The following is a 230,686-nucleotide window of genomic DNA, read 5'->3' as shown; positions in this document are numbered from 1 at the left end:
AAGCTATTTAATGCATTTTGTAATGGTAACAAACCTGTCATCCAGTTTTGTAATCTTTCATCACGGGTGGTTTGAGGTAAACTTAACCACAAATGCAATGCTGGCACATCAAAGTTACAGCATCCACCAGGAATGCTTAGACGCTGTTTGACTAAGCTAATCACTTTATCTTGTTTTAAGTGCTGACCAATTCGCGGAGCTTGACTTAATACCGCTGCATTTTCGGCCAGTTCATTAATAATTTGAGTGACAATTTCTTTATCAACATTGGGAAATGAAAGCCATTGTTGTAATTTTTTTTGTCTTTTTTCTAATTCTTTAAGTAGTTCAGCACGAATTTCACCACGATCAAGCACTTCAATAAATTCTGATATCGCGCGGAAAAAAGAGAGTGCGGTGGGTAATGAATCAATTGTCCGAAAACTGTTAATTTGAATTAATGAGTTTTCAATTCTAAGCCATGAACGCATTTTTTCATTTAAGGGATGTTCGAAGATGATAGTTGTGATGTCATCACTCATGGCTGTTGTCCTGTAACGCTTGTTGAGCTAATTCTAAGTAATGCTGATGGAGTTGCTTAACTTTGCCAATTATATTTTGGCTATTATCGTGATTTTCAATAATATCATCAGCAGCGGCTAATCGTTCTTGTCTTTGAGCTTGTGCCTTTAAAATATAGAGTACTTGCTCTCGGCTTACGCCATCCCGTTTCATTGTTCTTGCTATTTGTTCTTCTTGGGTGACATCAACGACAAGAACACGAGAGGCTAAGTGAGTTAATTTATTTTCAATTAATAAAGGAACAACCCAAATAAAATAAGGGGTTTTAATTTGTTGTATTTGTTTTTGAGTCTCTTGCTGTATCAAAGGGTGAAGAAGATTATTGACCCAAGTTTTTTCTTCATCATTTTGAAAAATAATCTGGCGTAGCTGAGCTCGGTTTAATGAACCATCAGGCAATAAAATGTTGTCACCAAAATGTTGATGTAGCGCATTTAGCCCAAAGGAATGAGGTTCTACCACTAATCGAGCAATAACATCAGCATCAACAAGAGGTACACCTAATGAGGCAAAAGCATTAGCAATAGTGGTTTTACCACTACCTATTCCGCCTGTAAGAGCAACCGTATAAGCCATTGTGTTTATCTATTTTTAATGAATTAAAATTTGCTATTAGTATGGATATTCTAAAGCCTAATTTTGTTTTTATCACAAGATAATAACCGCAATATTTAGGTTTTATTCGGTTATTATGATAGATGATTTTCTGCTACCCTGACATCCTACCTCATAATCAGTAATAGAATTATCATCAATCAATCACTTAGCGAGAAAGATCACAATAGCATATTACTCATAAAATTTGTGATTCACTGTATAGTATCACCTAACTGTAATATAGGAAGATACATAGCCATGATTAATGTACCAATAATCAATGCAATTATCGCCATTAACATCGGCTCTAACCATGTACTGATAGTATTTAATTGTTCTTCAAGCTGATGATAAAACCAATCACTTAATTGTTGACAAAAATAGAGTAACTGTCCTGAATTTTCTGCACAAATGATAAATTGATGGCAAATGGGTGGAAAATAAGACGCATTTTTCATAAATAAACTTAATGATTTTCCTTGCGTAATGTGTTCACTCATTTGTAATAGCTGGCGTTTATAAATGGGATGTGTAAGTTGTTCTATAATAATCGTTAAGCCTTGTAATAACGGTAATCCAGCTTGTTGTGTAATACTTATTATCTGAAAAATAAGATAGAGTTGATGGTATTTTAATAGCGTACCGAAATAAGGTAGATGAAGCAAAATAGCTTGTTCATAATAATAAAAGAGTGGTGAATAATGCCGGATAAAATGATAAAGCAATATTAGCCCAATAAAGGAAACGAGCATTATAAAAATATAGTTAGAAAACCATTTTGAGAAAGAAATTAATGCTAATGTTAAATCAGGAAGCTCAGTATTAAAGGCACTGTATAAGGATTGATATTCTGGTAGAACATATAACAACATAATACTGGTAATAGAAAATAAAATAACCAATAAAAAAAGTGGGTATTTAAAAGATTTTTTTATTTTTTTAACTATTTCTTGTTGTTTTTTTAATTGTGTTATTTGAAGTGTTATGACTTCATTTAACTTTCCACTTTCTTCGCCAATAAAAATAAAGCGTACTAATGAAAGTGGAAAATAAACGGGATAACGGCTTAACTGTTTTGATAATGTACCGCCTTGCATTAAGTTAAAAATAATATCATCTAATACACATTGCCAATGAACATAACGACACTCATTTTTTAATAGCGTTAAAGCAGGTAAAAGTGCTAAACCTGAGTGAAGTAATAATGCGAGTTGTTCAAGTAATTGAATACGATATTTTTTATCATTTTCTTGGAATATCACGATTTTGTATAAATGTATTTTTATGGGAATTTTTTGTTGCTGTACTAATTTAATAAAAACATCATTATTTGATGATGCGAGAATGTTTCCTGAACACCATTCGCCTTGATAGCTCAATGCATCGTAATGATAAATTTGCTGTAATCTCATTCAATATCCCCCAGTGTTTGATAAACCTCCTCAAGTGTTGTTATCCCTTGTTTTATTAATAGAAAACCTGAATGGAGTAAATTATAGGGAGATGCATGTGCTTGTTTTGTTGGTTCAAAACAGTCATAGATTGCCGTTCTTCCTTTATAGCCAGAACTGCATTGCTGGCAACCTATTGCTTGCCAATTCGGTAATTCAATGATTTCTTCATTGATATTAATCTGTTTTTTATTGGGTAAGCAGGTTTTACAATGTGAGCATAAACAGCGCACTAATCGCTGTGAAATAATCAAACTAATACAAGAGTGAATAAGATCTTTTGCAATGCCTAAATTATGTAGGCGCATTAAGGTGGCATCTGTGGAGTTAGTGTGTAATGTGGATAAAACAAGATGTCCTGTTTGTGCTGTTTTTATTGCCATTTCAGCAGTGGGGGAATCGCGAATCTCACCTACCATTATAATATCGGGATCTTGACGTAATAATGCGCGTAGTATTGTAGTAAATGTGATCCCCATTTTTTCACAAATCTGAATTTGATTAATACCATCTAGTGGTAATTCGATGGGATCTTCAACACTATTTATATTACGGTTATCTTTATTTAAATAATGTAAGCAACTATATAAAGTTAGTGTTTTTCCACTACCTGTTGGGCCTGTGACTAAAATCATACCTTGCGGTAAATTTAAATATTTTTTTAATAGTGTTAAATGAGATGGTTGAAATCCTAAATGGTTTAATTCAGGTTGTTGGAGGTTATTAATAAGGCGCAAAACGATTTTTTCACCATAAAGAGTGGGAAGTGTGGCTATTCGTATTGAATAGTTTTTATCATGATAAGACCAAGTAAATTGACCATCCTGAGGTAATCGTTTTTCTGTAATATTTAAGTTAGCCAATATTTTTAAACGTGTCACTATTTCTTCTGAAAATTCATCCGGAGGTGGAGAAAATAAATATAAATGGTTATCTATTCTGGCTCTAATTCTAAAATTGAATTGTTGAGGTTCAATATGTAAATCAGAAACACGCATTAAAATGCTATGGCGTAATAGATGTTCAATAAATTCTGTTGCTGAGTATGTGATATCCATTATTCACCTTTTTATATTTACTTTATTTGCGTTGTTTTAATACAGGAACATTCGATACGAATGCTCCCCAATATCCATAATGTATTAATATGATTTGAATATTTCAGTGCATTGCTTTTGTAACCTAGTATTAGTGGCGGAGCATTGTGTCCTCCATATAGGAAGATAATCTCCCGCATTTTTTTCTAAAGACATAACAATAGTTAGGCCTTCAAGTTGTGCTTTCCCGGTTGCATTAATGACACCATTTAATACGGATACTTCAGAAAGATATCGACTGCGAAATTGTGGTGGCATAAATGTTGAGTCAGAATCACAATGGTGAAGTTCATTTTCATAACGACATAATTCAACGGCTGAACGATAAGGGGAGAGCGTTTGCAAAATATCGGTTAAAGCCGCTTTTTGGATATAACCTTGATAAGCAGGAATAGCGACAGAGCTTAGAATAGAAATAATGGCAATGACAATCATGAGTTCCATAAGGGTAAAGCCATTTTCAGATGAGTGATAATTAAGTGCGTTCATCTAGCGTCCTCCTTGATTAATAGACACTAGAAGTATGAAAAAAAAGGACTTTATTGGCGAATAGATAAAATAAAATTTGAGTAAAATATCGAAAAGAAAACAGAGTTATACAAAATTAACCTTTATTATTGAGAGAAAGTTCGCATTTATTGATGAATATGAGTTAATAAAATTATTGATAATAGCTAAAACATAGTAAAAGAGGGTTGATGTGGAAATTAAACAAGGTTGGCTTATTGATGTAAGAAAAGTACCTTCACCAAATCATGATAAAAGGCCTGAAGGCGAAGCCCCCTCTTTACTGATTGTTCACAATATCAGTTTGCCACCAGGTCAATTTGGTGGGCCTTATATTGATAGGTTATTTACCAATACGTTATCAGAGGAAGATCATCCTTTTTTTAGTGAAATAATCGACTTAAGAGTATCTGCTCATTGTCTTATTCGGCGTGATGGTGAAATTGTGCAATATGTGCCTTTTACAGATAGAGCGTGGCATGCGGGCGTTTCTTTATATAAAGGTAGAGAAAAGTGCAATGATTTCTCTATTGGTATAGAGCTTGAAGGCACTGATAATTGTGATTTTACACCAAACCAATATCAGCAATTAGCCAAGATAACTCAATCACTTATTACGCTTTATCCTGCCATTAAAGAGAACATTACAGGGCATAGTGATGTTGCACCAAATAGAAAAACAGATCCAGGGCCTCACTTTGATTGGGACTATTTTCATAGTTTGTTAACGAAATAACAGAGATGAGTGAATTAAAATCTGATTGTAATGATTATTTATTCAATTAATTATTGCTGTCACGCTTCAGTTTGACTGTTTATGTGTTTAAAAAACGTTAAAAAATTTATTTTTAACGTTTCAGTATAATGCGATCTAGTTATCACTTTTGATGAATTTTTAAAATAATTTGTTAAAATTTGCAGGTTTTTATGATTTCGCTCAACAACTGTATGGACAGTTAGTGAATACTTTGTTACTTTATTATCCGTTATATTAAATTGGTATTACCAATTGACAACTCAATCACAAAGGTAATAGTTATCCAATAATGGCTTCCAGCAATATGGCTTATACAAAAATCCGTCAACCTAAGCTTTCTGATGTCATTGAGCAACAGCTTGAGCATCTGATTTTAGAAGGCACTCTGCGTCCAGGAGAAAAACTCTTACCTGAGCGTGAGCTGGCGAAGCAATTTGATGTATCCCGCCCTTCATTGCGTGAAGCTATCCAAAAATTAGAAGCTAAAGGTTTTTTACTTCGTCGCCAAGGCGGTGGAACATTTGTTCAGCATAATCTCTGGCAAAGTTTTAGTGATCCTTTAGCTCAACTGCTTAGCGGACATCCCGAATCTCAATTTGATCTCTTAGAAACGCGCCATGCCCTTGAAGGTATTGCGGCTTATTATGCAGCGTTACGCGGTACTAATGAAGATCTTGCTCGTATCAAGGCAAGCCATGATTGTATTTTGAAGGCCCACGAAAAGGGTGATTTGGTCGCTGAGTCTGAAGCTGTATTGCAATATCAATTAATTGTCACGGAAGCTGCTCATAATGTTGTTCTATTACATTTATTAAGATGCATGGTACCTATGCTTGAGCAGAATATCCGCCAGAATTTTGAGTTTCTTTACACTCGTAAAGAGATGTTAACTGCCGTAAGTGAGCATCGTAGTCAGATTTATCAGGCTATTATTAATAGAGAGCCAGAGGTAGCGCGTGAAGCTTCACATCGCCATTTAGCCTTTATTGAAGATGTTTTGTTGGATATGAGTCGTGAACATACTCGCCGTGAGCGCTCTTTGCGCCGGCTCCAACAACACCCTGATTTATTTTAGTAGCACAGATCCTGACCGCTGAGTCTGTACTACCTATCTCCCTGTGATTTTCAGGGATAGCGGTAATAACAGCAGGGTCTATCTTCCCGTCATATCAAATGGGTATAACGGGAAGATAGACTCCCATAACCATTAAAAACAGATAACAGATAAGGAATACACCATGTCAGATATGCTGAAAAATGACGTGGATCCGATCGAAACTCGCGACTGGTTACAAGCGATCGACTCGGTCATCCGTGAAGAAGGTGTTGAGCGTGCACAGTTCCTGATTGATCAGGTATTAAAACAAGCCCGTAATGGCGGTCTTAATATTGCTTTAGGCGGCTCTGTACACAGTGATTATATCAATACCATTCCTGCTGAAGATGAACCCGCTTACCCTGGCAATCTGGAATTAGAGCGTCGTATTCGTTCTGCTATTCGCTGGAACGCAGTAATGATGGTTCTGCGTGCATCCAAAAAAGATTTGGAACTCGGCGGACACATGGCGTCATTCCAATCTTCTGCAACGTTATATGAAGTGTGCTTTAACCACTTCTTCCGTGCTCAAAATGAAACTGATGGCGGCGACTTAGTTTACTTCCAAGGACATATCTCCCCAGGTATCTATGCACGCGCATTCTTAGAAGGTCGTTTAACAGAAGAACAATTAAACAACTTCCGTCAAGAAATTGGTGGTAAAGGTTTATCTTCTTATCCACACCCTAAATTAATGCCTGAATTCTGGCAGTTCCCAACTGTTTCTATGGGTCTGGGGCCTCTATCTGCAATTTATCAAGCTAAATTCCTGAAATATTTAAATCACCGTGGCTTAAAAGATACGACTAAACAAACTGTTTATGCGTTCTTAGGCGATGGCGAAATGGACGAACCAGAATCTAAAGGTGCAATCACCATCGCAGTTCGCGAAAAATTAGATAACCTGTGCTTCGTTGTTAACTGTAACTTACAACGTCTTGATGGCCCAGTTACAGGTAACGGCAAAATTGTTAACGAATTAGAAGGTATCTTTGCTGGTGCTGGCTGGAACGTTATCAAAGTAATGTGGGGCGATCGTTGGGATGAGCTTCTGCGTAAAGACACCTCTGGTAAACTCATTCAATTAATGAATGAAACCCTGGATGGTGATTACCAGACATTTAAATCTCGTGATGGCGCTTATGTTCGTGAGCATTTCTTCAATCGTTACCCAGAAACTGCTGCATTAGTTAAAGATATGACTGATGATGAAATCTGGGCATTAAACCGTGGTGGTCACGATCCGAAGAAAGTTTTTGCTGCATTCCAAAAAGCAAAAGACACTCAAAACAAACCAACTGTTATTTTAGCTCAAACCATTAAAGGTTATGGTATGGGTGAAACAGCAGAAGGTAAAAACATTGCTCACCAAGTTAAAAAAATGAACATGGATGGCGTTCACCATTTCCGTGATCGTTTCAATATTCCAGTTGCTGATGAGCAAATCAAAGACCTGCCTTATATTACTTTTGACAAAGAGTCAGAAGAATACAAATACCTGCACGCACGTCGTCAGGATTTAGGCGGTTACTTGCCAGCACGTCGTCCTCGTTTTGAAGAAAAACTGGATATTCCGACACTGGAAGATTTCAGCCAATTACTGGAAGAACAATCTAAAGAGATTTCTACAACTATCGCATTCGTTCGTGCACTGAACGTAATGTTGAAAAATAAATCTATCAAAGATCGTTTAGTTCCAATTATTGCTGACGAAGCACGTACTTTCGGTATGGAAGGCCTGTTCCGTCAAATCGGTATTTATAGCCCGAATGGCCAGCAATATACGCCTCAAGATCGTGAGCAAGTTGCTTACTATAAAGAAGACGTTAAAGGTCAAATTCTGCAAGAAGGTATCAACGAACTGGGTGCTGGCGCATCTTGGTTAGCAGCTGCAACATCTTACAGCACTAACAACCTGCCAATGATCCCATTCTATATCTACTACTCAATGTTTGGTTTCCAACGTATTGGCGACCTATGCTGGGCAGCAGGTGACCAACAAGCTCGTGGCTTCTTAGTGGGTGGTACTTCAGGCCGTACAACACTTAACGGTGAAGGTTTACAACACGAAGATGGTCATAGCCATATTCAATCGCTGACTATCCCTAACTGTATCTCTTATGATCCAGCATTTGCTTATGAAGTTGCTGTTATCATGCAAGATGGTTTAGAGCGTATGTATGGTGATAAACAAGAAAACGTTTATTACTACATCACTACACTCAACGAAAACTACCATATGCCAGCAATGCCAGCCGGTGTTGAAGAAGGTATCCGTAAAGGTATCTACAAACTGGAATCACTGGAAGGCGCGAAAGGTAAAGTTCAGTTACTGGGTTCAGGTTCTATTCTGCGTCACGTTCGTGAAGCAGCACAAATCCTGTCTACTGAATACGGTATTGGTTCTGATGTTTATAGCGTAACTTCATTCACAGAACTGGCTCGTGATGGTCAAGATTGTGAACGTTGGAACATGCTACACCCATCTGAAGCACCGCGTGTACCTTACATCGCTCAAATTATGAATGATGCACCAGCTGTAGCCTCTACTGACTATATGAAACTGTTCGCTGAACAAGTTCGTACTTATGTACCAGCAGATGATTACCGTGTATTAGGTACAGATGGTTTCGGTCGTTCTGATAGCCGTGAAAACCTGCGTCACCACTTCGAAGTTGATACTTCTTATGTGATTGTTGCTGCATTAGGTGAATTAGCTAAACGTGGTGAGATTGATGTGAAGGTTGTTGAAGAAGCAATCAATAAATACAACATCAACCCTGAAAAAGTAAACCCACGTCTGGCGTAAGAGGTAAAGTGAATGTCTATTGAAATTAAAGTCCCAGATATCGGTGCTGATGAAGTTGAAGTCACCGAAGTGATGGTGAAAGTGGGCGACCGTATTGAGGAAGAACAATCCTTAATTACTGTAGAAGGTGACAAAGCTTCTATGGAAGTCCCATCACCACAAGCGGGTGTAGTGAAAGAGATCAAAATTGCTGTGGGCGATAAAGTCCAAACTGGTTCTCTTATCATGATTTTTGAAGCAGAAGGTGCCGCGCAAGCTGCACCAGCTCAAGCCGCAGCTCCTGCGCCAGCAGCATCGCCTGCAACGGCAGAATTAAAAGAAGTTCATGTACCTGATATCGGCGGTGACGAAGTTGAAGTTACCGAAGTGATGGTAAAAGTGGGCGATAGCGTTGCTGAAGAACAATCGCTGATCACTGTAGAAGGTGATAAAGCTTCTATGGAAGTTCCAGCTCCATTTGCTGGCGTTGTGAAAGAAATTAAAATCGCAACTGGTGATAAAGTGAGCACAGGCTCTCTTATCATGGTATTTGAAGTTGCAGGTAGCGCACCTGTTGCTCAAGCAGCTCCAGCTCCAGCAGCATCTGCACCAGCAACATCTGCTGTGAAAGAAGTGAATGTTCCAGATATCGGTGGTGACGAAGTTGAAGTTACTGAAGTGATGGTTAAAGTAGGTGATTCCATCTCTGAAGAACAATCACTGATCACCGTTGAAGGTGATAAAGCTTCTATGGAAGTTCCAGCACCATTTGCAGGTGTGGTTAAAGAGATCAAAATTGCAGTGGGCGATAAAGTGAAAACTGGCTCACTGATCATGACGTTTGAAGTTGCCGGTGCAGCACCTGTTGCTCAAGCAGCACCAGCCGCACCTGCGCCAGCAAGTTCTGCACCAGCAGCACCTGCTAAAGCACAAGCAACTGCACCAGCAGCAAAAGAAGAATTCGTTGAAAATGATGCTTACGTTCATGCAACACCTGTTATTCGTCGCTTAGCGCGTGAATTTGGTGTGAATTTAGCGAAAGTGAAAGGTACTGGTCGTAAAGGCCGTATCTTACGTGAAGACGTTCAGTCTTACGTGAAAGAGTTAATTAAACGTGCTGAATCAGCGCCAGCAAATGCAGGTGGCGGATTACCAGGCATGTTACCTTGGCCGAAAGTTGACTTCAGCAAATTTGGTGAAATTGAAGAAGTTGAATTAAGCCGTATCCAGAAAATCTCTGGTGCTAACTTAAGCCGTAACTGGGTGATGATCCCTCACGTAAATCTGTTCGATGAAGCAGATATCACTGAGGTTGAAGAATTCCGTAAACAGCAAAATAAAGAAGCAGAGAAGAAAAAACTGGATGTTAAGATCACTCCGTTAGTCTTCGTGATGAAAGCAGCAGCAAAAGCACTGGCAGATATGCCACGCTTTAACAGCTCTATCTCTGAAGATGGACAGAAACTGATCCTGAAAAAATACATCAATATCGGCATTGCTGTAGATACACCTAACGGTTTAGTTGTTCCTGTTTTCAAAGATGTTAACAAAAAAGGCATTATCGAACTGTCTTATGAGTTAGCTGAAGTTTCTAAGAAAGCACGTGCAGGTAAACTGACAGCTGCGGATATGCAAGGCGGATGTTTCACAATTTCTAGCCTTGGTGGTATCGGTACTACCGGTTTTGCACCAATCGTTAACGCACCAGAAGTTGCGATTATGGGACTTTCCCGTTCTTCTATGAAACCTGTATGGAATGGTAAAGAGTTCGTACCACGCTTGATTCTACCAATGTCATTATCTTTCGATCACCGTGTGATCGATGGTGCTGATGGTGCTCGATTCATCACTCTGATTAATCAGTACATGAGCGATTTACGTCGTTTGGTAATGTAATTATTTAAACCGGTGCTTAGCGCCGGTTTCTCTGATTACGATGATGGATTTTACAGTCATACATCTTAGGTTGTGAGATCCGTCATGTTAGAGCGCTTTTCAGTTTATTAACATTTCTGTAAACTGCATGCGGTATGTAAGTCTCGGTGTTAAATATGGATTTTCGTCTGACTCGCCGGACAAATAAATAATGAGGTCACGATGAGTACTGAAATTAAAGCACAGGTAGTGGTTCTCGGCGCAGGCCCTGCGGGTTATTCCGCGGCGTTCCGTTGCGCTGACTTAGGTTTAGAAACAGTTTTAGTTGAACGTCACTCTACTTTAGGTGGTGTTTGTCTGAATGTGGGTTGTATCCCTTCTAAAGCGTTACTCCACGTTGCTAAAGTTATCGAAGAAGCGAAAGCATTATCTGAACATGGTGTTGTTTTTGATGCACCAAAAACAGATATCGACAAAATTCGCATCTGGAAAGACAAAGTTATTTCTCAATTAACCGGTGGCTTAGCGGGCATGGCTAAAGGCCGTAAAGTGACTGTTGTTAATGGCGAAGCACGATTCACTGGTTCTCATACATTGTCTGTTGAAGGTGGTGAAGGTACAACTACCATCACTTTTGAAAATGCAATCGTTGCTGCCGGCTCACGTCCAATCGAATTACCATTTATTCCACATGAAGACCCACGAGTATGGGATTCAACAGATGCGCTGCAACTGAAAACCGTACCAGAGCGTTTACTGGTTATGGGTGGCGGTATCATCGGTCTGGAAATGGGAACGGTTTATCACTCTCTGGGTTCTCAGATTGACGTGGTTGAAATGTTTGATCAGGTTATTCCTGCTGCTGACAAAGACGTGGTTAAAGTATTTACCAAACGTATCAGCAAGAAATTTAACCTGATGCTAGAAACCAAAGTAACTGCGGTTGAAGCAAAAGAAGATGGCATTTACGTAACAATGGAAGGCAAAAAAGCCCCAGCAGAACCACAACGTTACGATGCAGTATTAGTTGCTATCGGTCGTGTACCTAACGGTAAATTATTAGACGCAGGTAAAGCAGGCATCGAAGTTGATGATCGTGGCTTTATCCATGTTGACAAACAAATGCGTACTAATGTACCTCACATCTTTGCTATCGGAGACATTGTTGGTCAACCAATGCTGGCTCACAAAGGTGTTCATGAAGGTCACGTTGCAGCAGAAGTTATTTCTGGTAAAAAACATTACTTCGATCCTAAAGTTATTCCATCAATCGCTTATACTGAACCAGAAGTTGCATGGGTTGGTATGACAGAAAAAGAAGCGAAAGAGAAAGGCGTTAGCTATGAAGTGGCTTCTTTCCCATGGGCTGCATCAGGCCGTGCAATCGCATCAGATTGTGCTGATGGTATGACTAAACTGATTTTCGACAAAGAAACTAACCGTGTTATCGGTGGTGCAATTGTTGGTTCTAACGGTGGTGAACTGTTAGGTGAAATTGGTCTGGCAATCGAAATGGGTTGTGATGCTGAAGATATCGCATTAACTATCCACGCTCACCCAACGTTATACGAATCAATTGGTATGGCTGCGGAAGTATTTGAAGGTAGTATCACTGACCTGCCAAATCCAAAAGCGAAAAAGAAAAAATAAGCGACTTTTTACTGGAAACGGTTTTGCTGAAAATAGCTTTACTGAAAACAGTTTACTAAAGTAGTTTAAATGATAAGGGCTAAGTTCTTTATGGAACTTGGCTCTTTTTTTATATTTTTTATTGAAATGCTGATCGTCTTCTACTGTGTGATGCTGGTTATTTTGTGTGATTGATGTTTATTTGGCCGCAAATTTTACTTTAGTGCTAATTTGAGGATGAAAAAAACTATAAAAAGTGTGGTTATTAACCAAAATCTTGGTTAAAAGTCTCTGTTATATATTTTGTTTAAGTGTTTTAATCTGAATAAGTGGATATTTGAATCTGATTAATGTTACTTTTATGTGAACGAATTAACATCGTGTTGAAGATTTGCTATGCTGATAGCCCTTAGCTGGGCATAATTTCACAACCTATTATGTTTTATGCGAGCAAAAGATCCTCTGACCTGGCACCTTATTAACAAGGTGCAGACAGCCGGGTTATACAAAATGACAAAGAAGCGAGGAGACAGTCGTGCTAGAAGAATACCGTAAGCACGTAGCAGAGCGTGCAGCTGAAGGTGTCGTTCCAAAACCTCTCGATGCCACACAAACAGCCGCACTTGTTGAGCTATTAAAAAATCCCCCTAAAGGTGAAGAAGAATTTCTTCTTGATTTAATTGTTAACCGTGTTCCACCCGGAGTTGATGAAGCTGCCTATGTTAAGGCGGGTTTTTTAACTGCCCTCGCGAAAGGCGAAACCACATCACCTCTTATCTCGCCAGAAAAAGCCGTTGAATTATTAGGTACCATGCAAGGTGGCTATAATATTCATGCTTTAATTGAATCTCTGGATAACAACAAATTAGCCCCAATTGCAGCCAAAGCGCTTTCTCACACATTACTGATGTTCGATAACTTCTATGATGTTGAAGAAAAAGCCAAAGCAGGCAATGTGTATGCTAAACAGATTATGCAATCTTGGGCTGATGCAACATGGTTTACTGAACGTCCAGAATTAGCAGAAAAAATTACTGTTACCGTATTTAAAGTCACTGGTGAAACCAATACCGATGACTTATCTCCAGCTCCAGATGCTTGGTCTCGCCCAGATATCCCATTACATGCTTTAGCTATGTTAAAAAATGCGCGTGAAGGGATTGAACCAGATCAACCGGGTAGTGTTGGTCCTATCAAACAAATCGAAGCATTAAATAAAAAAGGCTTCCCACTAGCTTATGTTGGTGACGTTGTAGGCACTGGTTCTTCTCGTAAATCAGCGACAAACTCCGTGCTTTGGTTTATGGGGGATGATATTCCATTCGTTCCTAATAAACGCGGTGGCGGGGTTGTTCTCGGTGGTAAAATTGCACCTATCTTCTTTAACACAATGGAAGACGCAGGTGCATTGCCTATCGAAGTTGATGTTTCTAAATTAAATATGGGTGATGTCATTGATATTTACCCATATAAAGGTGAAATTCGTAACCATGAAACGAATGAGTTACTGGAAACCTTTGAGTTAAAAACCGAAGTATTAATTGATGAAGTTCGTGCTGGTGGCCGTATTCCATTAATCATTGGTCGTGGATTAACATCAAAAGCGCGCGAATCACTAGGTTTACCAGTTAGCACACTGTTCCGTCATGCTAAACCTGTTGCAGAAAGCAACCGTGGTTTCTCACTAGCTCAGAAAATGGTAGGCCGTGCTTGTGGTCGTACAGGTATTCGCCCGGGCGAATATTGCGAGCCAAAAATGACCTCAGTAGGTTCACAAGATACAACAGGTCCAATGACTCGTGATGAGCTAAAAGACTTGGCGTGCCTTGGTTTCTCTGCTGATTTAGTAATGCAATCATTCTGTCATACTGCGGCTTATCCAAAACCGGTAGACGTTACAACGCATCACACTTTGCCTGACTTTATTATGAATCGTGGTGGTGTTTCACTGCGTCCGGGCGATGGTATTATCCACTCATGGTTAAATCGTATGTTATTACCTGATACTGTTGGTACAGGTGGTGACTCGCATACTCGTTTCCCTATTGGTATCTCATTCCCAGCAGGCTCGGGCCTAGTGGCTTTTGCTGCAGCAACTGGGGTTATGCCATTAGATATGCCAGAATCTGTTCTGGTTCGTTTTAAAGGCAAAATGCAACCGGGTGTGACACTGCGTGATTTAGTTCATGCTATTCCTTATTACGCAATTCAAGATGGTTTACTGACAGTTGAGAAAAAAGGTAAGAAAAACATTTTCTCTGGTCGCATTCTTGAGATTGAAGGCTTACCAGAGCTGAAAGTAGAACAAGCATTTGAGCTTGCTGATGCATCAGCAGAACGTTCAGCTGCGGGTTGTACCATTAAACTGGATAAAGCGCCTATCATTGAGTACCTCCAGTCTAACATTATCTTATTGAAATGGATGATATCTGAAGGTTATGGCGATCGTCGTACTATTGAACGTCGTATTACTTCAATGGAAAACTGGTTGAAAGATCCGCAATTACTTGAAGCGGATGCTGATGCAGAATATGCCGCAGTGATCGAAATTGATTTAAATGAGATCAAAGAGCCAATTCTATGTGCGCCTAACGATCCAGATGATGCTCGCTTACTATCTGAAGTGGCAAACAGCAAAATTGATGAAGTGTTCATTGGTTCTTGTATGACTAACATTGGTCACTTCCGTGCTGCGGGTAAACTGCTTGATCAACACAAAGGTCAATTACCAACACGTTTATGGGTTGCTCCACCAACAAAAATGGATGCGGCACAATTAACGGAAGAGGGCTATTATAGCGTCTTTGGTAAGAGTGGAGCACGTATCGAAGTACCTGGTTGTTCACTGTGTATGGGGAACCAAGCGCGTGTTGCTGATGGTGCAACTGTTGTTTCAACCTCGACACGAAACTTCCCTAACCGCTTAGGTACAGGTGCAAATGTGTATCTTGCTTCAGCAGAACTTGCGGCAGTTGCGTCATTATTAGGTCGTTTGCCTGAGCCACAAGAGTATCTCGACTTTATGAATAAAGTTGATGAAACCGCAGAAGATACTTATCGCTATCTGAACTTTGATCAACTTGCTCAATATACAGATAAAGCAGACCAAGTTATTTTCCAAACAACGGTATAACGATTAATTTATTGCTTTAAACGTATTTAATATGAACAAACGGGAGGCTAATACCTCCCGTTTTTTGTTATTTTTGTCATAATAAGAATAAGGTATTTTTTTATTAAAAAAGCGGTAGCTTAATAAGGGGCGTACACCATGGACTATGAATTTCAGCGAGACCTCACTGGCGGTATTCTAGCCCGTTTTTCGATGGATCATGAAGCGATAGGCTATTGGCTAAATGATGAAATTCAGGGCGATATTAGTCTGATAGATCAAATTCTTGAAGAGATGGATGGTATTAAAGGCAGTGAAAGACAGTGGGAGCTAATTGGTAAAGAATATAGCCTTTCGATTGATGATGAAGAAGTAATGATAAGAGCCAATACTTTGCATTTTGAAACAGATGAAATGGAAGAGGGCATGAGCTATTACGATAACGAAAGTATCTCTTTTTGTGGTTTAGATGATTTTGCTACCATGCTACAGAAATATCGGTTATTTATTCTGGAAAATAAAGAAAATTAACAAATACTATATATTTTTTGAATAAATCTGCCACAATATATTACTGAATTGCTATTCTTCTATTATATTTTTAAGATTTAAAAGGTGGTCTAATGAATGAATTACCTGTTAGTTTAGATGAAGCATCAGGTTGGTTTGCCGCAAATCAGGATCTCTTTATTCAATATGCTGTGAATATTGTAGCCGCATTTTTGATCTTATTTATTGGTCTTTTTGTCGCAAAAATGATCGGTAAAGGTGTCGCAAGAGTTCTTACATTGCGTCATATTGATGCTACTGTTGTGACATTTTTATCTGTTTTAGTTCGTTATACTGTTGTTGCTTTTACCTTAATTGCCGTATTAGGACGATTAGGTGTTCAAACTGCGTCGGTTATCGCGGTATTAGGTGCTGCTGGTTTGGCGGTTGGTTTAGCCTTACAAGGATCACTATCTAACTTTGCAGCGGGCGTATTAATTGTTATCTTCCGTCCGATCCGCACAGATGAATATGTCATGATTGGCTCTGTAGAAGGTACGGTAAGAGATGTACAAATTTTCTCTACCACATTACGCTCAGCCGATGACAGAATTATCGTTATTCCAAATAGCAAAATTATCAGTAGCGAGGTTATCAACTTAACGCGTGAGCCTAATCGCCGTACACAAATTATTGTCGGTGTGGCTTATGATGCTGATATTGATAAAGTAAAACAAGTACTGGGTGATGTTGTTGCTAAAGACAAACGTATTCAACATGATAAAGGTGTGACTATCCGTTTACATGAAATGGCACCGTCTTCATTAAACTTTGTGGTACGTGTTTGGACAACCAATGGAGATGCATGGCCTGTTTATTGGGATTTGATGGAAGATTTTAAACGCGCATTAGATGCGAATAATATCGGTATTCCATTCCCACAAATGGATGTTTATATGCATCAAACACCAAGTGCGACGGCAAAAGCAGAATAGTCTCACAAGAATTGACTAGTCCTGATATAGGTTGACAACTTTTCAGGCATAAAACGCTCGATGTACTTCATCGGGCGTTTTATAGTTTAACGATAAGTGTGGCCGTTTTTCATTATAGAGTTGAATTGATTCTTCTACTAATTTTCTTGCTTGTTCTAGATTACTCGGTTTTATCAGTAGATACTCCATTTTTAATATTCCATTAATTCGTTCTGCTAAGGCATTTTGATAACAATCATACCCATCAGTCATAGAACATTGAATATTATGCTCTTTATGTATCTCCTGATATTCCGAAGAACAATACTGTATCCCTCGATCTGAATGATGGATTAACGAAGTTGTCGAAGTCCGTTTTTTTAACGCCTGAACCAACGATTTCTTCACTGAACTTGTTTTCATATTGTTATCTAAATGATATCCCACGATTTTTCGTGAATACGCATCCGTAATTAAACTTAAATAAGTATCACCTTCATGCGTCGATAAATAGGTAATATCTGCCACCCAAAGCTGTTCTGGTTGTGTGGGGATAAACCCTGACTTAATTAAATTAGGATGCCGATGAAAACGATGATGGCTTAAGGTTGTTCGATGATAAGCCCGTTTATTAGGCACCAGTAACTGATGTTCTTTCAATAAAGAAAATAGCCGATCACGACCAATAACCATCTGTTTTTGCTTTAAAATAAAATGTAATTTACGCCCACCCAGTCGAGGTTGTAAGACTCGTTCAGATTTAACAACATCAATAATGGCCGAATCTGCTTTCTTTCGTTCCTCAGTTCTATCCAGCCTCTTGTAATAAGCCTGTCGGCTGATCTGCATAAAACGGCAAGCAATTGTTACGGTGAGGTTTTTAACCGTTTTTTCTTTAATAACTCGGCTTTGCGCTTTTTTGACAAACGAACTCCAAAGTCTCTATCCATGACTTTAACCACAGCTTCGAAAAAATCGGATTTAAGCCGAGCTTCTTCAAGTTCCTTTTCAAGGATCTTAATGCGTTGTTCCGGCGTTTGTTGTTTAGAAGATTGGGTCATAGCTGAACCTCTATAAAAAGTATCAGGGGTACCGTTTGACCAATCTAACCTACCATGTTTACGAAGCCAAACTAAAACAGTAGAGCATCCTTGTATACCATAGTGATCTTGGGCTTGTTTATAGGTTATTTCGCCTTTTTCAACTTGGTCAACAAGCTGTAATTTAAAAGCGAGAGAATAATCGCGTTGAGTCCGTTTAGTGATTGGTTTCATTACATTCTCCAATTTCAGATTGGAAAAGTGTCAACCTTATTTAGGACGGGTCAAATAGATGATATAGAGCCACGTTAATAGCGTGGCTTTTTTGTATGATAAGAAATAAGAAAGGAAGAATAATGAGATAACACAGACTATAAAAGGGATTAAGTATTAAAAATGGAGATAATCTTAAGGAGTTTCTTTTTTGTTTTTCATTATGCTGATGGCTATCTTGTTTTTTCTTTGGCGCTATTATTATTGTGGTATTCACATAAAGTAGCTAAAAAGCGAACACGTATTATCTTATTTATTACTGCATTAATTGTGGTAACACCTCATGTTACTATCTGGTCTAATTTTATTTTTATTCTATTAATGAATATGGTTATTTCATCTTATTAACCTTACTGAAATTATTATTTTTATCTATTTTATGGCCATTAGTTTTTCTTATTATCAATAAGAATGATTCATTTCCTCTAATATCAAAATCCCTCTATTATTCAGCTAATATCTAACGAATAATTATTAAGGTATTTTGCATGTTTACAACTTTTTTTCAGGGTTTTTTATTGAGTGCAGCCATGATTTTACCTATAGGTGCTCAGAATGCTTTTGTTTTACAGCAAGGGAGTAAAAAACAATTTCATTTAATGAGCGCATTTTTATGCGCTTTAAGTGATGTTGTATTAATAACAGCAGGTGTCTTTGGTGGCAGTGCATTGCTTAGTCAATCAGAAACACTTTTATTATTGATCACATGGGGAGGAGTGGTATTTTTACTTTGGTATGGTTGGAAAGCATTTAAAACAGCTTTTTCAAAAGATATCGAATTATCACAAAGTGAAAATCAGGTAAAAAACCGTTGGCGTGTGATTGTGACATTAATTGCCGTAACTTGGCTTAATCCTCATGTTTATTTAGATACTTTTGTTGTGATAGGCAGTATAGGTGGACAATTAACCACAGAGCTTCGCCCTTGGTTTACAATTGGTGCGGTATTTGCCTCTATAAGTTGGTTTTTCGCATTATCACTACTTGCGGCTTGGTTTTCTCCAATATTAAGCAAAACACACTCTCAACGCATTATTAATATGTTTGTAGGATGTGTGATGTGGTTTATTGCTGTTCAATTAGTAGCACAAGGATGGAAAACTCTCTTTTAATCTTAAAGAACTTTACATCATATATGCTAATGTTCTTCTTAGTCCTAAAAACAGGACATTAAAATTAATTTTGTCAGGGGGTTTTTTGTGAAATTAAGAGCGATTGCATTAGCATCCATGTTTACGCTGGGATTACCTTCCATTGCGCTAGCTGCTTCGGAGCCAGAAGGACCACATATTACAACATCGGGTAATGCGACAATTAAAGCAGCTCCTGATATGGCGACATTAAATATTCAGGTTAATGAAAGAGCAAAAGATGCGGCTCAGGCTAAGAAACAAGTCGATGAGCGTGTTGCAAAGTATTTTGCCTTCTTAAAAGAAAATGGTGTTGTGAAGGAAGATATCGACGCTGCTAATATCCGTACTCAACCAAACTATGAGTATGATAAAAAAGCAGAGCGTTCGGTGATTAATGGTTATACAGCAACACGTACTGTGAATGTCAAAATTAAGAAATTAGAACAGCTTAATACGTTACTTGATGGCGCATTAGCGGCTGGTTTAAATGAAATTAATAACGTTGAGTTTGGCGTAAATAATCCAGAACAATACAAAGTAAAAGCACGAGAAGTGGCCATTAAAAATGCCATTGATCAAGCAACTTCTGTTGCAAAAGGTTTTGGTGCTGATTTAGGTGCAGTCTATAGTGTAAGCTATCGTGCGCCAGAAGCGACACCTTATCCAATCGCACAAGTACGTATGGATGCAATGGCATTAAAAGCTCAAGCACCAGCAGCAGTGCAAGAAACTTATGAACAACAAAGTATCGAATTTAAAGATTATGTGGATGTTGTTTTTGAACTAAAACGCACTAAATAATTATGTTACGGTAAAAAAAATAGGCTTCTTAGAGAAGCCTATTTTTTGTGTTAAAAGATGAAATAGCCGTGCTACTCTTCACCTTGTTTTAAAACCTTACGGCCAAAATTAATCAGTGCATCTGTCACTTTTCTCATCGTTCTACTTTCTGGTGCAAAACGATGCCAATAAAGCATACGCCGCTGGCAAAGTCCCGGAGTTAAATCAACCAGCTCTCCACTCTTTAGCTCATTAGCAATTTGTAGATGAGGGATCATGCAACATGTCGAACCTTGTTTTGCTAATTGCACAAATGCTTCAGAAGAATTAACGATATGGCAAGGTACGCTACCCGGAGATAAACCAAAGTTTTGCTGTAAAAATGCTTGATGCATATCATCAAGATGGTCAAATGCGACTGCAGGGGCTTTTAATAACGATGACTTAGTTACGCCATTTGCAAAATAACGCTGAGCAAAATCAGGAGAGGCCACAAATAGATAATCAAGAGCGCCTAATTGATCAACAAGGCAACTTGGTAATGCTTGTGGCTGAATACTGATTGCACCAACTACTTCGCCTCTTCTTAAGCGTTCTTGTGTTCGCGTTTCATCTTCAACTTGTATATTAAGCCGAATAGGCAGTTGTGTTAAAACTGGGTGCAAAGCGGGTAATAACCACGTTGCTAAACTATCAGCATTCACCGCCAAAGAGAGTAAAAGCGGTGTGGAGCCACTATTTTCATCACCTAACCATTGTTCTTCAAGTAATTCTACTTGATGCAATAATGCCAATAGTTTTTGCCCTTGCTCTGTGGGCTTAGGGGGAACAGTTCGCACTAATAATGGTTGGCCGAATAAGTTTTCTAATTGTTTAATACGCTGTGAAACGGCAGATTGTGTAATACATAACTTTTGTGCAGCTCTTTCAAAACCACGTTCGCGAATGACGGCATCAAGGGCTTGTAATGCTCGATAATCAGGGCGTTTCATTAACAGACTCTCTTTGATTTTATATTCTGTTGCTTACTATGCCATATTTTTTGTTGTAATGAGTTAAAATGTTGCTTCTCAGTTTTTGATGTGTCTCGTGCTAGTTTTGAATGCAATATGCTATTCTTAGTCCATTAACGTGATAAATAAGGTTTTTTTAAATGACTCAGGATGAATTGAAAAAAGCAGTAGGTTGGGCGGCGCTTGAATATGTAAAACCCGGTACTATCGTGGGAGTGGGAACAGGCTCCACAGCTTCTCATTTTATTGACGCATTAGCGACAATGAAAGGTCAAATTGAAGGTACGGTTTCAAGTTCAGAAGCATCAACAGCAAAACTAAAAAGTTACGGCATTCCTGTTTTTGACTGTAATGAAGTCGATTCTTTAGATATCTATGTTGATGGTGCTGATGAAATCAACCACCATATGCAAATGATCAAAGGTGGCGGAGCTGCATTAACGCGAGAAAAAATTATTGCAGGTGTGGCAAAAACATTTATCTGTATCGTTGATGAATCTAAACAAGTGGATGTATTAGGTAAATTCCCTCTACCTGTTGAAGTTATTCCAATGGCGCGCTCTTATGTAGCTCGTGAATTGGTTAAATTGGGTGGTTTGCCCGAATATCGTGAAAACGTGGTAACAGATAATGGAAACGTTATTTTAGATGTTCATAACTTAACAATTCTTAACCCTATTGAACTGGAAAATAAAATTAACAGTATTCCAGGCGTGGTTACAGTAGGATTATTTGCTAATCGTGGTGCAAATGTCGTTTTAATGGGAACATCTGAAGGCGTTAAAACTATTAAGTAAGATGACTAAAAAGAGGTGGCGATGGCGACCTCTTTTTAAAATTATTTTAGAAACTGCAAATTCAGTGATATATATCACACCATAGTTATATCTCTCTTTAAAATCCTGCCTTTTTCAAAGTCAAAATCATTTTACTCGGTAGAAAATCGCTTTCTTTATCGCTTATTCTGCCATCACTGCAATCGGTTGTATTGCCACAAACTCTATTTTTGTTATGTTGTTGAGACAGGATTTTGTTTTTCATTAAATGTAACAACGATAGGGCAGGGTAAATGGTCAAAGTATCTTTGGAAAAAGAAAAGATAAAGTTTCTACTCCTTGAAGGTGTGCACCAAAGTGCAGTAGAAAATTTAAGAGCTGCGGGTTATACCAACATTGAATATCACAAAGGTGCGTTATCGGACGAAGAATTAAAAGAAGCTATCCGTGATGCACGTTTTGTTGGTCTTCGTTCCCGCACTCATTTAACAGAAGAAATTTTTGCAGCCGCTGAAAAATTAGTTGCTGTAGGATGCTTCTGTATTGGGACCAATCAAGTTGATTTAGATGCGGCAGCTCGTCGCGGTATCCCTGTTTTCAATGCGCCTTTCTCAAACACCCGTTCCGTGGCTGAGATGGTGCTAGGTGAATTACTGTTATTACTGCGCCGTATTCCGGAAGCCAACGCGAAAGCACATCGTGGTGTTTGGGATAAGCAAGCCAAAGGCTGTTTTGAAGCGCGTGGTAAAAAACTAGGTATTATTGGTTATGGCCATATTGGTACACAGTTAGGTATTTTGGCTGAAAGTGTCGGTTTAGATGTTTATTTTTATGACATTGAAAATAAACTGCCACTGGGTAATGCAACACAAATTCGTCATCTGTCTGAACTATTGAATATGTGTGACATTGTCAGCTTGCATGTACCAGAAACACCATCAACAAAGAATATGATTGGTCATGAAGAAATTCAGCGCATGAAACCAGGTTCAATTCTTATCAATGCTTCTCGTGGTACAGTGGTTGATATTCCTGCATTAGCACAAGCGTTAGAATCAAAACATTTATCTGGTGCTGCCGTTGACGTGTTCCCATCTGAGCCAGGTGCAAATAACGATCCTAACGATCCGTTTGTCTCTGAACTTATTAAATTCGATAACGTGATATTAACGCCACATATCGGTGGTTCAACACAAGAAGCGCAAGAAAATATTGGTTATGAAGTTGCAGGTAAATTAGCTAAATATTCAGATAATGGTTCTACGCTATCTGCGGTTAACTTCCCTGAAGTTTCATTACCAAGCCACGGCGATGATGTAAACCGTTTACTGCATATTCATGAAAACCGCCCAGGTATGATGAATAGCATCAATAATGTGTTTACTGAACAAAACATCAACGTGGCAGCACAATTCCTGCGAACTTCAGGCAATGTCGGTTATGTTGTGATTGATATTACAACGCAAACCAAGGCTCAAGCAGAGTTAGTGTTGCAAAAAATTAAAGCATTACCTGGTACTATTCGTGCTCGTATGTTGTACTAATTATTGATGTAATCATCAGTAAAATATTGAAGGCTCGGTATTTCGAGCCTTTTTTGTTTTTTAAACATTATTATTGAATTTGCTGTTTCCATAATTGGTAATAAAGCGCTCTATTTTCAAGCAAATTCGAATGTGTTCCTTCTTCTAATATCCGTCCTTTATCCATGACATAAATATAATTTGAATGTGCTAAGGTATTGAGACGATGTGCAATACTAATCACGGTTCTGTTTTTACAAATCTGAGGTAAATTTGCCAAAACTTGCGCTTCAGAGATGTAATCTAATGCTGATGTGGCTTCATCTAAAATAAGAATACGTGGGTTTGTTAATAAAGCTCTTGCCAGTGCAATACGTTGGCGTTGCCCTCCTGATAAATTAGCTCCTCGCTCTCCGACTTGAGTGTTAAATCCCAAAGGAAGTTGCTCAATAAACTCTAGAGCGCCTGCAAGTTGGCATGCTTCTATTAATTCTCTTTCATTTGCATTGGGCTTTGATAAACGAATATTTTCGATAATAGATCCACTAAATAAAAAACTTTCTTGTAAAACAATGCTAATACTTTGGCGTAATGAGAGAGGATCGGCGATAGCCAAATCCATGCCATCAATATAAATTTGTCCTTGTTGAGGCGTATAGAGACGTTGAATTAAACGTGTAACGGTACTTTTTCCTGAGCCAGAGCGACCGGTAATACCAATAAATTGTCCAGCAGGAATAGAAAACGAGAGAGATTCAATAACATCTGGCGTATGAGCGGTATAACGAAAATAGACATTTGAAAAATCAATACGACCTATGATTTGGGGTACTGTTGCTAATCCATAATATTGATGTTCTGTCGGCGTATTTAAAATTTCACCGATACGACGTAGAGAAATCGTTGCTTGTTGAAAATCCTGCCAGCATTGTGCTAAACGTAAAATAGGTTGTGTGATATGCGCAGTAAAGAGATTAAATGCAATAAGTTCACCCACGGTCATTTGTGCATTAATAATTAAATTAACACCTTGCCACAAAATAATCGCCGTTGTGATTTTATGAATGATAAATATAAGCTGCTGAGCTAATAAAGTTTTTTTAGTAGCTGAAAACCGTTTGTTAATATGGTCGGTGAGTTTATATTGCCATTTGTCGATAAAGCGATTTTCTGTTGCTGTAATTTTGATAGTTTCTATACCGTTCATTGTTTCGGTTAATAGGCTGGTATTATCAGCATTAGCTTGATATTCCTGTTCAACCCAATAACGAATAAGAGGGCCAAGGATCAGCCAAAGTGTAAAATAAATAATTAATGCCCCTAACGTTACCCAAGTTAATGGTGCGGAATAAGTAAACATTACAGAAATAAACACAATAATAAAAATCAGGTCGAGCACTAACATTAATGCGGAACCAGTAATAAATTGACGAATATGTGAAAGCTCTTGAATACGAGCAATTATTTGGCCTGACTGTCGCTGATTAAAAAAAGCACTCGGTAAGCGAATAAGATGCTGATAAATTTTTCCTGAAAAATCGGCACTAAATTGGCAAGAAATAAATGTATACAATTTGTCTCTTAGAAAAAGATAAACAGGTTCGGTAATTGCTATTAAGAGTAATAAATAACCCAATAGATGTAAGTTTGATAAATTTCTTCCAGTTAATACCTTATCAATTAATGTTTCAAAAATTAAAGGGTTAACTAATGCGAAGAGTTGGCTACAACATGATAAAATAAAAATCAGTAAGAGTGATTTTTTTTGTTTTAAAATAGTAGAAATAAACCAATTAATATTAAATTTATTACGCAATGACCTGTGTTGTTGATTGCTTATTAATACTATACTTAATTTTTGTTTTTTATCTATTCTATATTCAATGGTAATATTGCTTTCGAGATCGAATATTATCAAAAACTTTTCATTTTTTTCTTTTAAAACATACCATTTGTTATTTATTTCAATAAGGGTATCAATAAGATGATGTTTTTTACTCTCATAATCAATAATATCGAATTTACAGTTTAAATTAAGTAATTGAGCTGCTTCTAGAATGTTCCATTCATTAAATGAAGTATCATTTCCAAGAAAATGAAAAATGTTCTCCCTTTTTATGTTTCTATTATTTTTTTTAGAAAAGTAAATTAATCCATCAATAATAGAGCAAGGATATTGTTTCATTTTTGCTACATTAGTTATATTTTTCATGATATTAAATACCCAATCCTATTTTTCAGTCAGTGCGTTATATCGATAAACTTCTATTGGGCTTAAAATATAATCAATAACACGGCGTTTATCTGTAATTATCTCAGCGACTAAAGACATCCCCGGAGTAAGTTGATAATATTGATTATTCTTTTCAATGTTTTGTTTATTTAATTTAATTGTAGCGGGGTAAACTAAGCCTAATTGTTCATGTTGAATAGAATCTTTAGCGATATTAATAATTTTCCCTTCAATTGTGCCATAACGAGTATAAGGAAAAGCATCTATTTTTATCATCGCTTTTTGTCCAATATGAATAAAACCGATATCTCTATTGAGAAGATTAACCTCTGCAAAATTCTCTTGATGATTGGGTACTATCGTCATGACATTTTGTGAAGGTTGTAATACGCTGCCGAGTGTATAAATAGAAATTTGTTGCACTGTTCCTGTGATGGGTGAACGTACTATTTTGAGTTGCTGTCGCTTTTGGAAATGATTAAGATTTTGAGTATAAATTAATAACTCGCTCTCATATTTCTTATACTTATCATGCCATTCTAGTTTTTTTTGTTTTTCTAATTGATTTAAATTTTTATTTAATTGTTGTTCTTGGCTTTTAATAATATGTAATTCTGCATTCTTTATTGTTATTGAACGATTTATTTCTAATAATTCTTTTTCACTTTCAAGATATTCCATTTTGCTAATTATTTTTTTATTGTAAAGATTTTCTCTAATAATAAATCGTTGCTTTATGTTTTTTTGTATCTTTTTTAAAGACAATAGATCATTGTAAGTTAATGTTTGATTTTTATTATTTACTTCAACTTCGGTTTCTAATACATTTATATTGCTATCAAATTCATCTTTTTCTTTCTGATAACCTAATAAGATTGATTTTTTTATTTTATTATCTAATTTATTAAAATGATAAAGATTTTTAGGTGATACTTCTTGGCTCAAGGCTTGATAGCGAATTTTAAGTAATAGTAGATCATCCCTTTTTTTTCTTATCCCTTTAATTTCCTCATCAATACCCAATATATCAAGTGTTAATAAAGCATCACCTTGATTAACTTTTTGCCCATCTTTTACATGAAGAATAGCCAATCGACTAGGCTCATGTATTTGAATTATTTGGGAACGACCAGTAACGACAAGCTTACCCATTGCAGGGGATTGCACATCTAATTTCCCAAAATAAATCCACAAAATAAAAGCCACAATACTGAGTGAAATGATAGAAGCAATATAACGACTATAAGGGGTCAATGGTTTTTCTATAAGAGCTATATGATTAGGATAAAAATCATAGTAGAGCGACTTTTTATTAGGTTGAAAGACCGTCGATAATAAGTGTTTTATATTTAGTTTCATGCTCAACATCCTTGTTGAATTTGCCAAAGTTTTTTGTAATCACCGTTATTTTTAATTAAAACTTCGTGTCTCCCTTCCTCTACAATTTGTCCCTTATTTAACACAATAATACGATGACAATCTCGTATTGTTGACAGACGATGGGCAATGATAATTACGGTTTTATTTTGTGTAATAAGTGGAAGGTTATTTTGAATAATCGTTTGAGAATCATCATCTAACGCGCTGGTAGCTTCATCAAAGATCAAAATTTTAGGTGATGTTAATAAGGCTCTAGCAATAGCAATACGTTGGCGTTGCCCTCCAGATAAGGAAGTTCCTCCCTCGGTGATCAAGGTGTCATATCCTAACGGTAATTTTAAAATAAACTCATGTGCACCTGCGATTTGTGCAACATCAATCACTTCTTCTAAAGAAGCTTGGGGGTGCATCAGTTTAATATTGTCAAAGATCGTTAAGTGAAATAAAAAATTTTCTTGTAGTACAAAACCAATTTGTTGGCGTACACACTTTAAATGAAGCTGTGATAGCGGAATATTATCAAATTTTATACAACCTGATTGTGGTGTATACAGACCCGAAATCAGACGCGCTAAGGTGCTTTTCCCCGAACCGGAAGTTCCCACAATACCAATAACTTCATGTTTTTTTATCTGTAATGAAATATTGCGTAAAATAAGTGGTGTATTATTTTGATAACAGAAACTTACGTTATCAAACGTAATGTCACCTTGAAGTTTGGTGTTTGAGCCTATGATATTTTGCTCATTAGGTAGATTAAGAATATCTTGTAAATTATAAATGGCTGTTTTTGTTCTGATATATTTTCCCCAAACATCAATAGCGACTGCTAAAGGTTGTAGGCAATATCCTAGTAGCATAATAAAGGCAATTAGCTGACCAATTGTCATTGAGTGTGAAATCACTTCATAAGCACCTAGCCATAGCAGTAATGCTGTTGTTGTTTTATTGATAAATAGCACAATGAAGCGAGAGAGTGAGTCTATACTCTGAAGTGTTAAATTTTTACAGGTAAGCTGATGAATTTGTGTATGCCATTGTTGTGTAAATCTAGGCTCCAGAGAAAGGCTTTTAATGGTTTCGATGCCACTTAAACTTTCGGTAAGAAATGCCGTATTGGTCGCTATTTTTTGATAAAGCTGTTGAACGGCTAGTTCTATCTTTGGGGCAAGCAATTTAGCCAAAATAAAATAAAGTGGAAGAGTTGCCATAAAAAATAATGTTAGCTTTATTGATAAAATTGCCATGACAAAGATAAATATAAAGATAAAAGAAAAATCGACAAATAACATTAATAATGTATTGGTGATAAAATCTCTAATAATATCTAACTCTTTTACTCGAGTTACAATGATCCCTGTTTGTCGAGACTTAAAGTAACTTATGGGTAATTTTAATAAATGGTTAGCCATTTTTAAACTTAAGCTGATATCAATTTTATTTGCGGTATGATGATATATATATTCTCTAATGCCTTTCAAAGTTCCTTCTGAAATAGCAATAAAGATCAATCCAACTACTAATACATCAAGTGTTGATAATGCTTGATGTACAATTACTTTGTCCATAATGATTTGTGTAACTAAAGGACTAGCCAAAGATAATAACTGTAAGATTAATGAATAGAATAAAACACGATAAAAAATAGCTTTATAGCGTATGAATATAGGGAAAAACCAATTGATATCAAAATGATGCTGTGCTTTAAAATCAAGGTGATAAGCATGGATTATATTTATCTTAATGATTTTATCTTTATTAATTTTCTCTATTTTATGAGTTTGATAATTATAAATAAGAAAATCATTTTTATTTTGTTTTAATAATATGAATAAATTTTTACTTTCGTCATAAAAAATAATTTTATGATTAAGTTGTTTTTTAAATGTAAGTGATGATTTTATTTTTTTTAATTTAAATTTATATTCTTTTTCTAAATCCTTTATTGTGTGATTGTTTTTTATTTCTATTTCTTTGTTTTTAGTTAGGCTGATAATAATGTTAATGCATTTTATAAGATGAACATCTTTTTCATTTTTCATTTAAATAAAAATACCTTTAGATTGGTTGGGGTATAAAAAGGTATTTAAAGTTTTTTCTAAAATAAAAAATATAAAAAAACACAGATAATGTTCGGTGTTTTAAAATGAGTTGTTCAGAATATTAAAAATTCCATATTTTTTCTGGAGTGATGATCTCAGGTAATGGAACATCCCAATTTGCAATAGGGAGATGTTCAACTTGTTGGCAAGCATGAGCAAGCCCTATTGGATAAAATGATTTTTGTTGCCAGTTTTCTAACGTTCTATCGTAAAAACCGCCTCCCATACCTAATCGTTGGCCTTGAGCATCAAAAGCCACTAATGGTGTAAAAATAATATCGATATTATCTGGGGGAATAACTGCATTTACATTTAAAGGCGGTTCTGAAATTGCAAAGCGATTTTTCACTAAAACAGTGGTTGGTGTATAACGTAAAAAGAGAAGATGATGGCGATGAAAAGGGTGTAAAACGGGTAAACAAATCTGTTTCTTCATTGCCCATAATTGTGAAATTAAAGGTGATGTATCAATTTCACCATCAAAAGAGAGAAATAAGGCAAGGGTGTGTGCATGTTGGATTTTGGGATGACTGAGAACGCGTTCACATAATTGATGTGCAGCTCGCTGCTGCTGTTGTGATGTGAGTAAACGTCTTTTTTGGCGAATTGCTTTACGTATCTCATCTCTTTGTTGAAACAGTGACGTCTGAGTCATTCATCAATCCATCAATAAGTAGTGGTCATTAAGTGGAAATTATCATTTTAGTCAATTTATCACACTTTAGAGGTAAGAAAGCGAAGAAGTTGAAGAATTAAGGAATTAGACGCATAAAAAAAGTTCTAAATATTAAGTATTTATAAAATACTCAGTATTCAGAACTTTAGTAGAGGTCTCCAAGATGCCGCCGTAGGCTGTAACCCTTGAACCCATGGTCCAAGGTGAACATAGTGTTGTTACCATTAGGCTGCCTGAACGAATCAGGTATGCTCACAAGTAACAGATCACCACATTCTATGTGTTTCGAATATCGGCTCAGGGGACTGGCCCACTGGCAAACATCTCAGAGAAATTTGGTGGATGCTGTTAAGCACCTTATCTATGAACTATTGTATTATTTTAATTGTAGAAAGCAACCTATTATCTGTGAATTTCGTGGCGTACGCATGCTTTCTGAACAAATCTACTTCGCAGTTGAAAAAGTGCGATCGTGGTGCTTGCCTTGATCGTGTAAAGCTTGTTCAATAGATTGTTGTAGCATTTTTATCTTCTCTTCCATGTTGTAGGCATAGTCTCTAGTTTTTAACTTTTCTTCTGCCAACTCATGACTCATATTTAATGCCACGATAAAAATTAAGTGCTCTGTATTGGAAACACCACTGCGCTCTTTGAGATCTTGTAATCGTTGTTCAAGTTCAGCAGCAGAAGCCAGTAAAGCATCTTTTTGTTCTGGTGGGCAATTGACACGTAATGATCGCCCAAAAATTTGAAGTTCAACGGGTTGTGCGGACATGATTCCTTCCTGACATAAAATCTGTGCTACGTGTTGAGTAGTGTATACGGTTATAACGCTGTATTAAACGCTATTACTACAAAAATTCCAATGATTAACATGGCTTAACTGGTACAGCGACTTCTATTGATGGTAGCATATCTTGAACTATTCCCCTAAATGCGACGTTTATTCTTATGTCAAAACAAAACACATTACCAAATTATCAATCTATTGATGCTTTATTACAGCAACATACTGTGCCTTTAACGGCAGCTGAAATGCACGGATTGATTACAGGATTTATTTGTGGCGCTGTGCGCGATAGCAGTTGGAAAACCTTATTGCATGATTTAACCAATGAAGGTTTAGCTTTCCCTAAAACGTTATCAGACCCACTCGAAGCGCTTTATCACATTACTTACGAACAACTTGATGACAGTGTATTTAACTTCTCAATGTTAGTTCCCGATGAATCCGAATCCGTTTTTCTAAGAGCAGATGCTCTTGCAGGGTGGGTTAATCATTTTCTTTTAGGCTTGGGTGTTGCACAACCTAAATTATCTGAGCATAAAGAGTTGACTGAAGTTATCACCGATTTACGTAATATTGGTGCGCTAGGTTATGAAGAAGATGAAAACCAAGAAGAACTTGAAGATGCGCTAGAAGAAGTTAGCGAATATGTGAAAGTATCTGTTCAACTTTGTTATATCACATTTGTCGCACCAAAAGACAAAGAAAATAATGAACAAAATGAGCAACGTATACTACATTAATGGCATCATTCATTAGATAATCATAAAGATAAACGAAAGACAGGAGTGGGTATGAATAAGCAAGAATTTTTATCCCGTCGTCAGGCATTATTAGCTCAAATGAAGCCTGCGAGTGCCGCCATCTTTTTTGCCGCACCACCAGCGCAACGTAATGCGGATAGTGAGTATCCTTATCGCCAGCATAGTGATTTCCTTTATCTAACTGGTTTCAGCGAACCTGAGGCTATTCTTGTACTGATTAAGAGTGATGAAACACATAACCATAGTGTGCTCTTTAATCGTGTAAGAGATTTAACGGCTGAGATCTGGTTTGGTCGTCGTCTTGGACAAGAAGCTGCACCTGAAAAATTAGGTGTTGATAAGGCACTTCCTTATGAAGATGTTGGTGAGCAACTTTACCAATTATTAAACGGATTAGATGTTGTTTATCACGCTCAGGGCGAATATGCATTTGCTGATGAAATCGTTTTTAATGCATTAGAAACCTTAAGAAAAGGCTCTCGTCGGAATTTAAAAGCGCCTCAAACTATTATTGATTGGCGTCCTCTCGTTCATGAGCAACGTCTCTTTAAATCTGACTTTGAACTTGAATTACTGCGTAAGGCAGGAAAAATTACAGCGTTAGCACATACTCGAGCGATGCAAAAATGTCAGCCGGGTATGTATGAATATCAGCTGCAAGGTGAAATAGAACATGAGTTCGTTTCTCACGGCGCTCGTTTCCCTTCATATAACAGTATTGTAGGGAGTGGTGAAAATGGGTGTATTCTTCACTACACCGAAAATGAAACCAAAATGCGTGATGGGGATTTAGTACTCATTGACGCAGGCTGTGAATATGAAGGTTATGCAGGTGATATCACTCGTACTTTCCCTGTCAATGGTAAATTTAGCCGTCAACAACGTGAAATTTATGACATTGTATTAAAATCCATCAATGTATCTTTGGAATTGTACAAACCTGGTACAAGCATCAAAGAAGTCACTGAGCATGTCGTGTATATCATGGTCGAAGGATTGGTTAAACTGGGCATTATGCACGGTGAAATTGAGCATCTTATTGAAACCAAAGCTTATCAGCGTTTCTTTATGCATAGCCTAAGCCATTGGTTAGGCCTTGATGTTCATGATGTTGGACATTATGGCACAGATCGTGACCGTATTTTAGAACCAGGCATGGTGCTGACTATCGAACCAGGATTATATATCGCGCCAGATGCCGATGTACCACAAGAGTATCGCGGTATTGGTATTCGTATTGAAGATGACATTGTTATCACTGAAACGGGTAATGAGAACTTAACGGCATCTGTCGTTAAAGATCCTGATGAAATTGAAGCTCTGATGGCAGGAAAAATTTAAGGCTAAAATCAGTATGAATGTGATTATTGTGGGTGGTGGAATGGCGGGTGCAACATTAGCACTGGCTCTTTCTGCATTAAACAAAGGCAATATTTCAATTTCGTTAGTTGAAGCAAGAGAGCCTGATAATGGGCACCCTGGATTTGATGCAAGAGCGATTGCATTGGCCCATGGAACCGCAAAGCGGTTATCACAAATTGGGCTTTGGTCAACATTAAAACCTTTTGTTACCCCCATTAATCACGTTCATGTCTCAGATAAAGGTCATTGTGGTTTTGTTAATATTCATGCACAAGACTATGATATATCCGCACTGGGTTATGTGATTGAGCTGCATGACGCAGGACGGCAACTCTTTGCCAAGCTAAAAAAGCAATCTAATATCACGCTTTATTGCCCTGCTAAAGTTGAACAAGTTCAGCGTAATATAGACTGCGTTGAGGTAACGCTTGATAATGGTACGCAATTAACAGGTGATTTACTGATTGCTGCAGATGGTACAAATTCGCCTATAGGCCACCAATGCCATATTCAATGGCAACGCGAGCCTTATCATCAAGTCGCCGTAATTGCTAATGTCAAAACAGAAATAAACCCAGAGGGAAAAGCCTTCGAGCGTTTTACTGAATTTGGCCCATTAGCAATGCTACCGATGAGTGAAGGACGTAGCTCATTAGTGTGGTGTCATCCGATTGAAAAATGGGATGAAATTTCACGGTGGGATGATGAAACAACCATCGCACATTTACAACGTGATTTTGGCTGGCGTTTAGGAAAAATAGAGCATATCGGTAAACGAAATTGCTATCCTTTAGCGCTACAAAAAGCCAATCAAATTATCAGTCACCGTTTAGCCTTAGTAGGCAATGCATCACAAACACTCCATCCTATTGCTGGACAAGGCTTTAACCTTGGTTTACGTGATGTTATGGCACTCGCCAATACGCTCACTCAAGCGATTAATACTAATACTGATATTGGTAGTTACCGAGTGCTCTATCAATATCAACAACTTCGCCAACAAGATAGAGAAAAAACAATCTCTATTACTGATGGGTTGGTGAAAGTGTTTGCAAATCGTTGTGTGCCACTGATTGTTTCTCGCAACTTAGGATTAATGACGATGGAGTTGCTCCCAATGATGAGAGATAAATTGGCGCATCAAACACTGGGCTGGACAGACTAGAGCGTGTTGATCTTTGATGGTCAATTTTCATCGAACCTATAAGGCTGTTTTTTAACGTCTATTTTTATTTTAAGTGGTCATTGTTAATATCAATCAATACTTAAAATAATAGATAGGTTGCTTTATAAATTTTTTTTGTTTTAAAAATAAGCAGAAAAGAACAGCGCGCTCTAAAATAATCGCTTTTTAGGATATTTTATTATGAAATCATTTGATGTTGTTATTGCTGGTGGTGGAATGGTTGGGCTTGCATTAGCCAGCGGATTACACGGGTGTGGATTACGTATAGCGATAATAGAAAATCACCCAGTAACAAAACATTTTCACCCGCAAGATGATTTTTCATTACGGGTATCCGCTATTAATACTGCCAGTGAGATGTTGCTGAAAAAATTAGGTGTTTGGGAAAACTTAAATGCTTTACGAGCAACGCCTTACCAAGGTATGGAAGTTTGGGATCAAGATAGTTTTGGTCGTATTGAATTTTCGGCAAAAAAAGAAGGGTTCAGCCATTTAGGCTCTATTATCGAAAATAACCTTATTCGAGAAGTGCTTTGGCAAAAATGTGAAAGCCACAGTGATATAACCTTCTATTCATCGACACAAATTGAACGTGTTGTTTGGGGGGAAAATGATGCATTTATTACCCTTAATGATGGTGAAATGTTGACGGCAAGATTAGTTGTCGGAGCCGATGGTGCTAATTCATGGTTACGTAAACATGCAGATATTCCTCTGACTTTTTGGGATTATGAACATCATGCCTTAGTTGCTACTATTCGTACTGAACAACCCCACGACAATGTTGCTCGCCAAGTCTTCCATGGTGAAGGTATTTTAGCATTTCTACCTCTTTCTGAACCTCATACTTGTTCTATTGTTTGGTCTTTACCAAGCCATCTAGCTGAACACTACAAAAATGCAGATAAAACCTTATTTGAGCGCACATTAGGTGTGACATTTGATATGCGTTTGGGTCAATGTGAATTAATCAGTGATCGCATGACAATACCACTAACTGGTCGTTATGCACGCCAATTTGCAGCGTCTCGTTTAGCGTTATTAGGAGATGCGGCACATACTATTCATCCTTTAGCAGGGCAAGGCGTTAACCTAGGTTTTATGGATGTTGCAGAGTTAATTGGTGAGATCCGTCGCTTAAAAGCAGAGGGTAAAGATTTTGGTGAATATCTCTATTTGAGACGATTTGAGCGTCGTCGCAAACATGCGGCTGCCGTGATGTTAGCCAGTATGCAGGGATTTCGTGAACTTTTTGCTGGCAACAATCCAGTTAAAAAGCTGGTTCGAGATATAGGCCTTTCGTTAGCAGATAGTTTACCGGGCGTAAAACCAAAGTTACTTGAACAAGCAATGGGGCTTTCTGATTTACCTGAATGGTTAAGTGATAAAAATTTCACTTCAGTTGAAAAAATCTAATTCCTCTCTTATTTCACATTACTTTTATTTATATCTGACTGAAGAAATAGAACTAAAAAAATCTATTTTTTCAGTCTATTCTTTGCACTAATTCCTTTTTCACAGGAATTCCTCGCCAAAAATGAGCGCTGATACGCATAATTGCAATCATTAGTTCTGCATACTCATATCTCTCTATTATGATTGAGAGACACAATACCCTATTTTAACTTATGGTTTATTTTTTCTGACAATGCTAAGTTCAAGAAGGTGGTATCGTTTGCGTTGTACGTTAATTGCTCGTATTTGTTAAATCCCTGTTTAAAAATAAACTTAAACTCGTGATTAATACGCTGATTTCTAATCAAGTTTAATTTTATATTTAACAAATTGCGTTCTCTGAATAATCTAAAGTAAAAGTAGAAAGAGGGAAGAATGGCAAAACAGACTCCGTTGTATGATGAGCACGTAGCCTGCGGTGCTCGTATGGTCGATTTTCATGGTTGGATGATGCCACTGCATTATGGCTCTCAAATAGATGAACATCACAATGTACGCCGTGATGCAGGTATGTTTGATGTTTCTCATATGACCATTGTTGACTTACATGGCTCGCAAGTTAAAGATTTCCTACGTTATTTATTAGCGAATGATGTCGCTAAACTCACCGAAAAAGGTAAGGCGCTTTATACCGGTATGCTTAATGCTTCAGGCGGTGTAATTGATGATCTTATCGTCTATTACTTTGATGATTCTTTCTATCGCCTTGTGGTGAACTCCGCTACTCGTGAAAAAGATCTGGCATGGATTGAGCAACATGCTTCAAATTACGTGGTTGATATTACTGTTCGTGATGATTTGGCATTAATCGCGGTTCAAGGCCCTCACGCACAAGAAAAGGTTCAACGTTTATTAACTGAACAGCAACGCCAAGTTGTTTCAGCTATGAAGCCTTTTTATGGTGTAGAGCTTGATGATTTGTTTATCGCAACAACAGGCTATACCGGTGAAGCGGGTTATGAAATTGCGATGCCAAAAGAGCAAGCCGTCAATTTCTGGAAAAAATTATTAGCGGTGGGTGTTAAACCTGCCGGATTAGGTGCAAGAGATACATTACGCTTAGAAGCTGGAATGAATCTTTATAGCCAAGAGATGGATGAAACTATTAATCCACTTGAAGCTAATATGGGCTGGACGATTGCGTGGGCACCTGAAGATCGTCAATTTATTGGTCGAGAAGCATTAGAAAAATTACGCGCAACAGGCACAGATAAACTTGTTGGACTTGTTATGCGAGAGAAAGGTGTGCTACGAGCAGGTACTGCCGTACACTTTACTGATGATTTGGGGGAATTAAGAGAAGGTGTGATTACAAGTGGTACTTTCTCGCCCACATTAGGCTTTAGTATTGCATTAGCAAGAGTTCCCGCAGGTATTAAAGATAGCGCAATTGTATTAATGCGTAATCGTGAAATGCCAGTAGAAGTTGTTAAACCTGGTTTTGTTCGTTCAGGTAAAGCATTGGTATAACACGCACAATTATTTTAAATGGAGAGTAAGGTCAATGAGTCAAATACCTAGTGAATTAAAATACGCGCAGTCTCATGAGTGGGTCCGTTCAGAAGGAAATGGTGAATACACTATCGGTATTACTGAACATGCACAGGAATTATTAGGTGACATGGTGTTTGTTGATCTACCTGAAGTGGGTAGAGAAGTGGCAGCGGGTGATGATTGTGCAGTAGCGGAATCAGTAAAAGCTGCATCAGATATCTATTCACCATTATCAGGTGAAATTATCGCAGTAAATGAAGAGTTAGATGGTTCTCCAGAGCTGGTAAACAGCGCACCTTACGGAGAAGGTTGGCTATTTCGCATTAAAGCAAATAATGAAAGCGAATTAGATGACCTACTTGATGCTGCTGGTTATCAAGAGCTGGTAGATAGCGAAGAATAAAACTAAACGCCCCGTCAAACCATGCCGGGGCGTTTTTATTTATTAGCTTGTTATTTATAGCTATCACTACGTTCTTTAAGCCATGGCTATTACCTATCCATTCATCGTGAATTCAGGAAATTACTTGCAATGACACAGACTTTAAATCAGTTAGAGTATCGTGATGAATTTATTCGTCGCCATATTGGTTCATCACCAGAACAGATTAAAGAGATGCTCAGTGCTGTTGGCGTCTCCTCATTAAATGAATTAACCCAAAAAATTGTTCCAGATAATATCCAACTAGATACTCCACCAAATGTGGGAGCTGGAGCAACAGAGCAAGAAGCCTTGGCTGAACTTAAAGCCATCGCCAGCCAAAATAAGCGATTTACTTCTTATATTGGTATGGGTTATGCGCCTTCTGTATTACCTCCAGTGATTTTGCGTAATTTATTAGAAAATCCGGGCTGGTATACCGCTTATACACCGTATCAGCCAGAAGTGTCTCAAGGTCGTCTTGAGTCGCTGCTGAATTTCCAACAAGTCACTATTGATTATACGGGAATGGATCTTGCTTCTGCGTCGTTACTTGATGAAGCAACGGCTGCCGCTGAAGCAATGGCGATGGCAAAACGTGTAAGCAAACAAAAAAATGCAGATCGTTTCTTTGTCGCTGATGATATTCATCCCCAAACCCTAGATGTGGTAAAAACACGGGCAGATACCTTTGGTTTTGAGGTTGTTGTTGATAAAGCGGAAAAGGTATTAGAGCTTGAAGGTGTTTTTGGTGTGCTATTACAACAAGTTGGCACAACGGGTGAAGTTCATGATTACAGTAAGTTATTGGCTGAACTGAAAGAACGTAAAATCATTACTAGTGTTGCTGCCGATTTAATGGCGCTGGTGGTATTAACAGCACCGGGTCATCAAGGCGCTGATATCGTATTAGGTTCAGCACAACGTTTTGGTGTACCTATGGGATATGGTGGCCCTCATGCGGCATTCTTTGCTTGTCGTGATGAATATAAGCGAGCAATGCCAGGTCGTATCATTGGTGTGTCTCGTGATGCCGCGGGTAATCGTGCATTACGCATGGCAATGCAAACTCGAGAACAGCATATTCGTCGTGAAAAAGCCAACTCCAATATCTGTACATCTCAAGTTTTACTTGCCAACATTGCTGCTATGTATGCGGTTTATCATGGGCCAGAAGGGTTAAGAACCATCGCTCAACGTATTCATCGTTTAACAGATATTTTGGCTGCCGGTTTACAGCAAAATGGTATGGTCTTACGCCACCAAACTTGGTTTGATACCTTAACAGTTGAAACAGCAGACAAAGCCGCTGTATTACAACGTGCAAAAGACGCTGAAATTAACTTGCGTACTGATATTGTGGGTGCCGTTGGTGTCACATTAAGTGAGATTACAACTCGTGAAGATGTATCAAAGCTTATTGAGATCATCAGTGGTAAAGCATTGGTGGGTGATATTGATGCACTTGATAAACAAGTCGCTTTATCTTCAGCATCTATTCCCGTGTCTATGCAACGTAAAGACAGTGTGTTAACACATGAAAATTTTCATCATTATCACAGTGAAACTGAAATGATGCGTTATATGCATCGTTTAGAAAATAAAGACTTAGCTTTAAATCAAGCCATGATCCCATTAGGTTCATGTACGATGAAACTAAATGCAGCTGCTGAAATGATCCCAATTACATGGCCTGAATTTACAGAGCTACATCCATTCTGCCCAGCCTATCAAGCGAAAGGCTATCAGGTGATGATTGGGCAATTGGCTAATTGGCTTGCTGCATTAACCGGTTATGATGCAATGTGTATGCAACCAAACTCTGGGGCACAAGGGGAATATGCGGGTCTATTAGCAATCCGCCGTTATCACCAAAGTCGTGGTGAAAATGTACGTCATATTTGTTTAATTCCAAGCTCTGCACACGGTACTAACCCTGCGTCTGCCCATATGGCAGGCATGACTGTGGTGGTTGTTGGTTGTGATGACAATGGCAACATTGATATCGCAGACTTAAAAGCCAAAGCAGAAAAACATCAAGCTGAACTCTCTTGTGTGATGGTGACATATCCATCAACACATGGTGTTTACGAAGAAGGTATTCGTGAAGTTTGCGAGATCATTCATCAATATGGCGGACAAGTTTATCTTGATGGTGCCAATATGAATGCGCAAGTAGGGATAACTACACCAGGCTTTATTGGCTCTGATGTTTCTCATTTAAACTTACATAAAACCTTCTGTATCCCTCATGGCGGCGGCGGTCCAGGTATGGGGCCTATTGGTGTGAAATCACACTTAGCGCCATTTGTACCAGGACATTCTGTTGTTGAAATGGAGAATGTCACTACACAAGGTGCCGTTTCTGCGGCCCAGTTCGGTAGCGCTTCAATATTACCAATTAGTTGGATGTATATTCGTATGATGGGGTCACAAGGGCTTAAACAAGCAAGCCAAGTGGCAATCTTAAATGCGAACTATATCGCGCAACGTCTGAAAAATGACTATGACATTCTTTATGCTGGTGCTGATGGTTATGTCGCACATGAATGTATTATCGATATTCGTCCATTAAAAGCGAATTACGGTATCAGTGAAATGGATGTGGCTAAGCGTTTAATTGACTATGGATTCCACGCTCCAACCATGTCATTCCCTGTTGCGGGTACATTGATGATTGAGCCGACAGAATCAGAAAGTAAAGTAGAAATTGACCGCTTTATTGAAGCTCTGCTTTCTATTCGTGCTGAAATTGCACAGGTAGATAAAGGTGTATGGCCAATTGATGACAATCCATTAGTTAATGCACCTCATACACAATATGAATTAGTGCAAGAGTGGCCACACAGTTATAGCCGAGAATGTGCTGTATTCCCAAGTGAAGCAACGAAACAAAGCAAATATTGGCCTGCGGTTAAACGTCTTGATGATGTGTATGGCGACCGCCATTTACATTGTTCATGTGCGCCAATTAGTGATTACGAATAAGCTTTAATCTAACAATATTCCTAAATAAAATACCGATGGTTAAGTTAGCCATCGGTATTTTTTGTTGTTATTTTAACCAACCTTTTTTCTGCGCCTCTAATAATTGAGGGTAGAGATATTGCCAAAACTCTGGCCACTGTTTTTCAATAAACAGATTGCGCGCTAATACTTGTTCTAAGCGGATATTATTTTCTACCCAACTTTGACCTTCATTATGTAAGTTCATCAGCATTGGCATGGCACGATCAAGAATATTAGCAAACTGAGATTCAGGTGTTTCAGCCGCATCATATTCCAGCCATAAATTGAGGAAATATTCACTTTGTGGAGAAGGTAATAAAGCAAAAATGCGTCTTGCCGCTTTTTGCTCGTGTTCTTTGATGGCTTCACGAGCAGCAACGTCATACACCATAACGTCACCAGCGTCGATTTCAACGATATCGTGGACTAAAGCTAATTGAATAGCACGGCCCATATCAATATCGCCCGCATAAGGTTGGAAACTCATTGCAGCAACCGCAAAATGCCAGCTATGTTCTGCCGTATTTTCAGAACGGCTATTGTCTAATACATTATTTTTACGATAAACACGTTTAAGTTTATCTAATTCCATAATGAAATTAATAGTTTCTGAAAAGGGGCCAAAAGCCCCATTAGTTTGTTGTGTCATAAAAATCCATTCTGATTTAAATAAGCGTTACTCTTCTTCTAAAGAGTAAGGAAGAGGTTTAATGGATAAGCGACTGATGTTATCGCCTTGGACACGAAATACGCTGTCAGCTTCCATGTCGTTATTCATAATAACTTCTGCAAGAATAGTATTGTCAGCCATACGTACAGCACTTAATACAGTGCCCGTTTTACGCCATTTATCTTCACCCAATTGCCACTCAATACTACCGCCAATTTCTGGTAACTCAGTACTACCACCAGATAATAGATACATAGCACGTTTATTGGCACCTCTGAATTTTGCACGAGAGACCATTTCTTGCCCTGTATAACAACCTTTTTTAAAGCAGATGCTCAGTGGCAATGCTTGTAGGTTTGTTGCTTGAGGTAAAAACTGTTCGATATTAGGGGTATCAATAATAGGGTATCCAGCTTCAATATCTAAAGCTAACCATTGCTCACTATCACTTGTTTGCGCTTTTAATGTCGTGGCTAGATTTTTTGCTGTTTCTTCGTCCGTGACAATTAAGAAACGTTCAGTAGGTAAAGGCAGTTGAAGAATATAAGTATTGTCGTGATTAACGACTTCGTTCGCTTTGCGAGGAATATTAGGAAAATAGTCAGCTAAAGCCTGAGCTGCGCCTTGTCCTGCTAATCCTAATAATACGGCTTGTGTATTTTCTGCTAAGGTTATTTTTGAAAATACTGCGTATTTCTTTAATTCAGTCAGTTGTTTTTGTGCGACATTTTTACGCAAAATATAAGCAAAGCCGTCTTGCATATGGAAAAAGCGTAATGTACTCCACATTTTTCCTTTTGCTTCACAGTGTGCTGATAGTGTATGCGTGGTTGCAGGAAGTGCTGTAATATCGGTAGTTAATTGGCCTTGTAGATATTTTTCACTGTCAGCACCGGTTGCTGTTATCAGTGACCATTCATCTAAAGAAATCAGTGTTAACGGTAAATTGATTGCCGCATGAGGGCGTTTAGCCTGAGTCGAATTTTGAGTCATGATGTCACCAGCGATTAAATTAATCAGATACATCAGTTATGGTAAAAGAGTCACAAGACAATGCAAGTCATTATTATTTATAACGCACAGAAAATGAACCTGACAAATAATCAATAAATGTGTGTTCAATATGGTGTCTATGAGACGAAACCTGCAAACTGTGATCATTTTGATGTTAAAAATCTCGTGATAAGACTATCATCGGAAGCAGGAAGAAATCGTAGTATTTCTTGATTTGAACAATGTAAAGAGCAGAGTATGACTATCGATATAGAGAATAAAGCACGAATTAACTGGGCATGTCGCCGTGGAATGCGCGAGCTGGATATTTCTATCATGCCTTTTTTCGAAAATGAGTACGATACGTTATCTGATAACGATAAAGCGCTTTTTGTTCGTTTACTCGAATGTGCAGATCCTGATTTATTTAACTGGTTAATGAACCATGGTCGTCCTGACGATGAATCGCTCTATTATATGGTGAAGTTAATCCAAGAGCGTAATAGGGCGAGAATGGCAGAGATCGTTGATAAATATTAATAAAAAAAACGTATAAAATCAGCGATAGGCTAAATAATAATTTTTTGTTGATTATAAATGGCGCTTTTATTATCCAATAAAGGCGTTTTTTTATTTTTATATAAAAAATAATATTAGTCATGTTCTAAAATGTGATGAAATAAAGAACAAGTTTACGATAAAAATGCGTGTTATCTCTATAAATTACCGTTTAAATGATTTTTTTTTCACGATTATCTTCTGAATATTTAGTCAATCAGGTATGCTCATTTTATTAAAACAGTAATTAAAAAAGAATAAAAATTACGTACTTATTATTAAATTGTGTTTTTTTGATTAAGTATAAAAAAGTCAAAAATAATAAAAAATTAAATCTAAAATATAAGGTAAACTATTTACAAGGTTAAAAAAGAAGTTACATTATAAATAGGTTATTCTTTAACGCTATTTATATCGGTATAGAACTAAAGCAGGAGTTAATATAACTCGTGATCTTATGGAAATCGCATCTTACAGTGTCATGGTTTACACAACTCTTTTCAACGGCAATTTATGTTGCTTTCGAAATAGGCTTATTGCTATATCCATGGCCTCCTGATTTTATTTATATTTGGGTGCCTTTATTACTATTTTTGATTGGAAGCTGGTATTTTACGCAAAAAAACATTAGTCGAATCAAAGGCGATTTTGCTTTACTGAATGGCAATAGAGTGCAATGGAAACTTCATGAGTGGCAAATAACAAAGCGCCCTTGGATTAGTCGATTTGGTACTCGAATAACACTGACCTCTATTTTGAATAAAAAACAAATCACGTTATGGGTCGCTTTTGATAGTATGACTGAAAATGAATGGCGTAATTTTTCGCAATTATTAATGCAATACCCAGATATTTAATCTCCGGGCATTATATTTATAGATTTTCTTCTATTTCACGTAAAATTTGCATACACCATTGTGATAAACGTTCATCAGTTTCTTCAAATTGATTAACGTCATCTAATGCAAGACCAACAAAATACTTACCATCATCTGACAACGGTTTTGGGCTGACAAACTCATATCCATCAACAGGCCAGAACCCAATAAATTTAACGCCACTTGGCAATAAATGATGGTAAAGCATACCTAGTGCATCAAGAAACCATTCGCTGTAATCGATTTGGTCGCCCATTCCATACATTGCAATAAGTTTGTTTTTTAAATTTAATGTTGGCAATGTTTCCCAAATATTGAGCCAATCTTCTTGGATCTCGCCAAAATCCCAAGTGGGAATACCTAAAATAAGAATGTCATATTGCTCCATAAGCGTGATATCACACTCTTGAACATTATGAAGATCAACGAACTCTTCACCGAGAATATCACGAATTTTTTCTGCTACCATTTCGGTGTAACAGGTGCTAGAACCGTAAAATAGACCAATTTTCATAAAGATTTTTAGGATATTTTTGCCAATAAAGGTCACTATTGTATCAGAAAAAAAGTTTTATAAGGCATAATGTAAAGGTAATAAACTAAAGAGCAGGAGAGTAAGACTGTGCCACAAACCAAATTATCGACAAAAAAAACAACGCAGACTCATGAAGATACAGATATTATCATTGAGCAATTTCTCGACAATATTTGGTTAGAGCAAGGATTATCAGCCAATACACTCAGTTCTTATCGTTTAGATTTACAAGCATTAGGTCAATGGCTTATACATCATCAATTGGATTGGTTATCTGTGACCACCTTGGATTTACAATCCTTTCTCGCAACGCGTCTTGATGAAGGCTATAAAGCCAGTAGTGCTGCTCGTTTGCTCAGTACAATGCGTCGATTATTTCAATATCTTTATCGTGAAAAATTACGTTTAGATGATCCTAGTGCATTGCTCTCAACCCCAAAATTGCCGAAACGCTTACCTAAAGATTTAAGTGAACGGCAAGTGGATGATTTACTCAATGCGCCTTGTATTGATGAGCCATTAGAATTACGTGATAAAGCAATGCTTGAAGTGCTTTATGCCTGTGGGCTTCGTGTGTCTGAATTAGTGGGATTATCTCTTTCTGATATCAGCTTACGGCAAGGTGTATTAAGAGTGATCGGTAAGGGCGATAAAGAAAGATTAGTCCCTTTAGGGGAAGAGGCTATTTACTGGTTAGAGCAATATCTGCAATATGGAAGACCCACTTTAATGCAAGGAAAAACAGACGATATTGTTTTTCCTAGCCTAAGAGGGCAGAAAATGACACGACAAACTTTCTGGCATCGGATAAAACATTATGCTGTGATTGCTGGAATTGATACTGAAAAGTTATCACCCCATGTGTTGCGCCATGCATTTGCAACACATCTTTTAAATCATGGAGCAGACTTGCGTGTTGTACAGATGTTATTGGGGCACAGTGACCTCTCTACAACACAGATTTATACCCATGTTGCAACAGAGCGCTTGAAAGTGCTTCATCAGCAACATCATCCAAGGGGATAGCCACCAACACGCTGGCATTAAATAGGAATTTAAATGAAAAAGAAATTACTCTGGTTGCCAATACTATTAAGCATGGTGTCAATGCCTGTGCTTGCTGACAATGCTTCTATTGAAGCGCAACTGGCTAAAATGCAAATTAAAGCAGAAAGCATTCAACCAACTCCGATTGTTGGATTAAATGCAGTGTTATCCGATAAAGGTATTTTTTACATTACTGACGATGGTAAATACCTAACAGCAGGCCCTATTTATAATATCAGCAGCGGTGAGCCTGTTAGTATTGCCAATCAAGTTATTATGAAAAAAGTAGATTCACTTAAAAATGAAATGATCGTTTATAAAGCGCGTAATGAACGCCATGTGATCACCATTTTTACTGATATTAGTTGTCCTTACTGTCAAAAACTTCACCAAGAAGTACCTGAACTGAATAAACAGGGAATAACGGTACGCTATTTAGCATTTCCTCGTAATGGTGTTGGCAATAATATTGTGAGTAAAGAAATGAATGCTGTGTGGTGTAGCGGTTTCCCTAATAAATCGTTAGACAGTGCATTTAAAGGTGACAAAATTATTCCCATTGATGAATGTAAAAAAATCAATATTAATGAACATTTTAAATTAGGCACCATGATGGGAATTCAAGGTACGCCTGCTATTGTGTTACCTAATGCGAGTATTTATGGTGGATATATTTCTGCTCAAAACCTTATTGAATTATTAGATAAAAAAGAGAAGTAATCACGTTTTATGGTCACTATTGAACCGACACTACGTCGTCGAATTGCGCAGGCAACTCAATTGCCAAATAATTTAGATCCTTTATTACGACAGATTTATGCTAATCGTGGAATAACATCCGAAGTTCAACTAGAACGATCGTTAAAAGGCTTACTTCATTACCAAGCATTAACAGGAATTGAAACGGCACTTTCATTGCTCATTGAGGCTTTAAAACAGCAATCTCGTATCGTGATTGTTGGTGATTTTGATGCCGATGGTGCAACCAGTACAGCATTGGCTATCAAAGCATTACGCCAAATGGGATTTAAGCAAGTAAGCTATCATATTCCTAATCGCTTTGATGATGGTTATGGCTTAAGCCCTCAAGTTGTTCATGATGTTGCAAAAAAAGGGGTTGATCTCATTATCACAGTTGATAATGGTATTTCATCTTTTGAAGGTGTGGAGACTGCCCATGAATACGGTATTCGAGTCCTAGTAACAGACCACCATTTGCCGGGGCAAACATTGCCTGCTGCTGATGCGATTATTAACCCTAATTTGGCTGATTGCGATTTCTTATCTAAATCATTAGCTGGCGTTGGTGTTACTTTCTATTTAATGACGGCATTGCGAGCTGAATTAGAAAAATTAGGCTGGTTTGAGCAACACAATTTAGCTCGTCCTAATATGGCTGATTTTCTCGATTTAGTTGCATTAGGAACTGTGGCGGATGTTGTTCCTCTTGATGAAAATAACCGTATTTTTGTTTATGAGGGGTTACGTCGTATTCGAGCTGGTCGCTGTTGTGTAGGGATAAAAGCACTTACTGAGGTTTCTCGTAAAGAGCTATCTCAGCTGGTAAGCAGTGACTTAGGTTTTTCTTTAGGGCCACGCTTAAATGCTGCAGGGCGTCTTGATGACATGTCTGTCGGTGTTGCTCTACTTTTAACGGATAATATTGGTTCTGCCCGTGAAATTGCTAATGAACTTGATGGTTTAAATCAAACTCGCCGTGAAATTGAAGCGGGTATGCAAGAAGAAGCCTCCACTATTTTCCGTCAATTTATGGGCACTCAACATGACTTGCCGAATGGTTTAGCAATTTATCATCCAGAATGGCATCAAGGTGTTGTGGGTATTTTAGCGTCTCGTATTAAAGAAAAACTACATCGTCCTGTTATTGCTTTTGCACCTAGCGGTGACGGTCTATTAAAAGGTTCTGGTCGTTCAATCAGTGGTGTACATCTCAGGGATGCGTTAGAACGATTAAATACTTTAAACCCAGGTTTGATGCTGAAGTTTGGTGGACATGCAATGGCTGCTGGGCTTTCACTTGAAGAAGATAAATTCCCGCTATTTCAGCGTCATTTTTCGTCTTTAATGTCTGAATTGGTTTCTGACGAGCAGTTGCAAGGTGTTATTTTATCTGATGGTGAACTAACGGAAAATCAATTATCGCTACCTATCGCTGAAATGCTAAGAGAAGCAGGCCCATGGGGGCAAGCTTTCCCTGAGCCATTATTTGACGGCAAATTTACGTTGTTGCAACAACGTATTGTCGGTAGTAAGCATTTAAAAATGATGCTTCAGCCTGTAAATAGTCATCTGATGATTGATGCTATTGCATTTAATGTTGATATCAATATTTGGCCTGATAACAGTATTAAAACCGTTGAATTAGCTTATCGATTAGATGTGAATGAATTTAGAGGGCAAAGAAATGCGCAACTGCTTGTTGAGCACATTTGGCCTTGTTAATATGAATAATTTAAGCAATTTATTGTGATATAAAGTAAAACGTTGTTATGGCAACAACTATTGAGTAGACAATTGTATATAAATGCTATAAACCCGTGGATATATCCGTTACAATATGCGGTTCAAAATTTATTCCAATTGTTTTTGAAAACAACATAAAGACGAAAAAGCATGTTTGAAATCAACCCAGTAAAACACCAAATTGAAGAAGTCTCTGAAAGAACAAATGTTCTCAGGGGGTATCTTTGACTATGATGCCAAGAAAGAGCGTTTAGAAGAAGTTAACGCTGAATTAGAACAACCTGATGTGTGGAATGAGCCAGAAAGGGCGCAAGCATTGGGAAAAGAGCGTTCATCTCTTGAGGCTATTGTAGAAACTATCGACCAATTAGACCAAGGACTAGAAGACGTTTCTGGTTTACTTGAATTAGCGGTTGAAGCTGATGACGAAGAAACATTTAACGAAGCTATTGCTGAATTAGATGTGTTAAATAAAAAGCTTGAGCAATTAGAATTCCGTCGCATGTTCTCAGGTGAATATGACAGTGCGGCTTGCTACCTTGATTTACAAGCCGGCTCTGGGGGTACAGAAGCGCAAGATTGGGCAAGTATGCTGATGCGCATGTACTTACGTTGGGCTGAATCAAGAGGCTTTAAAACTGAAATTATTGAAGAATCTGACGGTGATGTTGCAGGATTAAAATCAGCGACTATCAAAATTATTGGTGAGTACGCTTATGGTTGGTTACGTACAGAAACAGGTGTTCACCGCTTAGTTCGTAAAAGCCCATTTGATTCAGGTGGTCGCCGCCATACCTCATTTAGCTCAGCCTTTATTTACCCTGAAGTTGATGACAATATTGATATTGAAATCAATCCAGCTGATTTACGTATTGACGTTTATCGTGCTTCAGGTGCGGGTGGACAGCACGTTAACAAAACAGAATCTGCGGTACGTATAACCCACGTTCCTACAGGTCTTGTCACTCAATGCCAAAACGATCGCTCTCAGCATAAGAACAAAGATCAGGCAATGAAGCAGATGAAAGCAAAGTTATACGAGCTAGAAATGCAGAAGAAAAATGCAGACAAGCAAGTAATGGAAGATAACAAGTCCGATATTGGCTGGGGTAGTCAAATTCGTTCTTATGTTCTTGATGATTCACGCATTAAAGATTTACGCACTGGTGTGGAAACGCGTAATACACAAGCAGTGTTAGACGGTGATCTTGATAAATTTATTGAAGCTAGCTTAAAAGCGGGCCTGTGAGGAAAAACATGTCGCAACAGCAACAAGGTGCGGAGCAGGCACCTGATTTAAATAACGAACTGCAAACACGCCGCGAAAAATTATCCGCTTTACGTGATAATGGTAACGCATTCCCAAATGATTTCCGCAGAGATGCACTGTCTGACGAATTACATCAAAAGTATGATGCAATGAGTGCAGAAGAGTTAGAAGCAGCGAATGTGGAAGTTGCTATTGCAGGTCGTATGATGACTCGCCGTATTATGGGCAAGGCATCTTTCGCTACATTGCAAGACATGGGTGGTCGCATTCAGCTTTATGTTTCTCGTGATGATTTGCCAGAAGGCATCTACAACGAGCAATTTAAAAAATGGGATCTTGGCGATATCTTAGGTGCTCGTGGTCGTGTTTTTAAAACGAAAACAGGTGAATTAAGTGTTCACTGTACAGAAGTGCGTTTATTAACTAAAGCACTGCGCCCTTTACCGGATAAATTCCACGGTTTAGCTGACCAAGAAATGCGTTATCGTCAGCGTTATTTAGATCTGATCTCTAACGACGGATCACGTAAAACTTTCCAAATTCGTTCACAAGTTATGGCGGGTATTCGTCAATTTATGGTGAACAAAGGCTTTATGGAAGTTGAAACGCCGATGATGCAAACCATTCCTGGTGGAGCAAGTGCGCGTCCGTTTATTACTCACCATAATGCGTTAGATATTGATATGTATCTGCGTATTGCACCTGAGTTATATTTAAAACGTTTAGTTGTCGGTGGTTTTGATCGCGTATTCGAAATCAACCGTAACTTCCGTAATGAAGGTGTATCACCGCGTCATAACCCAGAGTTCACTATGATGGAACTCTATATGGCGTATGCAGATTACCGTGACTTAATTGAATTAACGGAAGAATTATTCCGTACATTAACTGAAAATGTACTGGGTTCTTCGTTAGTGAAATACGGCGACCAAGAGTTTGATTTTGGCAAGCCATTTGCCAAATTAACCATGAAAGAAGCTATCTGCAAATATCGTCCAGAAACTGTAATGGCTGATCTTGATGATATGGATAAAGCAGTTGCTATTGCCCAATCTATTGGTATTAAGATTGAGAAAAGCTGGGGCTTAGGCCGTGTTCAGTGTGAAATTTTTGAAGAAGTTGCAGAAAGCCACTTAATTCAACCAACTTTTATCATTGAATACCCGGCAGAAGTTTCACCATTAGCTCGTCGTAACGACGATAATCCATTTATCACTGACCGCTTCGAATTCTTTATTGGTGGTCGTGAAATTGGTAATGGTTTCTCAGAACTTAATGATGCACAAGACCAAGCTGAACGTTTTGAAGATCAAGTTCGTCAAAAAGAAGCCGGTGATGCAGAAGCTATGTTCTTTGACCATGACTATATTACGGCATTAGAACATGGATTACCGCCAACAGCAGGTTTAGGTATTGGTATTGACCGTATGGTAATGTTATTTACTGATAGTCATACTATCCGTGATGTCATTTTATTCCCGGCAATGCGTCCTAATAAATAATTGTTACTTCTTAATTAGAATAATAATTAATTTAAAGCCACCAATAGGTGGCTTTTTTATGTTTATTATTAATAGTTTATATTTTTCATGATGATTAAATAATCACTTAAATAAGAAGGGGATTGCTGTTCGATTAGGTGAGCGTATAATTGGAAAAACCAACTGCGGGCGTAGTTCAATGGTAGAACGAGAGCTTCCCAAGCTCTATACGAGGGTTCGATTCCCTTCGCCCGCTCCAACTTATCTTCCCTCAATATCATCTCAATACTCACTATTAAAATCCTATTTTCATTTATTTTATCAAACCAATAAGCCAAATGTTCAGAATAAAAATCTAAATGTTAACTAGATGATAATAATAGTTATTATTATATTGATAATTATTATCATTGGAGTATATTTCTATTCCCAAAATAAGCCATTAAAGGAATATAACCCTATAAATAATATAGTTATTTTGTTTTCATTCATTGTTCAAAAAGCTAATAGTTATTCAAATTTATTAGATAAATGACAGATGGGTTTTTAACATTCATCAAATTACTTGATGATATAAAACGATTGATAGTTGATAAGTGAAAGGCATTACTTAAATGATATTTCAAGCAAAGAAAAATATAATAACCTTGGTTATTTTATGCACATCAACGTCATCTTTAGCCAGCCAAAATACGCCAGCAAATCAAGAAGACAAACTTGTTGTTACCGCAAATAAAACTAAAACAGATATTAAGCATATTAATACAAAAGACATTAGTACGATAAGAGGAACGACTAATTCAGATATCTTTGCTAATGAAACATCGCTTCAAAGCAATAACTCTAGAAATGAAGCTGGGGCACTTGATATTGGTATTCGCGGATTACAAGGAAATGGCCGTGTTCCTATCATTATTGATGGAAGTCTACAATCAACCAATACTTGGCGAGGTTATCAAGGAAGTGCAGACCGAACATATATTGATTCAGACTTAATTGATTCTATTGAAATAGAAAAAGGCGCTTCCATGAGTAAATTCTCTGGGGGAGCGATAGGCGGAACCGTTAAGTTAAAAACGATTTCAGCAAATAGCATTATCCCTCAAGGGGATCAAGTCGGCTTTCTGTTTAAAGGCAGTCTCTATAATAATAATGTGCGACCAACAGTGAGTTCGAGTGAAGAAAATGAAGGTAGTTATCAGCCATCAACAGATTTAAAAAGTACACATTTTAATAATGGTTCTTATACTGCTGGTGTGGCATATAGAAATGATAAATTCGACTTTTTAATCGCTTATAGTGACCGTACGCAAGGTAACTTTATTGCGGGTAAACATGGGTATGATAAATATAAACAGACGGATGCGCCGATTAAACCAGGTCAGGAAGTCGTTAATACCAGTTATGAAAGCCAGTCAACTTTATTGAAATCCAATATCTATTTTAATGCTGATTCCAGCCTAGAAATTAATTATCGTCACCATGAACAAAAGGCGGGTGAAGTTCTTGCCGCTTATTGGTATCAATATGATGGAAAAATGTCTCAATGGACACTCGGTAGCGCCAAAATAGATACAACATCTGTAAATTACTCTTATAAACCAGAATCGATTCTAGTGGATATGAATGTCGGTGTTTGGTGGACAAAAGGGAGATTTAATCAAAGAAATGGCTTAACGGATGATGTTACTGCTCATAATGGAAATCAATATAAACATAAATACAATGATGAACGTATTGGTTTTAATATAGAAAATACATCTCAGTTTGCGAATCAGCCAATAGATATCACTTATGGTATTGAGTATATGACCCAAACGACAAAACCATTAACCAAAAGATATGAATCTAATTGGAGTCCTGAGGGTACAACGCCAGGTAAAGAGCTTCCTCCTGCAAATCGGAATGCAAAAGGGATAACGAGCTCATTGTTTACCAATATTGCTTATAAAGGTGAATGGATTGATACATTGGGCGGTTGGCGTATTCATTCATTTAAAGTTGAAGATCATATCGCTGGAAAAACAACAACATATGGGCCTAAAAATGATTTCTTTGGTGAGATCCGTTTCCATGTGACACCAGACTTAGATCTTTATAGTAAATATTCAGATACTTATAGAGAACCAAGTTTATTTGAAAGCTCTGTATCAGATCAAACATATTCTTATAACCCTAAGTATCCGATTAAACCTGAAAATGCACGATCTTTCGAAGTCGGTATCCATTTAGATAAAGATAATCTTATTTTTGATGAAGATAATACGTCATTACGTATTGCTTATTTCAACAATGATATTAAGAATTATCTTTCTCAAGGGGTAAATCCAAATGGTGGATATTATCCTGAGTCTTACGTTATTACTAAGAATTACGATAAATTTAAATTATCAGGTTATGAAGTTGAATTAAAATATGATTCAAATTATCTTTTCGGTTCCGTTGATGCGACTTTCTATAATAAAGCTAATTTATGTTCAAAAGCTGAAATGGAATTAGGTCGTCTTGAATCAGCCTGTAATTCTGTTGGCTTTGCATGGGGATTATCGCCATCAAGAATACCACCAGAGAAAATTTTCTCCGGAATTGCGGGTATCAAAATGTTTGATCAAAAATTACAAACAGGTGTTAGGGTTCGTTATAATTCAGGAAAAGATTATCCTCAAAAATGGTTAGTTGGAACGGCGGCTGCTCCTGTTCAGAAATTATACTCATCAACGACTGTCGATCTTTTTGGTAAGTACGCATTAAGAAAAAACATCAACTTCACATTTAATATTGATAACTTAACGGATCGTTATACATTTGATCCTGGTACGGTTATTTATATGCCAATTCCAGGACGTACTGTTAGATTTGGGATAGAAACCACTTTCTAACTATTAAATACGAACACCTCAAGTCACGTATAACTTGAGGTGTTTTTTATTAATTGATTAAATTAAGAATATTCCAAAATTTATTTCCTCCCCAAATTATCTTTTTATTTCTTTAACACTTCTTATTTGTTATTTAAGTCACTAAATTTATAGTTAGTTGATTTTACGGTGTTTTTTGTTTTTTATATTAAATTATAAAAAATGATACATAAGTAACATTTTTGCTTCTCTTAACTAACTCTTTTTATGTATAGAAAATAAAAAACCAATTTATAAAAAACTTTAGTAAAAAATTAAAATAAATTGAAAAAGTGTCGATAAGAGTACATTACGCCCTATTGGGCTTACTTTATCTTGTTAGTTGAGAAATTCGATGCAGAAACTTCGTAACATTACTATTCGTCTGATGATGATAATCATACTGGGGGCTTTATGTGTGTTATTTGGCAGTGTGAGTCTTTATAGCGCATGGTCACTATCACAAATATCTGAAGGCAATCGGGCTGATAATCAAATAATAAAGCAAATGGCCGCACTCAGTCAGGGAAATGACCAATACTTTCGTTTTACTTCGCGGCTTAATCGTTTGGTTGAACAAAAAGCAGAGGGTAAAGAAGTTGACTTTGCACAAGCACAAATCGCAATGGAGAACATGGAAAAACAGATTGAATATATGAAATCTGTTTCTCCGGGGCCGATGGATGCAAAAGTATCAAAAGAGCTAATGGATGTATGGCAAACGCTTTTTGAGCAAGGAGTAAAAAAGCAAATGGAGTTAGCGCTCAATGGCACTATTGAGCAATATGAACACCATGCAAAAAATGTAACGCCTACGTTGAGCCGTGAATTGGGTAATGTGAGTGAAAACTTTAATAATGCCGCAAATATAAAAATTGATAGAACCATTGCAGAAGTGGATGAGCTTATCGAAGTGACACAAATCGTTATTATCATTAGCGCTATTTTAGGAGGAATTATTCTGATCCTAACTGATCGTTATTTAGTGTCAATGTTACAAAAACCACTCGAAAGTATTCGCCAACATTTTGTGAAAATTACAGAAGGTGATTTGAGTCAGCCACTCGAGCCTTTTGGTAATAACTGTGCTGGGCGATTAATACCATTATTGAATGGAATGCAAAATAGTTTACATGAGGCAGTAAGCACTATCCGTCAGGGAAGTGACAGTATTTATCGAGGTGCATCTGAAATTGCCAAAGGGAATAATGATTTGGCGTCTCGTACTGAAGAACAAGCGACGGCACTAGAGCAAACAGCCGCAAGTATGGAAGAAATCACAGCTGCCGTTAACCAAAATATGGAACATGCTTATCAAGCGAGAGAATTGGCTGAAGTCGCATCAGTGACTGTTGAAAAAGGTAATGAATTAGCTGAATTAGTTGTAACAACAATGGATGGGATCTCTGACAGTTCAAGTAAAATAGCAGATATCATCACTGTCATTAATAACATTGCATTTCAAACAAATATACTGGCTTTAAATGCGTCAGTTGAAGCTGCAAGAGCAGGAGCTCATGGGCGAGGATTTATGGTTGTCGCTAATGAAGTGCGCAATTTAGCTGGAGATAGCGCAAAAGCCGCTAAAGAGATTGAAGTCCTGATTGCTGATTCCACAACGCGTGTAAGAAAAGGTGCCAGTTTAGTGAGTGATATGGAAAAAACAATGGAAGATATTTTGACTGGAGTAAAGCAGGTCACTTCAATAATGAAAGAAATCACTATTGCATCAGAGGAACAAAGTAAAGGAATTGGTCAAGTGAGTGTAGCAATTACTCAAATGGATGGCGTAACACAACAGAATGCCTCTTTGGTTGAACAGGTCTCAGCAGCTGCCATTTCGTTAGAAAGACAGACCGAAGAACTACAATTATCAGTAAAAAAATTCAATCTAGTGCATCATTAATATCAAAATACGTCCATAAATCATGTGTCTAAGGTGGTAAGTTTTTACTCGTTAGGCGCATAGATGAAATAAACAAAGGTATATATATTATTCTATATTTATTCAATATTGATAAGATATTTACTCAATCAGCTAACCAATCAGTCATTGATGAAGTATCAATATGATGATAATTTTTCTCAATCCATCTGAAAGTTAAAAAAATTTTATAAAATAGGCTATTTATAAGGAATTAATTCATTTATTTTATTTTTAATAAATTACAGAATATTTTCTATTTTGTTTTTTATAATCAATCAATCAATCATTGATTACGTTATCTTTAAGATGATTTTAATTTTTTAAAGGCGCTAATATAATTTACCTCAAAATAAATAATAATAAAAAGAGGTGTATGGATGATATAGCGCCAACTTTTTAGATCATTTTTTTTATATATTGTTCTGTCTTGGTTATAACATCTTTGTATTGAGGATGATTGATATAGGCATCATTGACGGTTTTGTTTATATCTTGAATTGCGATTTCTTTTTGTTTGTCTGTTAAAGTCAATAACAATGCCTTTAATACTACTTTTAATGCTGCAATTTCATACTCTATATTGATAACTTTTTTTTCCATATGACCCTCAAAAACAATGCTATATTACTGTATGATTAATTATTTTTTATATTAATTAATTGTTTAAGTAAAACCAAGGAAAAAATAAATCAGTCAAAAAGAACAAGGGTTTTGTGATGTTTTTGCTGAAAAATAAAATTAGGAATATTTGAGCTAGGGAGCAATAAGTTAATAAATTTCACTTAATGCTATATTAACAGGAAGAAATTAAAGCATATTCTATTTAACAAAATAAGTAGGATGCAATATGCACCCTATAATATTTTGGGAAATATAAATTTGAATAACTCTCTTTACTAAGCTTGAGTGAGTTTTTTTACATATTGCTCTGTTAAGTTAATAACTTCATTAAGCTGAGGATATCGATTTGATGTATCTTCAATTACAATAGATATATTGCCGAGCATATCTCTTCGTTGTTTATCACTTAGCGTGGAAAGTAAAGATTTGATAACAATTTTCAGTGCCGCAATTTCACACTCAATTTCTTTTAAATTTTTATCCATGGTTTACCTGCCAGTATTTAATGGATGAGTAATATAGGTAATTTTTTTGTTTATCACAATTATGGAAGCATATTATTTAGAGATGTATCGCACATTATGCCTAATATTCTAATCTAATATAAATTATTAGAAATAATTATCAAATCCTAAATTCCACCAATAAATATCGATAGAAGTTTATTGATATTTTCGAACTTTGATGTGACTGAGCGATGTGGTGTATTTTGATCTTGTCTCTGTTTTTATTTAAACTACTTTACTTTTGTTTATATAGTAAGCATTTTCATTATAATTGTAATGCGTGTCTTTTCAGGATGGTCTAAATTAGTCTTGATGTGTTGTTTAATATTAAAATGAGGTGGTTATATTATTCAGTAAATATTAAAACTTCTATCAGTGGTGATTTATTCATAGATGAGAAATAGAACACTTTATTTTTTTTAATGGTCAAAAAATGAAAATAAAAAGAGCCATGTATTAAAAACAAAGCTCTTTTTAGTGGTATTGATTATTGATTATTTTGTTTTACAAAAGCGACATAAGCATCAACCCAATTTTGCATAAAATGTGCTGTTTTTTCAGAAAATTCTCCATCTTCAACCATCCCATCATACCACTTCAGATAACACTCAGGCTGATTTAAGGTCGGCATATTTAAGAAAGATAACGAGTTACGTAGATGCTGTTGTGCTATAGCTGTACTAATATTACCGGTTGAAACACCGATAATACCCGCAGGAATTTTATCCCAAGCATTCATTCCATAGGGGCGAGATGCTTGATCAAGCGCATTTTTGAGGACACCAGGAATAGAACGATTATATTCTGGTGTGACAAAGATAATGCCTTGGCACTCTTTTATGTGTTGCTTGAAACTGATAACAACAGAAGGTGTATTATTGTCATCATCTTGATTATAGAGAGGAAGATTACCGATATCGATAAATTCGTGACTAAACTCTTTAGGAAATAACTTAACTAATGCATTTGCTGTTTGTTTATTATACGAATCTTTTCTTAAACTTCCGACAACAATACCTATTTTAAAATGATTCATTTTAGTTCTCCTATATTGAAGGATAGAAAAAATATCAGTGACAATATCTGATATTCATTTCTTGATTTTATCTTAGTCGTTAAAGAACGATAACAAAATATAAGCTTAATTTTCACACGTAAATGGTGTAAATAAATGATAAAATTAGTATTATTATTTTTATTATTATCTGGTATTATTTTACTGAAATAAAAAATAACCAGTTTATATGACAACATTTTTACTAAATAAATCCGATATTCAAAAAATGACATCTTTAGTGTGATGTAGGTAGTGTTTTGAGAAAAAATAAATGAAATGATAGGAGCACTCATTGCAACCTTGAGTGTTAGCCTATTTATTTAGTATGCAGTAGGTAATAGAAAATTATAATAAAATGGCTTAAAATGCGACAACTCATATGCTCTTATTTAAGTCTGATCGGGATTAAGGAAAAATGATGTCCTTATTACAAAATAAAAAGAATGTCCTTGCTGTATTTATAACAACCAGCATTCTCGCTTTGTCTGGGTGTGTTTGGTCAGATCAAACACGTCCAGTTGAGACGCCAGCACAGGCGCAAGCTCCAGCAACACAGCCCGTTGCTGTGACTCAGCCAGTAGCAACAGCACAACCGATTTCTATGACACCTACAGCAGGGGCTGTTGACAGTGGCGTAGATGCAAGAAAATTAGGATTAGCACCACAAAGCGCTTGTATTAAACAACTTGATTCTCTAAAAACTTTTTCTCCATCGGACTATCAATCCATGATGAGTTCATTTAAAGAAATTAGTGAAATTAATGCGATGTACCGTAGTGTTCAAGGTACTGCAAGTAAAGATAGCTTAGATTTACTAAAAATGAGTATTGAATCAAAAACAGAAGTTTTGTGTGCAAAAGTTCGCTATCTGTCGATTATGTCAGTTAATTCGACATTGAAAAAACTAGGTGAATAATTACTATGAAATTAAAGCAGAGTGTTTGTCTCGCTTTTATGCTGTTTCCAACACTGTCGTTTGCCAATAATGAGTTTAATTCTGTTATTGAAGATTTTGATCGTTATTTTGAAACGCAAGAGCCAATTAAAATTGAGCCTAAAACATCTGCTACAATTTCATCGTCAACGAGAACTGGTCAGGCTAATCGTGGAGTAAACCGTACAACAACGGTATCTCAACAAAACAAGCCAGAGCAACGAGTTAAGCCTTCTACACCAGCAGAAATAGATAATCAGGTTGTCGAGCCTGTAAAGACACCTGATATCACGCTGGCTGAAAATTGCCCAGTCTTACCTTCAGATTATTCTAAATTTAAGAGTGATAATACTCGTTATTTGACCCCATTACTCTCATTTGTTCCGATTAAACCTCAGTTTACACCCGAAGATCTTAATCGATATCAGTATAGAAATAATGCGACGGTCTATAATCCATTAGCGCTTTATTCGAAAGAAAGCTATTCAAAACCTCAACAAAATCAAAATTTATTATTAGATATTATTCCAGGCACATTTTATTCTGTGACTGCAATTCCTTTCCATTTTGTATATCAATTTAATCGCTCTGTGCTCGATCATAAACAACCTCTTTTTAATAAAACGTTGTTGAATCGTTTAGCCGACACAAGAAATAAATATCAAACTCTGTATCAGAAATATACAGAGCAAACACTAGCGTTAAAGGAACATTTAGAAAAACTTCAAAATGCGAATAACCAAATTAAGCAATTGGAACTATCGCTGGCTGAAACAGAAGAAAAATTAGCGACTGCAAATAACTTACTCAATGATGATACATTGAAACAAGCTGTTGCCAAGCTACAAACAGACCTGAAAGAAACAAAAGAAGAACGTGATTTATTAATTAAGCAATTAGCCGATAAAGAAAACGTGTTAAGTGCAACAACTGCAAAAAACACAGAGCTAGCAAAACAACAACAAGATTTCGAAAAACAATCAGAAACACTTAAAAATTTAGAAGTGAAGTTTACTCAACTTGAGCAAGAAAAAGAGCAATTACAATCTCAGTATTTGCAGGCTCAAGCGCTACTAAAAGATGATAGTGCTAAAAAAGAAATTGATAAGTTACAAAAGTTACTTGAGAGTACGAAAGCCGAACAAGAAAAACTATTAAGTCAATTAAATGAAAAACAAACATTATTGACTAAAATCGAGCAAGAAAAAGAAAATGTCCAAGCTCAATATGTACAAGCTGAACAATTACTCCAAGGTAGTCGTGAACAAAAAGAACAAGAATTAGCCAAGCTAGAAGCTGTAAAAAATAAAGAAATAATAGCATTAGAAAAGTCGTTATCGACAATAACCAATGAACAAACTAATTTGGCCAAGCAACTGGCTGATGTACAGAGCCAATTAGCAACCATTAAAAAAGAAAAAGAAGATATTCAATCTCAGTTTGTGCAGGCACAATCTTTATTAAAAGATAATACTGCGAAAAAAGAGATAGAGAAACTACAAAGTACATTATTGAAAATTACATCAGAACGTGAAGATTTATCTAAAGAGCTTGCATTAAAAGTAGCAGATGCAGAAAAACAACAAGATGCTAATAACAAACTTGTTGATGAACAACGTCAAGAGATCGCACAATTAAAAACACAAGTTGAAAAGAATAACCAAGAACAAACTCAACTTAATAAATCACTTTTAGCTGTTCAACAGCAAAAAGAGCAGGCTGATGAAAAGCTGAAAGCTATACCAGAATTAAAATTACAATTAGAGAGTAAAATAACAGAATTAGCTGACCTGAAAAAAAACTTATCTGCAGGTGAAAAAGCGGTTGATAATTTAATTACAGATAAAAATAATTTAATTTCTAAATTAGAAAAAGCACAAAATGAATTGTCAGCTAAATATCAAGCATTAGATACGCAATTTAAAGAAAGTAATATTGCATTAGCACAATTAACAGTGAGCCAAACAGAAAGTGCCAAGGCCTCTGCATTATTGGAAAAGCAGCTTACTGAAAAACAAAATGCTGTTGATAAATTAAGTAATCAATTAGCTGATGTAAAAGCACAATTAGAAAAACAAAATATAGAAAGCACACAGCAAATTAGTGTGTTAAAGCAACAGCAAACAGAAGCAATTGGGCAATCAAAACAGCAAGAAAAGACATTAGCTGACACCCAAAAAGAGATGCTTGATATCACTAAACAGCTTGAAACTCAACGTGCATTAACTCAATCTTTAGAAGAAAAGAGTACGCAATTAAACGAGAAAATTAAGGCAAAAGAAGCTGAATTAGCGAAAGCTAATACTGAGACAAGCAATGTATTAAAAGAAAATAAAACATTGAAAGAGCAGCTTGAGAAAATAGCAGGTGAAGGGCAAATGATCGCAGGGCAACTTGCTTATGCTTATTCAATTATTGGTAAAGATAATGCTCAACGCAATAAGTCTATTCTATCTGAGATTCAAAAACAAAATTATATACAGTATGACGATAATACCTATTTTAAAATTTTAAAACAGGGTAAACCTGTTGATTCAATTGCAGGTAAAACGGTTATATTTACGATGCATGAAGAGTTAACTGACGGGACTGTAACGCTTAATTATGATAAAGCTAAACCACTTACTTTACCTTACCGCCAACTACCATTACCACTGAATACCTTTATTGCTAAAGCTGGTATCAATGGTAAAGCTAAAATTTATATAAAACCAGGTGGTGGCTATGGGAAAAATGGTGTTCCTGGACAAGTACCACCGGAATCAATGTCTATTGTGACAATTGAAGTTTTAGACGTTAAATAAATGATTAAATGATTAAATGATAGTATCAGCTCTTTTTTCTTTAAAAGAAGAGCTGATTTTTATTTATTTCCATAAAAATAGATCATTCTTTAAACAAAGATCCCTTTCTAATAACCAATGTTTTAGTATATGACAATTTTCAGGAGCCTCTGGAATACTATTTAAAATCTCCCATAAAGGTTTTAATAGTTCAGAATTCGGTGTCACATTACGTATATAATCTAATGTATTAGTTATTTCAATATTAAAGACTGGTTCGGTCTCCCAATGTTCTAAGAGTAACTGAATACTTTTTTGTAATAAGTCATTAATGACAATCAATCTAACATTATCTGTACTAAGTTTAATATTGATATCATCTAAAGATAGAAAAGAGTCTTTTATATTTGATAATTGTTTTTTTTCAAATGACTTAATGTTTTCACATTGCTTAATTTGAAGCTCAAGCTCTTTTTTTGTTTCATAAAGGGTGAATAATTGAGGTGTAATATGTTGAGCCCACCAAATAAAAAGTGGTTTTATAATGGCTTGAATTAAGCGCATATGCTCATTGATATTAACGGTTGCTCTTAATGACTGATCCCAATCCATTACAGTAAAAGCAGAATATAACCGCGGTGGATGAAAAGAACGGGAAATCTCAATGATGTCGCGAATATCCTCTTTAGTAATAGCGATAAAGCAATGTTTTTTCCGTAAAAACCAAGTGGATTGTAATAAGCTATCTAAACTTTCACGGCATAGTACGCGAGATAATATTTTTATCTGTTGCTCGTTTATATTGTATTCGTTAGTAATATTTTCATTGATATGCAAAGAAAACTGTAGGTTAAATAGTCTATCTACAGTTTTTTTATCATTGCCAGCCATCATTTTTTTTAGTAATGCTAAGTAGTCATAATAATGAGGTTGGGGAGGAAATTTATTTTCTTTTATCACGATATACAACTCACTCATAAGAATAAATTCTAAGCATTCTAACGATGAATGGCTTTTTTATATTATGATAATCGACCGGATTTTTTATAATTTTAATCTAAGATTTCTCGCTTTGCTCGGTGTCATGTTAAAACGACGATGGTAGCTTTGTGTAAAGTAAGATTGACTTGAAAAACCAGATTCCATTGATATATCAACGATACTCATTTCAGTGGTAAGTAGTAACTGATGTGCATAAATGATCCTTCTTTCACAAATCCATGTTCTTGGGGACGTTCCATAGACATGGTTAAAAAGCTCTTTAAATGTTGTTAATCCCATACCAAATTCACGAGCAAATTGTTTGAGTTTCCAATTTTTTAAGTGATTTTTTTCCATAAACAGTTTTAAGCGATCGATTTGGCGGTGACTGAGTTGGCGCAATAATGCCATTAAATCTGAGCCTTGTTCTGTTGAAAGCAAAAGGATTAAAAGTTCTTCAATTCGTAACTGTGTAAATGTTTCAGGGCAAGAGTGAATAGTAATATATTCAAAACCATTACTACAAAACTGTATAAGAGGCGAATTTTGGAAACAGATAAATGCACTCGAAAAATCTTCATCTCTTTCTATTTGACTCAGAATATCATTGTATTTTGATGTGAAATCTCTTAAAAAATCATCAGAGAGAGGTATGTAAATAATCTCTGCTGGTTCTGTAGCGGGTGTTTTTATTGTGTAATTACCTTGCTGTAAAAAAATAATCTGATCTTGATTAACTGTTACTGTATCAGTGCAGTTTTGTAAAATAAGTGTGTTTTTTCGTATTATAAAGAGTGCTTTTTGTTCATTTTCTAGTATTTGATATTGTGGATAAAAATAAGATTTCTTTTGAATCAAGCAATCATATTGGTTTTTATTATCACATTGTATGGTATTCATTTTTCGCCCAAAAAATCATTATATAAGTATCACTGTGTTTTTATAAAAATAAATATAATAGTATTTATAAAAACACTTCTTTATTATTTAAATGCTATTAAAAATAAAAAAAAGAATGTTTTCTTTAATTTGATGTGGTTTTTTTTTAGATATTAGACATTGAATTTCTATTGCTAATTTAAGATAAGGAGCATTGTTGATTTTAAGATGTTATTAATGATTTGCAAAAGAAAATTAAAGATAGAAAAAATTTAATCAGTAACAATAAAGGATGCTAAACATATTTATGTAATAAATAATTTACACTTTATTTTTTTATTATTAAATGTATTGTATAACAAATAGTTGGATTTATTGTTTTTCTTTACAGTGTAAAGAGATAGTAAGTGTATTTAAAATGTAACTATATTCTTTGTTTTTTAATTGTAGTTTATTTGATATCGATTTGTTGCTGTTTTTTTAGATTAATTGAGCGTTTTTTGTGTGTAAGAAAACTTAAGATTAAATTAAATTAAATTAATTTCATTTATTTTAAATAACGTTCCGTTATTATAACTTGCGTTTTTATAAGTTCTATAAAATGGAAAACAAAAATTTAATAAAAAATAAGTTTGTTCTTATTAAGAAGAGGTAGTTCTTTTTCTCACTGCTTTTCATTTATGCGACTATAGTCTCAGATTTTCAGTAGAAGCAAATAGAGAAGAGTTTGTTAAGTTTAAATATTTTTTCTAAATAAAAAGATAAGTATGTACATATGATGTTAATTTGTATTAAAAAATATTTATCTAAAAAAGAGTGATGTTTTCACAAGTTACTTACATTAAATTTGGGTTATTTAAATAAATAGCTTTATAGCTTTATTCTATTTATGCAATTTCTCTTAAGGGACAAATCAATAAACTAAAAGGTAATAATAGCCTTATTACTGGCATCATGCTTAGCGTAAATTTATTAAAATAGTGAATGCATAAGTGTATTTATTGTCAGGGAGGTAGGGTATAGCTAATTATGGAGAATAAGCGGACACTGCGAAATATTATATTTAGTGGGATATGGATAATTTGGACTCTTGCATTAATCGCCTTTTGGCGTTCTAAAATGGCAGGAGAGTTTTTGATTATCTTGATCCTAATTTTTAGCATTATTATTTATTCCATGACTTTGAGGTTAAAAAAAACCGCTATGTTTAGTCGTAAAACTGAAACACCAAAAGTAGCAGAACCTGTTACACCAGTCATAACAGAAGAGAAAAAACCGATGCCAGAGCAGAAACTGTATACTATTATTGCGAAAGGAACGGTATTCCAAGGTGATATTAATGTCGATGGCGATATCCAAATTTGGGGTAAAGTATCAGGAAATATTAATGTCAAAGATGGTGTTATTCGTGTTATGCATGCAGGACAAGTTGAAGGTGAATTAACTGCGCCTGATATTATTATTGATGGTTTTGTTAAAGGCATTTGTGCTGCAAATAATCTAGATATTTTAGAGCATGGTGAGTTACGTGGTACCAGTCGTTGTGGAAGTATGTCTATTAAGCGTGGTGGTATTTTTACAGGGCAATCAGAGCAAGTTGAACATCAAGCTAAATCCGTTGCTCAACAACGAGTGGTTTCAATCAAAGAAAGTGCTAATGTAAATAAAGATAAAGTAACGGCACCTGTAGAAAACCAACTAAAAGAAAATAAAAAATAAGTCTTCTTTTCATTATTTTTTGCTTGTCCTATTTTATCGATATTACCTTAACTCTGTATAAATAGAGAATAACGATGAATTTAGAGACTCCTAGACTACACTTACGAGAATGGCGTGAAAGTGATAAAGCGCCATTTTTTTATGAAGTTAACTCCTCATCTGAAGTGATGCGTTACTTTCCTTGCACTTTATCTCAATTAGAAAGCGATAAAATGGTTGAGACTATCCGTGAAAAATTTATTCAGCAAAATGGATGGGGAATGTGGGCGGTTGAATTAAAAGAAATCCAAGAATTTATTGGCTTTGTTGGGTTAAATATTCCAGCTGCCTCTTTACCTTTTAGTCCTTGTGTAGAAATTGGCTGGCGTATAGGACAAAAGCATTGGCGTAAGGGATATACTTATGAGGCCGCTTTAGCTGTATTTAAATTTGCTTTTGAAACGTTGAAACTAGATGAAGTTGTTGCTTTTACCGCTGTTCCAAACCTTCCGTCTCAAGGTGTGATGCAAAAATTAGGTATGCATCAATTTGATAACTTCTTTCATCCCGCATTAGATAAAACTCACCCTTTAGCGGAACATGTTTTATATCGATTGAATAAATCTGACTTTATTTTTCAGTTGAACGAATAGTACGCTTTTTTTCAGGAAGCGGAGGTACCGGTTTTTTATCATCAATAAGATGACGTATTGCCAAAATTGGATGATAAATCAGCATCCGTGGACCAGCCCAACGCATGATTTGTTTCATGGTTTCTCTTTTTATAGGTTGGTAACAATGGATAGGACACTGCTTACAGGCGGGTTTGTCTTCACCATAGCGACATTTATCTAATCTGTTGTAGGCGTAATCGATTAATTTTTGATAATAATCTGAGTCGGTTTCAGAGTGTGATTTTGCATAAAGAGAAACCATTTTTTGAATGGTTTGTTTCTCACGAGAAATTCTTTTTCCTGACATATCTTTCTCTCTTAGCAATATTGTATTTATTATGCATCTTATCATTAAGCCTATAGAGACGCTAAAAAATTATTTAATGAACAATGATGAAAAAATTTTAGTAAAAAGGCTTTTCTTTTTTCCTAGAATATAATACTGTATTTATATACAGTTTATTTGCCTTTAAATGGTGAAACCAATGCGTGTGGAAATTTTATTTAATAAACAATCTAAGATAACCGACTCATTATTTCCGCTTTTAGAACACGAACTAAGAAAAAAGATCATTCCAGAATACCCAGATATGCAGTTTCGTATCGCTTTTAGTAGCATGAACTCAATTCAAGTTACAGGCATAAAAGATGAAACTAAGCACGAACATATTATGGAACTTATTCAAAGTGTTTGGGAAGATGATTCTTGGTTACAAACAGATGATGATTAAAGTTCAATAAATAAAGTCCTTACGATTGCCAGAAATAATGGTCTTTTATTTTTTAAAGTTAAAAGCACATTAACTAGAAAAGGAAATCACTGGCAATCGAGTTTTAAATTGTATATTTATCAATGGCGACAAATTTTATTTTCACTTGTCGTAAAACCACCTTCAGCAGGAATAAATTTCCCTTTCTTTTCTAAGAAATCAACTAATTCAGTTGCTGTCATATTTTCAGCTGAACAAGTATGAAATCGAGAGTCATTGCCAAATTGCTGATGAATAGCATCAATAAGTGACGCTTTGGTAAAAGCGGTATCTGAAGAAAGGATCATTTGTAAAACTTCATGACCGTGGATCGATGACATGTTGAACCCCTAAAAAAACAAAAGATACATTAATTATGCATCTTTATGGGGTGATATCTTTGCTTTTAATCATAAAAAGCGATGACATCTATCATCGCTTTAAAAAGAACATTATTTTTCACTTCTCTGAAGTATTTTTTGCATTTCATCTTTGAGATGAAGTTTTTCTTTTTTTAGTTTGACCACTTCATCATTATAGCCTGCTCCATTAGGGCCTTCTAATTTTGCAATTTCTTGATTGAGTCGATGATGTTTATCGTAGAGAGCCTGAAAGCGAGGATCACTGTTTCTTAATTGAGAAACAAGGGTTTGTTGATCTGAGAACATATAACCTCCTATGAAAAGAAATTGGGTCTCTATTTCAGTATAATCATAGATTGGATATCTGCATGGTGGAGTATCACAAATTTACATTTCATAAAAAAACATGATTTTTCTTTTTAAAACATTCAGAATTATCCTCTCATAGTGATATTTACTAAGATGTTAGCATTCAAGCACTAAAAATATTAGTATTCAGATAATGAGCAATAAAAACATCTGACTAATTTTATTAACAGCGAAGTGTTCGCTGTAAAAATGGAGAAAGTGATGAACAAAGTAATATTATCTTTAGTAGCAGCTATGTCTTTATCTGCGTGTGCACAAGCTACCGACAGTTTAGATAAAGTTGCGCCTTATCCTAAAGCTCAAGAAAATCAAGTTCGTCATGTTATCGAGTTAGAACAAAAAGATAATGAAGGTAATTACCAAGTTGAGCTAATCGTTGGTAAAGAGCTAAAAGTAGATTGTAATCATCAGTGGTTTGGTGCTGAACTAGATGAAAAGAATTTAGAAGGTTGGGGCTATAGCTATTATGTTGTTAGTGATTTAAATGGCCCAATGTCTACTATGATGGGTTGTGCGGATAACACGAAGAAAGATGCTTTTGTTCAGGCCAATATGGGCTCTGATGCCTTCATTCGTTATAACAGCAAATTACCTATTGTTATTTATGCACCAAAAGACGTTGATGTGAAATACCGTATTTGGTCTGCTGCTGATACTGTCCAAGATTCAGTTAAAAAATAACAGCTAGCTTTATTTAAAACGACCTTAATTTACTAAAAGCCCTTTGTTATTGAAACAAAGGGCTTTGTTATTATTGAAGTGACAGATTAACGGATAACTAAAACTGACATTTTTGCATGACGTACAATAGATGATGCTGTTGAACCTAATAAGTAGGATGAAACATTAGGTCGATGCGAAGCAATCGCAATTAAATCAGCGTCAATGTGGCGGGCATATTCTAAAATTTCATCTTTTGCATTACCAACACCCACATTACATATAATTTGCTCATCAGGAATTTTCGCATCTTTGATCATTTCTTGTAGTGCGACAAAAGCAAGACGAGTGCGTTCTGATGAATCTTTGAATTTTTCAGGAATAGCCGCAAATTCAATACCAAAGAAAAGTTCGGCGTTAGGGATAACGGTGAGGAAGTGGATCTCAGGTTTACCCACCTTTGCAATTTGTTCAATGTGAGCGATCAGTTCCTGAGAAAGTTCATCTTCTAAAATATCAATAGGAACTAGGATTTTCTTATACATTACAAACCTCACTTAGCGTTAGTTTAAAATATTTACTATTATTACATAATAGTGAAAAATAGCTGTGATCTGTGTTTTAAATAAGAGTGAGAATGATTATTTACTGCTTTACATTATAAATCATAAAAAAGTAAATACTGGCTGAAATAATATCAAAAATATAATTAAAATAAGTTATACACCTTAACTTACTGACAGAAAAGCAATTAATAATATCGTCTTAAAAATAAAAAATCTTTACCTTGTTCTCAAAGAGAAAATGCATAAAAGAATGATTATCAATTATATTATTGTTCTGTATCTATAAGATTTTATTAGTAAAAATAAGAGACATAAAGAATTAAATATGGCATATTAATAGGTAATGACATCTCAATATGATGTCTGGACAGCAATCTTAGTCCCTAAACTGGATTGTTATTCAGAGTCGTCCTTTATCCTCACCAATGAGTTATGGAACCTGAAATAACCTATGGAACTCTATTTAGCTATTATAAATAGAGTAGGCTATTTAAAACCAAATAAGATTATTATTATGACACATAATCACATTGATGATATTGAGTTGGATCGGGCTAGTAATACGCAGTCTGAAAAGTTTAAAGCAGCTAAAAAAAGCACGTTAGTGAGCGTTTTTGTTAATATTTTTTTATCCATTTGGCAAATTACCGTAGGTTTTTTCTCACACTCTCAAGGCTTAATTGCAGATGGTATTCACTCACTTTCTGATCTTATTGCTGATTTTGTTGTTTTAATTGCTAATAAAGGCAGTCAAAAACAACCTGACGCAGATCACCCTTATGGTCATCTGCGTTATGAAAACGCAGCTTCACTTATCCTTGGAACTATTTTATTAATTGTCGGCTTAGGCATGGTGGTTTCTGCAATCCATAAAGTTTTAGATCCCTCAACTATTCCTGAAGTCCATCGCGTTGCATTGTATGTTGCTTTATTAGCGTTAGCGGCCAAAGAAGGGCTTTTTCGTTACATGCTTGGTGTCGCTAAACAAGTAGATTCTAATATGCTGGTCGCGAATGCATGGCATGCGCGCTCAGATGCCGCCTCTTCATTAGTTGTTGCTATTGGTATTCTTGGTAGTCTTGCAGGATTTAAGCTCTTCGATCCGCTTGCAGCATTAATTGTAGGTTTATTTGTTGGCCGTATGGGATGGCGTTTTACTTATCAAGCCTTGCAAGATTTAATGGACAGAGGGGCAGACGAAGAAACCTTGGAAGAAATTAAACAGAAACTGATTACAACCCCAGGTGTGCAAGGTGTGCATGATTTAAAAACCCGCCGTTCAGGTGATTATTTATTGGTAGATGTACATCTTGAAATAAAAGGGGATCTTACTGTTAGCGAAAGCCATGAGATTGTCGTTAGTGCTCGCAATAATGTTTTGCAAAATAAGCAGATATTAAGTGTGATGGCTCACGTAGATCCCGCTTAAATTAAAAATATAATAAAAAGGTAATGGTAAATTTCCATTACCTTTTTTGTACCTCAAAAAGATCTATTTACTACTTTAGAAATTAACGCAGTTTTCTTTTACGTTATCACTCAGTGCCGCAATCAGATTATCTACCGCACATTCGGCCATTGCGTAGCGAGTTTCTTTTGTCGCAGATCCAATATGTGGAACGGCAACCACATTTTTCATGCTCAATAAAGGTGATGACAGCGACAGTGGCTCTGTTTCAAAAACATCAAGCCCAGCACCTGCAATTTCTTTTTGTTCTAGCGCATTAATTAATGCTTTTTCATCAACAACAGCTCCTCTACCTGCATTAATTAAATAAGCGTCGGGCTTCATCATCGAAAATTGATTTTGGCTTATTAAATGATGTGTTTCTGGTGTTAATGGTAAGGTGATACACACAAAATCAGATTGCTGTAGTAGCGTATCTAAATCACAATACTTAGCATCAAAACGGTCATTTGCATCAGTATATTCTGTCCTTGAGTGATAAAGAATATTCATATTAAAACCAAAGTGGGCGCGTTGTGCCAATGCTTTACCAATTCGGCCCATACCAAGAATACCCATGGTTTTATGATGAACATCAGTACCGTACCAATCTGGTGTGATACCTTTAACCCATAAACCTTGTTTAACATTATCTGCGAGCTCTGGAATACGTCTTGATACAGCAAGCACTAATGCCATCATAGTGTCAGCAACGGTGTCTGTTAGTACGGTTGGCGTGTGCATTAGCTTTATATTGCGTTTAGTTAGTGCGTTAACATCAACATTATCATAGCCAACCGAAACGGTTGAAACCGCTTTTAAATGAGGGGCGTGGTCTATAAAATTTTTATCAATATTGCCACCAGCGCCTAGTAATCCAGAAGCATTGGCAAGTGCTGAACGAAAATCATTCGAGTCTAAAGAGAGCGTATTAAATTGTTTGATATCAGCAAAGTTAGACAGTTTTTTGTACAGTGTTTCGGGTAGATTTTGGTAGAGCAAGACAATCGGTTTCATTATGTTCTCCATTCAATACTTGTCATACTTCAATACTCGTCATACTTCAAACTACATACGTTTATTCGCACTAGTCACATACTAATGCATGCTCCTAGCAACTCATTTACTTGTCGCCTAGCTGTGACTTGAATTATTTAGAGTATATATTCAATGTGCTTATTAATGGTGATTATTGTATGTAGTCGTTGACTCGTTTTTCCCCGAATTATCTAGAGGGGGAGTGTTCTTACTCCGCTTAAACATATTAGCGGGGAGCTTAATAAGGTATGATAAAACGTATTGAATGTCAGTTTTATCATGTAATTAACAGATTAATTTGGATGTAATCGTTTACTTTTACTAGGTGTTGTTTTTAGTGATAAAGAGGTGAGATGTATTACATGCTTTATTAACTTGCTGTAATACAATTCTAAATTAAGGTTTTTATAAAATATAAGCGTGTGCGAAAAGAGTGTAAACGTTTACACTAAATGTCGGTTTGATCACGAAATTATTTTGTTGATCTTGTTAAACTCTGTGTCAGTGAACAGAAACCGTCTTGCTCTTTTCCGTTGAATTGAATCAAAAGAGGTGAATGTGGAAATATTAGTGACAGGTGGCATGGGATATATTGGTAGTCATACTTGCGTTCAAATGATTGAAGCTGGTATGACCCCAATTATTTTAGATAACCTTAGCAATGCGAATGAAGAAGTGCTTAACCGCGTTGAAGCATTAACCGGTAAACGCCCACTGTTCTACAATGGTGATATTCGTAATGATCAATTATTAGCATCAATTTTTGCTAAACATACAATTCAATCTGTTATTCATTTTGCGGGATTGAAAGCAGTAGGTGAATCTGTTCAAAAGCCGATTGAATATTATGACAACAATGTTAATGGCACATTGGTGTTAGTGCGCTGTATGCGAGATGCTGGTGTTAAAAGTATTATTTTTAGCTCATCAGCAACGGTTTATGGAGATCCTCAATCTGTACCTATTAATGAAGATTCACCTGTTGGTGGTACAACCAATCCATATGGCACCAGTAAATATATGGTTGAGCGTATTTTATCTGATTTATATGTTGCTGATGAGAGCTGGTCTATCAGTTTACTGCGCTACTTTAATCCTGTTGGTGCCCATCCATCAGGCACGATGGGAGAAGATCCTAAAGGTATTCCAAACAATTTAACGCCATATATTTCTCAAGTCGCTATTGGTCGTCGTGAACACGTTGCTGTGTTTGGTAATGACTACCCAACAAAAGACGGCACAGGCGTTCGTGATTACATTCATGTTATGGATCTGGCGGATGGCCATATCGCTGCGTTAAATGCATTAGGTAAAAAAGCGGGTCTTCATATTTATAATTTAGGAACGGGCAACGGCACGAGCGTGATAGAAATGATTGAAGCATTTCGTAAAGCCAGTGGTAAACCGATCCCTTATCAACTACAAGCTCGCCGCCCTGGTGATATCGCTGAATGTTGGTCAAGCCCCGCAAAAGCAGAGAGAGATTTGCATTGGAAAGCCATTCGTTCAATTGATGATATGGCTGCTGATGCTTGGCGTTGGCAGTCACAAAACCCAAATGGTTATCTGAAATAAGATTTACAGTATTCAGATAATCTTGAATAAATAAGAGAGAAGGTTATGTCAAAACTGATTTTTGATCCTGTTGAACATCCTCATCGTCGCTATAATCCACTCACTGATCAGTGGATTTTGGTTTCACCTCATAGAGCGAAACGACCTTGGAATGGTAAAGATGAAAAACCTCAGATTGTGACCCTTCCCTCTTATGATCCGCATTGTTATTTGTGCCCAAATAATATACGTGTTTCTGGTGATCAAAATCCAGATTATACCGGAACGTATGTCTTTAATAACGATCACTCCGCGTTATTACAAGATGAATATGATGTTGATCCTTCATCAAATCCTTTATTTCAAACACAAGCAGTAAGAGGAATTAGTCGCGTTATCTGTTTTTCGCCTGATCATGGAAAAACAATACCTGAATTGCCTTTAAGTAGCTTACGTAAAATTGTCGATACTTGGGATAACCAAATAGAAGAGCTCAGTAAAGAATACCTTTGGGTTCAAGTGTTCGAGAATAAAGGTGAAACAATGGGATGTTCCCAACCGCATCCTCATGGGCAAATTTGGGCGAGTGATTTCTTACCTAATGAATTAGCGAAAAAAGATACACATTTGAAAACGTATTTTGAAAAATACGGGCGTAATTTATTAATTGATTATGTTGATGCTGAATGTAAAGACGCAAGCCGAACCGTTGTTGAAACTGAGCATTGGCTGGCAATAGTGCCTTATTGGGCAGCTTGGCCTTATGAAACAATGTTATTACCTAAAACGCATATTCGTCGAATGAGTGAGTTAAATAGCGCTCAACGCGATGATCTGGCTATTGCAATGAAAAAACTAACCAGCCGTTATGACAATTTATTTCATTGCTCTTTCCCTTATTCAATGGGGTGGCATTTTGCGCCATCTTTTAAAGACAGCAGAAATACCGATCATTGGCAATTACATGCACTTTATTACCCGCCATTATTACGTTCAGCCACTGTGCGTAAATATATGGTGGGATATGAAATGCTGGCGGAATCGCAAAGAGACCTAACACCAGAACAAGCGGCAAATAATTTACGTCAATTAAGTGACATTCATTATAAAGAGCAACGTTAATAACCTGCAATATGGCAAGGTATTTTAGTTAATCTGCTTTTTGCGCACCAAATAAATTAAACCAAACATCTCATTATTTACATAATGATGTGGTGGGATTTTATTACTTAATTTTAAGCTAAGGATTTATTATGCAGGCACTTATTAATAATGTGACTCGTTCATTTACATCTATTTTTGGTTATGCGCCTACACATTTTATTCAAGCGCCAGGAAGAGTAAATCTTATTGGTGAACACACTGATTATAATGATGGTTTTGTTTTACCTTGTGCTATTAATTATCAAATGGTCGTCGCCGCAGCAAAACGAGAAGATAACATTATTCGAGTGATTGCAGTTGATTACCAAAATGAGGTTGATGAATTTAGCCTCGATAACACCATTGAATTTTTACCTAATAAAATGTGGGCGAATTATGTTCGGGGTGTTATTCATTTTCTACAAAAAGACAATTATTCTTTTCATGGTATGGATATCGCAATATCAGGAAATGTCCCTCAAGGCGCGGGATTAAGCTCCTCCGCTGCGTTAGAAGTGGCTATTGGTCAAACGCTTAAAACACTTTATCAATTACCTATTAGCCAAAAAGAGATTGCATTAAATGGCCAAAAAGCAGAAAACCAATTTGTTGGCTGTAACTGTGGCATTATGGATCAGCTTATTTCGGCTTGTGGTGAAGAAAATCATGCACTATTAATCGATTGTCGTTCACTAGAAACGTCAGCCGTAACGATGCCCGAAAATATGGTTGTGATGATTATCAATACCAATAAAAAGCGTGGCTTAGTTGATAGCGAATACAATACCCGTCGCCAACAGTGTGAAGAGGTTGCTCATATTTTAAATGTGACTGCATTAAGAGATGCCACATTAGAGGATCTACTCGCTAAAAAAGCAGTAATGAGTGATGTGGTTTATCGTCGGGCACGCCATGTTATTACTGAAAATAGTCGTACATTAGATGCTGCAGAAGCCTTACGTCGTGGTGATTTAACCACATTGAGTCAATTAATGATGCAATCACATCACTCAATGCGTGATGATTTTGAAATCACAGTCAAAGAGGTTGATTCATTGGTTGAAATCGTGAAATCGGTGATCGGTGATCGTGGTGGTGTGAGAATGACTGGTGGTGGATTTGGCGGTTGTGTCGTAGCATTAGTGACACCAGATTTAGTGGATAAGGTCGTTGACTCTGTTAAAGCGCAATATGAAGCCTTAACAGGGTTGAAAGAAACTATTTATGTCTGCTCTGCAAGCCAAGGGGCGGGCTATTCGGAGGCAAAATAATGGCGACTAATGAAATTCGATTTCTAGAGCCAGAACAAATGACTGCACAACCTGCATCAGACGGAAATCCTGCACAAGTGGTCGTGCTTAAAAATCGTTTTGGTATGTCGATTTCTTTAATGGATATTGGTGCGACTTGGTTAACTTGTATTGTACCTGTTAATGGATACCGTCGAGATGTTTTGTTAGGCTCTGCAGATATGAATACCCATAAACAGCAAACAGCTTATTTGGGGGCCACAGTAGGGCGTTTTGCCAATCGTATTGCTGGTGCAAAATTCGTATTAGAAGGGCAAGAATATCAAATTAGTGCTAATGAAGGTAAAAACACATTACATGGTGGTAAACAAAACTTCAGTCATCGTCGTTGGGGGATCACGGCACAATCATCTCAATCAGTGACCTTTTCATTGATTTCAAATGATGGTGACCAAGGTTTTCCCGGTACACTCAAAGCTAGTGTGACTTATACACTCACTGATAATAATGAAGTTTGTATCGATTATCAGGCAATAAGTGATAAAACCACGCCACTTAGTTTAACTAACCATGCCTATTTTAACCTTGCAGGTGAACACACTGAACGCACAGCGCTTGAGCACGATTTAAAAATCTGCGCTTCTCATTATTTGAAAAATGGTGAAGGCAATATTCCTACTGGAGAGTTTGTGAGCGTTGTAGGAACAGGATTTGATTTTGGTAAATTAAAACGCATCGGTCTTGATTTTATGGTTGATGAGTGTCAAAAAGCAGCGAGTGGTTATGATCATGCATTTATTTTAGATAAACAGGTTATCGACGATAAAGCACCTATTGCAACAGTCATTGCACCTGAGGGCGAGCTTAAAATGGATGTTTTTACTACTCTGCCTTCTGTTCAATTCTATACAGGTAACTTTTTAGCTGGAATAAAAGGAAAAAGTCGCCGTTATGGTAATTATTCTGGATTAGCTTTAGAGACACAATACTTTCCTGATGGGCCGAATCACCCTGAATGGCATGAAAATCAAGGTGTTTTACCTGCGAATACGCCATGGAATAGCCAAACTATCTATAAGTTTTACTCTTAACAATAAAAGGAAAGTGTAAACGCTTTCCTTTTCACTATTTATTTGATCTTTTTACTTTTTAAATTTCACTTCTTCGCTGATAATCAAGCCACTTAAATTTTATTATTTCCTTTTTTCTTTAGTCTTAGATTAACAACCCGTTATTTTTTGATAATGAAGAAAGGTGATCCATGAGGTGGATATGGCGACTATCAAAGATGTAGCAAAAGAAGCGGGAGTTTCTGTTGCTACGGTGTCAAGAGTCATTAATAACTCGCCGAAAGCAAGTAAGACATCAGTAGAAACAGTTAATGCGGCAATGCAAAAACTAGGTTATCGACCTAATGCAGCGGCTAGAGCGTTGGTCAGTCAAAGTACACAAACTTTAGGTGTCTTAGTCCATGATGTTTCTGATCCCTTTTTTGGCACATTGGTGAAAGCGGTTGATAATGTGGCAAGACAAGCGGGAAAACATATTTTGGTGTGTAATGGCTATCATGATGCACAAGACGAACGTCAATCTATAGAGTTGCTAATTAATAGTCGCTGTGATGGTTTAGTGATCCACTCAAAAGCACTCTCTGATGAAGAATTACTAGCTTATGCTCATGAAGTCAAAAGTATGGTACTGATTAACCGCTTTATTCCTGAAATTGCGGAACGCTGTGTCGCTTTAGATAATTACAAAGGGGCATGGATGGCAACAGAACATCTTATTCGCCAAGGACACACCAAGATTGCTTATATCTCTTCCACGCATCATATTGAGGATACTACTCAACGCCTTGCGGGTTATAAGGCTGCTCTTGAAGCCAATAACATCATATTGCCCGAAAGTTATATTGAGTATGGTGAGCCTGAAGGTGAAGGCGGTGAAAAAGCAATGATGCACCTGTTAACGAAATCAATCGATTTTACAGCCGTAGTGACTTACAACGATTTTATGGCTGCTGGTGCTTTGTCTGTTCTCGATGAAAATGAGATCCCTGTACCTGAAAAAATCTCTGTTATTGGTTTTGATGATGTATTAATTGCTCGTTATATCCATCCTCGCTTAACAACCGTGCGTTATCCGGTACAAATGATGGCCGAACAGGCTGCTACGTTGGCTATTAGACTATCTAAAGGTGAAGTCCTCGAACAAAAACAACGTATTTTTTCACCTACTTTAGTTCAACGTAATTCTGTTTTTAATCTTAGCCATCTCTCTTAACCACATCACTTATTTTTATAATATTGTCGATCCTCTTAATGAGGATCATCATCACCTTAAAAGCCATTCTTACTTAATCTGTGTAATCGTTATCATTTTAATGTTTTTTTAAATTTTATTTTAAGATACTTTCTTCTTGGATAAATATTAAGAGAGGATTTTTAGTGAAAATTTGGCTTTACTCGTCATAGTAATCGTTTGTTTTTTATTTTTAGATGCATTTACGTAACATAAGCGACAAAATTGTGAAGGGAGTAACGGAAAAAGATTGTGAAAACGTTTACATTAAAAATCTATTCTCTCTATGGGTCTGAAAGGAAAATATTATGCATACAGAAGGTGTTGGATTAAGCACAATAGACTATGCAATTTTTGCCCTCTATGTTGTCATCATTATTAGTCTAGGATTGTGGGTTTCTCGTTCAAAGGATGGTGAGAAAAAAGGAACAAAGGACTATTTCTTAGCAGGTAAAACCCTTCCTTGGTGGGCAATTGGTTCTTCGCTTATTGCCGCTAATATTTCAGCAGAACAATTTATTGGTATGTCAGGTTCTGGTTTCTCCATTGGTCTTGCTATCGCTTCTTATGAATGGATGGCTGCACTGACACTGATTATTGTGGCGAAGTATTTTTTACCTGTATTTATCGAAAAAGGTATTTATACCATTCCTGAATTTGTTGAGAATCGATTTAAAAACCGTAACCTAAAAACGATCCTCGCAGTATTCTGGCTCGCATTATTTATCTTTGTTAACTTAACATCTGTACTTTATTTAGGCTCATTGGCACTAGAAACCATTTTAGGTGTACCAATGATGTATGCCATTATTGGTTTGGCATTATTTGCCGTTGTTTATTCACTTTATGGTGGCCTTTCTGCCGTTGCGTGGACAGACGTGGTGCAAGTATTCTTCCTTATTCTCGGTGGTTTATTTACCACGGTATTAGCTGTCAGCTATATCGGTGGTGATGGCGGGATCATGGAAGGCTTAAGCAAAATGACACAAGCCGCGCCCGATCACTTTAAAATGATCTTAGAAAAAGATAATCCGCAGTTTATGAACTTACCGGGTATTGCTGTGCTAATTGGTGGTTTATGGGTTGCTAACCTTTATTATTGGGGTTTTAACCAATACATTATTCAGCGTGCTTTGGCTGCTAAATCTATAAATGAAGCACAAAAAGGGCTAGTGTTTGCTGCATTCTTAAAATTAATTGTTCCTGTTCTTGTCGTTGTTCCGGGGATTGCTGCATTTGTTATTACTACTAATCCAGACTTAATGGCAGGGTTAGGCACAATGGCTCCACAGCATATTCCAACGCTAGCACAAGCTGACAAAGCCTATCCTTGGTTAACACAGTTCTTGCCTGTAGGTGCAAAAGGCGTTGTTTTTGCAGCACTTGCGGCGGCTATTGTTTCGTCTTTAGCATCCATGCTTAACTCTATCGCGACTATTTTCACGATGGATATTTATAAAGAATATGTTGGACCTAAAGCTTCTGAAACACGCTTAGTGAATGTGGGGCGTATTAGTGCGGTTGTTGCTCTGATTATTGCTTGTTTTATCGCACCATTACTGGGTGGTATCGATCAGGCATTCCAATATATTCAAGAATATACTGGCTTAGTAAGCCCAGGTATTTTAGCTGTATTCCTATTAGGCTTATTCTGGAAAAAAACAAACGCAAAAGGTGCAATTATTGGTGTGGTTTTATCTATACCATTTGCTCTATTCCTAAAATTAATGCCTTTAGGTATGCCATTCCTTGATCAAATGATGTACACCTTTATGTTTACAACTGTCGTGATTGGTTTAGTGAGCTTAACCTCAACGAAAACAGATGACAGCGTAGGGGCGATTGCATTAACAGATAAGACCTTTAAAACACAAAGCGGATTCAACATCGCTTCCTATGCCATCATGGTTATATTATGTGTACTTTATGCTGTGTTCTGGTAATAACAGCGTGATGATTTGTTGATCCGTTAAATCTAAAAATATCCTACAAAAGAAGAAAGCAGAGGGTTAATACCTTCTGCTTTTTTACATCTGAAATTGTTTACAAAATGGCCTAGCGAAAATGGTGCTGATTTACTTTGATACAGATTAAAAAAAAACACTAAATATGAAAAGAAAATCATTCTCATGAATATTTGATTAAGATAATATTAATCATTCTCATTACTATAACTGTTATAATTTCAGGGAACCACTATGAACTTTAAAATGGGTGTTTTAACAGCCTGTATTTTATCTGCCTCTTACCCGCTGTATGCACAAGAAAATAAAGAAGAAAAACTTGTTGTATCAGCATCAGGGTTTGCTCAACAAATTACAGATGCACCAGCAAGTATCACCGTGATTAGCAAAGAACAACTTGCAAAGAAACCGGTTCATGATTTAGCTGATGCTGTAAAAGGGGTTGAAGGTGTTAGCATTAACGGTAATGCCAATAAACAAGAAATCACGATGCGTGGTTTGCCAGGTGAATACACGCTTATTTTAGTTGATGGCCGCCGTCAAAATAGCCGCGAGTCGCGCCCAAATGGGAGTGGTGGTTATGAAGGTGGTTTTATTCCACCCGCAGATGCGATCGAACGCATAGAAGTTATCCGCGGACCAATGTCATCACTATATGGCTCTGATGCAATGGGTGGTGTTATCAATATCATCACCAAACCAGTAACAAAAGAGTGGCATGGCTCTGTTGCACTTGGCGGTACGTTGCAACATAACCGTGATGCTGGCGATTCTATTAATGGTGATTTTTATCTTTCAGGGCCTTTAATTGAAGATAAACTAGGCTTACAGCTTTATGGCAGTAGCTACTTACGTGCAGAAGATAAAATTACTTATGGCCAAGGTCGTAATGACAATAAAAACATTACAGCGAAATTGGCATTTACACCAACTGATAATCAAACCATTTTATTAGAAGCAGGCCGCAATACGTTACAGCGTACAACGACTCCGGGTAAATCCATGAGTGAATTTACCAATAGAAATGGTCGTCTTGATGAAAATAAAATGTTAGAAACCAATAATGACCGTAATCACTGGGCATTAACTTATAAAAATCAGTTTGATATTCTGCATTCAGAATTAAGTGTGTATCAAGAACAAACTAAGCGTATTACCAAAACAGAAATGATTGATAAAACGACGAAGGAGCGTGAAGAGTATTACGAAGATCGTCGTCCTGAAATCACTAACACCGTTTTTGATGCGAAATTTACTGCATTTTTACCTGATAACGTGATGACCTTTGGTGGTCAATATCAATACTCGCGCTTAAAAGATGAATCATCTACTGGCTCAGGCATTAAACAATCCACTATTACAGCGGATCAAAAAGCGTTATTCCTTGAAGATGAATATAGCGTAACAGACAATCTCGCGTTAACCGGCGGTGTGCGTCTTGATGATCACGAGTATTACGGTAATCACTGGAGCCCAAGAGCCTATGCTGTTTATCATTTAACGGATGAATTCACCTTAAAAGGGGGCGTGGCAAAAGCCTTTAAAGCCCCAAGCTTGCGTGAAATTAGCCCTGAATACGGTACTTCAACAGATAAAGGTAATGCGATTATGTACGGTAATCGTGATTTAAAACCTGAAACATCAGTCAGCCAAGAAATTGGTATTGGTTATGATAATGGGGATGGTGTGACTGCGAGTGTGACTTTCTTTAATACTGATTTTAAAGATAAATTAACTAATTATAAAATATCAGAGAAAGATCCTATAACTGGCCTAGATCTATACCAATACGATAATGTGGGTAAAGCCAATATTAAAGGGATTGAAACTGCGGTTGGTTTCCCAATTACAGAAAGCTGGCATGTTAATGCGAACTACACCTATATTGATTCAGAACGCAAAAGTGATGATGAAAAATTACTGTCAGGTGAATCCTTAAAAGGCTACCCATTAGATTTAACACCTAAACACAGTGCCAACGCGCGTGTTGATTGGCAGTTTGATGAAGCGACCAGTTTTTATGCCAATACGGCTTATACGGGCAAACAAATTTGGGCAGCTCAACGTAATGGTTACACAGGTGCGCGTTATCGTAGTGGCTACACAACCTTTGATTTAGGGATGACCTACAACTTTAATAAAAATACCATGTTTAACTTTGCGGTATTAAATATTACAGATGAAACAGGCCCTGCTGTGAATGATAAAGGCGGTAACTGGGTAGTTGATGAAGGACGTCGTTATTGGGCGAATATTAAATATAGTTTCTAATTGAGCCTAAATTGAAATAAACCCCGTATTTATATGGGGTTTATTTTTTTATCACTTTCTATTATTTTCAGTTTAACTGTTCACCTTTTTATATTACTGACAGAGTGTCTGATTTATGCGAATACTAATGTTATGTGGAATGATTATGTTATCTGCGGTTGCTCAAGCCAGACCAAATCAAGAAGTGCCTAAGATTGAAGATCAAGCACAATCTTATTATCAAATCACACAAAAAGAAGTCGCTTATGAAGGCAAACAATATCGCCTTTTTCTTGCTGTACCTAAAAATACAACAAAGACCACATTAATTTATGGTGTTGATGGTAATGCGCAATTTCCATTGATGGTCAATGAAGCCATAAAACAAAAAAATAGCCCATTACCTGCGATTATTAGTGTGGGCTATGTGGGAGATAAGGCCTATTTTATTACAGAAAGAACGCATGATTATACGCCAAGTGTAAAAGGTGAGGCATTTGGCGGTGGTGGAAATGCAGAGAGTTTTTATCATTTTATCCTAGCGCAAGTCAGGCCTTATGTGTTTGAACAACTTGCGAAAGAGAATATTTCAGTTACCCAGCAATCTCTTTTTGGTCACTCTTTTGGTGGTGTATTTACGTTGTACGTTTTATTTAATCATCCAGATACATTTCAACGTTATATAGCAGCAAGCCCTTCTTTATGGTGGGGAAACGGTGAGTGGGTAAAAAAAGAGCAATGGCAGGCTATTCCTAATGACATTTCCATTGCAATAACGCTAGGTGAAAGAGAAGAAAAACCAGATTTAAGTAAATTAAGTGAAGAACAACAAAAAAATTATCAAGAGCGCAGTAGTTGGTTAACGCAACGCCAGTTATGCCAATATTTATTGGATGAAGGAAAACAGTGTGAATTTTATCTATTTGAAGGTAAAGGCCATGGTGGTTCAATTCCTGATGCCATCAATATTGCTTTAGAAAAAAGCATGAAATAAACACCATAACTTCTTTAAGTTTAGCTATCCTATTCGATAACAATAGGGTAGCTATAACAATTTCTTATTTTATTTAATACGTATTTATCCGTAATAATTTTAATAAGAAAGACTTATCTTTTTATTAAAATAAATATCTTAACCAAGCTATTTCTTTTTTGTAGGAAAAGACGATAATCGTGATTGATATAAATAAAATTGTTTGTTGGCATTAGATTTTATAATTTTATTTATGGCAGTTTAAGCGCTATATTCGCGTCTCCTGAATTTAGGGACGCCATCCACTGTTTTCACCTTAGTTTCTTTTATCTCTCCTAGATAAAAGAATTGCCTCTATCAGGCATCGAGAAAACAGCGCATTATCAACCGTTTTGATTGTGGAGACGAGGGTAGTGAAACAGAACACTACTTTGGTACATCAAGGCGACAGTACACTAGTACCTGTAGCTGGGTTAACGGTATTTGCTATCGCGTCAGGCTATTTAATGAGTTTAATTCCACTGTCTATGGACAGTTTTGGAATGGATACACTCTATGCTAGCTGGTTAGCAAGTATTTATTTTATCGGATTATTAATAGGTTCAGTGATGATAGAACCTATTATTGCAAGAATAGGGCATCGTCTTTCTTTCGTCGTATTTTTATTATTACTGGCAGTGACTGTCGGTATATTACCTTTAATGCCTTATTTATCAGCATGGATGGTTTTTCGTTTTATTGGTGGTATGGCGGTTGCTGGTATTTTTGTTGTGGTCGAGTCATGGTTATTAATTGGCGATAATCCTAAAGAGCGGGCTAAACGCTTAGGTTTTTATATGACCTCGCTGTATGGTGGCACAACATTAGGACAGTTAGCGATTGGTGCAATTGGCACACAAGGTGCAATTCCGTTTATGACGGTATTAGCCTTGTTATTAATTGCAGTATTGCCGCCTCTGTTTTTTAAACAAGGGCAACCCCAAGGGCATGACCATAAAAGTTTATCACTTAAACAAATGCGCCGTTTAAATAAAGCCGCTTTAGTGGGCTGTATGGTCTCTGGTGTGGTGATGGGCAGCATTTATGGCATGATGCCCTTAGCATTAAACCAAGGGCAATTTACAACAGACCAAATAGGTGTGTTGATGGCAGCAATTATTTTAGGTGGAATGGTAATTCAGCCTGTTATTAGTAAGTTGTCTGTGGCTATCAGCAAAACGTTGTTATTAGCGATGATGTGTTTAGTGGGCGTGTTTGCTATGGGGCTGACTTATCTTTCTAACGATTATATGGTGCTTATAATAGCACTGGCGTTATTGGGAATGTCTTCTTTTGCACTTTATCCTATCGCTATCACTTTGGCGTGTGATCATGTTAATGCAAGCTATATTGTTGCAATCACACAAATCATGTTATTAAGTTATAGCATTGGTTCTGCCATCGGACCTTTAGGTGCAGGAATGTTTATGGCTCAAGCTGCTAATAATGGCATTATGAACTTCTTCTTTGTGGTGTTATTAGTGACAGCGATTTATATGCTTTTTGCCAGCTTACGGCGCAAAAGCCATATTGTGTTGAACTAACAATTTCTCTTACTTTGATCTTTTTCTCTTTCATTTTATTATCAGCCGAGCTTACTGTAAAAAGTAGCTCGGTTTTTTTATGTTATATTTAAAAATGAATTAAGATTCCACTTATATTTTTATACTGTGTTTTATCAGTATAAACAGATCACCCAATCCCTTCTTTAAAGATAATGGATTTAACTTTTCATGGAGATTATATAATGAAAATAACGGTACTCAGCTTTTTGCTTCTATTGATTATTCCTTTTTCAAGTGCCAAAGCAATAACGGCAGAGCAAAATAAAAAGCTGGTGGAATATGCCGCTGATTTACCAAGAGCCGTAATCTATGACTCTGATTATCGCAAAATAGATTACCCAAATGGTGATGTTCCTGCTTATAAAGGGGTTTGTAGCGACGTTATTATTCGTAGTTATCGTGGAATTGATATCGATCTACAAAAATTACTGCATGAAGATATTAAGGCAAATTTTTCAGCTTATCCGAGTAAACGGATGTGGGGATTGAATAAGCCAGATACAAATATAGATCACCGTAGAGTGCCTAATTTGGAGGTTTTTTTCTCACGAAAAGGCAAAGTAAAGCCTATTACCAAAAATGCAGGAGATTATGTACCCGGTGATATCGTTAGTTGGCGTTTAGACAACGGTCGTCCTCATATTGGTATCGTGGTAAATAAAAAAAGTTGGGACAATCAACGTTATCTTGTTATGCATAATATTGGCTTTGGACAAGTTGCCGAAGATGTTTTATTTTCATGGAAAATAACGGGGCATTTTGTTTACTAAATAAAAACAGGTATTAGAGAAAATAGAAACTTTTAATTTTTATAAAAAATAAAATAGAAGTAATAACAACAAAATAAATCTAAAAACTAAATGATAAGTAAAATAATGCCCATACTAATTTTATGTAAAGTATGGGCATTATTTCTGGGAAAGAATATTTTCATCAGAAATATTCATAATTATTCCTCTAAGCCACCGAGTAACATACTAACGACAGCAGTAGAACAGATAAAAGAAAGGAAAAGGATAAAAAAAGAGCTACTGATCATAATGCCCTCCAAATTTATTGCTATTTTTAAATAAAAAACCTCACAAAAGACACGTTATTAATTCATTACCTTATATATTAGGTTATTTAAAAATAAAGTCAAACTAACGTATTATTTAATAATGATTTTTTGTGATGTAATTTTATTTTTTATAAAAACAAATAGATTGGATAGTGTTAAATGATCAGGAGGGGCTTAACCCCTCTGATGTCTTACGCAGAGTGAGGTAACGTAGTGCGTGTTAATGGTGGTAGACCATAAGCAGCTCTAGCACGATCACATGCTTCATTAGGAACACCATTTACCCAAGATTGTTGAAACTCACGACAAGGGGAAGGGCGCTGTTCGTAAATAGAACAACTTACACACTCACCCACTTCTCCAATAAGTTTGTCACAGCGCGGTTTTTTAGAATTTGTGCCTTTCATACAAGAGAGGAAAGGAGTAAGTGGCTCAGTTAACTCATCAGGAACAACTCCTCCTCCACTCACCATTTCAGCCCAATAGAACGAAACTCTAAAATAGGCACAACAAGCGCCACAATGCATACAGGGATTATCCTGCATATAAATAAAATCATTAGAATGTTTGCTCATACCAGATACCATTTTATCTGACGTTAAAATGACAAAAAGCACGTTTTAAAGGTGCCGTCGTTTAAGAGAAGCAAAAATAAAGGTAGAGAAACGATGCTTCTCCTAGAGCAATCATTATGCGCCGAATGAAAAATATTTTTCAAGAGAAATGTTTCTGTATGCAGAATATATTTATTTCAAAATAGACTATTATTTTGTAAAAAATAGCTATGTAGACTATATGACTTAATGATAAGTGATTTTATTATTTAACACTTGTAAAAAGCACATCCCAGATAGTATTAAAAATAATCAAAAATTGAGGTTTTAAATAAAAAGAAGCCCTATCATTTTTGATAAGGCATAAAAAAGCATAGACAAATAAGGTTGAAAAATGAGCTATGTTGTTTATTTATAGAGGGGACTTAAAAAGGGCCTTTAAAAATAAATAAGGCGCCTGCACCAATTAAAAGAAAACCAATAAAGTGATTTAATGTGAAATTTTCGCCTAAATAAGTGACAGAAAAAATAGCAAAAATCGTTAATGTGATCACTTCTTGTATGGTCTTTAATTCTGCTGCGCTGTAGTAATTATGGCCAATTCTATTTGCAGGCACAGCAAAACAATACTCAACAAATGCGATCAACCAGCTTAGAAGAATGACGATGATCAGAGGTTTATTGCCATATTTTAGATGACCATACCAAGCGAACGTCATAAAAATATTAGAAATTATCAGAAGAATGATAGGTGTAAATTTGTAGAACATTATGCTCATACCATTGGATGATTTTCTGGCGATTTTGCCAATAAGAATGACATGAGATTACTGCAAAAAAAGCGGGTTTTCTATCAGTATGATAAGGAAAATGGTGTAATTTACATTGAGATTATTTTATCTTAAAGAAAAGACATTGAACTATTAAATAGTCGAGTAATTACTTAAATTATTAAATACTATTTAAAATAAAGAAAGGTTATTAACCTTTCTTTATTGAAATAATAAGATAACGACTATTTAAATTAATTATCTTTATTTTTGGTAGCTGTTAATAAATTATTTATTTTGGTCATTGATAAGTTCTGAATTCCAAGTCTATCTGGAAGAGTTTTATCATCAGAGCTAAAATAAATATCAACTTCTTCAATAATTTTTTCTTTTAATTTTATTGTTTCGTCATGAATTTTATTCATTTTAGGTATGATTTCATCTGTATTTTGTGTGGTAAATTCAAATGCTTTTTGGTGTTTTTCTTCTAATTTCTTAAAGTTATTATCAATACTATTTTTTTTGGTGCCTAAGAGTTTGATTTGTTTTTCTGAATAGAGATTAGCTTCTGTTTTTTCGTTCTTAATTTGTTGGTTTGTAATTTCGATAAGATGATTAACTAAGACATTGATTATCTCTTTACTTAGCTCGGTATCTAACAATATTTTCTCTCGTAATGTTTCTATTTTTTGTTGATTACTCCCCATTTTTAAATTAGTGTTTTTTATTAATATATTTGTCGTTTTTGTCGTTTCTGGGTCTTTGATGCTAGGGGATTGATTTATTTGTGATATTCTCATTTTTTAATACCTTTTTATATTTTGAAAGTTAAAATATCTTTATGTTTTATTAATGATGGAATAAATAAAACAAGAGTATTATTAATATTATAAATAGGTGGTTTTTATTAATATCAGATTTCAAACTAGACATTATTTTATGTTTTTTAATAGTATAAATATTAAAATAATAAGCTTTTTTTGAAAGAATTTTTTATCAGTATTAAAGGGAGGATGTAACACTTGTATTAATATGATATTAACTTATCAGTCAATAATATTGAAAATTCTTTGAAAATTGGGTTGTTGAAGGTGATGTATTGAGCTGAAAAAATTGAGAAAAGTTATTCACATTGATTGTGTAGATCAAAGTTCCCATCTGAAAATGGGAACTTTATCAGTAATTCTAAGGTGTTATATACCTTTTTATGTTGGTCAATCCTTTGACCATGACTTTAAGTTATTTAGTTATCGTACTTTTTATTGTTGATTTATATTGAATTAACAATCTTCTATGATCAAATAAGCCGCATGAACAGGGCCATGAACCCCCCATACTTTAATCAATTCAATGTCTGCTGTAGAACTTGCACCACCAATTAAATTGATACAAGACGGCATTCTTACGCCTTCTTGTGCCATTTTATGTAAACGTTCAGCAATTTGAGCTACTCGAGGCAAAATATCACTTTTACGTAGAATAACAATTGATGTTTCAGGTAATAAACTAACAGCACGTCCTTTTTCTGGTGAAGAAAATAAGACAATCCCTCCAGATTCAGTCAGACCCGCTTCTGCAAATACAATTCCAATTTGAGAGCGTTCCGCATGAATAATATTTTCATGACCAAGTTCTGGGTTCCAAATATAGGTTTCGTATTTTTCACTGATAGCTTTTGTTACACCTAGTGCATTTAGGCGATCATCACCACTTATTACCACTGAGCCTTTACAATCATAGCTTTCACAGAGATCAATTAAGCTATTGATGAGCTCTTCTGGTTTACTAACAACACATTTCACCATTTGGGTTTGTGCAAAATCGGTAAATTCTTTGCACAATTCATCTTGACTCAGATTAGCTAAACGTGTTTTAGCTAAATTATTCACTGGAGTTGGTTGTGGTTGCGGTTTATGCGCAATTGGACGCCCTAATTTTTCAGCAATAGTTTGCAAAAATTCATTACGGTTTTGTTCGTTTAACATATTATTTTTTTCCTTCTGCTTTATGGCGTTTAAACCAACTACGGAAGCTATAGCCATCCGGTTTAGGGAGATCTCGTGACTCCATCCAATCATTAAGAACACTGATTTTGATTGGTGTAGAACCATTTTTGATCATTAATCCCGCCATTTTCGCACCAACATTCATTCCCACTTTCCAAAGTGCGGGGTGTGAATTGAGGTAGTTAAACATACCTGTGACTCGGCGCTCTGCTTTCGGTGTTAAACCGGTTTCAGCCATCACTCGACGATGTTTTAAAATTAACTGAGCTAAAGGAATTTTGACTGGGCAAACCACATTACATGCATTACATAATGAACAAGCGTAAGGGAGATCGTGGAAATCTTTATAACCCCCTAGTAGTGGAGAAATGACCGCACCAATTGGACCTGGATAAATTGAACCATAAGCATGGCCACCAATATTACGATAAGCAGGGCACGTATTAAGGCAAGCACCACAACGGATACAGCGTAAAATATCTTTAAATTGTGAGCCTAAAATTTCAGAACGGCCATTATCCACAATTACTAAATGGAATTCTTCAGGACCATCAACATTGCCGGCTTCACGAGGACCAGTCACCCAAGTGTTATAACTGGTTAAACGAGAACCAACTGCGCTACGGCATAACATCGTAATTAATGGATCAACTTCTTCAAATGTCGGTGCCACACGCTCCATACCCATAACAGCAATATGGGTTTTAGGTAACGTGGTGGTCATTCTGGCATTACCTTCGTTGGTGACTAAACAGACTGTGCCTGTTTCAGCTACCGCAAAGTTACAACCAGTAACGCCAATATCAGCAGAGAGGAAATCTTGTCTTATACGTTGTCTAATGAAAAGTGTCATATCTTCAGGCGTTTCACTGCCTTCATAATTGAGTTTTTCATTTAAGACTTTGCGAATTTGATAACGATCTTTGTGGATTGCTGGAACGACGATGTGAGACGGTGGATCGTTATCTAATTGAAGAATATACTCGCCAAGGTCAGTTTCGATGATCTCAATGCCTTCATTTTGTAAGGCTTTATTCATCCCAATTTCTTCGGTGACCATTGATTTAGATTTTACGATCTTCTTCGCGTTTTTCTTTTTGGCAACGTCACAAATGTAACGAGAGGCATCTTCTGCTGTTTTAGCAAAATAAACATGACCTCCGTTTTCTGTTACTTTTTCAGATAATTGATAGAGATAAGCATCTAAATTTTCAAGAACATGGTTACGGATTTGTTCAGCGCGATCTCGCCATTCTTCCCAATCCCCCAGCTCTTTGACCATGATTTGACGGTTAGCCCCAATGCGCTCTTGTGCCATAACGACCGCATTACGCATGATTGTGTCTTTCATTTCATGTTCTAGGCGAGGTCTGAAATCGATATCACTGGTTTTGATAGACATAGCAGGCTCCCTTATTGGCTCATTAAAACTTGTGCAATGTGCAACACTTTTACAGGGCGTTTTTCACGGCTTAGACGGCCTTGTATGTTAATTAAGCAACTCGTATCTGCACCAATGACATAATCAGGACTAACATCCATAATATGTTTTACTTTTTCGGTTACCATTTCGCCTGAAATTTCAGACATTTTTACAGAGAATGTTCCACCAAAACCGCAACAGGTTTCTGAATTAGCAAAAGGTAACATTTCAAGACCCTCAACGTGTTTTAATAGTGTTAAAGGCTCACTAACAACACCCAGTTTTCGGGTTAAACTGCATGATGGATGATAAACCGCTTTACCCGGAAGACGGGCACCAACATCGACAACACCCAAGGTATTAACAATAAAACTGGTTAAATCAATAAGACGATCGGCAACACCTTGTGCTCGTAATGCCCATTGTGGTTCATCAGCAAGATAAGTTGGGTAGCCTTTTATGGCATAAGTACAGGAGCCAGCGGGGGAAATAATCGGGTAGTCATTTACTTCTAATGTTTCAATTAACGATTTCATGGCAGGTTTTGCGTTATTGACATAACCGCTATTAAGTGCGGGTTGACCACAGCAACCTTGGCGCTCTTGAAATAGTACTTCGCAACCTAATTTCTCAAGTAACAAGACGGTGTCTCTGGCTGAATCTGCTTTCAGCACATCACCAAGACAGGTCGCATAAAAATTAACTTTCATTAATCGAACTCCAAAACATCGCTCAGATGTTGTCATTTTTACTAAAGATAAAATTCTTTTTATTGCTTCGTTATAAGAGGAGAAGGGAATGGAATAAGCTCATTCCCTTTTCCTTATTAATTAGTTCATTAAGTGATAAATAATGCCGATCTTAGCCCCAAGAATAACGATATAGGCGATACAATATTTTAAGGTTTCACGCATAATGGCACTGCTTTGGCCATCCATTTTTGTCGCTGAAACAGCGATGGCGATACTTTGAGGTGAGATCATCTTACCGCCTGTTGCGCCAGAGGTATTGGCGGCAGCCAGGATGAATGGGTCAATATTAAGTTTAGCTGCAGCACTGGTTTGTAATTTACCAAATAGCACGTTGGAGTTAGTGTCACTACCAGTTACAAATGTTCCTAATGCACCGATCACTGGGGCAATAAAGATAAATCCTGCACCTGTAAAATCGACCAAGGTTTCAGCAATACTGCCAATCATGCCACTGAAATCCATGACTGTTGCCATTGCCACAATTGCAGTGATAGCAATAATCGAGTTTTTCAGTTGGATAGTTGTTTTAACAAGCACAGAGATAAGTGTTGAAACGCTAGCACCTTGAATGGTTCCCCCTACAAAGCTAGCTAAAATAATCAACACACCTGGTGTGCTTAACCAAGCAATGGTTTGATATTCAGTTTGTGTTTCACTTAATACAAACGGGATCTTGGTGGAAATAGCCCCCGCCATACTTTGTATCGCAGGAAATAAAGGTGAACATGCTAAAATAAAGATAAAGGTAAACAGATAAATAGAACTTGCTACTAACAACTCTTTTCCAGTGTGCTTTTTGACATTTTTTTGTTTGTCACCACTGTTTTTCATGCGTTTAGCAAGGAAAATAACGACAATTAAGCTGACTAAGCTACCTGCAAACGCCGGTAATTCAGCACCTAAATTGGCTGCAACGATATATTGAGGGATTAGTGTACTGATACCACACATTAAGGTAATAAATCCGACACCTTTAATTGCTTTAATGCCACCACCCGCAATGGCTACGATGACAAAAGGTAAAAGGATATTGAATAATCCCAACTGAATAATGATGGTTTTACTCAACACTAATACATCAAGCCCAGTGTTTTGCGCCAAAATAGAAACTGGGATACCCACTGCACCAAAAGCAGTAGGAACGGTATTGGCAACTAAAGAGGCAACAGCGGCTTTAAAAGGATCAAACCCAAGTGCAATTAAAATACCGATAGGAATGGCAACTGCAGTACCATACCCCGCAACCGCTTCAAGAAATCCCCCAAAGCACCATGAGATAAGCAAAACTTGCACTCGTTTATCATCACTTATTCCTGCAAGCACATCTTTAAGTACTTCCATCCCCCCTGTTTTTAACATTAGGTTATAACTATAAATAGCAGCAAGGATCACGATAATGATTGGCCACAATCCTTTTATTGCGCCATAAAGCACAGAAACAGAGGCAAATTGAATGGTGTTGTTCCAATGGAAAATAGCAAGTGCAACAGTTATCACTAAAGAAACTAGTACGGCATGATGAACGGCTGATTTCATTTTTAAGATCATAAAAATCAAAACCGCTAAAGGTACTATACCTAATAAGAATGAGAGATAGTCTGACATGATTATTTTTATCCTTAAGTTTGCAATTTTTATCGTTTATAACTGCGTTGGCAAACCTATAAGTTGGTCATTATATAATTGTGTAGGGTACTAGGTTTTATTAATGCTCTACTTTGCTGAAACGATAAATCATAAATAAAAAAAGATAGTTACTAACCTAAACAATGAAAGGTATCATTACTTAGGAAATTGTCAGGTTAGATTAGTTGGCTATTGTAGGGAATATTTATTGAGATGTAATAGAATAAAATCAATTGTGTGACAAATATAAAAAAATTCCTTTTTTCTCATTATTTGCTTGTTAATTGTCGAGTTTTTTGATGTTCATCAATGTAATTGAGTTATTAATGTTGTTATCAAATTGGTTTTTGATGAAAAAAAGAACGATATTGATGGTTCCAGTCATGTAACAGAACAGTGAAAGTAGACAGTAAATGTCATTTTTTATGATAAAAACAACTATAATAACCACGCTGAATATTAAAATAAATTAATGTATTGTAATTGTGTTTACTTTATTAGTAAATAAAATAAAAATTATCTTTTATTTATATTTCATTTGTTTTTTGTTTTTTAAATTTTCTTTGTTTAATTATTTTAAAAGTGTTTAAATTTCATTTGTAATAAATTTAATATTGTTTTTTTGTTTTTATTTTATTTTTTTTGTTATTAGTGATAGTTTGAAGTCAAATATTAATTGTTTTTTATTTTGATTTTATTAATGACTCTATTTTTATTATTTGTTTTGTTTTTAATTTTTAGTATTTTTTATTTGTATTTTTATTATTTTATATTGTTTAATTTTTAAATTAAAAGTTATTTATATTATTTGCTTTTATTTTAATTATTTTTTTAATTTATTATTTTATTTTTAATTATACTTATTTTATATTTTTGCATTAACTGTTTAAATAATTTTTAATGTAAATTTATCATCAATGATTAACTTCTTTTTGATGCTTAAGTCGCATGATTGTTCAGTTTTATGAGATTTTTATTTGTAATACAAATCATAGAGATAACAAATACTTGATGAGAAGAATAATTAATAAATGAGAATGATTCTTTTTAAATTCACTCACATAATAGTATAGATAGAGTGATCTTGATCATATAGAAAAAAAGGTATAGCTATATTTTTTATTTTTTTATCACAAAAAAATAGACAATATATTTATTTTTAATAATAGGGAATGCCTTATTAAACCAGTTTATTTACCATTTTAGAGAGTTTTAATGGATTTTTAAAGAAAAGGGAAAAAATGAAATGTTTTTGAAGTTATTGGGCTCATTTTTTGAAGAGATATAAATTTCACCTTGGTAATTGTCATACAAATAATTAAGATGAAAAAAGATGACCGAAAATGAGTGTACAGATAATCATTGTAGCGTTAACTACGTAATAATCTCTAATGAGGTATTTTCTTTTGATGGAAAGTAACCATAGCTCCTTTTTTTCCTTTTTCGTTATCAGTATTTGTTTCACAACTAATGGCATTATTGTGGGTAATTAATTGTGGGAATATTAATGATGAAAAGATTCTACCCATCATCAAATAGCCCTATTTTGATAACAAAAATCAGCGATTATGTTAGTGATGTTTTAGGATTTAACATTTGAGACCGTATTTTTTTTCTAAAAGAATGGGAGAGTTAACAACAACCTGTCTGATATTAGGAAAATTGTCTGTATTTCATCGTTGATAAAATGACAAATAAAAAAAGAACCAAAGTGTGAGCTAGGTTCCTTTTTTAGTTACTGTAAATTGGAATTAAAGATGGATCAAAGCTGTGTAATGGCTATTTTTACATGGCAGTTGTGTCTAATAAGTATGCCTTGTAGTAATAATTTATTATTTTTGTACGGTTGCTTGAGAGGAGCGTTGATATAAAGGCCACTTAAATATGACGTTAAGTGACCTTTATATGAAGTTAATATAAACGTGAATTAGGCGCGAGTGATCTGGAAGTAGTTCACTAATTTGTTAAGATTGAGCGCCTGTTCATTGAGTGAACCCGCGGCAGCAACCGACTCTTCCACTAATCCTGTATTTTGTTGCGTTGTTGAATCAAGCTGGCTTACGGCATTGTTGATTTGTGAAATACCATCACTTTGCTCATTACTTGCTTGTCCAATTTCTCGTAATAATGCACTGATTTCTTCAACATCTGTGATCATTTTTTGGATCTGTAATTCGGCTTGTTCCACTAAATCCATCCCTTCTTGTGTTTGGGTTGATGAATTTTCAATCAGTGTACGTATATCATTTGCTGAATCAGCACTTTTTTGTGCTAGTAATCTGACTTCACTTGCGACAACGGCAAAACCTTTACCATGTTCGCCAGCTCTTGCCGCTTCAACCGCAGCATTAAGTGCAAGAATATTTGTTTGGAAAGCAATGGAATCAATCAAGTTAATAATGTCTGTCATTTGAGATGATGAATTATTGATTGCTCTCATTTTTTCCGTTAACTGAAGCATCATTTCACCATTATGATGGACGGCAATTTCTGTTTTTTCAGCAACATTAATCGCATCAAGAGTATGCTCTGCAGTATTTTTAACCGTTGACGTCATTTGCTCCATTGAGCTTGCCGTTTCTTCTACGGAAGTTGCCTGTTCTTCTGTTCTTGCTGCTAAATTTTGGCTACCTGCTGTGATCTGCTCAGCGGCAGATGAAATGTTTTCAGCACCGTTTTGTACATTTTGCACAACATCTAATAGATGTTTTTTCATTTCAGCAAGCGCTCGCAATAACATTCCTGCTTCATCATGATAATTAGTGTTTACTTCTTGTGTTAAATCACCATTAGCAATCGCTTTAGCAAAGTTCACAGCTTCATCTAACGGGCGAGTAATGCCTTTCGTAATAAACCACCCTAAAACACTACCCAAAATAATGCTAATAAGTGTTAATAATACTAAAAATACTCTCTTCTCAATAAAATCGCGTTCAACAGCTTCACCTGCCGCATTCATTTTTTGATTTTGTAACGCAATAAATTCCAAAAGTTTATCGCGATACATAAGTTGAATACCTGCTGTTTTGGTGATTAATTCATTAACAGCGGCGTGCCGATTATTTTCGTTAAATGCTTTTACTACAAAATTTTGAGAGGTGATATATTTCTGACGGATCTCATAAACTTCAGCGAGTATTTTTTTTGACTCATCATCGTGAGCCGTTTCTTCTAACTCTTTTAGTAATTGAGCAACTTTGGCGGTGATCTCAGCTTTTTTACTCTCTTGTTCAGAGGCTAAACTTCCTTGCTCATCTAGCATGGTGAGTTGCTGAAAGATAATAAATTCATTGAAATTATTAATTAGCAAATTGGCTTTTACTGTGGCTGGATAGATATCGTCAACGACATCATGAATATCTTGATTTGCACTATTCAATCCTATTAATGCAAAACTAGAACCTAACATAATTAACATTACCAATGTTGTAAATGCGATAGTTAACTTGGTACGAATTTTAACGTTTTTAAAGAACATGCTTAACCCTGGATAAATAATAATTAATAAGTATTAGTAACTTATTGAAGAAAAGACAGTATCGGTAAGCAGTGACAGAACTTTAGTCATTAAACGAAATAAAGGCAGATAAAAAGACTTGCATTGATTTTTAACACACTATTTTTAGTGTGAAAAAGAGATTTCCTCCCTTTTTTTATCTAAATGTGCTTAGTATTTAATTTTCATTCAATTTTATAAAATTGAGAGTTAATTAATAAGAGCTCAAGATATTCTTTATTTTTTGTTAACAATTGTTTGCCTTGTTTTTATGTATGTTAATTTGATCTTGAAGATTAAGAAGATATCGTCTCTGAAAAATTTTCGGCTATGATAAACTGAGTGAGCCGCACAGGTAAGTGTATGGCTAGTGTTAAATATATAACTCTCCATACTTCTATTACTTAACTGACTTAAAGGTAACGCTGTATGCGCAGTGTATTTATATTTTTGAGCGTATTTATTTTAGGGTTTAGTCATATGGCGTATTCAGATCAAACACTCGTTTTTATAAGACATGGTGAAAAACCTGATAATGAAAGTGGGCAACTGACCTGTAAAGGATTAAATAGAGCCCTCGCTTTACCTGATGTACTTATCAATCAATTTGGCAAACCTGACGCATTATTCGCGGCGGCGCCTAAACAAAGTAAGTTAGGTAATTCATTACGTTCACTTCAAACTATCTCTCCTATCGCTATTAAAATGTCATTACCTATCCATCTTCATTATCATGCTAAAGAGATAAAAGAGTTACGTGAAGACCTGTTAAGCCAGCAATATGAAAACTCAGTTATTTTTATTGCATGGGAGCATGATAATTTAGTCAAAGTGGCACGAGATATCATAAAGAAAGAAGGGGGAGATCCTAAATTAATCCCTAAATGGAAGAGTAGTGATTTTGATAGTATTTATATCTTAAAAATAATCCGAGAGGGTGATAAAAAAAGTATCATCTTTGAACAAAGACAACAAGGGTTAAATGATGTGTCGGACGATTGTGGTAAGGCCTATTAAATTTATTATGTATAAACACAAATAGTATTAATTGTGATAAGGAGTAATTAAATGAGGATGGGTAGTTATAGTTAATAAAGGTCGTTAAATAACGACTTTTATCTTTTGCCTAGTATGTGAATTTTTTTGTAAAATCTCTACATATTGTTATTGATCAGTCGGTTTATAGTACACCGCAACTTTCGCTTTAAGTGACGATACAATTTTTTTCTTCCACGGCAACATTGATTTTCTATTCATCATAAATAAATGCCCTACAGCAAGGCTATCAACGAGCTTAATTTTATAAACGGTATGTTTGAGTGATTGATATTCTAGCCATGGTTCAGGCACAACAGCTATATATGGGCTGCTATTAATAGCGGGTATAACTTGTGCATATTCAGGACATTTAAATCCGATCGTTCTAAATAGTCCTCTTCTACGTAATTGCCTATCAAGTTCATTATCATCTTGAGACCAAGGTAAACAATAAACATGTTTATAAGAAACCAATTGTTCAAGACTAAAATCGTCAATATTTTTTAAAGATGATCTTAATGGCTCTCCATAAATAATAACGAGCCTACTTTTACCTATAGTTTCAAATTTTAAAGACGATACTGGGTTTTGATCTCCACCAACAGCAAAGACTAAGTCTACAGTGCCATCAAGTACTTCTTCTCGCCAAGAGCGACGTTGGTATGGAATACATTCCGCATAGACGTTCAACTCAAAAGAGAGTTCAGAGAGTGTTGGGGTAATAATGTTCATTAACGCAGGGGGACAAACCACTTTAAAACTTCTTGAACCATCAAAAGTATCGGTAAATAGATCATCATTTAAAGAAATAAAAAGAGGAACTAATTTTGCTTTTAGTGTTAAAGCAAATGGTGTTGGGACTTGAATATTATTTTCTCGTTTAAATAAAGGATCGCCCAGTGTTAAGCGTAGTCTACTTAGTGCATGACTTACCGCAGAAGGTGAAATACCCAGTTTATGAGCTGCTTCTTTAGTACTTCCAGTCAAAAGCAAGGCATAGAGCACTTTGAGAAGATTAAAATCAAATTGAGCAAGATTCATTTTGTCTCTTTATAAATGAGCATAATTCAATTTACTTATACTATTATCTCAGCTTAACGACAAACAAATAATGGTATATATGAAAAAGTTAACATTAATTGCATTGCTTTGTATGCAAGGATTGGCTATGCCAACTACGGTTTATGCATCATTGCACCCAGAACAACCGTTATCAACAGTACCGCCGAAAAGTGTATTTACACAATGGGCCAAACCTATAACGTCTTTTAAAATAGCACCTCAAGTTTGGTATGTAGGAACAGAGAATTTAACTTCTATACTGATCACTACAGATAAAGGCCATGTTCTTATTGATGCAGGCTTAAATGAAAGTGCAGAACTAATCCAAAGTAATATTGAAAAATTAGGATTTAATATTAAGGATGTTAAATATATTCTGAATAGCCATGCGAGATTAGATCAAGCTGGTGGAATAACAAAATTAAAAGAAATAAGTGGTGCACAGGTTATCTCAAATAAAATAAATGCAGAACAACTAGCGTTAGGTGGAGCGAATGATTTTGCTTTAGGTGATGCATTATTGTTTCCGCCAGTGAAAGTAGATCTTATATTAAACGATAATGAATCATTTGAGCTTTCTGGTGTGATGTTTACAGCTTTACTAACGCCAGGGCATTTACCTGGTAGTACGTCATGGAAAGTAAAGTTAAATAACAATGACATACTTATTTATGCGGATAGTTTAGCGACACCAGGATATTATTTGGTTAATAACCTTAATTATCCAGAGATAGTTAATGATCTTCATTACAGTTATCAAGTATTAAATAATCAAAAGGTGGATATATTTATTGCGAGTAAAGGAGATCGATTCAATTTATTAGATAAAATTAAAGATTTAAATAATGGAAATGAAAAGGCATTTTATGATGCTAATGGCCTTAAACAATATGTTGAAAAATCAAGAACATCCTTAATAAACCAATTAAACAAATAACTTTTAATAAAGAATGGAATATATATGTCATTAAAATATTTACTCCCCATTTTTGGTGCTTTTGTTTGCTCAAATTCTTATGCAGATGAATTAAAAATAGGCGCAGGCATTGGCATGTCTTCGCCATACGAAGGATCGGATAAGTATATTTTAATTCCAGATGCTATGCTGCAATATACAACAGAAACAAATAGTTTTGGTTTATTTAGTCTGGGCACCAGTGGAGCAAAATGGCAATTTAATATTTTTGATAATATTCATATTGCTCTGCTTGGAACGTATATGCAGGGTCGTAAAGAAGAAATAGGCTTTTCTGGTAGTAAAAATAAAGATTTAAAAGGAATGGGAGATCTAAAAGGAGCCGCTGGTGCAGGTGTTGAACTAAGTTATAATATTATTGGCCATTCTTTTTATATAAATTCGCTGACTGCTATTGGTCATAGAGATTATGGTGGTAAAAATATTGATAATGCCACTCGGTTCGAGTTTGGTATTAATTCACATTTCGATATAAATAAAAATTGGTCTATTGATTCGAATATATCCACAAGATATGTAAACAAAAACTATAGTCAGGCTTATTTTGGTGTCACAGAAAAACAGGCACTTAATACTGATTATTCTATTTATACACCAAATTCTGGAATTAAAGATGCCGGTATTTTAATTGGAATAAATTATAAAATAAGTGAAGGTTTTTTTGTTAATTTAAAATCGGGTGGTTATTACTTGTTTGGTGATATGGCAGACAGCCCGATCACAAAACAGAAATACGGATTAGTAAATATAATTGGCCTATCATATATTTTTTAAAGATCATGAAAATAAATACTAAATGTTTTTTATTTATATCCATATTTATATTGAGTGGGTGTGTTGTTGGCCCAGGTTGGTATAAAGAAGGAGTAAGCTATGAAAACTCTCAAGATATATTGGCGAAGTGTAAATATGATATTGGTATCGCTAAAGTAAATATAAATGAAAAGCCAGAACTAATAGCTGAGTGTATGAAATCTCAAGGGTATAGATATAAAAACTATTCACATACTTATTAAGTAAATGTTTTTAATAATAAAAGATGCTAATTTACAGCATCTTTTTTCTATTTATAAATAGTATTGCTTTAATGTTGTTTAATCATCTTTAATAATATTTTATTAAAAATAATTTATAACATGAAAACTATATACAATATCGAGAGAAAAAATATAGACTGAAATAAAGGATTGATTGTTATAAACTAATATTTATTAGAAAGTAAGTATGTATAGCATACGGCTTTTTAAGCACTAAATTAGTTTTAATATAAAACTAATAGATAAATGTTCTGCGAAAAATTTTTTAACTGGTATAAGGTTTATATGGACTATCAATTCAAATCATATAGTAAGAATAGCAAGAAAAAATCACTGCCTATTTACCTTATCTTTATTCCTTTTGTTCTCTGGATAGCTTACATGGGTTGGTCAATAAGTTTACACCGTAGAGTCGTGATGTTTGAATGGTTTCCCAAATGGACTATTTCTATTACTTTTGCTGTTTTTTTAGGAATGATTGGGGGGATTTGGAGTATTTTTCGTCGCCCAATAAAACATGCATTTAAAAATTTCCTCTCGACTGGGTTTGCTGGTTTTGTATTAATAGTACCTGCATTTGATGTGCTGACGTATTTATTATCAGCGAATACAATTCGCTATCAGACAGAATATAAAATTACATCGCCAGGCCCTAGAACCAACAGATTTGGTCGATGTGAACACGGTATATGGATAAAAGAAATCTATACTGAACGAGGGGCATTATTTTGTATTAGTGATCCAAAATCGAAAACTCAGAAAAATACAGGAACACTATGGGTCACAACAATGACTGGTCCTATTGGTTCATATATTGTTGATTATCAGTTCACACCATTCAATTCTTAATTATGGTTTTACATGTAATGATACTTTAAGGAGACTTATATTCTTGCCAAAGTGTCTAATTCCATCTTCAATAATCTCTTTATTTTTAATGTGTGACTATTTTTATTGTGAAAATTGCCAATAAACACAGATTTATTGTTATATAGATCTAATAAATCACCAGCATAAATGCCTAATTCCTCTGGATTAAGAATATAATATTAATTTCCCGATAATAGTGTCTTCATCAAATTCTTTATAGTTATAAATATCACCTTGAATTTCAAATAAATTTCTCTCTTCATAATCGGAAGTTATTGATGTAAATTGATAATCAATATGATTTATTTGTTCTTTCATAATAACAGTTACTTTTTATTTTAAATGTAAGTAAGCATTTGTTGTTAATAAATGGTAGACTTTTTATAAGATTAAAAATAGTTGTTTTTAATTTATTTAACTTTATGTTTTACATGGTATTTATACTTTTGGATAATGCAATGTATCAATTAATAAAACAAGAAATAGGATCTTGCTGGACACGTCAGGAATTAGATGAGATGTCTCATTCTATCGAATCATGCCTACTTATTTATAAAGTAAATGTGTCAGTGGTTGATTATTTCATGGGGTCATCATTTACTCTTTTTAGATTAAAAGTTGATGCTAAAATACGAGGAATGCATGTTAAATCATTGATAACTGAGTTATGTCGAGCCCTTAATGTTATTAATATTAAAGTAATTGATTTTTTACCAGGAACACCCTATATCGGATTACTGATAACGAATAAATATCGTCGATTAATTCCTTTTTCATCATGTTTTAATCAATGGTTAAAACAGAAAAATATTTCTCCATTATCGATTATGTTGGGTGAAAATATTATAGGGGAGCCTATCGGTATTGATTTGATCCCATGCCCACATTTATTAATTTCAGGTTCTATTGGTTCAGGAAAATCAACATTAATTCATTCTATTATTATGAGTATAATATATCGTCTATCTCCTAAAGAGATTAGACTGATTATATTTGATACAAGTGGAATAGAACTGACTCCTTACTTTAATCTTCCTCATTTAATGTTTCCAATAGTTGATGATATGTCTGAAGTTATCAGAGCATTAGATTGGATTATAGCTGAAATGAATAAACGCTATAAATTGTTTAGTGCTTTAGGTGTTAAAAGTATTGATAATTATAATGAAAAAATTATCCAAGCAGAAAAATTCAATAGATCAATTCCAGATCCTTTTTGGAAGCCCGCTAATATTAATGATGTTTCAATGCCTTTTCTGAAAGTTATGACTCCTATAATGGTTGTTATGGACGATTATATTCAATTTATATCTTATAATAATGAAATTGGTCGTAAGTTAATTACCTTAAGTCAATCAGCAAATATAGTTGGAATACACCTTATTTTATCTACAAGAAATCTATTATCATCGAGCATAGATAATCAACTGAAAGTTAATATACCGACTCGTATCTCTCTTACTATGCCTTCTAAAAAGGAATCACGTTCTATTTTAAATCAAAATGGTGCAGAAGAATTATTTGGAAATGGCGATATGCTTTATTTATCACCTTATCTTGAAAGGTTAGAGCGTATTCAAGGTGCATTTGTTACTGATGAAGATATATGGCAAGCAATAGGTCATACTTTAAAATGGGAAAGGGCTGAATATATTAATTTAAGCTCTAAAACTGATTATTTATTAAAAAATAGCGATTTTGATGAGTTAGATATTTTATTTTATGAAGTTGTTGAGTTTATCGCAGAAACAAATAGAGTTTCTATATCAGGTATTCAAAGAAAATTTAGAATTGGATATAACAGAAGTGCAATGATTGTAGAGCAGCTAGAAATGCAAGGATTAGTAAGTATTCCTGATCATAATGGAACTCGAACTGTTTTAATATAATTTTAGGGGTTATTAACGATTTGTAGCGTAGATATAAATATATAACCATGTTCCAGTGGCGATTTAAATCGCCACCAAATCTATCCATTAATGCAGTTCGGTTTAGTTCATATGTTAATGAATTCTGATTGAAGTAATACTTACTGTTAGTTGGGTTGTGGACTAATGAGATAGTGGCTATTCAGTCAATAATCAGTACTTCTTTTTCTTCAACTGTGGTGGATTTTGGACATTTAATCTTAAGCTGTTTGGCCACATCGTCTACAATTTCGGCGTATTTAATACCGTTACGACGGATCGTATTCGCTAATGTTCTACTACCAAAATACTGTAGTTCCCGAACAAGTAGATGTAGAGTTTCTTCATCTGATTTATTATAGTTTTTAGCGTTCAGTCACACACTTTTTACTTTATTTGACATTGAAAAATCATACTTACCAGTATTATTTATGTAATCAATCAGCAAATTGATGTCACTTTAGAGTTTAAAATAATGGTTCTCATTATTTTCACGGAAGGTTATGGTTAGTAAATAGGTAGCCAATCTGAACTATAAATAATTAATTTAGGGAAATAATTAAGGTTTCTATGGAATATCAATTCAAATCATACAGTAAAGGTAGTAAGAAAAAATCATTACCTACTTACATTTTTATTATCCTTTACGGCTCTTGGTTAGCTTATCTATTTTTGTCGTTTTATTTAGGCGATAACATTGTATTATTTGAATGGTTTCCTAAATGGACGATTATTATTGTTTTTGCCATTTTTACAGGGATTATTGGAGGAATATGGCAGCCCTTCTTTCGCCCATCAAAGTATGTAATCATTGATTATTATTGGGGCGCCTTTCTTGGACTTATGTTTATTATTCCAACTTTCAATGTGCTTGTTTATTTATCATTAGACCAAACAATTCAATACCAAACAGAATATGACATCGTATCGCCAGGGCCTCCGCGCCTTAAATCCCCTCAATGTGAATATGGTATACGGATAAAAGAAATCTATACAGGAGAATGGGGTTTATGGTGCATTAGCGATCCAAAATCGCAAACAAAGGAAAATACGGGAACAGTGTGGGTTACAACAAAAACAGGACCTATTGGTGCATACATTGTTGATTATCAGTTTTCTCCTCCTAACTTTAAGCAATAAGTATTGGGCTATATAGGTTGATATAATGTTAGCTTTAGCCGCTCAAACCCACCTGATTTTTATACGATAATCTTACCTAAACTTATTTTGTATACATTATCGGCAGTTAGCGTAAAAATAACTGACACTAACTCTGCGCTTGCCGATAATAACTGATAAGAAAAGAGAATCTATCTACATGGCTAAATCACCCGCGAAAAAACCGACGAAAGGCTTTGAAGAAACCCTTTGGGATATCGCTAATCAACTGCGTGGCAGTATTCAAAGAACGACAGGCTAAGTACATAGCGTCAGGCATTAATAGAGTTCTTTGGTTACACAAATTGAGAAAAGGTAAAGAATTTTATTTTCGTGATATTTGTATATCCAACGATTTACCAATGTTCGGTATGCTGCAAGACGAAAATAATAATTACTATCTGCCTCAATTTTCGGTTTCAGTAGATCAGTTCATTACTGGTGTTTTAAATAAAAAGTTAGCTTGGTACCCACAAAATAATGCAAAGCTACAAGCTAAGGTTATTTTGTATAAAGAGAAATATTGGTGCTGCGGAAAGAATACTAACAGCGTCCGAGGAATAGGGGGGGGATTATGGGATAGGTGCGAATGCGCCTTATTTTACTGATAATGATGTAAAAGATAACTCGAAAGGAACTAATTTCTTTTCTCAGGAGGCCGCTGTTGGTAGTAATTATTTCGGTGGGTATGGCTCTGGTCTTTCAATTAAATATGACAATAGCATATCATTTAAACTTTTTATTATGGGAGATGGCGCTGTAATTGCTGAGTGTTTAAATACTGGGAATCAACGCCGTAATGTTCTATGGGGAACAAGAAATACAACCATAGATAGCAACGGCTTCATCAAAAAAACCTCTCCAATTATCGACATCAATCCTAATGGCTCATTCACAACTAACGACGAATCCGAGGGCGCTACGGTTACTCGAGTAGCTCAGGGTGAATATCTCATTGAAGGTGTGCTGGGTTTTAACTCAGACGCTGGCTGGGGCGGTGTTGATGGCGGTATTGAAATTCCACTCGATGTAAATAAACAACCCCTTATTTGGGTAGACTCCAAAGTTAACAAAGACGGCTCTATTCTTGTTAAAACGTATCACCGCACTCATCCTAACGCGCCTGAGTTTGCTCGTAATGATATCGATGGTTATAGCGATGGCGACCCAATTGATATCCCTGATGGTCGTTTTATTTCCGTTCGCGTACAGATGCCAGAGCAATCAATCTATAACGTGAGAATGCGTGAGATGGAAGAAGCGCAAAAAGAAGAGGAAGAAAATCAGGACACCAATAGCGCACCAGAAGTTGGTAAATAATCAAATATATTTAATTCAAGGAAGAGTTAAATGCTAATGATAACCATTCCGAATATAGCCGAAATAAGACAATTGTATTACGATTACTATTGATTATACTGTGTTTGAATACAGTGGTTGTGTGCTATTAAATATAAAAAGGAATTTATATGAGTGAATGGAGTGATCGTGATCCGATCGTAATTGAACCAATTGAAGTTGGTGGCGGTGGTAATGATTGGGATGAAGAACAAGAGCGCATTGATAATGAAGATGGTGATAGAGATAGCGGTGGGAATCACTCGTCATGGTCTGACATTGATCTAAAAGAAACACCTGAAGCAATGGCTGTGATGTCTTATGCCGCCATTCCAATGACAGCATATCCAATTAATGGAGTTTTGGGTTTCACAATTAATTGGGGAGCCATCGATGCTGCCTTGGTTCAGGGAGTTAATGTTTTAAGTAAAGCATTGCCTTATGCTGGTGGGTTGACCGCTGGTGTTTTAGTCGGAGCTTTATATCCTAGCCAAACAATTATGTCAGAAGCTAGAGAGCAGGCTTTGTTAGATCAATATCGAGGCGCTAATTTTCTTGATAAGACAAATCCCTATCAAATTGTTAGTTTGCCGAGTAGCGCTGTTACCACTCTTCCTGCCAATCAGATTTCAAAGAGCAAAGTTGTTCCTGTTAGCGTGCTGGCAGAGCCTGTTGTTAGCTTAGATACTAAGAAACGGGAAGTAGCTATTACACAACAGACAATTTCAACTATGGTTTCTGTTGTTCAAGCTCAAAAAACTAAACAACGTGATGTTTATACAGCACAAATTATACCGGGAATGAAACCGGTACAAATTCAAGTTAATCAGACTAAATCTGATAATACAAAAAATACAAAAGAAAATACAAAACCGAAAGTCGATTATGTATTGCCTATTGCTTCAGCAATTAAAGGAGTGGAAACACACCATGCTGTAGTCTATTTTGATGATTCTCATGATCCTGTTTATGTGTCTATTTCGCAAAATCCCAAAGAAAATAAGAATGTAATTGAGACCACTCTAGCTGAATGGAGTTCTTTGTATCCACTTGAAGTTGCTAAATACGAGTTAGAACAAGCAAATAATCAACTGGAGAAAGAAAAGCAATTAGTTGAAAAATATCAAAAAATTATATATTCAGCGAAGCAAACTAAAGAATATCAAACGTTATTAGATCCAGTAAAATCACCTTATTATTATCAAAAAGCCTATATAGAAACACCCGATGAATTAACAATGATATTAAGTGAGCAGGGAGTTGAAGCGTTATCTGCTTATATCATGGTGGTAAATAATTGGTTTGGAGTAATTACTGATACAGATCAGGCAAATAAATTTAATCAAAGAGTATCAGCTCTGCATAGTGATGTTGAGTTTGTTCGTAATAAACTTATTAATATTCAAAATCAGGTAGCTGAAGCTGAAAAATTACTGTTAATTGCGGTGGAAAAGCGCAAAAAAGCAGAAGAAAAGAAAAAAGCTGCTGAAGATAAGGTTAAAAAAGAAAATAAACGCAATCAACCAGGAAAGGCTACGGGTAAAGGGCAAAAAGTAGGTGATAAATGGCTTCATGATGCAAGCAAAGAATCCGGTGTGCCAATCCCTGACCGGATTGCGGATAAACTGCGGGATAAGAAATTTAATAACTTCGATGACTTCCGGAAGCAATTCTGGGAAGAAGTGTCAAAAGATCCCGAATTGTTAAAGCAATTTAGTAAAAGTAATCAAACATTGATAAAAAACGGTAATGCACCTTATCCGATCCCTGAAGAGCAAGTTGGAGGTAGGGAAACATTTGAGCTTCATCATGTTAAGCCTATTATTGAAGATGGTGGAGTTTATGATATGGATAATATCCATGTTATTACTCCTAAACGACACATTGACATTCATAGAGGACAATAATCATGGAACTGAAAAATAGTATCAGTGATTATACTGAAGCTGAGTTTTTGAAATTGTTACAGGGAATCTGTAATGTAACAACTTCTAATGAAGAAGAACATAAATCATGGGTTAGACATTTTGTTAAATTATCAGAGCATCCTCGTGGTAACGGTTTGATCTATTATCCTAAAGATGGTGAAGATGATTCACCAGCAGGGATTTTGAACACAGTTAAAAAATGGAGAGCTCAGAATGGTAAGCCAGGATTTAAAAAAGGTTAACTATTGCTCTTGTTAATTGATAGAAGCCTCTTAAATGTGGCTTTTATCTTTTTAATTAGTGACTTAGATGAATTGGTTATTTAATCAATCTTAACACACTCACCTTTAATAAAATCCTCTCCGTCATTTTCGTATTTCACAAGACGACATTTCCCACATAAACCATATCGAGTGACGACGCAACGAACACCAGGAGAACTGCTTGAGCCTTGGTGTTTGTTTTGTCGCCTCTCATAGCTAGATACCTTTTCTAACAAGCCATCTTTAACCATGCTATCTAATGTTCTACGAGTAGATTCAAGAATGCTTTTCTTGTTAAAAGAATCCATTCCCTTAAGCATATAAGCTACACCTGAAACATCAAAAGGTGGTGCGCCAATTTCACCCGTTACCCATTCAAGATTGTCGGGTTTAAATAATTCCATTATCTCTTTTTTACGTGCAGTCATTCTCATTTTTAATATTCCTTATCGTGGGTTATATCTATCCTACAATAAGGAGCCGGAGGGAGATATAAATAAAAGAGGCTGCCTTCCAGTATGTTGAGTAAGGGAGTTAGATGACATGCATATTATTTCAAAATTAATGAATTAATATTGTTCTAGAGTTCTTTTTAATGTAGGGATTGAAAGAAATAATTTATTACACTTTGTTACAAATAGAAAACCCCAAGGAATGACCCTCAGGGTTTTATTTTCAAATGCACGTGCATTTCGCGTGCACTTCATAGTCCTACTGTTGTCAGTGTGTAGTCCTATCGATTTCGCTAACTTCTTGTTTTTGAAACCGTTGTCCTATCACTGACCCACCAAATTTGGGCTGGCGGAGTCTGAATTAAGTTTGTAGTGCATTGATTTTAAATTAATAAAATCCAATTCAACTTTTGATTTGGGCCTATTGTTGGGCCTAAAGTTTATTTTACTGTTTTTTGTAATGTGGGCTAAAAAATAGATTGTTATTCTAACTCGATTGATTGGTGAAACGACCAATAAAATTTTGTAGGTTGTCTTGTATCATGAGCATACATGTTTGATTGTAGATTATGATACTCATTTAGTTCTAATTCATTACAAACTAGGATATTTGCCACCTTCATCAACTAAAAAGATTTGAGACAGATACCAGCTATTGTTTTGCTTAACTAAATGATATTCATAAATCGGGGAATAATATAACTGTGTTACTTTGGTCGTAACAGTGGCAATATTTTCGGTAATTTCTGTAGCTATAATTTTTTCTTGTTCAGGATCATGAGATGATTCAGATCCAAAAGCAATAGGCTCTCCCTCAAAACCTGGTTTTGTGTATTTTTTTAAAAGTTCATTCCAACTTTTTTGTGCCAGTAAAGTAGTATCTTTAGTTTCACGACTTTGGCTTTGCTGAAAGCTTTGGTCGTTCCAGATTTTGTAATCGTACTGAAAAGCAATTACGACTTGTTCTGGTGTATGAGCCTGTATGTCTCCAACCTTGAATATAGAGATGCTTAATAAAACTAGTAGTATCAGTTGTCGTTTCATTATTTCACTTACTATTACTATATTAACTGTTAGTTTCCCTAGCCACTTTCTTAATGTCAACAAATTAGCTGGTATAGCAGGGGGAAAAGTATGAATTTTAATCGATTTTATTGCTTATTAATGGCATCAGCTAACTAGGTAAGCCAATTTATAGGCTGTATATCCTATCGGATTAGTACAGAATTAATATATTTATCTATAGTCTGCTATTATACAGGAGCTAAATTAGCTTTTAATTGAAAATAACGGGAAATGATACCTTTAGCACATTGGATTAAGGAACATTTTGATATTATTAAAATTATGGAGTAATTAATCGGTAATTTTGGAAATATTATATTCTAGTAAGCTAACTAAATTTATAGATATTCGTAACAGAGTAAATAGCTATTTACTGTTAGTGGTAATTTGATTTGGATAAAACACTCAATGTGGTCTTGTTGGAAAATATAATATTTTTAAATAAAAGGATATTTATGTATTTAGACAGACTAAACATTTTGCGATTTCGGTCTTGTAATGATGTATCTGTTAGTTTTTGCCCAGATTTAACTGTATTGGTTGGTGAAAATAATGGTGGAAAATCCAATGTCGTAGACGCAATCAGATTGCTTACTTTACCGTTGAGTGGACGCCGCGAACGATATCCAGAGGATGAGGATGTACGACGCTATTCGACAGTCCCAAGTTTTCAAATCGAAGGGGCTTTCCAAGGTCTAAGCGATACTCTTAAAGGTCTATTGATATCTGCAGTTCCCGACCCTACCAAGAGCGAGGCTACCTTCGGCTATCGATATGAATCGCGTTCTGAACATGCTCCCCGTGGTAAGACTACCGTATGGGCTGGACGTTTCGACACTAATGGACCAGAGCTTGGTTCTTCTGAGTTGATCAGACACGTTTATCTCCCTCCTTTAAGGGACGCACATCAGATGCTGGGTACTAGCAGCGGCACTAGAGTGATGGCATTGCTGCGTAATTTCTTGCCAAAAGAGCGGGAGCAGGATTTCCTCGCTGGTGTCAGGCGTGCGGATAATCGGCCTGAGATCTTAACTACAATCAATACGGATATCAGTGCTGCTCTCGGACTACTCACTAATGGAGTACGTCCGCAGATAGCAGCATTTGATTTTGGTAGCGAAACCTTACTCGATGTAGCTCGTGATTTGAGATTTCGAATGGCCGATACAGGTTTGATACCCGAAGATATTCGATCTTCTGGTCTGGGGTACTCAAATTTACTCTACATGGCCACTGTTGTTGTAGAGCTGACTAAGGCCAAAGAGGCAGACCTCACGATTTTCCTTGTTGAAGAACCCGAAGCGCATTTGCATCCGCAATTACAGATACTTGTGCTTGAGTTCCTCTTGGATCAAGCGCGCCAATCAGCATCACGTATCATTGAGCCAGGAAAGCCTGAAGGTCGCATCCAAATTGTTGTGACAACCCATTCCCCCAACTTGACAGCATGGGTTTCTCCACGTCACCTAGTGGTCATGCGTTCGCGGCATCGTGAACAAGACGGAATAGCCATCTCAGAATCAGTTAGTGTGCCCATTGCCGAAATAGGGCTAAAGCCAAAGACATTAGATAAAATTAGCCGATATCTTGACGTGACTCGTTCCGCTTTGCTGTTTGGTAACAGAGCTATCTTGGTGGAAGGGATCGCGGAAGCACTATTGTTGCCCGTGTTAGCACAAAAGCTTGTGCTAGCAGATGATTTAGATGGGTGGCTTAAGTTCAAGGGGGCTGTAATTGTGCCTATCGAAGGTGTGGACTTCCGTCCATATGTAGAGGTACTGCTACGGCCATATGGTGATGCACGTATTGCTGATCGGCTGATAGTGATCACTGATGCGGACCCAACCGTGTTAGGAAATAGGAAAGTTGATCTGGAAAATCTGGCTGCAACGCATGGAGCTCCAGATAGTCTGATCGTGCTAACCAATCAGCATACATTGGAGCACGAAATTTTTGTCGCTGGAAATGAAAGTTTCCTTAAAGGCGTGTTTCTTCGTTTGCATCGTAATTCACGTAGAGACTGGGAAGCGCAGATAGAGAGCATTCCAGAACAAGATCGTCCCAATGCATTTCTTAAATTAATTGGGGCGAAAAAAACTCGTAAAGGCGATTTGGCACAAGCTATAGCTTCGCGCATTGAGGCAGGTGAACCATTTGTTGTTCCGCCTTATCTCATTGACGCAATTCGTGGAGCTTCACGTATATGACTGGCATCCACAATCTAACCCCAGAGCAAGAGACATTTGCTTCTCACATTGGCGGAGCCTTCGTTAATGCTTGTCCTGGAGCTGGAAAAACGCGGACTATCATTGCTCGGCTAGCGAGGATCGCTGCTAAGTTGCCTTCTCGTCAGGGCATAGCGATACTTTCATTTACAAACTCCGCGGTAGACGAGTTCCGCGAACGATGCCAGGCTGCTGGGCTCGATACGCTTTTGAAATATCCTAGTTTCATGGGAACACTTGATGCTTTCGTCAGGCATTTCGTTATACTGCCAAGTTGTGCAGTATCGAGCCAAACTCGGCCGATTATCCTAGATAGTTGGGATACCCTTGGTGTAGAAATTCGTTTATTAGGTCAATTTGCCTTTCGAGGTGAATCGGTAAGCCTAGATTTGTTTGATCCAGAAACCAATATTATTGATCCTGATAGGATCGGACATGCAGGTTTGCAAAATCATGTACGTCAACATCAGATTCGATATCAACAAGCAGCAGCAAATCGGCGACGATCTTTGTTACAAGTTGGCTATATGAGTGCAGGGGACGCACGTGCTCAAACATTGCGGTTGATTAGAGATAATGTAATTAGTGAGCCACTTGCTCGCGCATTGGCATCACGTTTTCAAGAGGTTATGGTTGATGAAGGGCAAGATTGCAATCCACTCGATCTGCAAATACTGACATGGCTCAGAGCACATGGGGTAAATGTTACGTTCGTTTGTGATCCTGACCAAGCAATCTACGAATTTCGTAATGGTAATCCTCAAGGAATACAGACATTTAAGGATACATACCCTATTGAGTCGCATAAGGGCTTGACGGGGAATTTTCGTAGTAGTCCCGCAATTTGCCAGTTAGCAGCCACCCTAAGGCGAGAAGGTCAGGTTGATCGGTCGCTTGGTGAAAGTGCGAATGTTGACTATCCAATTTTACTTCTTACCTATGGTGGCCGGGGACCAACGGAAATTATTGGTCAGGCATTCCTTAGACGGGTTACGGAACTGGGACTGGAGTCAACCAAGGCGATTATTTTGGCTCACTCAGGCAAAGTTGCGTTGCGGGCCGCTGGCGTCACCTCCAGTAATTCAACCGGAAACTCGCGAATTGAGTCGCTGGCTCGTAAAGTGTCAGAGTTCTGGTCGCCTGCCGCAACCCCAAGAACGAAGGAGAATGTAGTCCAGTCAGTCGAAATATTATTACTGGATTTAATGGGTATGCGTCAACCAGATGAGCATCTGATTAGAGCCATCGAACGTCTTGGTATGGACCGACGTGCTCATCGGAGATGTGCCCTAAGTTTTCTCATTAATCTTCCAAAAATGTGCAGAGATTCTGATGAAGAGCGGCTTGCCTGGATAGCCTCTGTTCATGCGGAACTGGAGAAGCTGCATCTGCCACTCCCTGCTGGGGTAAGCATACGTCGTTTCTTCCGACAGCCTCCGAATGCGCAATGGTCAAAGCATCTTCGAATGCCCGCTGCTCTCGGTTTCTCATGTGGCAACATACATGAAGTTAAAGGTCGTGAGTATGATGCAGTGTGCGTCGTAGTCCCTGCGAATCGAGCCCCTGAAAACAGAATTGAAGCACTCTTTGAGTCATGGGAAGCGCGAGTAGATGCTGAGGCAAAGCGCGTACTCTACGTTGGCCTCACCCGTGCTCGTAATTTTGTTGCTCTTGCGATACCAAACGCCTTTGCAGGGCGTTGCGTTGATCTGCTGGCCACAGGCCAAGTGCCCTACACAAGAGTGGATTTGTGAACCAGAAACCAATAGTTTTCATATTCTATTGATATAAATTAATTTTAAATGGATTTTTCACTATGTGGCATGATAACGAGACAACTGTCGATTATTTGAATTTTGGTGTTGTTGCTGACGCATGTGCAAGCCTGCTGAAGCAGGCTAATGGGGAACCTATTTCTATAGGAGTCTCTGGTGGCTGGGGAGCAGGCAAATCTTCTCTGGTGAAAATGATTGCATCACGCCTAGAGAGCTCTTCGGTTGAAGAGTCGTTGGTGGAAGAGAGAAATCAAGAAAAGCATTCCTTTGTCGTACTCACTTTCAATCCATGGCTATACCAGGATTTTGAGTCCGCCAGAAGTGCATTGCTACAAATTGTGGGGGACGAGATTGTTCGGCTTACAAGTGAAAATAAGACTATCACCGACAAAGTATCTGAACTGTGGCGAAGGATAAACCTTCTCCGAGTCGCTCAATTAAGTGGCGAAACTGCATTGACTTTAACTACTGGCATTCCTATCGGTTCTCTTGGAAAAACCGTTTGTAAATTGGCTGGTTGGTTTACGTCAGATGACAAATCGAGCAATGAATCATCAGATACAGATAGTATCGAGCTAAGTACCAGCGGTCTTCTAAAACCGAGTGAGCCATTCTCGATGCCAGCCCATATTCAGGCCTTCAGGGATACTTTAGAGAGTATTCTCGAAGAGTTGAAAATTACGTTAGTAATATTTGTGGATGATTTAGACAGATGTTTGCCACAAACAGCAATTTCAACACTTGAATCAATTCGTTTATTACTATTTATTCGCTGTAGCGCTTTCGTTATTGCTGCAGATAATGATTTTATAAAAGCTGCAGTGAAGGTCCACTTTGATGGCGCAGGAATTACGGGCGATGTTGCAACTAACTATTTCGATAAATTAATACAGGTTCCACTCCATGTTCCTCGCCTTGGTTTGAATGAGGCGAAAGCGTATCTGGTGCTTTTGCTACTTGAGAGAGAGACCAACGCAGGCCATTTCAGTAAGGAAAGATTCAATCATGCTCTTAGCGTTATCCCTGTGAAGCTGCGTAATAGTTGGAAAGGTGAAACGATCAATCAAGAGTTTTTATATGAACTGGTAGAGCATGTAAATGCACTCAAAAGTTTAATGGATTTAGCCCAGGGGCTTGCGGCTCTTCTTCATAGTTCTTTAGCAGTAAACGCTAATCCCCGGCTAATGAAAAGATTTTTAAATACTGTTTATTTGCGTGAAGCTCTTTCTGCGCCTCAGGGAATAACGTTAGATATAGCCGCACTGGCAAAATGGCATCTCCTTGAAAGGTGCGACGAAAGCCTTGCTGAGGAACTTGCTAGTCGTGTTCATTCGGATAATGACGGTAGGGTACAAGTTTTGGCGGATGCTGAAGCTGCTGCAGCGGGTCAGAATAGTTTACCTGAGCCTTTCAAGAATACACCATTTACTCAGCAATGGCTCCAACTCCAGCCAGCTTTGGGAACCGAGGATCTACGCCCGCTTCTTCACCTCAGTCGTGACTCTGGAACTCGTGACTTCGGTGATGACAATATGACTCCTGACTCTAGAAAATTGAGAGACGCACTGAAAGTTGCAACTAATGGCCATGAATCCTTAGTTGAACTTATGAGGAAAATAGGACCTTCACAGACAGAGTTGGCGATGACTAAGGCCTGGCAGAGTAATAGTGCCTCACGTACCTGGAAGAGTAGCAAAGAAATTGTAATGCTGATTGAGTGCTGCAAGGTTTACACGGAAATTGGAAATAAAGCCGTCAGCTTGCTGGAATAGGCTCCACTGAAACTTATTGGCCCAGGTTTAATCCCAACTCTTGGTGCTCAGTCATGGGCTCAGCAACTTTTAGAAAGATGGAAAGATCTTAACGAATTACCAAAAACGACTAGGAATGCAATTGTGAACCTTGGGAGGAGGCGCTAATGGGAACATCAACTTCTAGTGGGGGAGGCCGCGCAGGTTCACCGTTTGATCCTGAATGGTTAAAACCTGAAAGTGACTCTACAACAGGTGGAGGAGATTCGCCTGATTCACCATCGGAGGAGAACGGTGGAAATGTAATTTCTGATGGTGCAATAGCACCAGAACGACGGTTTGGACCTGCTCGTTCGCTACTTGGGGGATATCTGCAAAATGGCAGCCACGATAATTTACGTGGTGCGACAAAAAGCATGGTCTCCAAAGGAATGGGGGGCGCGCGACGAGCTGCTGCTACTATGCGAGGTGTTGCCAGTGGTGTCGGTAGTCTTGGTGAGTTCCTGACGTCTGCTAGGGATGGAAACGACCAGCGAGTGATTGATTGGCTTACTCATGTTCGTCAAGAGAATCTTTCGGCAACAGATCTTACTCTTGAAATTTTGAAAGAGGTTATTCCTGGGACAGGAAGCGTTGATGACGAATCGCTCCGTAATGCTGGCGCGGAGGCTATGGCGCAACTTTATGAACTTTATCCTGACGTGGACATATTTAATCTCACGGATGCGCAAATAGCTGAAGTTATGGGGTTGACCATTGCGAATGAGATTTGTAATCGAATAGATCTCCAGCTTGGACAGACTTACGAAAAATTAAAATATGATCCTTTATTAATTCAGGAACGGCGTTCTGATATTCGCGAGTGGGTCGGTGCTGAGGTTAGAGTGGTATTGGAAAAACAAACTACAAAAAATACAGAACCGAAAAGCTTGGCTCAGTCTATTCTCTTGTCTGCCCTAGAGGTATTTTCAGAATGATTAAAGTTATGTGTGCTAAAGCAGAACTGATTCCAGCGCAGGTTCCTTCTGATGAGCGAGTATTCTCCTATTTTAAAGGCGCTAAGCGTGCAGGTATTGGTACAATTGCGAATCGATGGCATGGTGCATTAAAACGGGGTGGATTTCGACCTTCAATAGAGATTTGGGATTTTGTGCAGTTTTGCCTCGCGGTATGTAGCGCGGACCTATCAAGCCCTAGAAGAACAAGTGCAGATGGCTGGACCCGGAATATTCAGCTTACGGTTGGATTGTGCAATCCAGATAAGTGGCTACCGCTAAAATCCGATCTTGAAGATATGCTAAAAGTTTTAACTGGTGATTATTGGTTATTAAATTTCAATAATGCAGGCATGGAACCTCCTCAAGGAGATGGCGCTTTTCTCACTAATGATTGCGTATCTTTATTATCCGGAGGGCTGGATAGTCTAATAGGTGGAATTGATTTGGTGGCTAAGGGGCGAAAACCACTATTTGTTTCTCAACTCGCACATAAAGATTCTGAGCGACAAAGGGCATACGCATCCATGCTGATGGGAAATGGTTCACATTATCAATGGAGTCATGGCATCAGTTTCAAAGGATCGCGCGAGCCTTCGACACGTGGTCGCTCATTAGCTTTTTATGCATTTGCATTACTTGCCTCAACGAAAATAAACTTACCAAAACCAACAATATTTATTCCCGAAAATGGAGTGATCTCCATAAATCCTCCTTTGGTCCCAGGGCGCATATCCAGTTTGAGTACTCGTACAACTCATCCTATGTTTATCGATATGTTGCAAAAAGTTCTGGATAATTTGGGCATCCATGTGCAGCTTGAGTTGCCGTACCGTTTCAAAACTAAGGGCGAAATGATGCGGCAATGTCTTGACCAAGATCTTTTGCAAAAATGGGCTGCTGATTCTACGAGTTGTGGCCGTTTTCGAACCTATAATCGTCAGCACTGTGGACGTTGTGTTCCTTGCTTGATCCGTCGGGCTGCATTCATTGCATGGAAACCTGAGGGGGATACTACGTCTTACCGCTTTGAATCTGTTGTTGGTAGTGACAAGTCTAGTGCGCCAGATGATCCTATGGCTGTAGCACTTGCCATCCTTGATGTAAGGAAGAGAGGGCTTGATAGATTTCTTGGTGGCTCGTTGGTTTTTGCACCGATTAACGAGCGTCCCATGTACCGTAGAGTTTTGCAAGAAGGTATAAAAGAGTTAGAAACTGTACTCATTCAGGATAAATTGCTTTGATTGATTTTCACTGTCATGTTGATTTGTATCCCGAGGCTAGAAATGTTTATGCTGGTACGATTAAGCGTAATGTTTTCACTTGGTTAGTTACTACGAGCCCAAAGGCTTTTCAGGCTACAGGTCATGTTTTAGAAAAACATGAATCTGTAATGATCAGTCCTGGACTTCATCCTGAAATTGTCGCTGATCGTTTCCAGGAATTGGAAATGCTTCTCGAGTTGATTCAAAACGTGGATGCTGTAGGTGAGATTGGATTGGATGGTTCAAAACGATATTTCACCAGTTACGCGATGCAACGTCGAGTGTTTTCCGAGGTGGTCAGGAAGTGCCACGATGTTGGGGGACGAGCAATGAGCATTCACTCAAGGCAAGCCGTTCCTGATGTGCTGGCTACCTTAAAAGCGTTCCCCTCTCATGGAATTCCTATTTTACATTGGTTCACTGGAAGTGTTACGGAGTTGAGGAATGCTTCAGCACAGGGATGCTGGTTCAGTATTGGTCCGGCTGCTTTCAACTCTGCCGCTGGGAAAGCTCTTGCTACTAAGCTCCCTAAAGACAGGGTTGTACCAGAGAGCGACGGGCCATTTGCTCAATTCAAAAATCGAACGGTGATGCCATGGGATTTCAATATTACAGTCAGGTTGCTGGGCGAGGCATGGTCAATGCCTGAAAATGATGTAAAGCTACAAATGCTAAGTAATACAAAAGCGTTGCTTGAACTCATGGGAAAAAATGGAATTGTTCTTGATTTTTAAATAAAGCAGTATTTTTCGTGATTTTTCCAATTAAGGAGCTATAAACATTGATCATTTTTTATCATGTAGATATGGACAAGCAATTACGTTCGGAATGATAATCGAGCTATCAGCACAGACTACCTCGATGTTTGGTAAGGTGTATTGGGAACACTAGGATTGAATAAAACAGTCTCTGCAAAACGTACCTTCTCAAACTTCACTGCTAAGTAGCTCAGTCTATAGGGAGTTTTGGTTAGAAGTATTCAGAATCGATCATCCTGAATTAAAAATATAATATCGTGAGTTTTAAGCCGCTGCCGATAAAACATTTAGCAGTAATGGGCGAGTTGGTAGCTCAAAGCTAACAAGACTTTATTAGATGAGGAGCAATAAATCTAGTAGAGATATTCTGTCGAACAAAATTATTGTTTTATTATTGATGAAGGTATTATATCTTTCCCACTTTAAAAGTGGGAAAAACAAAAATGGCAGATCATTCAATCTGCCAATCGTTACTTTGATAGATAGCTAAAAAACTATTATTTTTCCCCAGCCACCGACATCTTCGCCAACTCAGGATTATTGGCCTCAAAGATGGATAACGGCAATTCGACCTTATGCCCGTTCTGATCTTCCACCGCTTTAACAACCTCAAATTCAGCAACATCTTCACAAGGAATTTCCAATCCAGCAAAGGTGGCACGAGTGGCGCTAGAATCGCCAAAAGGTTCCACTTCCAGTACTGTATCCCCTAATACTTTTCCTTTTCCATCTTTCATTCGCAGCGTGAGTTCAAGCGCACCAAACTCCGCATGGTCTAGAACCATATGGTTACCGCCATTATCGAGGGTAAATGAATAACCACAGTAGCCTTGGTTAATAAAATTTGAGCTCGTATGTGTGATGCTCGCATAACGCTGTTGTTCTTCAGCCAAGCTAAATGTACTGACTGCCAATAAACTCATCGCAAATAGGCTTTTTATCTTATTCATTACGTTACCTTTAGTTATCTTGTATCGTCCTCGCTACCGCCATTGACGGCAGCGAGAATATAGATTTATTGTTGGTAGGCTTGAAATCCGCCTTTAGTACGGTCCTTTTCTTTCCAGCGTGGTCGATTCTTGCCTGAGAACTCTTTTTGCATACTCCAATACCCAATGGGGTAACGAGCTACAATCGTCCCGCCAACACCAATATCGACCGAAGAGTACTGACCATTATTAATCGTCCCTTTCTGGACGTAGGCATTAGGGCTACAAGTGCCTGTATCGCGTTGTTGCCAGTTTCCGTCAGTTCTTGCCACGATATAAAAATCACCAAATGCACAACCTGACGCAGATTTATGATTCAGTACAGCAACATAATGTTTGGTTGAGCCCACAATCCTACAAGTACTATTCTGGCCCCCACATACTTGCCATAAGGTTTTACCGTCATTCCCTTTATATTCCCAAATGGTATTTTTAGGGGGCTGGCTGGTGGCAGAGGCGGGTGATGTCATCAACCACAGTGAGGCCAATACAGTTACAACTACATATCTTTTCATTATAAATTCCTATCAACATAAATAGAAACGTCAGATTGACGCTTGTTGAACACCGTCTAATGGGTGCTTGGTTTTCCCTGATATGGCGTATTCGGTGGTTATCGGGTGAATGGTGAATAAGGTATCGACAATAAAATTGCTGACCATGGTTAATGTGATGACTGACGGTTTAGTTGCACTGAAACCCAGTGACGAATTCGCCGATAAAGATAAAAGGCAATACCAGTGGCGATAAGTAAATCAACCAGCAATATCGTGGTGGCGATTCCTTCAGTAAAACCGTATAGCCAACCGGATGACATGATAATCAGTAGGCTAGAGAGGGCTAATCCGATAATGATGGACGAGATAATGGCAACTAATTTGGGGTTGAAATGGATTTTATAATCAATCCCCTTAAAGGCACTTAAAACCCACAAGCCCAATTGCGCCAAGAGTTGTGGGATAAGCAAAGCCGAGAGATATAAAACGAAGTACATCAATGTGATCCCATACGGGTTCATGATGAGAGCGATAAGCTGGAAGTGTGTTAACAATACGCCCGTGATCCAAAGGCATAACAAAATACTGATAACAATAGCGATGCGTTCTAAACCCAATTGTAAGTGTGAAACGGTGTTCATATTTTTTAAGCTTCCTTATGTGATGATGAATTCACGATGTAATGGTTATTTTGAATAGGCATGGCCCATTCGTGACCGCAATCGCGGCACATCCAGCCCGAGCCCCATGCAATGATGTCTTGCTCAGAAGAACAGTGGGGGCAATGTGTGGGATGCGATGCTGGTGGGGCTAATAACGTCATGGTCGGCTCCTTTCTTTGTGTGATGGAAGAGAGGTAAGTACTTGTGATATCAATCGAAAATGCGGTAAGGCTGCGATAAAACTGTTTTGTTGTGACAATTGCATCACTGCGTGTTTCGGTGTAAAGGGGGTATTGAGCGGCTGAACTTGCTGGATATCCTCTAACAACAAGACATGCACTTGTTGGTGGTATTCCGCCAATAAATACCACTGGCCTTCACGGTAAATCAGTTGATAAGGTTGTAGCGGATTAAAACGACGCTCAGGCGTGAGTATGCTAATAGATTGCTTACTGGTAATGGCATACACCAATTGATAGAAATGGTCGGCATGCAAAGCCGAAATCTTATGGGCGTGATGCCAAATCAAGCAAGGTGCATGGGGCTGCTGGGTTAACAGTAACCCGAGTAAGCGACTGTCTAGCCCCGGAAACAATCGCGTCATCCCAATCTGTTTCACAAAGGTAAGAACATCTTTGTCTCGATAAGCTTTTAGCGTATTGATAGGCAAACGATAACAACCTTGCCGACCTTCTACACCCAGATAAGCCAATCGTTCACGTAAATCCCGCTGTAACGTGCGTTCAGAAACATTGAACTCTTGGGCTAAACACGAGAGCACAAGGCTTTCTCCTGCCATTAATCGGGCAATCAGCGCAGAGAGTCGCACAGCCATGCGGTCATATTTTCGGTTGGTCTGAAACATAACGTATTGCTCTCAATAACAGACGTTAGGAAATTAAGAAGTGAGGGAGTTTAACTTAGGGGATTGACAGGTTATGTCTGTTGGGAAAAATTCTCATTGGGCTTTTTAGTGAAAAATGACTATAAGTAATTCATTGATAAATAACGCCATGCTGTTTATTTAAACGATAGGAAAGTGAGGTGTAACGACACAACCTGTCAGGGCGGGAAAATTAGTTGGGCTGGCGAGGGGCGAGTTGGTTAAATAAGGTATCTGCCATCACCCAAAGGGCTTTATTGAGTTTGATATCGCCATCAATCCCATTCACCGAACGAGTTCGGGCACGTTTACCTTTTTCAGTGCGACCAGATAATCCTCCTTTAATCAGGTTTTCTTGTAGACGTTGGTACACCGTCCAAAGATCTTCTTTCTTATCTTCAACGCGTCGAGGCTGTAGGACTTGCTCTCGCGTGACGGGCTGAAATTCTTCACCAAAGCGGTAGGTCAACGCCGCTTCCGCAAAGGCTTGCTGGGCAGGAGGCGGTAACAATAACGACTGCATACTTTCGCGTTTTTCAGCCACTTGCTCAAACGTATCGAGTACCTCATATGCCCCTTCAATTACTTTACCCACCACATCCCCTTTATGAGGCACACGCACTTCACCTAACACATCACCGCACACCAAACCGTTAGAGCACACGGCTCTAAAGAGTCCCGGTAACATTTGATAGCTACTTGAGCCATCATGGCTATTGAGCAAAATAATTTCAGGGACTTGTACGCCTGTAATTTGGTCATGTCGCCGCAGGCGTAACATATGCTTGGTGTGCTCTCGACGACTCACATCCCGTACCCGAGTCTGGCAGGCAAAGAACGGATAGAAACCTTCTTTTTGTAGGCTATCTAACAAGGTGATGGTGGGAATGTAAGTGTACCGTTCACTACGTGAATCGTGCTTTTCTTCAGAAAACACACTCGGTACAGTACGGAATAACTCTTCGATAGTGAGTGGACGCTCACGACGAATGCTGTTAGCAGAACCAAAACGTGAAGCTAATAAACTCATGATAAAACTCCGGATTAATCAATTAAGTGGAAAATGGCAGAGGATTCGGGATGCTGTGAAGCGTAGTCACGCAACTGATAAAAGCGGTCACACATCACTTCGCTTTCTGTTTGGAAAGACCAGATGCTGTACAGGATAAGACACACTGCAATTCCTGCCGCCTCTTGGCTCACCGTGGCTTCATTGCCGTTATGCATGTTGAATAGGGTTAAGGTGTCTGCGTTGATATCGGGGTAGATAAAGGCACCGCCATTATTGAGCGAGCCGTACTCCCAGTAACCGCCATGATACTCATCGCAGAATTGGCCCATCGTGGTGAAGATCACCACTTCAAAGGTGGCCCAGCCTTTCACTGCACCAAAATGGTTGAACCAAAAATCAAGGCGTTGTTCATCAGGGACTAATTCCATTGTGATAGTAGATTCAGTTGTGTTACTCATAAGTTGATACTCCAATATAAAGAAATAAAAAAGCGCCAATCCCGTTAAGGAGTGGCGCTAGATGTCATCAATGTTGTGTTAATTTAAGAAGTTAAAAGAAAAAACTCCACAAGGATTTAGCGACGGATACGATGCTGTTTTTGACAGTGCTGATCGTATGTTTTATCAATGTGGGTAATGGAATAATATCGATTATGGTATCGACGATATCACTGACACATTGCCCAAAATCGTTACGTGCTGAATTTTCCACGGAATGAGTCCGGTAAGTGCTGTTCAGTTGCCTAGTGACACCGCTACTGGCTTGCGCCGGTAACGCCTGTATTAATTGCTCCGCTAATTCAGTGAGCTGAAAACCTTCTGCCGCAGAAACCGTCATCACAGGATGATGCGGCTTAAATGCTGTTATCACTGCTTGTTGCTTCAAAACTAAATTAGCTGCTTGCTCAGAGGATGGCAGCTGGCACAGTTCATCCCACTGGCGGCAGGGCTCTATCTTGTCGGCTTGGTTCAGCACAAATAGAAAGCGACTTGGTTGATAACCACATTGCTCAGTGAGAAAGCGATAACACTGTTCATCAGAAGACCATGCCCTGTCATCGGCTTTGAGTACCCAGATGATTAAATCCAGTTCTGGCAATAAGTTACGATAGAGCTGGTGGTACTCTCTATCTCGCTCAAGGCTTTCCCCTACACCGGGTAAATCAATAAAGGTGAGCGTATGGTTGTTCATCGACATACTGAAGCGTTGCGCTTGGCGCGTACAGCCTGAAACATCACCCACAGGCGATAAGAGCGATTGGAATAATGCGTTGATAAGGCTGGATTTTCCTGTACCCGTTTTACCCATCAGGCCGATGGTGGGAGAGTAGTTGATTAGGGAGTTAAGTTGGTTGAAAAAAGAGGTTTGGAATGAATGAGGTAGAGTGGATAGCAGGTTTTTAAAATGAGAGTTCTGAGGCATATTACTCCTTGAAATAAAAGAAAAGTATAATTATTCAAAGAGATAATATATATCTGAGATTTTTTGTAAGGTCAGAGGATAAGACCATTCATGAGAAAAATTCTTGCTTACTTGGCTATATGGCGTGAGTAGCAGATAGATTGTTATTCATTATAGATCATCAAGTTGTCGCTTAGTCTTCCCTACAAAATAATGTATGATAGGATTACACCTAATAAAATTAATTAGGTTGAGGCCTATTCAGTGTTTTACGGGAGGGTGTCCAGCTTCAACCAGTAGAGATTGCTAAGTCATTGCGGATGAAGAGCTGCGTTGAGCGAAGCCGTTCAATGTGATTACGCGATGTCGGTCTTTACTCTATAAACAGAATTTTAAGAATCGGTTGAATTGGAAAAGCAAGAAGCATGACAAATGATGGTCGGAAACAAACGGTAGTGGCGAGGCTCGATAGGTCTTCGCAGATAGTGCGGTTGCCACAAGCAACTAGGGATCGCATTGCTCACATCGATTTCACCTTATTGTTTAAGGGAGAAGCGGTACGGGCGAACTTAGTCGATCGCTTCAGCATAGCTGCAGCACAAGCAACGAAAGACTTCACAATGTACAGAGAGCTTGCTCCGGGCAACATTGAGTATGACCAAAAGCTCAAGTTGCATAAGCGTGGTGAAGCATTTGAACCCCTTTTCGACTATGACGTTGTGAGAACACTGGCGACGATTAGCCAAGGTTACGGCGATGGCTTTACTGGAAAAGTAAAACCACCTCTTGTGTGTGAAGCGCCTTATCATCTTAACAAGCCAAGCCTATCTATAGTGGCGAAAGTCACCGAGGCCATACACAAAGGCAAAGTCTTGATCATCACCTATGTGTCGTTATCGAGTGGTGAAACCACGCGTGAAATTGTGCCGCATACGCTGGTGGACAATGGTCTGCGTTGGTATGTACGTGGTTTTGACCGCAAACATGGTGAATTTCGTGATTTTGTACTGACCCGAATTAAAGCAGCGGCTGTGCTTGAAGATTCTACGTTATCTGAGGCTGAGCTCGAAACCCAGGACCGGCAATGGAACCGATTTGTAGAGCTGGAGTTAGTGCCGCACCCACGCATAGAGCATAGCGAAGCTATTGAGCTGGATTATGGCATGACGGGTGGTGTAATGAAGGTTGAGGTTAGAGCGGCAACTGTGGGGTACTTGCTTCGGCTTTGGAACGTCGATTGTTCCAAAGAGGCTCAGTTAAAAACACCCGAATTCCATTTATGGTTAAAAAATTATCAAACTTTATACGGTGTCGGTAACCTTGCGATTGCGCCTGGTTTCGATAGCGTGACAGCATAGGGAAGAACATGAATATTTTACAATACGAATCAAAAGTTTGGGCAACTGCTGATCTTCTACGTGGTAGTGGTATCAAAGAATCAGAATGGCCTTCGTTCATGATGCCTTTCTTTGCTCTTGTGATGATTGAAAGCCGACTTATACGGATGTTTGATGAACTAAAGGCAGAAATAGGCGAAGAAGCACTTAAAGAGATTCAACAAGAAGATCTCTATGATCTCATCAAAGATAAAGGCCAAGGCTACAACATCGTCATTTTTGAGAAAAAACAATCGTTATCCGATATTTGTAAAAATGACAAATCTTTTGATATCGACTTCGATGCCTACCTCCATGGCTTTGATGGTGAAACGAAAGACCTGCTTGGCGTGGATGCCGTTGAGGGCGAAAAGTTTCTTGATATACGAGGTGTAATAGCCAAGCTAAAAGCAAAAAAGGTATTGCTTGGCTATACCAAACTTTGGGCTGAAATTGACCTCAAGCCTTTTAATAACTCTGAGATCACCACACTAGAAGAGCATATCAAACGTAAATGGGCTGACATCTCAGCAGAAACCGCCGGGGAACAGTACACCCCTGATGATGTAATTGCACTCATCAGTGATATTGTCGCTTCGAAAATAGAAGAATCCGACAAGCTTCTTAAAATCTATGACTGTACCTGCGGTGGCGGCAATATGCTATTTGGTGTTGAGGACCGCATAAACAAAAAGTTTAAGCGTCTAACTCAAACGTATGGACAAGATTGGAATGATGCTCTTTATGCACTGGCAAAGATCGAAAGTCGTTTTCGCCCTGATTCAAAAATCGAACACGGTAACACTTTGGTTGACGATAAATTCGACAACGAAGAGTTTAACGTGGTAATTGCTAATCCACCTTATGGTGTAAGTTGGTCTGGCTACGCCAAAGACATTCAAAACGACAAAACAGAACGTTTCAAATTCTTACCATCCATCTCTGATGGTCAGTTGCTCTTTATGCAACATTTAATCTCGAAATTGGATGCTAATGGTGTGGGTGTTGTTGTTCATAATGGTTCTACATTATTTAGTGGCGATGCAGGATCGGCTGAAAGTAACATCCGCAAGTGGATGCTAGAGAGCAAACTAGTAGAGGCTGTTATTCAGCTTCCAACTGATGAGTTTTTCAACACCGGCATTCACACCTACCTTTGGGTGCTAAATAAAAATAGAGATCCAAAATCTGAAGATAAAGTATTGCTGATTAATGCAAGTGAAAAGTGGACTGAACTCAAGAAAAGTAAAGGTTCGAAGAAGCGTGAAGTAGCCGAGGAGCAAAGAGCCGAGATAGTACAAGCACTGCTTAAATATCAGGATAATGAATTTACCAAGGTCTTTGAAAAGGAACACTTCTACTTCAACAAACAAGCGATCATGCTAACCAATGTAGATCAAAACGGGTTAACTTTTGAATTGCAGCTACCAATGAAAGAGGATAAAAAAACTGGCGAAATGAAGAGAGATGCCTCTAAACCATTAGCGGTTACGTCTTTAACTGACGGAGAGAGAGAGCTTACTGAGTTTTCTATTACAGAATTTAGTAGAGAATCTTACAGTTCCTTATTCGAGTATTTTGAACAAAATATCAAACCATTTATTTCAGGTCTTAATTATAAAGAGCAGCTGCTTAAGGTCATGACCAATTCAAGCACCTATTATTACGATGACGAGCAAGAAACCCTAATCAAAGAAGATCGTAAAACAGGGGCTGTTCAAGCATTAGGCTGCGGGAAGATTGTCATTAAGGCTGCACTCAAGAAAGCCACAAAAAAACTACCGGAACGAATTGATATTACTGTTGAGTTGACTCCGGATTATCAAAAAGACTACGAAGTTATTCCATTTAACAAAGATCCTGTGCTTAATCAGCAAACTATTGAAGCCTTTATGGCGAAATACATCAGTAAGCCGTTTGAATATCTTGAAAATGTCGTTGGTGTAGAAATTAACTTTAACAAAATTTTTTATAAGCCAGAGGCGCAACACAGTGTTGAAGATGTTTTAAAGGAAATAGCAGCGCTTGAGAAAGAGTTAAAGCAATTGGATGAGGCTATTGCACTATGAAGTTGCATTCAGAAACCTATGATTCGTATAAAAACGCCGAAGGCGAATGGTCAGAAGCCATACCTAGTGAGTGGCAAGAAAAGCGCGTAAAAGATCTTTTTAGGTTAGTAACCGACGCTGCACCAGCAGATAATGATTACGAGCTACTTTCTTTATATGCAGGCATTGGGGTAAAGCCACGTAAAGATTTGGAAGCCAGAGGTAACAAAGCCAGTTCGACCGATGGATATTGGATTGTCAGAAAGAATGATATTGTCGTGAACAAGCTTTTGGCATGGATGGGGTCCGTGGGTTTGTCTGAATATGAAGGTGTTACCAGTCCTGCATATGATGTATTGAGGCAGACACAACCAGAGCTCGATCCAAGATACTTTGCATATTTATTCAGGACTGAAACTGCAAAAAAAATATTCCGCAAGAACTCTCGTGGAATTATGGATATGAGGCTACGTCTTTATTTCGATAAATTAGGCGCGATAACTGTGCCATACCCTTCTCCGACCGAACAAAAAAATATTGCAGACTATATCGATAACAAAGTAACCCTAATTGATAAGAAAATTAATGCCCTAAGTAAGAAGGTCATTCTATATAAAAAATTGAGAGCTACGACTATTGATGAGATTGCTTTATCTGGGATGGGAAAAGATACGCCATTAAAATATAGTTATGATGACGCTATTGGGGAAATTCCTAGCCACTGGGAGGTGCTCCGTCTAAAGGAAGTTGCAAATATACAGAACAGTAACGTAGACAAAAAGTCCCATGATCATGAAAAGACAGTAAAGTTATGCAACTATGTGGATGTATACAAGAATGATTTCATAAACTCGTCTTTAGAATTTATGCAAGCAACTGCTAATGATAGTGAAATAGCTAAGTTTCAGATATTCAAAGGGGATGTTTTTATTACAAAAGACTCGGAGACTTGTGAGGACATTGCTGTTCCTGCATTAGCTACAGAAACTCTGGAAGGTGTTTTGTGTGGTTATCATCTAGCACAAATCAGGTGCAATCAAAAAATAATTTTGGGTGAATACCTGTTTAGATTATTTCAGTGTCAACGATTTGGTAAGCGATTTACTGTTTTTGCCAAAGGGATTACTCGAGTTGGGCTTGGCCAATCAGCAATAGCGGATGCTCTAACACCTATCCCACCATTAGAAGAGCAACTGGAAATTGTCAATAAGATTAGATGTTCTACTGAAGTAACCGACAAGGCTATTGGGAATTTATCAAGGCAAATTGAAAAATTAAAAGAGCTTCGCATAGCCGTAGTTAATGATGTTATTACAGGGCAGATTAGATTGAAAAATACTATAAAAAAAGGACTGCAGTATGAATGAACTACACCTGCAAGATAAGTTTTTGATCCCTTTTTTTTGTGATGACCTAGGCTACCGCGAAGTCAAAGCCAACACAGTAACAAACTCTTTGATAATTGAAGAAGACCTAGAATTTTTTATCAGCGAAACTAATCTCAATAAAAAGGCTTACGATACGCTGATAAAAAAGTATAAGGGTGATAAAGCCCTATTGCTTAAAGAACTCATTGAGATAATTCAAGAGCGCATCGGTAGTAGCCGTAATATGGCTTTGTTTATCAACGCAAATAAGTCGATTACCCTGCAAGGCGTTAAGCTTCACCTGTTCTACCCAAGTGATAGTGTCATTCACGGCAACAAGTTATTTGAGCAGAATATCTTTTCGGTTGTACAGGAGCTGCCTTATAAGTTTAAGTTTCAGGGCGAACAGATATTCTCATTCCGTCCTGATATCGTGCTTTTTGTAAATGGTATTTATCTTGGTTATAGCGAACTGAAAAGTAATTATACCAGCCAAAACGCTAGTAAAAACGGGCGCGGCAAGGTGATAAAAGACTACTTTGAAGCGGTAAAAGCCTATCATCAGCATGTCGATAGTAATGATATGTTGAGTGAGAATGAAAAGCTTGCGCTACGCAAAGACTTCTTAAAGGTCTTCGAAAAAGCTATACATATCACCACAACAGATATTGGTGAAACCTACGTTATTCGCACCATTGCAGATTATTTCGATGAAATACTCACAACTTGTCGTGAAGGCAAGTTTGACAGAGAAGAGATAGAAAAAAAGGCGCATAGCGTATTTAAGCTATATCCTCTACTTAAACCTGATGCTGATAAAAAGTCCAAGCTAAAAGAGTTATTCAATGCTCTTTATAGTAAGTTCATGGTTGAGAAAGAAATCCTATACTACAACTTTATTGAACGCGACGTACACGTCAAAAAAGGCATTAAAGAGGTTAAGAATGAGCCGGGATTCTTAATTTCGCCGAGACCAAAACAGAAGTTTGGTACAGATAAAATCATGGCTAAGATTGATGAATTTTTAGACCATGAGCAAGACCCTAATTATTTTGACAATCTCCTTACGAAGCAACTAGTTGGTGTTAGTGAGGCTAAAAAAGCTGAGCTCCTTCAAAAGCGTAAGGCCTATTCGAATAACAAAAACGTTTATTCGTTATTAATGCAATATGCAGCAGGCTTTGGTAAGTCAAATATTATCGGTTGGTCGGCACTACAGCTAAAAGACCTTCGCCGCCCAGACGAAAATGGCAATATGCAGTACGTGTACGACAAGGTCATGATAGTCGTTGACCGATTGCAGCTGCGTAGCCAGATAGACTCACTAATGCTTAACATGAATATTGATAAGCGTTTGGTGGTTGAAGCTACGAACAAGAAAACCTTTCAAAATGCTTTAGCCTCTGACAGCCGAATTGTGATTGTTAACTTACAGAAGTTCGGGGCAGTTAAAGAGATGATGGATGCGAGTGTTTTAGCAAAGCTCGCCAAAATGCGTATCGTTTTTCTCATTGATGAGATACATCGCTCTAATAGTGGTGATCAACATGAAGAAATGGTAAGTATCTTCGACGAATTGCAAAGTCCTTTTGATGGCGAAGCTTATGCTGGTAAAGCAACGAAGAAGAACTTAATTGTCGGTTTCACCGCTACACCGGATGATCACACGCTGGCACGCTTTGGTGAATTTAGCAGCTATGCAGAAAGCGAAAAGCTGTGGCGGCCATTTGATAGCTTCACCATGAAAGAAGCGATAGAAGATGGCTTCATCCTAAACCCACTTAAAAACATTGTACCTGTGGCATCTAAAATGCTATTTGATTTACCTTCAAATCCACTCGAAGGTTTCACAGAGAAGGAATTTAAAGATGCTAAGAAAAAGCAGGTGTATGAGAACCGAGAACGTATTGACGCAATATCCAAGTATGTTGCTGACCTTTTGGTAAAAGATGTTTACCGCCAAATACGTGGCACTGGTAAAGCTATGCTTGCCGTATATTCCATTAAATCGGCTATCGCTTACAAGGAAGCAGTCACTAAATACTTTAACGAGTTAGTTAAGCTTCCTAAATATGAGAAGTATGCAGAGGCTCCAATTCATATTGTCTATTCGAGCAATCAGGACGAGCAAAGTGCTACGGGCTTGAATGAAGGCCTATCTGAAGAAAAAATATTGGAGAACTTTGCCCTAAAGAAAAATGGCATAATCATCGTTGTCGCCAAGCTTCAGACAGGCTTTGACGAGAAAAAACTGCATACACTGTTTTTGGATAAAGAAATTCGTGGTATTAGCGCCATACAAACGATTTCACGTGTTAACAGAACGGTCAAGTATAAAAACGACTGTAAAATTGTTGATTTCTCTTATAATAATGTAAACGTTCAGAACATCAAAGATGCGTTTGAGCATTTCTCTGATGTGGTCATCAGCGATTTTGATCCTTTCGGAGATAAAAAGGTTCTCGATATTCTCTTCACTGAGCTCAATAAGTCTGATACGTATGATAAATTCTTCAATGTGTTTATGGGGATTTCTAGTGATCCTGCCAAACGAGATCAGCCTGAATCATATCTTGATTTTGAAAGTAGTCTTAAAAAATACATTGGGGCGAACCCTCAGCGTACAGCAGACACCAAGGCTAAAGCAGCACAATATTTTACGATATTAAATCGCATTGAATTTGTAATAGCCTTGGATGCCAAGTATAGCGAACCAAATTTTCTATTATTTTGGTGTAAATTCAATGCATTATATAATACACTTCATCGAAGTGATGACGTCAAAGATCCTATTGAAGTGTATTTTGACAACCAAATAGGCATGGTTGAAGTAATTGCAGAAGAGCCTAAAAAGAAGAAAAAGAAACCAACAGAAGTCGCAACCGGAGCACCTCCTGGGCCTGGTGGGCAATATGACATTTTAGCAATCATTGCTGCACGCAATGATCAAGAAGAGAAAATTGGCTCACTCATTCTGGAATTCGAATCAAAAATTTCTGACTTTTTCACCTATGTAAACAATTCTACTGAAGGTGAGCGATTGATCGTTAAGATTAAGTCGCATGTTTCAGAAAATGAAATCTATGATGACTTTTCAAAAATTTATCGTAAGTATCGTGCGCTCTATCGCTCTAAAGTCGGTGACTATTTCTTTAAAGAGACTGAAGATTTGGTTGATAAACTTTGTGATGATTTTGAACTGATGCTTAGAGAACAAGACTAATTTATTTCTTCAATTAGTTGAGCTTGCCATTATCAAATTTGCTAATTTGGCTACTATAAAAAGGATAGTGCTCTTTTTCTAGCGTATAAACGACTAAGGAAATAATAAGTGGTCACATTTGATCAATTAATGATACCTCTACTAAAGGCATTTGTGAATCTTGGGGATCAGGCAGCATCGACGAGAGATACGAAGAAGTTGTAGAGCTTGAGAAGTTTTATGAGGATACTTTGGCTGTTCTGTACAACTCCGAAAAAAGTAGCCAAACTGAGGTCGGATATCGATTAGCTTGGGCTAGAACCTACCTCAAGAACTGGATACCTTGAAAACTCATCTCGTGGCGTGTGGGCATTCACAAATAAAGCCAGATAGAAACCGGAAATTGATAGCAGAGAATTTGTCCACTTTGTTAGAGCTTTCGACTGAAAGCCTGAACCGGCTAGTACTACGCCATCGGCACTCGAACTGTCGTCCGATGACTCTCCGGAAGAGGCTATGCTTTGGCGTGAAAAACTGCATCATGTGCTAATTGAAGAAATGAGCCCGGATGCATTTGAGCGATTAGCACAGCGATTATTGAGAGAATCATGCTTTATCCGTGCTGAAGTGACTGGTTGCACGGGTGATGGTGGTATCGATGGCAAAGGAATTGCCCGAATCAACGGTCTGATGAGTTTTCATATCGCTTTTCAGTGTAAAAGGCACAAAGGTTCCGTTGGAGCTTGTGAGATCCGTAATTTTAGGGGCGCAGCCGTTGGTAGAGTTGATCGTGGGATGTTTATCACTACAGGTAGCTCTACAAAGCTGCCATTGAAGAAGCTAGCAGTGATGGCGTTGCTCCGATTGACTTGGTTGATGGTGTTTAGTTAGCTGATAAGCTTAAAGAACTTAGCTTAGGTGTTTAAAAAGAGTTGCTTGAAAAAGTAACAGTTGATCCTGGTTAGTTTTTAGGTCTTTAACTGTTAATAAGCACTAAGAGAACTTGAAAATATGTGGTTAAATGCGGCCACTCACATAACGGAAAGTCAGAATGAATCCTGAAAAATACAATAGAAGTATAAGCTTGCTTTGCCCGACTTGTGGCTGCTCAGACTTTTCCTACGAAGAGGGCAGGGATGAAACAATACAAGTCATGACTTGTGCATCTTGTGACCGAGAGCTCAATAAAGATGAGCTTATTCAAGAGAATAGCGAAAATATTGATGAGCACCTTTCTGAAATCAAGGAAGAAGTTTTGAAAGACGTTCAAGACGAACTACGTAAATCTTTGAAAAAGGCTTTTTCTGGTAGTAAGAATATAAGGATTAAGTAATGCCAATAACTATTGATGCAGGCGATGTGATAGCTGGATTAGCTTTCCTTCTATCTGGTTACGCAACATGGCAAACGGTCAGCTTTAACAAGAGGCAGAAGTCACTTGTCGAAAGTCAAGAAAAGCTAAATACTATTCTTTTGGAAAAAGAAAATGAAGAGGCACTGAAAGGAAAGCAAGCTGACCTTGGTGCATCAATTATAAAACTTGGTAGCAGTAAGTATCGGCTGAAAGTTTGGAATAAAGGAGCAGCTACTGCAAGAAACGTCAGAATTGAGTTCCCCGAAGGTAACGATTTAGTTATTGAATCAGAAGTGACTGACAAATTTCCGATGGAAAGCCTCGAAAAGTATCAATCCGTTGAACTTATAGCCGCTGTTCATATGCAAACGAAACGAAAACATGTTGTTCGGCTAGTTTGGGAAGATGATGCCCAGTCTTATAATGAAAAGCTCTCTTACCCTACATTGTAATGTAAATATCAACTGTGGAAAGGCTAATATTAAAATGTTTAGCCAATTCTCTTTGCTTATATCCTTTGCACCTCATTTCATAACTTGCTGTATTATAGATATTCCCTTCCAGTCACCCTAATATTTTCCCTTGCTGTAATATAATTTTATGTCGTCTGTCTAATTTTTTTCATCATTATATTTAATGATTTTTAATTGAGATAGCATTTGAGTTAAAGAGATATCTAGTTCTAATATATTTCGATTTAAGTTTTTGAGATGGAGTAATATTACCCCCAGTGATTGACATCGTTGTATGATATAAGTTATTTTCTTTTTATTATTTCCCAAATCATAGAGCTCCCTTATAATTTATGTGAGGTAAGGCTTGAATACGCTATCAATATAATGTATCAATTACGTTAGTAGTTATTTAGTAATTATTGAATTACAATAATATTTAGGTATTTATTAACCTCTTATAGGCTAAGGTTACTATTTTTTATGAAAACAAAAATATGTATAATGGTCACTGGTTTAATTTTTTATCGGTAATATCAATCAAAGCAAACTTATTTTTTTGTGTGATAATTAGGAGTGAAGGCGACATAAGTGCTTTTTAGTGTTATTTTTTGAATGAATCGCTAATTTGATGAAAAATAATGTTCTTTATTGAAAGGTTAATGGTGAAATTAAAATCGAATAGATAATCTATTTATGTGGCATTTTTTATTAATATAATACTTTATTATCTGACATTATTTCCGTTTCTGACGGAATGATATGTTATAATACGTCATTTTTCAACGAACCAACGTAGTATTAAATGGATCTATCTTCTGTTACTATAATCTGGAAAACTGATAAGTAGTGCATCTATAACATCAAAAATAGTGTGATGATGGATTGTGGTTGCCTGTATAAATTAAATATTATTCTGCAAAAAAGATGGGATGCAATAAAAATGATGCTCTCTCCCAGCTACAACGGCTACATGTAGCCATTGTAGCCGGGCCCATAAGTGTATTGTAGAGAAATTATTGTTTGTTGACTTGCTGATCTAACTTTTCATGCACAATGTGTAACGTTTCTACTAATACGTTTCTTTCGAGTTCACTGTCTTCAGATACTCCCATAAAAGAAGCGATAGCTTCTTGTTTTTCATCTGGTGCCTTCAGATATTTCATTAACACGGGTAAGCAGCCAATGCAATTAATTAGGGTACAATGATTTAAGATGCCAATTAGGTTTTGAGTGAGCTCTCGACGGGTCAGTACCTTTTGTTCAATTATTAAATCGGCAAAATGTTCGCTAGAAATATCATCAATATAATGGAGCTGGTCATCAAGTTTTTCAAGAGCGGTATTAACCTCACTTAATAATCCTGAGATCGTTTGAGAATAATATTCAATTTTTTCGTCCTCTTCATTGGAGGTAATTGTGGTAATGAGTGTGTTGTAGATTTTAATTGCTCGAAGGATTGTTAAATTATTTGGGTCTGTGATGATGGGATTATTTAGTGATGCTGTTGAACCCAGTGCAAAATCAGCATACTCACCTTGCGAATTTAAAATCGGATTAATTAAATGTAGTAGTGTCCCATTTTTTATTGTGCTTTTCTGTAGCTTTATTTTCAATGCGAGGTTAATGTTTGCAAAGGCTGCTTTTAAATATCCGTAAGGTAATTCTTCAGATAACATTTCATGCGTCAGTTGATACGCTTCTTCAAGTTTTTTATTGTGCAATAAATCGATGATTACAGTGAGTTTAGCATAGGGAGCTAATAAGGGAATATCCGCTCTTTTTTCAAACCAACGTTTTAAATTTTTAAATTCATTTTCAGTATGATTAGCGGAAGGAAAGTCTCCTTTAAATATCATCGATTTTAAATAATTAATCGCCAGGCTGTACTGTTCTATACGATCTTTTTTTGGGGTAATCACATTGGCATAATGAATAAGGGTTTTAGCACATTCCTCTAATAAACCTTTGTCGTAATCAAATCGATAGAGATACATATGTAGAGAAGATAATAGATGGGATGAGCGCATATTTTCCTCCATCAATTCACGATAATGCTGAGTAATGAGAGGTACCCATCCTGTGGTATTTTGAAGTCTTAATAAGGTATTTAAAGACGTATAGGTCTTTTCAAATGCGTCAAGTGCGTTTTCGAAATCCTTCGCTTCAAATTTGCAAATATTAATGGCGTGTTTAATTGAGCTTGTTTTTTGGTTTTTGCCACACCGGATATTATCAATCAGTGATTTAATTCCCATTAAACTCTCTTTCGGTTGTATGCCTTGTTGTTTAAGGACTTTTTTCAAGTAATGCTTGGCACCTTGAAATAGGTGTTTAGGATCTGAGTTATCAAAGGGGAAGTCATCACTCAATAAAAAGGCCTGTATATGGTGATAAAAGCTTTGGGGCTGCGCATTTTGAGTATGGCGATTGAGAGTTTTATACATATCGAGTGCAATAATGGCGGGTATCGCTGTTTCCATATATTTTTTTGTGATGATATCTCTTTCTAAGTCGGAATAAACCACTGCATGCACAACTTCGTTATACAGTTGTTCGTATTTATAGAATACATCACGCCTGTCTTCCTGACTATAAACCGCCTCGGCATCTATCATGCCAATGATTTTATTGTAATAGATATCAAAAAACTTTTGATGTAATGAAAAATCTGAAGTTTCATATTTATCTCGCATATTCAGTGCGTTACCGGTGATGTCTTTTGTATTTAGCTCGAACACTCGACAAACCGTTAACATAATACTGACAAAATTGTGATGACTCATGCGCTCTTCCTAAATTGGTTTCCAAATTTGTACGGGGAAATACTGCCAGAATTTGTGGCAAAGTCTACTTCGAACGAAACACACTTGGAGGACATAAAATGTCAACATCAATTCAACCCTTACGTATTCTTCGCATTACAGAACTCACCAAGGCGCTGGGAATTTCACGTTCCAGTATTTATGAAAAATTGAATCCACGTTCAAAGTATTATGATGACACGTTTCCAAAACCAATTAAGCTTGGCGCTTCATCGGTTGGATGGCTATACAGTTCGGTGGAAAAATGGGTTGCTTCACGTGAAGTTTAGGTGTCTATCAAATTTAAGGGGCAAGAAAAATGTCAAATGACAATCCAGAACTGTGTTTGCAGTTGAAAGTTTTACCTGAATTTTTTCAGCAGCTGATCGGGCACATACACACTCAAACAGGGGCGAGCCCAGATATTATTTTACCCACCCTATTAGGGGTTATGGGGATGGGGTGTCAGGATAACGTTGATGTTCAACCTATCGAAGGGCTTCGTTATCCGACTTCGCTCTATACGCTCGTGCTTGCCAAGTCGGGCAGTAAAAAGACATCGGTATTCAGAATGCTGATAGCACCCGTTATTCAGTGGGAAAAAACACAAAAAGCAGAATATGTTGCAGCACAGGCGGAGTATCAACGACATGAGGCTATTTGGAAAATAGAGCTAAAAGCTCATGAGAAACATTATCAAAAAGTGCTTAAGGATAAAGGTGATGTGGTTGAGGCTCATCGTCAGTTAGATGAATGCCTACAACAAGCACCTGTTAAGCCGGTTGAACGGCGTTTAATTATCAATGATCCCACCAGCGAGGCATTAACTCGGGAATTAGGTCAAGGGTATCCAGTGTTAACATTGGCCTCAGATGAAGCTGGAGCTCTGTTTGACGGTAATCTATTTCATAAAATTTCGTTATTAAATTCACTCTGGTGTGGCGAGAGTATTTCGGTGAGCCGTGTTTCACGCGACAGCTATTTTATTTCAGATGCCCGTTTTAGCATCTTGTTAATGTTACAACCGGAATTGCTTAATCATTATTTGAGGAAAAAAGGCACGAAATTTCGGTATTCTGGTGGACTAGTCCGTTTTTTACTCGTGGATTTGAACAATTCCTTAACGCGACTGGATGACTTGAAAACGTTACCACTGAGCGATCAGGCATTTAAAGCTTTCTCTTCTATTTTGATCGACCATTTAGACAAGGCTACATTGCGAAGAGAGCATGGCAGTGAGCGTCAGTGTATCACGTTAACGGCGGAGGCACAAAAACGCTGGTATGAACAGCAACGATTCATATCAGATTGTATGAAGCAGGACACGGCATTATCACATTATGAAGATTTTATTGCACGCTATATGGAGCATGCGTCGAGAATTGCGGCAGTGATGCAGGTTTTTATGGCACCGAATTCAACGCTGATCACAGAAGAAACCTTGAATGCGGCATTTTATATTACACAGTGGTATCTCAATCACTTTATCGCTAAAACTGATGAAACGAGGGAGTCAAGTGATGCTGAAAAATTAATCGATTGGCTTGAGAGTCATTTAGTGAGTAATGGGTCTTATAATTTTAGAACGAATTATATTATTAAATATGGACCAAGAGCTGTTAGACATAGTGAGCGTTTAGAGCCAGCTATTAACCAATTGGAAAGAGAGGGGAAACTGAAAAGGTTTATTCAAGATGGCATTGGTTATGTGGGATTTATTGGTGCAAAAATGACACCTGAAGAGCTAGCCGAACGATTGAATATTCCGTTCAGTAGTAGAGGGGTATTCATACTCAATAACTCACCAAAATAAGGATAACTTCAGAGTTATTTTTAATAATATCAGTGAGTAGGATTATATCACCAAACTAGGTTTATTGCGGTTTTGGGGAGGGGGAGTCTGTCTTTTATTAAATGGAATGATGTCGGTATAGGTAATATATACCATCTTATTAAATATAATACTAATTTACAACAGTAACACCTATCAATCAACAAAGCAATGTTTATTTAATCACCGTACCTATTGTGTCTATAACTCACTGTGTTATGGATGCGATAGGTACTTAAACACGAATACAGATATCGCTATTTCTATGATAGTAAGGTAATAAAAATGTCAGCTTATGCATTAACTAAAACAGAATTGGATCAACTGATAACTATCGCGAGTGATCGCTATGATTCCTCGATATCGTATTATATCCTTCGTCGATTACTGGCAGTGGTTGAGAATACACTAGAACACCATAACCGAGTATTTGCAATCCGAGTTGATTTACGATTCGCTCAGGATAGTAGTCCTGATGCCCCTGATATGCCGGTATGTTTTCAACGCACGGATGAGCGAGCCATTACCCGTTTTATCGAGTCACTAAAAAGCCAACTGAGAGCAGCACATCATCGTACGGGGCGTTCAGGTACACCAGCACTCCCTTATTATGCTTGGGTAAGAGAACGTAATGAAAGTGAATATCCTCACTACCATTTAGTTTTGTTATTTAATCGTGATATATACGGCTATTTAGGCAACTATTTACAAGATGATGCCAATAATATGGCGACTAGAATACAACGGGCATGGTGTAGCGCCATTGGCTTAGGGTACCCGGACTATGCACCATTAGTTAACTTTCCAGAGAACCCCGTATTTCGATTTGATAGACGAGATGCTCTGGCCCGTCATTCTAATTATTTTGATTTCCTATTACGCATGACGTATCTGGCTAAAATGAATACCAAGGAGCTCATTGCTGACTTTAGAAACTTCGGAACCAGTCAGGTTTAATTGAGAGGTATTAGCTCAGACTTGAACTAACAGGTGTTGGGTAGAACATAACTAAGCCTGACAGGCTGGTCTGAGCGAGGAGAGGAAGTTTCCACTATTCTATCAAGGTAATCTTCAACAGGCCGATTTAGAGGCGTTTGCTTTAGAGCAATAACTACACCTTGAATAAAAGGTTGTCTAACTCTATACACAACTCAAAATATAATGGATCTATGGAGTTAGACACCGTGCGCTTTCGTCCTGTCAGGGAGCTAAAGTTTTCCAGATGTCATAGCCGATATACGCCAACGTTGAGGTAGCAAACAGGGCAAAAATGATGACAACGTAGCGAAATCTACTCTGACTTGCAGCAATTTTCGCCTCCAGATGGCTCTTTTGCTGGTTAACAGCTTCAGTCAACGCCTGCTGACTTATTTGCAGAGACTCAATAGCATGGGTTGGTGGCGTTAAATGCTGCACCAGAGCTGTCTGGACGTCGGTGGATAGCATTTTAAGGCCGCTTAACACTTCTCGCCGATCGTTTTCTTGCTGTTCCGCGAACGTGGTCTGCGCCGTTTGCACATTCTGACTCACGCCCTTGAGTTGCTGGTTAAGTTCACTTACCAACTGCTTTATTTGCTGCTGGACTTGCATGACACTTTCTAGTTGTTCAGACAATCGTTGGTTACGCTCTCGTGTCGACCGTTGCTTGCTGGCATTGTCTGCGCTGGTGTCCTCTATAGATTGGTTAATCGCCAGTAGCTGCTGCAACAGGGCCTCAGCGCCGTCGATACCCGCTTGCTGACACTGCTGTATTGCTGTCTGAACACTCTCATTTTGTAGCCCAAGAACATCAGACAGTTTTGCAAAGACCTCGCCTGTCTCTGTTTTCAGTTGGCTATCATAGTGCGCCGATTGTTGACTAAGCGCGGTGAGAATATCTTGTTTTTTTTCGTTGACCTGAGTCGAAATAAACTCCTGCAGCTTACTTATCATCCCAGGAATATCTTCATCTTGCAGCTCACGTAATGATCTTTTCAGAGGATTAATGATTTCTTCAGTGTTTGCGTCTACCGCATTAATGGCATCATTGATTTCGTCAACCTTATATTTGGTATCCAGAACCTCTGCATTGAGTCTTTTTAAAGAATTCTCAAGGGGATTGAGCGGTTCCTTAAGTATTTTTACCATTAACTCGGCGAGCGATTTTTCTTTATTTTTTATTTCACTAGTCACGTTCATCTCTTATCCAGAATACTTTTCAGTTAAATTCATTAAATCTTCCCGCTGATTTTTCAACGCAACGCAGGATAAAATTTGTAATAAAGCATCACAATTATCCCGTTCCTGCAATGCTGAATCTAGGTGCGTACTTAATGTGTTGAGATACTCTTTATCAAGAAAGTGGACAAACTGCTTACAGCGGGCAAGATCCTCCTTTGAAGCTGCGGCAATTTTTTTTAAATCATCCTTGTGCGAGACGATCTGTTGTTCAAGCGATGTTTGCTGCCGTAAGGATTTATTTTGCTCTACTCGCAACACGTCAAGAGTCATCCTTTCTTTGGATAGTTCACTTTTGTATTCATTCCGGACGTTCTCTGCTGCAGCCATCCATTGTGAGGTCCACAACCGAATGACTTCCGCTTTTGCATTATCAGCAGCATAGATGACGCTGTTTTTGTCCGATAAATAATTCGCAGAACTAAGATAGGCATCGATCCAATAGTCATCGAGCGTATAGCGAATAGCATTGAACTTTTCATCAAGAATATCCTGTACCTCCTGCCTGGTAGGTTCAATATTCTTACGGGCTACTTTTCGCCAGTACGTTGACTGACTTGCTATGGCCAACTGGATCTTTTTAATTTCACTGCAATAGTCGGCAATCATACGGCGTAAAGTCGTGCATTTTTCGCTTTTGTACTCTGCCGACAATTTAATTACTGCGGCCTCTTTTGCGGCTTTATCGATAAAACCTCGGCTGACAGCTAACGAGTTATCTTTTAATAACCAGTTAGTTTGGTTTATTTTTTCCAGCGACCGAGAGATTGCCTTTTCCCAGGTCATCAGTGTATTTTCTGTTTCTTGTAGCTGTTTTTTTAGCGCTGACAGTTTTTTTTCGACAACTGCCGTTTTTTTCTCCTGAATATATTTAACGCTGAGGTGGGTATCTAGGGTGCTGCGCAACCGCCCGAGCGGGCTGGTCGATGCCGCAATCTGTTCCAACAGTTCGTTACGCAAGCGGTTGACCATGGGGGCAACACGGGCATACAGGGCGCTATCGTTTTCGGCCATACTCAGCCAGCTGCTGCCAAACTCGAGTGGAAAGTAGAGGTTCAGATCTTTCGCCATGTCACTCAGGCTGTTAAAGCGTTCGATCTGTTCAATAAGGCGCTGACGTAGCTGGGTGATATCGAAAGCTGGATCGTTGCGAATCAGCGTCTTCACCGACTGTGCTGAGTAAGAATAGGTGGTCACGATGCGAAATCGGCACGGCATCGCCTGCCAGTCCTCAATACCCGGCAGCGTGATAACGTCCGGTTGCAGAAAACTCAAATCATCGCCACGACCAATTAGCAACACCAAATCAGCGAAGGGAAGATAGCTCTTCGCCATTTGATTGACATGCTTTTGCTCTTGCGCATTCGCGGGATTATCACCAGGTAGATCCAGAATACGCACGCCGGGTACACCCGTGGTTTGCATTCTGAAAAAACGCCCAGGAATATGCACAATGCATGGGGAGTCGACAACCAGTTCTCCCCGTTCCATCTGCTTTCTGATCTGCGCTAAGGCATCGGTCATATCGTCGTCAGAGGCAAACCAGTGCGTTTTCGATTGCACAAACAATCCCCAGCGCTGGTCCACTGAACGACGATATTCCATGGCGGTGGCGGTGGCCGACTTCCCAGCTTCCCGCCCGCCGCGCAGCACGTGCGATAATGTTGCCATTTGCTGCAGATCTATGCCCATCAGATCGAGCAGTAAGGTGGTTTTTCCGACCTGCGTCTTACCAAAGATAACCACGTACGGTTCGGCATCGCTTTCCCTGAGCTGTATTCTTTCCTGAACGTCATGACTTAAGCTCTTAATCAGCCGATCGTAGGCGCGAAAAGCCCACTCTAACTGCCGTGACTCTAACTGCTGCCAATAATTTATAACCTTCCAGGACGTCATCTCACTCACCGTGGTTGGTTATTAACACTTGTAGACCCGAAGCCGATGAACCCAGCTCAGTACGCAGGTCGTTGATAAGGGTATTCACATCGGCAATGGCTTTGGCGAGCCGATCCTTGCGCATCAGTATTTCGTCCATGTGATAACGCGTACGTAACGTTTCGCTAATCCGCTTACGTGCCGCATTCATCGTATCATCGAACTGACTGCGTAAATGCTCAATATGGTGATCATGAACGCTGGCAAGCATGGTGTGTGCCTGAGAGCTCGCTTTTTTCTCGAAGGTGCGCATTCGTGTTACCGCAGACACGGTCACGTAGGCCGCCGTCACAACGGCGGTTACCGCAACGGCAGCAGGATGCATTATCACTGGTGCGGGGGGAAGGGGTGAACCCGTTTGGTCAATAGAAGATTGATCCTGGCCAAAGAGCGCGCCAAGGATATCGGAATCACCGTCGCTGACAATGTCAATCGCCAGCACTGCCGCCAGTGATTTTATTGCGGTCTTGCCAAGATCAACTCCTGCGTTGAGGGTTTGAACCCCTTCTGCAGCGACGTTACCTGCGGATGTCTCACCATCGTACTGCTCAAGTGTGACGTAAGGTCGCAGCTCTTTGCAAATTTCAGGCATGGCGTACACAAGGCGAGTGTACTCCAGCGAGAGCACTGGGATCAATTCCACGCTTTTCCTGAGCTGTTTATTCATCACCGTGGTATTTTGCCCATTCGATGTGGCACCATGATTTAACAACATTTTGATATTACTTATTTTTTCTGCATCCAGCTGTTCGTGCTGTATAGGCTGCCCGGCGCTATTCATATAGCCAAGTGTTATCAGCTTCTCTAGCTTTGGTGATGCAGGCAAGTTTGGGCGATTGTTGCCGTTTGGCATAGGCTTGAGTTTTGCCGCCGTCAATTGTTGCAAGCTGTTCACATAGTCATTGAAGAAACCAGCTGATGCGTCCTCCCATGAATCCTGAACCAGTTTCTGTAATTTGCCTTTTGTTTCACTGGTGGTATCAAATGCATTCGATATCCTGTTGGCAAATCCCTCATGGTCCTTGACCAGCCTGCGGTCCATGTTAACCTTCGCCGCTTCAAAGGTTTTAGCGATACACGCTTTCACCTTTTTGGTGTGCTCTTCTCTTAGTTCCTGTACGGCGTCGTCAAACACTTCTAGTACTTCTACCAGAACCTGACTGCCATCATCCTGGCTACCTTTATCACTGTGGTAATATAGACGTGACTGAGTACGGATCATATTCATGACGCGGGGCAGAGCCTTACTGACAATCCCAGTAAGGTGGGTTAACTGGAGATAACGGTTGGTTTGTCCGGAAAAGTTAAGGTCATCAATGGCTCGGCACAGGTGCGGCATCCATTCTGTTATGTATTCCGGATCGTCGGTGCCGGTTAAAATAATATTGTTATCCGTATATTCGGCAGCGACATTGAAGGTTTCAGCCGCGCTTTTTCTTAATTCAGCTTGCCGTTGTGGATTATGGCGATACGCTTCTGTCTTGGAGATGACAATATAAGGTTTACAGTCCTTAAGCTCTTTTTCCAGCATATCTTTGACGATTTCGAGCTGCTGCTGGTTTGCCAGTCGAGTTTCGTCGGTTACGATGATACAACCGCCTGCCGCGATCATTGCCTGACGCATTAGTTCTTGCCATTCACGATTTTCACGCTCTTGTTTTTCATAGCCAGGCAGCAGTAACCAGGCCTGATTATTGCGTGTAAAATAACGCTGCGGTACTTTCAATACTGGCAGTAAATCCCCCGCATCAGGATCGCAGACCGCTCGCTGAAACTCGTTGACGTCGACGCTGATATCCTCTAGTGTCAAATCATTTCCAGTTTCGACTAGGCGGCGGACATAACCCTGAGGCACTTTAGTCTTAGAACTCTCGAGGATTAAGACTGGCATTTTCTCGCCGCGTCCTTCATTGCTACGTAACCAGCCGCTACTGTCTTGATGCAGGCCATACAGGCTCGCCATCAGAGTCGTTTTACCCGCTCCTTGCGAGCCGCCTATAGCCACAATCCAGGTATCGGCGAGCACCTCAGCAAGCAGCAGTCGTCGCATGACTTCAAGTAATTTTTCATCAAGCTCTTCACTGTCAAGTGCGGAACAGGCCCCACGTAAACGACGTAATGCATTATTCAGCGCCTTGAGCTGGATTTCCGGTGATTTCATTGGTATTTGTTATCCTCAGAAGGTCTTAAAATTGTAAAACCTAATTATAACAGGCTCTATCGAGGTAGGCTTGTGAAGATTAAGGGAAATTTTACGTACCCAGGAGACCAATTGGAAAACGAAAATTATCCTATGTTAAGTCTGTTTTTTGAGTAGACATGAGTTAACGGGGGGATTTTGAGTGAAAAACGGGCGAGCTCCTAGGATATGTCAATATATGGGCAGGATGATATACCGCAGCGCGTTATGTGATGATTAAGTTTGGATAACAGCTAAGTGACTGCAATAGTAGATTATATTGCAGTCATTGCTTTATGAAGTGGTAAGTTATCAGCCGTGACTCCTGCACAGTTATGGGCTAATTTTAGTAATTGTTTTTTAATTGTTTTAGCATCTACCGCCATATCTACTGTAGCAAAATGGATTTTATGTCCCTGAGTGGTAACATACTCATTGAGCATATAGCCAACAGCTGGATGAAGAAGAAGGCCTGCGGCATTAAGTGAAAGTGGGTCCGCCTTGCTTTCCTGTGTTCTAAGGTAGGTATATAATTGATAAATATAGTTATTACGTAGCGATTGTTCCCGATACCAGCCCTTTGTCAAGATCGCATTAAACTTGGTATCGATAATAATGCGCTGCTGGGCCATCTTGTGCTCTAGAATAATGTCTGACTTCATCGTCGGAAAAATCGCTGCGCTGCCCGCACTCTGACCACTAATCGCCCATTTCAGCTCTTTCCCTGCAGAGATCCGCCAGGTTGTTTTGGCCAGGTGTACACGATAAAATCCCGCGATACCTTTTTCAAACAACCTTCTCATCCAGTAAAGATTATCTGAGGGGGCGGGTAAAAGATGTCGCCCACGATCTTCGGTTGGCATCAGCAGTTCAAAAGATAATTTTGCGGCATCGACCATCGGTTTATCTGCGGCGTCATGACGCCCGAAACGCCACACCGAGGGAAGTTCTCTATTGTCAGGATACCCTCCGTTTATTCCTTCACGGCGAAGTGATATTGCCATAATGTGACAATCTGCTGCCAGCGACGGCTTCGTTATGAGCGGGGTCAGACGTTCTAACGCACAGCGAACATAGCGGTTTCTCGGGGTGTCGAGGGTCATGTCCTGAAAATGGCAAGCGATCCGTCCCCGCTCCAGCAACTGATGACTAGCCGTATACAGTGCATCAATGCGTCCTCTCACTCGGTTTAAGGCCTCATGACGGGTTTGGTATCCTATGCTTAAATTGCGACGACGGCGCACTGCAATTTCATGTAGCAGGATTGTCGCCACCAGGTCAGGTATTTCTGCCGGGTTATCTTCAACCGCAATATGACTGCGCCCCAACTGGCGAAACAGATCTGAAGCGTACAGCATCAGCAACCAAAGATTTCGCACGGGAATGCGTGACGCTTTATGTTGCTCACTAACGGTGATTGTCGTCATTCTACTAATAACACTTTTCTGGCTTCGTCGACTTTGTTTGGGGAATCAAACCAGTATTCTGCGAGCAAAGGGCAAATCTCTGTATCGACGACCTGTTCATACCAGGCCTGAGCATCGTTGATTTGCTGACCGATGGCTGGGGTGACATAGCTGTGACCGACACAAAACTGCGGCCCTAAAGTAACATCTTTTTCCAGCATCTCGTTTAGTGCAGCCAGTCGAGACGCGATGATGTCTAACAGGTCTAAATTAATTGCGAATTTATGATTTACCCAGTTTTTCCACGCGTCATTAAACGCAGGCTTTAGATCGATAAATGCGAAACGGCGGCGCAGTGCTAGGTCGAGTAGTGCCAGAGAGCGGTCTGCAATATTCATCGTGCCGATGATAAACAAGTTCTCAGGAATGTAGATTTTTTCATCCGGATTTTCACTGTAGGAGAGCGCTAGCGCCTCGGTCGGTGTGCGTTTATCGGCTTCCATCAACGTGAGTGTTTCACCGAATATTTGCGCCGGATTGCCTCGGTTAATCTCTTCAATAATTACCACATATTTCGCGGCAGGATTATTGATCGCAGTTTTGATTACATTCACAAAAGGCCCATCAATTAGCGTTAATCGGCCATCTTTTCCTGGACGCCAGCCACGGATAAAGTCTTCGTAAGAGAGGTTCGGGTGAAATTGCATCGCGCTAATACGCTCTGGAGCTTGTTCTCCCATTAAGCAGTATGCCAGACGTCGAGCCAACCAGGTTTTTCCGGTTCCTGGAGGCCCTTGTAGGATCAGGTTTTTCTTGTCGAACAGCCGCTGAAGTGTGAGTTGGATCTTCGCTTTTTCAAGGAAGCAGCCCTCCTGAATAAGATGATTGATGGCGTAAGGCATGTGAGTGAGTTTTGGTGGTGGAGCACTCTCTTCAACTGTTTCCTCTGTTATCGTCAGGGATTCGTTTTTTTCAAAATTCAGGTATTCATAATTTCCGCGCTCATGGAATTTTAACTCATCATCATCGCGTAATTTTTGCAGATAAAAGGAGATTGAGCTTGTAACCGTTTTACTCTCTGGACGTTCTGCCTTGAATACGTCTAGGTAGTTTTCTTTCAACTCCGAAGCGGTGAAATAAGGACTCTCTTTTTTCAGGCATAACGCCTTAATTTTATTCAGTAGAGAGGCTTTCCACGTTCGATTTTCTACTTCATCTTTAGACTGGCTAAGATCGGTATGCCAAGCTGACAGAGAGAGTTCCGGGAAGGAATGAACAGGATAGTTGGGTTGGGTAAAGGCTTTGTTAAGCGCCAGCATAATGCTTAGATAGCTTTGCCCACTGCAGCGACCTTTTACTCCGTTTTTAAGGATCTTAATGTTTAACACTTTCTGGATGTAATATTGCGATTGGCTATCTAAAGTGGGGTAGAACCAGGGACGGACCCAGTACAGCCCCATGGTCAGATTCCAGCCTACATTCCTCACTGCAGAAGCGATGTCATATGCGGAAGTGAAGTCTGTGGAGTTGGTATTCTCGTTATCTGCAAACATTATTGCCTGTGAGAATATCTCCCACAAGCGTTCAATGTCATCAGGATCACGGGACCTTTCATAACCAAAGAACCAAGATTTTTGGTTATTCAGCAACGGGATACCAGCAAAGGAGTCAGGAACTGGCTCGCTCACGCCCAACAAAATCGCTAGCCTAGCGGCAATAGTTTTGCGATTGGCGTCGGTTAGACTGCGATTGAACAAACCCATGGTAGTAAACGGACAAATATCTTTTAAAGGATAAGCTTCTCCCTTGCTGGGTCTGTCCTGCAGATGGGACATCCCGTCGACATCTGCGGCAATTAGGTGAATTCCTTTGACTAATTCATTTCTTCGGTTCCGCCAATCCAGTAACGTGCTGGCAAAAGCCTCATAAAAACGAGACCATGCAAATTTAACATCATGCTCTGCTGTGTCCAATGGGAGCTTCCTTATGCTTGTTAGACATTAATAACTTATCCGTTGAATTTTAATATATTACTATCAATCTCGGGATACTTAAACTACCTGATACAGGGATTGGCATGCAGTTTTCAATAAATCATACCACCTAGCTCAACCTGACTCTCGTCCGGATCTCCATTGATGAATATAAACTGATTTAGCACCTTTCGCATTTGGGATTAAGTGATAGCTGGACAAAATTGCATGCATTCTCAATATGTGCGAATCGGTAGCATTGTTTATAAGTAGTTACCTTCCGGGCAGTGGCACGCTCGATGTGAGTGGAATTAAATAATTTTCTTCAGATTTTTTCTACCTAACATCACCACGTCAAAGTTCAGCATAAGGAGCTGTCCATGCTCGCCTAGCTATTTGACTCGTGGTGATTTTTTGTGATCTTTACATTTGACGAAAACGAGATGGGCGCTGGGTAGCAGAACAATACGATCCTTAAGCGGTTGCTAGGTGAGACAAAATTATAGGCAATTCCACCAACCTTTTTAACTTCGCCTACGAGTTTTTTCAATAAGGTTTTCACGGTCGGATTTCATAAGCTTGTCTTATTAGTACTTATTGATTAGCATTTATAGAAAAACCTCCAAAGGAATTTATATGTCCCGAATTTTATTTCCTTCTACATGTAGCCCTGAAAAAATATTCGATTTCTGTAATGAAATTGAGAAGCACTCTAAGCAGCAACAAATCACTATAGATTTCTCAAATATGGGAAGAGTTGAACCATTTGCAATGATTTATATTGCTAAGCACATTCGAGATTTTCATAGAAAGCAGAAAAACAAAATAGATGGATTTAAAATTTTTTGTAGTGGACACGAAAGTAAAGATTATGCTTCAAACATGGCTTTCTTTAGGGCTTTTGGATTAAAGCATGGTCGTGAGCCAGGATGTACAGATGGGAATAATAATTTCGTTCCCTTTACCATTCTTCGTGTTCAAACGGTAATGGATGAAGCTAACGATAAATACACTGAAGTACAAGAGATAGTTGAAGCACGCTCCGGAAAATTAGCAAAGATACTTGCTCGCCAAGAAGAAGGTGACCTTATTGATGCATTGACATTCTCTATTAGAGAAATAATGCGTAATGTTGTTGAACATAGCGAATCAAAGGTGATTGAGTATTGTGCACAGTATTGGCCCTCTTATAGCCGTGTCGAAATAGCAATTTCAGATAATGGAATGGGTATGAGAAATTCACTATCGAAAAACCCCTATATAGAAGCTAATAATGATTCTGAAGCCATTCAGTTAGCATTAATGCCATCTATTTCTAGTAAAAATTACAAAGGTGCAAAAATTAATACAAAAAACCCATGGCATAATTCAGGTTTTGGGCTTTATATGATTAGTCGTATATGTAAGCTTGGAGGTAGCTTTCTTATTTGTAGCGGTGAGCATGCTATATATCTCGATGAAGAAGGGAAAAAACATATAGAGTTAGGTCATTATCATGAAGGGACAATAGTTAGAATGGTTTTGAATACTAGAAAACTTGGTTCTTTAAGCTCAATGCTTGCACAATTTAGAGATGATGGTTACAAAATATCAGTTGAAATAAAGCATGCTGGAGTTTATACAGCTTCAGCTGCTTCACAAATGCTTTCTCGGGATTTTAAGTAATTTCATATTAGTCCTTACGGTAGTTGTATGTCTCGAAGCCGCCAGAGTTCTGCTTAATATTGGGTTCCCTTTCGAGATTAGTGGAGAGCAGCGAGGCATTCGCCAACTTGTTAAGGTTAAGACCAGCTTTGTGGAATAAATCGCACTTTTGCTGAGTTGAAGGGGCAGACCACGAATCATCAGGCAACAGTGGTCGCCCTATGGTAAAGTAGAAGTTCAGAATTATTAACTGATACAATTATAACAAAGCCCTTGTCAACCGTGCCCCTATCACTTTCGGAATGGAGGATAAGGCGATTCATGGTTGTCACTGGGTTACACAGGGTTCTATTGGCTTCCCATTTTTGCCTTGTAAGTCTCCCTGAAAAATGAATCATTCATGTTTAGAAAAATCCCTGACACTCCAACTTTCGCTCTTGGCACAGAACCAACATCTGGATGATATATAACTCTGTGTAGTTATAGTACCAGCTCAGATTAGAGCTGGTACACATGTTACCCAACTAGCGATATCCCTCTTATACCACCTTCAATAATACTTCCCCTATCAGCCGATTCAATAAAATCAGCCCACCATTGCATCATAGGGCGTCTTTGCTCTATGTAATCACTGCGGTTATAGGCGCGTCTAACTTCGTTTTTATCAACGTGGGCGAGGGCTGCTTCAATCACATCAGGTGGGAAACCGTGCTCATTGAGAGCGGTACTAGCAATTGAGCGTAGGCCGTGAGAAACCAATACGCCACCAAACCCGGCGCGTTTTAATGCAGCATTGACAGTTTGGCTATTCATTGGCTGAGTAGGCTTGATACGGCTAGGAAAGATAAACTCACGGTTACCACTGAGTGGTTTCATGAGCTCTAAAATAGCTAAAGCAGCATCAGACAATGGAACTGTGTGCTCACGGTTCATTTTCATTCTAACAGCAGGTATCTTCCATTCCTTAGTCTCAAAGTTGATTTCATCCCAACGGGTTTCAGCGGCTTCAGCAGGGCGCGAGATGGTGAGTAGCTGCCACATGAACAGGCATCGAGTAGATAGGCTAATACTAGCTGTACGCATTGTCTGCATGAGCTTTGGTAGCTGATCAGGGGGAATACTTGGCATATTCTTTTTCTTAGGCTTTTCAAAAGCTTTGCCAATATTGATACTAGGTACAGCATCAATTAAGCCAGTATTTTGAGCATAGATCATCACTTCGTTGATACGCTGACATAGGCGACGAACCGTTTCTAGCGCACCTCTAGCTTGAACCGGTTGTATTGCTTGGACCAATATATGGGCTTTGATATCGGTAACACTGATATCACCTATAGCGGGAAAGACATCTCGTTCAAGTGAGCGCCAAATATCATTACCGTAATCTTCGGTTACGGTGGACTTCTTTACTTCCCACCAACGTTCAGCGACAAGTTGGAAGGTATTGGTTTTAGCCTCTTGAGAGTTTCTTATTTGATCTCTTTGATATTCTTGAGGGTCAATATCTTTTGCCAGTAATGAGCGAGACTCTGCTCTAAGTTTTCTAGCATCTGAAAGTGTGACAGCAGGGTAGGCCCCAAAACTTTGTTTGGTCCTTTGTTTTGTATACGGGCGGTAGTAACGGAATTGCCATAACTTGCTTCCGCTAGATTTGATTAGCAGTGTGAGTCCATCACCATCATACAGCTGATAGTCCTTGTCCTGCGGTTTAGCTGCTTTGATTTCGGTATCGGTTAATGGCTTAGTTTTTCTTGCCATGAAAAATCTCCATGCGTTTAGGCCCAACAAAGATGTTAGTTCTTTTCGTTGGGCCTATCAATGGGCCTAAAAGAATTAGCTTGGGTGGGATAAAATAGGACAGTTTAGGACATAAAAAAGCCCGCAACTCATTGAGTTAGCGGGCTTTTCAGTCTTCTTTGGACGTCCTTAGAAGATAATTTGGTGGAGCTGGCGGGAGTTGAACCCGCGTCCGAAATTTCTACGTCCTCGGTACTACATGCTTAGTCTATCTTTAATTTCACTTACCCACTGCGGACAGACGCGCCATGAATAAGCTAGCTTGATTAAGTTTAACGCTTTGACCCCAAGCTAGGTCTCCACGCGATCTCTTTTGGGTTTGACCTCTCTTGATCCCCGTCTTAAGAGCGGAAGCTAGGGAGAGAGGGCTCTAAGCAGGTTATTAAGCTGCTAGTGCTTCGTACTGATTGTCGTTTGCGACTATCTTTTTTGCGGCTTTTTACGAGGCCAACCGCCCCTCGGCATGCACCTTGGGTTTCGCAAATCCCGTCGAATCCAGAATCAGCCCCAAGTTGTTGAAAGCGAGTATATCAGAAAAATACTTGTAATTGCTAGTACTTAACGAAATTTAGCGGTTAGCATTTTTCATGATACGTGCTTTGTCTAATTTCCACTCACGATCTTTAATGGTATCGCGTTTATCATGATCTTTTTTACCTTTGGCTACGCCAATTTTAATTTTACACCATGCATTCTTCCAATAAAGAGAAAGAGCAACGACGGTGTATCCATCACGATTGATTTGACCGTAAAGTGAATCTAATTCGCGTTGTTTTAATAATAGTTTACGGGTACGAGTCGGGTCACAAACGACATGGCTTGATGCAACATTTAAAGGAGTAATGGTTGCACCAAAAAGATAAGCTTCGCCATCACGCATGATAACATAGCTATCACTGATGTTTGCTTTACCGGCACGCAGTGATTTAACTTCCCAGCCTTGTAACGACAGACCCGCTTCAATCTCATCTTCGATGAAATATTCATGGCGAGCACGTTTGTTTAACGCAATGGTCGCGGAACCAGGTTTGTGTGATTTTTTCTTTGTCATAATGTCCACATTATACTGTATGAGCAATAGAAAGAAATCATTTAACCGACTGTTTTCTTTTCAATTGCATAAAACTTAAGCTATATTCCATTAGATTTTTAATTAGTCACTGTTCAATGATATGATCCACACAGTGTTGTCGTACAGGAATAACTATGCCTCAGATTAGTCGATCTGCTCTCGTCCCTTTTAGCACAGAGCAAATGTTTAAACTGGTTAATGATGTTCTTACTTATCCTGATTTTCTACCAGGATGCGTTGGAAGTAAACTGATCAAAAGCACACCAGAAGAAATGATTGCATCAATAAATGTCTCAAAAGCGGGAATTAGTAAAACATTTACTACCCATAACTTTTTAAAGACTAATGAACGTGTTGATATGCGTCTTGTTGATGGCCCCTTTCGTAAATTGACTGGGGGATGGGTGTTTACCGCACTTGATGATAATGCGTGTAAGATAGAATTTCAGCTAGACTTTGAGTTCACTAATAAATTAATTGAGTTAGCTTTTGGCCGTATTTTTAAAGATTTAACGAACAATATGGTTCAAGCATTTACTCACAGAGCGAAAGAGATCTATCGTGACTAAAATATGGGTAGAGGTAACCTATGCGTTGCCTGATAAACAGTATCTTATCCCTGTAGAACTAACGCTAGGGGACACTGTTGAACAAGCCATTATTGCTTCAAATATCTTAACTATTTGTAATGATATTGATTTAACTAAGAATAAAGTTGGCATTTATAGTCGGCCAGCAAAGCTAAGTGATAATGTGAAAGACGGTGATAGAGTTGAAATTTATCGACCTTTAATTGCCGACCCTAAAGAAATGCGTCGTAAGCGTGCTGAAAAAGCACGACAAAAAGCGGAGTAATACCATGCTTTTGCCCAATATAGGGGCGCTACATACTGCATTGATAGGCGCTTGATTACAGACAGATACAATAAAAGATAACACTGCTATAAAGTAATTTCTCTTTATAAAAACACACCCCAACGTCAAATTTAACGTATGGGGTGCAATTCGCTTTTGCCAATCTTATATAAAACTAAGCTTTCTTAGCACTGTAATCACATTACGATTTAGTTGCAGGTGCTGAGAAATTAGGCATATTACCTTGCTTGTCAATCTTAGTCAGTATGCCATTGCTATCAAAAGTTAGTGTCAGCGTTTCTTGACGTACTTCCTGGTGACCTGGCTCCTCACGGAAAACATAATACCAAGTTTGGCTTCCGAAAGGATCTTTAAGCATTGGCGTACCAAGGGCAAATTGAACTTGCTGCTGTGTCATTCCTTGCTGAACTTTTGCGACTTCGGCTGGTGTTAAATAATTTCCCTGATTGATATCTGGGTGATAAACCAGTCTCTCGAACATAGAGCAACCTGAAGTCATTACGACTAAAGATAAGGCGGCAACTTTTAACAGTTTAAAACGCATGGTTATTACATTCCTTTTAGGGTCATAGTGACGATGATAATCGACAACGCAGCAATTGAAAACCTTTCACGCTCTGCCTATGACCCTAAATATCAATAAAAGTTTGTTAATCGTTATGCAGCCAACAAATCTTTCGCATTTGCTAAGGTATTTTTGGTGACTTCACTTCCTGCTAATAAACGGGCGAGCTCTTGTAATCGTTCTTTTTTCGATAATAGTTTCATTGTGGTTTCTGTCTCTTCACCGTTGGTTTCTTTATTAACAAAATAGTGTTGATGTCCACAACCCGCGACTTGAGGTAAGTGAGTAACACACATTACTTGAGTTGATTCACCCAATTCTCGCAATAATTTACCTACAATAGCGGCTGTAGGGCCACTGATCCCCACATCTACTTCATCGAAAATTAGAGCTGGTGTATCCATTTTTTTCGCTGTGATCACTTGTATTGCGAGCGCAATGCGAGATAACTCACCACCAGAAGCCACTTTAGAAAGCGCTTGGTGAGGTTGTCCTGGATTAGTAGTGACATTAAATTCAACTTTTGTGGCGCCATCGATTTGCAGTGAACTGTCATCAAAGTAAGTATCAACAGTAAAATAACCATGAGGCATTGATAACTGATGCATACTGTTTGTGATAAGTTGGCTTAGTTCATTAGCATATTGTTGGCGAACTTGATGTAATTGTTTAGCAACATCTAACGCCATTAAATGATCTGCCTTTACTTGTTCGATTAACGTTTCACAATCATCATTTTGGCGAAGTAAGGCATTTTTCTCTTCAATTAATTGCTGATGAAGATCATATAATTCTTCAGGTGCTACGCGATGTTTACGTGACAAACTAATGTATTTAGACATGCGTTTTTCAACTTCAAATAAGCGATTAGGATCCATTTCTAAACGATCACTATAGTGGCGAAGTTCGTCACTCACTTCACTAATTTGGATTGAGGCTTCTTCTAGCATCTCTAACAATGAATTAAATTGACTCTCCATAGAGGTGAGCTCTGCAATTTCATGTTTAACGACATTGAGCATACTTAAAATATTTTGTTCTTCGTTGTCGCTTAAGAGTTGTAAGCTATTTTGGCTTAAGGTCAAAAATTGTCCGCAGTTAGATAGGCGTTTATATTCTTGATCTAATTCAGGATATTCACCTTGTACTGGTTGAAACTCGTTAAGCTCTTTTAAATGATAATCAACCAGTTGTTTCCTTGCTTCTCTTTCTAGGGAAAGTTGTTGAAACGAGGCCAATGTCTGACAACTTTGATGCCATGTTTGATAGGCTAATTTCATGCTTTTTAATAAAGCAGGCTCATGAGCATAAATATCAAGCAGTTGTTTTTGATAACGAGGTTCTAAAAGTTGCTGATGAGCATGTTGCCCATGAATTTGGATAAGTAAAGAACCTAGCTCTCTTAATTGTGAAAGGGGCACGGAAGTACCGTTGATAAAACCACGAGAACGCCCATCAGCGGAGATGGTTCTTCTTAATAGGCATTCGTTATGATCATCAAGATGATGTTCTTCAAGCCAACGTTGTGCTGATGGCGTGTCAGAGAGTGAGAATCGTGCGCATAAATCAGCTCTAGCTGCACCTGGGCGCACCATATTAGCATCACCACGGTTACCTAAGCATAAACCTAGTGCATCAATGGCAATAGATTTACCGGCACCAGTTTCACCCGTAATGGTCGTCATGCCGCCAGAAAAATCGATTTCAAGTTCACGGACTATGGCAAAATGACTAATAGTTAATTGAGTCAGCATAGTGCCTCTCCTGTGTATAAAAACATATCTGTAATTACATACAGTATAAACTGGTTTTTTATACAGTAAAGTAGTGAGGCACAAAAATTAGAACATTTTTTTTGACCAACCTAATTTTGAGCTGAGTGTATTAAAATAATTGTAATCAGTCGGATGAACCAAATTGAGTTTTTGACGGCTACGTTTAATGATAACTTCATCGCCTTCTTTAATAGGTAATACTAATTGGCTATCACAACTTACTTCGTAATCGATATTCGTTTGTGAGAATTTTAGACGAATTTGACTATCACTACTGATAACTAAAGGGCGTGCTGACAAGGTATGGGGAAACATAGGTACAAGCGCAATAGCATCAAGATTGGGCGTTAAAATAGGGCCGCCAGCAGACAATGAATAGGCGGTTGAACCTGTGGGGGTAGCTATAATTAAGCCGTCAGAACGCTGTGAAAAGGCAAAGCGATCATCAATATAAACCTCAAACTCAATCATATGAGCCACTTTACCAGGATGAAGCACGACTTCATTTATTGCTGTACCAATACGTGTTCTTTGACCTTCAGCGCAGACTCGAGCTTCAAGTAAGAACCGTTTTTCTTCACGATAGTGTCCTGCTAAGACATTAGTTAATTGTTGTAAGGCATTATCAGGATCAAGATCAGTAAGAAAACCTAAGTTACCACGGTTAACGCCAATTACTTTGATATTATAGCGAGATAACACTCGCGCAGCACCGAGCATGTTGCCATCACCTCCGACGACAATCACGAGATCAGCGACTTTACCCACTTGTGTTAAATCACCCGTTTGTGCATTTTCAAGTTTTAGCTCATGAGCGACTTGTGTATCAATAATAACATCATAGCCTTGAGCTTGTAGCCAATGATAAAGCATTTCATGTGTTGAAAGTGCCTCTGGATGGCGAGGATGGCCGACAATGCCAATACATTTAAAGTGTTTTTTTTCCGTTACGGTATTATCTGGCATTTTTTTACCCTCGTTTTGCGCCAATTCCTTGAAACCCGTTTATTGATCCCCATAATAAACTAAATATGAAGATGAATACCAAAACTACGCGGAGATGTTCATGAGTAGTAAAGAACAAAATGTACATGAAGAGCAAGTCTCAAAAGAAAAAGAAGGAATGGGATCGGTAATGGATGAATCTCAAGAACAGGTAATGACCGAAGAAGAACAAGCGGATTTTAATGCTCAAGCTGAATTAGTTGAGGCATTAGCGCGTATTGATTCTCTTGAAAAACAACTGGAGCAATCACAAAAAACAGAGCGTGAAGCTATGGCTCGTGCTTTGGCTGAAGTTGAAAATGTGCGTCGCCGTACCCAACAAGATATTGAGAAAGCTCATAAATTTGCACTTGAAAAATTTTCTAATGAATTATTGCCGGTACTTGATAATTTAGAGCGCGCTTTATCTGCTGCTGATCATGAAAATGAATCGCAAAAACCAATGATTGAAGGGTTAGAGTTAACACTGAAGTCATTCTTAGATGCCGTGCGTAAATTTGGCATTGAAGTCGTTGAAGAAAAAAATGTGGCATTCAACCCTGATGTTCACCAAGCGATGACATTGATTGATAGTCCTGAACATGAATCTAATCATGTTGTTGATGTTATGCAAAAAGGATATACCTTAAATGGTCGTTTATTACGTCCAGCTATGGTTATCGTTTCTAAATAGCATTAATAAAAGTATTCGTTATCACACGTTTTATTCAGTGTAGATAAAGTAAACCGCACAATACGAAGTTTATAAATCTTCAAGTTATTGTGCGGTTTTATATTTTTTAAAGGCAGGTCTTACTCAATCGCGTCAAGATACCAATTGATAGGTGTTCGGCCTTGTTGCTGTAAAATATCATTAGCCTGTTTAAAATGACCACAGCCTAAAAAGCCTCTATGTGCTGAAAGTGGTGATGGGTGAGGTGCTTTTAAGATAACGTGTTTATTTGTATCAATAAAACGACCTTTTTTCTGAGCATGGGCTCCCCAAAGTAGGAAAATAACCCCTTCTCTACGTTGATTAATCTGCTCAATAACAGCATCTGTGAATATTTCCCAACCATAATTAGCGTGAGAATGTGCTTGGCCTTTCTCTACGGTCAATACGGTATTAAGCAATAAAACACCTTGTTTTGCCCAACTTTCTAAGTAGCCATGGTTAGGGCGCTTAAAATCAGAGTATTCTTTTTCAAGCTCTTTATACATATTAACTAGTGAAGGGGGGGCAGGTACACCTGGGCGTACAGAAAAAGAGAGTCCATGAGCTTGGTTTGGGCCATGATAAGGATCTTGTCCTAAAATAACGACATTCACATTTTCAAAAGGCGTAAAACGAAAAGCATTAAAAATGTCTTCTTGAGGGGGATAAATAATTTTTCCGGCTTCTCTTTGTTGTGCGACTTGAGACATAATTTGATGAAAGTAAGGCTTTTCTTTTTCAGCACCTATTACATCATGCCAAGTTAATGCGGTAGTCATAACATAAAATCCTTATTGATATCTTATAGTGCCTAAGCTTACAGATTTCATTGAATGAATGAAAATATAACGGTTTAAAAATTAGAATTAATTGAATATTCAAATTTTCTTTTAAAATTTACAAAAAAAATTGCAAATCAAGAAAGGGCGATTGTTGATTTAAAACAACACTTTGCACCTTGGTTGATAAAGTGCTTATGAATTTTATTGATATTAGTCAAAGAATGACGCCATTTATACTGGTATATAAGTAGACAGAAACATTGGTTAGACCAAATACCCAAGTTCTGATACGAGATTAGAATTTGATTTTGCGCCCATATTGGAGGTCGAAATGATTACTGGTATCCAAATTACTAAAGCTGATAACGACGATTTATTACACTCTTTCTGGTTATTAGATGATGAAAACGGCGAAGCTCGTTGCATCTGTGCTAAAAAAGGCTTTGAAGAAGGCCAAGTGATTAACCGTAAAGAGTTAGGCAATATCGAATACCGTGAAGTGCCTGTAGAATCTAAACCGGTTGTTCGTGTAGAAGGTGGTCAACACCTTAACGTTAACGTGTTAAGCCGTGAAACACTGGAAGATGCAGTTAACAACCCTGAGAAATATCCTCAATTAACTATTCGTGTTTCTGGTTATGCAGTGCGTTTTAACTCACTGACTCCAGAACAGCAACGTGATGTTATTACTCGTACTTTCACTGAAAGCCTGTAATTTTCACTAAAGTAATAAGTTAATGATAAAGCTCGATATGAAAATATCGGGCTTTTTTTATGCACAATAAGTGTTATTAAATAATAAAAAACCGTAGCGATATTAATTCGCTACGGTTCTAAATAAATGAAGAAATAATGCAGATTATTCGCTATCAGTCAGTGTTTCTTTTGCTGAATTTACTGGTGACGCACTTTTTGTCGCGCTATTGGTGGCCGTTTTACGACGCTTGCCAATATTTTTACGATCGCGAGCGCGTACTTTTTCTTTGACTGTTTTTTTCTCTTCGTCTTTTTTCGCTTTACGTTTAGCCAGTACTTTTTTAGATGGCTTAAAGGTTGCTTTTTGACTCGGTGCTTTAGTGGTTGGACGTAGTTCAGCGACGACACGGTATTTTATTGGCTCTTGAACATAACGGCCAATCTTGCCTAATAATGGGTGATCGTGTGCTTCAACCAATGAAATGGCGATACCTTTACGACCAGCACGTCCTGTACGACCAATACGGTGCAAATAAACATCAGCAGTGCGAGGTAAGTCAAAGTTAAACACATGGGTGATGTCGTCCAAATCAAGACCACGAGAAGCAACATCTGTCGCGACCAATACATTCATTTGGCCTGATTCTAATCGTTTTATTGCATCATTACGTTGTGTTTGCGCCATCTCACCTTCAAGATAGCTACATTTAATACCTTGTTTTTCTAACGCAGAAACGAGCTCTCTTACTCGTTCTCTTTTACGCACAAAGACAATCGATTTTTTAACATCGTCTTGCTTTAGCAATGCGGCCAGTAATGCTGTTTTATGTTCAAGATTATCTGCATGATAATAGAACTGCTGAATTTTTTTACGTTCACGGCGTGAAGGGTCAGCATTCAGTTCAACGGGCTCATTGAGGATACGTTGTGCAAAATCAATGACGGCATTACCTTCAAGTGTTGCTGAGAATAGTAATGTCTGTTTGCGCCAGCGAGTTTCGCCCGCGATGGTTTCAATATCATTAGCAAAACCCATATCTAACATGCGGTCTGCTTCATCTAAAATCAGCATTTCTACCGCACGGCAGTCAAAGTTTTCTTCTTTGATGTACTGTAATAAACGACCTGTTGTTGCAACAACGATATCTTGGTTTTCGCTGAAGACTTCAGCGTGATTCATATAAGCAACACCGCCCGTGATAGTGGCGATATCTAAATGTGTGTGCGCACATAATTCTTTTGCCTGCTCGGCAACTTGCATAGCAAGTTCGCGTGTTGGTGTCAGTATAAGAATACGTGGCGGGCCTGATTTTTTACGTGGGTAATCAAGCAAGTGTTGAATTGCCGGAAGTAAAAAGGCCGCAGTTTTCCCTGTGCCTGTTGGCGCAGAGCCTAAAATATCACGTCCATCCATTGCTGCTGGAATAGCATCTGCTTGAATTGCAGTAGGACGTTGATATCCTTTTTCTTCTAATGCGGTCAATAAACTTTCATCAAGTTCAAGACTAGAAAATGTCGTGGCTGTCATTGTATACCTCTGTTTAGGGCGCGGATTTTGACATTATCCCCTGCTAAAAGCCAGCGGATTTACCGCTATCACATTATATATTACCGATAGACGAAGGTATTCGTTGTTTTTAGGCTTAATCTAAATAAGCGCGCATCGTATACAAATAGTTTAATGTTAAGATAGGGGTTGCAGAAGCGTTATCATACCATATATCTCTTTTTCAATGACATGAATGATAAGTAATAAAAAAGAGATAGTAAGACGAATCAATAGAGCCTATAGATGAATCAAAAGAAAGTGAAAAAAGCGGGATTACGCAAAGGTGGTTTTACATTTAAACAATTTTTTGTTGCTCATGATAAGTGTGAAATGAAAGTAGGGACAGATGGCGTTTTACTCGGAGCCTGGGCACCTATCGAGAATGTAAAAAGAGCTCTTGATATCGGTACGGGGAGTGGATTAGTTGCTTTAATGTTGGCTCAACGGGCTAACCAAATTGAATGTATTGATGGCATTGAACTTGATGAAAATGCGGCATTACAAGCTACAGACAATGCCCAAGCATCACAATGGTGTTCATTAATTCATATTTATCATTGTGATATTCATCATTATGCAGAACAAACACAAGGTAAGTATGATTTAATTGTCAGTAATCCCCCTTATTTTGAGCCGGCAATTGCTTGTCGTAATGATGTTCGTGAACAAGCTCGTTATACTAAAACATTAACGCATGAGGGATTATTGGACAGTGCGCAATCACTTATTACAGATGATGGTTTATTTTGTGTTGTGTTGCCCTATGCTATTGGTGAACAATTTATTGAAATAGCAGAAAAAAAAGAGTGGAATATTGTCAAGCGAGTGAATATCAAAGATAGCGCAGACAAACCCTACCATCGAATATTGTTAGCATTTCAAAGACAAAGTGAAAGTTGCATTGGATGTAATATAGAAGAGCTTATTATTCGTCATAATGAAGGTCATTACACTGATAAGTTTCAATCTTGGGTAACTGACTTTTATTTATATTATTAAATCTATATTTAATAATGCCTTGTTTAAGATAATATATATTGTTGTAAGTAATCGTATATATCTAAATAATATCATTGTGTTATCGTTTCTTTATTGGCAAATTGCATATTGGCTGGTGATCACCATGATAATTTTTTTGTGATTCATCTCTTAAAATAATGATTGAATTGAACTTCATACTATTTTTACGCTCTAAGTCATGTAGCTCATAAAAAACGAGAAGGAATAACGAGAGTAAATATGACGGAGTCATTTAAAAATAGTGCGAAGCTTGACTTCGGGAGAGTCCATCTCTAATGAGCGAGCAGTTAACGGACCAAATGTTGGTTGAAAAGGTACAAAATGGTGACCAGAATGCGTTTAATTTGCTGGTTATCCGCTATCAACACAAGGTAGCAAGCCTGATTTCCCGTTATGTACCACAGGGTGATGTGCCAGATGTTTCGCAGGAAGCCTTTATTAAAGCTTACCGAGCCATAGGTTCTTTTCGTGGTGATAGTGCTTTTTATACATGGCTTTACCGCATTGCGGTGAATACCGCAAAAAATTATCTGGTGGCACAAGGGCGACGTCCGCCTTCAAATGATTTAGATGCGAGTGATGTCGAAAATTTTGAATCACCAAACGCATTAAAAGAAATTTCGAACCCTGAGAATTTAATGTTGTCTGAAGAGTTACGGAGAGTGGTTTTTCACACCATAGAGTCATTACCTGAAGATCTAAGGGTTGCTATAACACTTCGGGAACTTGACGGACTGAGCTATGAAGAGATAGCCGTCATTATGGATTGCCCTGTCGGAACAGTACGTTCACGTATTTTTAGGGCGCGAGAAGCTATTGATAATAAGGTTCAACCATTAATACAAGAGTTTTGATTGTGGGTGAACCATCATTGACTGAAGGGTACTTTTACATGCAAAAAGAAAAACTTTCTGCATTTATGGATGGCGAAGTTCTTGATAAAGAATTAATGGGAACAATTGCGCGTGATGACTCCATGAAAGAGACATGGCAACGTTACCATTTAATTCGTGACACAATGCGTGGTGATGTAGGTGAAGTAGTCCACTTTGATATCGCAAGTCGCGTTGCGCTCGCTTTAGAGAATGAGCCTGTCCGCATAAGTCCTGAACAACAACGAGAGCAGCAACCTGCGCCATCACAATGGCGTCAGCACTCTTTCTTACAAACGTTACGTCCTTGGGCAAGTCAGTTAACTCAAATCGGTGTCGCGGCTTGTGTTTCATTAGCTGTTATTGTTGGTGTTCAGCAATATAATGGAAAGAATGGTTCTGAAGATTTCCAAGTAGACACTCCTGTATTTAATACCCAACCTATTATGGGTTCAGGTGCGCCAGTGAGTTTAAATCTTCAAAACGATACTTTAGGCAAAGACCAGCAAACACGTTTACAAGAGCGCAATCAGCGCCTTGGCTTAATGTTGCAACAGTACGAGTTAGATCGTCGTATTTATAATGCACCACAAAATGAAGCACCTGCGAATGAGCAAGGTGTCACTCAACCAGTAGCTGCACAGCAATAATAACGACGTAAATGTATAAATAACGTGTGGGAATGAAACAGTCGTAATGAAAAAATCATGGTTATCCGCCTTATTATTGGTGGGCAGCCTGTCAATGTCGATACAAGCCTTGGCACAACCTCAAACGGGTAGTGTCGAGGCTTTGTTGCAAAAGATGGGTCATACAAGTCAAACTTCTACCTATGAATTATCTTTTATCAATATCAATTCTCAAGGTATTGTCCCTATTCGCTATCGTCATACTCTTATTGATGACAAACCCCTTGCACAACTAATGCAAATGGACAGTACACGTCGTGAAATTGTTCAACGTGGTAATGAAATTAGTTATTTTGAGCCAGGATTAGATGCCTTTAGCTTGAGAAATGATCATATTGTTGATTATATTCCAGCTATTATCTACCAAGATTTCAATGAGTTATCGGGATATTATAACTTTATCGATGCAGGTAGAACACATATCGGTGATATTCCAAGTCGCGTTGTGCGTGTGCTATCAAAAAATAATGACCGTTATGATTATGTCCTGTTTATTGATGAAGAAAGATATCTTCCTTTAAGAGTGGATCTTTTAGATAAAAATAATGACATTATTGAACAATTTAGGGTGATCACGGTGAATGAAGGCAATGAGGTTGAAACTAAATTGAATTCATTACGTACGGTTAATATGCCGCCAGTGTTACTTATTCCTAAATCTAAATCTTTAGTTTATAACTGGTCAGTCAGCGAGTTACCTGATGGTTTTAAAGAAGTAAAACGTAGTAATCATCAGATTTCTGAAACTGAATTTAGTCAGTCTATTTTATTTAGTGATGGCTTATTTGACTTCTCTATTTATGTTAATAAAAGTGGTCAGCAAACAAATTCGCCCGAACGCGATAAAATGTTAAGGTATGGTCGTAATACAATTTATACCTATGACAAAGAAGGCAATGAAATTACCTTTATTGGTCAATTACCATTTTCTACGGCACAGAAGATAGTCAACAGTGTTGTATTTACGAAAAAGTAAAAGGTATAAGTTATGGTTAAAGAGTGGGCAACAGTTATACATTGGCATGAAGGAAGAGCGTTATTGCGCTACGGTTCCTCTTCTGGCTGTGGTAGTTGCCAAGCTCGTGCCGCGTGTGGCTCTTATTTATTAAATAAAATAGGGCCCGAAACTGTTCATCAACTCGAACTTCCTGTTGCACAACCTTTAGTTGAAGGGCAAAAAGTGGAAGTAGGGATCCCTGAAAATAATTTACTCCTTTCGGCTATGTTGGTGTATTTAACGCCACTTATTGGTCTATTTATTGTTGCGGGTATTGCGAGCCTTTGGTTTTCCAGTGAATTTGCTATTTTTTGTAGTGGTCTTGCTGGTGGCCTTCTTGGCTTTTTATTAGCAAAAAAAGTGGCAACATGGTGGAGTAAAGACGAAGGGTTTGAGCCTGTTATATTACAAATAGGTCTTCCTCCTCATGAACTTAAGGTTCAATTTCAAGAGTAGCTGACAGATAAAAAAGATGGGGCATTAGCCCCATTATTTTTGCTTGGTTAATTTTGTTATCGTTTTCATCTTAAATTAACACGTTTCGATATCTGGAAATTACCTCAAAAAAATCACAAATAAATGTAAGTCTTAGCATAAATGTTTGTGTTTGATGAACGTTTCTTTGAGTATAATGTCTCTAGTGTGTAGAATGCGTCATCAATAATAACTCCTGCAATATAGAGTTTTCGCTTTGTGTCCATGAATGACTCCAAAGCCAGATTTATAGAGCAAAGCAATAGAGAAAAATAATTTCAGAATGAAAAACATACGTAACTTTTCCATTATCGCACATATTGACCACGGTAAATCGACGTTATCAGATCGAATTATTCAAATTTGTGGTGGCTTATCAGATCGTGAAATGGCTGCGCAGGTTCTTGATTCTATGGATCTTGAGCGTGAACGTGGTATTACAATCAAAGCGCAAAGCGTAACCTTGAATTACACCGCAGATGACGGTGAAGTTTATCAGCTTAACTTTATCGATACCCCAGGACACGTTGACTTCTCTTATGAAGTATCTCGTTCACTTGCTGCTTGTGAAGGCGCCTTATTGGTCGTTGATGCAGGACAAGGGGTTGAAGCACAAACATTAGCAAACTGCTATACAGCGATGGACATGGATCTCACCGTCGTTCCAGTTTTAAATAAAATAGATTTACCTGCAGCTGAACCTGAGCGCGTTGCTGAAGAAATTGAAGACATTGTGGGAATTGATGCCACAGATGCAGTTCGTTGTTCTGCAAAAACAGGTATTGGTGTTAAAGAAGTTATCGAACGCCTTGTTAAAGAAATTCCAGCACCTGAAGGTGATCCCGATGCTCCATTACAAGCACTGATCATTGATTCATGGTTTGATAACTACCTAGGTGTTGTTTCACTGATCCGTGTTAAAAACGGTAAAGTGAGTAAAGGTGATAAAATTAAGGTGATGAGTACTGGTCAAGTTTATAACATTGACCGTATTGGTATTTTCACACCAAAACAAATTGATACAACACAATTAAATTGTGGCGAAGTAGGTTGGGTTGTTTGTGGTATTAAAGATATTTTAGGTGCGCCTGTTGGGGATACTTTAACAGCAGCCCAAAAACCAGCAGATAAACCATTACCGGGCTTTAAAAAAGTGAAGCCACAGGTTTATGCAGGTTTATTCCCAATTAGCTCTGACGACTATGAATCATTCCGTGATGCATTAGGTAAATTAAGCCTGAATGATGCTTCATTATTCTATGAGCCAGAAAGCTCAACCGCGTTAGGTTTTGGTTTCCGTTGTGGTTTCTTGGGTCTTCTTCATATGGAGATCATCCAAGAACGTTTAGAACGTGAATATGATCTTGACCTGATCACAACAGCTCCAACCGTAGTTTATGAAGTTGAAATGACGAGCGGTGATATTGTATTAGTGGATAGCCCGTCTAAATTACCGCCACTGAATAATATTGAAGAAATCAGAGAGCCTATTGCTGAATGTCATATGTTATTACCGCAAGAATACTTAGGCAATGTAATTACTTTATGTATCGAAAAACGCGGTGTTCAGACCAATATGGTCTATCATGGTAATCAGGTCTCATTGACTTACGAAATTCCGATGGCTGAAGTGGTCTTAGATTTCTTTGATCGATTAAAATCCACATCACGCGGTTATGCCTCTTTAGACTATAACTTTATCCGCTTCCAAGGCTCTAACATGGTGCGTGTTGATGTCTTAATAAATAGTGATCGTGTTGATGCATTAGCATTGATTACACATAACGATAATGCACCTTATCGTGGCCGTGAATTGGTGGAAAAAATGAAAGAATTTATTCCACGTCAACAGTTTGATATCGCTATTCAAGCGGCAATTGGTAACCATATTATTGCTCGTTCAACTGTTAAACAGTTACGTAAAAACGTATTAGCCAAATGTTATGGTGGTGACGTTAGCCGTAAGAAAAAACTGTTACAAAAACAGAAAGATGGTAAAAAACGTATGAAGCAAATTGGTAACGTAGAGCTACCACAAGAAGCGTTTTTAGCCATCCTTCATGTTGGTAAAGATAAATAATTTAAGGAGAAAACATGGCTAACACGTTTGCCTTGATCCTAACGCTGGCAACGCTAATAACGGGAGTTTTTTGGGGAATTGAGCGCTTTAAGCTCAAGCCAGCCCGAAAAGCAAAACTAAAGCGTCTTCAAGAGATGACGCAAGGGACCGAGGATCAGCAAGAGTTAGCAAAATCAATTAATAAACCAAGCTGGGCTGAAACCTTAGGTTCTCTTTTTCCAGTATTGATTATTGTTTTGGTTCTGCGTTCATTTGTGTATGAGCCGTTTCAAATACCTTCTCGCTCCATGATGCCAACCTTATTGGTTGGCGATTTTATCTTGGTTGAAAAGTTTGCTTATGGATTAAAAGATCCAATAACACAAACAACGTTAATAAATACAGGAAAGCCAAAACGAGGTGATATTGCTGTCTTTAAATATCCTCGTGATCCTTCTACTGACTTTATTAAACGTGTTATTGGATTACCGGGCGATAAAATTGTTTATGATATGATGTCGAAAAAAATACATATCTACCCAAATTGTAATAAAGCGATTTGTAACGATGAGATTTCGGTGACATATGGTACCGCTTATCCAAGTGAATGGACGCTGTTGTTACAAAATGTACCGGGTGGTCAGCGTATAAATGGCATGAAATCAATTCCGATTGAAGATCCTATTTCAACAGCAACTCAACTACGTGAAGAAGAACGCGTAGAAACGATAGGAAAAGTCTCTCACCGTATTATGACAATACCTGGTGATATGACGATGCCTGAGTTTATCCAACCAGGATTACCCGTTGGTACTTGGATTGTTCCTGAAGATCATTATTTTATGATGGGGGATAATCGTGATGGAAGTTCTGACAGTCGTTTCTGGGGCTTTGTACCAGAGAAAAATTTAGTCGGTAAAGCGACAACAATCTGGATGAGCTTTGAAAAAGTAGAGAATGAATGGCCTACAGGTGTTCGTCTCAGTCGTATCGGTGGCATTAAGTAACTATTGACAAAATAGCTACAGCATTCCTTTCTATCTCAGTGTAGAATATGCCACTTCTTTAAATATGATTGGCTCCTGTTATTCACAGGAGCCAGTGCAAACGCAACAGTTCTGTTATCCAACCCGATAATTTCTCGTTGTCTTAAACAGATTTGTTGCGTGTGCTTCAAATTAAGTTATGGAACTTGATCGCACATGAATACTTTATTAGTAAACCAGTTACAAAAGAAACTGGGCTATACTTTTACGCAAAATGAATTATTACTACAGGCTTTAACGCATCGTAGTGCAAGCAGTAAACACAATGAACGTTTAGAATTTTTAGGTGATTCAATTCTAAGCTATGTTATTGCTAACGCGCTCTATCATCAATTCCCTCGTGTTGATGAAGGGGATATGAGCCGAATGAGAGCAACGCTTGTTCGTGGAAATACACTTGCTGAATTAGCGCGTGAATTTGAACTAGGTGAATGTCTGCGTTTAGGCCCTGGAGAATTAAAAAGTGGCGGTTTCCGCCGAGAATCAATTTTAGCGGATACGGTGGAAGCTTTAATTGGTGCTATTTTCCTTGATAGTGATATTCAAAATATCGAAAAAATTATTTTAAAATGGTATGAGAATCGTTTGGCTGAAATCAGCCCAGGCGATAAGCAAAAAGATCCTAAAACTCGTCTGCAAGAGTATCTGCAAGGGCGCCATCTACCACTACCATCTTATATTGTGGTACAGGTTCGTGGTGAAGCCCATGACCAAGAGTTTACGATCCATTGTCAGATAAGCGGTATCGATCAACCTGTCAAAGGGATGGGTACAAGCCGTCGAAAAGCTGAACAAGCCGCTGCTGAACAGGCATTAATACAACTGGAGCTTGAATGAGCGAAGAACAAACCTATTGCGGATTTATTGCGATAGTCGGTCGCCCAAATGTGGGAAAATCAACACTACTGAACCAATTATTGGGGCAGAAAGTATCTATTACATCACGTAAACCGCAAACAACGCGTCATCGTATCATGGGTATTGATACTGACGGTGCTTACCAAGCGATTTATGTTGATACACCGGGCTTGCATATTGAAGAAAAGCGAGCTATCAACAGACTAATGAATCGCGCAGCAAGTAGCTCGATTGGTGATGTTGAACTGGTGATTTTTGTTGTTGAAGGCACCAACTGGACGCCTGACGACGAAATGGTATTGAACAAATTAAAATCATTGCGTTGCCCTGTTTTATTAGCAATTAATAAAGTGGATAACGTCATTGATAAAACCAAGTTACTTCCACATATTGGCTTTTTAAGCCAACAAATGGATTTTCTTGATGTTGTGCCAATCAGTGCAGAAAAAGACATGAATATCGATACAATTGCAAAAATTGTTCGTAAATGTCTGCCTGAAGCTATTCATCATTTCCCAGAAGATTATATTACTGATCGCTCTCAACGTTTTATGGCGTCAGAAATTATTCGTGAGAAATTGATGCGTTTCTTAGGTGAAGAATTACCTTATTCTGTCACTGTCGAAATTGAGCAATTTGTGACTAATGAACGCGGTGGTTACGATATCCACGGATTAATTCTGGTTGAGCGTGAAGGCCAGAAAAAAATGGTTATTGGTAATAAAGGCGTAAAAATCAAGAAAATTGGCACCGAAGCCCGTATGGATATGGAAGACCTATTTGAAAACAAAGTTCACTTAGAACTTTGGGTGAAGGTTAAAGCAGGTTGGGCTGATGATGAACGTGCCTTACGTAGCCTTGGCTATGTGGACGATTTAAAGTAGGTAACTGAAGTGGATGGCTGGCAACGTGCATTCGTTATCCATGCTCGACCTTACAGTGAAACGAGTTTATTACTCGATTTTTTCACTGAAAATGAAGGGCGAGTACGCATATTGTCAAAAGGTGCGCGAGGCCGTCGTTCTCCCTTAAAAGGGGCACTTCAACCTTTTACTCCTCTGCTCATTCGTTGGAGTGGGCGAGGAGAAGTTAAAACCCTTCGTGATGCTGAACCTATCTCTTTAGCTTTACCGCTGACAGGCTCTGTTCTTTATAGTGGCCTGTATCTTAACGAACTCTTATCTCGTGTTTTGGAAAATGGCACTTCTTACAGTGTGCTTTTTTTTGAATATCTTTCTTGCTTACAAATTCTTGCAGCTAGCGACACTACACCAGAAGCAGCCTTAAGACGCTTTGAACTGGCGCTATTAACCCAACTTGGTTATGGACTGGATTTTTTGCATTGTGCAGGAAGTGGAGAGCCTGTTTCAGATTCGATGACTTATCGTTATCGAGAAGAAAAAGGTTTTATTGCGAGTTTAGTGGTTGATCATAATAGTTTTACTGGATTTGAATTAAAATCCTTAGCCAGTCGCGAATTTCCTACTGTTGAAACATTAAAAGCGGCAAAAAGGTTTACTAGAATGGCATTAAAGCCTTATTTAGGTGGAAAACCATTAAAAAGTAGAGAACTTTTTAGACAATTTGCCATTAAAAAAGCCCCAAAGAAAAGAGCATTGATGGTAGAACAGTAATATTGTCTTTTTCTTCTCTATGGAATGTGTAAACTAAGGTAATGCAACGTTATTTTTCAGGAGAAGAGCATGTCTGATATTCTACTTGGCGTTAATATTGACCATATCGCCACCCTTCGTAATGCCCGTGGCACAACGTATCCCGATCCTGTTCAAGCGGCTTTTGTTGCAGAACAAGCGGGCGCTGATGGTATCACTATTCATTTACGTGAAGATAGACGTCATATCACTGACCGTGACTTAATGCTGATAAGCCAAACAGTTCAGACAAGATTAAATCTGGAAATGGCTGTCACTGAAGAAATGATCGAGATCGCGTGCCAAACACAACCTGATTTTTGTTGTTTAGTGCCTGAAAAACGCCAAGAAGTAACAACAGAAGGTGGTTTAGATGTTGTTGCTAATGAAGAAAAGATAGCTGATGCCATTAAACGCTTATCTTTGGCGGGTATTAAAGTTTCTCTGTTTATTGACCCTGACCATGAACAAATTAACGCGGCGGATCGTGTTGGCGCACCTTTTATTGAGATCCACACTGGCGCTTATGCTGACGCTGAAGATGAAATGGCTCAAGAAAAAGAATTTGTACGTATTCGTGATGCAGTGACTTATGCCGCCTCTAAAGGCTTAAAAGTAAATGCAGGGCATGGTTTGCATTATCACAACGTACAACGTATTGCTGCCTTACCTGAATTGTATGAACTGAATATAGGTCATGCCATTATTGGTAGAGCCGTATTTAGTGGTTTAGCGCCAGCAGTTGAAGAAATGAAACGTTTAATGCGAGAAGCGCGCCGCTAATGGCTATTGTTGGTTTAGGTATGGATATTGTTGAAATATCGCGTATCGAAGAAATTATAGGGCGTTCTGGTGAACGCCTTGCTCGTCGCATTCTCACTAATGCAGAATGGGAAATTTACCAATCCCATAAACAGCCAATACGTTTTTTAGCTAAGCGGTTTGCAGTAAAAGAGGCCGCAGCAAAAGCATTAGGAACAGGTATTCGTTTAGGATTGGCTTTTAATCATTTTGAAGTACGTAATGATGAGTTAGGTAAACCCACATTGCATTTTTTAGCGGTTGCAAAAGAAATGGCAGAGAAAGCGGGGATAAACTCTATTCACGTGACACTTGCTGATGAACAGCGCTATGCTTGTGCGACAGTTATTTTAGAAAAATAGCTCTCTTAGATTTATCACCCACAAAATCATGGATATAAGGTTTAGATCTTATCTGCGTGGTGGATCAACACGAATTTTTCCCATAACTCATCTTGAGATTCAGTATGAGTAGGATCAATGATGATCGTGTTAGTAATCGGACAAACCGATTGGCAAGTTGGTTTATCGTAATGTCCTACACATTCAGTGCAAAGATCAGGATTAATTTCATAAATATCATCCCCCATTGAAATAGCATCATTTGGACACTCTGGTTCACACATATCGCAGTTGATACAGCGTTTTGTAATTAATAAAGACATATCAATAATTTACATTTAATTAAGTTAATAATCAGTAACTTATATCTTGCACCTATTAGTTACTATCGTCTGTTACTTGTGTTTTTATACAGTATGATTTACATTGAATAACTCAAATCCGTAACACAAAACCGCAACACATACTGTTTTTACTGCTCTTAAAATACCTAATGTGTGAGCTTTAAGTTTAATGTGTTGAAATAACGGAGTATTTCAATGTCAAATCTAGCAACACAAAAGCAAAAAACACCAGATAACGATGAATATACAGACGCTCTTAGTCGTTGGGAGTCATGTAAGCCACCTTACACAAGTACACACATAAGAATCTGTGTTACTGCCGTCAAAACCATTTTAAAGCATATCAATAAACCACGTCGCTCTAAATATGAAAAAGAGCACTACTTGCGTATTGATTTTAGTAAGGCGGGTAAGGTTACCATATACGCGGAATATCCTAAACACATGGATATAAAAGGTCAGAAATTAGGGGAATGGCCAGAGCTATCATTACCAATAGCACGAGAGAAAGCGAAAGTATTAGCTGAAGAAGGGCTAAGTGCTGAATCTGTTCATCAGCTATTAGATCTTTATGAAAAAGATTTAGCAGGGAAAGTCGAACGCTCAAAGTTAAGTGAAAATAGTTTTTATACTTATCGTTGCAGAGTAAAGCAACTGAAGCTAACGTTCGGATCGCGTGAAGTTTTTAGTGATGTGAAATACTCACGATTAGTAGAAATATTGGATAATTGGATACAAACAAAATCAAATAATCATGCATTAGAGTTATTTGCTGAGATGCGCCGATTTTGGAAATATGCATCCCCCATTTATTCTAATGGAAGAAATATTGCGTCGAGCATTCCTGATGATTATGTGTCATCACGGGTGCAGAAACCCATGCCAACGAAACGATATACTGATATTGAGTCCATTGCCACTTTATGGATGAACGTTGCTTCAAGCACCTCTACGCATCAAAAAAATGCAGTTAGATATATGATCCTCACTGGAGTTAGACCAATCAATGTTGTCAATTTAAAGTGGGAATATGTTGATTTAGATAACTTAGAAATAACTTACCCGGCTGGTTTAATTGGTATGCGTGGTGCAATGAAAACGCAAAAAGAGTTTAGAGTGCCAATTACAAAGGCAATGAAAAGCTTACTCGAGGAACAATTAGCTTGGAAAAATTCCACTGTTAATTGCAATAAAGAATATGTTTTCCTACAACCTAGAGATCCACAATTAGCGTTTTCTAAACGTTCACTTGATAAACTAGTTAAAACATATAGCCCTGAAGGAGCTGTCAAAGGGGTTGTTCATGAAGGAACCGTGAAAGGAAAATCGGGTGCTTTTAATACTATGTGCCGTAAGTTTTTTAAAAGTAATATAATTGCACAAATGCGACAAAAAGGCTTTTCACGTTTTTATACCAAAAAAGAGAATTTCTATTATGAATAGAAATTCTCCTCAATAAACAATATGTCTAATTAGTATCAAAGAAATTATTAATAATGCCTTGCAGTCTAAATCTTTGTATAGGTTCTAACTTTTTTGGAAAGACTAACAAAATTTCGTCATCTGCATCACCTTGAGTTGCAAGTGATACAGAGTAGCCATTTTTATTTAATAGATTACACACTTTATCTAATGTTGCATGCTCGTTAGGTTTCTTGAAAGAATATTCATATCCCATCGGTGGTATTTGAACACTATTTTTAGAGGATAAGGACTGGTTTAAATGAGATTTGCCCTTTATATCACTCAGGATTAAACTTCTTAATTCTTTAATTTCAGAAGCAAGAAATTCAGTACTAGATACTTCTTTTTCGTCTAATTTTGCAACTTTAAATGTTCCGAAATGTTTTAAGAATGTAGTGAAGTGAGGATTATCCTCAGCCTTTTTGAGTGTTTCAACTATTTTGTTTTTTAGTTTTTCTTGAAAATCATTTATTGATTGGTATCTTAAATCAGCGGGGTATTCTAAATGTTCTATTGGGGAAATATCGAAGCTATATGGAGTTTTATTATCTTTTATAATTATAGTAGGTTTATCAAAGGCTAAGCGCATACCTAATTCAAACATTACGTTTGCATTTCTACTGCTTATATCACATATAACAATAGGATTTGAGTATATATTTTGTATAATTCTTTTCTGTATAACTCCAATGTCTCCATCAAAGCTTACTAGATTAGGCTTGAAGTTAGCTAAAGTAGCCGCTTTACACACGATAGAATACACATCATCCCAGTGTCCAGCAGGGTATCCATCGGTATTTGCTATAGGCATTATGATCCCACAGATAGGTGACTCAACCTCGCTTTCTGAATTAGCGGAGCTATTAATATCCTGTTCGGTTTCAACAACAGTCTTATTCTTTGTCATATTTACTATCCTTGATTAATAAATATTGACTATCTTATTATTTAATTTATTAAATTCCAGTTAAATCCTTGCTATCTAAAACGACAACATGAAAACCTAATGCAAAAAGCCTCACGTGTTCCCGTAACTGATCGAGTCGAGGCTTTTCTCCAGGAGTTTTGTGCTCAACAAAAATGATTTTTCCATTTGGCAAAAGTACGATACTATCTGGCACACTTTTATGACCAGGTGAAGTAAATTTATAAGTGATACCGTCTGCTTTTTTCACTTCGTTTACTAAGTGCCTTTCGATTACATTTCACGTACTTTGTTCATAGTTAGTGCCTTTGTACGTTTCGCGTTTAAGTTGCTTCAGACAAAAATCAGAGCATCGTTCACTTAAAATTTGATTTTTTCTTGCAGGTGCGAATCGGTGTGCTTGTAACCAAGCTGTAGCAGTCTCGAAGTATTTCCCCGCTTGCTTAAGACGAATAGCATCCCGAACCGCGCGGGAATACAACGGGTTATCGTTGTTTTTGAATGTCATATAATTTTACCAATGATTGCAATCAAACTAGATCATGATCATTTTTAATTACTAGTATTTATGGCAGTCTTAATAACCAAACTGAGGCTTTTAGGAGAATAACTACATGGCTAAAGTAAATTGTGATGTTTGTGGATATGAGTATGATGATTCGGAAATAGATTATTGCCCCCGCTGTGATGAAACAACCCCCCCTAAGGGTATCCAGTGTGAATTCTGTGATAACTTAGCGACTTCATATGTTCAAGATCATCCCGTTTGTGATGATTGCTATGATGATGCATATCCTGTTGATTAACTAATTCAGATACCGTAATAATAGATTGTTGCGGTGTCTCCATTAAATTAAGAATTAACGGTTATTATGTTTTAACCCTCCTATAGTGATAAGCTTCAAAATTCCCGGGCACTAAGCGGGAGGGCTAAAGCCTATTTGGGGCTAGCACGAGTAATTCAGATAAATGTTCATAGTTAAATTTGGGGTTATCGAGTGCTTCGGTCAACATCTCATCATGTATTGTGGGCATAATGTCATGACCATGGTCTTCAATAGTCGGTATGTTTCCCGCGAGAATATCACGTGCTACAGCTAGGGTTACATTTTCCACCAATTTCCCGCCGTAGGTTTTCAAACGTTGCAATTTGTGGCTATATGGATTAACTCTCATATAACTGACTTGACCATTATCATTATGCGGCGATGGGTAACAGACTGCATTACCCGAAGGTAAAACGATATGTAACCATGCTTTATCGCGCCTAGTTTTAAGCTTATGACATGGGAAGGTTATATCTGGTGAAGCAATTGCACGACGGACGGTGTCTTTCTAACTCATACTAAAAAGGAGACCATTTCAGGGTGTGTGTTTCGCTACATACACTTAAGTGAATCGCAGGTGATAAACACTGTTTCACAGAGACCATAGGTTTTCTTGGTTTCAACAGACTTGTGATACCAGTTAAGTGCATCATGTTTCACTTTTGGTAGAATACTAGGTAAGGTAGCTTCGGATTGAATGTTCTAGCATAAGCCAATTTATAGAGGTTAGCACCAATTCCTTTATCAAAATCACTAAATGCTGTAATTATCCACGTTTCATCGGCTAGCCAAGCGAGCATACGACCTAGATATTAGAAAGGTCAGATACGACTAGCTTTTGCCCTCAGGCACTATTATACAACCTTGGTCAAGTGGTGACCTTGGTAAATTTTACGGCTGAAATAATCGACCCGCCCAACACCCAGTACGTGAAGCATCGCAAAATTGCAAAATATTCTACGCAAACGACCATCTGAACTTATGCCATTCATTAGCACTTTGTATTTACTGTTGTTGGTGGTACTGGTCTGTAGCAAATGGCTAATAGTTCACGCAGACTAAAGAAATATCTGGATCATTGATACGATGCTCTAAAGTACTTTTTTTGCATGTCAGGCAGGTCAACACTAAAAGCGGTAGAAATATATTGTAGCAGAGCATCACGCTGTGTTGCCGTTTACACTTCATTATCGGTTAGTTCTTGGGTTAATTTTACTAAGTTCTTTTGTTCAATCTCAACCGCTTCAATTGCGGAAGTAGCTAGTTTAATATCCATACAAACACAGCGTTCGTTAATTCGTCGGCCATGATGTCGGTGTTCTAACTCATTATCACGATAGTTCCAGCTTGGTTAACGCTTATGTACTTTACGCATGGCTTCAATATCAAGCACAGCGTAAGCAACAAAATGTTTCCACTCTTCAGGATGGGGTTTGCTAGTGGCGCGGTGTAATGCTGAGTTTTTAGGGTGAAGTTTACAGAATAATTGTATTAACACTTTACTTTTTTATTTTTAGCTTTATCCAATGGAGCGCAAGTACTTAACATAACGCCCCTAAAATACGGGGTAAACCGTGTACGAGTGCTTAAGCCATGGTATCATCTCGCTAGCTGCTTGATACTGCTATGATAAGCATCGTGTGGTCAAAAGGGCTAAATAATGATGTTAGGAGCTGCTAATGCTTCTTTTAATGTGGTAGGCATAAATGATTTATTTGTAATATCCCAAACGTTAACCTAATCGCTGTTTAAAGCCCCAGCAAAAAGTATAATTTCAAAAGTTTCAGAATAAGAATGCGTATCATATTTAATGAGCTTTCCACTGAATGTTTCGAGGTTGAGCCAGAGTATATTTTTAATAATGTTTAGAGGGTATGGGTTATGAGTAGTAAATATGAATGGGTAGCGATAGGTATTGCGGTTGTATCATTACTTGTATCTATATCTGCGACTTCGTTTAATTATTTAGGAAATAAAAGTCAGGAGGCTAATTTTATTCGAGCAGTTCAGCCTCATATTTCTCTTGTTCCCCAAGCAGACCCTAGTAATAACGGGGTAGGTTTTTACTTTTACAATGATGGTCCTGGTGTTGGCTATATTGAAAATCTAATAGTTATTAATAAAAATGGCCAAAAATTTGATTTATCCGATACTAGTGAGAAAAGCCCTGCGACAGCGTTAGCAGATATAATTGGATTTAATCAAACTTGTTTAAGAATGGGTTTTCCGAAAAAAGGAAATTCGTTAGCTGTAGATAAAATGGAACCGTTAATTGCGATTAGCACTCCACCAATTATCCGAACAGAGTGCAATGAATACTTAAGTGAAATGGTGCAATACACAAAAAATAAAACATATAACTTTCAAGTTGAAATGGTTTATCGCTCAAGTTATGGGAAGAAATACAGTTATTCCTTCCCATCTAATGTAACAAAAGAACTAGATTAAGGATTCTTCCTCATTAGCTTTTCGGTTTGAGTTGGACTAATCAACTTCATGCTGTACATTTCTTCATGCTTAAGTCTGAAGCTTTTTAATGTGGATTCAGCTTCGGTTTCATCGCCCCATGTACGGCTACCTAATGTATTGGTGACCAGTTTTAAGCCTGGTACAGTGTGTCTTGCGTTGAGTTCGTCATCGATATAAGTACGAGAGTTCTTACAGAAGTTCGCTACAAAATCGAGAACTTTATAAATTTCGGCTAACTGTGAAGGTTCAAGTATAGTGATACGCTGTGGTGCTTTGGTAGCACATAAACCGCTTTTAGCTTTATAAAAGCGACATTGTTTGTCAATAGGGGAGAAACAGATTATTGGCAGCGTATCAACACCTTCACACTCCGCTATTGGGCAGATAACAACTGCTTCCACAGTGGTTTCTTTTGCTCGTTCATCAAAGGCAATCAGTTCATCAACCGTTAGCACCCATTCTAAAACGTGATTTAAGCGTATTTGATGGATGAACAAGCGAACAATTTTGAAGTCATAAAGCATGCTGAACTAGTCTAAAGAACCTAAGGCATAAAGTTGTAATCAATGGTAAAGACAAGTAGATATTACATCATGGTGTGTATATTTATCTGTCATTCAAATTTAAGCAAAATAAAACAGTTATAAAAATCAACAGGGGAATTCTGTGACTCTGGATGGGATATACTACCGATTATAATTTTTCAAATAATTTTATTGTTGTAAAATATACTTTTTTAATACATATCCTACACGGACACCATATTTAGAGTCCGTTATTGAGAATATAAATTAAGTAATTTATTTTTTTGAACTTGAAATTCTTCTTCCGTTAGTACGCCACTTTTTTTATTTTTCCTAACTTTTCTAATTTAGATAGCAAGTCATCACTATTGTTATTTGAGGATTGTGATAATGAGTTATTTATTTAGATAGGACAATATCAACTAATGGTTGTACTGAGTTTTTTTGCAGTGTTCCAACTATCGTAAATAGTATCTGAAATATTAATTTTTATTTTACCTTCAGCTATTCCGGAAGGGGGGAATTGAAGTAATTGCATCATAATTTACAGAAGATGAATCAATTTTTTATGAAATAGACCACTTTTTTATGTAAAAATAACTCATTTATCTGTAGGAATAATTAGCCAAACATTAGATTTAATAAGGCCACTATTAACACATAAGACCGTTTCACCAGTATTTAATAACTCAGGTAATCTAGTGAAAATATCGAAAACACTCATCGTTAATTTATAGCATTGTTAATGCTGTAAGTCGATCAAATTCTTCTTTTAATTGTTTTTATCGAATTGTTTTAAATCTATCATGATCTCTCTTTTTATCTAAATACTAAAGAAAACTTAATGGAAATAGCTACTAACAAACTCATAAGTAACAAGCGAGAAAGATGGTTTTAAATTACTCAAACAACATAAATTTTTTTATGTTTTTTAACGTTAGCACCATATTTTTATGATTGAGATACTTTTCCAACTTCTCAAACAAATCCCTCGCTACATCCTCTGTGATATACGTTCTCATCGGTTCCCGTCTAACATCCTTCATTTCAAACGTATTCTTATCAAACCTTGGATCAGAAAAGACAATGTCCATAAACAGGTAACCACAAGGGTTATCAGCAGATAAACGAGTCTTTTCTAACTGAGCAATATATTCAGCATTATTGATTTCCAGTTTAATCATGGTATCACTTATTTTGCTGTGTTTTTATACAGTTTTTGTGTAAGATAATGGGTATAATGTAAAAAGTTCACTATTGTTATATATCTTACTTGTTTAAAAAAAATTAAGTAATATGCTGACTATAAATCATGGAGCAATAACTAAATGAGCCGTAACATAGAACAAGAAGAAAGAGATTTGCTTGCTGATATTATAAATAAAGATCTACTATCAGATAATGCGTGTACATTTAAGTTATATTTTTCAGCAAAAACCAATGATATTAATCGGTTGCAGGAAATAGCAGATAGATTGTGTGTTGATGTAACGTCAAAAGTTGATGCATCAAACGAATTTAAATCAAAAAAAACAGGATGGCGCAAGCAGAATTTTAGAATTGTCGCTACAGATGTATCAACAGGATTTTTAAAACCATTTGCTATATTTACTACTTACTATGAAGATATTGGAGATTATTTTCCGATTGAATTAGCTTACCGAGCAGTATCTTTAGTTATTAACTCTAAAGAGTTTACAATAGATTAAAAATATAGATTTTTTGTGTCATATATATTAAGTATCTGCTATAAGTGAAACTGTTCTGTATTACTGAGAACTACAATATTCATTGTTAATTAAAAATAATAGAAAAGTAAATCACAATACAAGATATTAATTTATTGATTTATAATATATTTTATCTAATTGATACACATATCACAATTGATGCATTTCTTCGTAATTAGTAAAGCCATATCAGTCACTTAATATATAAATTATTAAATTTCAGTGACTTATATCTTGCACTTATATGTTAAATGTATAATTATTACTAATACAATTTAGTCATTGTATTTATTTTGATCTTAAATATCTGCATTGTTAATGATTCTATTTTACCTATTTAATAGGTGTATATTTTGCAGAGTAAAAAACCTCGCAAGAGTAAAATTTATCTTATGAGTCGTAAAATATCAGATAGACTATAAAAAAATATTTTTTATTATGGGCATATTTTGTGGTATCCCGCACACCTAACACTCTGTTATTGATGTTAAATAATGCAATAAATAAGGGGTGTATTATGCCAACACTGTTTAATATGTGGACATTTGCGCTTTTGTCCTTGGGTTTGGTATTAACACCAGGCCCTAATATGATTTACCTGATTTCACGCTCAATCTCTCAAGGGAAAAAAGCTGGATTTATTTCATTAATCGGTGTGGCTGTTGGCTATATTTTTTATATGTTATTAGCTGCATTTGGTATTACGGCTATTTTTATGGCGGTACCTTATGCTTACGATACATTAAAAATTTGTGGTGCTATTTATCTGTTTTATATTGCTTGGCAGTCGATTAAACCTGGTGGACGCTCTATCTTTCATCCGAAAAAACTCCTTTCAGGTAATACGACAAAGCTTTTTGTAATGGGATTTGTCACTAATCTTCTCAATCCTAAAATCGCATTGATGTACCTTTCACTTCTACCTCAATTTATAACTATTGGGAATGGTAGTGTATTAAATCAGTCATTAGTCCTTGGTAGTATCCAAATTATTATTAGTATTACAGTGAATGCCTTGATTGTTATTGCTGCGGGATCAATCGCTGGATTCTTTATGCAAAGACCACGCTGGGCATTAATTCAACGTTGGTTTATGGCGACAATCTTAGGGGCTTTAGCTATAAAATTAGCCACAGAAGCGCGCGTAAACTAAAGTTTTATCTTGCTATCTTTGTCATAAACAATTCAAGACAATCTCTTTAGTTATCAATAGAAAACAGGGTACAATATCCCGCTATATGATAATGAAGAGATATCCTTGTGAATAAAGTTAAAGATGATATTTATTGGATGCATAAAGCGATTGAGCAAGCGCAAAAAGCACAAGAAATCGGTGAAATACCGGTGGGCGCTGTATTAGTCGTTGATAATAAAATCATTGCTAAAGGATGGAATCATTCAATTATTGATAACGATCCCACGGCACACGCAGAGATTATGGCGTTACGCAAAGGGGGAAAGCATTTACAAAATTATCGTCTCCTTGATGCTACTCTCTATATTACTCTCGAGCCTTGTGTGATGTGTGCTGGAGCGATTGTACATAGCCGTGTAAAACGCGTGGTTTATGGTGCATCCGATCTAAAAACAGGTGCTGCTGGCTCATTTATTGATATCTTACAGCATCCGGGAATGAACCATAAAGTTGAGATAACGTCAGGTGTATTAGGTGAAGAGTGTTCACAGCTTTTAAGCCAATTTTTTAAGATGAGAAGGGCTGAAAAGAAACAACTTAAAAAGCAAAAGAATAGCCCTGTTTTAGTCAATACAGAACAAGCTACAAAAGAATAAATATCTGTTTACTGATAATTAAGGGTATAGGTTGCTTGTGCTTGAAAAGGGCCTGTTAGCAATGTTTGATTTTTCAGTGCAGAGGGTGATGCCTCAACATACGTCATAAAATTAAACTGAATACGTTTATTATTAAGAAGTCGAGTTGTGCTCGGCTTTTTTAATTGAATAACATTGCGTTGCACATCAGTAAATACAATCCCGATACTTTTAGGATCTTCAGATCCTGTACCAACAACGGCAAGATGATTCGACATAGTTGGATGCTCTTTCCCATCAAGTGTAATTGTGACACTTTTATAAATATCTTGGCTGCAATTTTCTAAACTAATACTAAAAGCAACGGGTTCACTTTTTTGAAAGGTATAGAGATCTTTGGCGGATATCTGCTTAAAATCGATTACCTTATTTTCATCACCAGCAACTATGGTACAACCATGTGCAACCACAACGCCTTTAAACTCCATATCACCACCAATCAGCTCTGTCGCAGCAAAGGTAGAAGGTGATAGTAACAATAAAAGAAAAATAGCAGATTTTATTATTGGATTTTCCATTACATAAACTCCGCAACTAATGTGGCATGTGCTGAAAACTCACCTTCTGTGATTTTGCTCCCTGCCTTTGCAATCGGAGCAGCAGTGACTTCCCAATTACCTTTAAAATTATTCAGCTTCCCGACAGAAAAATATTTATTAGGTGGCACAATCGTTCCTGATTTATCTCTTAAAACAATACCTAAATTTGTTCTATCTACAGGTCCTGTTGTACCAAGATAATTAGGATTAAAGCTGGCAACACCTGAGCTTCCTGTTTGAATTTTAAACATAATTCGACTGTTAGGGTTAGTAAAACTACCACCTTCACATTTTATTGGAATATTGCGTGTGATTTTATAGTTTTGGCCATTTAAATAGTCAGAAGTATTACCAACATTGCCAAAATCAAAGGTAATTGGAGAGCCATTATTAAATATGCATCTATCTTCAGTGGTTAAGATCCCTGAACTAATCACTAATTTTGAAATTGGTTCAGGGCCATACTCTTGATATAAGCCATTACCTACACGGGCATACATTTGCGCTACAGCTTGCCCTGTTAATGAAACCCCATTAATAATCGGTTTTTTCAGACGAAATACTAATACACCGCTACTTCCGGATGACATGTTGGGTTTTGGTGATTCAGGAACGCGACAACCTTGTTGCCCATTTCGATTGTTCGGCTTTTCAATAAAAGGAACTGTAGGAAGTGTTTCTGGGCCCCAAATAGAAAACTTGATCTGAACATCGACGTATTCATTAAGTTCATAGTAATTATTGCCTAAATAGCGTAGGTCAGAATTCGCCATATAATAAGTGCGAGAATTCGGAACTAAGGGATCTTTAGGACAATAAACCGTTGCTAAATATCTATCAGGTAAAGAAAAATTTACTGTGGCAGTTTCACCGGGTCTGTTATTAGGAAATGTTGCGTTATTTAACTCAACTCTAAAAATATTAGGTCCTCCGACAGTGCGAACTTCACCATGAATATAAGCAGATGCCACAATCGGAGTACATAATATTGCGCCAGTAAAAAATAATTTTAGCGTATTGAAATAAAAATTTGCTGTTGTTGGTTTCATTTTATTCCTACCGGCGTCAAGTTGATTAATATTTTGGTTGTTGTTCTTTCGGTGCCACTTTGCAGCTGTTTTGTTGGCAAACAAATTTCAATTCAGGATGTCCACCATAATCATTTACATACATCATATAAAATTGATTGACGCCATTGGTTTTAACTGGAATTTCCAGTGATGATTTAGGTGCAACCATTAAACCAGGGAATGTGGTTAACTTATCGCTATCTTCACCATTTAATTTATTCGAAAGACCAATAATAGTGATGTAGTAAGGTGTTGGATTTTCTGCGATAAATTGATTATTTTGTTTCTTAAATACCAACTGATCTTGCCAAACCATGCCCGGTTTTTCAGGAATAATAGCCGTAGGTCGATAGAATAATTTGATTCGTGACTGCATTGCCATTTGCAACACATTCGCTTGTTTTGGTGCTGGTGGAATTTCACGAACGTTTAAATAAAACAATGATTCTCTATCTTGTGGCAAAAGCCCAATCTCTGCAGTTTTAGTTATTCTTACAACCCCTTTTTGGTCACCATCAAGACGTTGTAAAGGAGGAAGCGCCACTAAAGGAGAGGCAATTTTTTGCCCATGTTCATTTTCAACCCATGATTGAGCCAAAAATGGAATATCAGGGCTAGTATTTTTTAAATTTACGCTGGCTGAATTTTCACTACCAGTTAACACGATCCGTGTTCTATCTAATGACACACCAGCTTGTGTTGTATTCACCATGCTTAATGCAAGTAGTGAACCGCAAAAAAGTGTTTTAAGTGTGTTGAATGAGTTCATACATTTATCTCTAGTAATTCATTTTGTTCATTAAAATCACTGACATAATAACAATTCACGTTTTAGTGGATCGTTAATGGTTGCCGGGATCGTAATCGTACATTGGGTTTTACCACCCCAGATCACGTTTAATGATTCATTGAGGTTAACACCCGCAATATAAACTAGGCCTTCTTCCATCACCATTCCCATATTTTCACCATCTTTATTAGTGACGTCAGCACCAAACGGCGGATATTTTTGATCAGCTGTTTGTAAGATAGCCATTAGACGTTCACCTTGACGCACTGGGAATGTGTAGTAACCAATAGCCCCTTCAGTTAATGTTGTGGAGGTGATGGCTTTATGTGTTTCAATATTTGAATCCATTTTATCAACATCAATACGCGCATCAACGTTGTTATAGCTGGTTAAGTCAGTAATTACCCCAATACCAAATAGATTTGTTGTCGTACTTTGGTTATTAAACGGCACACCTGGGACGCCATCTGTATCAACCATCATTCGAGCTGTACTGGATGTCATGCTGCTACTATGTAATGCAGCTCCATGACGAGTAGCTGTAAATCCGCCTTTTACTGTCGCACCTACAGCAACATAATTATCTTGTTGATAGCTTGCATTAGCGTTAATTTCAGCATATTGCGAACGGTGTTGATAATAACCATCAGTATTGGCTTTATGGTCTGAACTTAACCCCGCACGGACACGCCACAAATTATTATAATTGCTATTATCAGAATAAGAGGCCATTTGGTTCACTTTTCCGTTACTGTCTTGCAGGCTATAACCTATATTTTTGCCACTACCTAATGGAACTGAAATATTGAAAGAAATACTGTCATCAGTATTTCCTTTATGCTGAGTACGGAATGCAGACAAGTTAGTGTTAATCTGCTCTATACCCATAATCGAAAAGTTACGGCTTACCGTTACACCATATTGTTCTTGTGTATTTTTATCCCAATAATTTTGATGACGATAAGAAAGATAAAGTGTTGTTGATTTTTCAGTATCATCAGCCCAGAAAGTTTTGTTACCAGTAATGGTATACATCTCTTTTTCATAACCATTGTTATTGATAGCGTTGTAACGCTCATCAATATATTGAGAAAAAGAACGGAATGTTTTCTCTGAAAAACGATAGCCTGCAAAAGTAATTGTACTATGGTATTCATCGAATGTTTTCGCATAGTTCAGTTTGAATGACATTCCGTTGATATTTTCATTATCATAGGTTTGGCTATAAGATTGAGTTACATCACCAGAAAGCGTACCTAGGCGCCCCATATCGTGACCTAAACCTAATGACCACGCATTGTAATCTTTAGCTGTTAATAAAACACCACCATACAGTGACCATGTGTTATTCATTCCCCATGAAAAATCACCTTGATAAAAAATAGGGCCTTGCATTTTATGGTTGTTGAGTGATGGCTGACCGATTGATGTGTTATAACGCACTGAACCAGGGCGTGTCATATACGGTAAATTAGCTGTTTGCACTTGAAATTCGTTTACTTTGCCGTTTTGTTCTTCCACTCGAACATCTAATTGACCTTGTACCGTATCTTGTAAATGTTTAATAACAAAAGGGCCAGCAGGAACAGTGGTTTCATAAATTAAGCGACCATTTTGAGTGACGGTAACTTTAGCATTAGTATTTGCAATACCATGAATTTCTGGTGCATAACCTTGCAAAGATGGTGGCAACATTCTTTCATCACTTTGGATATTGGCGCCAGTAAAACGAAAACTATCAAAAACTTGGGAATTTAAATACGTTTCACCTAACGTTAATTTAGCTGCTTGAGTGGGCAGTGGTTTGTAGGCGTAGATCTGATTCCAATCAAAGCTATTGTTTGATGAGTATTCAGATGAATAATTTCCTTGGTATTCAGCGCGTAAACGCCATTCACCAAAGTTAATACCCGCTTGCCCATAGCCTGTCAGCGAGTTGTTATTGTTACCTTTATTAGGACGTGTTGATGTTCCTGTTAAGGTATAGTCAAGTAACACCCCTGATACACCTGGGTCCCATAATTCGGGAGGAGTCCAGTCTGCATCTTCGTATTTCATTAATGAACGAGGAATAACAATATCAAGAATACCGCCATCATTTTTGATGGAGATACCAGGTAATTGATTGATATTGAAGCAATCAGGGGAAATTTCTTCGATAAATTTTTGATTTTCTTCGTTAATGGTTAATTTTTTTAGAAGAGAAGGGTCAATACAAGCAACAGAATAATTAGGTTTTACTTCAACATAATTAATGTTTTGGCGAGGGAAATCACGTCCATTTATACGGATATCCAAATAGTACATACCAGGAATAATGTAATTAGAAGTTGCAAAGCGAGACAGATCGACATTATCTCTATCTTCAGCATCTAACATGTGAATGTTAAATTCCACAGAATCATCTTGCTCGGCTTGAGCGAAAAACGCTAAGCACAATAGCAAAATGGCACAAATGTTTTTCCATATTGTGCTGTGAAAATAAGAAATTAACATGAATAAACGCCTAATTATTAATTAAATAGAAACTAATTAATTAAATAATGAATATTTATTTAATTACTTTTTATTTTTATTTTTATTTTTTATTAAATTGAAGTGTTTTATCAAATTTAACGCAGAGGAAATCCTCTGCGTTAATGCAGTAATTAATTTATTATTTAATTAATTTAAATAAATAAAACGATTACTGATAATCAACTTGGAAGTTGATAACGGCTTGGAATTCACCCGGAGTTACAGCTGCGTCTGCTGATTCAGCTTGAACGTAAGCAACGAATGGAATTTTTGAAACACCATTAACTAATTGTACTGGCGTTGTTGCTGTATTCCATTTAACTGATTTGCTACCAGCATCCATTAAACCGATACCCGCACCAGAAGCTGAACCTGAAACGAAAGAAGCTAAATCTTTGTTTGTTGCATTAACAACGCTTGGTGTATAGCTAACAGTTGCTGTTTTTGCTACGGTAGTATCACAGTCTTGTAATTCGATATCTTTTTTAACGTTACCCGCTTTTTGCATATTTGCTAATGCAGATGTTGGGATTTCGCTGAAATCAACAATAACTGGACTTGAAGAAGCTGCTAATCCACAAGCTGAATTAACAATTTCACCTTTTAATTGAATTTCGCCTTTAGTTGCGCCAACTTTTGGTGTAGAAGTTTCAGCAGTTGCAACAGAATTAATACCAAATACTAAAGCAGCAGCTAAAGCAATTTTACTCAGTTTCATTATAGATAATCCCTTGAAGATCGTGCGTATTATTATTTATGAAAAAATAATATTAATGTCGGAATATAAAAATTGATTTGCATTATATTTCGAGTTGTTTCGAATAATGACTGGTTTATATGATATCAACAAAGGCATTCTATTTGATATAACGTTTTGTCAGTTTCCGCAAATTTCAGATTTAATCTGGCCTATTCCACATTAATAGAATTTTATATAGATTTATTCTTTTTATTACTCAATTTATGGGTAAAAAAGTTTATCAGGCAGATAAATTTAATAGACAATATAATTAACATTGTTTTAACTTTATAGAAATTGATATTATTAACATTACTTTAAGAAAATTAATAAAATCAATTATAGATTATCATAATACATACAATTCAAAGGGTTATATGTTAATAACGTAGATATTAGGTTAATTTTTATCGAAAAAAAAGTTTTCCAAAAAGAATAATCATAAAATGAACAATAACTAATGAGATAATTCCTACGTATTTAAGTTAATTTTTTCTTATATTTCACCTATTCTGATAGTCAAAAAAAGACTTGTTGGGCTATTTTTGATACATTTTACTCATCGAGTGAGTGATTTAACTAATGAGTGTTACCATTCATTAACACGATTTTTTTCCAACTTTGGTTAAATAAAGGTAGGGGAAAATGTAACAATTTTTAATATTAAGAAAATATTAAGGAGATATTGAGAGGGAAAAATCTGCTATGGGATATCAGGAATGGCAGGGTAAATGTGTTAAGCCTAGAATAAGCCTCTATAAAAGAGGCTGAACGGTATGTAGTACATCATTAATAACGAGATGATTCTTGCGTTAATGTTAATGATGATGTCTCTTGATCCGCACCTTCAGTGCTTTCTTTGTCTTTAGATAGGATCTTGTTTTTACTCTCTTTAGCTTGGAGATAGCCTACAAGGCTCAGTTGATATCGACGAATATTCTCAACGTAACGATAAGCTTCATGTCCTCTTGCGTAGCCATAAGGGAGGTCAACATAATATTTTTTCTGACTAAGTAGCGGTAATCTTGATTTCACATCTAACCAACTGTCAGGATCTGCGCCTTGTTGTTCGGTCAGCCTTCTGGCGTCAAGCATATGACCAAAGCCCATGTTGTAGGCGGCTAATGCAAACCAAATTTTCTCATCTTCAGGGATAGACTCAGGTAAACGAGAAAGAAGATGTTTAAGATATTGAGCACCACCACGAATACTTTCTTCAGGATCAAGCCTATCAGTGACTCCCATACTTGATGCTGTAGGGCGTGTTAGCATCATAAGCCCCCTAACGCCTGTTGGTGATGTTGCATGAGGATCCCAATGTGATTCTTGCCATGCCATTGCTGCTAATAATCGCCAATCAAAGGTATCCGCATATTTCTCAAAAAGAGGTTGATAGTTTGGCAAAATGGAATCAATTGCAGTAATAAAAGAGATAGTGTCGAAGTAATCAAATGAACCTACATGACCAAAATACTTTTCTTCTAATCGTGCTAATACATCTTCTTGAGATAATTGGTTAAAGTAATCTAGCATAGCGGCATACAAACTATTATCTTCACTATCAGGTAAATACCATGTCAGAGGACGACTTTCAGTGACTTCAAATCCTACGGCAACATTAGGGTGAATACGTTGTTGTACCGCAACACTGATTGAGTCGGCTAAAACATAGGTAATTTTACCTTCTGATAGCGCTTCAAGTAGTTGAGAGGTTGTTTGATTGTCTGATTCTTCCCACTCAAGCTCAGGGTATTGCGTTTCTTTTAGTGTACGCAATAAGCTTGCATGGGCTGATCCTGCTGTGACGACAAGGCGTCCATCTAAAGCATCAAAGCTACGTGGCCTTAATGTTCCTTTACGGTAAATTAATTGCTGAGACACTGAAAAGTAAGCAGGTCCACTACGTGTCGTATCTAATCTCTCTTTGTTGTAAAGTAATCCAGCTGCGATAAAGTCTGCTTTATTGTTCTCCAGATCATCAAACATTTGGTTGATATTTGTCCGCATATTAACGACAAGCTTCACGCCCAGATAATCAGCAAAGCGTTTCACTAATTCATAATCGAAACCTACGGGGTCCTTTTTATCGTTCATCGTTATCAATGGTGACGGCATCGTACTAATTCTTAACTCACCACGAGATAAAATCTTATTTATCTGCGCTTTTTGCCTATCGGGCCAAGTAATATTCAACGCAATAATTGCCGCTGAAAAGAGCGCTATGATAACGATAACGAAATAGTTTATCCTTATATTATTCAATAGGTTATTTCTCGTTAACGTTGTTTGTTGTTGTGTGTAAAGTCGTTATCTTAACATGGATAAATTTCCAGTAATCGAGCATTTTGCTTAACATATTGGTAATACGCAACTTGATTACACCAATTAATCATTAAAACACACTAAGTTAAATGCCGTTATTTTGTTCACGCAAACGGTTTCGTCTGAGCGGTTATTCTATTATACTAGGCGCGTTTCCCCTGAATGATTGATCAGGCTAGCTGCTAAAAGAGAGAACTCAATACTATGGAAATCCTGCGTGGCTCCCCCGCTTTATCCGCGTTTCGTATTAATAAATTACTCACTCAATGTCAGGAAAATGACCTTCCTGTACAAGGTATATATGCGGAATTTGTTCATTTCGCAAAAGTGGAAGGGCAGTTATCTGAAGATGACCAGATTAAATTAAGCCAATTATTACATTACGGGCCTTCATTAACAGAGCATGAGCCTGTTGGGGAAATGCGAGTGGTGACACCTCGCCCTGGAACGATTTCACCTTGGTCTTCTAAAGCAACAGATATTGCACATAACTGTGGTTTATCCAAGGTGGTCAGAATTGAACGTGGTATCGCTTACTTTATTGAAGGCGATACGATGACAGAAACTCAATGGCAACAGCTTTATGGTTTGATTCATGACCGAATGATGGAAACCATTTTCTTAAATCATCAAGATGTGAATGCACTGTTTGCAGAGCAAACGCCAGCACCATTAAAAACGATAGATGTGCTTGCTAAAGGTAAAGATGCGCTTGTTAAAGCAAACATTGAAATGGGATTAGCACTTGCTGATGATGAAGTTGATTATTTAGTCGATGCTTTTAATCGTTTAGCGCGTAATCCAACTGATGTTGAGCTTTATATGTTTGCACAAGCCAACTCTGAACATTGTCGCCATAAAATATTTAATGCAGATTGGATTATTGATGGCAAAGCGCAAGATAAGTCATTATTTAAAATGATTAAAAATACGTTTGAGCAAACTCCTGATTATGTCATGTCAGCATATAAAGATAATGCGGCTGTTATGGAAGGGTCGGTTGCTGGACGTTTTTATCCAGATGCTGAAAAAGGGCATTACCATTATCATCAAGAACCCGTACATATCTTGATGAAAGTAGAAACACACAACCACCCAACAGCGATTTCACCTTGGCCGGGAGCTGCAACAGGCTCTGGTGGTGAAATTCGAGATGAAGGTGCAACGGGGCGTGGTGCTAAGCCTAAAGCGGGTTTAGTAGGATTTTCAGTATCTAACCTGCGTATTCCAGGATTTGAACAGCCTTGGGAAGAAGATTTTGGCAAACCAGAGCGTATTGTTAATGCATTAGACATCATGACAGAAGGTCCACTGGGTGGTGCCGCATTTAATAACGAGTTCGGTCGTCCTGCATTACTAGGCTATTTCAGAACTTATGAAGAACAAGTTAATAGCCATAATGGTGTTGAAATTCGCGGTTATCATAAACCAATTATGCTAGCTGGTGGCATTGGTAATATTCGTGAAGACCATGTTCAAAAAGGGGAGATCACTGTTGGCGCTAAGTTGATCGTATTAGGTGGCCCATCTATGAACATCGGTCTGGGCGGCGGTGCGGCTTCTTCTATGACTTCAGGGCAATCTGATGCGGACTTAGATTTTGCTTCTGTTCAACGTGACAATCCAGAAATGGAGCGACGTTGCCAAGAAGTTATCGATCGTTGCTGGCAGTTGGGTGATGATAACCCTATCTTATTTATTCATGATGTAGGGGCTGGTGGTCTTTCTAATGCGATGCCTGAATTAGTCAATGATGGTGGTCGTGGTGGTCGTTTTGAACTGCGTGATGTTTTAAATGATGAGCCGGGGATGAGCCCACTTGAAATCTGGTGTAATGAATCTCAAGAACGTTATGTGTTGGCAGTATCACCAGAAAAAATGCCTCTGTTTGATGCGTTATGCCAACGTGAAAGAGCACCTTATGCTGTAATTGGTGAAGCAACGCAAGAGCGTGAATTAGTATTAAACGATACACACTTTGATAATAAACCCATTGATATGCCATTGGACATATTATTAGGTAAAGCGCCTAAAATGTTACGTGATGTGAAATCACAAAAAACAGAAGGTGAGTATCTAGATCGTAAAGATATTGATTTAAAAGATGCTGTTTATCGAGTGCTTCATTTACCTACCGTGGCAGAAAAAACCTTCTTAATTACCATTGGTGACCGCACTGTAACAGGCATGGTTGCTCGTGATCAAATGGTTGGTCCTTGGCAAATACCTGTTGCTAACTGTGCTGTTACCACAGCAACATTAGATAGCTATTATGGTGAGGCAATGTCGATTGGTGAACGGGCGCCTATCGCACTATTAGATTTTGCCGCATCTGCACGTATGTCTGTCGGCGAAGCGTTAACAAATATGGCTGGCTGTGATGTAGAAGCACTTAATCGCATTAAGCTTTCGGCTAATTGGATGTCGGCAGCGGGGCATCCTGGTGAAGATGCAGGTTTGTATGATGCAGTGAAAGCTATTGGTGAGGAGTTATGCCCAGAGTTAGGTATCACTATTCCTGTTGGTAAAGACTCTATGTCAATGAAAACACGTTGGCAGGATAAAGATGGAAAAAACAAAGAAGTTACCTCTCCGCTTTCTTTAGTTATTACTGCATTCTCTCGCGTTGAAGATGTACGTAAAACGGTAACGCCTGAATTATCTACACAATCAGGTAACCGTTTATATCTGATTGATCTGGGTAATGGACATAACGCATTAGGTGCGACAGCTTTAGCACAAGTTTATCGCCAGTTAGGTCAAAAAGCCGCAGACCTTCGTAATGTAGAACAGCTAAAACAATTCTTTAATGTGATGCAACAATTAGTCAATGAAGGCAAATTGTTGGCTTATCATGATCGCTCTGATGGCGGTTTATTTGTCACTCTTGCAGAAATGGCGTTTGCTGGTCACTGTGGGTTAAATGTTGATATTAGTGCTTATGATGAAGATATCTTAGCGGGACTCTTTAATGAGGAGCTAGGTGGCGTGATCCAAATTAGTGCTCAACATCAAGATGCAGTTGAATCATTATTTACCCAATGCGGTTTAGCCGATTGCTTACACTATTTAGGTCAAGCAACACAAGATGATGCCGTTGTAATTCAAAGTCGTGAAACTGAAGTTTATAATGAAAAACGCAGTACGCTACGTCTTTGGTGGGCTGAAACAACATGGCAAATGCAACGTTTACGCGATAACCCTGAGTGTGCTGATGAAGAACATCAGGCAAAACAGGACATCAATGATCCGGGGTTAAATGTACATTTAACCTTTGATCCAAGCGAAGATATTGCAGCTCCTTATATTGCAACAGGAAGCCGCCCTCGTATTGCTGTACTAAGAGAGCAAGGCGTTAACTCTCATGTTGAAATGGCGGCAGCTTTTGACCGAGCTGGTTTTGATGCCATTGACGTTCATATGAGTGATCTACATTCGTCACGACGTTCATTAAGTGATTTTGATGTGCTGGTGGCGTGCGGAGGATTCTCTTACGGTGACGTATTAGGTGCAGGTGAAGGTTGGGCTAAATCTATTCTATTTAATTCTCGTTTACGTGATGAATTTGCTCAATTCTTTGAACGCCAAGATACCTTATCGCTTGGTGTCTGTAATGGTTGTCAAATGATGTCAACATTATCTGAACTTATTCCGGGGGCGGATTTATGGCCTCGTTTTGTTCGCAACCGTTCTGAGCGTTTTGAAGCTCGCTTTAGTTTGGTCAAAGTGACAGAAAGCCCATCATTATTGCTACAAGGCATGGTGGGTTCACAAATGCCTATCGCTGTTTCTCATGGGGAAGGTTTTGCGGAATTTCGTCATGCTGAACAATTAGCACAATTAGAGGCACAAAATTTAGTGGGATTACGTTTTGTTGATAATTATGGTCAACCAACAGAACAATACCCATTAAATCCTAATGGTTCAGTAAAAGGGATCACGGCTGTTACAACAAAGGATGGACGTTCAACTATTATGATGCCTCATCCTGAGCGTGTATTTAGAACGGTCAGTAACTCTTGGCATCCTGATAACTGGGGTGAAGATAGCCCTTGGATGCGACTATTCCGTAATGCAAGGAAGCAGTTTGATTAATTAGAAGTAAATTATCTTAGTAGTAAATACATAAAGCCTCTACTTAGCGAGAGGCTTTATTGTATTGATAATAAAGGCATTATTTTTTATTGTATAAAAACAACGACACTTAGTCATTAGCTTGTCTCTTTTTGGCGACACTTAATTTATTGAAATATAAGCGTTTATAAAATATGGGGTAACTCTGTCTGGATATGGAGACAGCTTGGTTACTTTATAACTAGATAAAAGAGAGACATAATTAAAATATCATAGAGATATTTTTATTTATTGTTTGCTTTCAATTACTTAATGTTATCCTTGAAAAGTTGGCACGCGTTGTGCATTATATAAATCAGTTGCTCATTCAACTTTTTATGTCGGTCCACAATATGGGTGGGAACATACCACATAAGCCAGGAATGACGCCAGAGTAAGGTGCCTACCGTCCAACATCATGATACTCGTCTTCGGACCTTATCAAACACAGGGCGACACGTGGAGTGAGGCACCACCTTCATCCTCTTTTAGAGAGAAAAGAGATGAAATTTTGACGGGCGGAATATCTCAGTAAGATATTCCGCTCTCCCACTTCTAGAGCCTGTCATATTTTCTCGCTTGTGTTTGTTATCCTCACCTGATTTTCTAATGTCGGACTTTTTTCTTGTTATCAAGTCATGTAGCATCGCATTACTCTAATAGGTGTTGAGATGATTTCATTGAAAAAGTGGCGTATTTTTCCTCGTTCTTTAAGACAGCTCGTGATAATGGCATTTTGGATGGTGCTATTACCTTTACTTGTCCTTGCTTATCAAGCTTATCAAAGTCTCGATCAATTAAGTAATCAAGCAGCAATTACTAATAAAAATGCATTAGCTGATACTGAACGCAGTGAAGTTATGCGAAATTTAGCTATTGAGATGGAAGGAAACTATCGTCGTTATTGTGTTTTACGTGATAAGACTGATGATGATATGTACCAACAACGCTATCAGCAATACACCAAACTCTTCTCAACATTACAACAAACCATAATTCCACTTTCTTCATCTAAAGAAGCCGACGTGCTTAATTCTTCACTTGAAAAGCTAAAGTCTATTCAGTGTGAAAGCAGTGAACCTACGAAAGATATGCAACAAGCTCTTGAGCAGTTCTCTTATGCCAATAATCGTATAGTAATGCTAACAAAAGAGATTATCTTTAGCCGTGGCGAACAATTACAAATGGCAATTGCTGAGAAAGGACGTTATTTCGGCTGGCAAAGTCTTATTGTGTTCGTATTCAGTTTGATCCTCATCGCACTATTTACACGAATGATCATCGGCCCTGTTAAGGGAATTGAAAAGATGATCAATCGATTGGGAGAAGGGCGAACGCTTAGTAACAATTTGGATTCTTTTCAAGGGCCTAGAGAGCTTCGATCGTTAGCTCAACGTATTATTTGGTTAAGTGAACGATTAGCATGGCTTGAATCACAACGTCATGAGTTTTTACGTCATATTTCTCATGAGTTAAAAACGCCACTTGCTAGTATGCGAGAAGGTACAGAATTATTAGCTGATGAAGTTGCGGGTCCTTTAACGCTCGATCAAAAAGAAGTGGTTTCTATTCTTGATAATAGTAGTAAACAGTTACAGTTATTGATTGAACAACTACTTGATTATAATCGTAAACTTTCTGAGGTTCCTCAGCAAATTGAAGAGGTCGATTTAACTCATTTAGTGAATGATGTGGTATTAGCACACAGCTTACCTGCTAGAGCAAAAGAGATTAAAACGATAATTTCACTTAATCTGACAAAATGTCGAGCAGAAGCGACATTATTATCACGAGTTATCGACAATCTCTATTCGAATGCGGTGCACTATGGTGCTGAATCAGGTAATATCTGGATCTCTAGTTATCAAGTTGAACAGAAGATAGTGATTGATATAGCCAATAAAGGAACGCCTATCCCTGAATCTGAACAAAAAATGATTTTTGAGCCCTTTTTTCAAGGTTCTTTACTACGCAAAGGTGCTGTAAAAGGAAGTGGTTTAGGTTTAAGCATTGCTCATGACTGTATCAAAAGAATGGAAGGTGAATTAAGTGTTGTTCCTTCTGACTATGCCGATGTCTGTTTTCGTATTGAATTACCGCTACTTTCTGAGAATAAATAATGCAAATCAGGTCACAAATACAAGCATCTCCTCATCATGAGTATAAAAAAATAAATAAACAGATGCTTGGTATTGAACCGTTATCTATGGCTCCTGCATCAACTAGAAAGATCGCATTAAATTGGAAACAGTGTGTCTTGTTTATTATGCTTCCACTGGTTCTTTCGGGTTGTACACCAAAGTCGCTCACTGCGTCGTTAGAACCCGAGCCTGATGTACCCGTTGTTAAACAAAGAACAATTGATTACCGCTGGGCTGAATGTAAAACATTAAGCGCTTTTTATGATGAAGGCATTAATAATGCACTTTATTGGTTACGCACAATTGAATGTACGAATCGCATTATGACTACAGAAGCACAACGCCAAGCAAATAGTGTTGTCGTTACAGGTTGGGATGATGCATTTTATAAAAGCATTTTATTAGAGCGTGCTGGTATGACGATTGCTGATCGTCGAACACAATTAGTGTTACTAGAAAGCTATAAGCTACAATTTCCAAGTTCTATGCGTGTTTTATTATCAACATGGATTGAAAATCAAACACTCATCCTCTCTTTAGCAGAAGAAAAAAATCGTTATCGTCGTTTAACCACAGAAACAGATAATAGAATAGATACCCTAAGAAAAGAGAATAATGCATTACAGCATGAACTGAATATCACACTGAAGAAGCTTGAAAGCCTTACCCAAATTGAAAGGCAGTTATCGAATAGAAAACAAAGTGGCTCTGTTGATTCGTTATCACAAAATGAAGACTTAACGGAGAGTGTGGCAACCACATCCCCTGAAACAGAAAAGACAGTTGTTGAAAAGCCAGTCGTTGAAAAACCGACTGAAAAGTCTACTTCTACACATACACAATCGATAACAGAAAAAACAAAGGGTGAGGAAAAAACACCTTCTGCAACAGCGGTTAAACCCGAACCTTCAAAACCAGAATCTGCAAAACCTGAAGTGGTTAAACCTGAGCCTGTTAAAACTGAAATAGAAAAACAGGATGCTAAACCGACTGAAGCAGGATCTAAATAAGGAGAATGTGCATGGCTGGCCATAAATCAGCAAATCTTTTACTTGTCGATGACGATCCTGGGTTATTAAAGTTACTTGGTATGCGGTTAACAAGTGAAGGTTTTCATATCTTCACCGCTGAAAGTGGGCAAGAAGCACTAAAACTTCTCTTAAAAGAAAAAATAGACCTTGTTATTAGCGATCTGCGCATGGATGAAATGGATGGTATGGCATTGTTTGCTGAAATACAGCGCCAGCAACCCGGAATGCCAGTCATTATTCTAACTGCTCATGGCTCTATTCCTGATGCCGTTGCAGCAACACAACAAGGTGTATTTAGCTTTTTAACTAAACCCGTTGATCGAGATGCACTTTATAAGGCAATTGATGAAGCGCTGGAATTAGTGACCACGGTTTCAGATGAAGAGTGGTCAAAAGATATCGTGACGCGTAGCCCACAAATGCTACGTTTATTAGAGCAAGCAAAGTTAGTCGCACAATCTGATGTCAGTGTACTTATTAATGGCCAAAGTGGTACAGGTAAAGAAGTTCTTGCTCAAGCTATTCATCGTGCAAGTCCTAGAGCCAAAAAGCCTTTTATAGCCATTAACTGTGGCGCCTTACCAGAACAACTTTTAGAATCTGAACTATTCGGTCATGCGAAAGGTGCTTTTACAGGAGCTGTAAGTAGTCGTGAAGGTCTATTTCAGGCGGCTGAAGGCGGTACACTGTTTTTAGATGAAATTGGCGATATGCCAATGGCATTACAAGTTAAATTATTACGTGTTTTGCAAGAGCGAAAAGTTCGCCCATTAGGAAGCAACCGTGATATTGATATTGATGTCCGTATCCTTTCTGCCACACATCGTGATTTACCTAAAGCGATGGAGCGTAATGAATTCCGTGAAGATTTGTTCTATCGTTTAAATGTGGTGAATCTACGAATTCCTACATTAAGTGAGAGAGCTGAAGACATTCCTGTGCTTGCAAATCACCTATTACGCGAATCAGCTAAACGCCATAAGCCTTTTGTCCGAAGTTTTTCCACTGATGCGATGAAATGCTTGATGACAGCAAGTTGGCCCGGAAATGTGCGTCAATTAGTTAACGTGATTGAACAATGCGTCGCTTTAACGACAGCTCCAGTTATTAGTGAAGCTTTAGTGACACAAGCCTTACAGGGTGAAAATACCGCTTTACCCACATTTGCTGAAGCAAGAGGGCATTTTGAAATGACTTATTTGAGAAAGCTACTGCAAATGACGAAAGGCAACGTGACTCAAGCGGCACGCATGGCAGGACGCAATCGAACTGAGTTTTACAAATTGTTATCCCGTCATGAGCTAGATGCGAATGATTTTAAAGAATAACCTTTTCAGATAACGAATATATTTTTAAACTAGCTTTCTTTTAATGCGAAAGATAGCGGAGAGACTAATTTTTATGAGTCGTAAATTAAAACTCGCAATGGCTCAACTCAATTGGGTTGTTGGCGATATAGAAGGTAACTGTGAACGCATGTTATCTACCGTTAAAGCGCAAGAAGAGGCCGATTTGGTCATGTTTTCTGAGCTGGCGTTATGCGGTTACTCTCCTGAAGATCTGCTATTTCGTCCTGATTTCCAGCAACGCTGTGAAACACAACTTACGCGTTTAGAACAAGCAAGTAAAAAAACAGCAATTGTTGTTGGACATCCTTGGTGGCAAAACGGCAAAATTTATAACGCACTCTCATTTTTCTATAAAGGTGAGTTACAAGCACGTTATTTCAAACAACAATTACCTAATTACGGTGTGTTTGACGAAAAACGATATTTCCAACAAGGAAATGAACGTTGTGTTGTGCCATTTAAAGGTTACCACTTAGGTTTGTTAATTTGTGAGGATATCTGGATTAATGAGCCTATCGATGCATTAAAACAAGCAGGGGCAGATCTTGTTTTATCTATTAACGCCTCGCCATATAACCGTGAAAAACCCCATGTCCGTACACAGTTAATTAAAGAGCATTGTCAAAGAACGCATCTTCCAGTGATCTATCTTAATCAAATTGGCGGTCAAGATGAGCTGGTCTTTGATGGTTGTTCTAAAGTATTTGATGAAAGAGGCACGATCACTCATCGTTTAGCTGCATTTGATGAGCAAACCGCAGTTGTAGAGCTTGATGAATTAACGATTATCCCAATGGTAGATCCCGCACCAGAACTTTCACCTTTAGCGCAAGTGTATCAAGCATTAGTGCTTGCAACGCGTGATTATGTCACTAAAAACGGTTTTAAAGGGGCAATTCTCGGATTATCTGGAGGGATTGATTCTGGATTAACGGTTGCTATTGCTGCTGATGCATTAGGAAAAGAGAGTGTTCAAGCGGTTATGATGCCTTTTCGTTATACTTCTGAAATGAGTATTCATGATGCCAAAGAACAAGCAGATTTATTAGGTATCGAATTCGATACGGTATCTATTGAACCCATGTTTGATGCCTTTATGGCACAGTTAGCACCTATGTTTAAAGATACTGCCGCTGATACTACAGAAGAAAATCTACAGGCTCGCTGTCGCGCGGTGATCTTGATGGCGATGTCAAATAAACGTCGTCGTTTAGTGCTCACCACAAGCAATAAAAGTGAATCCGCTGTGGGATACTCCACATTGTATGGTGATATGGCGGGGGGCTTTGATGTGTTAAAAGATGTCCCTAAAACATTAGTTTTTGAACTATCTAAATATCGTAATACACTTTCACCGGCTATTCCTCAACGTGTGATTGATAGACCACCATCAGCAGAGTTAGCGCCGGGGCAAACTGACCAAGATAATTTACCACCTTATGACATTCTTGATGCTATTCTTGAAGGTTATGTTGAACAGGATAAATCTGTTTCTGATTTAGTTGCCGCTGGATTTGATGAAGCAACAGTCCGTAAAGTGATAAAATTAGTCGATATTAATGAATACAAGCGACGTCAAGCCCCTGTCGGGCCACGTATTACAAGTCGTAATTTTGGTAAAGATCGCAGATACCCAATAACAAGCGGTTTTGGTCGCCACAACTGGTAATAGCAGGATAATACGATGAAAAAAATTGAAGCGATAATTAAGCCGTTTAAGTTAGATGATGTAAGAGAAGCGCTTGGTGAAGTGGGTATCACTGGAATGACCGTAACTGAAGTGAAAGGTTTTGGTCGTCAAAAAGGGCATACTGAACTTTACCGTGGTGCGGAATACATGGTCGATTTTTTACCTAAAGTAAAAATTGAAATTGTTGTTGCTGACGAAATTGTTGAAACCTGTGTAGATACAATTATGACAACAGCACAAACAGGTAAAATTGGTGACGGTAAGATTTTTGTTTTTGATGTGAATCGTGTTATTCGTATTCGTACTGGAGAGCAAGACGAAGAAGCTATTTAATTATTGTTCAAACTTAAGCTAACTAGTTACATTATTTATTTTTATTAAAGCCTGATATTTTTTAATCAAAATATCGGGTTTTTTCATTTTCTTGCGCATAATTAATTTTTTTATGTTTTACCTAAAATGCTATTTATATCTTATGCAAGTCTATTGATGATTATTAACAATTTATTTTACTATTTTTTATAAATTCTAAGGCACAAAATGTTATTCAATAACTTTTAAGTAAAGCTATTATCATCGACATTAAAAATCATTAAGGTATGGGCAAAATAATGTTTAATTATTTATTAAAGCGTCTTGCTTTATTTTTATGTGCAGCAGTGTTAATCGCTATCACTACGGGATTTATATTTCTTGATATTTTTGTTTTTGATAATGGTATTTCAGAAACGTCAGTAACTGAATTAGGCCAAGAAACTATTGTCGCAATGATTTGCTTATTCTTTTTTGTTAAAGCCTATCAAGACAGTGAACAACGTGGAGCGTTCACTCTAATTATGGGCTTTTTCTTGTGTATTTTAATTCGTGAGTTAGATGGTGTTTTTGATCAGATTGCACACGGCTCTTGGGTTTGGTTTGCTCTAACGGTGACGTTTATTAGTATTGCTATTGCGATCAGAGAAGGTAAGAGAACATTAAAAGGCTTAATTCACTTTATTACTCATCCAAGCCATGGAATGTTAGTTGCAGGCCTATTATGTATTTTGTTGTTCTCTCGTCTATTTGGTATGGGAATATTATGGTCTAAATTATTAGGTGAGGATTATAACCGCACTGTTAAAAACATGGTGGAAGAGGGATCTGAATTATTTGGTTATACACTCTGTCTAATTAGTGTTATTTGGTACGGTTTTTCTGCTAAAGATCATGTTATTCCTGCTACGATTGAAAATAAATATCAACCATAAAAATAGTATGATCTAAATAACAAAAGCGCTGATAAATATGATGCTATCAGCGCTTTTTCATTATTCTATTTTAAAGCTTTGTTTTAATGGTTTGATTATTTATTGATTATAAATCTTGCATAATAACAGCATGAGGGCCAAAACATTCATAATGAAATTTTTCACGATTAATACCTAATTCAATAAGTTGTTTTGCAACAGACTGCATAAAAGGTAATGGTCCGCAAAAATAGAAATGCATATCAGGAATGCTTATCCAATCCTCAACTTGTTTTAATGTCATTAGACCTTCAAATTGATATTCTTGATTTTGTACATCTTCAGGTCGTGGTGTGCGATACCAAACTGCTTGTTGATAATGTGGAAGTTTACTACCGACTTGATGAACTTCACTTTTAAAGGCATGAACACCTCCATGTTCAGCAGCATGTAACCAATTAACATTGGCTTGATGAGCAGAAAGTGTGTGTAACATTGATAACATGGGGGTTAAACCCACACCCGCTGAAATTAATGTAACAGGTGTTGTTGGTGATACCTCTAAATAAAAATCCCCCCCTGGTGCGGCGACTTGTACAGTATCTCCTTCTTGAATATGGTCATGAAGAAAATTCGATAAAATACCTTTCTCTTCGCGTTTGACTGCGATGCGGTATGTTTTATTATTTGAAGATTGAGTTAATGAATATTGACGTATTTCTTGGTTTTCAAGACGTTCATCACGGATATAAAGACTTAAATATTGCCCAGCTTGATAAGGTGTAATATCAAGGCCGTCTTCAGGCGCTAATTCAAAGCTGGTAATAACATCACTTTGTTTTACTTTATGTGTGACTTTAAAAGCTCGTAATCCTCTCCAACCACCGCTTGTTTGTTCTTTTTGTTGATAAATTTGCTCTTCACGATTAATAAAAACATCTGCTAACACTTGATAAGCGGCGCCCCAAGCGTCTAACACTTCTTGTCCGGGATTAAACATTTCATCAATTGTAGCCAATAAATTCTCACCTACGATGGGATAATGCTCAGGAAGAATATTTAAACTGACGTGTTTTTGTGCGATTTTTTCAACTGCCGGTAAAATTGTAGGTAAATTTTCAATATTAATTGCATAAGCGCATATCGCATTAAATAAGGCTTCACGTTGAGCGCCACTACTTTGGTGACTCATGGTGAAGATATCTTTTAATTCAGGATGACGAGAGAACATTCGATCATAAAAATGTGCGGTTAATGCAGGGCCTGTTTTAGCAATAAGAGGAATTGTTGATTTAATTGTCGCGATAGTTTGTGCATCTAACATAATTGCTCCTGAAAAATTTTCAGTTTATTGTGAATTTTTATAAATTGCATTTTATATGCAACTTATCGCTTTTTGATTATTTTGTAAATAACTGTTTTTATTTTTTAACAAAAAATCTCAAATCTTAGAGAATGATGCGGGGTGTTTGCATAATAAGGCGAGATGTGCCTCAAAAAGAGGAATAAGCACAGGATAAAATGAGGTTGTTAAAAAGTAATAAGGTGCTGTTATAATTGAATGGCAAACGATTGCGTATTTTTTCATTAGGGGCTATCTCAATGAAGAAAAAGAGTTTACACTGTATGCCATTCTTTCTCCCGTATGGGAGTTTGTCTTTAGTGAAGTTAGCTGAGTCAGGAGATCTGAATGTTAAAACGTGAAATGAATATTGCTGATTACGATCCGGAATTATGGAATGCAATGGAAGGTGAAGTGACTCGTCAAGAAGAGCACATCGAACTTATTGCTTCTGAAAACTATACCAGTCCTCGTGTTATGCAGGCGCAAGGATCTCAGCTGACAAATAAATATGCTGAAGGCTATCCGGGTAAACGTTACTACGGTGGTTGTGAGTATGTGGATGTTGTAGAGCAACTGGCAATCGATCGTGCAAAAGCATTATTTGGTGCTGACTATGCTAACGTACAGCCTCACTCAGGTTCACAAGCGAATGCGGCTGTTTATATGGCATTGTTAAAACCGGGTGATACTGTTTTAGGTATGAACTTAGCACAAGGCGGTCACTTGACTCATGGTTCACCAGTTAACTTCTCTGGTAAACTATATAATATCGTACCTTATGGTATTGATGAATCAGGTAAAATTGATTACGAAGATATCGCTATTCAAGCTAAAAAACATCAACCAAAAATGATTATTGGTGGTTTCTCTGCCTATTCTGGTTTGGTTGATTGGGCAAAAATGCGTGAAATTGCAGATAGCATTGGTGCCTACCTGTTTGTTGATATGGCGCACGTTGCAGGTATGATTGCTGCGGGTGTTTATCCTAACCCAGTTCCTCATGCACATGTTGTTACAACAACAACGCATAAAACATTAGCTGGCCCACGTGGTGGCCTTATCCTTGCTAAAGGCGGAGATGAAGAGTTCTACAAAAAACTGAACTCAGCAGTGTTCCCTGGCTCTCAAGGTGGCCCTTTAATGCACGTTATCGCGGGTAAAGCGGTTGCATTAAAAGAAGCTATGGAACCTGAATTTAAAGTTTATCAGCAACAAGTTGCTAAAAACGCGAAAGCAATGGTAGACGTTTTCTTAGAACGCGGTTATAAAGTAGTGTCTGGCGGAACTGAAAACCACCTGTTTTTATTAGACTTAGTTGATAAAGATATTACAGGTAAAGATGCAGATGCAGCGCTCGGTCGTGCAAATATCACTGTTAACAAAAACAGTGTACCAAATGATCCACGTAGCCCATTTGTCACTTCTGGTGTTCGTATCGGTTCTCCTGCAATTACACGTCGTGGTTTTAAAGAAGCGGAAGCTCGTGAATTAGCCGGTTGGATGTGTGATGTCCTTGATAATATCAATGATGAAGCGAACATTGAAAAAGTGAAACAAAAAGTCTTGGATATCTGCGCTAAATTTCCAGTTTACGCATAAGTTTGTAACGATATAATAAAACCCGTTGTACAAGCCCGCTTCGAGAACTTGTTCTTGGCGGGTTTTTTTGCATCTTAAAAATGGGGGATTGGATGGTTATTCCATCAACACTGTGGCTTGCCTTAGATTATTTTACGTATTTTTTCTCATACGGTATCTTTTTACCTTTTTGGTCAATATGGCTAAAAGGAGAGGGTGTCGATCCTGCGATGATAGGTCTGTTATTAGGTGTAGGTTTAACTGCACGTTTTGTCGGTAGCCTTATCTTAACGCCTGCAGTAAAAGATCCATCAAAACTTATCACAGCATTACGACTATTCGCCTTTCTCTCATTACTCTTTACTGTTGCATTTATGATGGGCAGCCATTGGGCATGGCTATTCTTTGTGATGACTGGATTTAACGTATTCTTTTCACCTATGGTACCTTTAGGGGATTCCTTGGCTGGAACTTGGCAAAAACAGTTCCCCTTTGATTATGGAAAAATCCGTGTTTGGGGCTCTATTGCTTTTATTATTAGTTCATCATTGTTGGGGATTTTAATTGATGCTTTTGGGCATCCCATCATTCTTTATGGGTTGATTGCCAGTACCCTTGCATTATTTCTTACATCGATGCTTCGTCCTAAAGTCATGCCTCAAGGAAAGGTCAAAAAAGCAAAACAGAGTAATGTGTCTTTTATGAAACTCATTTCTGATGGGCCTGTTTGGCGCTTTTTGTTATGTGTTTCTCTACTACAAGGCGCACATGCAGCCTATTATGGTTTTAGCGCGCTTTATTGGGAAAAGGCTGGGTATGACACTGCAACAATTGGCTATCTTTGGTCATTAGGTGTGGTTTCTGAAGTTATCGTTTTTATGCTCAGTCACCGTTTATTCCGCCGGTGGAGTGCAAGAGATCTACTGCTACTTTCTGCTTTTGCAGGGCTTTTACGTTGGGGATTAATGGGAAGTTTTACCGCATTACCCGCACTTATTGTCGTTCAAATCTTACATAGTGGTACGTTCACAGTATGTCATTTAGCTGCAATGCGTTTTATTAGCGCCCGCCAAGAACACGAAATTATTCGTCTGCAAGCAGTGTATTCCGCTTTAGCAATGGGAGGAAGTATAGCCATTATGACGATTATATCGGGCTGGCTATATGAAAAACTCCCAAATCAAGAATCGTTGATCTTTTGGTTAATGGCAGCATTAACGATCCCAGCGATGTTTATCAGACCCAAAGTACAACCTCAAAATACCTAATTCTTTTATTTCATAAAAATTAAGATCTGTAATGTTTCTGATATTGCAGATCTTTTTTTTCTCCTTTTAAAAGCGCATTTTTTGATCAAAAGAATAATTGACCATTTCAAATATTAGGTTTAAATTTAATTCATTCAAATGAATTAATGCAGAGAGAGTATTATTATGAACAATAAATCGGTGATCCCAGCGAGTTTTTCTTTACAAGAAAGAGACAGGCGCTGGCAATTAGCTAGAGATATTATGAAAGATAATCAGTTAGATACATTGATTATCTATGGTGATAGAGAATCCGCAGCACCTGCACCATTTTGTATTGATCACTATTTTACAAATGATCGACTAGGCTCAGTTGTTATTTTTCATGAAGATAAAAAACCCTTAATTGCCACTTTTGCTCCAATGATGATCGCTGATCATATGCAGGCAAAATTACGCGGTGATTTGCAATGGATAGATGAAGATAATCTTGTTGTAGGAAAAACAGGGCGTAATATTGCTCAATTTCTGAAAGAAATGGGTGTACAGCAAAATGCACATATTGGTGTTATTGGTTTAGAGCCTTATCCTCCATTCTATTTTGATGGTGCAATGCCATTTAATACTCTAAACGGTATTAAAGATGCATTCCCTCATGCGAAATTTAGCTGTGTGTATCGAGATTTCTTTAAGCGCGCATCGGTTAAAAGTGAAGAAGAACTGACACATGTAAGATATGCAGCCGCTATTGGTGAAGCAATGAGTGAAGCAATGCGAGTCACCACTAGACCTGGAGCGACAGAAGCCGATCTTGCTGCCGCCATTACTGCAACTTGCTTATCAAGAGGTGGATTTACGGCTGAAATTCTAATGGGATCAGGTTCTGAATATATCGGTTGGGGGCCCCCAGCTTGGCAATATCGTTCACAAGCACCTCGTGAAATTCAAATTGGTGATATTGTGTTATCAGAAATTTTTGCTTTATATGGAATGTATGAAACACAACATCAGGCTGCTGTTGCCGTAGGTAAAATTCACGAAAACTTAGAAAAAGCCGCTTTGGTTGCTCGTGAATGCTATGAAATAGGTGTTGAACATTTAAAGGCGGGGATTACTTTTGGTGAAGTGGTTGATTTAATGGAAAAACCATTATTAAAATCAGGAGGATGGCATGTGCATCCACTTATCCATAGTATCAATCCATACGGACCTATTGGGTTTGGTACTGCTCCAGGTATCGAATCATTGCCATTAGCGAGTCGCTATAAACAAATTGAACGATTACCAAATCCGGGACGAGAGCTTGTATTACAAGAAGGCATGACGTTTGCGTTTGAGCCTAACTGTGGCTTCGGTCATCACTTATGTAACTTAGGTGGTACGGTTGTTGTTGGTAAAAGTAAAGGGATTGAGTTAAATTCAAACTCAACACAATTAATGCGTGCTGATCTATAAGCCAAATATAAAATAGTTAACAAATAATGAAAAACACCAGTAAAACCGCGATAAGTACAGAACAGACTCAAGAAAAGTTAATACAAGAAGGGATTAAACTTTTTGCGCTACATGGAATTAGCGGGTTGAGAACGCGACAACTTGCGCAGGATGCTGGTGTTAATCAGTCAGCAATTCCTTATCATTTTGGTGGGAAACTTGGCGTGTATACTGCTGTTATTCAATATATTGCGACAGAATTAGCCTCAGAAATTCATTTTGACCAATTTGATAATAAACTTCAGCGTATATTAAAAGAAGATAAACTTAATTATGAATTATTTGCTGAGTTAATTCCTTTATTGATGACGGGATTAGCGCGAGCGTTATTAGCACCAGAGCGCCATTATTATAGTCAATTGATTTTACGGGAACAGTTAGAACCGACTGAAAATTATGAATTAATTTATCATAATCTCATAGAACCTTTTCATATAAGACTTTCCCATCTTATTGAATTAATAGATAAAGATTGCGATAAATTAACCACTACTATTCGTGCTCATGCGATGATTGGGCAAATACTAGGATTTGTGATAGCCCGAAAAGCATTTTTATTACGTATTGATAAGCAAGAAATAACATCGCAATTACTGGACAAGATAGCGCTAGAAATCAGCAAATTATCAGTAAATGCATTATTAATATAATAAGAAATGGATAGGTGAGAAAAAAGGCCATTACATTTCAGTGATGGCCTTTTTCGTTATATTTTTATCGTTATTTGTACTGACAAATTAACGTTTTAACGCATCTGTGAGTTCGCTACGAATTTCAGCTAATAATGCTCTAACAACACGAGGGTTACCAGCAACAATGTTACCTGTTTGGAGATAGCCATGATTACCAGTAAAGTCAGAAACGATAGCACCTGCTTCACGAGCAATTAACTCACCACCTAAGAAATCCCAAGGTTTTAAGCCAATTTCAAAGAAGCCATCAACACGGCCAGCGGCAACATAAGCTAAATCTAATGCAGCTGAACCTGTACGACGGAAATCAGCACAAGGAACAAACAGTTTACTTAACATGTTCATATAAGCGGCTGAATGTTGTTTGCTTTTGAATGGGAAACCAGTTGCAAGAACAGCACCATCTAAATCACGGGCATTAGAGCCACGCAGACGATAACCATTTAATTGAGCGCCTTGACCACGAACGGCTGAGAATAATTCGTTACGCATAGGATCATAAACAACAGCCACTTCAGTACGGCCTTTAATGCGTACAGCAATAGAAACAGAGAAGTGTGGAAGACGTTTAATGAAGTTAGTCGTGCCATCAAGTGGATCAATAACCCATTGTATGTCGTGATCTTCACCGAGTAACTCGCCACTTTCTTCCGTAATAATGGTGTGTTTTGGATAAGATTTACGGATGATTTCAATGATTGCTTGTTCTGCGTCACGGTCAACGTTAGTGACAAAATCATTGGTACCTTTCTGATTAGTTTCTACAGATTCAGGATTTTCGTAATTTTTGGCGATTAAATTACCAGCCTTACGTGCGGCACGTATGGCAATATTCAGCATCGGATGCATGGTTATCTTCCACAAGATGTTAAAGAACGGGGATAAAAAACGTGCGAGAGTATAACAGGCATTCGTGTTTCTGGCTACATTTGTGATAAAATAGATGGATCACAAAGCAATTAACAAGAAATCAATGTTAGAAAATATTCGCATCATCCTTGTAGAGACCTCACATACAGGCAATATGGGCTCTACAGCTCGAGCTATGAAAACCATGGGATTGACCAACCTTTATTTTGTTAATCCGAAAGAAAAACCAGATTCACACTCTATTGCCCTATCAGCAGGTGCAAGTGATGTTATTGGCAATGCACGTATTGTTAATAGTATCGATGAAGCGATTGAAGGTTGTGGTTTAGTGATTGGAACAAGTGCTCGCAGTCGTACGCTTTCTTGGCCCATGCTTGCTCCCCGTGAATGTGGTGAGCGTTGTGTTATGGAAGCTAAAAATAAGCCAGTTGCGGTTATTTTTGGTCGTGAACGCACAGGTTTAACCAATGAAGAATTACAAAAATGTGACTTTCATCTATATGTTCCGACTAATCCAGAATATGGTTCTTTAAATTTAGCGATGGCAGTTCAGCTTGTTTGTTATGAAATTCGTATGGCAGCACTTGCCCAAGAAGAAAAACAAGAGGAAAATAACCCATCAGAGATTGATTATCCACCAGCAGATGATATTGAACGTTTTTATGTTCACTTAGAACAGGTGCTTAACGAGTCTGGCTTTATTCGCCCTAAACATCCAGGACAGGTCATGAGCCGTTTACGTCGTCTATTTACGCGTGCACGCCCAGAAACACAAGAGCTCCATATCTTACGTGGTATTCTAACGTCAGTTGAGAAATGGGCTAAGAAATAGAGGGCAAAGTTGATTAACTTAAGTCAATTTTGGGCTGAGTATAATACTTGACTAAAACACTCGGATAAATAGTTGACTAAATTACTCGGGAATGACACAATTTGATTATTGTTCACCACGGAGTATTTGTTATGAGACTGACATCAAAAGGGCGTTACGCAGTTACTGCAATGCTTGATGTTGCATTGCATTCACAGCAAGGCCCTGTTCCCCTCGCCGATATTTCAGAGCGTCAAGGGATTTCCCTTTCTTATCTTGAGCAGCTTTTCTCGCGTTTGCGTAAAAATGAATTAGTTGCAAGTGTTCGTGGTCCTGGCGGCGGCTATTTATTAGGCCGTGATGCTGGGCAAATTTTTGTTGCTCAAGTTATTTCTGCGGTTGATGAATCTGTCGATGCTACCCGCTGTCAGGGTAACAAAGAAGGTTGTCAAGGTGGCGATCGTTGCTTGACTCATACTTTGTGGCGTGATTTAAGTGATCGTATAACCAGTTTCCTAAGCAGTATCAGCCTTGAAGAGTTAGTGAATAACGAAGAGGTTATGGATGTCGCCGATCGTCAAGACAATGAAAAACGCCATGCTATCAATGGTCGTTTACAAGAAACCATTGTTAATATGCGAGTTTAACGGCGATCTCTAGGTAGGCAAAAACAAAATTATTAAAGAAGATCCGTCGTCTTTGGAGTTAGTGAGCAATGAAATTACCCATTTATCTAGATTATTCAGCAACCACTCCTGTTGATCCACGAGTTGCTGAAAAAATGATGCAATGCCTAACTATTGATGGCATTTTTGGTAACCCAGCCTCTCGTTCACATCGTTTTGGTTGGCAAGCAGAAGAAGCTATTGATATTGCACGTAATCAGATTGCTGATTTAATCGGTGCTGATCCTCGTGAAATTGTATTCACATCAGGTGCAACTGAAGCTGATAACCTCGCACTAAAAGGTGTTGCTAACTTTTACCAGAAAAAAGGTAAGCACATCATCACTTCAAAAACCGAACATAAAGCGATTTTAGATACTTGTCGCCAACTTGAGCGTGAAGGTTTTGAAGTCACTTATTTAGCACCAAAAAGTGATGGTCTGATTGACCTGAAAGAACTTGAAGAAGCAATGCGTGAAGACACTATTTTAGTTTCTATCATGCATGTAAATAACGAAATTGGTGTTGTACAAGATATTGCTGCTATCGGTGAACTATGCCGTAGCAAAGGGATTATTTACCACGTAGATGCAACGCAAAGCGTTGGTAAGTTACCTATTGATCTTTCTAAGTTAAAAGTTGATTTACTTTCTCTTTCTGCGCATAAAGTTTACGGTCCTATGGGGATCGGTGCACTTTATGTTCGCCGTAAACCACGCATTCGTTTAGAAGCACAAATGCATGGCGGTGGACATGAACGTGGTATGCGTTCAGGTACATTAGCCGTTCACCAAATTGTAGGTATGGGCGAAGCTTACCGTATTTTGAAAGAAGAAATGGCTGATGAAACTAAACGCTTAAACGAATTACGTTTACGTTTATGGAATGGCATTAAAGATATTGAAGAAGTTTATATCAACGGTTCTTTAGAACACACTGCGCCAAATATTCTTAATGTAAGTTTCAACTATGTTGAAGGTGAATCATTAATGATGGCACTGAAAGATCTTGCTGTTTCTTCAGGCTCTGCCTGTACTTCAGCAAGTTTAGAACCTTCTTATGTACTGCGTGCTTTAGGGTTAACTGATGAACTTGCACACAGTTCTATTCGCTTCTCTCTGGGTCGTTTCACAACAGAAGAAGAAATAGATTATGCAATTAAACAAATCCACAGTGCTATTGGTCGCCTACGTGATCTTTCGCCTCTTTGGGATATGCATAAACAAGGTGTTGATATCAACAGTATCGAATGGTCTCACCATTAATCAGACGTTTTCAGGAGTTAAATCATGGCTTATAGCGATAAAGTAATTGATCATTATGAAAACCCTCGTAACGTGGGCTCATTTGATAACAACGACCCTTCTGTAGGAAGTGGTATGGTAGGCGCACCTGCTTGTGGTGACGTCATGAAATTGCAAATCAAAGTTGATGATAACGGCGTAATTGAAGATGCGCGTTTTAAAACTTATGGTTGTGGTTCAGCGATTGCATCAAGTTCACTGGTTACAGAATGGATGAAAGGCAAAACATTAGATGAAGCCGAATCCATCAAGAACACTGCAATTGCAGAAGAATTAGAATTACCACCAGTGAAAATTCACTGTTCAATTCTTGCAGAAGATGCAATAAAAGCAGCGATTGCAGACTATAAAAGCAAACGCCAAGGCAAGTAATTGTCTTTTATAATAAAAAAATAAAATATTGGCGGATGCTGAAACTTTTTTTCAGTATCCGCTTTCGTTCTTTATGAGTGAGGTGTGCCATGTCAATTTCCCTTACAGAATCCGCCGCTAATCGTGTTCGCTCTTTCCTGTCTAATCGCGGTAAAGGTGAAGGTTTGCGTTTAGGCGTAAGAACATCTGGTTGTTCTGGAATGGCTTATGTTCTTGAATTTGCTGATGTCATCAATGACGAAGATACTGTTTTTGAAGACAAAGGTGTGAAAGTTATCATTGATGGTAAAAGCATGGTCTATTTAGATGGAACTGAGCTTGATTTCGTCAAAGAAGGATTAAACGAAGGCTTCAAATTTAACAACCCCAATGTATCCAATGAGTGTGGTTGTGGTGAAAGCTTCACCGTGTAATTTGTGTTAAAACACGGTATTAACGTTAATTAATCCAAGAGTAGATGTATGGACTATTTCACACTATTAGGCATGCCTAATCGTTTTGATATTGATAAACAGCAGCTTGCTACACGTTATCAAGATATGCAACGTCAGTATCACCCAGATCGCTTTGCTGGTAAATCTGATAAAGAACAGGTTCAAGCTATCTCGTTTGCCTCGACTATCAATCAGGCTTATCAAACCTTAAAAAATCCACTCTCTAGAGCTGAATACATGCTCTCATTACACGGTATCGACATTGCCAATGAGCAACAAACAATGCACGATACTGCATTTTTAATGGAGCAACTCTCATTACGTGAAGAGCTGGATAACATTGAGCACAGTGCTGATGCCGAAAGTTTGTTAGCTGATTTTTCTGCGCGTTTAGAGAAAATGTACACTTTACGCCATGATGAAATGGTTAAAATGCTAGATAACCAAACTTGGGATATTGCTGCGGATAATGTGAGAAAATTACGTTTTCTTGCAAAATTAAAAGAGCAAGTAGAGCAACTTGAAGAACGCTTGTTTGATGGTTTTTAAGGGAAATTGTTATGTCATTATTACAAATTAGTGAACCAGGTCAAACACCTGCACCACATCAGCGTAGACTTGCCGCAGGTATTGATTTAGGAACGACACACTCATTAGTTGCCACTGTACGTAGTGGGCAAGCCGAAGCGCTTTCAGACAACGAAGGTCGCTATTTATTGCCATCTGTTGTGCAGTATCAAGTTGATAATATCAACGTTGGTTGGAATGCTAAAAAAGACGCAGAAAAAGATCCTGCTAACACGATAAGTTCAATTAAAAGAATGGTGGGTCGCTCACTAAGTGATGTGACAAGCCGTTATCCAAATCTTCCTTATCACTTTCATGAAAATGACAATGGTTTACCGTTAATTAAAACAGCAGCGGGTATTGTCGATCCTATTCAAGTCTCTTCTGACATCTTAAAAACATTGGCAGAACGTGCAACGCAATCATTAGGTGGTGAACTTGATGGTGTTGTGGTCACTGTTCCTGCTTATTTTGACGATGCTCAACGCCAAGGTACAAAAGAAGCGGCTCGCCGTGCAGGGTTGCATGTTTTACGTTTATTAAACGAACCAACAGCCGCTGCTATTGCTTATGGTTTAGATTCAGGAAAAGAAGGCACCATTGTTGTTTATGACTTGGGCGGTGGTACCTTTGATATTTCCGTTTTACGTTTAACCAAGGGTGTTTTTGAAGTCTTGGCAACCGGCGGTGATACCGCTTTAGGTGGCGATGATTTTGATATGATGTTGGCGGATTGGATAAGAGAGCGCGCAGGTTTTGGCCATCAAAAAGATGCGATATTACAACGCCAACTGCTGGATGTAGCATCAGAAACTAAAATTGCATTAAGTGATAATGATGTTGTTGATATCAATATTAATGGTTGGAAAGGTGAAATTACTCGTGCTGAGTTTGAATCATTAATTCAATCATTGGTGAAGCGTACATTGTTGTCTGTCCGTCGTGCTTTAAAAGATGCAGATATTGACGTTGATGAAGTTTTAGAAGTGGTTATGGTTGGGGGTTCAACACGAGTTCCATTAGTTCGTCAAATGGTTGGCGACTATTTTAAACGTGAACCACTAACCTCTATCGATCCTGACAAAGTTGTCGCTATTGGCGCTTCAATTCAGGCTGATATTTTAGTGGGTAATAAACCTGATAGTGAAATGCTATTGCTAGATGTTATTCCACTTTCTCTTGGTCTTGAAACGATGGGCGGATTAGTTGAGAAAGTGATCCCTCGTAATACCACGATCCCTGTTGCGAGAGCGCAAGAATTTACGACATTCAAAGATGGTCAAACGGCAATGAGCGTTCATGTTGTTCAAGGTGAGCGTGAATTGGTTAGTGATTGTCGTTCTCTAGCACGTTTTACATTACGTGGTATTCCGCCGATGGCTGCAGGTGGTGCTCATATTCGTGTGACATTCCAAGTTGATGCTGATGGTTTACTTAGTGTCAGTGCGATGGAAAAATCAACGGGTGTTGAAGCTTCAGTACAAGTCAAACCCTCTTATGGTCTTAGTGATACTGAAATCGCTAAGATGATCCAATCTTCGATGGAAAATGCCCAAGAAGATTTACAAGCTCGTCGCCTAGCCGAGCAAAAAGTCGAAGCAGCACGTGTGTTAGAAAGTTTAACCGCGGCATTAGAAGAAGATGCTCATCTGCTAAATGAAGATGAGAAAACCGCTATCGACAAAGTTGTAGATACCTTAATAGAGAGCGTTGAAGGAACAGATCCTGTTGCCATTGAAAACGCGATTAAACTACTGGATAAGCAAACTCAGGATTTTGCAGCGCGTCGAATGGATTCATCTATTCGTCAAGCGTTGGCAGGTCATTCTGTGGACGAGATATAACTATGCCTAAAATTGTATTTTTACCCCATAGCACACTGTGCCCTGAAGGTGCTGTTGTTGACGCAACAGAAGGTGAGTCTATTCTAGATGTTGCATTACGCAACGGTATTGAGATTGAACATGCTTGTGAAATGTCTTGTGCATGTACAACTTGTCACTGTGTAGTGCGTGAAGGTTTTGATTCACTGGAAGAGAGCTCTGAGCTTGAAGACGACATGTTAGATAAAGCATGGGGTTTAGAGCCTGAAAGTCGCTTAAGTTGCCAAGCTAAAGTGACTGACGAAGATTTAGTCGTTGAGATCCCTAAATATTCGATTAACCATGCAAGAGAGCACTAATTTTAGGAGCCAAGTATGAAATGGAGTGATACTCGTGAAATAGGGGAAGCGTTATTTGATCTTTACCCTGACACTGATCCTAAAACTGTGCGCTTTACAGATATGCATCAATGGATCTGTAATTTAGACGGTTTTGATGATGATCCACAAAAATCTAATGAAAAAATTCTTGAAGCCATTTTGTTTGTTTGGCTTGATGAATTTGAATAATTGATTGCATTATAAATTGAAAAGACTGGCTAATTGCTGGTCTTTTTGCATTATGGCGTCTGCATTGAATAGATTAATCACGTTATAAATAACTCTAAAGAGGGATGCCTTGGGTTTTTGTTATGAGAGATATTCCGAAGAAGACAATGCAAGAGCCTAATATAAATTGATGATGATAGTGGTCTCTGGATTTTTGCAGTAAATTGATCACGCTAAAAGGTAAATATCTGGTAGTCTGAATAGGTTAACTGTCACCAGTAATAATAAGTGAGATAATAAATGAATAAACAAATTATGCCTATCATGCTGTCTAATGAACCTGCAGCAGCATGTTGGGGTGATAAAGCACTAATTAGCACTAGCGAAACAGGCATGACAATCCATTTAACGGAAGAAAACCGTTTAGGCGCGATTCAGCGTGGTGGACGTAAAGTTGATAGCCAAGGTATTCGTAATGTTGCTCTTGTTGGTGAAGGCTGGGATATAGAGCGTAGCTGGGCTTTTTGGTTAGGTTTTAGAGCACCTAAAGGCGCTCGTTCTATCGAATGGCCACAATTAAGCGAAGCGGATAAACACGAATTAGAATCACGTATTCGTATCGTTGATTGGGTTAGAGACACAATTAATACGCCGGCTGAAGAATTAGGCCCAGAGCAACTGGCACAGCGTACTGTTGATCTTTTCTGTGGTCTTGGCAAAGAAGACATCAGCTATAAGATCACTAAAGGCGCCGATCTGCGCGATCAAAACTATGCCGGAATTTATACTGTAGGTCGCGGTTCTTCTCGTGATCCTGTCTATTTAGCATTAGATTTTAATCCGACTCAAGATAGCAATGCTCCTGTATTTGCATGTCTAGTAGGTAAAGGTATCACCTTCGATTCAGGCGGTTATAGCATCAAACCCTCATCATCTATGAATTCAATGAAAGCAGACATGGGTGGTGCAGCAACGTTAGCGGGTGCTTTAGCATTAGCAATTACTCGTGGTTTAAATAAACGTGTGAAACTACTGCTATGTATCGCAGATAACATGGTTAGCGGTAATGCCTTTAAGCTGGGTGATATCATTCGTTACCGTAATGGTAAATCAGTCGAAATCATGAATACAGATGCGGAAGGCCGTTTAGTGCTAGCTGATGGCTTAATTGATGCAAGTAATATTGCTCCAGAACTGATCATTGATGCTGCAACATTAACAGGCGCAGCTAAAGTTGCTGTGGGTAATGACTATCATTCAGTATTAAGTTTCGATGATAAATTAGCGGCTGAATTACTGACAAGTGCTGAACAAGAAAATGAGTTGTTCTGGCGTTTACCATTAGCTGATTTTCACCGTAGCCAATTGCCTTCAAGCTTTGCTGATCTGAATAATATTGCAGCGCCTTCGCATACTGCGGGAGCAAGTACAGCCGCGGCTTTCTTATCGCATTTTGTCACTAACTATAAAAAAGGTTGGGTACATATCGACTGTTCAGCAACTTACAGAAAATCGTCTGTAGAACAATGGGCTGCCGGTGCGACAGGTTATGGCGTGCGTTCTATCGCAAATCTGTTATTAGCAAAAGCAAAATAATAAACGTTATTGGATTTGGAGTTTGTAATGGGTGTATCTGAACAATTTGAGACACAAGAAATTGTTTCTGTTGAAGGTTCTTCGTTGAAGTTAAGTGTTTTAGAACCACAACCTGAAAAATTAACAACCGCACTTAGCGAATTTTTTGGTGAACATAAACCAATCCGCCGTGCCTTTATTGTTAATGCTCAGGAGCAAGATAATGAAGAGGAATTTTATCTTATTGGTTTAGAGATAACTGGCGAAGAAGATGTGATTGCGCAGATACTCCCACAAGCGGCTGAATCAGCTTTTGAATATTTAGAAGAAGGGCAATCCTTAGATTTTTGTTTTGTGAATAAAGAGGAAAAAGGTGTGAGCCATTTTATGATCCATCACGTATCACCTTTTTATCAACGCAAACTTGGGGGATTTTTAAGAAAAGGCATCCCGATAGTGAATTTGGATAGTTAATTTTGCCCTTTAAATTTAGGCGATATCTCATCAGATATCGCTTTTTTTTATCCTATAATAGAAAGTTGACTAATTTAGCAAATTGTTTGCATTTTTATGTAACGCATTGTTTTATCAGATCTTTATTTTTAATGTAAAAATAGGGCGACTTTTGCCTGTAAAGAACTTCATTATTTTCGATAAAATATAGTCAATATTGTTATTTTTTATCTTATTAGAACAAAGAAAAATCTATATTATCTCTGCCCGGCCTGCATAAAACATCGCATTATTCAGGGGTTGAATTTAAAGGAAATGGATATGAATCAAAACCAATTTAGACAATATACAGAAAAGAGAGGCTATCGTTGGTGCTCACTTGCTGTGGTATTGGCGTCTGCGTTGGCACTGAGTGGGTGTGATGACAAAGCTGATGAAAGCTCGTCATCAACAGACAAAGTGCAAAACGTACAAACAACTGAGCAAAAAAATACAGCTCAAAATGCACCAGATACTGCCACTCAAACTAGCGAAAAATCAGCAGTTACAACAAAAACGAATAATGAAACTGCATTAAAAAGCAAAGAAGTTCGTGATGAATTGGCTATGCGTTTTGCAGGAAAAGATGTCACTGTATTAGATGCATCAGAACTGCAACGTGATGGTGCAAGTACTATGGTGGTGACTTTCTCTGTACCACTTGATCCAGACCAAAAGTTTGATAACGTTATTCATCTTGTTGATACCAAAAAAGGAAAACTGGAAGGTGCGTGGGAGTTATCAGACAACTTGATGGAGTTGCGTTTTCGTCATTTACCACCATCAACAGAATTGAATTTGACCATTGATGAAAAAATCAAAGGTATTAATGAGCGTACATTAACAACGCCTTTTAGCCAGAAATTAACCACAGAAGAAATTTTCCCTTCAGTTGGATTTACCAGTAAAGGCTCGTTATTACCATTTGATGCTGCTGAAGGCTTACCTATTATTGCCTTAAATGTAGATCAAGTGGATGTTAACTTTTTCCGTGTAAAGGACGAGCAATTGGCTCAATTCTTAACGCAATGGGAAAGTCGTTCCAACATTAACTATTGGGAATCTGATGAATTTTTATCTCAAGCTGATTTGGTTTATACCGGTCGTTTTGAGTTAAATACAGAAAAAAATACCCGTGAAAACGTATTATTACCGTTAAAATCAATAGATGCCCTGAAAAAAGAAGGCGCCTATATTGCTGTAATGCAACAAGCCGGTAAATACTCTTATACGGTGCCGGCTACGGTATTCACTTTTAGTGATATCGGATTGTCGATGCACAGCTACCTTGATTCGTTAGATGTTTTCACCCAATCACTTAAAAATGGTTCTGCGTTAAATAAAGTAGAAATCCGCTTATTAGATGAAAAAGGTGGTTTAATCTCCAAAGCACAAACAGATAGCCAAGGACATGCCACACTTGAGAAAAGTGATAAAGCGCGTTTATTAATGGCTATTCGTGATGGTCAAACTAGTATGATTGATTTGCGTAAACCTGCGCTTGATCTTTCTGAGTTTGATATCGGTGGCCCTCAAGGTTATAGCAAACAGTTTTTTGCTTTTGGCCCTCGTGATCTTTATCGTCCAGGTGAAACTTTAATTGTTAATGCATTACTGCGTGATGGCGACGGTAATCCAATTAAAGAGCAGCCCGTTAAAGTGGATTTACTCAAAACAGATGGCCAAGTGTCACGTAGTTTTGTATGGCAACCTGAAAATGGACTTTACCAGTTAAAATTAGCTATTCCTGCTGATGAAAATACCGGTACACGTACCTTACGTTTTGATGTAGGCGATGGTACTCCTCGGTTCTATGAATTTCAGGTCGAAGATTTTATGCCAGAACGTATGGCATTAGTTATTACGGGTAAAAAAGGCATTTTACTTAGTGGCAATGATGCTTATTTTGATCTTGAAGGGCGTTATCTCTATGGCGCGCCAGCGGCCGATAATCGCTTACAAGGGCAAGTATTCTTAAAAGCCTCTCGTGAAGCGGTCAGTAAATTACCTGGCTATGAATTTGGTGCCGTAAAAGATGAAAACTTCAGTCGCTTATTGGATGAGTTTGAACTTAATTTAGACTCTGATGGACAAGGTGAATTAAGTGTTGATAGTGATCGTTATGCTGAACTGAAATCACCAATTAATATTATTTTACAAGCAAGCTTGCTCGAAGCGGGTGGCCGCCCGGTTACTCGCCGTTATCAACAAGCTGTTTGGCCAGCCACTCATCTTGCTGGCATTCGTCCAGTATTCCCTAAAAAAGAAGTTTATGACTACCGTACAGACAAATATAAATCAGGTTACAGCGTTGATGAAAATTCAATGGCTGAATTTGAAATTGTCTATACAGACCAAGACGGTAAAAAGCTACCTGCTAATGATCTCAAAGTGAAGTTTATCTATGAACGTCATGATTATTACTGGCGTTGGTCTAGTTCGAATGGCTGGGAATCTGGCTATAACGAAAAAGATCTGCAAATGGATGAGCAAACAATCAAGATTGCAAAAGATGGCACTGCAAAAGTGGCCTTCCCGGTTGAATGGGGTTCTTATCGTATTGAAGTGGTCGATCCTAAAACAGAATTAGTCAGTAGCCTACGTTTTTGGGCTGGTTATTCTTGGATGGATAACACTGGTGGAACAGGTGCTGTAAGACCAGACCAAGTTAAACTTAAACTGGATAAAGACGGTTATTTACCAGGTGAAAAAGTCAAGTTAAACATTGTTGCACCTCATCCGGGTAAAGGTTATATCTTATTAGAATCAAGTAATGGGCCTTTATGGTGGCAAGAAATTGATGTGCCAGAAAAAGGACTCGATGTTGAAGTGCCGATTAATAAAGAGTGGGCAAGACACGATCTCTATCTGACATCTGTTGTTGTAAGACCTGGTGATACGTCAAAACAAGCGACTGTAAAACGTGCTGTTGGTATTTTACATTTACCATTACAGGATAAAAATCGCCGTATTGATATTTCACTTGATGCACCTGAAAAAATTCGTCCAAATCAAGATTTAAAAATCCGCATTAAAGCGAATCCAGTTGCAGGTCAGCCATTACCTGAAAATATTAATGTATTGGTTTCTGCGGTAGATACGGGCGTATTAAATATTACAGAGTATAAAACACCTGATCCTTACGATGCTTTCTTTGGTCGTAAACGTTACAGCATCGATCAATATGATGTTTATGGACAATTAATTGAAGGGCAGGGTCGTTTAGCGAACTTACGCTTTGGTGGTGATGGTGGTGAAGCTGCCGCGCTATCTCGTGGTGGTAAAAAACCATTAACTGATGTGCAAATCATTGCTCAACAAACAGCACCTGTAAAATTAAATGCCCAAGGTGAGGGTGAAGTTTCTTTACCTATTCCTGAATTTAATGGCGAAGTTCGTTTAATGGCGCAAGCTTGGACAGCTGATAAATTCGGTAGTCAAGAAGGTAAAGTGGTTATTGCAGCACCTTTAGTGACTCAACTTTCATTACCTCGATTTATGGCGGGTGGTGATAATGCGCTGTTATCTTTAGATTTAACCAATCTAACGGATGATGCACAATCTATTACGTTAAATTACACCGCTTCTGGTCTGGTAGGATTAGGTGGTGCAGAAAGTAAAACAGTATCGCTGACGAAAGGTGAACGTACCCAAGTTCAGATCCCAGTAAAAGCAAAACATGGCTTTGGTCAAGGCGAATTCTCACTGTCTATTTATGGTATTAAAGTACCCGGTGAAGAAATTAAGCCTTACCACAACACATGGAATATAGGCGTTCGTCCTGCTTATCCGGCAGAAACACTTCATTATGCAAGTACGTTACAAGATGGTGAGACGTGGCGCTTGCCAACAGACGTTTTAAATCGTTTTAATAACTCAACGCTTGAAGGTGAATTATTACTGACAAGTCGTCCTCCATTACAAATTTCACGTTATGTAAGAGAGTTGTTTGCTTACCCTTATGGTTGCTTAGAACAAACCGTCAGTGGGCTTTATCCTTCTTTATATTCAACAGAAAAAGAGTTGAAGCAATTAGGAATTAAAACGCAAACTGATGCGGATAGAAAATTGGCAATTGAAAAAGGTATTGCGCACCTGCTGACAATGCAAAAAGCAGAGGGCGGATTCTCTTTATGGAGCCAAGATGGGCGTGAAGAGTATTGGTTAACAGCCTATGCTACTGACTTCTTATTCCGCGCTTCACAACAAGGTTATGCTGTTCCGGCGGAACCATTAAAACGTGCTAATGATCGCTTATTACGCTATTTACAAGATAAAAGCTTAGTTAACTATGAATATGCGGTTAACCAAGATGCTGCCCGTTTCTCTGCCAGAGCATATGCAGCACTTGTATTAGCGAATCAGCAAAAAGCACCTTTAGGTGAATTACGTCGTCTTTACCTTGAACGAAATGATGCCGGTAGTGGTTTGGCGTTAGTTCAGTTAGGTATTGCGTTGAAACTGATGGGTGATAACAGCCGTGCAGAAGGTTTAATTGCAGAAGGTGTGACAACAACTCGTAAATATAATTATGGGTTAGGTGATTACGGTAGTGTTATTCGTGACCAAGCGTTAATTATTGCTTTATTAAGTGAAAATAATCTTGAAACACAATCTCGTGATGCAAGTATGATTACGTTATCAGATAACTTAATGAGTCGTGAATGGTTCTCAACACAAGAAAGCAACTCTTTATATCTTGCGGGTCGCTTCTTTATTAATATGTCTGAGCAACCTTGGGAAGTCGCTGTAAATCGTCAAGTCCCTGCAATCAGTAGCGATCGCGCGGTGAATGAAACATTAACATCAACGCAATTACAAGAAGGGTTGGAATTAAACAACCGTGGTGGTGCTGCGATTTATTCTCGCATGAATATCGTAGGCTATCCAAAAGTAGCTCCAGCACCTTATAGTAATGTGTTAAATGTTCATCGTAGTTACTACGATTTAAAAGGAAATCGCGTTCATCCAAATCGTTTACAAAGTGGTGAAATGCTGGTGGTGAAACTAGAGGTTTCAGCAGATAGAGATGTACCTGATGCTTTGGTTGTTGATTTATTACCAGCAGGTCTTGAAATCGAAAACCAAAACTTAGCATCAAGCAGTGCAAGCTTGAGTGATAGTGCTGCCGACTTACAGGAGTTTATCGACGATATGGGGCAAGCGAATATTAAGCACCTTGAATATCGTGATGATCGCTTTGTTGCCGCAGTTTCTGTAGATAGATATCGTCCGACAACATTACTCTATTTAGCAAGAGCAGTTACACCGGGTAGCTATCAAGTACCACCTCCACAAGTTGAATCAATGTATGTGCCTTATTGGCGAGCAATAGGTTCAACAGAAACCAAGATTGATATTGTTCCTTAAATCTTGTAGCCCTTTCTTCGGAAAGGGCTTTTTCCTTTGAGTGATTGAATGAAACTAGGATATAAACGGCTTATTGCTGTTATCATTATTTTTCTGTTTGTGACCCCCATTTTAGTCTGGATGGCAGACAAAATTTGGCCTCTCCCTGATCCTGAACCTCAAATAGCAACTATTGTCACGGCACAAGATGGTACACCTCTTTGGCGTTTTGCTGATAAAGAGGGGGTGTGGCGTTATCATGTCAAACTTGCAGATGTTTCTCCTGAATATTTAGATGCTCTTATCACCTATGAAGACCGTTGGTTTTATCAACACCCAGGTGTTAACCCAATGGCAATATTACGAGCCGCATGGCAAGACTTGAGCTCAGGAAGGATTGTCTCAGGGGGAAGTACATTATCAATGCAAGTGGCTAGACTGATTGATCCACATTCTCGAACTTTGAGTGGAAAAATCAAACAGCTTTGGCGTACCTTGCAATTAGAATGGTATTACTCAAAAGACGAAATTTTGGAGATTTACCTCAATAGAGCACCTTTTGGCGGTACTTTAGAAGGTATTGGTGCGGCAAGTTGGGCTTATTTAGGTAAATCGCCCGCTGATTTGTCTGCAGGTGAAGCAACATTAATGGCGGTATTACCGCAAGCACCAAGTCGTTTGCGACCTGATAGATACCCTGAACGAGCTCAAGCTGCTCGCGATAAAGTGCTAGATAGGCTGGCAGAATATCAGATATGGTCACAAGAAAAAGTTGATGAAATAAAAGAAGAACAGGTTTTATTAGCACCAAGACAGACGCCACAATTGGCACCATTGCTTGCTCGTCGTATGTATAACGAAAAGCGAGAGCCTGTTATTACAACAACGATTGATATTAATATTCAACGACAACTTGAAGATATTGCCAATCAATGGAAGTATCAATTAGCCGATAAAACATCCTTGGCCATCTTAGTGGTTGATCATACGGATATGAGTGTGAAAGGGTATGTTGGCTCTGCGGATTTTAATGATAATTCGCGCTTTGGTCATGTTGATATGATCAGCGCATGGCGCTCGCCAGGTTCAACATTAAAACCTTTTATTTATGCACTTGCATTAGATGAAGGGCTTATTCATGCGGAATCACTCTTACAAGATGTACCTCGTCGATTTGATAATTATCGCCCCGGTAATTTTGACTCTGGTTTCAATGGTGCAGTCAGTGCCAGCGAAGCCTTAAGTCGTTCTTTGAATCTACCAGCAGTACAACTTATTGAGGTGTATGGTGCCAAGAAATTTGCAGCAAAATTGCGGCATAATCATCTTGAAATGCGCTTTCCTTATGGTTCAGAACCTAATTTAGCTCTGATTTTAGGGGGAACAGCAACACGTATGGATGAACTTGTTTCCGCCTTTAGTGCGTTGGCAAGGCAAGGAAAAACAGCACCTTTACGTTTTAAACCAGAGCAGATAATCGAAAATCGGGTATTAATGTCACCGGGCTCTGCGTGGATCACAAGGCGTATTTTGGCTGGAGAAGCCAGACCTCGTCCAGATAGTACTATTTCCCCCGTTGTTCCTTTGGCTTGGAAAACTGGTACCAGTTATGGCTATCGTGATGCATGGTCTATTGGAGTAAATGCACGTTATACCATTGGAGTCTGGGTGGGGAGGCCAGATGGCACTCCGGTTGCAGGACAATTTGGTTTTGCAACAGCGGTACCTATTATGAATCAAGTCAATAACTTACTCACAGGCTATTTCTATCAAAATAAACAGCGTCCACCGACAGATCTACGTCCTAGTAGTGTAACGGCGGCAACCATTTGTTGGCCAACAGGTAAGGCACTACCAAAAGAAGATAGCAATTGTAGAGTCAGTCGTCGAAGTTGGATCTTAGATAACACCATTCCACCAACTTTATTAAATGATAACCAAGAAGGTATTTTGGGGATCAACGAAAAAATTTGGTTAGATAATGAAGGTAAACGCACAGGGCCTAATTGCCCTAATGCAGAGTTAAAAGATATCGCCTTATGGCCGATAGCATTAGAAGCATGGTTGCCTGAAAAAGAGCATAGAGCAAAACGACTACCACTGATTTCTGAAACTTGTCCACCAATTAAAGAGGACATTATTCCCTTGTTTATTTCGGGTATTCGTGCGGGTGATTTACTAAGACCATTACCTGGTGAAACTAATCTTGAAATAACCGTTTCTACGCAAGGTGGAAGTGGTATGCAATGGTGGTTTTTAAATGGTGAACAAATAGGGAAGACTGAAAATGGTGAAACGTTCTCTTATTTACTAGAGAAACGAGGTAAATACCAATTATCGGTGCTTGATTTAAGTGGTCAAACGGATATGGTTAATTTTATATTCCGTTAAACTGAAACGATGAGATAAACGAGAACCGAGTGATTTTTAACTAAAATACGCTTTTTAATAAAGATAAAAGGATGATTAATAGCGTTTCATTACGGTTCTTTTTTATTATCATTTTTCAGTTTGAGCATGGGAAACGTTAAAAATGTGATTAGATCGATAATTTATAACTTTTTTGCCACAGTTTTTTAAAAAAAAAGGCTATTCAATCTGTGCAATTCATTTTTATCCTCCTATAATCGAGCCCTTATTTTTTGCAGGGAATGCGGTTTTTGATTCGTTTTTCCATGATCTGCGATAAAAGAGATAACAAAAGTTATCATTAATAAAATAATTTAGAGGTAAGACATGGCTATTCAGCGCACATTTTCTATTATCAAACCAAACGCAGTGAAAAAAAATGTTATCGGTGCTATCTACCACCGTTTTGAAAGTGCAGGTTTTAGCATCATTGGCGCTAAAATGTTGCATTTAACTCGCGAACAAGCTGAAGGCTTTTATGAAGAGCACAAAGGCCGTCCATTCTTTGATGGCTTAGTTGAATTTATGACTTCTGGCCCAATTATGGTTCAAGTGTTAGAAGGTGAAAATGCGATCCAACGTCACCGTGATCTGATGGGCGCAACTAATCCAGACAATGCATTAGCAGGCACATTACGTGCTGATTACGCTGACAGCTTTACTGAAAATGCGGTACATGGCTCAGATTCAGAAGCTTCTGCTGCTCGTGAAATCGCCTACTTCTTCACTGAAAACGAAGTTTGCGCGCGCTAATTTATTAGCATCTCTACGCGAAAAACAGTACAATGCGACGCCCTGTTTGATTATTAACAGGGCGTTTTTATTTATTGTTTAATTATACAAATATATAAGTATCCCATTAGCATCCATGCTAATGCAGGCCGCATAGTGTAACAACGAGGCAATGTCATGACCCAATCTACCACCCCAGCGCCAAGCGCTTCTGTCGCTGTTTCTAAAGAAAATACTGTGAATCAAAAAACTAAAATTAATCTGTTGGATTTAAATCGTAAACAGATGCGAGAGCTTTTTGTCTCTATGGGCGAAAAACCTTTCCGTGCTGACCAAATTATGAAGTGGATGTATCACTACTGTTATGACGATTTTGATCAAATGACAGATATCAACAAGGTGTTACGCAATAAATTAAAAGAAATTGCTGAAATTAAAGCACCTGAAGTTTCTGAAGAACAACGTTCAACTGATGGCACGATTAAATGGGCAATTAAAGTTGGCGATCAACAAGTCGAAACTGTGTATATCCCAGAAGATGATCGTGCAACGTTATGTGTTTCCTCCCAAGTCGGTTGCGCTTTAGAGTGTAAATTCTGCTCAACTGCACAGCAAGGTTTTAACCGTAACCTAAAAGTGTCTGAAATCATTGGGCAAGTGTGGCGTGCTGCTAAAATTATTGGTTCATTAAAAGAGACAGGGCGTCGTCCTATTACTAACGTTGTTATGATGGGAATGGGCGAGCCATTACTGAATTTAAATAATGTTATTCCAGCTCTTGAAATCATGATGGATGATTTTGGTTTTGGTTTATCTAAACGTCGTGTCACTGTATCTACATCAGGTGTTGTACCTGCATTAGATAAATTAGGTGATGCTGTTGATGTAGCGTTAGCTATTTCATTACATGCGCCAACCGATGATATTCGTGATGAAATCGTACCAATTAACAAGAAATATAATATTGAAATGTTTCTTGAAGGTGTTCGCCGTTATATTGCTAAATCAAATGCGAACCAGGGACGTGTTACTATTGAATATGTCATGCTTGATCATATTAATGACAGCACAGAACAAGCTCACCAATTAGCTGAGCTTTTAAAAGATACACCATGTAAAATTAACTTAATTCCATGGAACCCGTTCCCAGGCGCGCCATATGGACGTAGCTCTAATAGCCGTATTGATCGTTTCTCTAAAGTATTAATGGAGTATGGTTTCACAACGATTGTACGCAAAACGCGTGGTGATGATATTGATGCAGCGTGTGGACAATTAGCGGGTGATGTTATTGACCGCACAAAACGTACGCTGAAAAAACGCCAACAAGGTGAACTAATTTCAGTAAAAGCAGTCTGATACAGTTGGATATCTCTTTCTTTGTGAAGTGTATTACATAATTGCAAAGTAGAGAGAACAAGGATGAATATATTTAAGGAATATGACGATGATAAGGATATCATCAGTAATTATAACTATTGGCTTGATGTTATTGACACTAGGTTGTCAATCATCAGCCAATCAAGAACGTGTTGCAGTATTGACACGTTTACAATTAGGTGATGCTTACTTAGCTGAAAGGCAATACCAAGCCGCACAATATCATTTCCAAAAAGTGTTATCGGTGATGCCAAATCACCCTGAAGCTAATTTAGGAATGGCATTAACATCGCAGTTACTAGGGAATTCTATTCAAGCGTTAGATTATTACAAATTAGCGATGAAGTCGAAGCCAGTAAATGTTAATGTATTAAGGCTTTATGGTAATTTCCTTTGTGAACAAAAACTATTAAACAATAATAGTGTGTTAATTGAGGATATACCGCCAGATTATTTGGTCTGTCAGCAAAGTTTTCATAAAATATCAAAAAATTCGCGGTGATACGCTAAAGTACTTTGTGCTTTTGCGAGTTCATCAATGTTAAACATCCAATAGCCACAGTGCCTAGATTGCTAATGAATACTGAAAACAAAACCGAAGAAGTGAAATTAACAGCAGGTCAACTTTTACGTCAGGCACGAGAAAAAGTAGGGCTAACACAACAAACTGTTGCTGATCGACTTTGTTTGAAGTTATCAACAGTTCGCGAAATTGAAACAGATTCCGTTTCTTCTGATATTGCACCAACCTTCTTACGCGGATATATGCGTTCTTACGCCAAATTAGTTGGCGTTCCTGAAAAAGACATCCTTGGTTTTATCGACCAACAAGCGCCTGTGAAACAAATTAGGATGACAACCACACAAAATTATTCATTAGGTAAGCGTCACAAAAAACGTGAGGGTTGGCTGATGAAAATCACATGGGTGATTGTCATTGTAATGATCGCACTCGTTGGTGTTTGGTGGTGGCAAGGTCATCAGGCGGATCAACAAGAATTAGTCTCTATGGCATCACAAGACATAGGGCAAAATAGTACACAAGAAAACACCAATACGGTAGATTCTCCATTAGCAACCTTAGATAATACGTCAACATCTGAAGGTGATAATTTACAAGTACCTGCATCGCCATTAGTCGATACTCAGGGGAGTAATGTTGCTACGTCACCAACAATTGAAACGACAACACCAGCACCTATAGAAGTTAGAACAGTTCCATTACCGGTATCGCCGTTAACAACATCAACAACTTCTCGTGCAAATTCAACACAAGAATCAACATCATCACAAGCGCCTGAGATAGCAAACCAATTAGTGTTAATGTTTGATGGTGAGTGTTGGTTAGAAATTCGTAATGCTCAAAATAAAATCTTATTTAATGGTATTAAGAAAGCGGGTGATCGTTTGGAATTTGATGGTGAGCAACCTTATAAACTAAAAATAGGCGCACCTTCTGTTACTCGCTTACAGTTTAATGGTGAATCAATTGATTTAAGTCGTTTTACTGGAAAAATAGCAAAAATAACAGTACCGAGCGCTTAATCTGACTACACATTTGAGCAAGCATGGAAGCATGGGAGAATTAATCAATGCATAAAGAATCACCTATTATTCGTCGCAAATCGACCCGAATTAATGTAGGTAATGTTCCTGTTGGCGATGGCGCACCTATCGCTGTACAGTCGATGACGAATACACGAACAACAGACGTAGAAGCGACTGTTCGCCAGATAAAATCTCTGGAACGTGTTGGGGTGGATATTGTTCGTGTTTCTGTACCTACAATGGATGCTGCTGAAGCATTCAAATTAATTAAGCAACAGGTTAATGTGCCTTTAGTAGCTGATATTCATTTTGACTATCGTATTGCATTAAAAGTCGCTGAATATGGCGTTGATTGCTTGCGTATCAACCCAGGTAATATTGGTAGTGAAGAGCGTATTCGTCAAGTTGTTGACTGTGCTCGCCATTATAATATTCCTATTCGTATTGGTGTAAACGGAGGCTCACTTGAAAAAGACATTCAAGAGAAATACGGAGAGCCTACACCTGAAGCGTTAGTTGAATCAGCAATGCGTCATGTCGATATTCTCGATCGACTGAACTTTGAACAATTTAAAGTTAGTGTAAAAGCCTCTGATGTTTTCCTTGCCGTAGATTCTTATCGCTTATTAGCGAAAAAAATTGATCAACCTTTACATCTTGGGATCACTGAAGCCGGTGGAGCAAGAGCAGGATCAGTTAAATCGGCTATTGGTTTAGGGATCTTATTATCAGAAGGTATTGGCGACACATTAAGAATTTCATTAGCGGCTGATCCTGTTGAAGAGGTTAAAGTCGGTTTTGATATTCTAAAATCATTACGTATTCGTTCTCGTGGTATTAACTTTATTGCGTGTCCGACATGTTCCCGTCAAGAATTTGATGTTATTGGAACAGTTAATGAATTAGAACAACGTCTAGAAGATATTATCACTCCAATGGATGTCTCTATTATCGGTTGTGTTGTTAATGGCCCTGGTGAAGCTGAGGTATCAACTTTAGGCGTTACTGGTGCTAAAACACGCAGTGGTTTTTATGAAGATGGCGTAAGACAAAAAGAACGTCTTGATAATGGTAATATGATTGATTTATTAGAAGCGAAGATCCGCGCTAAAGCGTCAATGCTTGATGACAGCATGCGTATAAATATAAATCAATTGGATAAATAACACTCAAAAAACTGGCTCATTAATCAATGAGCCAGTTTTACTATTGATTTCACGTTGAATACTGATTGATTTCGCTTCTATAATCAGCCTAACAATCAACTAATAACTATTAGAGAAGAAAAGTGGCACAAAAAATCCAAGCCATTCGTGGTATGAACGACTATCTACCTGCTGACACTCGTGTATGGCAGAAAATCGAAAATACGCTAAAACAAATTTTAGCGGGTTATGGTTTTAGTGAAATCAGAACACCTATCGTAGAGCATACCCCTCTATTTCAGCGAGCAATTGGTGAAGTCACTGATGTTGTTGAAAAAGAAATGTATACTTTTACCGATCGTGGTGAAGATGCGCAAAGCCTGACGTTACGCCCAGAAAATACTGCGGGCTGTGTACGTGCAGGTATCGAACATGGTTTGCTTTATAACCAAGAACAACGTTTATGGTATTTAGGGCCAATGTTCCGCTATGAGCGCCCTCAAAAAGGTCGTTATCGTCAATTCCACCAGTTAGGTGCAGAAGTCTTTGGTCTACAAGGCCCAGATATTGATGCGGAATTAATTATGTTAACTGCGCGCTGGTGGAAAGCGTTAGGTATTGCAGAACATGTAACATTAGAACTTAACTCGATTGGTTCATTAGAAGCGCGTGCTAAATACCGTGAAGCGTTAGTTGCTTTCTTAGAGCAGCATGTAGATAAGCTAGATGAAGACTGCAAACGTCGTATGTATTCTAACCCATTACGCGTTTTAGACTCAAAAAATCCAGAAATTCAGACTTTATTGAATGATGCGCCTGAACTTTTCGATTATCTTGATGACGAATCAAGAGCGCACTTTGATGGTCTTTGTGCATTACTAGATGCTGTGGGTATTACCTACCGCGTTAATCAGCGCTTAGTGCGAGGTTTAGATTATTATAACCGTACTGTTTTTGAGTGGGTTACCAGCGCATTAGGATCACAAGGCACAGTTTGTGCCGGTGGGCGTTACGATGGTCTAGTGAAGCAACTTGGCGGACATCCAACACCAGCGGTGGGTTTTGCAATGGGTATGGAGCGCATGATTTTATTAGTTCAAGCGGTTAACCCTGAATTTGTTGCAGACACTAATGTGGCTGATGTTTACCTTGCTTCTTTTGGTGAGAAGAGCCAAAGCGCAGCATTAATGCTTGCTGAAGAAATTCGTGACCAATTACCAACCTTACGTCTAATGACGAATCACGGTAACGGTAACTTTAAAAAGCAATTAGGACGTGCCGATAAACAAGGCGCTAAAATTGCATTGATTTTAGGCGAAGATGAAATTAATGCTGGCACCGTTGCAGTGAAAGATTTGCGTTCAGGAGAACAAACAATCGTTGCTCGTAATGAGCTAGCTCAGCAATTGACTCTGTTATTAGGTTAAGGAGAGACTTGTGGAAGTTTATAGCACCGAAAACGAACAAGTTGATGCAATTAAACAGTTTATAAAAAATTACGGTTTAACCATTGTTTTAGCTGCAGTTATTGGTTTTGGTGGTGTGTTTGGTTGGAAATATTGGCAATCACATCAAACAAATCGCCTGCAAGAAAGTGCAGGGGCTTTTGCAACAGTGAGTGAAGCACTCGCTAAACCGACCCCTGAAAATATTGCGTTAGCCGAAAAATTTGTTACAGATACAAATGATATTTATGGCGCATTAGCGTCATTAGAACTTGCACAGATTGCTATTGATGCTAATGACTTAGTTAATGGTGAGCGTCATCTGACAACCGCTGTTGCAAAAGTAAAAAATGATGCATTTGCAGATATGCTTAATCTTCGTTTAGCTCGCGTACAATTAGCATTAGATAAAACTGATGCAGCTTTGATTTCGTTAGAGCAAGTGAAAGGCAAAGCATGGAATGGAATGAAAAATTATATCCGTGGTGATGTATTAGCGAAAAAAGGCGATAATGCAGGTGCAGCAACGGCTTATCGTAGCGCATTAACAGATGAAAATGCGGGTGCTATTCGCTCACTGGTTGAACTTAAACTCAATAATTTATCCAATTAAAGGGATCTTCAGACATGCAACTGCGTAAAACTCTCCTGGTTGGTCTACTAGCATCTGCTTTATTGGCAGGGTGTTCTAGTGAACAGGATAATGTGACAATGTCTCCATTACCTGAGGTGCAGAGCCAATTTACACCTAGAGCTGTTTGGGACAAATCAGTTGGAAATGGTATTGGTAAATACTATTCTCACTTGTCACCAACATGGGATGGCCCAGTTGTCTATGTCGCTGATCGCCATGGTTTAGTTAAAGCGTTAGATTTGGAAACAGGTAAAGAGCTTTGGTCACAAGATCTCTCTATTAAAACCGGTTTTCTTTCATCTAATGAATCCGCATTACTTTCTGGTGGGCTGACTGTTTCAGGTACTCGTGTTTTTGTGGGAACTGAAAAAGCCAAAGTCTATGCGCTAAATACTGATAATGGTTCTATTGATTGGGAAACCGATGTTGCAGGGGAAGCCATTTCAAAACCTGTTGTTAGTGATGGATTAGTGCTTATTCATACCAGCAATGGCTTATTGCAAGGATTGGATTTATTAACTGGCGAAATATCATGGACAGTTAATTTAGATACCCCATCATTATCTCTTCGTGGTGAATCTGCGCCAGCTGTCGCTTATGGTGCTGCAATTATTGGTGCAGATAATGGCCGTGTCAGTGCAGTTATCCTTTCTCAAGGACAGCTGATTTGGCAACAAAATATTTCACAAATTAAAGGCTCAACAGAAATTAGCCGATTAAATGATGTGGATATGACACCTAT

The 230,686-nt window shown here is 37.9% G+C and carries 197 protein-coding genes, 1 tRNA gene, 2 other RNA genes and 2 pseudogenes (2 of these 202 running past the window's edge); 128 read left to right on the top strand and 74 right to left on the bottom strand.

Annotated elements, in window-relative coordinates:
- From zapD to ppdD, 5 genes are all read right to left on the bottom strand, one after another.
- On the bottom strand, positions 1-521 hold the 5' portion of the coding sequence (gene zapD, locus LG402_RS14830; RefSeq protein ID WP_166540875.1) for a cell division protein ZapD. It extends 232 nt beyond the left edge of the window; only the first 521 of its 753 coding nucleotides appear in the window; the start codon lies at positions 519-521; its stop codon lies beyond the left edge, outside the window.
- Positions 514-1,137, bottom strand: a complete 624-nt coding sequence (gene coaE / locus LG402_RS14825) for a dephospho-CoA kinase (protein WP_166540874.1) — start codon at positions 1,135-1,137, stop codon at positions 514-516. The genes zapD and coaE overlap by 8 nt, the downstream gene beginning before the upstream one ends.
- A 233-nt stretch (positions 1,138-1,370) precedes the next feature.
- A complete protein-coding gene (locus LG402_RS14820; protein WP_166540873.1) occupies positions 1,371-2,570 on the bottom strand; it encodes a type II secretion system F family protein in 1,200 nt (399 codons plus the stop codon).
- A complete protein-coding gene (locus LG402_RS14815; RefSeq protein WP_227335840.1) occupies positions 2,567-3,667 on the bottom strand; it encodes an ATPase, T2SS/T4P/T4SS family in 1,101 nt (366 codons plus the stop codon). The genes LG402_RS14820 and LG402_RS14815 overlap by 4 nt, the downstream gene beginning before the upstream one ends.
- 84 nt (positions 3,668-3,751) lie before the next feature.
- Positions 3,752-4,195: a prepilin peptidase-dependent pilin gene (ppdD, locus tag LG402_RS14810; protein ID WP_109407448.1), complete on the bottom strand. Its 444-nt coding sequence runs from the start codon at positions 4,193-4,195 to the stop codon at positions 3,752-3,754.
- A gap of 211 nt (positions 4,196-4,406) precedes the next feature.
- Between ppdD and ampD the strand changes: the two genes are divergently transcribed.
- From ampD to mscS, 8 genes are all read left to right on the top strand, one after another.
- A complete protein-coding gene (ampD, locus tag LG402_RS14805; RefSeq protein ID WP_227335839.1) occupies positions 4,407-4,949 on the top strand; it encodes a 1,6-anhydro-N-acetylmuramyl-L-alanine amidase AmpD in 543 nt (180 codons plus the stop codon).
- A 325-nt stretch (positions 4,950-5,274) separates the two neighbouring features.
- Positions 5,275-6,045 carry a pyruvate dehydrogenase complex transcriptional repressor PdhR gene (gene pdhR / locus LG402_RS14800; RefSeq protein ID WP_166540924.1) on the top strand — a complete coding sequence of 257 codons (771 nt, stop codon included), beginning with the start codon at positions 5,275-5,277 and terminating at the stop codon, positions 6,043-6,045.
- A 163-nt stretch (positions 6,046-6,208) separates the two neighbouring features.
- Positions 6,209-8,875 (top strand): pyruvate dehydrogenase (acetyl-transferring), homodimeric type, encoded by a 2,667-nt coding sequence (aceE, locus tag LG402_RS14795; protein WP_109407446.1) that lies wholly within the window; start codon positions 6,209-6,211, stop codon positions 8,873-8,875.
- Positions 8,876-8,887: 12 nt separating this feature from the next.
- Positions 8,888-10,750, top strand: coding sequence for a pyruvate dehydrogenase complex dihydrolipoyllysine-residue acetyltransferase (gene aceF / locus LG402_RS14790; RefSeq protein WP_227335838.1), 1,863 nt, complete (start codon positions 8,888-8,890; stop codon positions 10,748-10,750).
- A gap of 201 nt (positions 10,751-10,951) precedes the next feature.
- Complete coding sequence (lpdA, locus tag LG402_RS14785; protein WP_072063363.1) at positions 10,952-12,379, top strand: dihydrolipoyl dehydrogenase; 1,428 nt, start codon at positions 10,952-10,954, stop codon at positions 12,377-12,379.
- A gap of 514 nt (positions 12,380-12,893) precedes the next feature.
- Complete coding sequence (gene acnB / locus LG402_RS14780; protein ID WP_166540870.1) at positions 12,894-15,491, top strand: bifunctional aconitate hydratase 2/2-methylisocitrate dehydratase; 2,598 nt, start codon at positions 12,894-12,896, stop codon at positions 15,489-15,491.
- 138 nt (positions 15,492-15,629) lie between these two features.
- Positions 15,630-16,001 carry a YacL family protein gene (locus tag LG402_RS14775; protein WP_109407443.1) on the top strand — a complete coding sequence of 124 codons (372 nt, stop codon included), beginning with the start codon at positions 15,630-15,632 and terminating at the stop codon, positions 15,999-16,001.
- 92 nt (positions 16,002-16,093) lie between these two features.
- Positions 16,094-16,954 carry a small-conductance mechanosensitive channel MscS gene (gene mscS, locus LG402_RS14770; protein ID WP_166540869.1) on the top strand — a complete coding sequence of 287 codons (861 nt, stop codon included), beginning with the start codon at positions 16,094-16,096 and terminating at the stop codon, positions 16,952-16,954.
- Positions 16,955-16,996: 42 nt separating this feature from the next.
- On the opposite strand, the gene LG402_RS14765 is transcribed toward mscS, so the two are convergent.
- Positions 16,997-18,207 (bottom strand): IS3 family transposase gene (locus LG402_RS14765; protein ID WP_227335837.1). Its coding sequence is split into 2 segments (ribosomal slippage): positions 16,997-17,865 and positions 17,865-18,207, totalling 1,212 coding nucleotides; the frame shifts between segments, so codons are not numbered across the junction.
- Positions 18,208-18,369: 162 nt separating this feature from the next.
- On the opposite strand from LG402_RS14765, the gene LG402_RS14760 reads away from it, so the two are divergent.
- The 3 genes from LG402_RS14760 to LG402_RS14750 all read left to right on the top strand — a co-directional run bounded on the left by LG402_RS14760 (position 18,370) and on the right by LG402_RS14750 (position 20,180).
- Positions 18,370-18,594 carry a hypothetical protein gene (locus LG402_RS14760; protein ID WP_166540868.1) on the top strand — a complete coding sequence of 75 codons (225 nt, stop codon included), beginning with the start codon at positions 18,370-18,372 and terminating at the stop codon, positions 18,592-18,594.
- A gap of 140 nt (positions 18,595-18,734) precedes the next feature.
- Positions 18,735-19,358: an arginine exporter ArgO gene (gene argO, locus LG402_RS14755; RefSeq protein ID WP_166540867.1), complete on the top strand. Its 624-nt coding sequence runs from the start codon at positions 18,735-18,737 to the stop codon at positions 19,356-19,358.
- An 87-nt stretch (positions 19,359-19,445) separates the two neighbouring features.
- The gene (locus LG402_RS14750; RefSeq protein WP_227335836.1) at positions 19,446-20,180 is read left to right on the top strand and encodes an oxidative stress defense protein; all 735 of its coding nucleotides are present in this window, start codon (positions 19,446-19,448) and stop codon (positions 20,178-20,180) included.
- Between the two features lie 71 nt (positions 20,181-20,251).
- Here the strand turns inward: LG402_RS14750 and LG402_RS14745 are convergent, their stop codons facing one another.
- A complete protein-coding gene (locus tag LG402_RS14745) occupies positions 20,252-21,151 on the bottom strand; it encodes a LysR family transcriptional regulator ArgP (protein WP_166540865.1) in 900 nt (299 codons plus the stop codon).
- Between the two features lie 161 nt (positions 21,152-21,312).
- Here LG402_RS14745 and rpiA point away from each other — a divergent pair, with 161 nt between their 5' ends.
- Together rpiA and serA are read left to right on the top strand one after the other, a co-directional pair.
- Complete coding sequence (rpiA, locus tag LG402_RS14740; protein WP_072063358.1) at positions 21,313-21,969, top strand: ribose-5-phosphate isomerase RpiA; 657 nt, start codon at positions 21,313-21,315, stop codon at positions 21,967-21,969.
- 272 nt (positions 21,970-22,241) lie between these two features.
- Positions 22,242-23,492, top strand: coding sequence for a phosphoglycerate dehydrogenase (gene serA, locus LG402_RS14735; protein ID WP_109407437.1), 1,251 nt, complete (start codon positions 22,242-22,244; stop codon positions 23,490-23,492).
- Positions 23,493-23,562: 70 nt separating this feature from the next.
- On the opposite strand, the gene LG402_RS14730 is transcribed toward serA, so the two are convergent.
- The 6 genes from LG402_RS14730 to zapA form a co-directional block, all read right to left on the bottom strand.
- On the bottom strand, positions 23,563-25,683 hold the full coding sequence (locus LG402_RS14730) for a type I secretion system permease/ATPase (RefSeq protein WP_227335835.1): 2,121 nt from the start codon (positions 25,681-25,683) through the stop codon (positions 23,563-23,565).
- An 18-nt stretch (positions 25,684-25,701) separates the two neighbouring features.
- A complete protein-coding gene (locus tag LG402_RS14725) occupies positions 25,702-27,063 on the bottom strand; it encodes an HlyD family type I secretion periplasmic adaptor subunit (protein ID WP_227335834.1) in 1,362 nt (453 codons plus the stop codon).
- A 2-nt stretch (positions 27,064-27,065) separates the two neighbouring features.
- On the bottom strand, positions 27,066-29,126 hold the full coding sequence (locus LG402_RS14720) for a peptidase domain-containing ABC transporter (protein WP_227335833.1): 2,061 nt from the start codon (positions 29,124-29,126) through the stop codon (positions 27,066-27,068).
- 121 nt (positions 29,127-29,247) lie between these two features.
- A complete protein-coding gene (locus LG402_RS14715; RefSeq protein ID WP_227335832.1) occupies positions 29,248-29,841 on the bottom strand; it encodes a 5-formyltetrahydrofolate cyclo-ligase in 594 nt (197 codons plus the stop codon).
- A 172-nt stretch (positions 29,842-30,013) separates the two neighbouring features.
- A non-coding RNA gene (gene ssrS, locus LG402_RS14710) (6S RNA) lies at positions 30,014-30,197 on the bottom strand.
- A 110-nt stretch (positions 30,198-30,307) separates the two neighbouring features.
- On the bottom strand, positions 30,308-30,637 hold the full coding sequence (gene zapA, locus LG402_RS14705) for a cell division protein ZapA (protein WP_036934918.1): 330 nt from the start codon (positions 30,635-30,637) through the stop codon (positions 30,308-30,310).
- A gap of 176 nt (positions 30,638-30,813) precedes the next feature.
- Between zapA and LG402_RS14700 the strand changes: the two genes are divergently transcribed.
- The 7 genes from LG402_RS14700 (at position 30,814) to gcvP (ending at position 40,319) form a co-directional block, all read left to right on the top strand.
- Complete coding sequence (locus LG402_RS14700; protein WP_109407433.1) at positions 30,814-31,392, top strand: YecA family protein; 579 nt, start codon at positions 30,814-30,816, stop codon at positions 31,390-31,392.
- Positions 31,393-31,443: 51 nt separating this feature from the next.
- Positions 31,444-32,754: a Xaa-Pro aminopeptidase gene (pepP, locus tag LG402_RS14695; RefSeq protein WP_109407432.1), complete on the top strand. Its 1,311-nt coding sequence runs from the start codon at positions 31,444-31,446 to the stop codon at positions 32,752-32,754.
- A gap of 13 nt (positions 32,755-32,767) precedes the next feature.
- A complete protein-coding gene (ubiH, locus tag LG402_RS14690) occupies positions 32,768-33,940 on the top strand; it encodes a 2-octaprenyl-6-methoxyphenyl hydroxylase (protein WP_166540860.1) in 1,173 nt (390 codons plus the stop codon).
- A gap of 201 nt (positions 33,941-34,141) precedes the next feature.
- Positions 34,142-35,377, top strand: a complete 1,236-nt coding sequence (gene ubiI / locus LG402_RS14685) for an FAD-dependent 2-octaprenylphenol hydroxylase (RefSeq protein ID WP_227335831.1) — start codon at positions 34,142-34,144, stop codon at positions 35,375-35,377.
- 414 nt (positions 35,378-35,791) lie between these two features.
- Entirely contained in the window at positions 35,792-36,886 is a 1,095-nt protein-coding gene (gcvT, locus tag LG402_RS14680; protein ID WP_210813435.1) for a glycine cleavage system aminomethyltransferase GcvT, read from the top strand.
- 34 nt (positions 36,887-36,920) lie between these two features.
- Entirely contained in the window at positions 36,921-37,313 is a 393-nt protein-coding gene (gene gcvH, locus LG402_RS14675; protein ID WP_166540857.1) for a glycine cleavage system protein GcvH, read from the top strand.
- A gap of 129 nt (positions 37,314-37,442) precedes the next feature.
- Complete coding sequence (gcvP, locus tag LG402_RS14670; RefSeq protein WP_227335830.1) at positions 37,443-40,319, top strand: aminomethyl-transferring glycine dehydrogenase; 2,877 nt, start codon at positions 37,443-37,445, stop codon at positions 40,317-40,319.
- A gap of 67 nt (positions 40,320-40,386) precedes the next feature.
- Here gcvP and LG402_RS14665 read toward each other — a convergent pair whose 3' ends face one another.
- Together LG402_RS14665 and ygfZ are read right to left on the bottom strand one after the other, a co-directional pair.
- Positions 40,387-40,989, bottom strand: coding sequence for an HD domain-containing protein (locus LG402_RS14665; RefSeq protein ID WP_109407425.1), 603 nt, complete (start codon positions 40,987-40,989; stop codon positions 40,387-40,389).
- A 27-nt stretch (positions 40,990-41,016) separates the two neighbouring features.
- A complete protein-coding gene (gene ygfZ, locus LG402_RS14660; RefSeq protein WP_109407424.1) occupies positions 41,017-42,003 on the bottom strand; it encodes a tRNA-modifying protein YgfZ in 987 nt (328 codons plus the stop codon).
- 264 nt (positions 42,004-42,267) lie between these two features.
- Between ygfZ and sdhE the strand changes: the two genes are divergently transcribed.
- Together sdhE and LG402_RS14650 are read left to right on the top strand one after the other, a co-directional pair.
- Positions 42,268-42,543 (top strand): FAD assembly factor SdhE, encoded by a 276-nt coding sequence (sdhE, locus tag LG402_RS14655; RefSeq protein WP_036938885.1) that lies wholly within the window; start codon positions 42,268-42,270, stop codon positions 42,541-42,543.
- A gap of 467 nt (positions 42,544-43,010) precedes the next feature.
- Positions 43,011-43,418 (top strand): protein YgfX, encoded by a 408-nt coding sequence (locus tag LG402_RS14650; protein ID WP_109407423.1) that lies wholly within the window; start codon positions 43,011-43,013, stop codon positions 43,416-43,418.
- Positions 43,419-43,434: 16 nt separating this feature from the next.
- Here LG402_RS14650 and fldB read toward each other — a convergent pair whose 3' ends face one another.
- Positions 43,435-43,953: a flavodoxin FldB gene (gene fldB / locus LG402_RS14645; RefSeq protein ID WP_227335829.1), complete on the bottom strand. Its 519-nt coding sequence runs from the start codon at positions 43,951-43,953 to the stop codon at positions 43,435-43,437.
- 108 nt (positions 43,954-44,061) lie between these two features.
- Here fldB and xerD point away from each other — a divergent pair, with 108 nt between their 5' ends.
- The 8 genes from xerD (at position 44,062) to LG402_RS14605 (ending at position 55,059) form a co-directional block, all read left to right on the top strand.
- Positions 44,062-45,000 carry a site-specific tyrosine recombinase XerD gene (gene xerD / locus LG402_RS14640; RefSeq protein WP_166540855.1) on the top strand — a complete coding sequence of 313 codons (939 nt, stop codon included), beginning with the start codon at positions 44,062-44,064 and terminating at the stop codon, positions 44,998-45,000.
- Between the two features lie 33 nt (positions 45,001-45,033).
- Positions 45,034-45,741 (top strand): bifunctional protein-disulfide isomerase/oxidoreductase DsbC, encoded by a 708-nt coding sequence (gene dsbC, locus LG402_RS14635; RefSeq protein WP_072069225.1) that lies wholly within the window; start codon positions 45,034-45,036, stop codon positions 45,739-45,741.
- A gap of 9 nt (positions 45,742-45,750) precedes the next feature.
- A complete protein-coding gene (recJ, locus tag LG402_RS14630; RefSeq protein ID WP_227335828.1) occupies positions 45,751-47,484 on the top strand; it encodes a single-stranded-DNA-specific exonuclease RecJ in 1,734 nt (577 codons plus the stop codon).
- A gap of 171 nt (positions 47,485-47,655) precedes the next feature.
- A protein-coding gene (gene prfB, locus LG402_RS14625; RefSeq protein WP_166540852.1) for a peptide chain release factor 2 occupies positions 47,656-48,754 on the top strand; the annotation gives its coding sequence in 2 pieces (ribosomal slippage) (positions 47,656-47,730 and positions 47,732-48,754; 1,098 coding nt in all).
- Between the two features lie 8 nt (positions 48,755-48,762).
- Entirely contained in the window at positions 48,763-50,277 is a 1,515-nt protein-coding gene (lysS, locus tag LG402_RS14620; protein ID WP_166540851.1) for a lysine--tRNA ligase, read from the top strand.
- Between the two features lie 164 nt (positions 50,278-50,441).
- Positions 50,442-50,515, top strand: a tRNA-Gly gene (locus tag LG402_RS14615).
- Positions 50,516-50,870: 355 nt separating this feature from the next.
- Positions 50,871-53,135 (top strand): TonB-dependent receptor domain-containing protein, encoded by a 2,265-nt coding sequence (locus tag LG402_RS14610; RefSeq protein WP_166540850.1) that lies wholly within the window; start codon positions 50,871-50,873, stop codon positions 53,133-53,135.
- Positions 53,136-53,508: 373 nt separating this feature from the next.
- The gene (locus LG402_RS14605; protein WP_166540849.1) at positions 53,509-55,059 is read left to right on the top strand and encodes a methyl-accepting chemotaxis protein; all 1,551 of its coding nucleotides are present in this window, start codon (positions 53,509-53,511) and stop codon (positions 55,057-55,059) included.
- Between the two features lie 417 nt (positions 55,060-55,476).
- On the opposite strand, the gene LG402_RS14600 is transcribed toward LG402_RS14605, so the two are convergent.
- The 3 genes from LG402_RS14600 to LG402_RS14590 all read right to left on the bottom strand — a co-directional run bounded on the left by LG402_RS14600 (position 55,477) and on the right by LG402_RS14590 (position 57,243).
- Positions 55,477-55,680, bottom strand: a complete 204-nt coding sequence (locus LG402_RS14600) for a hypothetical protein (RefSeq protein WP_166540848.1) — start codon at positions 55,678-55,680, stop codon at positions 55,477-55,479.
- Between the two features lie 296 nt (positions 55,681-55,976).
- Positions 55,977-56,186, bottom strand: coding sequence for a sigma-S stabilization anti-adapter protein IraP (locus LG402_RS14595; protein ID WP_072069219.1), 210 nt, complete (start codon positions 56,184-56,186; stop codon positions 55,977-55,979).
- 508 nt (positions 56,187-56,694) lie between these two features.
- Positions 56,695-57,243, bottom strand: coding sequence for an NADPH-dependent FMN reductase (locus LG402_RS14590; RefSeq protein ID WP_166540847.1), 549 nt, complete (start codon positions 57,241-57,243; stop codon positions 56,695-56,697).
- 439 nt (positions 57,244-57,682) lie between these two features.
- Here LG402_RS14590 and LG402_RS14585 point away from each other — a divergent pair, with 439 nt between their 5' ends.
- Together LG402_RS14585 and LG402_RS14580 are read left to right on the top strand one after the other, a co-directional pair.
- Positions 57,683-58,180 carry a hypothetical protein gene (locus LG402_RS14585; protein ID WP_227335827.1) on the top strand — a complete coding sequence of 166 codons (498 nt, stop codon included), beginning with the start codon at positions 57,683-57,685 and terminating at the stop codon, positions 58,178-58,180.
- Between the two features lie 5 nt (positions 58,181-58,185).
- Entirely contained in the window at positions 58,186-61,002 is a 2,817-nt protein-coding gene (locus tag LG402_RS14580) for a sugar transporter (RefSeq protein WP_227335826.1), read from the top strand.
- Positions 61,003-61,065: 63 nt separating this feature from the next.
- Here LG402_RS14580 and LG402_RS14575 read toward each other — a convergent pair whose 3' ends face one another.
- Positions 61,066-61,941, bottom strand: a complete 876-nt coding sequence (locus LG402_RS14575) for a T3SS regulon anti-activator ExsD domain-containing protein (protein ID WP_227335825.1) — start codon at positions 61,939-61,941, stop codon at positions 61,066-61,068.
- Between the two features lie 84 nt (positions 61,942-62,025).
- Positions 62,026-62,862 carry a helix-turn-helix transcriptional regulator gene (locus LG402_RS14570; protein WP_166540843.1) on the bottom strand — a complete coding sequence of 279 codons (837 nt, stop codon included), beginning with the start codon at positions 62,860-62,862 and terminating at the stop codon, positions 62,026-62,028.
- A gap of 1,182 nt (positions 62,863-64,044) precedes the next feature.
- Between LG402_RS14570 and LG402_RS14565 the strand changes: the two genes are divergently transcribed.
- Together LG402_RS14565 and LG402_RS14560 are read left to right on the top strand one after the other, a co-directional pair.
- The gene (locus LG402_RS14565; RefSeq protein WP_227335824.1) at positions 64,045-64,560 is read left to right on the top strand and encodes a bactofilin family protein; all 516 of its coding nucleotides are present in this window, start codon (positions 64,045-64,047) and stop codon (positions 64,558-64,560) included.
- A 74-nt stretch (positions 64,561-64,634) separates the two neighbouring features.
- Complete coding sequence (locus tag LG402_RS14560; RefSeq protein WP_227335823.1) at positions 64,635-65,192, top strand: GNAT family N-acetyltransferase; 558 nt, start codon at positions 64,635-64,637, stop codon at positions 65,190-65,192.
- Here LG402_RS14560 and LG402_RS14555 read toward each other — a convergent pair.
- Positions 65,170-65,520, bottom strand: coding sequence for a nitrous oxide-stimulated promoter family protein (locus LG402_RS14555; RefSeq protein ID WP_166540841.1), 351 nt, complete (start codon positions 65,518-65,520; stop codon positions 65,170-65,172). The genes LG402_RS14560 and LG402_RS14555 overlap by 23 nt on opposite strands.
- A 178-nt stretch (positions 65,521-65,698) precedes the next feature.
- Here LG402_RS14555 and LG402_RS14550 point away from each other — a divergent pair, with 178 nt between their 5' ends.
- A complete protein-coding gene (locus LG402_RS14550; protein WP_162556965.1) occupies positions 65,699-65,944 on the top strand; it encodes a DinI-like family protein in 246 nt (81 codons plus the stop codon).
- A gap of 119 nt (positions 65,945-66,063) precedes the next feature.
- Here the strand turns inward: LG402_RS14550 and LG402_RS14545 are convergent, their stop codons facing one another.
- Complete coding sequence (locus LG402_RS14545) at positions 66,064-66,303, bottom strand: YecH family metal-binding protein (RefSeq protein WP_109407408.1); 240 nt, start codon at positions 66,301-66,303, stop codon at positions 66,064-66,066.
- 111 nt (positions 66,304-66,414) lie between these two features.
- Positions 66,415-66,630 carry a DUF465 domain-containing protein gene (locus tag LG402_RS14540; RefSeq protein ID WP_166540840.1) on the bottom strand — a complete coding sequence of 72 codons (216 nt, stop codon included), beginning with the start codon at positions 66,628-66,630 and terminating at the stop codon, positions 66,415-66,417.
- A gap of 264 nt (positions 66,631-66,894) precedes the next feature.
- On the opposite strand from LG402_RS14540, the gene eco reads away from it, so the two are divergent.
- A complete protein-coding gene (gene eco, locus LG402_RS14535) occupies positions 66,895-67,374 on the top strand; it encodes a serine protease inhibitor ecotin (protein WP_166540839.1) in 480 nt (159 codons plus the stop codon).
- A gap of 86 nt (positions 67,375-67,460) precedes the next feature.
- Here the strand turns inward: eco and LG402_RS14530 are convergent, their stop codons facing one another.
- On the bottom strand, positions 67,461-67,898 hold the full coding sequence (locus LG402_RS14530) for a universal stress protein (RefSeq protein ID WP_023581562.1): 438 nt from the start codon (positions 67,896-67,898) through the stop codon (positions 67,461-67,463).
- 535 nt (positions 67,899-68,433) lie between these two features.
- Between LG402_RS14530 and LG402_RS14525 the strand changes: the two genes are divergently transcribed.
- The gene (locus LG402_RS14525) at positions 68,434-69,348 is read left to right on the top strand and encodes a cation diffusion facilitator family transporter (protein ID WP_227335822.1); all 915 of its coding nucleotides are present in this window, start codon (positions 68,434-68,436) and stop codon (positions 69,346-69,348) included.
- A 75-nt stretch (positions 69,349-69,423) separates the two neighbouring features.
- Here the strand turns inward: LG402_RS14525 and ghrB are convergent, their stop codons facing one another.
- Positions 69,424-70,383: a glyoxylate/hydroxypyruvate reductase GhrB gene (gene ghrB / locus LG402_RS14520; protein WP_166540837.1), complete on the bottom strand. Its 960-nt coding sequence runs from the start codon at positions 70,381-70,383 to the stop codon at positions 69,424-69,426.
- A gap of 579 nt (positions 70,384-70,962) precedes the next feature.
- Between ghrB and galE the strand changes: the two genes are divergently transcribed.
- From galE to LG402_RS14470, 10 genes are all read left to right on the top strand, one after another.
- A complete protein-coding gene (gene galE, locus LG402_RS14515; protein ID WP_166540836.1) occupies positions 70,963-71,979 on the top strand; it encodes a UDP-glucose 4-epimerase GalE in 1,017 nt (338 codons plus the stop codon).
- 45 nt (positions 71,980-72,024) lie between these two features.
- The gene (locus LG402_RS14510) at positions 72,025-73,080 is read left to right on the top strand and encodes a UDP-glucose--hexose-1-phosphate uridylyltransferase (protein WP_227335821.1); all 1,056 of its coding nucleotides are present in this window, start codon (positions 72,025-72,027) and stop codon (positions 73,078-73,080) included.
- 131 nt (positions 73,081-73,211) lie between these two features.
- Positions 73,212-74,372, top strand: coding sequence for a galactokinase (gene galK / locus LG402_RS14505; RefSeq protein ID WP_166540834.1), 1,161 nt, complete (start codon positions 73,212-73,214; stop codon positions 74,370-74,372).
- Positions 74,372-75,442 carry a galactose-1-epimerase gene (galM, locus tag LG402_RS14500; protein ID WP_227335820.1) on the top strand — a complete coding sequence of 357 codons (1,071 nt, stop codon included), beginning with the start codon at positions 74,372-74,374 and terminating at the stop codon, positions 75,440-75,442. Before galK ends, galM begins: the two co-directional genes overlap by 1 nt.
- A 181-nt stretch (positions 75,443-75,623) precedes the next feature.
- Complete coding sequence (locus tag LG402_RS14495) at positions 75,624-76,634, top strand: substrate-binding domain-containing protein (protein ID WP_109407551.1); 1,011 nt, start codon at positions 75,624-75,626, stop codon at positions 76,632-76,634.
- A gap of 326 nt (positions 76,635-76,960) precedes the next feature.
- Entirely contained in the window at positions 76,961-78,595 is a 1,635-nt protein-coding gene (locus LG402_RS14490) for a sodium/sugar symporter (RefSeq protein ID WP_166540832.1), read from the top strand.
- 255 nt (positions 78,596-78,850) lie between these two features.
- On the top strand, positions 78,851-80,887 hold the full coding sequence (locus LG402_RS14485) for an IreA family TonB-dependent siderophore receptor (protein ID WP_227335819.1): 2,037 nt from the start codon (positions 78,851-78,853) through the stop codon (positions 80,885-80,887).
- 115 nt (positions 80,888-81,002) lie between these two features.
- Positions 81,003-81,860, top strand: coding sequence for an alpha/beta hydrolase (locus LG402_RS14480; RefSeq protein ID WP_227335818.1), 858 nt, complete (start codon positions 81,003-81,005; stop codon positions 81,858-81,860).
- A 392-nt stretch (positions 81,861-82,252) separates the two neighbouring features.
- A complete protein-coding gene (locus LG402_RS14475) occupies positions 82,253-83,422 on the top strand; it encodes an MFS transporter (RefSeq protein WP_227335817.1) in 1,170 nt (389 codons plus the stop codon).
- A 203-nt stretch (positions 83,423-83,625) separates the two neighbouring features.
- A complete protein-coding gene (locus LG402_RS14470) occupies positions 83,626-84,213 on the top strand; it encodes a DUF1287 domain-containing protein (RefSeq protein WP_227335816.1) in 588 nt (195 codons plus the stop codon).
- A 481-nt stretch (positions 84,214-84,694) separates the two neighbouring features.
- Here the strand turns inward: LG402_RS14470 and LG402_RS14465 are convergent, their stop codons facing one another.
- The 8 genes from LG402_RS14465 to LG402_RS14430 all read right to left on the bottom strand — a co-directional run bounded on the left by LG402_RS14465 (position 84,695) and on the right by LG402_RS14430 (position 95,112).
- Positions 84,695-85,078, bottom strand: a complete 384-nt coding sequence (locus LG402_RS14465; RefSeq protein WP_109407394.1) for a YkgJ family cysteine cluster protein — start codon at positions 85,076-85,078, stop codon at positions 84,695-84,697.
- A 404-nt stretch (positions 85,079-85,482) separates the two neighbouring features.
- Positions 85,483-85,827, bottom strand: coding sequence for a DMT family protein (locus tag LG402_RS14460; protein WP_109407393.1), 345 nt, complete (start codon positions 85,825-85,827; stop codon positions 85,483-85,485).
- Between the two features lie 254 nt (positions 85,828-86,081).
- Positions 86,082-86,627 carry a hypothetical protein gene (locus LG402_RS14455; RefSeq protein ID WP_166540827.1) on the bottom strand — a complete coding sequence of 182 codons (546 nt, stop codon included), beginning with the start codon at positions 86,625-86,627 and terminating at the stop codon, positions 86,082-86,084.
- 480 nt (positions 86,628-87,107) lie between these two features.
- Entirely contained in the window at positions 87,108-87,812 is a 705-nt protein-coding gene (locus tag LG402_RS14450; protein ID WP_227335815.1) for a LutC/YkgG family protein, read from the bottom strand.
- A 1-nt stretch (position 87,813) separates the two neighbouring features.
- Positions 87,814-89,235 carry a LutB/LldF family L-lactate oxidation iron-sulfur protein gene (locus tag LG402_RS14445; protein WP_166540825.1) on the bottom strand — a complete coding sequence of 474 codons (1,422 nt, stop codon included), beginning with the start codon at positions 89,233-89,235 and terminating at the stop codon, positions 87,814-87,816.
- Positions 89,236-89,246: 11 nt separating this feature from the next.
- Complete coding sequence (locus tag LG402_RS14440; RefSeq protein WP_099659343.1) at positions 89,247-89,966, bottom strand: (Fe-S)-binding protein; 720 nt, start codon at positions 89,964-89,966, stop codon at positions 89,247-89,249.
- Between the two features lie 120 nt (positions 89,967-90,086).
- Positions 90,087-91,613 carry an L-lactate permease gene (locus LG402_RS14435; protein ID WP_109407390.1) on the bottom strand — a complete coding sequence of 509 codons (1,527 nt, stop codon included), beginning with the start codon at positions 91,611-91,613 and terminating at the stop codon, positions 90,087-90,089.
- A 1,948-nt stretch (positions 91,614-93,561) separates the two neighbouring features.
- Positions 93,562-95,112, bottom strand: coding sequence for a methyl-accepting chemotaxis protein (locus LG402_RS14430; protein ID WP_227335814.1), 1,551 nt, complete (start codon positions 95,110-95,112; stop codon positions 93,562-93,564).
- Between the two features lie 447 nt (positions 95,113-95,559).
- Here LG402_RS14430 and LG402_RS14425 point away from each other — a divergent pair, with 447 nt between their 5' ends.
- Positions 95,560-96,147 carry a phosphoglycerate mutase family protein gene (locus LG402_RS14425; protein ID WP_227335813.1) on the top strand — a complete coding sequence of 196 codons (588 nt, stop codon included), beginning with the start codon at positions 95,560-95,562 and terminating at the stop codon, positions 96,145-96,147.
- 147 nt (positions 96,148-96,294) lie between these two features.
- Here LG402_RS14425 and LG402_RS14420 read toward each other — a convergent pair whose 3' ends face one another.
- Positions 96,295-97,209, bottom strand: coding sequence for a LysR family transcriptional regulator (locus tag LG402_RS14420; RefSeq protein ID WP_166540822.1), 915 nt, complete (start codon positions 97,207-97,209; stop codon positions 96,295-96,297).
- A gap of 79 nt (positions 97,210-97,288) precedes the next feature.
- On the opposite strand from LG402_RS14420, the gene LG402_RS14415 reads away from it, so the two are divergent.
- The 3 genes from LG402_RS14415 (at position 97,289) to LG402_RS14405 (ending at position 100,092) form a co-directional block, all read left to right on the top strand.
- Positions 97,289-98,167: an HARLDQ motif MBL-fold protein gene (locus LG402_RS14415; protein WP_413685597.1), complete on the top strand. Its 879-nt coding sequence runs from the start codon at positions 97,289-97,291 to the stop codon at positions 98,165-98,167.
- A 24-nt stretch (positions 98,168-98,191) separates the two neighbouring features.
- Positions 98,192-98,980, top strand: a complete 789-nt coding sequence (locus LG402_RS14410) for a MipA/OmpV family protein (protein ID WP_227335812.1) — start codon at positions 98,192-98,194, stop codon at positions 98,978-98,980.
- 644 nt (positions 98,981-99,624) lie between these two features.
- Entirely contained in the window at positions 99,625-100,092 is a 468-nt protein-coding gene (locus tag LG402_RS14405; protein WP_227335811.1) for a hypothetical protein, read from the top strand.
- Positions 100,093-100,278: 186 nt separating this feature from the next.
- On the opposite strand, the gene LG402_RS14400 is transcribed toward LG402_RS14405, so the two are convergent.
- Entirely contained in the window at positions 100,279-100,431 is a 153-nt protein-coding gene (locus LG402_RS14400; protein ID WP_227335810.1) for a hypothetical protein, read from the bottom strand.
- A gap of 140 nt (positions 100,432-100,571) precedes the next feature.
- Here LG402_RS14400 and LG402_RS14395 point away from each other — a divergent pair, with 140 nt between their 5' ends.
- The 6 genes from LG402_RS14395 to LG402_RS14370 all read left to right on the top strand — a co-directional run bounded on the left by LG402_RS14395 (position 100,572) and on the right by LG402_RS14370 (position 106,686).
- On the top strand, positions 100,572-102,002 hold the full coding sequence (locus LG402_RS14395; RefSeq protein ID WP_227335809.1) for a DNA translocase FtsK: 1,431 nt from the start codon (positions 100,572-100,574) through the stop codon (positions 102,000-102,002).
- A gap of 588 nt (positions 102,003-102,590) precedes the next feature.
- A complete protein-coding gene (locus LG402_RS14390; protein ID WP_227335808.1) occupies positions 102,591-103,160 on the top strand; it encodes a hypothetical protein in 570 nt (189 codons plus the stop codon).
- A gap of 323 nt (positions 103,161-103,483) precedes the next feature.
- Positions 103,484-103,786 carry a hypothetical protein gene (locus LG402_RS14385; protein ID WP_227335807.1) on the top strand — a complete coding sequence of 101 codons (303 nt, stop codon included), beginning with the start codon at positions 103,484-103,486 and terminating at the stop codon, positions 103,784-103,786.
- Between the two features lie 136 nt (positions 103,787-103,922).
- On the top strand, positions 103,923-104,498 hold the full coding sequence (locus LG402_RS14380; protein ID WP_227335806.1) for a hypothetical protein: 576 nt from the start codon (positions 103,923-103,925) through the stop codon (positions 104,496-104,498).
- Positions 104,499-104,647: 149 nt separating this feature from the next.
- Entirely contained in the window at positions 104,648-106,423 is a 1,776-nt protein-coding gene (locus tag LG402_RS14375) for a colicin-like bacteriocin tRNase domain-containing protein (RefSeq protein WP_227335805.1), read from the top strand.
- Between the two features lie 2 nt (positions 106,424-106,425).
- Positions 106,426-106,686, top strand: coding sequence for a bacteriocin immunity protein (locus tag LG402_RS14370; RefSeq protein ID WP_166540812.1), 261 nt, complete (start codon positions 106,426-106,428; stop codon positions 106,684-106,686).
- A gap of 80 nt (positions 106,687-106,766) precedes the next feature.
- Here LG402_RS14370 and LG402_RS14365 read toward each other — a convergent pair whose 3' ends face one another.
- Both LG402_RS14365 and LG402_RS14360 read right to left on the bottom strand, forming a co-directional pair.
- Complete coding sequence (locus LG402_RS14365; protein WP_166540811.1) at positions 106,767-107,141, bottom strand: hypothetical protein; 375 nt, start codon at positions 107,139-107,141, stop codon at positions 106,767-106,769.
- Positions 107,142-107,753: 612 nt separating this feature from the next.
- A complete protein-coding gene (locus LG402_RS14360) occupies positions 107,754-108,203 on the bottom strand; it encodes a hypothetical protein (protein ID WP_008916306.1) in 450 nt (149 codons plus the stop codon).
- 413 nt (positions 108,204-108,616) lie between these two features.
- Here LG402_RS14360 and LG402_RS14355 point away from each other — a divergent pair, with 413 nt between their 5' ends.
- From LG402_RS14355 to qatD, 6 genes are all read left to right on the top strand, one after another.
- Positions 108,617-110,431: an ATP-dependent nuclease gene (locus LG402_RS14355; RefSeq protein ID WP_227335804.1), complete on the top strand. Its 1,815-nt coding sequence runs from the start codon at positions 108,617-108,619 to the stop codon at positions 110,429-110,431.
- Positions 110,428-112,203, top strand: a complete 1,776-nt coding sequence (locus LG402_RS14350) for a UvrD-helicase domain-containing protein (RefSeq protein WP_227335803.1) — start codon at positions 110,428-110,430, stop codon at positions 112,201-112,203. The genes LG402_RS14355 and LG402_RS14350 overlap by 4 nt, the downstream gene beginning before the upstream one ends.
- A 62-nt stretch (positions 112,204-112,265) precedes the next feature.
- The gene (locus LG402_RS14345; RefSeq protein ID WP_227335802.1) at positions 112,266-113,996 is read left to right on the top strand and encodes a P-loop NTPase fold protein; all 1,731 of its coding nucleotides are present in this window, start codon (positions 112,266-112,268) and stop codon (positions 113,994-113,996) included.
- 146 nt (positions 113,997-114,142) lie between these two features.
- The gene (locus LG402_RS14340; RefSeq protein WP_008916302.1) at positions 114,143-114,952 is read left to right on the top strand and encodes a hypothetical protein; all 810 of its coding nucleotides are present in this window, start codon (positions 114,143-114,145) and stop codon (positions 114,950-114,952) included.
- Positions 114,949-116,214 (top strand): Qat anti-phage system QueC-like protein QatC, encoded by a 1,266-nt coding sequence (qatC, locus tag LG402_RS14335; RefSeq protein ID WP_008916301.1) that lies wholly within the window; start codon positions 114,949-114,951, stop codon positions 116,212-116,214. Before LG402_RS14340 ends, qatC begins: the two co-directional genes overlap by 4 nt.
- Positions 116,211-116,969, top strand: coding sequence for a Qat anti-phage system TatD family nuclease QatD (qatD, locus tag LG402_RS14330; RefSeq protein WP_008916300.1), 759 nt, complete (start codon positions 116,211-116,213; stop codon positions 116,967-116,969). The genes qatC and qatD overlap by 4 nt, the downstream gene beginning before the upstream one ends.
- Before the next feature lie 521 nt (positions 116,970-117,490).
- On the opposite strand, the gene LG402_RS14325 is transcribed toward qatD, so the two are convergent.
- The 7 genes from LG402_RS14325 to LG402_RS14295 all read right to left on the bottom strand — a co-directional run bounded on the left by LG402_RS14325 (position 117,491) and on the right by LG402_RS14295 (position 122,458).
- Positions 117,491-117,943, bottom strand: a complete 453-nt coding sequence (locus LG402_RS14325; protein WP_008916299.1) for an IrmA family protein — start codon at positions 117,941-117,943, stop codon at positions 117,491-117,493.
- A 65-nt stretch (positions 117,944-118,008) separates the two neighbouring features.
- Positions 118,009-118,497 (bottom strand): hypothetical protein, encoded by a 489-nt coding sequence (locus LG402_RS14320; RefSeq protein WP_227335801.1) that lies wholly within the window; start codon positions 118,495-118,497, stop codon positions 118,009-118,011.
- Between the two features lie 149 nt (positions 118,498-118,646).
- Complete coding sequence (locus tag LG402_RS14315) at positions 118,647-119,120, bottom strand: hypothetical protein (RefSeq protein ID WP_227335800.1); 474 nt, start codon at positions 119,118-119,120, stop codon at positions 118,647-118,649.
- A 178-nt stretch (positions 119,121-119,298) separates the two neighbouring features.
- Complete coding sequence (locus LG402_RS14310; protein ID WP_227335799.1) at positions 119,299-120,006, bottom strand: helix-turn-helix transcriptional regulator; 708 nt, start codon at positions 120,004-120,006, stop codon at positions 119,299-119,301.
- A 211-nt stretch (positions 120,007-120,217) separates the two neighbouring features.
- Complete coding sequence (locus tag LG402_RS14305) at positions 120,218-121,054, bottom strand: DUF932 domain-containing protein (protein WP_008916296.1); 837 nt, start codon at positions 121,052-121,054, stop codon at positions 120,218-120,220.
- Between the two features lie 14 nt (positions 121,055-121,068).
- Positions 121,069-121,494: an antirestriction protein gene (locus LG402_RS14300; protein ID WP_008916295.1), complete on the bottom strand. Its 426-nt coding sequence runs from the start codon at positions 121,492-121,494 to the stop codon at positions 121,069-121,071.
- 91 nt (positions 121,495-121,585) lie between these two features.
- Entirely contained in the window at positions 121,586-122,458 is an 873-nt protein-coding gene (locus LG402_RS14295) for a GTPase family protein (protein WP_227335798.1), read from the bottom strand.
- 404 nt (positions 122,459-122,862) lie between these two features.
- On the opposite strand from LG402_RS14295, the gene LG402_RS14290 reads away from it, so the two are divergent.
- The 7 genes and pseudogenes from LG402_RS14290 (at position 122,863) to LG402_RS14255 (ending at position 132,236) form a co-directional block, all read left to right on the top strand.
- A complete protein-coding gene (locus LG402_RS14290; protein WP_227335797.1) occupies positions 122,863-123,795 on the top strand; it encodes a WYL domain-containing protein in 933 nt (310 codons plus the stop codon).
- Between the two features lie 8 nt (positions 123,796-123,803).
- Positions 123,804-125,882 (top strand): class I SAM-dependent DNA methyltransferase, encoded by a 2,079-nt coding sequence (locus LG402_RS14285; RefSeq protein WP_227335796.1) that lies wholly within the window; start codon positions 123,804-123,806, stop codon positions 125,880-125,882.
- Entirely contained in the window at positions 125,879-127,228 is a 1,350-nt protein-coding gene (locus LG402_RS14280) for a restriction endonuclease subunit S (protein ID WP_227335795.1), read from the top strand. Before LG402_RS14285 ends, LG402_RS14280 begins: the two co-directional genes overlap by 4 nt.
- A complete protein-coding gene (locus LG402_RS14275; protein ID WP_227335794.1) occupies positions 127,221-130,451 on the top strand; it encodes a DEAD/DEAH box helicase family protein in 3,231 nt (1,076 codons plus the stop codon). The genes LG402_RS14280 and LG402_RS14275 overlap by 8 nt, the downstream gene beginning before the upstream one ends.
- A 495-nt stretch (positions 130,452-130,946) precedes the next feature.
- A pseudogene (locus LG402_RS22370) lies at positions 130,947-131,195 on the top strand (restriction endonuclease); the annotation flags it as partial.
- Positions 131,196-131,481: 286 nt separating this feature from the next.
- Positions 131,482-131,763 carry an ECs_2282 family putative zinc-binding protein gene (locus LG402_RS14260; RefSeq protein ID WP_227335793.1) on the top strand — a complete coding sequence of 94 codons (282 nt, stop codon included), beginning with the start codon at positions 131,482-131,484 and terminating at the stop codon, positions 131,761-131,763.
- The gene (locus LG402_RS14255) at positions 131,763-132,236 is read left to right on the top strand and encodes a hypothetical protein (protein WP_227335792.1); all 474 of its coding nucleotides are present in this window, start codon (positions 131,763-131,765) and stop codon (positions 132,234-132,236) included. Before LG402_RS14260 ends, LG402_RS14255 begins: the two co-directional genes overlap by 1 nt.
- Positions 132,237-133,252: 1,016 nt before the next feature.
- Here the strand turns inward: LG402_RS14255 and LG402_RS14250 are convergent.
- Positions 133,253-135,022, bottom strand: a complete 1,770-nt coding sequence (locus LG402_RS14250; protein ID WP_227335791.1) for a hypothetical protein — start codon at positions 135,020-135,022, stop codon at positions 133,253-133,255.
- Between the two features lie 98 nt (positions 135,023-135,120).
- Between LG402_RS14250 and LG402_RS14245 the strand changes: the two genes are divergently transcribed.
- The 3 genes from LG402_RS14245 to LG402_RS14235 all read left to right on the top strand — a co-directional run bounded on the left by LG402_RS14245 (position 135,121) and on the right by LG402_RS14235 (position 137,828).
- The gene (locus LG402_RS14245) at positions 135,121-135,330 is read left to right on the top strand and encodes a helix-turn-helix transcriptional regulator (protein WP_109911354.1); all 210 of its coding nucleotides are present in this window, start codon (positions 135,121-135,123) and stop codon (positions 135,328-135,330) included.
- A 29-nt stretch (positions 135,331-135,359) separates the two neighbouring features.
- A complete protein-coding gene (locus tag LG402_RS14240; protein ID WP_227335790.1) occupies positions 135,360-136,853 on the top strand; it encodes a YfjI family protein in 1,494 nt (497 codons plus the stop codon).
- Positions 136,854-137,156: 303 nt separating this feature from the next.
- The gene (locus LG402_RS14235) at positions 137,157-137,828 is read left to right on the top strand and encodes an inovirus Gp2 family protein (RefSeq protein ID WP_227335789.1); all 672 of its coding nucleotides are present in this window, start codon (positions 137,157-137,159) and stop codon (positions 137,826-137,828) included.
- A 243-nt stretch (positions 137,829-138,071) separates the two neighbouring features.
- Here the strand turns inward: LG402_RS14235 and LG402_RS14230 are convergent, their stop codons facing one another.
- The 5 genes from LG402_RS14230 to LG402_RS14210 all read right to left on the bottom strand — a co-directional run bounded on the left by LG402_RS14230 (position 138,072) and on the right by LG402_RS14210 (position 146,581).
- Complete coding sequence (locus tag LG402_RS14230) at positions 138,072-139,049, bottom strand: hypothetical protein (protein WP_227335788.1); 978 nt, start codon at positions 139,047-139,049, stop codon at positions 138,072-138,074.
- Between the two features lie 3 nt (positions 139,050-139,052).
- Entirely contained in the window at positions 139,053-140,984 is a 1,932-nt protein-coding gene (locus LG402_RS14225) for a hypothetical protein (RefSeq protein ID WP_227335787.1), read from the bottom strand.
- A gap of 1 nt (position 140,985) precedes the next feature.
- Positions 140,986-143,184 carry a hypothetical protein gene (locus tag LG402_RS14220; RefSeq protein ID WP_227335786.1) on the bottom strand — a complete coding sequence of 733 codons (2,199 nt, stop codon included), beginning with the start codon at positions 143,182-143,184 and terminating at the stop codon, positions 140,986-140,988.
- A gap of 293 nt (positions 143,185-143,477) precedes the next feature.
- Complete coding sequence (gene mcrC / locus LG402_RS14215; protein WP_227335785.1) at positions 143,478-144,629, bottom strand: 5-methylcytosine-specific restriction endonuclease system specificity protein McrC; 1,152 nt, start codon at positions 144,627-144,629, stop codon at positions 143,478-143,480.
- Positions 144,626-146,581 (bottom strand): AAA family ATPase, encoded by a 1,956-nt coding sequence (locus tag LG402_RS14210; protein WP_227335784.1) that lies wholly within the window; start codon positions 146,579-146,581, stop codon positions 144,626-144,628. Before LG402_RS14210 ends, mcrC begins: the two co-directional genes overlap by 4 nt.
- A gap of 636 nt (positions 146,582-147,217) precedes the next feature.
- Here LG402_RS14210 and LG402_RS14200 point away from each other — a divergent pair.
- Positions 147,218-148,246, top strand: coding sequence for a hypothetical protein (locus LG402_RS14200; RefSeq protein WP_163761976.1), 1,029 nt, complete (start codon positions 147,218-147,220; stop codon positions 148,244-148,246).
- A 495-nt stretch (positions 148,247-148,741) separates the two neighbouring features.
- On the opposite strand, the gene LG402_RS14195 is transcribed toward LG402_RS14200, so the two are convergent.
- The 3 genes from LG402_RS14195 to smpB form a co-directional block, all read right to left on the bottom strand.
- Positions 148,742-149,983: an integrase gene (locus LG402_RS14195; RefSeq protein ID WP_227335783.1), complete on the bottom strand. Its 1,242-nt coding sequence runs from the start codon at positions 149,981-149,983 to the stop codon at positions 148,742-148,744.
- A 181-nt stretch (positions 149,984-150,164) separates the two neighbouring features.
- Positions 150,165-150,531: a transfer-messenger RNA gene (gene ssrA / locus LG402_RS14190) on the bottom strand.
- Between the two features lie 59 nt (positions 150,532-150,590).
- Entirely contained in the window at positions 150,591-151,073 is a 483-nt protein-coding gene (gene smpB / locus LG402_RS14185) for an SsrA-binding protein SmpB (protein ID WP_109407355.1), read from the bottom strand.
- A gap of 155 nt (positions 151,074-151,228) precedes the next feature.
- Here smpB and LG402_RS14180 point away from each other — a divergent pair, with 155 nt between their 5' ends.
- Together LG402_RS14180 and LG402_RS14175 are read left to right on the top strand one after the other, a co-directional pair.
- Entirely contained in the window at positions 151,229-151,663 is a 435-nt protein-coding gene (locus tag LG402_RS14180; RefSeq protein ID WP_006533588.1) for an SRPBCC family protein, read from the top strand.
- Positions 151,653-151,949, top strand: coding sequence for an RnfH family protein (locus LG402_RS14175; RefSeq protein ID WP_413685691.1), 297 nt, complete (start codon positions 151,653-151,655; stop codon positions 151,947-151,949). Before LG402_RS14180 ends, LG402_RS14175 begins: the two co-directional genes overlap by 11 nt.
- Before the next feature lie 202 nt (positions 151,950-152,151).
- On the opposite strand, the gene bamE is transcribed toward LG402_RS14175, so the two are convergent.
- From bamE to nadK, 3 genes are all read right to left on the bottom strand, one after another.
- Positions 152,152-152,514, bottom strand: coding sequence for an outer membrane protein assembly factor BamE (bamE, locus tag LG402_RS14170; RefSeq protein ID WP_088495022.1), 363 nt, complete (start codon positions 152,512-152,514; stop codon positions 152,152-152,154).
- 113 nt (positions 152,515-152,627) lie between these two features.
- Entirely contained in the window at positions 152,628-154,289 is a 1,662-nt protein-coding gene (recN, locus tag LG402_RS14165) for a DNA repair protein RecN (RefSeq protein ID WP_166540809.1), read from the bottom strand.
- 87 nt (positions 154,290-154,376) lie between these two features.
- Complete coding sequence (nadK, locus tag LG402_RS14160) at positions 154,377-155,276, bottom strand: NAD(+) kinase (protein WP_109407352.1); 900 nt, start codon at positions 155,274-155,276, stop codon at positions 154,377-154,379.
- Positions 155,277-155,376: 100 nt separating this feature from the next.
- Here nadK and grpE point away from each other — a divergent pair, with 100 nt between their 5' ends.
- Positions 155,377-155,988: a nucleotide exchange factor GrpE gene (gene grpE / locus LG402_RS14155; protein ID WP_166540808.1), complete on the top strand. Its 612-nt coding sequence runs from the start codon at positions 155,377-155,379 to the stop codon at positions 155,986-155,988.
- Between the two features lie 119 nt (positions 155,989-156,107).
- Here grpE and ung read toward each other — a convergent pair whose 3' ends face one another.
- Positions 156,108-156,788, bottom strand: coding sequence for a uracil-DNA glycosylase (ung, locus tag LG402_RS14150; protein ID WP_227335781.1), 681 nt, complete (start codon positions 156,786-156,788; stop codon positions 156,108-156,110).
- A gap of 334 nt (positions 156,789-157,122) precedes the next feature.
- Here ung and grcA point away from each other — a divergent pair, with 334 nt between their 5' ends.
- On the top strand, positions 157,123-157,506 hold the full coding sequence (gene grcA / locus LG402_RS14145; protein ID WP_023581591.1) for an autonomous glycyl radical cofactor GrcA: 384 nt from the start codon (positions 157,123-157,125) through the stop codon (positions 157,504-157,506).
- A gap of 144 nt (positions 157,507-157,650) precedes the next feature.
- Here grcA and srmB read toward each other — a convergent pair whose 3' ends face one another.
- A complete protein-coding gene (gene srmB, locus LG402_RS14140; protein ID WP_166540806.1) occupies positions 157,651-159,015 on the bottom strand; it encodes an ATP-dependent RNA helicase SrmB in 1,365 nt (454 codons plus the stop codon).
- 264 nt (positions 159,016-159,279) lie between these two features.
- Between srmB and trmN the strand changes: the two genes are divergently transcribed.
- From trmN to acpS, 12 genes are all read left to right on the top strand, one after another.
- Positions 159,280-160,035 carry a tRNA(1)(Val) (adenine(37)-N(6))-methyltransferase TrmN gene (trmN, locus tag LG402_RS14135; protein WP_227335780.1) on the top strand — a complete coding sequence of 252 codons (756 nt, stop codon included), beginning with the start codon at positions 159,280-159,282 and terminating at the stop codon, positions 160,033-160,035.
- A gap of 296 nt (positions 160,036-160,331) precedes the next feature.
- Entirely contained in the window at positions 160,332-160,910 is a 579-nt protein-coding gene (rpoE, locus tag LG402_RS14130; RefSeq protein WP_023581594.1) for an RNA polymerase sigma factor RpoE, read from the top strand.
- 38 nt (positions 160,911-160,948) lie between these two features.
- Positions 160,949-161,578, top strand: coding sequence for an anti-sigma-E factor RseA (gene rseA, locus LG402_RS14125; protein ID WP_208105208.1), 630 nt, complete (start codon positions 160,949-160,951; stop codon positions 161,576-161,578).
- A gap of 46 nt (positions 161,579-161,624) precedes the next feature.
- Positions 161,625-162,593 carry a sigma-E factor regulatory protein RseB gene (rseB, locus tag LG402_RS14120; RefSeq protein ID WP_166540803.1) on the top strand — a complete coding sequence of 323 codons (969 nt, stop codon included), beginning with the start codon at positions 161,625-161,627 and terminating at the stop codon, positions 162,591-162,593.
- 12 nt (positions 162,594-162,605) lie between these two features.
- Positions 162,606-163,070, top strand: a complete 465-nt coding sequence (rseC, locus tag LG402_RS14115) for a SoxR-reducing system protein RseC (protein ID WP_072068725.1) — start codon at positions 162,606-162,608, stop codon at positions 163,068-163,070.
- A gap of 301 nt (positions 163,071-163,371) precedes the next feature.
- Complete coding sequence (gene lepA, locus LG402_RS14110) at positions 163,372-165,168, top strand: translation elongation factor 4 (protein ID WP_166540801.1); 1,797 nt, start codon at positions 163,372-163,374, stop codon at positions 165,166-165,168.
- A gap of 14 nt (positions 165,169-165,182) precedes the next feature.
- A complete protein-coding gene (gene lepB, locus LG402_RS14105; RefSeq protein ID WP_166540800.1) occupies positions 165,183-166,154 on the top strand; it encodes a signal peptidase I in 972 nt (323 codons plus the stop codon).
- Positions 166,155-166,349: 195 nt separating this feature from the next.
- Entirely contained in the window at positions 166,350-167,030 is a 681-nt protein-coding gene (rnc, locus tag LG402_RS14100; protein WP_166540799.1) for a ribonuclease III, read from the top strand.
- On the top strand, positions 167,027-167,935 hold the full coding sequence (era, locus tag LG402_RS14095) for a GTPase Era (RefSeq protein WP_036935334.1): 909 nt from the start codon (positions 167,027-167,029) through the stop codon (positions 167,933-167,935). Before rnc ends, era begins: the two co-directional genes overlap by 4 nt.
- Positions 167,936-167,944: 9 nt before the next feature.
- Positions 167,945-168,685 carry a DNA repair protein RecO gene (recO, locus tag LG402_RS14090; protein WP_088495032.1) on the top strand — a complete coding sequence of 247 codons (741 nt, stop codon included), beginning with the start codon at positions 167,945-167,947 and terminating at the stop codon, positions 168,683-168,685.
- A gap of 69 nt (positions 168,686-168,754) precedes the next feature.
- Positions 168,755-169,486, top strand: a complete 732-nt coding sequence (gene pdxJ, locus LG402_RS14085) for a pyridoxine 5'-phosphate synthase (RefSeq protein ID WP_109407343.1) — start codon at positions 168,755-168,757, stop codon at positions 169,484-169,486.
- Positions 169,486-169,866 carry a holo-ACP synthase gene (gene acpS, locus LG402_RS14080; RefSeq protein WP_072068719.1) on the top strand — a complete coding sequence of 127 codons (381 nt, stop codon included), beginning with the start codon at positions 169,486-169,488 and terminating at the stop codon, positions 169,864-169,866. The genes pdxJ and acpS overlap by 1 nt, the downstream gene beginning before the upstream one ends.
- Before the next feature lie 41 nt (positions 169,867-169,907).
- Here acpS and LG402_RS14075 read toward each other — a convergent pair whose 3' ends face one another.
- Positions 169,908-170,168 carry a YfhL family 4Fe-4S dicluster ferredoxin gene (locus LG402_RS14075; protein WP_227335779.1) on the bottom strand — a complete coding sequence of 87 codons (261 nt, stop codon included), beginning with the start codon at positions 170,166-170,168 and terminating at the stop codon, positions 169,908-169,910.
- A 216-nt stretch (positions 170,169-170,384) separates the two neighbouring features.
- Between LG402_RS14075 and LG402_RS14070 the strand changes: the two genes are divergently transcribed.
- The gene (locus LG402_RS14070; protein WP_227335778.1) at positions 170,385-171,632 is read left to right on the top strand and encodes a tyrosine-type recombinase/integrase; all 1,248 of its coding nucleotides are present in this window, start codon (positions 170,385-170,387) and stop codon (positions 171,630-171,632) included.
- 25 nt (positions 171,633-171,657) lie between these two features.
- Here LG402_RS14070 and LG402_RS14065 read toward each other — a convergent pair whose 3' ends face one another.
- The 3 genes from LG402_RS14065 to LG402_RS14055 are packed head-to-tail and all read right to left on the bottom strand — an operon-like array spanning position 171,658 to position 173,086.
- On the bottom strand, positions 171,658-172,560 hold the full coding sequence (locus tag LG402_RS14065) for a hypothetical protein (protein ID WP_227335777.1): 903 nt from the start codon (positions 172,558-172,560) through the stop codon (positions 171,658-171,660).
- Between the two features lie 49 nt (positions 172,561-172,609).
- On the bottom strand, positions 172,610-172,852 hold the full coding sequence (locus tag LG402_RS14060; RefSeq protein WP_227336968.1) for a VRR-NUC domain-containing protein: 243 nt from the start codon (positions 172,850-172,852) through the stop codon (positions 172,610-172,612).
- Positions 172,853-172,858: 6 nt separating this feature from the next.
- Positions 172,859-173,086: an ANR family transcriptional regulator gene (locus LG402_RS14055; protein WP_227335776.1), complete on the bottom strand. Its 228-nt coding sequence runs from the start codon at positions 173,084-173,086 to the stop codon at positions 172,859-172,861.
- Positions 173,087-173,192: 106 nt separating this feature from the next.
- Here LG402_RS14055 and LG402_RS14050 point away from each other — a divergent pair, with 106 nt between their 5' ends.
- Positions 173,193-173,384 (top strand): hypothetical protein, encoded by a 192-nt coding sequence (locus LG402_RS14050; RefSeq protein WP_227335775.1) that lies wholly within the window; start codon positions 173,193-173,195, stop codon positions 173,382-173,384.
- 64 nt (positions 173,385-173,448) lie between these two features.
- On the opposite strand, the pseudogene LG402_RS22365 reads toward LG402_RS14050, so the two are convergent.
- Positions 173,449-175,109 (bottom strand): annotated as a pseudogene (locus LG402_RS22365) (DNA polymerase I).
- A gap of 177 nt (positions 175,110-175,286) precedes the next feature.
- On the opposite strand from LG402_RS22365, the gene LG402_RS14040 reads away from it, so the two are divergent.
- On the top strand, positions 175,287-175,853 hold the full coding sequence (locus tag LG402_RS14040; protein ID WP_227335773.1) for a hypothetical protein: 567 nt from the start codon (positions 175,287-175,289) through the stop codon (positions 175,851-175,853).
- Here the strand turns inward: LG402_RS14040 and LG402_RS14035 are convergent.
- Both LG402_RS14035 and LG402_RS14030 read right to left on the bottom strand, forming a co-directional pair.
- Positions 175,850-176,398 (bottom strand): DUF2800 domain-containing protein, encoded by a 549-nt coding sequence (locus LG402_RS14035; RefSeq protein WP_227335772.1) that lies wholly within the window; start codon positions 176,396-176,398, stop codon positions 175,850-175,852. The two genes, LG402_RS14040 and LG402_RS14035, sit on opposite strands and share 4 nt — an antisense overlap.
- Before the next feature lie 899 nt (positions 176,399-177,297).
- On the bottom strand, positions 177,298-177,582 hold the full coding sequence (locus LG402_RS14030) for a hypothetical protein (RefSeq protein WP_227335771.1): 285 nt from the start codon (positions 177,580-177,582) through the stop codon (positions 177,298-177,300).
- 144 nt (positions 177,583-177,726) lie between these two features.
- Between LG402_RS14030 and LG402_RS14025 the strand changes: the two genes are divergently transcribed.
- From LG402_RS14025 to tadA, 3 genes are all read left to right on the top strand, one after another.
- Positions 177,727-178,107, top strand: coding sequence for a hypothetical protein (locus LG402_RS14025; protein WP_227335770.1), 381 nt, complete (start codon positions 177,727-177,729; stop codon positions 178,105-178,107).
- Positions 178,108-178,645: 538 nt separating this feature from the next.
- Positions 178,646-179,281, top strand: coding sequence for a LysE family translocator (locus tag LG402_RS14020; RefSeq protein ID WP_166540797.1), 636 nt, complete (start codon positions 178,646-178,648; stop codon positions 179,279-179,281).
- 107 nt (positions 179,282-179,388) lie between these two features.
- A complete protein-coding gene (gene tadA / locus LG402_RS14015; RefSeq protein WP_109407340.1) occupies positions 179,389-179,919 on the top strand; it encodes a tRNA adenosine(34) deaminase TadA in 531 nt (176 codons plus the stop codon).
- Between the two features lie 8 nt (positions 179,920-179,927).
- On the opposite strand, the gene LG402_RS14010 is transcribed toward tadA, so the two are convergent.
- The 6 genes from LG402_RS14010 to mltF form a co-directional block, all read right to left on the bottom strand.
- Positions 179,928-180,476: a fimbrial protein gene (locus LG402_RS14010; protein WP_166540796.1), complete on the bottom strand. Its 549-nt coding sequence runs from the start codon at positions 180,474-180,476 to the stop codon at positions 179,928-179,930.
- Positions 180,476-181,546 carry a fimbrial protein gene (locus LG402_RS14005; RefSeq protein ID WP_109407338.1) on the bottom strand — a complete coding sequence of 357 codons (1,071 nt, stop codon included), beginning with the start codon at positions 181,544-181,546 and terminating at the stop codon, positions 180,476-180,478. Before LG402_RS14005 ends, LG402_RS14010 begins: the two co-directional genes overlap by 1 nt.
- 25 nt (positions 181,547-181,571) lie before the next feature.
- A complete protein-coding gene (locus tag LG402_RS14000) occupies positions 181,572-182,336 on the bottom strand; it encodes a molecular chaperone (RefSeq protein WP_166540795.1) in 765 nt (254 codons plus the stop codon).
- Positions 182,337-182,372: 36 nt separating this feature from the next.
- The gene (locus LG402_RS13995; RefSeq protein ID WP_166540794.1) at positions 182,373-184,853 is read right to left on the bottom strand and encodes a fimbria/pilus outer membrane usher protein; all 2,481 of its coding nucleotides are present in this window, start codon (positions 184,851-184,853) and stop codon (positions 182,373-182,375) included.
- 190 nt (positions 184,854-185,043) lie between these two features.
- Entirely contained in the window at positions 185,044-185,592 is a 549-nt protein-coding gene (locus LG402_RS13990; RefSeq protein WP_166540793.1) for a fimbrial protein, read from the bottom strand.
- 810 nt (positions 185,593-186,402) lie between these two features.
- On the bottom strand, positions 186,403-187,875 hold the full coding sequence (gene mltF, locus LG402_RS13985; RefSeq protein ID WP_166540792.1) for a membrane-bound lytic murein transglycosylase MltF: 1,473 nt from the start codon (positions 187,873-187,875) through the stop codon (positions 186,403-186,405).
- A 264-nt stretch (positions 187,876-188,139) separates the two neighbouring features.
- Here mltF and purL point away from each other — a divergent pair, with 264 nt between their 5' ends.
- The 7 genes from purL to LG402_RS13950 all read left to right on the top strand — a co-directional run bounded on the left by purL (position 188,140) and on the right by LG402_RS13950 (position 199,506).
- A complete protein-coding gene (gene purL / locus LG402_RS13980; protein WP_227335769.1) occupies positions 188,140-192,030 on the top strand; it encodes a phosphoribosylformylglycinamidine synthase in 3,891 nt (1,296 codons plus the stop codon).
- Positions 192,031-192,719: 689 nt separating this feature from the next.
- Complete coding sequence (locus LG402_RS13975) at positions 192,720-194,168, top strand: sensor histidine kinase (RefSeq protein ID WP_162556961.1); 1,449 nt, start codon at positions 192,720-192,722, stop codon at positions 194,166-194,168.
- Positions 194,168-195,199, top strand: a complete 1,032-nt coding sequence (qseG, locus tag LG402_RS13970; protein WP_227335768.1) for a two-component system QseEF-associated lipoprotein QseG — start codon at positions 194,168-194,170, stop codon at positions 195,197-195,199. Before LG402_RS13975 ends, qseG begins: the two co-directional genes overlap by 1 nt.
- Positions 195,200-195,210: 11 nt before the next feature.
- Positions 195,211-196,548, top strand: a complete 1,338-nt coding sequence (gene glrR, locus LG402_RS13965) for a two-component system response regulator GlrR (RefSeq protein ID WP_087803278.1) — start codon at positions 195,211-195,213, stop codon at positions 196,546-196,548.
- Positions 196,549-196,621: 73 nt separating this feature from the next.
- A complete protein-coding gene (locus LG402_RS13960; protein ID WP_166540790.1) occupies positions 196,622-198,238 on the top strand; it encodes an NAD+ synthase in 1,617 nt (538 codons plus the stop codon).
- A 15-nt stretch (positions 198,239-198,253) separates the two neighbouring features.
- Positions 198,254-198,592, top strand: coding sequence for a nitrogen regulatory protein P-II (gene glnB / locus LG402_RS13955; protein ID WP_109392985.1), 339 nt, complete (start codon positions 198,254-198,256; stop codon positions 198,590-198,592).
- Positions 198,593-198,858: 266 nt separating this feature from the next.
- Positions 198,859-199,506 carry a hypothetical protein gene (locus LG402_RS13950; RefSeq protein ID WP_166540789.1) on the top strand — a complete coding sequence of 216 codons (648 nt, stop codon included), beginning with the start codon at positions 198,859-198,861 and terminating at the stop codon, positions 199,504-199,506.
- Between the two features lie 106 nt (positions 199,507-199,612).
- Here LG402_RS13950 and hmpA read toward each other — a convergent pair whose 3' ends face one another.
- Positions 199,613-200,809, bottom strand: a complete 1,197-nt coding sequence (gene hmpA / locus LG402_RS13945; protein WP_166540788.1) for an NO-inducible flavohemoprotein — start codon at positions 200,807-200,809, stop codon at positions 199,613-199,615.
- A 366-nt stretch (positions 200,810-201,175) separates the two neighbouring features.
- On the opposite strand from hmpA, the gene glyA reads away from it, so the two are divergent.
- The 4 genes from glyA (at position 201,176) to LG402_RS13925 (ending at position 205,799) form a co-directional block, all read left to right on the top strand.
- Entirely contained in the window at positions 201,176-202,429 is a 1,254-nt protein-coding gene (gene glyA, locus LG402_RS13940; RefSeq protein WP_164526493.1) for a serine hydroxymethyltransferase, read from the top strand.
- Positions 202,430-202,521: 92 nt separating this feature from the next.
- Complete coding sequence (locus LG402_RS13935; protein WP_166540787.1) at positions 202,522-203,676, top strand: 3-phenylpropionate MFS transporter; 1,155 nt, start codon at positions 202,522-202,524, stop codon at positions 203,674-203,676.
- A 165-nt stretch (positions 203,677-203,841) separates the two neighbouring features.
- Complete coding sequence (locus LG402_RS13930; RefSeq protein ID WP_227335767.1) at positions 203,842-205,110, top strand: M24 family metallopeptidase; 1,269 nt, start codon at positions 203,842-203,844, stop codon at positions 205,108-205,110.
- A gap of 26 nt (positions 205,111-205,136) precedes the next feature.
- Positions 205,137-205,799 carry a CerR family C-terminal domain-containing protein gene (locus LG402_RS13925; RefSeq protein WP_166540785.1) on the top strand — a complete coding sequence of 221 codons (663 nt, stop codon included), beginning with the start codon at positions 205,137-205,139 and terminating at the stop codon, positions 205,797-205,799.
- 87 nt (positions 205,800-205,886) lie between these two features.
- On the opposite strand, the gene suhB is transcribed toward LG402_RS13925, so the two are convergent.
- Complete coding sequence (suhB, locus tag LG402_RS13920) at positions 205,887-206,690, bottom strand: inositol-1-monophosphatase (RefSeq protein ID WP_166540784.1); 804 nt, start codon at positions 206,688-206,690, stop codon at positions 205,887-205,889.
- Between the two features lie 124 nt (positions 206,691-206,814).
- On the opposite strand from suhB, the gene trmJ reads away from it, so the two are divergent.
- From trmJ to bamB, 21 genes are all read left to right on the top strand, one after another.
- On the top strand, positions 206,815-207,543 hold the full coding sequence (gene trmJ, locus LG402_RS13915; protein ID WP_166540921.1) for a tRNA (cytosine(32)/uridine(32)-2'-O)-methyltransferase TrmJ: 729 nt from the start codon (positions 206,815-206,817) through the stop codon (positions 207,541-207,543).
- A 131-nt stretch (positions 207,544-207,674) separates the two neighbouring features.
- Positions 207,675-208,169, top strand: coding sequence for a Fe-S cluster assembly transcriptional regulator IscR (gene iscR, locus LG402_RS13910; protein ID WP_006533450.1), 495 nt, complete (start codon positions 207,675-207,677; stop codon positions 208,167-208,169).
- 68 nt (positions 208,170-208,237) lie between these two features.
- Entirely contained in the window at positions 208,238-209,452 is a 1,215-nt protein-coding gene (locus LG402_RS13905; protein ID WP_072068700.1) for an IscS subfamily cysteine desulfurase, read from the top strand.
- A gap of 24 nt (positions 209,453-209,476) precedes the next feature.
- Positions 209,477-209,863 (top strand): Fe-S cluster assembly scaffold IscU, encoded by a 387-nt coding sequence (iscU, locus tag LG402_RS13900; RefSeq protein WP_036935393.1) that lies wholly within the window; start codon positions 209,477-209,479, stop codon positions 209,861-209,863.
- 89 nt (positions 209,864-209,952) lie between these two features.
- Entirely contained in the window at positions 209,953-210,276 is a 324-nt protein-coding gene (iscA, locus tag LG402_RS13895) for an iron-sulfur cluster assembly protein IscA (protein ID WP_036935396.1), read from the top strand.
- A gap of 48 nt (positions 210,277-210,324) precedes the next feature.
- The gene (gene hscB, locus LG402_RS13890; RefSeq protein WP_109407324.1) at positions 210,325-210,846 is read left to right on the top strand and encodes a co-chaperone HscB; all 522 of its coding nucleotides are present in this window, start codon (positions 210,325-210,327) and stop codon (positions 210,844-210,846) included.
- Between the two features lie 11 nt (positions 210,847-210,857).
- Positions 210,858-212,708: a Fe-S protein assembly chaperone HscA gene (gene hscA / locus LG402_RS13885; RefSeq protein ID WP_227335766.1), complete on the top strand. Its 1,851-nt coding sequence runs from the start codon at positions 210,858-210,860 to the stop codon at positions 212,706-212,708.
- A gap of 2 nt (positions 212,709-212,710) precedes the next feature.
- Positions 212,711-213,046, top strand: a complete 336-nt coding sequence (fdx, locus tag LG402_RS13880; protein ID WP_006533442.1) for an ISC system 2Fe-2S type ferredoxin — start codon at positions 212,711-212,713, stop codon at positions 213,044-213,046.
- Positions 213,047-213,061: 15 nt separating this feature from the next.
- Positions 213,062-213,256: a Fe-S cluster assembly protein IscX gene (iscX, locus tag LG402_RS13875; RefSeq protein ID WP_227335765.1), complete on the top strand. Its 195-nt coding sequence runs from the start codon at positions 213,062-213,064 to the stop codon at positions 213,254-213,256.
- Positions 213,257-213,535: 279 nt separating this feature from the next.
- A complete protein-coding gene (pepB, locus tag LG402_RS13870; RefSeq protein ID WP_109407322.1) occupies positions 213,536-214,831 on the top strand; it encodes an aminopeptidase PepB in 1,296 nt (431 codons plus the stop codon).
- Between the two features lie 27 nt (positions 214,832-214,858).
- Positions 214,859-215,284 carry an enhanced serine sensitivity protein SseB C-terminal domain-containing protein gene (locus LG402_RS13865; protein ID WP_109407321.1) on the top strand — a complete coding sequence of 142 codons (426 nt, stop codon included), beginning with the start codon at positions 214,859-214,861 and terminating at the stop codon, positions 215,282-215,284.
- A 294-nt stretch (positions 215,285-215,578) separates the two neighbouring features.
- Positions 215,579-220,672 carry an alpha-2-macroglobulin family protein gene (locus LG402_RS13860; protein WP_227335764.1) on the top strand — a complete coding sequence of 1,698 codons (5,094 nt, stop codon included), beginning with the start codon at positions 215,579-215,581 and terminating at the stop codon, positions 220,670-220,672.
- Positions 220,673-220,720: 48 nt separating this feature from the next.
- Positions 220,721-223,042, top strand: coding sequence for a peptidoglycan glycosyltransferase PbpC (gene pbpC, locus LG402_RS13855; protein WP_227335763.1), 2,322 nt, complete (start codon positions 220,721-220,723; stop codon positions 223,040-223,042).
- Positions 223,043-223,387: 345 nt separating this feature from the next.
- Positions 223,388-223,813, top strand: a complete 426-nt coding sequence (gene ndk, locus LG402_RS13850; protein ID WP_023581630.1) for a nucleoside-diphosphate kinase — start codon at positions 223,388-223,390, stop codon at positions 223,811-223,813.
- A 156-nt stretch (positions 223,814-223,969) separates the two neighbouring features.
- A complete protein-coding gene (locus LG402_RS13845; protein ID WP_109407318.1) occupies positions 223,970-225,151 on the top strand; it encodes a bifunctional tRNA (adenosine(37)-C2)-methyltransferase TrmG/ribosomal RNA large subunit methyltransferase RlmN in 1,182 nt (393 codons plus the stop codon).
- Between the two features lie 88 nt (positions 225,152-225,239).
- Positions 225,240-225,674: a hypothetical protein gene (locus LG402_RS13840; protein ID WP_166540780.1), complete on the top strand. Its 435-nt coding sequence runs from the start codon at positions 225,240-225,242 to the stop codon at positions 225,672-225,674.
- A 74-nt stretch (positions 225,675-225,748) separates the two neighbouring features.
- Positions 225,749-226,717 (top strand): cytoskeleton protein RodZ, encoded by a 969-nt coding sequence (rodZ, locus tag LG402_RS13835; protein WP_227335762.1) that lies wholly within the window; start codon positions 225,749-225,751, stop codon positions 226,715-226,717.
- A gap of 47 nt (positions 226,718-226,764) precedes the next feature.
- Positions 226,765-227,886 (top strand): flavodoxin-dependent (E)-4-hydroxy-3-methylbut-2-enyl-diphosphate synthase, encoded by a 1,122-nt coding sequence (ispG, locus tag LG402_RS13830; RefSeq protein ID WP_166540778.1) that lies wholly within the window; start codon positions 226,765-226,767, stop codon positions 227,884-227,886.
- A 122-nt stretch (positions 227,887-228,008) separates the two neighbouring features.
- A complete protein-coding gene (gene hisS, locus LG402_RS13825; protein WP_036912557.1) occupies positions 228,009-229,292 on the top strand; it encodes a histidine--tRNA ligase in 1,284 nt (427 codons plus the stop codon).
- Positions 229,293-229,302: 10 nt separating this feature from the next.
- Positions 229,303-229,923, top strand: a complete 621-nt coding sequence (locus LG402_RS13820) for a YfgM family protein (protein WP_227335761.1) — start codon at positions 229,303-229,305, stop codon at positions 229,921-229,923.
- 14 nt (positions 229,924-229,937) lie between these two features.
- Positions 229,938-230,686 carry the 5' portion of an outer membrane protein assembly factor BamB gene (gene bamB, locus LG402_RS13815; RefSeq protein WP_227335760.1) on the top strand. The gene runs 424 nt beyond the window's last position, so 749 of the gene's 1,173 nt are visible here — the first part of the coding sequence; it begins with the start codon at positions 229,938-229,940; its stop codon lies beyond the right edge, outside the window.

The sequence above is a fragment of the Proteus sp. NMG38-2 genome, assembly GCF_020640995.1.
Taxonomy (GTDB): domain Bacteria; phylum Pseudomonadota; class Gammaproteobacteria; order Enterobacterales; family Enterobacteriaceae; genus Proteus.
The sequence above is the reverse complement of the archived record's forward strand: the minus strand, read 5'-3'. Positions and strand labels throughout refer to the sequence as shown.

What these genes read in the sequence shown, in the direction of transcription:
- lepB (WP_166540800.1), top strand. Translation starts at nt 165,183, where the DNA reads ATGGCTAACACGTTTGCCTTGATCCTAACGCTGGCAACGCTAATAACG.
- lysS (WP_166540851.1), top strand. Translation starts at nt 48,763, where the DNA reads ATGTCGCAACAGCAACAAGGTGCGGAGCAGGCACCTGATTTAAATAAC.
- LG402_RS14730 (WP_227335835.1), bottom strand. Translation starts at nt 25,683, where the DNA reads ATGAAAAATATAACTAATGTAGCAAAAATGAAACAATATCCTTGCTCT.
- hscA (WP_227335766.1), top strand. Translation starts at nt 210,858, where the DNA reads ATGTCATTATTACAAATTAGTGAACCAGGTCAAACACCTGCACCACAT.
- LG402_RS14665 (WP_109407425.1), bottom strand. Translation starts at nt 40,989, where the DNA reads ATGACACAACAAACTAATGGGGCTTTTGGCCCCTTTTCAGAAACTATT.
- trmN (WP_227335780.1), top strand. Translation starts at nt 159,280, where the DNA reads ATGAATCAAAAGAAAGTGAAAAAAGCGGGATTACGCAAAGGTGGTTTT.
- LG402_RS14030 (WP_227335771.1), bottom strand. Translation starts at nt 177,582, where the DNA reads ATGATTAAACTGGAAATCAATAATGCTGAATATATTGCTCAGTTAGAA.
- LG402_RS13975 (WP_162556961.1), top strand. Translation starts at nt 192,720, where the DNA reads ATGATTTCATTGAAAAAGTGGCGTATTTTTCCTCGTTCTTTAAGACAG.
- lepA (WP_166540801.1), top strand. Translation starts at nt 163,372, where the DNA reads ATGAAAAACATACGTAACTTTTCCATTATCGCACATATTGACCACGGT.
- LG402_RS14040 (WP_227335773.1), top strand. Translation starts at nt 175,287, where the DNA reads ATGAGTAGTAAATATGAATGGGTAGCGATAGGTATTGCGGTTGTATCA.
- LG402_RS14055 (WP_227335776.1), bottom strand. Translation starts at nt 173,086, where the DNA reads ATGACATTCAAAAACAACGATAACCCGTTGTATTCCCGCGCGGTTCGG.
- galK (WP_166540834.1), top strand. Translation starts at nt 73,212, where the DNA reads ATGCAGGCACTTATTAATAATGTGACTCGTTCATTTACATCTATTTTT.
- ung (WP_227335781.1), bottom strand. Translation starts at nt 156,788, where the DNA reads ATGACTACCGCATTAACTTGGCATGATGTAATAGGTGCTGAAAAAGAA.
- LG402_RS14340 (WP_008916302.1), top strand. Translation starts at nt 114,143, where the DNA reads ATGGGAACATCAACTTCTAGTGGGGGAGGCCGCGCAGGTTCACCGTTT.
- gcvT (WP_210813435.1), top strand. Translation starts at nt 35,792, where the DNA reads ATGGCAAAACAGACTCCGTTGTATGATGAGCACGTAGCCTGCGGTGCT.
- LG402_RS14395 (WP_227335809.1), top strand. Translation starts at nt 100,572, where the DNA reads ATGTATCAATTAATAAAACAAGAAATAGGATCTTGCTGGACACGTCAG.
- ubiH (WP_166540860.1), top strand. Translation starts at nt 32,768, where the DNA reads ATGAATGTGATTATTGTGGGTGGTGGAATGGCGGGTGCAACATTAGCA.
- LG402_RS14035 (WP_227335772.1), bottom strand. Translation starts at nt 176,398, where the DNA reads ATGCTTTATGACTTCAAAATTGTTCGCTTGTTCATCCATCAAATACGC.
- LG402_RS14225 (WP_227335787.1), bottom strand. Translation starts at nt 140,984, where the DNA reads ATGACGTCCTGGAAGGTTATAAATTATTGGCAGCAGTTAGAGTCACGG.
- LG402_RS14460 (WP_109407393.1), bottom strand. Translation starts at nt 85,827, where the DNA reads ATGTTCTACAAATTTACACCTATCATTCTTCTGATAATTTCTAATATT.
- LG402_RS14410 (WP_227335812.1), top strand. Translation starts at nt 98,192, where the DNA reads ATGTCATTAAAATATTTACTCCCCATTTTTGGTGCTTTTGTTTGCTCA.
- LG402_RS13950 (WP_166540789.1), top strand. Translation starts at nt 198,859, where the DNA reads ATGGGCAAAATAATGTTTAATTATTTATTAAAGCGTCTTGCTTTATTT.
- LG402_RS14235 (WP_227335789.1), top strand. Translation starts at nt 137,157, where the DNA reads ATGTCAGCTTATGCATTAACTAAAACAGAATTGGATCAACTGATAACT.
- LG402_RS14450 (WP_227335815.1), bottom strand. Translation starts at nt 87,812, where the DNA reads ATGTTAAACGAACAAAACCGTAATGAATTTTTGCAAACTATTGCTGAA.
- LG402_RS14195 (WP_227335783.1), bottom strand. Translation starts at nt 149,983, where the DNA reads ATGGCAAGAAAAACTAAGCCATTAACCGATACCGAAATCAAAGCAGCT.
- LG402_RS14075 (WP_227335779.1), bottom strand. Translation starts at nt 170,168, where the DNA reads ATGTCTTTATTAATTACAAAACGCTGTATCAACTGCGATATGTGTGAA.
- qseG (WP_227335768.1), top strand. Translation starts at nt 194,168, where the DNA reads ATGCAAATCAGGTCACAAATACAAGCATCTCCTCATCATGAGTATAAA.
- ubiI (WP_227335831.1), top strand. Translation starts at nt 34,142, where the DNA reads ATGAAATCATTTGATGTTGTTATTGCTGGTGGTGGAATGGTTGGGCTT.
- LG402_RS14565 (WP_227335824.1), top strand. Translation starts at nt 64,045, where the DNA reads ATGTTTAGTCGTAAAACTGAAACACCAAAAGTAGCAGAACCTGTTACA.
- LG402_RS13840 (WP_166540780.1), top strand. Translation starts at nt 225,240, where the DNA reads ATGATAAGGATATCATCAGTAATTATAACTATTGGCTTGATGTTATTG.
- fldB (WP_227335829.1), bottom strand. Translation starts at nt 43,953, where the DNA reads ATGAAAATTGGTCTATTTTACGGTTCTAGCACCTGTTACACCGAAATG.
- LG402_RS14480 (WP_227335818.1), top strand. Translation starts at nt 81,003, where the DNA reads ATGCGAATACTAATGTTATGTGGAATGATTATGTTATCTGCGGTTGCT.
- LG402_RS14815 (WP_227335840.1), bottom strand. Translation starts at nt 3,667, where the DNA reads ATGGATATCACATACTCAGCAACAGAATTTATTGAACATCTATTACGC.
- LG402_RS14180 (WP_006533588.1), top strand. Translation starts at nt 151,229, where the DNA reads ATGCCTCAGATTAGTCGATCTGCTCTCGTCCCTTTTAGCACAGAGCAA.
- gcvH (WP_166540857.1), top strand. Translation starts at nt 36,921, where the DNA reads ATGAGTCAAATACCTAGTGAATTAAAATACGCGCAGTCTCATGAGTGG.
- LG402_RS14610 (WP_166540850.1), top strand. Translation starts at nt 50,871, where the DNA reads ATGATATTTCAAGCAAAGAAAAATATAATAACCTTGGTTATTTTATGC.
- LG402_RS14720 (WP_227335833.1), bottom strand. Translation starts at nt 29,126, where the DNA reads ATGAAAAATGAAAAAGATGTTCATCTTATAAAATGCATTAACATTATT.
- LG402_RS13995 (WP_166540794.1), bottom strand. Translation starts at nt 184,853, where the DNA reads ATGTTAATTTCTTATTTTCACAGCACAATATGGAAAAACATTTGTGCC.
- LG402_RS14380 (WP_227335806.1), top strand. Translation starts at nt 103,923, where the DNA reads ATGGGAGATGGCGCTGTAATTGCTGAGTGTTTAAATACTGGGAATCAA.
- LG402_RS13935 (WP_166540787.1), top strand. Translation starts at nt 202,522, where the DNA reads ATGGTTATTCCATCAACACTGTGGCTTGCCTTAGATTATTTTACGTAT.
- mcrC (WP_227335785.1), bottom strand. Translation starts at nt 144,629, where the DNA reads ATGACGACAATCACCGTTAGTGAGCAACATAAAGCGTCACGCATTCCC.
- glyA (WP_164526493.1), top strand. Translation starts at nt 201,176, where the DNA reads ATGTTAAAACGTGAAATGAATATTGCTGATTACGATCCGGAATTATGG.
- LG402_RS14315 (WP_227335800.1), bottom strand. Translation starts at nt 119,120, where the DNA reads ATGAACACCGTTTCACACTTACAATTGGGTTTAGAACGCATCGCTATT.
- LG402_RS14580 (WP_227335826.1), top strand. Translation starts at nt 58,186, where the DNA reads ATGAAATTAAAGCAGAGTGTTTGTCTCGCTTTTATGCTGTTTCCAACA.
- LG402_RS14540 (WP_166540840.1), bottom strand. Translation starts at nt 66,630, where the DNA reads ATGTTCTCAGATCAACAAACCCTTGTTTCTCAATTAAGAAACAGTGAT.
- aceE (WP_109407446.1), top strand. Translation starts at nt 6,209, where the DNA reads ATGTCAGATATGCTGAAAAATGACGTGGATCCGATCGAAACTCGCGAC.
- LG402_RS14250 (WP_227335791.1), bottom strand. Translation starts at nt 135,022, where the DNA reads ATGAGTCATCACAATTTTGTCAGTATTATGTTAACGGTTTGTCGAGTG.
- LG402_RS14590 (WP_166540847.1), bottom strand. Translation starts at nt 57,243, where the DNA reads ATGAATCATTTTAAAATAGGTATTGTTGTCGGAAGTTTAAGAAAAGAT.
- rodZ (WP_227335762.1), top strand. Translation starts at nt 225,749, where the DNA reads ATGAATACTGAAAACAAAACCGAAGAAGTGAAATTAACAGCAGGTCAA.
- LG402_RS14370 (WP_166540812.1), top strand. Translation starts at nt 106,426, where the DNA reads ATGGAACTGAAAAATAGTATCAGTGATTATACTGAAGCTGAGTTTTTG.
- LG402_RS14010 (WP_166540796.1), bottom strand. Translation starts at nt 180,476, where the DNA reads ATGGAAAATCCAATAATAAAATCTGCTATTTTTCTTTTATTGTTACTA.
- LG402_RS14550 (WP_162556965.1), top strand. Translation starts at nt 65,699, where the DNA reads ATGCGTGTGGAAATTTTATTTAATAAACAATCTAAGATAACCGACTCA.
- LG402_RS14280 (WP_227335795.1), top strand. Translation starts at nt 125,879, where the DNA reads ATGAAGTTGCATTCAGAAACCTATGATTCGTATAAAAACGCCGAAGGC.
- glnB (WP_109392985.1), top strand. Translation starts at nt 198,254, where the DNA reads ATGAAAAAAATTGAAGCGATAATTAAGCCGTTTAAGTTAGATGATGTA.
- rseC (WP_072068725.1), top strand. Translation starts at nt 162,606, where the DNA reads ATGGTTAAAGAGTGGGCAACAGTTATACATTGGCATGAAGGAAGAGCG.
- LG402_RS14420 (WP_166540822.1), bottom strand. Translation starts at nt 97,209, where the DNA reads ATGAATCTTGCTCAATTTGATTTTAATCTTCTCAAAGTGCTCTATGCC.
- LG402_RS14230 (WP_227335788.1), bottom strand. Translation starts at nt 139,049, where the DNA reads ATGAACGTGACTAGTGAAATAAAAAATAAAGAAAAATCGCTCGCCGAG.
- LG402_RS14725 (WP_227335834.1), bottom strand. Translation starts at nt 27,063, where the DNA reads ATGAAACTAAATATAAAACACTTATTATCGACGGTCTTTCAACCTAAT.
- iscU (WP_036935393.1), top strand. Translation starts at nt 209,477, where the DNA reads ATGGCTTATAGCGATAAAGTAATTGATCATTATGAAAACCCTCGTAAC.
- eco (WP_166540839.1), top strand. Translation starts at nt 66,895, where the DNA reads ATGAACAAAGTAATATTATCTTTAGTAGCAGCTATGTCTTTATCTGCG.
- lpdA (WP_072063363.1), top strand. Translation starts at nt 10,952, where the DNA reads ATGAGTACTGAAATTAAAGCACAGGTAGTGGTTCTCGGCGCAGGCCCT.
- LG402_RS14440 (WP_099659343.1), bottom strand. Translation starts at nt 89,966, where the DNA reads ATGAAAGTTAATTTTTATGCGACCTGTCTTGGTGATGTGCTGAAAGCA.
- LG402_RS14375 (WP_227335805.1), top strand. Translation starts at nt 104,648, where the DNA reads ATGAGTGAATGGAGTGATCGTGATCCGATCGTAATTGAACCAATTGAA.
- ghrB (WP_166540837.1), bottom strand. Translation starts at nt 70,383, where the DNA reads ATGAAACCGATTGTCTTGCTCTACCAAAATCTACCCGAAACACTGTAC.
- LG402_RS14390 (WP_227335808.1), top strand. Translation starts at nt 102,591, where the DNA reads ATGGAATATCAATTCAAATCATACAGTAAAGGTAGTAAGAAAAAATCA.
- rnc (WP_166540799.1), top strand. Translation starts at nt 166,350, where the DNA reads ATGAATACTTTATTAGTAAACCAGTTACAAAAGAAACTGGGCTATACT.
- LG402_RS14555 (WP_166540841.1), bottom strand. Translation starts at nt 65,520, where the DNA reads ATGTCAGGAAAAAGAATTTCTCGTGAGAAACAAACCATTCAAAAAATG.
- LG402_RS14245 (WP_109911354.1), top strand. Translation starts at nt 135,121, where the DNA reads ATGTCAACATCAATTCAACCCTTACGTATTCTTCGCATTACAGAACTC.
- ygfZ (WP_109407424.1), bottom strand. Translation starts at nt 42,003, where the DNA reads ATGACTCAAAATTCGACTCAGGCTAAACGCCCTCATGCGGCAATCAAT.
- zapA (WP_036934918.1), bottom strand. Translation starts at nt 30,637, where the DNA reads ATGTCCGCACAACCCGTTGAACTTCAAATTTTTGGGCGATCATTACGT.
- iscX (WP_227335765.1), top strand. Translation starts at nt 213,062, where the DNA reads ATGAAATGGAGTGATACTCGTGAAATAGGGGAAGCGTTATTTGATCTT.
- gcvP (WP_227335830.1), top strand. Translation starts at nt 37,443, where the DNA reads ATGACACAGACTTTAAATCAGTTAGAGTATCGTGATGAATTTATTCGT.
- LG402_RS14300 (WP_008916295.1), bottom strand. Translation starts at nt 121,494, where the DNA reads ATGAGTAACACAACTGAATCTACTATCACAATGGAATTAGTCCCTGAT.
- dsbC (WP_072069225.1), top strand. Translation starts at nt 45,034, where the DNA reads ATGAAAAAGAAATTACTCTGGTTGCCAATACTATTAAGCATGGTGTCA.
- LG402_RS14295 (WP_227335798.1), bottom strand. Translation starts at nt 122,458, where the DNA reads ATGCCTCAGAACTCTCATTTTAAAAACCTGCTATCCACTCTACCTCAT.
- LG402_RS14605 (WP_166540849.1), top strand. Translation starts at nt 53,509, where the DNA reads ATGCAGAAACTTCGTAACATTACTATTCGTCTGATGATGATAATCATA.
- LG402_RS14360 (WP_008916306.1), bottom strand. Translation starts at nt 108,203, where the DNA reads ATGAAACGACAACTGATACTACTAGTTTTATTAAGCATCTCTATATTC.
- pdhR (WP_166540924.1), top strand. Translation starts at nt 5,275, where the DNA reads ATGGCTTATACAAAAATCCGTCAACCTAAGCTTTCTGATGTCATTGAG.
- LG402_RS14525 (WP_227335822.1), top strand. Translation starts at nt 68,434, where the DNA reads ATGACACATAATCACATTGATGATATTGAGTTGGATCGGGCTAGTAAT.
- LG402_RS14715 (WP_227335832.1), bottom strand. Translation starts at nt 29,841, where the DNA reads ATGACTCAGACGTCACTGTTTCAACAAAGAGATGAGATACGTAAAGCA.
- nadK (WP_109407352.1), bottom strand. Translation starts at nt 155,276, where the DNA reads ATGCCAGATAATACCGTAACGGAAAAAAAACACTTTAAATGTATTGGC.
- LG402_RS14600 (WP_166540848.1), bottom strand. Translation starts at nt 55,680, where the DNA reads ATGGAAAAAAAAGTTATCAATATAGAGTATGAAATTGCAGCATTAAAA.
- coaE (WP_166540874.1), bottom strand. Translation starts at nt 1,137, where the DNA reads ATGGCTTATACGGTTGCTCTTACAGGCGGAATAGGTAGTGGTAAAACC.
- LG402_RS14350 (WP_227335803.1), top strand. Translation starts at nt 110,428, where the DNA reads ATGACTGGCATCCACAATCTAACCCCAGAGCAAGAGACATTTGCTTCT.
- ppdD (WP_109407448.1), bottom strand. Translation starts at nt 4,195, where the DNA reads ATGAACGCACTTAATTATCACTCATCTGAAAATGGCTTTACCCTTATG.
- LG402_RS14005 (WP_109407338.1), bottom strand. Translation starts at nt 181,546, where the DNA reads ATGAAACCAACAACAGCAAATTTTTATTTCAATACGCTAAAATTATTT.
- LG402_RS14560 (WP_227335823.1), top strand. Translation starts at nt 64,635, where the DNA reads ATGAATTTAGAGACTCCTAGACTACACTTACGAGAATGGCGTGAAAGT.
- LG402_RS14240 (WP_227335790.1), top strand. Translation starts at nt 135,360, where the DNA reads ATGTCAAATGACAATCCAGAACTGTGTTTGCAGTTGAAAGTTTTACCT.
- LG402_RS14400 (WP_227335810.1), bottom strand. Translation starts at nt 100,431, where the DNA reads ATGAAAGAACAAATAAATCATATTGATTATCAATTTACATCAATAACT.
- iscR (WP_006533450.1), top strand. Translation starts at nt 207,675, where the DNA reads ATGAGACTGACATCAAAAGGGCGTTACGCAGTTACTGCAATGCTTGAT.
- bamE (WP_088495022.1), bottom strand. Translation starts at nt 152,514, where the DNA reads ATGCGTTTTAAACTGTTAAAAGTTGCCGCCTTATCTTTAGTCGTAATG.
- LG402_RS13865 (WP_109407321.1), top strand. Translation starts at nt 214,859, where the DNA reads ATGGGTGTATCTGAACAATTTGAGACACAAGAAATTGTTTCTGTTGAA.
- aceF (WP_227335838.1), top strand. Translation starts at nt 8,888, where the DNA reads ATGTCTATTGAAATTAAAGTCCCAGATATCGGTGCTGATGAAGTTGAA.
- LG402_RS14320 (WP_227335801.1), bottom strand. Translation starts at nt 118,497, where the DNA reads ATGAAAAGATATGTAGTTGTAACTGTATTGGCCTCACTGTGGTTGATG.
- LG402_RS14775 (WP_109407443.1), top strand. Translation starts at nt 15,630, where the DNA reads ATGGACTATGAATTTCAGCGAGACCTCACTGGCGGTATTCTAGCCCGT.
- pbpC (WP_227335763.1), top strand. Translation starts at nt 220,721, where the DNA reads ATGAAACTAGGATATAAACGGCTTATTGCTGTTATCATTATTTTTCTG.
- qatC (WP_008916301.1), top strand. Translation starts at nt 114,949, where the DNA reads ATGATTAAAGTTATGTGTGCTAAAGCAGAACTGATTCCAGCGCAGGTT.
- LG402_RS14470 (WP_227335816.1), top strand. Translation starts at nt 83,626, where the DNA reads ATGAAAATAACGGTACTCAGCTTTTTGCTTCTATTGATTATTCCTTTT.
- LG402_RS14820 (WP_166540873.1), bottom strand. Translation starts at nt 2,570, where the DNA reads ATGAGATTACAGCAAATTTATCATTACGATGCATTGAGCTATCAAGGC.
- LG402_RS14260 (WP_227335793.1), top strand. Translation starts at nt 131,482, where the DNA reads ATGAATCCTGAAAAATACAATAGAAGTATAAGCTTGCTTTGCCCGACT.
- LG402_RS14020 (WP_166540797.1), top strand. Translation starts at nt 178,646, where the DNA reads ATGCCAACACTGTTTAATATGTGGACATTTGCGCTTTTGTCCTTGGGT.
- LG402_RS14760 (WP_166540868.1), top strand. Translation starts at nt 18,370, where the DNA reads ATGGAGATAATCTTAAGGAGTTTCTTTTTTGTTTTTCATTATGCTGAT.
- LG402_RS14445 (WP_166540825.1), bottom strand. Translation starts at nt 89,235, where the DNA reads ATGTCTATCAAAACCAGTGATATCGATTTCAGACCTCGCCTAGAACAT.
- LG402_RS14275 (WP_227335794.1), top strand. Translation starts at nt 127,221, where the DNA reads ATGAATGAACTACACCTGCAAGATAAGTTTTTGATCCCTTTTTTTTGT.
- LG402_RS14050 (WP_227335775.1), top strand. Translation starts at nt 173,193, where the DNA reads ATGGCTAAAGTAAATTGTGATGTTTGTGGATATGAGTATGATGATTCG.
- LG402_RS14435 (WP_109407390.1), bottom strand. Translation starts at nt 91,613, where the DNA reads ATGTCAGACTATCTCTCATTCTTATTAGGTATAGTACCTTTAGCGGTT.
- era (WP_036935334.1), top strand. Translation starts at nt 167,027, where the DNA reads ATGAGCGAAGAACAAACCTATTGCGGATTTATTGCGATAGTCGGTCGC.
- mscS (WP_166540869.1), top strand. Translation starts at nt 16,094, where the DNA reads ATGAATGAATTACCTGTTAGTTTAGATGAAGCATCAGGTTGGTTTGCC.
- LG402_RS14530 (WP_023581562.1), bottom strand. Translation starts at nt 67,898, where the DNA reads ATGTATAAGAAAATCCTAGTTCCTATTGATATTTTAGAAGATGAACTT.
- glrR (WP_087803278.1), top strand. Translation starts at nt 195,211, where the DNA reads ATGGCTGGCCATAAATCAGCAAATCTTTTACTTGTCGATGACGATCCT.
- LG402_RS14465 (WP_109407394.1), bottom strand. Translation starts at nt 85,078, where the DNA reads ATGAGCAAACATTCTAATGATTTTATTTATATGCAGGATAATCCCTGT.
- galM (WP_227335820.1), top strand. Translation starts at nt 74,372, where the DNA reads ATGGCGACTAATGAAATTCGATTTCTAGAGCCAGAACAAATGACTGCA.
- rpiA (WP_072063358.1), top strand. Translation starts at nt 21,313, where the DNA reads ATGACTCAGGATGAATTGAAAAAAGCAGTAGGTTGGGCGGCGCTTGAA.
- LG402_RS14365 (WP_166540811.1), bottom strand. Translation starts at nt 107,141, where the DNA reads ATGAGAATGACTGCACGTAAAAAAGAGATAATGGAATTATTTAAACCC.
- recN (WP_166540809.1), bottom strand. Translation starts at nt 154,289, where the DNA reads ATGCTGACTCAATTAACTATTAGTCATTTTGCCATAGTCCGTGAACTT.
- LG402_RS14285 (WP_227335796.1), top strand. Translation starts at nt 123,804, where the DNA reads ATGAATATTTTACAATACGAATCAAAAGTTTGGGCAACTGCTGATCTT.
- LG402_RS14745 (WP_166540865.1), bottom strand. Translation starts at nt 21,151, where the DNA reads ATGAAACGCCCTGATTATCGAGCATTACAAGCCCTTGATGCCGTCATT.
- trmJ (WP_166540921.1), top strand. Translation starts at nt 206,815, where the DNA reads ATGTTAGAAAATATTCGCATCATCCTTGTAGAGACCTCACATACAGGC.
- LG402_RS14485 (WP_227335819.1), top strand. Translation starts at nt 78,851, where the DNA reads ATGAACTTTAAAATGGGTGTTTTAACAGCCTGTATTTTATCTGCCTCT.
- LG402_RS14255 (WP_227335792.1), top strand. Translation starts at nt 131,763, where the DNA reads ATGCCAATAACTATTGATGCAGGCGATGTGATAGCTGGATTAGCTTTC.
- LG402_RS13925 (WP_166540785.1), top strand. Translation starts at nt 205,137, where the DNA reads ATGAAAAACACCAGTAAAACCGCGATAAGTACAGAACAGACTCAAGAA.
- LG402_RS14000 (WP_166540795.1), bottom strand. Translation starts at nt 182,336, where the DNA reads ATGAACTCATTCAACACACTTAAAACACTTTTTTGCGGTTCACTACTT.
- argO (WP_166540867.1), top strand. Translation starts at nt 18,735, where the DNA reads ATGTTTACAACTTTTTTTCAGGGTTTTTTATTGAGTGCAGCCATGATT.
- rseB (WP_166540803.1), top strand. Translation starts at nt 161,625, where the DNA reads ATGAAAAAATCATGGTTATCCGCCTTATTATTGGTGGGCAGCCTGTCA.
- LG402_RS14290 (WP_227335797.1), top strand. Translation starts at nt 122,863, where the DNA reads ATGACAAATGATGGTCGGAAACAAACGGTAGTGGCGAGGCTCGATAGG.
- pepB (WP_109407322.1), top strand. Translation starts at nt 213,536, where the DNA reads ATGAATAAACAAATTATGCCTATCATGCTGTCTAATGAACCTGCAGCA.
- LG402_RS14585 (WP_227335827.1), top strand. Translation starts at nt 57,683, where the DNA reads ATGTCCTTATTACAAAATAAAAAGAATGTCCTTGCTGTATTTATAACA.
- rpoE (WP_023581594.1), top strand. Translation starts at nt 160,332, where the DNA reads ATGAGCGAGCAGTTAACGGACCAAATGTTGGTTGAAAAGGTACAAAAT.
- LG402_RS13960 (WP_166540790.1), top strand. Translation starts at nt 196,622, where the DNA reads ATGAGTCGTAAATTAAAACTCGCAATGGCTCAACTCAATTGGGTTGTT.
- LG402_RS14310 (WP_227335799.1), bottom strand. Translation starts at nt 120,006, where the DNA reads ATGTTTCAGACCAACCGAAAATATGACCGCATGGCTGTGCGACTCTCT.
- LG402_RS14065 (WP_227335777.1), bottom strand. Translation starts at nt 172,560, where the DNA reads ATGACAAAGAATAAGACTGTTGTTGAAACCGAACAGGATATTAATAGC.
- LG402_RS14405 (WP_227335811.1), top strand. Translation starts at nt 99,625, where the DNA reads ATGGGTTGGTCAATAAGTTTACACCGTAGAGTCGTGATGTTTGAATGG.
- fdx (WP_006533442.1), top strand. Translation starts at nt 212,711, where the DNA reads ATGCCTAAAATTGTATTTTTACCCCATAGCACACTGTGCCCTGAAGGT.
- LG402_RS14220 (WP_227335786.1), bottom strand. Translation starts at nt 143,184, where the DNA reads ATGAAATCACCGGAAATCCAGCTCAAGGCGCTGAATAATGCATTACGT.
- LG402_RS14490 (WP_166540832.1), top strand. Translation starts at nt 76,961, where the DNA reads ATGCATACAGAAGGTGTTGGATTAAGCACAATAGACTATGCAATTTTT.
- LG402_RS14700 (WP_109407433.1), top strand. Translation starts at nt 30,814, where the DNA reads ATGTCAAAACAAAACACATTACCAAATTATCAATCTATTGATGCTTTA.
- LG402_RS13845 (WP_109407318.1), top strand. Translation starts at nt 223,970, where the DNA reads ATGACCCAATCTACCACCCCAGCGCCAAGCGCTTCTGTCGCTGTTTCT.
- LG402_RS13990 (WP_166540793.1), bottom strand. Translation starts at nt 185,592, where the DNA reads ATGAAACTGAGTAAAATTGCTTTAGCTGCTGCTTTAGTATTTGGTATT.
- pdxJ (WP_109407343.1), top strand. Translation starts at nt 168,755, where the DNA reads ATGTCTGATATTCTACTTGGCGTTAATATTGACCATATCGCCACCCTT.
- smpB (WP_109407355.1), bottom strand. Translation starts at nt 151,073, where the DNA reads ATGACAAAGAAAAAATCACACAAACCTGGTTCCGCGACCATTGCGTTA.
- iscA (WP_036935396.1), top strand. Translation starts at nt 209,953, where the DNA reads ATGTCAATTTCCCTTACAGAATCCGCCGCTAATCGTGTTCGCTCTTTC.
- acpS (WP_072068719.1), top strand. Translation starts at nt 169,486, where the DNA reads ATGGCTATTGTTGGTTTAGGTATGGATATTGTTGAAATATCGCGTATC.
- rseA (WP_208105208.1), top strand. Translation starts at nt 160,949, where the DNA reads ATGCAAAAAGAAAAACTTTCTGCATTTATGGATGGCGAAGTTCTTGAT.
- LG402_RS13905 (WP_072068700.1), top strand. Translation starts at nt 208,238, where the DNA reads ATGAAATTACCCATTTATCTAGATTATTCAGCAACCACTCCTGTTGAT.
- LG402_RS14510 (WP_227335821.1), top strand. Translation starts at nt 72,025, where the DNA reads ATGTCAAAACTGATTTTTGATCCTGTTGAACATCCTCATCGTCGCTAT.
- LG402_RS13860 (WP_227335764.1), top strand. Translation starts at nt 215,579, where the DNA reads ATGGATATGAATCAAAACCAATTTAGACAATATACAGAAAAGAGAGGC.
- recJ (WP_227335828.1), top strand. Translation starts at nt 45,751, where the DNA reads ATGGTCACTATTGAACCGACACTACGTCGTCGAATTGCGCAGGCAACT.
- suhB (WP_166540784.1), bottom strand. Translation starts at nt 206,690, where the DNA reads ATGCATCCGATGCTGAATATTGCCATACGTGCCGCACGTAAGGCTGGT.
- hmpA (WP_166540788.1), bottom strand. Translation starts at nt 200,809, where the DNA reads ATGTTAGATGCACAAACTATCGCGACAATTAAATCAACAATTCCTCTT.
- serA (WP_109407437.1), top strand. Translation starts at nt 22,242, where the DNA reads ATGGTCAAAGTATCTTTGGAAAAAGAAAAGATAAAGTTTCTACTCCTT.
- srmB (WP_166540806.1), bottom strand. Translation starts at nt 159,015, where the DNA reads ATGACAGCCACGACATTTTCTAGTCTTGAACTTGATGAAAGTTTATTG.
- LG402_RS14305 (WP_008916296.1), bottom strand. Translation starts at nt 121,054, where the DNA reads ATGAGTTTATTAGCTTCACGTTTTGGTTCTGCTAACAGCATTCGTCGT.
- LG402_RS13930 (WP_227335767.1), top strand. Translation starts at nt 203,842, where the DNA reads ATGAACAATAAATCGGTGATCCCAGCGAGTTTTTCTTTACAAGAAAGA.
- LG402_RS14415 (WP_413685597.1), top strand. Translation starts at nt 97,289, where the DNA reads ATGAAAAAGTTAACATTAATTGCATTGCTTTGTATGCAAGGATTGGCT.
- ndk (WP_023581630.1), top strand. Translation starts at nt 223,388, where the DNA reads ATGGCTATTCAGCGCACATTTTCTATTATCAAACCAAACGCAGTGAAA.
- LG402_RS14545 (WP_109407408.1), bottom strand. Translation starts at nt 66,303, where the DNA reads ATGTCATCGATCCACGGTCATGAAGTTTTACAAATGATCCTTTCTTCA.
- hscB (WP_109407324.1), top strand. Translation starts at nt 210,325, where the DNA reads ATGGACTATTTCACACTATTAGGCATGCCTAATCGTTTTGATATTGAT.
- LG402_RS14570 (WP_166540843.1), bottom strand. Translation starts at nt 62,862, where the DNA reads ATGAATACCATACAATGTGATAATAAAAACCAATATGATTGCTTGATT.
- LG402_RS14455 (WP_166540827.1), bottom strand. Translation starts at nt 86,627, where the DNA reads ATGAGAATATCACAAATAAATCAATCCCCTAGCATCAAAGACCCAGAA.
- ispG (WP_166540778.1), top strand. Translation starts at nt 226,765, where the DNA reads ATGCATAAAGAATCACCTATTATTCGTCGCAAATCGACCCGAATTAAT.
- LG402_RS14425 (WP_227335813.1), top strand. Translation starts at nt 95,560, where the DNA reads ATGCGCAGTGTATTTATATTTTTGAGCGTATTTATTTTAGGGTTTAGT.
- LG402_RS14345 (WP_227335802.1), top strand. Translation starts at nt 112,266, where the DNA reads ATGTGGCATGATAACGAGACAACTGTCGATTATTTGAATTTTGGTGTT.
- purL (WP_227335769.1), top strand. Translation starts at nt 188,140, where the DNA reads ATGGAAATCCTGCGTGGCTCCCCCGCTTTATCCGCGTTTCGTATTAAT.
- LG402_RS14025 (WP_227335770.1), top strand. Translation starts at nt 177,727, where the DNA reads ATGAGCCGTAACATAGAACAAGAAGAAAGAGATTTGCTTGCTGATATT.
- LG402_RS14430 (WP_227335814.1), bottom strand. Translation starts at nt 95,112, where the DNA reads ATGTTCTTTAAAAACGTTAAAATTCGTACCAAGTTAACTATCGCATTT.
- pepP (WP_109407432.1), top strand. Translation starts at nt 31,444, where the DNA reads ATGAATAAGCAAGAATTTTTATCCCGTCGTCAGGCATTATTAGCTCAA.
- grcA (WP_023581591.1), top strand. Translation starts at nt 157,123, where the DNA reads ATGATTACTGGTATCCAAATTACTAAAGCTGATAACGACGATTTATTA.
- LG402_RS14495 (WP_109407551.1), top strand. Translation starts at nt 75,624, where the DNA reads ATGGCGACTATCAAAGATGTAGCAAAAGAAGCGGGAGTTTCTGTTGCT.
- grpE (WP_166540808.1), top strand. Translation starts at nt 155,377, where the DNA reads ATGAGTAGTAAAGAACAAAATGTACATGAAGAGCAAGTCTCAAAAGAA.
- LG402_RS14325 (WP_008916299.1), bottom strand. Translation starts at nt 117,943, where the DNA reads ATGAATAAGATAAAAAGCCTATTTGCGATGAGTTTATTGGCAGTCAGT.
- LG402_RS14070 (WP_227335778.1), top strand. Translation starts at nt 170,385, where the DNA reads ATGTCAAATCTAGCAACACAAAAGCAAAAAACACCAGATAACGATGAA.
- LG402_RS14595 (WP_072069219.1), bottom strand. Translation starts at nt 56,186, where the DNA reads ATGGATAAAAATTTAAAAGAAATTGAGTGTGAAATTGCGGCACTGAAA.
- LG402_RS14200 (WP_163761976.1), top strand. Translation starts at nt 147,218, where the DNA reads ATGTCCCGAATTTTATTTCCTTCTACATGTAGCCCTGAAAAAATATTC.